Annotated in this window: 210 protein-coding genes, 2 tRNA genes, 1 other RNA gene, 9 pseudogenes and 2 riboswitches (2 of these 224 cut by a window edge); of the genes and pseudogenes, 123 read left to right on the forward strand and 99 right to left on the reverse strand. The window is 64.6% G+C overall.

Features of this window, described 5'->3' with window-relative positions; genetic code table 11:
• Positions 1 to 307, reverse strand: the 5' portion of a protein-coding gene (locus EJ073_RS00535; protein WP_126053949.1) for a TetR/AcrR family transcriptional regulator. The gene continues 383 nt to the left of window position 1, outside the view; the window shows 307 of its 690 coding nt (coding positions 1–307); the start codon lies at positions 305 to 307; the stop codon falls past the left edge of the window.
• Between the two features lie 183 nt (positions 308 to 490).
• Between EJ073_RS00535 and EJ073_RS00540 the strand changes: the two genes are divergently transcribed.
• Positions 491 to 1,696: a multidrug effflux MFS transporter gene (locus EJ073_RS00540; RefSeq protein ID WP_126053950.1), complete on the forward strand. Its 1,206-nt coding sequence runs from the start codon at positions 491 to 493 to the stop codon at positions 1,694 to 1,696.
• A 177-nt stretch (positions 1,697 to 1,873) separates the two neighbouring features.
• On the opposite strand, the gene ssrA is transcribed toward EJ073_RS00540, so the two are convergent.
• Positions 1,874 to 2,234: a transfer-messenger RNA gene (gene ssrA, locus EJ073_RS00545) on the reverse strand.
• Positions 2,235 to 2,401: 167 nt separating this feature from the next.
• Here ssrA and EJ073_RS00550 point away from each other — a divergent pair.
• Both EJ073_RS00550 and EJ073_RS00555 read left to right on the forward strand, forming a co-directional pair.
• Positions 2,402 to 2,713, forward strand: coding sequence for a DUF2853 family protein (locus EJ073_RS00550; RefSeq protein ID WP_126053951.1), 312 nt, complete (start codon positions 2,402 to 2,404; stop codon positions 2,711 to 2,713).
• Between the two features lie 143 nt (positions 2,714 to 2,856).
• Positions 2,857 to 3,651 (forward strand): thymidylate synthase, encoded by a 795-nt coding sequence (locus EJ073_RS00555; protein ID WP_126059043.1) that lies wholly within the window; start codon positions 2,857 to 2,859, stop codon positions 3,649 to 3,651.
• Between the two features lie 188 nt (positions 3,652 to 3,839).
• On the opposite strand, the pseudogene EJ073_RS00560 reads toward EJ073_RS00555, so the two are convergent.
• Positions 3,840 to 4,044 (reverse strand): annotated as a pseudogene (locus tag EJ073_RS00560) (molybdopterin-binding protein).
• Positions 4,045 to 4,204: 160 nt separating this feature from the next.
• Between EJ073_RS00560 and modA the strand changes: the two are divergent.
• The 4 genes from modA (at position 4,205) to EJ073_RS00580 (ending at position 7,250) form a co-directional block, all read left to right on the forward strand.
• Positions 4,205 to 4,999, forward strand: coding sequence for a molybdate ABC transporter substrate-binding protein (modA, locus tag EJ073_RS00565; protein WP_126053952.1), 795 nt, complete (start codon positions 4,205 to 4,207; stop codon positions 4,997 to 4,999).
• Between the two features lie 16 nt (positions 5,000 to 5,015).
• Positions 5,016 to 5,720: a molybdate ABC transporter permease subunit gene (gene modB, locus EJ073_RS00570; RefSeq protein WP_126053953.1), complete on the forward strand. Its 705-nt coding sequence runs from the start codon at positions 5,016 to 5,018 to the stop codon at positions 5,718 to 5,720.
• Positions 5,717 to 6,829 carry a molybdenum ABC transporter ATP-binding protein gene (gene modC, locus EJ073_RS00575; RefSeq protein ID WP_126053954.1) on the forward strand — a complete coding sequence of 371 codons (1,113 nt, stop codon included), beginning with the start codon at positions 5,717 to 5,719 and terminating at the stop codon, positions 6,827 to 6,829. The genes modB and modC overlap by 4 nt, the downstream gene beginning before the upstream one ends.
• A 79-nt stretch (positions 6,830 to 6,908) precedes the next feature.
• Complete coding sequence (locus tag EJ073_RS00580) at positions 6,909 to 7,250, forward strand: winged helix-turn-helix domain-containing protein (RefSeq protein WP_126053955.1); 342 nt, start codon at positions 6,909 to 6,911, stop codon at positions 7,248 to 7,250.
• Between the two features lie 24 nt (positions 7,251 to 7,274).
• Here EJ073_RS00580 and cobF read toward each other — a convergent pair whose 3' ends face one another.
• On the reverse strand, positions 7,275 to 8,048 hold the full coding sequence (gene cobF / locus EJ073_RS00585; RefSeq protein ID WP_126053956.1) for a precorrin-6A synthase (deacetylating): 774 nt from the start codon (positions 8,046 to 8,048) through the stop codon (positions 7,275 to 7,277).
• A 255-nt stretch (positions 8,049 to 8,303) separates the two neighbouring features.
• On the opposite strand from cobF, the gene EJ073_RS00590 reads away from it, so the two are divergent.
• The 6 genes from EJ073_RS00590 to EJ073_RS00615 all read left to right on the forward strand — a co-directional run bounded on the left by EJ073_RS00590 (position 8,304) and on the right by EJ073_RS00615 (position 13,926).
• A complete protein-coding gene (locus EJ073_RS00590; protein WP_126053957.1) occupies positions 8,304 to 9,332 on the forward strand; it encodes a DUF4424 domain-containing protein in 1,029 nt (342 codons plus the stop codon).
• Positions 9,332 to 9,850, forward strand: a complete 519-nt coding sequence (locus tag EJ073_RS00595) for a dihydrofolate reductase (RefSeq protein ID WP_126053958.1) — start codon at positions 9,332 to 9,334, stop codon at positions 9,848 to 9,850. The genes EJ073_RS00590 and EJ073_RS00595 overlap by 1 nt, the downstream gene beginning before the upstream one ends.
• A gap of 169 nt (positions 9,851 to 10,019) precedes the next feature.
• Complete coding sequence (hflK, locus tag EJ073_RS00600) at positions 10,020 to 11,135, forward strand: FtsH protease activity modulator HflK (protein WP_126053959.1); 1,116 nt, start codon at positions 10,020 to 10,022, stop codon at positions 11,133 to 11,135.
• Complete coding sequence (locus EJ073_RS00605) at positions 11,135 to 12,076, forward strand: protease modulator HflC (RefSeq protein WP_126053960.1); 942 nt, start codon at positions 11,135 to 11,137, stop codon at positions 12,074 to 12,076. Before hflK ends, EJ073_RS00605 begins: the two co-directional genes overlap by 1 nt.
• A gap of 6 nt (positions 12,077 to 12,082) precedes the next feature.
• Positions 12,083 to 12,268, forward strand: a complete 186-nt coding sequence (locus tag EJ073_RS00610; RefSeq protein WP_126053961.1) for a DUF2065 domain-containing protein — start codon at positions 12,083 to 12,085, stop codon at positions 12,266 to 12,268.
• 143 nt (positions 12,269 to 12,411) lie between these two features.
• Positions 12,412 to 13,926, forward strand: coding sequence for a DegQ family serine endoprotease (locus EJ073_RS00615; protein ID WP_126053962.1), 1,515 nt, complete (start codon positions 12,412 to 12,414; stop codon positions 13,924 to 13,926).
• Between the two features lie 28 nt (positions 13,927 to 13,954).
• Here EJ073_RS00615 and EJ073_RS00620 read toward each other — a convergent pair whose 3' ends face one another.
• Both EJ073_RS00620 and serB read right to left on the reverse strand, forming a co-directional pair.
• Entirely contained in the window at positions 13,955 to 14,545 is a 591-nt protein-coding gene (locus EJ073_RS00620; protein ID WP_126053963.1) for a GNAT family N-acetyltransferase, read from the reverse strand.
• The gene (gene serB, locus EJ073_RS00625; protein ID WP_126053964.1) at positions 14,542 to 15,429 is read right to left on the reverse strand and encodes a phosphoserine phosphatase SerB; all 888 of its coding nucleotides are present in this window, start codon (positions 15,427 to 15,429) and stop codon (positions 14,542 to 14,544) included. The genes EJ073_RS00620 and serB overlap by 4 nt, the downstream gene beginning before the upstream one ends.
• Here serB and miaA point away from each other — a divergent pair.
• Both miaA and EJ073_RS00635 read left to right on the forward strand, forming a co-directional pair.
• Positions 15,419 to 16,360 carry a tRNA (adenosine(37)-N6)-dimethylallyltransferase MiaA gene (gene miaA, locus EJ073_RS00630; RefSeq protein ID WP_126059044.1) on the forward strand — a complete coding sequence of 314 codons (942 nt, stop codon included), beginning with the start codon at positions 15,419 to 15,421 and terminating at the stop codon, positions 16,358 to 16,360. The two genes, serB and miaA, sit on opposite strands and share 11 nt — an antisense overlap.
• A gap of 127 nt (positions 16,361 to 16,487) precedes the next feature.
• Positions 16,488 to 17,279: a GGDEF domain-containing protein gene (locus EJ073_RS00635; RefSeq protein ID WP_126053965.1), complete on the forward strand. Its 792-nt coding sequence runs from the start codon at positions 16,488 to 16,490 to the stop codon at positions 17,277 to 17,279.
• A gap of 181 nt (positions 17,280 to 17,460) precedes the next feature.
• Here the strand turns inward: EJ073_RS00635 and EJ073_RS00640 are convergent, their stop codons facing one another.
• Positions 17,461 to 19,290, reverse strand: coding sequence for an ATP-binding protein (locus EJ073_RS00640; protein WP_126059045.1), 1,830 nt, complete (start codon positions 19,288 to 19,290; stop codon positions 17,461 to 17,463).
• A 153-nt stretch (positions 19,291 to 19,443) separates the two neighbouring features.
• Here EJ073_RS00640 and EJ073_RS00645 point away from each other — a divergent pair, with 153 nt between their 5' ends.
• Positions 19,444 to 20,010: an XRE family transcriptional regulator gene (locus tag EJ073_RS00645; protein WP_126053966.1), complete on the forward strand. Its 567-nt coding sequence runs from the start codon at positions 19,444 to 19,446 to the stop codon at positions 20,008 to 20,010.
• Positions 20,011 to 20,014: 4 nt separating this feature from the next.
• Positions 20,015 to 20,322, forward strand: a pseudogene (locus tag EJ073_RS00650) (hypothetical protein).
• Here the strand turns inward: EJ073_RS00650 and EJ073_RS31910 are convergent.
• Positions 20,306 to 20,482 (reverse strand): hypothetical protein, encoded by a 177-nt coding sequence (locus EJ073_RS31910; RefSeq protein WP_245455801.1) that lies wholly within the window; start codon positions 20,480 to 20,482, stop codon positions 20,306 to 20,308. The pseudogene EJ073_RS00650 and the gene EJ073_RS31910 sit on opposite strands and share 17 nt — an antisense overlap.
• Here EJ073_RS31910 and EJ073_RS00655 point away from each other — a divergent pair.
• Positions 20,430 to 20,928: pseudogene (locus tag EJ073_RS00655) on the forward strand (GNAT family N-acetyltransferase). The gene EJ073_RS31910 and the pseudogene EJ073_RS00655 sit on opposite strands and share 53 nt — an antisense overlap.
• On the opposite strand, the gene EJ073_RS00660 reads toward EJ073_RS00655, so the two are convergent.
• The gene (locus EJ073_RS00660; RefSeq protein WP_126053967.1) at positions 20,899 to 21,786 is read right to left on the reverse strand and encodes a LysR family transcriptional regulator; all 888 of its coding nucleotides are present in this window, start codon (positions 21,784 to 21,786) and stop codon (positions 20,899 to 20,901) included. The pseudogene EJ073_RS00655 and the gene EJ073_RS00660 overlap by 30 nt on opposite strands.
• A gap of 94 nt (positions 21,787 to 21,880) precedes the next feature.
• Here EJ073_RS00660 and EJ073_RS00665 point away from each other — a divergent pair, with 94 nt between their 5' ends.
• The 14 genes and pseudogenes from EJ073_RS00665 to EJ073_RS00730 all read left to right on the forward strand — a co-directional run bounded on the left by EJ073_RS00665 (position 21,881) and on the right by EJ073_RS00730 (position 38,472).
• The gene (locus tag EJ073_RS00665) at positions 21,881 to 23,047 is read left to right on the forward strand and encodes a gamma-butyrobetaine dioxygenase (RefSeq protein WP_245455444.1); all 1,167 of its coding nucleotides are present in this window, start codon (positions 21,881 to 21,883) and stop codon (positions 23,045 to 23,047) included.
• On the forward strand, positions 23,044 to 23,634 hold the full coding sequence (locus tag EJ073_RS00670; RefSeq protein WP_126053968.1) for an HD domain-containing protein: 591 nt from the start codon (positions 23,044 to 23,046) through the stop codon (positions 23,632 to 23,634). Before EJ073_RS00665 ends, EJ073_RS00670 begins: the two co-directional genes overlap by 4 nt.
• Before the next feature lie 289 nt (positions 23,635 to 23,923).
• Positions 23,924 to 25,069 (forward strand): PcfJ domain-containing protein, encoded by a 1,146-nt coding sequence (locus EJ073_RS00675; RefSeq protein ID WP_126053969.1) that lies wholly within the window; start codon positions 23,924 to 23,926, stop codon positions 25,067 to 25,069.
• A 160-nt stretch (positions 25,070 to 25,229) separates the two neighbouring features.
• Positions 25,230 to 26,369, forward strand: coding sequence for a DUF6600 domain-containing protein (locus tag EJ073_RS00680; RefSeq protein WP_126053970.1), 1,140 nt, complete (start codon positions 25,230 to 25,232; stop codon positions 26,367 to 26,369).
• A gap of 301 nt (positions 26,370 to 26,670) precedes the next feature.
• The gene (locus EJ073_RS00685) at positions 26,671 to 28,422 is read left to right on the forward strand and encodes an acetolactate synthase 3 large subunit (RefSeq protein WP_245455655.1); all 1,752 of its coding nucleotides are present in this window, start codon (positions 26,671 to 26,673) and stop codon (positions 28,420 to 28,422) included.
• Between the two features lie 84 nt (positions 28,423 to 28,506).
• Positions 28,507 to 29,079, forward strand: a complete 573-nt coding sequence (gene ilvN / locus EJ073_RS00690; protein ID WP_006204962.1) for an acetolactate synthase small subunit — start codon at positions 28,507 to 28,509, stop codon at positions 29,077 to 29,079.
• 146 nt (positions 29,080 to 29,225) lie between these two features.
• The gene (locus tag EJ073_RS00695) at positions 29,226 to 29,822 is read left to right on the forward strand and encodes a LysE family translocator (protein ID WP_126053972.1); all 597 of its coding nucleotides are present in this window, start codon (positions 29,226 to 29,228) and stop codon (positions 29,820 to 29,822) included.
• A 330-nt stretch (positions 29,823 to 30,152) separates the two neighbouring features.
• Positions 30,153 to 31,427 carry an efflux RND transporter periplasmic adaptor subunit gene (locus EJ073_RS00700; RefSeq protein WP_126053973.1) on the forward strand — a complete coding sequence of 425 codons (1,275 nt, stop codon included), beginning with the start codon at positions 30,153 to 30,155 and terminating at the stop codon, positions 31,425 to 31,427.
• Positions 31,424 to 34,588 carry an efflux RND transporter permease subunit gene (locus EJ073_RS00705; RefSeq protein WP_126053974.1) on the forward strand — a complete coding sequence of 1,055 codons (3,165 nt, stop codon included), beginning with the start codon at positions 31,424 to 31,426 and terminating at the stop codon, positions 34,586 to 34,588. Before EJ073_RS00700 ends, EJ073_RS00705 begins: the two co-directional genes overlap by 4 nt.
• Positions 34,589 to 34,658: 70 nt before the next feature.
• A complete protein-coding gene (nthA, locus tag EJ073_RS00710) occupies positions 34,659 to 35,264 on the forward strand; it encodes a nitrile hydratase subunit alpha (protein WP_126053975.1) in 606 nt (201 codons plus the stop codon).
• Between the two features lie 13 nt (positions 35,265 to 35,277).
• Positions 35,278 to 35,937: a nitrile hydratase subunit beta gene (nthB, locus tag EJ073_RS00715; protein ID WP_126053976.1), complete on the forward strand. Its 660-nt coding sequence runs from the start codon at positions 35,278 to 35,280 to the stop codon at positions 35,935 to 35,937.
• Positions 35,924 to 36,277: a nitrile hydratase accessory protein gene (locus EJ073_RS00720; RefSeq protein ID WP_126053977.1), complete on the forward strand. Its 354-nt coding sequence runs from the start codon at positions 35,924 to 35,926 to the stop codon at positions 36,275 to 36,277. Before nthB ends, EJ073_RS00720 begins: the two co-directional genes overlap by 14 nt.
• A gap of 26 nt (positions 36,278 to 36,303) precedes the next feature.
• Positions 36,304 to 37,179: pseudogene (locus EJ073_RS00725) on the forward strand (translation factor GTPase family protein); the annotation flags it as partial.
• Between the two features lie 171 nt (positions 37,180 to 37,350).
• The gene (locus tag EJ073_RS00730) at positions 37,351 to 38,472 is read left to right on the forward strand and encodes an ATP-dependent RecD-like DNA helicase (protein ID WP_126053979.1); all 1,122 of its coding nucleotides are present in this window, start codon (positions 37,351 to 37,353) and stop codon (positions 38,470 to 38,472) included.
• A gap of 9 nt (positions 38,473 to 38,481) precedes the next feature.
• Here EJ073_RS00730 and EJ073_RS00735 read toward each other — a convergent pair whose 3' ends face one another.
• Entirely contained in the window at positions 38,482 to 38,886 is a 405-nt protein-coding gene (locus EJ073_RS00735; protein ID WP_126053980.1) for an STAS/SEC14 domain-containing protein, read from the reverse strand.
• 113 nt (positions 38,887 to 38,999) lie between these two features.
• On the opposite strand from EJ073_RS00735, the gene EJ073_RS00740 reads away from it, so the two are divergent.
• A complete protein-coding gene (locus EJ073_RS00740; RefSeq protein WP_126053981.1) occupies positions 39,000 to 39,740 on the forward strand; it encodes a pyridoxine 5'-phosphate synthase in 741 nt (246 codons plus the stop codon).
• Positions 39,741 to 39,843: 103 nt separating this feature from the next.
• A complete protein-coding gene (locus EJ073_RS00745) occupies positions 39,844 to 41,763 on the forward strand; it encodes a potassium transporter Kup (RefSeq protein ID WP_126053982.1) in 1,920 nt (639 codons plus the stop codon).
• A gap of 58 nt (positions 41,764 to 41,821) precedes the next feature.
• Here the strand turns inward: EJ073_RS00745 and EJ073_RS00750 are convergent, their stop codons facing one another.
• Positions 41,822 to 42,715, reverse strand: coding sequence for an SDR family oxidoreductase (locus EJ073_RS00750; RefSeq protein WP_126053983.1), 894 nt, complete (start codon positions 42,713 to 42,715; stop codon positions 41,822 to 41,824).
• A gap of 137 nt (positions 42,716 to 42,852) precedes the next feature.
• Here EJ073_RS00750 and EJ073_RS00755 point away from each other — a divergent pair, with 137 nt between their 5' ends.
• Positions 42,853 to 43,263: a helix-turn-helix domain-containing protein gene (locus EJ073_RS00755; protein WP_126053984.1), complete on the forward strand. Its 411-nt coding sequence runs from the start codon at positions 42,853 to 42,855 to the stop codon at positions 43,261 to 43,263.
• A gap of 61 nt (positions 43,264 to 43,324) precedes the next feature.
• Positions 43,325 to 43,963 (forward strand): FAD-dependent oxidoreductase, encoded by a 639-nt coding sequence (locus tag EJ073_RS31915; RefSeq protein ID WP_245455656.1) that lies wholly within the window; start codon positions 43,325 to 43,327, stop codon positions 43,961 to 43,963.
• Here EJ073_RS31915 and EJ073_RS32850 read toward each other — a convergent pair.
• Positions 43,910 to 44,446 (reverse strand): annotated as a pseudogene (locus EJ073_RS32850) (glutathione S-transferase family protein); the annotation flags it as partial. The gene EJ073_RS31915 and the pseudogene EJ073_RS32850 overlap by 54 nt on opposite strands.
• Positions 44,430 to 44,735, reverse strand: a complete 306-nt coding sequence (locus EJ073_RS00770) for a Rieske (2Fe-2S) protein (protein WP_126053986.1) — start codon at positions 44,733 to 44,735, stop codon at positions 44,430 to 44,432. The gene EJ073_RS00770 and the pseudogene EJ073_RS32850, both read right to left, overlap by 17 nt.
• 98 nt (positions 44,736 to 44,833) lie before the next feature.
• Between EJ073_RS00770 and EJ073_RS00775 the strand changes: the two genes are divergently transcribed.
• From EJ073_RS00775 to ilvC, 3 genes are all read left to right on the forward strand, one after another.
• On the forward strand, positions 44,834 to 45,292 hold the full coding sequence (locus tag EJ073_RS00775; protein ID WP_126053987.1) for a MarR family winged helix-turn-helix transcriptional regulator: 459 nt from the start codon (positions 44,834 to 44,836) through the stop codon (positions 45,290 to 45,292).
• A gap of 153 nt (positions 45,293 to 45,445) precedes the next feature.
• Positions 45,446 to 46,108 carry a TetR/AcrR family transcriptional regulator gene (locus EJ073_RS00780; RefSeq protein ID WP_126053988.1) on the forward strand — a complete coding sequence of 221 codons (663 nt, stop codon included), beginning with the start codon at positions 45,446 to 45,448 and terminating at the stop codon, positions 46,106 to 46,108.
• 130 nt (positions 46,109 to 46,238) lie between these two features.
• Positions 46,239 to 47,258, forward strand: a complete 1,020-nt coding sequence (ilvC, locus tag EJ073_RS00785; RefSeq protein WP_126053989.1) for a ketol-acid reductoisomerase — start codon at positions 46,239 to 46,241, stop codon at positions 47,256 to 47,258.
• 318 nt (positions 47,259 to 47,576) lie between these two features.
• Here the strand turns inward: ilvC and EJ073_RS00790 are convergent, their stop codons facing one another.
• Together EJ073_RS00790 and EJ073_RS00795 are read right to left on the reverse strand one after the other, a co-directional pair.
• Complete coding sequence (locus tag EJ073_RS00790; protein WP_126053990.1) at positions 47,577 to 47,861, reverse strand: PilZ domain-containing protein; 285 nt, start codon at positions 47,859 to 47,861, stop codon at positions 47,577 to 47,579.
• 161 nt (positions 47,862 to 48,022) lie between these two features.
• Complete coding sequence (locus tag EJ073_RS00795; protein ID WP_126053991.1) at positions 48,023 to 48,598, reverse strand: BA14K family protein; 576 nt, start codon at positions 48,596 to 48,598, stop codon at positions 48,023 to 48,025.
• Between the two features lie 167 nt (positions 48,599 to 48,765).
• Between EJ073_RS00795 and EJ073_RS00800 the strand changes: the two genes are divergently transcribed.
• Positions 48,766 to 49,878: an endonuclease/exonuclease/phosphatase family protein gene (locus EJ073_RS00800; RefSeq protein ID WP_126053992.1), complete on the forward strand. Its 1,113-nt coding sequence runs from the start codon at positions 48,766 to 48,768 to the stop codon at positions 49,876 to 49,878.
• 28 nt (positions 49,879 to 49,906) lie between these two features.
• A complete protein-coding gene (locus EJ073_RS00805; protein ID WP_126053993.1) occupies positions 49,907 to 50,632 on the forward strand; it encodes a hypothetical protein in 726 nt (241 codons plus the stop codon).
• Positions 50,633 to 50,636: 4 nt separating this feature from the next.
• Here the strand turns inward: EJ073_RS00805 and EJ073_RS00810 are convergent, their stop codons facing one another.
• A complete protein-coding gene (locus tag EJ073_RS00810; protein WP_126053994.1) occupies positions 50,637 to 51,707 on the reverse strand; it encodes a 1-aminocyclopropane-1-carboxylate deaminase in 1,071 nt (356 codons plus the stop codon).
• A gap of 147 nt (positions 51,708 to 51,854) precedes the next feature.
• Here EJ073_RS00810 and EJ073_RS00815 point away from each other — a divergent pair, with 147 nt between their 5' ends.
• On the forward strand, positions 51,855 to 52,328 hold the full coding sequence (locus EJ073_RS00815) for an Lrp/AsnC ligand binding domain-containing protein (protein WP_126053995.1): 474 nt from the start codon (positions 51,855 to 51,857) through the stop codon (positions 52,326 to 52,328).
• 27 nt (positions 52,329 to 52,355) lie between these two features.
• Here EJ073_RS00815 and EJ073_RS00820 read toward each other — a convergent pair whose 3' ends face one another.
• The 4 genes from EJ073_RS00820 to EJ073_RS00835 all read right to left on the reverse strand — a co-directional run bounded on the left by EJ073_RS00820 (position 52,356) and on the right by EJ073_RS00835 (position 55,907).
• Entirely contained in the window at positions 52,356 to 52,598 is a 243-nt protein-coding gene (locus tag EJ073_RS00820; protein WP_126053996.1) for a hypothetical protein, read from the reverse strand.
• 96 nt (positions 52,599 to 52,694) lie between these two features.
• On the reverse strand, positions 52,695 to 53,912 hold the full coding sequence (locus EJ073_RS00825) for an ABC transporter permease (RefSeq protein WP_126053997.1): 1,218 nt from the start codon (positions 53,910 to 53,912) through the stop codon (positions 52,695 to 52,697).
• Positions 53,909 to 54,616 carry an ABC transporter ATP-binding protein gene (locus EJ073_RS00830; RefSeq protein WP_126053998.1) on the reverse strand — a complete coding sequence of 236 codons (708 nt, stop codon included), beginning with the start codon at positions 54,614 to 54,616 and terminating at the stop codon, positions 53,909 to 53,911. The genes EJ073_RS00825 and EJ073_RS00830 overlap by 4 nt, the downstream gene beginning before the upstream one ends.
• A 4-nt stretch (positions 54,617 to 54,620) precedes the next feature.
• Entirely contained in the window at positions 54,621 to 55,907 is a 1,287-nt protein-coding gene (locus EJ073_RS00835; RefSeq protein ID WP_126053999.1) for an efflux RND transporter periplasmic adaptor subunit, read from the reverse strand.
• A gap of 101 nt (positions 55,908 to 56,008) precedes the next feature.
• Here EJ073_RS00835 and EJ073_RS00840 point away from each other — a divergent pair, with 101 nt between their 5' ends.
• Together EJ073_RS00840 and EJ073_RS00845 are read left to right on the forward strand one after the other, a co-directional pair.
• Entirely contained in the window at positions 56,009 to 56,914 is a 906-nt protein-coding gene (locus tag EJ073_RS00840; protein WP_126054000.1) for a PhzF family phenazine biosynthesis protein, read from the forward strand.
• 196 nt (positions 56,915 to 57,110) lie between these two features.
• Positions 57,111 to 57,186, forward strand: a tRNA-Lys gene (locus tag EJ073_RS00845).
• A gap of 71 nt (positions 57,187 to 57,257) precedes the next feature.
• On the opposite strand, the gene EJ073_RS00850 is transcribed toward EJ073_RS00845, so the two are convergent.
• Genes EJ073_RS00850 through cbiE form a run of 8 tightly spaced genes read right to left on the reverse strand, consistent with a single transcriptional unit; the run spans position 57,258 to position 64,345 of the window.
• On the reverse strand, positions 57,258 to 57,998 hold the full coding sequence (locus tag EJ073_RS00850) for a hypothetical protein (RefSeq protein WP_126054001.1): 741 nt from the start codon (positions 57,996 to 57,998) through the stop codon (positions 57,258 to 57,260).
• Between the two features lie 24 nt (positions 57,999 to 58,022).
• Positions 58,023 to 59,033, reverse strand: coding sequence for a nicotinate-nucleotide--dimethylbenzimidazole phosphoribosyltransferase (gene cobT / locus EJ073_RS00855; RefSeq protein ID WP_126054002.1), 1,011 nt, complete (start codon positions 59,031 to 59,033; stop codon positions 58,023 to 58,025).
• 24 nt (positions 59,034 to 59,057) lie between these two features.
• Complete coding sequence (locus EJ073_RS00860) at positions 59,058 to 59,834, reverse strand: adenosylcobinamide-GDP ribazoletransferase (protein WP_126054003.1); 777 nt, start codon at positions 59,832 to 59,834, stop codon at positions 59,058 to 59,060.
• 3 nt (positions 59,835 to 59,837) lie between these two features.
• The gene (locus EJ073_RS00865; protein ID WP_126054004.1) at positions 59,838 to 61,151 is read right to left on the reverse strand and encodes a cobyrinate a,c-diamide synthase; all 1,314 of its coding nucleotides are present in this window, start codon (positions 61,149 to 61,151) and stop codon (positions 59,838 to 59,840) included.
• Positions 61,148 to 61,963, reverse strand: coding sequence for a uroporphyrinogen-III C-methyltransferase (gene cobA / locus EJ073_RS00870; RefSeq protein WP_126054005.1), 816 nt, complete (start codon positions 61,961 to 61,963; stop codon positions 61,148 to 61,150). The genes EJ073_RS00865 and cobA overlap by 4 nt, the downstream gene beginning before the upstream one ends.
• Positions 61,960 to 62,724, reverse strand: a complete 765-nt coding sequence (cobM, locus tag EJ073_RS00875; RefSeq protein ID WP_126054006.1) for a precorrin-4 C(11)-methyltransferase — start codon at positions 62,722 to 62,724, stop codon at positions 61,960 to 61,962. Before cobM ends, cobA begins: the two co-directional genes overlap by 4 nt.
• Positions 62,721 to 63,107 (reverse strand): cobalamin biosynthesis protein, encoded by a 387-nt coding sequence (locus EJ073_RS00880; RefSeq protein ID WP_126054007.1) that lies wholly within the window; start codon positions 63,105 to 63,107, stop codon positions 62,721 to 62,723. The genes cobM and EJ073_RS00880 overlap by 4 nt, the downstream gene beginning before the upstream one ends.
• The gene (gene cbiE, locus EJ073_RS00885; RefSeq protein WP_126054008.1) at positions 63,104 to 64,345 is read right to left on the reverse strand and encodes a precorrin-6y C5,15-methyltransferase (decarboxylating) subunit CbiE; all 1,242 of its coding nucleotides are present in this window, start codon (positions 64,343 to 64,345) and stop codon (positions 63,104 to 63,106) included. Before cbiE ends, EJ073_RS00880 begins: the two co-directional genes overlap by 4 nt.
• Position 64,346: 1 nt before the next feature.
• On the opposite strand from cbiE, the gene EJ073_RS00890 reads away from it, so the two are divergent.
• Positions 64,347 to 65,114: a cobalt-precorrin-6A reductase gene (locus EJ073_RS00890; RefSeq protein WP_126054009.1), complete on the forward strand. Its 768-nt coding sequence runs from the start codon at positions 64,347 to 64,349 to the stop codon at positions 65,112 to 65,114.
• On the opposite strand, the gene EJ073_RS00895 is transcribed toward EJ073_RS00890, so the two are convergent.
• The 10 genes and pseudogenes from EJ073_RS00895 to EJ073_RS00935 form a co-directional block, all read right to left on the reverse strand.
• Positions 65,078 to 65,842 (reverse strand): precorrin-3B C(17)-methyltransferase, encoded by a 765-nt coding sequence (locus EJ073_RS00895; RefSeq protein ID WP_126054010.1) that lies wholly within the window; start codon positions 65,840 to 65,842, stop codon positions 65,078 to 65,080. The genes EJ073_RS00890 and EJ073_RS00895 overlap by 37 nt on opposite strands.
• Positions 65,839 to 66,588 carry a precorrin-2 C(20)-methyltransferase gene (locus tag EJ073_RS00900; RefSeq protein WP_126054011.1) on the reverse strand — a complete coding sequence of 250 codons (750 nt, stop codon included), beginning with the start codon at positions 66,586 to 66,588 and terminating at the stop codon, positions 65,839 to 65,841. The genes EJ073_RS00895 and EJ073_RS00900 overlap by 4 nt, the downstream gene beginning before the upstream one ends.
• Positions 66,585 to 67,217 carry a precorrin-8X methylmutase gene (locus EJ073_RS00905; protein WP_126054012.1) on the reverse strand — a complete coding sequence of 211 codons (633 nt, stop codon included), beginning with the start codon at positions 67,215 to 67,217 and terminating at the stop codon, positions 66,585 to 66,587. The genes EJ073_RS00900 and EJ073_RS00905 overlap by 4 nt, the downstream gene beginning before the upstream one ends.
• Positions 67,218 to 67,219: 2 nt before the next feature.
• Positions 67,220 to 68,592: pseudogene (gene cobG, locus EJ073_RS00910) on the reverse strand (precorrin-3B synthase).
• Positions 68,589 to 71,498, reverse strand: a complete 2,910-nt coding sequence (locus EJ073_RS00915; RefSeq protein ID WP_245455445.1) for a cobaltochelatase subunit CobN — start codon at positions 71,496 to 71,498, stop codon at positions 68,589 to 68,591. The pseudogene cobG and the gene EJ073_RS00915 overlap by 4 nt, the downstream one beginning before the upstream one ends.
• Positions 71,499 to 71,694: 196 nt before the next feature.
• Positions 71,695 to 72,255 (reverse strand): annotated as a pseudogene (locus EJ073_RS31925) (cobaltochelatase subunit CobN); the annotation flags it as partial.
• 17 nt (positions 72,256 to 72,272) lie between these two features.
• Entirely contained in the window at positions 72,273 to 73,310 is a 1,038-nt protein-coding gene (gene cobW, locus EJ073_RS00920) for a cobalamin biosynthesis protein CobW (RefSeq protein ID WP_126054013.1), read from the reverse strand.
• A gap of 2 nt (positions 73,311 to 73,312) precedes the next feature.
• Entirely contained in the window at positions 73,313 to 73,741 is a 429-nt protein-coding gene (locus tag EJ073_RS00925) for a DUF1636 family protein (RefSeq protein ID WP_126054014.1), read from the reverse strand.
• Between the two features lie 36 nt (positions 73,742 to 73,777).
• A riboswitch (cobalamin riboswitch) is annotated at positions 73,778 to 73,984 on the reverse strand.
• 60 nt (positions 73,985 to 74,044) lie between these two features.
• Positions 74,045 to 74,737: a DUF6348 family protein gene (locus EJ073_RS00930; protein ID WP_126054015.1), complete on the reverse strand. Its 693-nt coding sequence runs from the start codon at positions 74,735 to 74,737 to the stop codon at positions 74,045 to 74,047.
• 54 nt (positions 74,738 to 74,791) lie between these two features.
• Positions 74,792 to 75,988, reverse strand: a complete 1,197-nt coding sequence (locus EJ073_RS00935; protein WP_126054016.1) for a winged helix-turn-helix domain-containing protein — start codon at positions 75,986 to 75,988, stop codon at positions 74,792 to 74,794.
• Between the two features lie 333 nt (positions 75,989 to 76,321).
• Here EJ073_RS00935 and EJ073_RS00940 point away from each other — a divergent pair, with 333 nt between their 5' ends.
• The 24 genes from EJ073_RS00940 (at position 76,322) to EJ073_RS01055 (ending at position 101,535) form a co-directional block, all read left to right on the forward strand.
• The gene (locus EJ073_RS00940; protein WP_126054017.1) at positions 76,322 to 76,687 is read left to right on the forward strand and encodes an NADH-quinone oxidoreductase subunit A; all 366 of its coding nucleotides are present in this window, start codon (positions 76,322 to 76,324) and stop codon (positions 76,685 to 76,687) included.
• Positions 76,678 to 77,259: an NADH-quinone oxidoreductase subunit B gene (locus tag EJ073_RS00945; protein WP_126054018.1), complete on the forward strand. Its 582-nt coding sequence runs from the start codon at positions 76,678 to 76,680 to the stop codon at positions 77,257 to 77,259. Before EJ073_RS00940 ends, EJ073_RS00945 begins: the two co-directional genes overlap by 10 nt.
• 4 nt (positions 77,260 to 77,263) lie before the next feature.
• Positions 77,264 to 77,866, forward strand: a complete 603-nt coding sequence (locus tag EJ073_RS00950) for an NADH-quinone oxidoreductase subunit C (protein WP_126054019.1) — start codon at positions 77,264 to 77,266, stop codon at positions 77,864 to 77,866.
• Between the two features lie 34 nt (positions 77,867 to 77,900).
• Positions 77,901 to 78,233, forward strand: coding sequence for a four helix bundle protein (locus EJ073_RS00955; RefSeq protein WP_126054020.1), 333 nt, complete (start codon positions 77,901 to 77,903; stop codon positions 78,231 to 78,233).
• 106 nt (positions 78,234 to 78,339) lie between these two features.
• Positions 78,340 to 79,530: an NADH-quinone oxidoreductase subunit D gene (locus EJ073_RS00960; protein WP_126054021.1), complete on the forward strand. Its 1,191-nt coding sequence runs from the start codon at positions 78,340 to 78,342 to the stop codon at positions 79,528 to 79,530.
• Positions 79,531 to 80,808 carry an NADH-quinone oxidoreductase subunit E gene (locus EJ073_RS00965; RefSeq protein WP_126054022.1) on the forward strand — a complete coding sequence of 426 codons (1,278 nt, stop codon included), beginning with the start codon at positions 79,531 to 79,533 and terminating at the stop codon, positions 80,806 to 80,808.
• Between the two features lie 10 nt (positions 80,809 to 80,818).
• The gene (nuoF, locus tag EJ073_RS00970; RefSeq protein WP_126054023.1) at positions 80,819 to 82,123 is read left to right on the forward strand and encodes an NADH-quinone oxidoreductase subunit NuoF; all 1,305 of its coding nucleotides are present in this window, start codon (positions 80,819 to 80,821) and stop codon (positions 82,121 to 82,123) included.
• Positions 82,124 to 82,197: 74 nt separating this feature from the next.
• Complete coding sequence (locus EJ073_RS00975; protein WP_126054024.1) at positions 82,198 to 82,893, forward strand: NADH-ubiquinone dehydrogenase; 696 nt, start codon at positions 82,198 to 82,200, stop codon at positions 82,891 to 82,893.
• 74 nt (positions 82,894 to 82,967) lie between these two features.
• Positions 82,968 to 85,049, forward strand: coding sequence for an NADH-quinone oxidoreductase subunit NuoG (gene nuoG, locus EJ073_RS00980; protein WP_126054025.1), 2,082 nt, complete (start codon positions 82,968 to 82,970; stop codon positions 85,047 to 85,049).
• 2 nt (positions 85,050 to 85,051) lie between these two features.
• Positions 85,052 to 86,095: an NADH-quinone oxidoreductase subunit NuoH gene (gene nuoH / locus EJ073_RS00985; RefSeq protein WP_126054026.1), complete on the forward strand. Its 1,044-nt coding sequence runs from the start codon at positions 85,052 to 85,054 to the stop codon at positions 86,093 to 86,095.
• Positions 86,095 to 86,586 (forward strand): NADH-quinone oxidoreductase subunit NuoI, encoded by a 492-nt coding sequence (gene nuoI, locus EJ073_RS00990; protein WP_126054027.1) that lies wholly within the window; start codon positions 86,095 to 86,097, stop codon positions 86,584 to 86,586. The genes nuoH and nuoI overlap by 1 nt, the downstream gene beginning before the upstream one ends.
• Before the next feature lie 129 nt (positions 86,587 to 86,715).
• Positions 86,716 to 87,336, forward strand: coding sequence for an NADH-quinone oxidoreductase subunit J (locus EJ073_RS00995; protein WP_126054028.1), 621 nt, complete (start codon positions 86,716 to 86,718; stop codon positions 87,334 to 87,336).
• 1 nt (position 87,337) lies between these two features.
• A complete protein-coding gene (gene nuoK, locus EJ073_RS01000) occupies positions 87,338 to 87,646 on the forward strand; it encodes an NADH-quinone oxidoreductase subunit NuoK (protein ID WP_019858930.1) in 309 nt (102 codons plus the stop codon).
• 10 nt (positions 87,647 to 87,656) lie between these two features.
• Positions 87,657 to 89,630: an NADH-quinone oxidoreductase subunit L gene (nuoL, locus tag EJ073_RS01005; RefSeq protein WP_126054029.1), complete on the forward strand. Its 1,974-nt coding sequence runs from the start codon at positions 87,657 to 87,659 to the stop codon at positions 89,628 to 89,630.
• Positions 89,630 to 91,135 (forward strand): NADH-quinone oxidoreductase subunit M, encoded by a 1,506-nt coding sequence (locus EJ073_RS01010; protein ID WP_126054030.1) that lies wholly within the window; start codon positions 89,630 to 89,632, stop codon positions 91,133 to 91,135. Before nuoL ends, EJ073_RS01010 begins: the two co-directional genes overlap by 1 nt.
• An 18-nt stretch (positions 91,136 to 91,153) precedes the next feature.
• On the forward strand, positions 91,154 to 92,590 hold the full coding sequence (nuoN, locus tag EJ073_RS01015; protein ID WP_126054031.1) for an NADH-quinone oxidoreductase subunit NuoN: 1,437 nt from the start codon (positions 91,154 to 91,156) through the stop codon (positions 92,588 to 92,590).
• A gap of 4 nt (positions 92,591 to 92,594) precedes the next feature.
• Entirely contained in the window at positions 92,595 to 93,416 is an 822-nt protein-coding gene (locus EJ073_RS01020) for a biotin--[acetyl-CoA-carboxylase] ligase (protein WP_126054032.1), read from the forward strand.
• A gap of 35 nt (positions 93,417 to 93,451) precedes the next feature.
• Positions 93,452 to 95,122 (forward strand): ribonuclease J, encoded by a 1,671-nt coding sequence (locus tag EJ073_RS01025; RefSeq protein ID WP_126054033.1) that lies wholly within the window; start codon positions 93,452 to 93,454, stop codon positions 95,120 to 95,122.
• 127 nt (positions 95,123 to 95,249) lie between these two features.
• A complete protein-coding gene (mce, locus tag EJ073_RS01030; protein ID WP_126054034.1) occupies positions 95,250 to 95,654 on the forward strand; it encodes a methylmalonyl-CoA epimerase in 405 nt (134 codons plus the stop codon).
• Entirely contained in the window at positions 95,651 to 95,935 is a 285-nt protein-coding gene (locus EJ073_RS01035; protein WP_126054035.1) for a DUF1467 family protein, read from the forward strand. The genes mce and EJ073_RS01035 overlap by 4 nt, the downstream gene beginning before the upstream one ends.
• A gap of 531 nt (positions 95,936 to 96,466) precedes the next feature.
• On the forward strand, positions 96,467 to 97,795 hold the full coding sequence (gene proS / locus EJ073_RS01040; protein WP_126054036.1) for a proline--tRNA ligase: 1,329 nt from the start codon (positions 96,467 to 96,469) through the stop codon (positions 97,793 to 97,795).
• The gene (locus EJ073_RS01045) at positions 97,792 to 99,093 is read left to right on the forward strand and encodes a lipoprotein-releasing ABC transporter permease subunit (protein ID WP_126054037.1); all 1,302 of its coding nucleotides are present in this window, start codon (positions 97,792 to 97,794) and stop codon (positions 99,091 to 99,093) included. The genes proS and EJ073_RS01045 overlap by 4 nt, the downstream gene beginning before the upstream one ends.
• Positions 99,090 to 99,773, forward strand: coding sequence for an ABC transporter ATP-binding protein (locus EJ073_RS01050; RefSeq protein WP_189347389.1), 684 nt, complete (start codon positions 99,090 to 99,092; stop codon positions 99,771 to 99,773). Before EJ073_RS01045 ends, EJ073_RS01050 begins: the two co-directional genes overlap by 4 nt.
• 511 nt (positions 99,774 to 100,284) lie before the next feature.
• Positions 100,285 to 101,535: a site-2 protease family protein gene (locus EJ073_RS01055; protein ID WP_126054039.1), complete on the forward strand. Its 1,251-nt coding sequence runs from the start codon at positions 100,285 to 100,287 to the stop codon at positions 101,533 to 101,535.
• 19 nt (positions 101,536 to 101,554) lie between these two features.
• On the opposite strand, the gene lipB is transcribed toward EJ073_RS01055, so the two are convergent.
• Complete coding sequence (gene lipB, locus EJ073_RS01060; RefSeq protein WP_126054040.1) at positions 101,555 to 102,298, reverse strand: lipoyl(octanoyl) transferase LipB; 744 nt, start codon at positions 102,296 to 102,298, stop codon at positions 101,555 to 101,557.
• Positions 102,299 to 102,535: 237 nt separating this feature from the next.
• On the opposite strand from lipB, the gene EJ073_RS01065 reads away from it, so the two are divergent.
• Positions 102,536 to 102,620 (forward strand) — tRNA-Leu (locus EJ073_RS01065).
• 144 nt (positions 102,621 to 102,764) lie between these two features.
• On the opposite strand, the gene EJ073_RS01070 is transcribed toward EJ073_RS01065, so the two are convergent.
• From EJ073_RS01070 to EJ073_RS01100, 7 genes are all read right to left on the reverse strand, one after another.
• Positions 102,765 to 105,299, reverse strand: coding sequence for a phosphoenolpyruvate carboxylase (locus tag EJ073_RS01070; protein WP_245455658.1), 2,535 nt, complete (start codon positions 105,297 to 105,299; stop codon positions 102,765 to 102,767).
• 220 nt (positions 105,300 to 105,519) lie between these two features.
• On the reverse strand, positions 105,520 to 106,488 hold the full coding sequence (locus EJ073_RS01075) for a D-glycerate dehydrogenase (protein WP_126054041.1): 969 nt from the start codon (positions 106,486 to 106,488) through the stop codon (positions 105,520 to 105,522).
• 88 nt (positions 106,489 to 106,576) lie between these two features.
• Positions 106,577 to 107,476: a succinate--CoA ligase subunit alpha gene (sucD, locus tag EJ073_RS01080; protein ID WP_126054042.1), complete on the reverse strand. Its 900-nt coding sequence runs from the start codon at positions 107,474 to 107,476 to the stop codon at positions 106,577 to 106,579.
• A 14-nt stretch (positions 107,477 to 107,490) separates the two neighbouring features.
• Entirely contained in the window at positions 107,491 to 108,678 is a 1,188-nt protein-coding gene (locus EJ073_RS01085) for a malate--CoA ligase subunit beta (RefSeq protein WP_126054043.1), read from the reverse strand.
• Between the two features lie 18 nt (positions 108,679 to 108,696).
• Entirely contained in the window at positions 108,697 to 109,653 is a 957-nt protein-coding gene (locus EJ073_RS01090; protein WP_126054044.1) for a CoA ester lyase, read from the reverse strand.
• 12 nt (positions 109,654 to 109,665) lie between these two features.
• Entirely contained in the window at positions 109,666 to 110,856 is a 1,191-nt protein-coding gene (locus EJ073_RS01095) for an aminotransferase class V-fold PLP-dependent enzyme (protein WP_126054045.1), read from the reverse strand.
• Between the two features lie 121 nt (positions 110,857 to 110,977).
• Complete coding sequence (locus EJ073_RS01100) at positions 110,978 to 111,649, reverse strand: response regulator transcription factor (RefSeq protein WP_126054046.1); 672 nt, start codon at positions 111,647 to 111,649, stop codon at positions 110,978 to 110,980.
• A 389-nt stretch (positions 111,650 to 112,038) separates the two neighbouring features.
• Here EJ073_RS01100 and mgtE point away from each other — a divergent pair, with 389 nt between their 5' ends.
• Positions 112,039 to 113,457: a magnesium transporter gene (mgtE, locus tag EJ073_RS01105; RefSeq protein WP_126054047.1), complete on the forward strand. Its 1,419-nt coding sequence runs from the start codon at positions 112,039 to 112,041 to the stop codon at positions 113,455 to 113,457.
• Between the two features lie 125 nt (positions 113,458 to 113,582).
• Entirely contained in the window at positions 113,583 to 113,969 is a 387-nt protein-coding gene (locus EJ073_RS01110) for a MerR family DNA-binding transcriptional regulator (protein WP_112618641.1), read from the forward strand.
• Between the two features lie 21 nt (positions 113,970 to 113,990).
• Here EJ073_RS01110 and EJ073_RS01115 read toward each other — a convergent pair whose 3' ends face one another.
• From EJ073_RS01115 to EJ073_RS01125, 3 genes are all read right to left on the reverse strand, one after another.
• A complete protein-coding gene (locus tag EJ073_RS01115) occupies positions 113,991 to 114,467 on the reverse strand; it encodes an isoprenylcysteine carboxylmethyltransferase family protein (RefSeq protein ID WP_126054048.1) in 477 nt (158 codons plus the stop codon).
• The gene (locus EJ073_RS01120; RefSeq protein ID WP_126054049.1) at positions 114,464 to 115,465 is read right to left on the reverse strand and encodes a DUF1624 domain-containing protein; all 1,002 of its coding nucleotides are present in this window, start codon (positions 115,463 to 115,465) and stop codon (positions 114,464 to 114,466) included. Before EJ073_RS01120 ends, EJ073_RS01115 begins: the two co-directional genes overlap by 4 nt.
• Before the next feature lie 216 nt (positions 115,466 to 115,681).
• A complete protein-coding gene (locus tag EJ073_RS01125) occupies positions 115,682 to 116,860 on the reverse strand; it encodes an aromatic ring-hydroxylating dioxygenase subunit alpha (protein ID WP_126054050.1) in 1,179 nt (392 codons plus the stop codon).
• 132 nt (positions 116,861 to 116,992) lie between these two features.
• Here EJ073_RS01125 and EJ073_RS01130 point away from each other — a divergent pair, with 132 nt between their 5' ends.
• The 5 genes from EJ073_RS01130 to cobO all read left to right on the forward strand — a co-directional run bounded on the left by EJ073_RS01130 (position 116,993) and on the right by cobO (position 120,100).
• Positions 116,993 to 117,685 (forward strand): gamma-glutamylcyclotransferase, encoded by a 693-nt coding sequence (locus EJ073_RS01130; RefSeq protein ID WP_126054051.1) that lies wholly within the window; start codon positions 116,993 to 116,995, stop codon positions 117,683 to 117,685.
• 64 nt (positions 117,686 to 117,749) lie between these two features.
• A riboswitch (cobalamin riboswitch) is annotated at positions 117,750 to 117,944 on the forward strand.
• Positions 117,945 to 117,980: 36 nt separating this feature from the next.
• On the forward strand, positions 117,981 to 118,160 hold the full coding sequence (locus EJ073_RS01135; RefSeq protein ID WP_126054052.1) for a CbtB domain-containing protein: 180 nt from the start codon (positions 117,981 to 117,983) through the stop codon (positions 118,158 to 118,160).
• Positions 118,161 to 118,175: 15 nt separating this feature from the next.
• Positions 118,176 to 118,976, forward strand: a complete 801-nt coding sequence (locus tag EJ073_RS01140) for a CbtA family protein (RefSeq protein WP_126054053.1) — start codon at positions 118,176 to 118,178, stop codon at positions 118,974 to 118,976.
• Entirely contained in the window at positions 118,969 to 119,484 is a 516-nt protein-coding gene (cobU, locus tag EJ073_RS01145; RefSeq protein ID WP_126054054.1) for a bifunctional adenosylcobinamide kinase/adenosylcobinamide-phosphate guanylyltransferase, read from the forward strand. Before EJ073_RS01140 ends, cobU begins: the two co-directional genes overlap by 8 nt.
• A gap of 1 nt (position 119,485) precedes the next feature.
• Positions 119,486 to 120,100: a cob(I)yrinic acid a,c-diamide adenosyltransferase gene (cobO, locus tag EJ073_RS01150; protein WP_126054055.1), complete on the forward strand. Its 615-nt coding sequence runs from the start codon at positions 119,486 to 119,488 to the stop codon at positions 120,098 to 120,100.
• On the opposite strand, the gene cbiB is transcribed toward cobO, so the two are convergent.
• Complete coding sequence (cbiB, locus tag EJ073_RS01155; protein WP_126054056.1) at positions 120,101 to 121,078, reverse strand: adenosylcobinamide-phosphate synthase CbiB; 978 nt, start codon at positions 121,076 to 121,078, stop codon at positions 120,101 to 120,103.
• On the opposite strand from cbiB, the gene cobD reads away from it, so the two are divergent.
• Both cobD and EJ073_RS01165 read left to right on the forward strand, forming a co-directional pair.
• Entirely contained in the window at positions 121,077 to 122,132 is a 1,056-nt protein-coding gene (gene cobD / locus EJ073_RS01160) for a threonine-phosphate decarboxylase CobD (RefSeq protein WP_126054057.1), read from the forward strand. The genes cbiB and cobD overlap by 2 nt on opposite strands.
• Positions 122,129 to 122,637: pseudogene (locus tag EJ073_RS01165) on the forward strand (tyrosine phosphatase family protein). The gene cobD and the pseudogene EJ073_RS01165 overlap by 4 nt, the downstream one beginning before the upstream one ends.
• Positions 122,638 to 122,647: 10 nt before the next feature.
• On the opposite strand, the gene EJ073_RS01170 reads toward EJ073_RS01165, so the two are convergent.
• Both EJ073_RS01170 and EJ073_RS01175 read right to left on the reverse strand, forming a co-directional pair.
• Entirely contained in the window at positions 122,648 to 123,451 is an 804-nt protein-coding gene (locus EJ073_RS01170; protein WP_126054058.1) for a creatininase family protein, read from the reverse strand.
• A 56-nt stretch (positions 123,452 to 123,507) separates the two neighbouring features.
• Positions 123,508 to 123,891 carry a RidA family protein gene (locus EJ073_RS01175; protein WP_126054059.1) on the reverse strand — a complete coding sequence of 128 codons (384 nt, stop codon included), beginning with the start codon at positions 123,889 to 123,891 and terminating at the stop codon, positions 123,508 to 123,510.
• Positions 123,892 to 124,248: 357 nt separating this feature from the next.
• Here EJ073_RS01175 and EJ073_RS01180 point away from each other — a divergent pair, with 357 nt between their 5' ends.
• The 7 genes from EJ073_RS01180 (at position 124,249) to EJ073_RS01215 (ending at position 131,185) form a co-directional block, all read left to right on the forward strand.
• Positions 124,249 to 125,253 carry an ABC transporter substrate-binding protein gene (locus EJ073_RS01180; RefSeq protein ID WP_126054060.1) on the forward strand — a complete coding sequence of 335 codons (1,005 nt, stop codon included), beginning with the start codon at positions 124,249 to 124,251 and terminating at the stop codon, positions 125,251 to 125,253.
• Positions 125,254 to 125,255: 2 nt separating this feature from the next.
• Positions 125,256 to 126,080, forward strand: a complete 825-nt coding sequence (locus tag EJ073_RS01185; RefSeq protein WP_126054061.1) for an ABC transporter ATP-binding protein — start codon at positions 125,256 to 125,258, stop codon at positions 126,078 to 126,080.
• On the forward strand, positions 126,067 to 126,918 hold the full coding sequence (locus EJ073_RS01190; RefSeq protein ID WP_126054062.1) for an ABC transporter permease: 852 nt from the start codon (positions 126,067 to 126,069) through the stop codon (positions 126,916 to 126,918). The genes EJ073_RS01185 and EJ073_RS01190 overlap by 14 nt, the downstream gene beginning before the upstream one ends.
• 192 nt (positions 126,919 to 127,110) lie before the next feature.
• On the forward strand, positions 127,111 to 128,409 hold the full coding sequence (locus EJ073_RS01200; protein ID WP_126054063.1) for a cytosine deaminase: 1,299 nt from the start codon (positions 127,111 to 127,113) through the stop codon (positions 128,407 to 128,409).
• A gap of 2 nt (positions 128,410 to 128,411) precedes the next feature.
• Complete coding sequence (locus tag EJ073_RS01205; protein WP_126059047.1) at positions 128,412 to 129,809, forward strand: FAD-binding oxidoreductase; 1,398 nt, start codon at positions 128,412 to 128,414, stop codon at positions 129,807 to 129,809.
• 207 nt (positions 129,810 to 130,016) lie between these two features.
• Positions 130,017 to 130,598: an NAD(P)H-dependent oxidoreductase gene (locus EJ073_RS01210; RefSeq protein WP_126054064.1), complete on the forward strand. Its 582-nt coding sequence runs from the start codon at positions 130,017 to 130,019 to the stop codon at positions 130,596 to 130,598.
• Positions 130,598 to 131,185: an NAD(P)H-dependent oxidoreductase gene (locus EJ073_RS01215; protein ID WP_126054065.1), complete on the forward strand. Its 588-nt coding sequence runs from the start codon at positions 130,598 to 130,600 to the stop codon at positions 131,183 to 131,185. The genes EJ073_RS01210 and EJ073_RS01215 overlap by 1 nt, the downstream gene beginning before the upstream one ends.
• A gap of 47 nt (positions 131,186 to 131,232) precedes the next feature.
• On the opposite strand, the gene EJ073_RS01220 is transcribed toward EJ073_RS01215, so the two are convergent.
• From EJ073_RS01220 to EJ073_RS01240, 5 genes are read right to left on the reverse strand one after another with little or no spacing between them, the layout of a single operon-like run.
• On the reverse strand, positions 131,233 to 133,695 hold the full coding sequence (locus EJ073_RS01220) for an FAD-dependent oxidoreductase (RefSeq protein WP_189347610.1): 2,463 nt from the start codon (positions 133,693 to 133,695) through the stop codon (positions 131,233 to 131,235).
• The gene (locus EJ073_RS01225; RefSeq protein ID WP_126054066.1) at positions 133,692 to 134,873 is read right to left on the reverse strand and encodes a pyridoxal phosphate-dependent aminotransferase; all 1,182 of its coding nucleotides are present in this window, start codon (positions 134,871 to 134,873) and stop codon (positions 133,692 to 133,694) included. Before EJ073_RS01225 ends, EJ073_RS01220 begins: the two co-directional genes overlap by 4 nt.
• On the reverse strand, positions 134,873 to 135,772 hold the full coding sequence (locus tag EJ073_RS01230; protein ID WP_126054067.1) for a homocysteine S-methyltransferase family protein: 900 nt from the start codon (positions 135,770 to 135,772) through the stop codon (positions 134,873 to 134,875). Before EJ073_RS01230 ends, EJ073_RS01225 begins: the two co-directional genes overlap by 1 nt.
• Positions 135,769 to 138,222 carry an FAD-dependent oxidoreductase gene (locus EJ073_RS01235; RefSeq protein ID WP_126054068.1) on the reverse strand — a complete coding sequence of 818 codons (2,454 nt, stop codon included), beginning with the start codon at positions 138,220 to 138,222 and terminating at the stop codon, positions 135,769 to 135,771. The genes EJ073_RS01230 and EJ073_RS01235 overlap by 4 nt, the downstream gene beginning before the upstream one ends.
• Positions 138,223 to 138,237: 15 nt before the next feature.
• Entirely contained in the window at positions 138,238 to 138,825 is a 588-nt protein-coding gene (locus tag EJ073_RS01240; protein ID WP_126054069.1) for an XRE family transcriptional regulator, read from the reverse strand.
• Positions 138,826 to 139,059: 234 nt separating this feature from the next.
• Here EJ073_RS01240 and EJ073_RS01245 point away from each other — a divergent pair, with 234 nt between their 5' ends.
• Positions 139,060 to 139,764 carry a nitroreductase gene (locus EJ073_RS01245; protein ID WP_126054070.1) on the forward strand — a complete coding sequence of 235 codons (705 nt, stop codon included), beginning with the start codon at positions 139,060 to 139,062 and terminating at the stop codon, positions 139,762 to 139,764.
• Positions 139,765 to 139,789: 25 nt separating this feature from the next.
• Here the strand turns inward: EJ073_RS01245 and EJ073_RS01250 are convergent, their stop codons facing one another.
• Positions 139,790 to 141,127 (reverse strand): MFS transporter, encoded by a 1,338-nt coding sequence (locus EJ073_RS01250; RefSeq protein WP_245455446.1) that lies wholly within the window; start codon positions 141,125 to 141,127, stop codon positions 139,790 to 139,792.
• On the opposite strand from EJ073_RS01250, the gene EJ073_RS31930 reads away from it, so the two are divergent.
• The gene (locus EJ073_RS31930) at positions 141,126 to 141,281 is read left to right on the forward strand and encodes a hypothetical protein (protein WP_245455447.1); all 156 of its coding nucleotides are present in this window, start codon (positions 141,126 to 141,128) and stop codon (positions 141,279 to 141,281) included. The genes EJ073_RS01250 and EJ073_RS31930 overlap by 2 nt on opposite strands.
• Before the next feature lie 71 nt (positions 141,282 to 141,352).
• On the opposite strand, the gene EJ073_RS01255 is transcribed toward EJ073_RS31930, so the two are convergent.
• From EJ073_RS01255 to EJ073_RS01270, 4 genes are read right to left on the reverse strand one after another with little or no spacing between them, the layout of a single operon-like run.
• Positions 141,353 to 141,940, reverse strand: coding sequence for a sarcosine oxidase subunit gamma (locus EJ073_RS01255; RefSeq protein WP_126054072.1), 588 nt, complete (start codon positions 141,938 to 141,940; stop codon positions 141,353 to 141,355).
• The gene (locus EJ073_RS01260; RefSeq protein ID WP_126054073.1) at positions 141,933 to 144,926 is read right to left on the reverse strand and encodes a sarcosine oxidase subunit alpha; all 2,994 of its coding nucleotides are present in this window, start codon (positions 144,924 to 144,926) and stop codon (positions 141,933 to 141,935) included. The genes EJ073_RS01255 and EJ073_RS01260 overlap by 8 nt, the downstream gene beginning before the upstream one ends.
• A complete protein-coding gene (locus EJ073_RS01265; RefSeq protein ID WP_126054074.1) occupies positions 144,923 to 145,219 on the reverse strand; it encodes a sarcosine oxidase subunit delta in 297 nt (98 codons plus the stop codon). Before EJ073_RS01265 ends, EJ073_RS01260 begins: the two co-directional genes overlap by 4 nt.
• A 12-nt stretch (positions 145,220 to 145,231) precedes the next feature.
• The gene (locus EJ073_RS01270; RefSeq protein ID WP_126054075.1) at positions 145,232 to 146,491 is read right to left on the reverse strand and encodes a sarcosine oxidase subunit beta; all 1,260 of its coding nucleotides are present in this window, start codon (positions 146,489 to 146,491) and stop codon (positions 145,232 to 145,234) included.
• 219 nt (positions 146,492 to 146,710) lie between these two features.
• Between EJ073_RS01270 and EJ073_RS01275 the strand changes: the two genes are divergently transcribed.
• The 13 genes and pseudogenes from EJ073_RS01275 to EJ073_RS01335 form a co-directional block, all read left to right on the forward strand.
• Positions 146,711 to 149,200: a mechanosensitive ion channel family protein gene (locus EJ073_RS01275; RefSeq protein ID WP_126059049.1), complete on the forward strand. Its 2,490-nt coding sequence runs from the start codon at positions 146,711 to 146,713 to the stop codon at positions 149,198 to 149,200.
• A 165-nt stretch (positions 149,201 to 149,365) separates the two neighbouring features.
• On the forward strand, positions 149,366 to 149,629 hold the full coding sequence (locus tag EJ073_RS01280) for a hypothetical protein (RefSeq protein ID WP_006335571.1): 264 nt from the start codon (positions 149,366 to 149,368) through the stop codon (positions 149,627 to 149,629).
• Positions 149,630 to 149,834: 205 nt separating this feature from the next.
• The gene (locus EJ073_RS01285; RefSeq protein WP_126054076.1) at positions 149,835 to 151,274 is read left to right on the forward strand and encodes a UbiA family prenyltransferase; all 1,440 of its coding nucleotides are present in this window, start codon (positions 149,835 to 149,837) and stop codon (positions 151,272 to 151,274) included.
• The gene (locus EJ073_RS01290) at positions 151,271 to 152,629 is read left to right on the forward strand and encodes an FAD-binding oxidoreductase (protein ID WP_245455448.1); all 1,359 of its coding nucleotides are present in this window, start codon (positions 151,271 to 151,273) and stop codon (positions 152,627 to 152,629) included. The genes EJ073_RS01285 and EJ073_RS01290 overlap by 4 nt, the downstream gene beginning before the upstream one ends.
• Before the next feature lie 119 nt (positions 152,630 to 152,748).
• Positions 152,749 to 153,183, forward strand: coding sequence for an EamA family transporter (locus EJ073_RS01295; protein WP_126054077.1), 435 nt, complete (start codon positions 152,749 to 152,751; stop codon positions 153,181 to 153,183).
• Complete coding sequence (locus EJ073_RS01300) at positions 153,180 to 154,187, forward strand: NAD(P)-dependent oxidoreductase (RefSeq protein ID WP_126054078.1); 1,008 nt, start codon at positions 153,180 to 153,182, stop codon at positions 154,185 to 154,187. The genes EJ073_RS01295 and EJ073_RS01300 overlap by 4 nt, the downstream gene beginning before the upstream one ends.
• Before the next feature lie 39 nt (positions 154,188 to 154,226).
• The gene (locus tag EJ073_RS01305) at positions 154,227 to 155,687 is read left to right on the forward strand and encodes an aspartate aminotransferase family protein (protein WP_189347724.1); all 1,461 of its coding nucleotides are present in this window, start codon (positions 154,227 to 154,229) and stop codon (positions 155,685 to 155,687) included.
• A gap of 8 nt (positions 155,688 to 155,695) precedes the next feature.
• Complete coding sequence (locus EJ073_RS01310; protein WP_126054080.1) at positions 155,696 to 156,937, forward strand: hypothetical protein; 1,242 nt, start codon at positions 155,696 to 155,698, stop codon at positions 156,935 to 156,937.
• Positions 156,934 to 157,686, forward strand: coding sequence for an FkbM family methyltransferase (locus tag EJ073_RS01315; protein WP_126054081.1), 753 nt, complete (start codon positions 156,934 to 156,936; stop codon positions 157,684 to 157,686). The genes EJ073_RS01310 and EJ073_RS01315 overlap by 4 nt, the downstream gene beginning before the upstream one ends.
• Positions 157,687 to 157,842: 156 nt before the next feature.
• Positions 157,843 to 160,404, forward strand: a complete 2,562-nt coding sequence (locus EJ073_RS01320; protein ID WP_126054082.1) for an FAD-dependent oxidoreductase — start codon at positions 157,843 to 157,845, stop codon at positions 160,402 to 160,404.
• Positions 160,405 to 160,487: 83 nt separating this feature from the next.
• Positions 160,488 to 161,333, forward strand: coding sequence for a DUF1194 domain-containing protein (locus tag EJ073_RS01325; RefSeq protein ID WP_126054083.1), 846 nt, complete (start codon positions 160,488 to 160,490; stop codon positions 161,331 to 161,333).
• A 97-nt stretch (positions 161,334 to 161,430) separates the two neighbouring features.
• Positions 161,431 to 161,778: a peptidase inhibitor family I36 protein gene (locus tag EJ073_RS01330; protein ID WP_126054084.1), complete on the forward strand. Its 348-nt coding sequence runs from the start codon at positions 161,431 to 161,433 to the stop codon at positions 161,776 to 161,778.
• Between the two features lie 131 nt (positions 161,779 to 161,909).
• Positions 161,910 to 162,098 (forward strand): annotated as a pseudogene (locus EJ073_RS01335) (PLP-dependent aminotransferase family protein); the annotation flags it as partial.
• A gap of 10 nt (positions 162,099 to 162,108) precedes the next feature.
• Here EJ073_RS01335 and EJ073_RS01340 read toward each other — a convergent pair.
• The 3 genes from EJ073_RS01340 to EJ073_RS01350 all read right to left on the reverse strand — a co-directional run bounded on the left by EJ073_RS01340 (position 162,109) and on the right by EJ073_RS01350 (position 164,066).
• Positions 162,109 to 163,047, reverse strand: a complete 939-nt coding sequence (locus EJ073_RS01340) for a GlxA family transcriptional regulator (RefSeq protein ID WP_348627266.1) — start codon at positions 163,045 to 163,047, stop codon at positions 162,109 to 162,111.
• 340 nt (positions 163,048 to 163,387) lie between these two features.
• Positions 163,388 to 163,522, reverse strand: a complete 135-nt coding sequence (locus EJ073_RS32700; protein ID WP_126054086.1) for a hypothetical protein — start codon at positions 163,520 to 163,522, stop codon at positions 163,388 to 163,390.
• 358 nt (positions 163,523 to 163,880) lie between these two features.
• Positions 163,881 to 164,066 (reverse strand): hypothetical protein, encoded by a 186-nt coding sequence (locus EJ073_RS01350; protein ID WP_126054087.1) that lies wholly within the window; start codon positions 164,064 to 164,066, stop codon positions 163,881 to 163,883.
• A 219-nt stretch (positions 164,067 to 164,285) separates the two neighbouring features.
• Here EJ073_RS01350 and EJ073_RS01355 point away from each other — a divergent pair, with 219 nt between their 5' ends.
• Positions 164,286 to 165,185 (forward strand): LysR substrate-binding domain-containing protein, encoded by a 900-nt coding sequence (locus tag EJ073_RS01355; protein WP_126054088.1) that lies wholly within the window; start codon positions 164,286 to 164,288, stop codon positions 165,183 to 165,185.
• Positions 165,185 to 165,535, forward strand: a complete 351-nt coding sequence (locus EJ073_RS01360; RefSeq protein ID WP_126054089.1) for a hypothetical protein — start codon at positions 165,185 to 165,187, stop codon at positions 165,533 to 165,535. The genes EJ073_RS01355 and EJ073_RS01360 overlap by 1 nt, the downstream gene beginning before the upstream one ends.
• Here the strand turns inward: EJ073_RS01360 and EJ073_RS01365 are convergent.
• The 10 genes from EJ073_RS01365 to EJ073_RS01410 all read right to left on the reverse strand — a co-directional run bounded on the left by EJ073_RS01365 (position 165,454) and on the right by EJ073_RS01410 (position 174,446).
• Positions 165,454 to 166,434: an alpha/beta hydrolase gene (locus tag EJ073_RS01365; RefSeq protein ID WP_126054090.1), complete on the reverse strand. Its 981-nt coding sequence runs from the start codon at positions 166,432 to 166,434 to the stop codon at positions 165,454 to 165,456. The genes EJ073_RS01360 and EJ073_RS01365 overlap by 82 nt on opposite strands.
• Before the next feature lie 237 nt (positions 166,435 to 166,671).
• On the reverse strand, positions 166,672 to 166,857 hold the full coding sequence (locus EJ073_RS01370; RefSeq protein WP_126054091.1) for a hypothetical protein: 186 nt from the start codon (positions 166,855 to 166,857) through the stop codon (positions 166,672 to 166,674).
• A gap of 185 nt (positions 166,858 to 167,042) precedes the next feature.
• The gene (locus EJ073_RS01375; RefSeq protein WP_126054092.1) at positions 167,043 to 169,172 is read right to left on the reverse strand and encodes an ASKHA domain-containing protein; all 2,130 of its coding nucleotides are present in this window, start codon (positions 169,170 to 169,172) and stop codon (positions 167,043 to 167,045) included.
• Positions 169,123 to 170,097: a methyltetrahydrofolate cobalamin methyltransferase gene (locus EJ073_RS01380; protein WP_126054093.1), complete on the reverse strand. Its 975-nt coding sequence runs from the start codon at positions 170,095 to 170,097 to the stop codon at positions 169,123 to 169,125. The genes EJ073_RS01375 and EJ073_RS01380 overlap by 50 nt, the downstream gene beginning before the upstream one ends.
• Positions 170,098 to 170,177: 80 nt before the next feature.
• Positions 170,178 to 171,269: a methylenetetrahydrofolate reductase gene (locus EJ073_RS01385; protein ID WP_126054094.1), complete on the reverse strand. Its 1,092-nt coding sequence runs from the start codon at positions 171,267 to 171,269 to the stop codon at positions 170,178 to 170,180.
• Positions 171,266 to 171,865: a methylenetetrahydrofolate reductase C-terminal domain-containing protein gene (locus EJ073_RS01390; RefSeq protein ID WP_126054095.1), complete on the reverse strand. Its 600-nt coding sequence runs from the start codon at positions 171,863 to 171,865 to the stop codon at positions 171,266 to 171,268. The genes EJ073_RS01385 and EJ073_RS01390 overlap by 4 nt, the downstream gene beginning before the upstream one ends.
• The gene (locus EJ073_RS01395) at positions 171,858 to 172,160 is read right to left on the reverse strand and encodes a virulence factor (RefSeq protein ID WP_126054096.1); all 303 of its coding nucleotides are present in this window, start codon (positions 172,158 to 172,160) and stop codon (positions 171,858 to 171,860) included. Before EJ073_RS01395 ends, EJ073_RS01390 begins: the two co-directional genes overlap by 8 nt.
• A gap of 136 nt (positions 172,161 to 172,296) precedes the next feature.
• Positions 172,297 to 173,079, reverse strand: coding sequence for a formyl transferase (locus EJ073_RS01400; RefSeq protein WP_126054097.1), 783 nt, complete (start codon positions 173,077 to 173,079; stop codon positions 172,297 to 172,299).
• 133 nt (positions 173,080 to 173,212) lie between these two features.
• On the reverse strand, positions 173,213 to 173,791 hold the full coding sequence (locus EJ073_RS01405; protein ID WP_126054098.1) for a DUF4893 domain-containing protein: 579 nt from the start codon (positions 173,789 to 173,791) through the stop codon (positions 173,213 to 173,215).
• 25 nt (positions 173,792 to 173,816) lie between these two features.
• The gene (locus tag EJ073_RS01410) at positions 173,817 to 174,446 is read right to left on the reverse strand and encodes a DUF1638 domain-containing protein (protein ID WP_126054099.1); all 630 of its coding nucleotides are present in this window, start codon (positions 174,444 to 174,446) and stop codon (positions 173,817 to 173,819) included.
• 64 nt (positions 174,447 to 174,510) lie between these two features.
• On the opposite strand from EJ073_RS01410, the gene EJ073_RS01415 reads away from it, so the two are divergent.
• Positions 174,511 to 174,651: an entericidin A/B family lipoprotein gene (locus EJ073_RS01415; RefSeq protein WP_126054100.1), complete on the forward strand. Its 141-nt coding sequence runs from the start codon at positions 174,511 to 174,513 to the stop codon at positions 174,649 to 174,651.
• Between the two features lie 84 nt (positions 174,652 to 174,735).
• On the opposite strand, the gene EJ073_RS01420 is transcribed toward EJ073_RS01415, so the two are convergent.
• Positions 174,736 to 175,434, reverse strand: coding sequence for a B12-binding domain-containing protein (locus tag EJ073_RS01420; RefSeq protein ID WP_126054101.1), 699 nt, complete (start codon positions 175,432 to 175,434; stop codon positions 174,736 to 174,738).
• A 274-nt stretch (positions 175,435 to 175,708) separates the two neighbouring features.
• On the opposite strand from EJ073_RS01420, the gene EJ073_RS01425 reads away from it, so the two are divergent.
• The 6 genes from EJ073_RS01425 (at position 175,709) to EJ073_RS01450 (ending at position 182,407) form a co-directional block, all read left to right on the forward strand.
• The gene (locus tag EJ073_RS01425) at positions 175,709 to 177,283 is read left to right on the forward strand and encodes a trimethylamine methyltransferase family protein (RefSeq protein WP_126054102.1); all 1,575 of its coding nucleotides are present in this window, start codon (positions 175,709 to 175,711) and stop codon (positions 177,281 to 177,283) included.
• An 89-nt stretch (positions 177,284 to 177,372) separates the two neighbouring features.
• Positions 177,373 to 178,062 carry a 4Fe-4S dicluster domain-containing protein gene (locus EJ073_RS01430; RefSeq protein ID WP_126054103.1) on the forward strand — a complete coding sequence of 230 codons (690 nt, stop codon included), beginning with the start codon at positions 177,373 to 177,375 and terminating at the stop codon, positions 178,060 to 178,062.
• Between the two features lie 104 nt (positions 178,063 to 178,166).
• Positions 178,167 to 178,898, forward strand: coding sequence for a dienelactone hydrolase family protein (locus EJ073_RS01435; protein WP_126054104.1), 732 nt, complete (start codon positions 178,167 to 178,169; stop codon positions 178,896 to 178,898).
• Positions 178,899 to 179,072: 174 nt separating this feature from the next.
• Positions 179,073 to 179,633: an RNA polymerase sigma factor gene (locus EJ073_RS01440; RefSeq protein ID WP_126054105.1), complete on the forward strand. Its 561-nt coding sequence runs from the start codon at positions 179,073 to 179,075 to the stop codon at positions 179,631 to 179,633.
• A gap of 2 nt (positions 179,634 to 179,635) precedes the next feature.
• Positions 179,636 to 181,750 carry a VWA domain-containing protein gene (locus EJ073_RS01445; protein WP_126054106.1) on the forward strand — a complete coding sequence of 705 codons (2,115 nt, stop codon included), beginning with the start codon at positions 179,636 to 179,638 and terminating at the stop codon, positions 181,748 to 181,750.
• A gap of 369 nt (positions 181,751 to 182,119) precedes the next feature.
• Positions 182,120 to 182,407, forward strand: coding sequence for a hypothetical protein (locus tag EJ073_RS01450; RefSeq protein ID WP_126054107.1), 288 nt, complete (start codon positions 182,120 to 182,122; stop codon positions 182,405 to 182,407).
• 18 nt (positions 182,408 to 182,425) lie between these two features.
• Here EJ073_RS01450 and bmt read toward each other — a convergent pair whose 3' ends face one another.
• Both bmt and EJ073_RS01460 read right to left on the reverse strand, forming a co-directional pair.
• Positions 182,426 to 183,442 (reverse strand): betaine--homocysteine S-methyltransferase, encoded by a 1,017-nt coding sequence (bmt, locus tag EJ073_RS01455; RefSeq protein WP_126054108.1) that lies wholly within the window; start codon positions 183,440 to 183,442, stop codon positions 182,426 to 182,428.
• Between the two features lie 178 nt (positions 183,443 to 183,620).
• Positions 183,621 to 184,463, reverse strand: a complete 843-nt coding sequence (locus tag EJ073_RS01460) for a helix-turn-helix transcriptional regulator (protein ID WP_126054109.1) — start codon at positions 184,461 to 184,463, stop codon at positions 183,621 to 183,623.
• A 228-nt stretch (positions 184,464 to 184,691) separates the two neighbouring features.
• On the opposite strand from EJ073_RS01460, the gene EJ073_RS01465 reads away from it, so the two are divergent.
• Both EJ073_RS01465 and EJ073_RS01470 read left to right on the forward strand, forming a co-directional pair.
• Complete coding sequence (locus EJ073_RS01465; RefSeq protein ID WP_127420988.1) at positions 184,692 to 185,702, forward strand: fatty acid desaturase; 1,011 nt, start codon at positions 184,692 to 184,694, stop codon at positions 185,700 to 185,702.
• 90 nt (positions 185,703 to 185,792) lie between these two features.
• The gene (locus EJ073_RS01470) at positions 185,793 to 186,596 is read left to right on the forward strand and encodes a PhnD/SsuA/transferrin family substrate-binding protein (RefSeq protein ID WP_126054110.1); all 804 of its coding nucleotides are present in this window, start codon (positions 185,793 to 185,795) and stop codon (positions 186,594 to 186,596) included.
• Here the strand turns inward: EJ073_RS01470 and EJ073_RS01475 are convergent.
• From EJ073_RS01475 to EJ073_RS01490, 4 genes are all read right to left on the reverse strand, one after another.
• Positions 186,585 to 187,937: a Xaa-Pro peptidase family protein gene (locus EJ073_RS01475; protein WP_126054111.1), complete on the reverse strand. Its 1,353-nt coding sequence runs from the start codon at positions 187,935 to 187,937 to the stop codon at positions 186,585 to 186,587. The genes EJ073_RS01470 and EJ073_RS01475 overlap by 12 nt on opposite strands.
• A gap of 19 nt (positions 187,938 to 187,956) precedes the next feature.
• The gene (locus tag EJ073_RS01480) at positions 187,957 to 189,369 is read right to left on the reverse strand and encodes a glycosyltransferase family 39 protein (RefSeq protein WP_245455660.1); all 1,413 of its coding nucleotides are present in this window, start codon (positions 189,367 to 189,369) and stop codon (positions 187,957 to 187,959) included.
• Positions 189,370 to 189,560: 191 nt separating this feature from the next.
• On the reverse strand, positions 189,561 to 192,131 hold the full coding sequence (locus EJ073_RS01485) for an FAD-dependent oxidoreductase (RefSeq protein WP_126054112.1): 2,571 nt from the start codon (positions 192,129 to 192,131) through the stop codon (positions 189,561 to 189,563).
• A gap of 86 nt (positions 192,132 to 192,217) precedes the next feature.
• On the reverse strand, positions 192,218 to 193,795 hold the full coding sequence (locus tag EJ073_RS01490; protein WP_126054113.1) for a trimethylamine methyltransferase family protein: 1,578 nt from the start codon (positions 193,793 to 193,795) through the stop codon (positions 192,218 to 192,220).
• A 203-nt stretch (positions 193,796 to 193,998) separates the two neighbouring features.
• On the opposite strand from EJ073_RS01490, the gene EJ073_RS01495 reads away from it, so the two are divergent.
• The 6 genes from EJ073_RS01495 to EJ073_RS01525 all read left to right on the forward strand — a co-directional run bounded on the left by EJ073_RS01495 (position 193,999) and on the right by EJ073_RS01525 (position 203,818).
• A complete protein-coding gene (locus EJ073_RS01495; RefSeq protein ID WP_126054114.1) occupies positions 193,999 to 195,906 on the forward strand; it encodes a phospholipase D-like domain-containing protein in 1,908 nt (635 codons plus the stop codon).
• 108 nt (positions 195,907 to 196,014) lie between these two features.
• Positions 196,015 to 196,185: a hypothetical protein gene (locus EJ073_RS31935; RefSeq protein ID WP_245455449.1), complete on the forward strand. Its 171-nt coding sequence runs from the start codon at positions 196,015 to 196,017 to the stop codon at positions 196,183 to 196,185.
• Between the two features lie 22 nt (positions 196,186 to 196,207).
• Positions 196,208 to 197,368: an MFS transporter gene (locus EJ073_RS01505; RefSeq protein ID WP_126054115.1), complete on the forward strand. Its 1,161-nt coding sequence runs from the start codon at positions 196,208 to 196,210 to the stop codon at positions 197,366 to 197,368.
• A 106-nt stretch (positions 197,369 to 197,474) separates the two neighbouring features.
• Positions 197,475 to 199,568: a prolyl oligopeptidase family protein gene (locus tag EJ073_RS01510; protein WP_126054116.1), complete on the forward strand. Its 2,094-nt coding sequence runs from the start codon at positions 197,475 to 197,477 to the stop codon at positions 199,566 to 199,568.
• Between the two features lie 241 nt (positions 199,569 to 199,809).
• Positions 199,810 to 201,189, forward strand: a complete 1,380-nt coding sequence (locus EJ073_RS01520) for an aspartate aminotransferase family protein (RefSeq protein ID WP_126054118.1) — start codon at positions 199,810 to 199,812, stop codon at positions 201,187 to 201,189.
• Between the two features lie 190 nt (positions 201,190 to 201,379).
• Entirely contained in the window at positions 201,380 to 203,818 is a 2,439-nt protein-coding gene (locus EJ073_RS01525; RefSeq protein ID WP_126054119.1) for an FAD-dependent oxidoreductase, read from the forward strand.
• A 373-nt stretch (positions 203,819 to 204,191) separates the two neighbouring features.
• Here EJ073_RS01525 and mmsB read toward each other — a convergent pair whose 3' ends face one another.
• Both mmsB and EJ073_RS01535 read right to left on the reverse strand, forming a co-directional pair.
• Positions 204,192 to 205,076, reverse strand: a complete 885-nt coding sequence (gene mmsB / locus EJ073_RS01530) for a 3-hydroxyisobutyrate dehydrogenase (RefSeq protein ID WP_126054120.1) — start codon at positions 205,074 to 205,076, stop codon at positions 204,192 to 204,194.
• Positions 205,077 to 205,101: 25 nt separating this feature from the next.
• A complete protein-coding gene (locus EJ073_RS01535) occupies positions 205,102 to 206,268 on the reverse strand; it encodes an isobutyryl-CoA dehydrogenase (RefSeq protein WP_126054121.1) in 1,167 nt (388 codons plus the stop codon).
• A 138-nt stretch (positions 206,269 to 206,406) separates the two neighbouring features.
• On the opposite strand from EJ073_RS01535, the gene EJ073_RS01540 reads away from it, so the two are divergent.
• Positions 206,407 to 207,021 (forward strand): dimethylsulfonioproprionate lyase family protein, encoded by a 615-nt coding sequence (locus tag EJ073_RS01540; RefSeq protein WP_126059053.1) that lies wholly within the window; start codon positions 206,407 to 206,409, stop codon positions 207,019 to 207,021.
• Entirely contained in the window at positions 207,021 to 208,499 is a 1,479-nt protein-coding gene (locus tag EJ073_RS01545; RefSeq protein ID WP_126054122.1) for a cobyric acid synthase, read from the forward strand. The genes EJ073_RS01540 and EJ073_RS01545 overlap by 1 nt, the downstream gene beginning before the upstream one ends.
• Here the strand turns inward: EJ073_RS01545 and EJ073_RS01550 are convergent.
• From EJ073_RS01550 to EJ073_RS01565, 4 genes are all read right to left on the reverse strand, one after another.
• Complete coding sequence (locus tag EJ073_RS01550) at positions 208,496 to 208,918, reverse strand: VOC family protein (RefSeq protein ID WP_126054123.1); 423 nt, start codon at positions 208,916 to 208,918, stop codon at positions 208,496 to 208,498. The two genes, EJ073_RS01545 and EJ073_RS01550, sit on opposite strands and share 4 nt — an antisense overlap.
• Before the next feature lie 91 nt (positions 208,919 to 209,009).
• Positions 209,010 to 209,834, reverse strand: coding sequence for a helix-turn-helix domain-containing protein (locus EJ073_RS01555; RefSeq protein ID WP_126054124.1), 825 nt, complete (start codon positions 209,832 to 209,834; stop codon positions 209,010 to 209,012).
• A gap of 103 nt (positions 209,835 to 209,937) precedes the next feature.
• The gene (locus EJ073_RS01560; RefSeq protein ID WP_126054125.1) at positions 209,938 to 210,108 is read right to left on the reverse strand and encodes a hypothetical protein; all 171 of its coding nucleotides are present in this window, start codon (positions 210,106 to 210,108) and stop codon (positions 209,938 to 209,940) included.
• Between the two features lie 51 nt (positions 210,109 to 210,159).
• Entirely contained in the window at positions 210,160 to 210,945 is a 786-nt protein-coding gene (locus tag EJ073_RS01565; protein ID WP_126054126.1) for a TSUP family transporter, read from the reverse strand.
• Positions 210,946 to 211,059: 114 nt separating this feature from the next.
• Here EJ073_RS01565 and EJ073_RS01570 point away from each other — a divergent pair, with 114 nt between their 5' ends.
• A complete protein-coding gene (locus EJ073_RS01570; protein ID WP_126054127.1) occupies positions 211,060 to 211,491 on the forward strand; it encodes a TerB family tellurite resistance protein in 432 nt (143 codons plus the stop codon).
• Between the two features lie 33 nt (positions 211,492 to 211,524).
• Here EJ073_RS01570 and EJ073_RS01575 read toward each other — a convergent pair whose 3' ends face one another.
• The 5 genes from EJ073_RS01575 to EJ073_RS01595 form a co-directional block, all read right to left on the reverse strand.
• On the reverse strand, positions 211,525 to 213,147 hold the full coding sequence (locus tag EJ073_RS01575) for a dipeptide ABC transporter ATP-binding protein (RefSeq protein WP_126054128.1): 1,623 nt from the start codon (positions 213,145 to 213,147) through the stop codon (positions 211,525 to 211,527).
• A complete protein-coding gene (locus EJ073_RS01580) occupies positions 213,144 to 214,013 on the reverse strand; it encodes an ABC transporter permease (RefSeq protein ID WP_126054129.1) in 870 nt (289 codons plus the stop codon). The genes EJ073_RS01575 and EJ073_RS01580 overlap by 4 nt, the downstream gene beginning before the upstream one ends.
• Positions 214,010 to 214,957, reverse strand: coding sequence for an ABC transporter permease (locus EJ073_RS01585; protein WP_126054130.1), 948 nt, complete (start codon positions 214,955 to 214,957; stop codon positions 214,010 to 214,012). The genes EJ073_RS01580 and EJ073_RS01585 overlap by 4 nt, the downstream gene beginning before the upstream one ends.
• A 256-nt stretch (positions 214,958 to 215,213) precedes the next feature.
• Positions 215,214 to 216,692, reverse strand: a complete 1,479-nt coding sequence (locus tag EJ073_RS01590) for an ABC transporter substrate-binding protein (RefSeq protein WP_126054131.1) — start codon at positions 216,690 to 216,692, stop codon at positions 215,214 to 215,216.
• Positions 216,693 to 216,821: 129 nt separating this feature from the next.
• Positions 216,822 to 218,102: an acetylornithine deacetylase/succinyl-diaminopimelate desuccinylase family protein gene (locus tag EJ073_RS01595; protein ID WP_126054132.1), complete on the reverse strand. Its 1,281-nt coding sequence runs from the start codon at positions 218,100 to 218,102 to the stop codon at positions 216,822 to 216,824.
• Positions 218,103 to 218,324: 222 nt separating this feature from the next.
• Here EJ073_RS01595 and EJ073_RS01600 point away from each other — a divergent pair, with 222 nt between their 5' ends.
• Together EJ073_RS01600 and EJ073_RS01605 are read left to right on the forward strand one after the other, a co-directional pair.
• Positions 218,325 to 218,756, forward strand: coding sequence for a L,D-transpeptidase (locus tag EJ073_RS01600; protein WP_126054133.1), 432 nt, complete (start codon positions 218,325 to 218,327; stop codon positions 218,754 to 218,756).
• Between the two features lie 158 nt (positions 218,757 to 218,914).
• On the forward strand, positions 218,915 to 219,754 hold the full coding sequence (locus tag EJ073_RS01605; protein WP_126054134.1) for a hypothetical protein: 840 nt from the start codon (positions 218,915 to 218,917) through the stop codon (positions 219,752 to 219,754).
• A gap of 137 nt (positions 219,755 to 219,891) precedes the next feature.
• Here EJ073_RS01605 and EJ073_RS01610 read toward each other — a convergent pair whose 3' ends face one another.
• From EJ073_RS01610 to EJ073_RS01635, 6 genes are all read right to left on the reverse strand, one after another.
• A complete protein-coding gene (locus EJ073_RS01610) occupies positions 219,892 to 220,881 on the reverse strand; it encodes a lipid A biosynthesis lauroyl acyltransferase (protein WP_126054135.1) in 990 nt (329 codons plus the stop codon).
• Positions 220,882 to 220,886: 5 nt separating this feature from the next.
• The gene (locus EJ073_RS01615) at positions 220,887 to 221,912 is read right to left on the reverse strand and encodes a zinc-binding dehydrogenase (RefSeq protein ID WP_126054136.1); all 1,026 of its coding nucleotides are present in this window, start codon (positions 221,910 to 221,912) and stop codon (positions 220,887 to 220,889) included.
• 38 nt (positions 221,913 to 221,950) lie between these two features.
• Positions 221,951 to 223,222 (reverse strand): beta-ketoacyl-ACP synthase, encoded by a 1,272-nt coding sequence (locus EJ073_RS01620; protein ID WP_126054137.1) that lies wholly within the window; start codon positions 223,220 to 223,222, stop codon positions 221,951 to 221,953.
• A 20-nt stretch (positions 223,223 to 223,242) separates the two neighbouring features.
• Positions 223,243 to 224,430: a beta-ketoacyl-ACP synthase gene (locus tag EJ073_RS01625; RefSeq protein WP_126054138.1), complete on the reverse strand. Its 1,188-nt coding sequence runs from the start codon at positions 224,428 to 224,430 to the stop codon at positions 223,243 to 223,245.
• Between the two features lie 55 nt (positions 224,431 to 224,485).
• Complete coding sequence (locus EJ073_RS01630) at positions 224,486 to 224,767, reverse strand: acyl carrier protein (RefSeq protein WP_126054139.1); 282 nt, start codon at positions 224,765 to 224,767, stop codon at positions 224,486 to 224,488.
• 176 nt (positions 224,768 to 224,943) lie between these two features.
• Positions 224,944 to 225,903: the 3' portion of a slipin family protein gene (locus tag EJ073_RS01635; RefSeq protein WP_126054140.1), read on the reverse strand. It continues 84 nt past the right edge of the window; 960 of the gene's 1,044 nt are visible here — the last part of the coding sequence; its start codon lies beyond the right edge, outside the window; the stop codon is at positions 224,944 to 224,946.

Consider the following 225,903-nt stretch of genomic DNA (forward strand, 5'->3'; position numbering starts at 1 on the left):
CGGCGAAGCCAACAAGATCGGCCGCGATGTCGGTGGGCTGGTCGGGAAAGGTGGCGATGGTGGCGAAGATGCCGGCGTTGCAGCGCTCGGTCAGGTCGCGCACCACGGCGATGAAGAGCTTTTCCTTGTCGCCATGATGGTTGTAGACGGTCTGGCGCGACACGCCGGCCTCGGCGGCGATCAGATCGATGTTGGCGCCGGCAAACCCTTCGCGGCAGAAGACCGAAGCAGCGGCCTCGACGACCGAAATGCGCTTTGCCTCGTGGCTGCGTGGCGGGAAATTGTCAGGAGAAACGCAGGGCTTCATAAAAAACTATATAGCGGCGATTGACGATTTGGACAAGAGTGTCTAATTTTGTGGACATAACACAAGGCATTCGCTCCGGAGAGACAATAGGTCCCCTCTGAGGTGTCGGAATGTCGCGGGATGGAACGTCCTGGGTTAGACGCCGCTTTCGCGGCGGCAGCCAGATCCGAAAGAAGCCTAATCATGAGTCCCAAATTCCTCCGCATCGCGGTCGTGCTCGGCCTGTTGTCCGCCATCGGCCCGTTCGCCATCGACATGTATCTTCCGGCCCTGCCGTCGATCGGCGAGGACCTGCATGCCGGCACCTCTGCGGTGCAGATGAGCCTGCTGATCTTCTTCCTGTCGATGGGCTTCGGCCAGATTCTGGTCGGGCCGATCTCGGACATGGTCGGCCGCAAGCTGCCGCTTTATGGCGGCCTCGCATTGTTCATGGTCGGCGGCATCGGCTCGGCGATGGCGCCGACCATCGAATGGCTGATCGCCTTCCGGTTCCTGCAGGGCCTCGGCGCCAGCGCCGGCATGGCCATTCCGCGCGCCATCGTGCGCGACCTGCACACCGGCAATGAGGCGGCCAAGCTGATGTCGTTGCTGATGCTGGTGTTTTCGGTATCGCCGATCCTGGCGCCGCTGACCGGCAGCCAGATCATCGAGAGCTTCGGCTGGCGCGCCGTGTTCTGGACGGTGACGGGCGCGGCGGTGCTTGCCACCATCTTGCTTGCGACTTCGCTCAAGGAAACGCGGCCGGTCGAGGAACGTGCCGGCTCATCCTTCGGCGCGGCGTTGTCGGGCTACCGCTTCCTGATGGGCGACCGCAACTTCCTCGGGCTGGTCTCGATTGCCGGCTTCGGCATCGCGAGCTTCTTCGTCTACCTGTCGAGTTCGTCCTTCATCCTGATCGATCACTACGGCCTGTCCCCGTCGGTCTATAGTGTGTTCTTCTCGATCAACGCGGTTGCCTTCATCGGCATGTCGCAACTGACGGGAATGCTGGCGGATCGCTTTGGCTTGAAGCGCGTCGTCTGGGTGGCGGTGACTGGCTATGCGACGACGATGGTGGCGCTGTTCGCGATCATGGCCTCGGGCGTCGACCGGCTCGACGTGATGGCGGCGCTGCTCTTCGTCGGCTACGGCTTCCTCGGCCTGGTCATCCCGACGACCTCGGTGCTGGCCATGGAAGAGCATGGCGAGATCGCCGGCACGGCCTCGGCGCTGATGGGCACGCTGCATTTCGCCATCGGTGCGCTGGCCATGGGTGTCGCCGGACTGTTCTTCGACGGCACCCCGCTGCCGATGGTGGCCGGCATTACGCTCTGTGCGGTGATTTCTTTCACCCTCGCCAAGCTGACGCTCGGCCGCGCGCGGGAGACGGTGGAAGCGCCGGCCGAGTAAGCAACGCTCAATATCGTAACAGAAAGGCCGGGCTCGCCCGGCCTTTTTCATGTTTTGCATAAACCCGCCGCATCGGGAACGAAACGCAATCGCGCCTCCATTGGACGCGCGGGAACAGGTCGTGGCCCCGCGCCTGGGCCAAAAACTTGCGGTTGCAAAAAGTGGGAGGAGGGGAGAAGTGGAGGTTTCTGTTGCCAGGTACCTCCGAACCCCGCCTAGAAGTGCGAACCTCTAGGGCTTGATTTGAAGCGTTCGCACTGCATTACGCAGCGAGACGAGCTTCCGCATAGTTGTCGTTGGCAACTATAAGTTTAGCCCGATGACGGTGGTACAATGCCGGGCAAAAGTACGATCTTTACACCTTCGTCGATCCTATTTCGCCCCCAGCAAAAGCCGCTCTTTTCGAAAGAGCGGTTTTTGGTGGAGGCGCCGGGTACCGCCCCCGGGTCCGAACGGCTTATTGCATCGCCTGTTTATCGCCATAGTCGGTCAAGCCGACGAAACGAATATAGGGGCCGATCATGGAAATTGAAAGGCCGAATGGGACTTTGTCCCTATCTCAAAATGGATCGTCGAGGGTTGACTTGCCGGCGCGCTCAACCGAAGCTTTGCACCGGTGAGGAGTTGCTACCCAGCGCACAGATTGCGTAGCGCGCCACAAGCCTCATCGACCGGATCCGTGGCGCCGAGGAGGGGATTTTTCCGATGGCCGACTATCTTGCGGATGTGAAGAAGTACGACGCTGGCGCCAGCGCCGACGCGGTCGAGAAGATCGTGAAGCACCTGGGCATCGCGCTCAGAAACCGCGATTCCTCGCTGGTGTCCTGCACGGACCCGAAGGAACTGGAACGCGTGCGGGAGAACTGGGCCGCCAAGAAGCTCGGCGTCGCCGACGCCAACAAGGCCGATGGCGCGATCGAGAAGGCCTGCAAGGCGATGGCCTCCGACAACACCAAAAGCCGGGTGACTTTCTACTATCTGGTGGCGAAGGATCTCAGCAAGCTCGGCTCCCTCTGAAGCATGACGACAGGGCGGCAGCCGGCGCGACCTGGTGCCGGCGCCGTCAACATCGGCGCGTCCACATCTGCGGCGGGCTTTGTGGTATTCGATCGACGGCCGGTCGGTTATGATTGCTTGACACCCGAATCGAGGCCAAGCCGATGCGCCAGTATCTCGACCTGTTGAAGCATGTGCTGGAGAACGGCGTCGACCGCGGCGACCGCACCGGCACCGGCACCCGTGGGGTGTTCGGCTACCAGATGCGTTTCGACCTCTCACGCGGCTTCCCGGTCACGACAACCAAGAAGCTGCATCTGAAGTCGATCATCCACGAGCTGCTCTGGTTCCTGGCCGGTGACACCAACATCAAATACCTCAAGGACAATGGCGTCTCCATCTGGGACGAATGGGCGGACGAGAACGGCGACCTCGGTCCGGTCTATGGCAAGCAATGGCGCTCGTGGCCGGACGGCCGTGGTGGCGAGATCGACCAGATCGCGGGTCTTTTGAAGGAGATACGCCGGAACCCCAACTCGCGGCGACTGATCGTCTCGGCGTGGAACCCCGCCGAGGTGGAGGCGATGGCGTTGCCGCCCTGCCACTGCCTGTTCCAGTTCTATGTCTCGGAAGGCCGCCTCTCCTGCCAGCTCTACCAGCGCTCCGGCGACATTTTCCTCGGCGTGCCGTTCAATATCGCTTCCTACGCGCTGCTGACGCTGATGGTGGCGCAGGTGACGGGGCTTAAGCCCGGCGATTTCGTCCATACGCTTGGCGATGCGCATCTCTACTCGAACCATTTCGAGCAGGCGCGCGAGCAACTGCGGCGCACGCCGAAGCCGCTGCCGACGATGTGGATCAATCCGGAGGTGAAGGACCTTTTTGCCTTCCGGTTCGAGGATTTCCGGCTCGAGAACTACTTCGCCGATGCCACCATCAAGGCGCCGATCGCCGTTTGAGGTGTGCTGATATTCAGGTGATGCCGGCTTGCGAACGGCGGTTTCCTGCGCTTCCGGTGCTCACGCACTTTAAGTACGCTCCGCTCCGGTTCTCGGAAATAGCCGTTCTCGGCTCGGCCTGACCTGAATCTCAAAGCACCTTCGGCCCAATGTCAGAATTTGGAGTCTGACCCGTCCGACAATCGCCGTCAGTCGATGCCGACCATGACATCCGAGGCCTTGATCACGGCATAGGCCGGCTTGCCCTTCCAGCTTGAGGTCGGCAACCGCCTCGTTGGTGATCGAGGCGGTGACGACGGCACCGCCGGTGTCAATGCGGACATGCGAGGTGGTGGTTCCCTTGACGATCTCGACGATCGTGCCCTTGAGGATATTGCGGGCGCTGATCTTCATGACGGGCTCGTTCGCTGTGTCTGCCAAAATCCATCGTAGGCCGAGAAAACCCTGTCGCATAACGACAGGGGCCGCGAAAGGTCTTTCCTTGTTATATTCGTGCAGATATATCGGTCGGCAGGCATTGGGCTGATCGGATTTCAAACCCGGGGAGAATTTCATGACGCACAAAGGTTTTGGACTGGGAGCGATCGCCATTGGCGTTTTCGCGGCATCGCTGGCGATCTCGGCGCCGGCTGCCCGTGCCGAGGACAAGCTGATCGTGTTTGCGGCGGCCAGCCTCAAGGACGCGCTCGACGGCGTCAACAAGGCCTGCGAGGCCGATGTCGGCGAGGCGGCGACCATCTCCTACGCGGCAAGCTCAGCGCTTGCCAAGCAGATCGAGGGCGGCGCGCCGGCCGACATTTTCATCTCGGCCGACCTCGACTGGATGAAGTATCTGTCCGACAGGAAGCTGACCAAACCCGACACCGAGGTGAAGCTGCTCGGCAACCAGATCGTGCTGGTGGCGCCGACGGATTCCAAGGTTGAGGCCAAGATCGAAAAGGGCTTCGACCTTGCCAGGCTTATCGGCGATGGCAGGCTTGCCATGGGCGACGTCAAGGCTGTGCCGGCCGGCAAATACGGCAAGGCGGCGCTGGAATCGCTCGGCGTCTGGTCTTCAGTGGAAGGCAAGGTCGCGCAGGCCGAGAATGTGCGCGCGGCGCTGAAGCTGGTGTCGACCGGCGAGGCGGGGCTCGGCATCGTCTATGCCACCGATGCGCATGCCGAAAAAGGCGTCAAGGTGGTCGGCACCTTCCCGGAGGGCTCGCATCCGCCGATCATCTACCCGGTTGCCCAGACGGCAGATTCGAAGGACAAGGATGCGCCGGCATTCCTGAAGTGCCTCGAATCCGCGAAGGCGGCAGAGCTCTTCAAGGCGCAGGGCTTCACCATCCTGGCGCCTTCCAACTAAGGCAGCGTCCCGACGCATGAACTGGCTGCTGGACCTCACTCCCGACGAATGGAATGCGGTCCGGCTGTCGATCAAGGTGGCGACGGTGGCGATGCTTTTCAGCCTGCCGCCGGGCATCGCGATCGCGCTCGTGCTCGCCCGTGGCCGGTTCTGGGGCAAGACGCTGCTCAACGGGCTGGTGCATCTGCCGCTGATCCTGCCGCCGGTGGTGACCGGCTACCTGCTGCTGCTGACCTTTGGCAAGCGCGGGCCCGCCGGCGCGTTCCTGGCCGAGCATTTCGGCATCGTCTTTTCCTTCCGCTGGACGGGTGCAGCACTTGCCTGCGGCGTGATGGGCTTTCCGCTGATGGTGCGGGCGATCCGGCTGTCGATCGAGGCGGTCGACCGCAAGATGGAGGCGGCGGCCGGCTCGCTCGGCGCCAATCCACTCTGGGTGTTTGCCACCATCACCTTGCCATTGATCCTGCCCGGCCTGATCGCCGGCTCGATCCTGTCCTTCGCCAAGGCTATGGGCGAGTTCGGCGCCACAATCACCTTCGTCTCCAATATCCCCAACGAGACGCAGACGCTGCCGTCGGCGATCTATACCTTCACGCAGGTGCCGGGCGGCGATGACGGCGCGCTCAGGCTGACGCTGATCTCGATCGTCATCTCGATGGCCGCACTGGTGGCGTCTGAGATGCTGGCCTGGCGCGTCGGCCGGCGGATGGATATCGAATGACGCTGCTCGTCGAAATCGGCCACCGCCTCGGCGATTTCGCGATCGACGCCAGTTTCGAAAGCGCTGGCCGCCTGACGGCTCTGTTCGGTCCTTCGGGCTCCGGCAAGTCGACGCTGATCAATTTGATCGCCGGGCTGATCCGACCGGAGAGGGGGCGGATCGCTGTCGATGGGCGCGTGCTGGTCGACACCGACACCGGCGCCTTCGTGCCGATGCACAAGCGGCGCATCGGCATCGTGTTCCAGGACGCGCGGCTCTTTCCGCATTTGAGTGTCGCAGGCAATCTGCGCTATGGCCGATGGTTCACGCCGGCGTCCGAGCGCTATGCCGACATCGATGGCGTGGTCGATCTGCTGGGCATCGGGCATCTGCTCGACCGGCGGCCGGCTAAGCTCTCCGGCGGCGAGAAACAGCGCGTGGCCATCGGCCGGGCGCTGCTCGCCAGCCCGAAACTGCTGCTGATGGATGAACCGATGGCCTCGCTCGACGAGGCGCGCAAGGCGGAGATCCTGCCCTATGTCGAGCGGCTGCGCGACGAGACGAATATCCCTATCGTCTATGTCAGCCATTCCGTCGCCGAAGTGGCGCGGCTGGCGAGCGACGTGGTGGTGCTGGCGCACGGCAAGGTCGCGGCCGCCGGTCCGACCGGAGCGATCATGCAGCGGCTCGACCTTTTGCCGGCGGAAGAGCGCGGCGAGGGCGGCGCGGTGCTGGACACCAAGGTGCTGCGCCATGACGAGAGCTTCGGGATGACCGTGCTCGACTCGCCGGCGGGCGAAATCCGCGTGCCGCGCCTGGCGCGGCCGTCTGGTGCGCCGGTGCGGCTGCGCATCCGCGCCCGCGACGTCATGATCGCGACCGAGCAGCCGGCGGGTCTCAGCGCGCTCAACATACTGGCGGGGACAATCACGGCGGTGAGGCCGGGTGTCGGACCGACGGTGGAGATCGCCATCGAATGCAATGGCGTGACGGTTCTGGCGCGCATCACCGAACAGTCGAAGCACACGCTTCGGCTCGCGCTCGGCCGCAAGGTCTTTGCGGTGATCAAGACGGTGAGCTTCGACAGCGCGACGACGGGGCCAGGGCTGCCATCCGAAGCCGATGGGTGACGAAAGGACAATGTCGCTATGTTGGTTTGGAATAGCGATAGAGCCGTCGAGGGTGCTAGTCTGATCGCGGAGGACAAAGATGCCGTCGCTGAGCTTGCGGATAAACCTCGATCCCGACGGGCGTATCGGGCCGGGCAAGATCGAGCTTCTGGAGCAGATCGCTGCCTTCGGCTCGATATCCGCCGCGGCGCGCGGCATGGAGATGTCCTACAAGCACGCCTGGGACCTGGTCGAGGACATGAACCGGGTGTTCGGCAAGCCGCTGGTATCGGCGCAGACCGGCGGCAAAAAGGGCGGCGGCGCCCAACTGACCGCGGTCGGCCTGGCGGTCGTCAGCCGCTTCCGGGCCATAGAGCGGGCGGCGACATCCGCGGCGGCGCAGCACATGGAGGCCTTGCAGGCGGAAATCGATGCCGGTTGAGTGCCGCCCCGTTCCGAGTGGTCCCTATTCCTCGGGCTCGCCGGGTTTGCGCAGCAGATAGGTGTCCATGATCCAGCCCTTCCTTTGCCGGGCTTCCTCGCGCACTCTTTCGATCTCCGCGCCGACATCGCCAAGGCGGCCGGAGATGGCGATCTCGTCCGACGTGCCGAGATAGGCGCCCCAGTGGATGACGAGATTCTCGTCGGCCAGCGTGTTGAAGGCGCATTTTCCGTCGAGCATGACGACCGTGCTGCCGGCATTCTCGGGCATGCCCTCCTCAGTCAGGCGGCGGCCGGTGGTGATCAGCACGGGGTCGCCGATACGATTCAGTGCCATCTTGTGGCTGGCGGCCAGCGCCTGGACGGCGGTGATGCCGGGAATGACCTCGAGCGCGAAATCGACGTTGCCACGCCGACGCACCCGCTCGAGGATGCGCAGCGCGCTGTCGTAGAGCGAGGGGTCGCCCCAGATCAGGAACGCGCCGCAGCCGTCTTCCGCAAGCTCGTCGCGGATCAGGCCTTCATAAATTTCGGCGATCGCCTCGTGCCAGTCGTCGACCGTGGCGCGGTAGGAAGGGGAGGGTTCGGCCCGCACCGGCACGTCGAATTCCACCCGACGCGATTTCGGGTTGGTGACGAAGCGGTCGCAGATTTGCCGGCGCAATTCGGCGAGATCGGTCTTTTTCGCGCCCTTGTCGGGAATAAACAGGACGTCCGCCCGGTTGAGGCCGCTGATGGCCTGGACCGTCATATGTTCGGGATTGCCGGCGCCGATGCCGATGACCAGAAGCTTGCGCATGGGCGCTCTCCTGCCCGATCGGGGCGCCGGTGTCCAGACAGCATGGGGCAAGCGGCAACACGAGCGTTGAAGGGGCTTTGAAACGCCACATTGAAACGGCTAGAGCAGTTCATCGTTTGGTGGAAACGCTGAACTGCTCTAGCTATTTGTCTTACGCAATTCCGGACGGAAAACCGCTACACACTTTTCCTGGAATTGCTCTAGATGTGGACGCGCATCCGGTTGGGGCCGGCCCTGCCGTCGAGAGGGGGACCCATGTTCCGCACCATCCTGACCGCAGCGCTGGCTTTGTCGGCCGCGCCGGCGTTCGCCAACGATTCGATTGCCGAGCTTGGAACCGGCGGGCTGATCCTGTCGCGCAGCGATGCCGTCGCCATGGAGAGCGAGGACCTCTTCATCTCGCAAGAAAAAGTGACGGTCGACTATGTCTTCCGCAACAACACCGACAAGGATGTCGACGCCATCGTTGCCTTCCCGATGCCCGACATCGAAGGCGACCCGAACGAGATGCCGGCGATCCCCGAGGCGCAGAGCGACAATTTCCTCGGCTTCGAGGTGACTATCGACGGCGTCGATGCAAAGCCGCAACTGGAGCAGAGAGCCTTTGCGGCGGGTATCGACATCAGCGCCGATCTCAAGGCGCAGAGCGTGCCGCTCTATCCGTTCGGCGACGCGGCCAAGGCGGCGCTGGCGAACCTTCCCAAGGAGGTCGCCGAGGATTGGGAGAACCGTGGCATCATCATCGAGGATACGGCCGACGACGGCTCGGGGATGAAGACCGTCTACGCCCCGTTCTGGCAATTGCGTTCGACCTACTGGTGGCGCTCGACCTTCCCAGCCAACAAGGCCGTGCATGTCTCGCACCGCTACAGGCCGAGCGTCGGCGGAACCTCGTCGGTCAGCTTTTTCTATGATGGCCAGTTCCAGGGGCAGTATGCGACCTATAAGACCCGCTATTGCATGGACGACGGCTTCGAGAACGCCGTGCGCAAGGCGGCCAAGGACAATCCCGACGGCTACCCGCAATATTTCGAAAGCAGGATCGCCTATATCCTGACCACGGGCGGCAACTGGGCCTCGGGCAGTATCGGCGATTTCAAGCTGACCGTCGACAAAGGCAGCCCGAAGAACCTGGTCTCCTTCTGCGGCGACAATGTACGGAAGGTCGGACCGACGACATTCGAGATGACAGCGAAGGACTTCTATCCTGAGCACGACATCGACATATTGCTGCTCGAGCCGTCGGACGACACGAGTGGCGGCGACAGCGGGAACGGTGGCTAATGGATATCGCAATCTACGTCGCCATCGCCGACAACGGCGTGATTGGGCGCGATGGCGGCCTGCCGTGGCGGCTTTCCACCGATCTCAAGCGGTTCAAGGCCGACACAATGGGCAAGCCGATCATCATGGGTCGCAAGACCTATGAGGGCATTGGCCGGCCGCTGCCGGGCCGGCTCAACATCGTGGTGACGCGCGACAAGGCCTGGCGGGCCGAAGGAATCGAAATCGCGCATTCGCTCAAGGAGGCCATCGCGCTTGCCAATGTGCGCGGGCGCTGCATGGCCGGCGCCGACGAGATCTGCGTTGTCGGGGGCGGCGAAATCTATGCCCAGGCATTGCCGCTGGCCGACCGACTGCATGTTACCCATGTGCTCGCAAGTGTCGAGGGCGATGCGCATTTTCCGCCGATCGACACGGACCAGTGGCGCGTCGCCAGCGCCGAGGACTTTCCGGCCGGCGAAAAGGACAGCCACGCGACCCGCTATACGGTCTACGAGCGCCGTGGCGGCGCAAACTGAAGACGACTGCGTCGCTTCTTGAAGACGATAAAGGGTCGCTACCGGTCCAAAACGGATGGCTGGCCGGCAGATCGCGTTGAAAGCGTGCCGTGGCGACCCTATAGAAGGATGACATTGGATATTGCGCTGTCAGGCCGGCGCCGAGGGAATTCCAAGCGAAAGGACATTCATGCCCTGGAACGACAAGAGCGGTGGCGGCGGCCCATGGGGCGGCGGCGGCAATCAGGGTCCCTGGGGGCAGGGGCCCAAGGGCCCGAGCGGCCCGCAGGGCTCACCGCCCGATCTGGAAGACATCATCCGCCGCGGCCAGGACAGATTGCGCCGCGCCCTGCCGGGCGGCGGTGGCGCCAGCCCCGCCGTATTCGGGCTGATCGCGGCTGCGCTGGTCGTGCTGTGGGCGTTCAAGGCGGTCTACACCGTGCAGCCCGACGAGGTTGCGGTCGAACTGCGCTTCGGCAAGCCGAAGGCCGAGCTGTCGCAGCCCGGCCTGCATTTCCACTGGTGGCCGGTCGAGACCGTCGAGACCGCCAACATTGCCGAGCAGCTGGTCGATATCGGCGGCGGCGCGAGCGGCAGCAACAGTTCCGGACTGATGCTCTCGGGCGATCAGAACATCGTCAACGTGCAATTCTCGGTCGCCTACCAGGTCTCCGACCCGAAAGCCTATCTGTTCGACGTGTCGGATCCTGACGGCATGCTGAGGCAGGTCGCCGAAAGCGCCATGCGTGAGGCCGTCGGCCGGCGGCCGGCGCAGGACATCTTCCGTGACGATCGCCAGGGCATTGCCGCCTCGGTGCGCGAGATCATCCAGACGACGCTGGACGGCTACAAGGCCGGCCTCAACGTCAACGCGGTCTCGATCGAGGACGCGGCGCCACCGCGCGAGGTGGCCGACGCCTTCGACGAGGTGCAGCGCGCCGAGCAGGACGAGGACAAGTTCGTCGAGCAGGCCAACCAGTATTCCAACCAGAAACTCGGCCAAGCGCGCGGCGCGGCGGCGCAGATCCGCGAGGACGCGGCAGCCTACAAGAACCGCGTCGTGCAGGAGGCCGAGGGTGAGGCGCAGCGCTTCATCTCGGTCTATGACGAATATGCCAAGGCGCCCGAGGTGACGCGCAAGCGGCTTTATCTGGAAACGATGGAGAGGGTGCTGAAGGACTCGAACAAGGTGATCGTCGAGCAGGGCAATGGGCAAGGGGTCGTTCCCTACCTGCCGCTGCCGGCACTGCAGCAGAAAGCGCCGGCGCCGGCCACCTTTGGCGCCACGACGGGAGGAAACCAGTGATGGCCAACCGTCTCCCCATCGTCGCCGTCGTCGCGGCGGTCATCCTGTTCCTGATCTATTCCTCGGTGTTCGTGGTCAACGCGCGCCAGCAGGCGCTGGTGCTGAGGTTCGGCGAGATCGTCGACGTTAAGACCGAGCCTGGCATTTATTTCAAAGCGCCTTTCGCCTTCTTCGATGCCGACAGCGTGCAGCTGATCGAAAACCGCGTGCTGCGCTTCGACCTCGACAACATCCGTGTCCAGGTGTCGGGCGGCAAGTTCTACGAGGTCGATGCCTTCATCGCCTACCGCATCTCTAACCCGCGCGTGTTCCGTGCGGCGGTGTCCGGCAGCATCGAGCTTGCCGAGCAGCGGCTGAGGACACGTCTCGATGCGGCGCTGCGCCGTGTCTACGGTCTACGCGACTTCGAGGCCGCGCTCTCCGAGGAACGCGCCGTGATGATGCGCGAGGTGCGCGACCAGCTCAGGCCCGACGCCACCTCGCTCGGCCTCGAGATCGAGGATGTGCGCATTCGCAGGACCGATCTCACGGCCGAGGTTTCGCAGCAGACCTTCGACCGCATGAAGGCCGAGCGTCTCGCCGAGGCCGAGCGGTTGAGGGCCCGCGGCAACGAGGCGGCGCAGCGCATCAAGGCCCGCGCCGACCGCGAGGTGGTCGAAATCGTCGCCGAGGCGCAGAAGGAATCGGAAATCCTGCGCGGTGAGGGCGAAGCCCAGCGCAGCGCAACCTTCGCCTCCGCCTATCAGCGCGACCCGGCCTTCTTCGAGTTCTACCGCTCGATGAACGCCTACGGTACGGCGCTGGACAACACCGGAACGACCATGGTGCTGTCGCCGGAATCCGAGTTCTTCCGCTATTTCCGCGACCCGAACAGCACGGAGACACCGGCAAAGCCAACGGCGCCGGCAACGCCGCCTGCGCAACCCGGCACCGGCCAGTAGCGTCCGGTGCAGGACTTTCTCGCGGCAATAGGCCTGGTCCTCGTCGTCGAGGGCCTGGTCTATGGCGGATTTCCTGGCCTCGCCAAGAAACTCGCCACCGAAGTCCTGTCGATGCCGGAGACGGCGCTGCGCATCGCCGGACTGGCGGCGATCGCCATCGGTGTCGGCATCGTCTGGCTGGTGCGCGGCTGACGAAATTTCTTGGTGCCGGCGTAACGGACGATTTATCCTCTGCCGATAGCCACAGCCGCAAACGTGCCGTATTTCTTGCCAACATGACGCAACGCGGCGTTTTTGCGGAAGCGCTTTCTTTCAGAAACACCGGGAGGCCCTCGATGACATCCAACACCCTTCTGCGCGTGGCCAGGCGGACGCTTGTCGCCGGCGCAGCGGCGCTGCTCGTCGGCACCCTCGTTGTCCCGTCCACCGTCACACCGACCGTCGCCGCCGACGGACCGGCTTCGGTCGCCGACCTTGCCCAGGGGCTGCTGGGTGCCGTCGTCAACATCTCGACCTCGCAGACGGTAAAGGGCACAGAGGGACCCGGCGCGGTGCCGATGCCGCAATTGCCCGAGGGCTCGCCGTTCCAGGACTTCTTCGACGACTTCTTCAAGAACCGCGGCGGCGACAAGGGCGGCGGCGGCCAGAAGGTGCAGTCGCTGGGCTCCGGCTTCGTCATCGATGCCGAGCAAGGCATCGTGGTGACCAACAACCACGTCATCGCCGACGCCGACGACATCGAGGTGAACTTCTCGGACGGCGTGACGCTGAAAGCGACACTGGTCGGCACCGACACCAAGACCGACGTCGCCGTGCTGAAGGTCGATCCGAAGGGCCACAAGCTGACGGCGGTGAAGTTCGGCGATTCCACCAAGATGCGCGTCGGCGACTGGGTGATGGCGATCGGCAATCCGTTCGGCCTCGGCGGCACGGTGACGGTCGGCATCGTCTCGGCACGCAACCGCGACATCAATTCCGGCCCCTATGACGACTTCATCCAGACCGATGCCGCGATCAACCGCGGCAATTCCGGGGGTCCGCTGTTCAACAGCCTGGGCGAGGTCATCGGCATCAACACGGCGATCATCTCGCCGTCGGGCGGCTCGATCGGCATCGGCTTCTCCATTCCCTCGCAGCTTGCCTCGGGCGTCGTCGAACAGCTTCGACAGTTCGGCGAAACGCGGCGCGGCTGGCTCGGCGTGCGCATCCAGCCGGTCACCGACGACATTGCCGAAAGCCTCGGCATGGCGACCGCAAAGGGCGCGCTGGTGGCCGGCGTCATCAAGGGCGGACCGGTCGACAACGGCACGATCCTGGCCGGCGACGTCATCATCAAGTTCGACGGCAAGGACATCCACGAGATGCGCGACCTGCCGCGCGTCGTCGCGGAAAGCCCGGTCGGCAAGGCAGTGGACGTGGTCATCGTGCGCAAGGGCGTCGAGCAGACGGTGAAGGTGACGCTCGGCCGGCTCGAGGACGGCGAGAAGCTGGCGAGCGGCGAAGATGGCAACACCGACGAGGACAATGGCGACAAAGCGCCCGCGGTGTCTACGGCCGCCGTGCTCGGCATGACTATCGGCGAGCTCAATGACGAAACGCGGACCAAGTTCGGCATCGCCGCCGACGTCTCCGGCGTCGTCATCACCGACGTCACCAAGGATTCGGCCGCGGCAGAGCGTGGCATCCAGCCCGGCGAGGTGATCACCGAGATCGCCCAGGAATCGGTCGCCACGCCGAAGGATGTCATGGACCGGATCGGCGCTTTGAAGGAGCAGGGGCGCAAGAACGCGCTGTTGATGTTGGCGTCGAAGACCGGTGAGTTGCGGTTTGTCACGATCCGGATGGATTGAGTCCGGTAAGGCCTGCAACAATCTGATTTCAATATGAAAAGGGCGGCTGACGAGCCGCCCTTTTTCTTGCCTGCCAGTCCTTGCGCGACAGAGCGTAGAGGACATGCCGCTTGAGATGCGGGTGGCTATCGGGGATCGAGGGGTGGTCGAAATCGCGAGCCGGGTCGGGGCTCATGCCGAGGCGTTCCATGACGGCCGTCGAGCGGCGGTTGGCGGCGACGGCGAAGGAGACGATTTCATCGCGGTCGAGCGTTTCGAAGCCAAAGGCGAGCCAGGCTTCGGAGGCCTCCGTGACATAGCCCTTGCCCCAGAATTCCGGCGCCAGACGCCAGCCGATCTCGATTGTGTCGGAAGGCATGGACGGCACGTGATCGGTCTCTAAGAGGCCGACAAAGCCGATGCATTCGCCCGTCGCGGCGATCTCGGCGGCGGCAAAGCCAAAGCCATCCTCGGCGATCCAGCCGCGAAATTCATCCATTTTGGCATCCGTCTCGGCGCGGTCGCGGCGGAACGGAAAGAATTCCATCACCTGCTCGTCAAAATTGATGCGATGGAAGAGCTCGCGATCACGGTCCTCCCAGTTGCGCAGGATCAGGCGCTCGGTGCGCATCGGTTTCATCCGGCAAACTCCTCCTGGCGATAGCCCTGGAGATAGAGCAGCGCCGTCAGATCGCCATGGTCGATGCGGACCTTGGCCTCCGCCGCCACCGAAGGCTTGGCATGCAGGGCAACGCCGGTGCCGGCAAGGCGGATCATGTCGAGGTCGTTGGCGCCGTCGCCGACGGCAAGCGCGTCGGCCGGTGTGAGGCCGAGGCGGGCAGAGATTTCAAGCAACGCCTCCGCCTTGGCGGCGCGGCCGAGAATTGGCTCGGCGACCAGCCCGGTGAAACGGCCGTGCTCTTCGATCAGGCGGTTGGCGCGGTTCTCCTGGAAGCCAAGCATCGCCGCGATGCGGCTGGTGAAGACATTGAAGCCGCCTGACACAAGTGCCGTCCAGGCGCCGTTGCCCCGCATGGTACGCACAAGCGCGAGGCCGCCGGATGCCAGCGTCAGCCGGTTTTCGATCAGACGGTCGACCACGGCGGTATCGAGGCCGTTCAACAGAGCCACGCGCTCGCGCAGGGCCGGCTCGAAGGCGATCTCGCCGTTCATCGAGCGCGCGGTGATCGCCGCGACACGGTCCTTGACGCCGATCTCGTCGGCCAGTTCGTCAATGCATTCCTGGTCGATCATCGTCGAATCCATGTCGGCGATGAGGATCTTCTTGCGCCGGCCCTCAGCCGGCTGGACGATCACGTCGACCGGGTGCGAGGCGAGCGCGGCGCGCAGGGCGGCGGCCGCTTCGCCTGCGTCGGCCTTCTCCGGCAGGACGAGATCGCAGGCAATGTCCTCGGCCAGCCAGCGAACAGCGCTTGCGCCGACCGACCGTGAGGCCATATTCGCAAGCGTGGCCGAGACAGCGCGGCCTTCGGGATGGGACACAAGCGTGGCGATCAGCGGCATCGAGACTTCCGGGCAGGCGGGCGAGGGCCGCGTGAAGAACGCGATCCTGATAGCCGGGCCGACCGCCAGCGGCAAGTCGGCGCTTGCGCTGGAACTCGCCGAGCGCGAGGGCGGCGTCATCGTCAACACCGATTCGATGCAAGGCTATTCCGTGCTCGACGTGCTGACGGCGCGGCCGGGTGCCGCCGATCTCGCCCGCGCGCCGCATTTTCTCTACGGCCATGTCCATCCGTCGGTCGCCTACTCCACCGGCGCCTGGCTGCGCAACGTCACGAAGCTGATCGACGACGGCCTGCTCGCCGGACGGCCGGTGATTTTCGTCGGCGGCACCGGGCTCTATTTTCGTGCGCTGGCCGAAGGGATTTCGGACATGCCCGACATTCCGCCGGCGATCCGCGACCGCTGGCGGCACGAGCTCAAGGAGCAAGGCGCCGACCGGCTGCACCGCATCCTTATGCGCGAGGATTCGGCGGTCGGCATGCAGCTCAGGCCGACCGACGGCCAGCGGATCGTGCGGGCGCTGGAGGTGCTCGACGCCTCGGGCCGTTCCATAGCCGAATGGCAGGCGGCGCGCGGCCAGCCGCTGATCGACCGCGACAGCGCGCGCTTCCTGGTGATCGAGCCGGACCGCGCGGAGCTGGTCGGCCGGATCGAGGCGCGGTTCGACAGCATGCTCGACAAGGGCGCGCTGGAAGAGGTCAAGCAGCTTATGGCGCTCGGCCTCGATCCGGACCTGCCGGCGATGAAGGCGATCGGCGTCCGCGAATTGCAGGCGGCGATGGCAGGACAGATGGGCTTCGCCGAAGCGATCGAGCGCGCCAAGATCGCGACGCGGCAATATGCCAAGCGCCAGGCCACCTGGTTCCGCCATCAACTGGGCCCGGAGTGGCGGCGCCTCCATTCTGCCGGCGACGCGATGCCTGCGATTTGATCTCCGGCCACTAATGCAATCACAAAACTAAATCAAAAACCTGATATTCTCGCTCAGGTTGTCCGGGTTAACCGTCCGTAAGGCCCTGCATGGCATAAGGTCCTTGGGATGTTTCCACGGGCAGCAGATGCGTTTCCATAAGGCGGAATCCGCTTTTTTCGTCTTTATTTTCGTGATCCTGGCAGCCGGCCTGGTGACGCTGCACGCCTATGGTTTCCTGCAAGCCATCGCCACTGACATGGACGCGGCTTCCCGCATCGAAAAGATCAAGTATCTCAATAGACTGCTGTTCGCGACCGGCGTGCTGCTCGCAACCGCGCTGTTCTTCGGCGTGTTCTTCATCTACCCCCTGATCCGCAGGCAGGCGACGGAAGAAGGTAAGTTGCGCGCCATGACGGTCTCGCTCAGCGCGCGTTCGGAAACGCTGGAGCACGCGGCGCTGACCGACGGGCTGACCGGCATGCAGAACCGGCGCTATTTCGACGACGCACTGAAGGAGTATCTCGAGGAGTTTCGCCGCATCGAAAAGCCGGTCGGGCTGATGATCCTCGATCTCGACCATTTCAAGCAGGTCAACGACACGCATGGCCACGATGTCGGCGACGAGGTACTGAGGGCAGTCGCCGGCTGCCTGAAGGGCATGACACGCTACCACGACGTGGTGGCGCGGCTCGGCGGCGAGGAGTTCGCCGTGGTGACACCGAACATGGACGCCGAACTGCTGGCCAAATTCGCCGAACGTATCCGCAAAGCGATCGCCAACATGTCGGTGCTGTCGGGCAATGTGCGCCTGAAGATCACCACCAGCGTCGGTCTTGCCGTCTGGGATCGCAAGGAAACGGCCGAGGACTTCTATCGCCGCGCCGACCGCCAGCTCTATGAGGCGAAGCGGCAGGGACGCAACCGCGTCTGCGCCTAAAATCCCATCATCAAATTCGTGATGCTGGCCGGCTGATGCCGTTTTTCTGCGCTTCCGGTGCTCACGGACTAAATGTCCGCTCCGCTCCGGTTCTCGAAAACGACACCATCCGACTCAGCCTGACGAATTTTCTGACGGAATTTACCCAGGCCCGCTCGGTGCTTTGGAATTTTCCCAGACATCAATCGTTCTGCGGGCGCATGCCGAAGGTTGCGGGCTTGAGGCCGTAGCGCGTGTCGAAGTCCTCGTCCGGCTGCATGCGCGGGGCGGCAGGCTTGCGGTAGTCCGGGTCGCCAGCCTGGCGGGCCGTATCGACGACCTCGGCGAAGGCCATCTGCTGCTGCGGCTTCGGCACGTTGCGCAGCCGCTCGACGATCGCGGCGAGATCGACGTCTTCGCCGGTTTCGGACGGTACCGCCTTTTCGCGCGTGCCCGTGCCGGGAATGAGCTCCTGCGCCAGTTTCTCGAACTTCAATCGCATGGTCGTCGCCACGCCCTCGCCGAAGGCGATGGCTTCACGCTGGCCCATAGAGGACAGGAAGGCCAGCGTCGAGGCCGAGGAATCGGCGATCGCCGAACGGATGATCGCCTGGTCCTGCTCGTTGGCCAGCCGCATGGCGAAGAAGGTCGAGCACTGCGACAGGATGGTCGGGTCGAGCTCGCCCGGACGCTGGGTGACGACGCCGAGATAGCAGCCGTATTTGCGGCCCTCCTTGGCGATGCGCGACAGCGCGTGCCGGGTCGGCGCGAAGCCGAGGCGCGGATCGGCCGGCATGTAGCGATGGGCTTCCTCGCACAGCAGCAGCAGCCGCAGCCGGCCCTCGCTCCACAGAGCCAGGTCGAAAGCCAGGCGCGCCAGCACCGAGCAGACGGAATTGACCACTTCGGAGGGCATGCCGGCCATCTCGAAGCAGGTTACCGGACGGCCATGGTTCGGCACGCGGAAGATGTTGCCGATCGTCTCGTGGATCGTGTCCTCGATCAGGCGCGAGTTGAACATGAATCGGTAGCGGGGATCGGACGCCGCCGATTCGATGCGCGTCTTTAGAGATTTCAACGTCGGGCGGTCGTTCTTGCTTTCGAGCATGCCCATGCGCTCGTCGATCTGCTTGATGAGATCGGCGATGCGGTAGGGCACCGGCGTATCGGCCGTCAGCGCGTCGCTGCCGCGCCTCAGATAGGTGCCGGAACCCGGGTTGCGATAGAGGTTCTTGGCGGCGGGGATGAGATCGCGCAGCACATCGACTTCCTCGGGCTCCGTCTCGCGCCCGCGAAACAGCACCTCGGCGAACTCTTCCAGCCTGAACATCCAGAAAGGCAGGTCCAGCGTCTTGGAATCGACCCTGACGCAATATTCGGGCAACGAGGCGGCGAACTCGTTGTGCGGGTCGAGGATGAGGATGCGCAGATCCGGCCGGGCCTCGATCGATTTGCGCAAAAGCAGCGACACGGCGGTGGATTTGCCGACGCCGGTGGTGCCGACGATGGCAAAGTGGCGCGCCAGGACATCGTCGATGGCGATGTTGGCGTCGATCGCCTCGTCCTGTGACAGCGTGCCAATGGTGATCGAATGCCGGCCGGCGAGGTCGTAGACGGCCTGCAAGTCGCGGCTGCGGATGCGATGCGCAATGGCGCCGATATGTGGGTAGGTGGTGATGCCGCGATCGAAGACCGGCTTAGCGCCCGGCTCGGCGCCGTCACGCACTTCGCCGATCAACTCGATGCTGACCTCGATCGGGTTCTGGCCCTCATTGCTCCAGGCGCGGTCCGACTTGCCGATTTCATAGACGAGGCCGACGGTTCGCGTCGAGCCGAGGTTGATCGAGATCATCTTGCCGACGGTCCATAGACCGGTGACCGTGCCTTCGACATCGTCGGCATAGGCGCTGATGGTGGCGCGCGCGCCGTCGCATTGCACGACATTGCCGAGAATGCGCTTGTCGTTCTGTTCCCTGTTGCGGCGCTCCTGCGAGGTCGCTTCTCCAACGGAGACTTCGCGTTCGACAAACATAGATGGCATGATCCCCATTCCCTCGACGTTCAGCCTACACAGATGAGGTTAAGCCGGGGTGAGGTCGGATGGTGTAGGCGGCGTTAAGCCGACCGCTAAGATTCGATCAAGCGCGCTCTTTCATTCCATGTCGTCATTCGATATATTGAACGAATGAATTATATAGCGAACGACATTTCATCCAGCCTTGGCTACAGGATACATTCGGAACGGACCTTGCGGAGCTGGTCGCTGGCGCAGCTGGCGGAGCGCTCCGATGTGTCGAAGGCAATGCTCAGCACCATAGAGCAGGGCAAGACCAGCCCGACCGCGGCGCTGCTGGTGCGCATCGCCGCGGCCTTCGGCATGACGCTGTCGACGCTCATTGCCAGGGCGGAACTCAAGGGCGGCGGCCTGCTGCGCGAAGGCGAGCAGCCGGTGTGGCGCGATCCGGCCACCGGCTATCTCAGGCGGCACCTCTCGCCCGCGTCGGACATGCCGCTCGAACTGGTCAAGGTGCGCTTGCCGGCGGGCGCCAGCGTCAGCTTTCCCGCGGCGTCCTACGCCTTCATCAAGCAGCAGATCTGGCTGATCGGCGGACGGCTCGACTTCACCGAGGGCGATGTCGTGCACAGTCTTCGGGCCGGCGACTGCCTGGCGCTCGGCGCGCCGTCCGACTGCACCTTCCATTCCCCGGGTCCGGACGCCGCCGACTATCTCGTCGCGCTGGTCAGGGGCTGACGGCATGGCGCGGCGTCCCCGACGCTCGCACAATGGCGGGCCGCCGCTCGACGACTATGACGGCCCGCCCTGGGCCAGGGCGACGCCTACATTTTCCTTGCCTGGCAGGCCGCCCACGCCAAAGCCTGGAAGGCGCCCAGCCGCGACGTCATGCTGATGCGGCTGGAGAGAGCCGAGCGGCTCGGCCTGACCTATGAGGAATACACGCTCGAGATCCTCGAGCGCGGCCGCCACCTCGGAGAAGGGGACGCCGAAGGGATTGCCGAAATCCGCAGCGCACGGAAACGAAGGCGGTTCAGCCATCTGGCGTGACACAGGTCTTCGCCGCGTCGCCGAAATTCACGTTTAGGGAATATGCCGCAACCATGAGTTCCATAAAAATCAGCACTCTGAATGAGGCCGCCGAGACGGAAAAACTGTTGGCCGCGCTTCTGGTCGAGACCGTGGCCGGCGGCGGCTCGGTGAGCTTCATGCATCCGTTGGCACAGGATGCGGCGGAGGCCTTCTGGCGGAAGTCGCTTGCCGCAGTTGCGCGAGGCGAACGGGTGGTGCTTGGCGCATGGGACGGCGAGGTCCTTGCCGGCACCGTCACCTTGCTGCTCGACTTTCCTCCCAATCAGGCGCACCGGGCCGAGATCGCCAAGCTGATGACCCCGCGTCGACCGTCGCGGCCAGGGTGTGGCGACCCGGCTGATGCGGGCGGCGGAGGACATCGCCATGGAGAGCGGGCGCACCTTGCTGGTGCTAGATACTGCAAGCGAGGAGGGAGCCTCCCGCCTCTACGAGAAGCTCGGCTTCACGCTGACCGGCGAAATCCCGGACTTCGCTCTGAAGCCGCATGGCGGATTGACCGGCACGCTGATCTACTGGAAACGGATCGGCGCAAGCCTACAGAGCGTCGATTCCGGCGAGGCGTGACAGCAGCCACAGACGAAAATCCTGCTCGGCCTGGGTCAGTCCCGCGGCCGAAGCGCGGGTCAGGAAATGGCCCGAGCTGCTGGAGAGCTCGAAGCCGGAAAGCGCCACAAGCGCCTTGCCGGCAAGTGCCGCATCGATCAGCGGCCTGGAGCCCAACAGGGCGCCGGCGCCGGCCTTGGCCGCCTCCATGGCGGCAACGAAACTGTCGAAGCGGTGCGAACGTCCAGTATGTCCCGGCACGCCGGCAGCGGTAAACCATTCGGCCCACATCTCGCGCGCGCCGGCGACCAGGAGCAAGGGCAGGGATGTCCAGTCCGTATTGCCGGCCAGCGCCGGAGAGGCGACCGGCACCAGCCGCTCAACGGTCAGCCTGTCGGCCTCGCGGCCGGGGAAGTTTCCGTTGCCGAAGCGGATATCGAGCGCCGAGCCCGGCTGGTCGTAGTCGGCGGGACGATGGATGGTCACCACGTCGAGCTGGATCCGCGGCAGGGCTCTCGCCAGGTCGGGGAGCGCAGGCACGAGCACCAGCAAGGCAAAGGAGATCGGCACCCGCACCGCCACGGTCTGGACGGCGCGCGGCTCGAACAATTCCGTGGTGCTGTTGGCGATGGTGGCGAAGGCCGACTGGATGTGGGGAAGATAGGCGGCGCCCTCAGGCGACAGCGCGACACCGCGGGCAAGACGCACGAACAGCCTGGTCTTCAGCCGCTGTTCGAGGGCGCGAATGTGCTGGCTGACGGCCGCCTGCGTCAGGCCGAGTTCGGCCGCCGCGGCGGTGAAGTTCGAAAGCCGCGCCGCCGCCTCGAAGCTGCGCAACCAGTCGAGCGGAGGCAAGGCGTCGGCAACTCTTCCAGCCATTAGAATTCTATAGCCATAGTCTGCAAAATGATAATTTGAGTTATGACTACGAAGTCAGCATCATGCAACCCGAAACCCTGCGGATGCGGGAAAGATGGAGCTGCTGGACATGCTGACCAAGGCGCTGATCGGCGACGAGGGACGGACGATCGAACTCAGCTGGGAGAACGGGACGCGCACCCGTTTTCACGCCATGTGGCTGCGCGACAATGCATTGGACGACAAGACGCGCAGCGCCGGCAACGGGCAGCGCCTGATCACCATCCTCGACATTCCGGCCGAGACGCGGATTGGAGCAGTCTCGATCAAGGGCGGCGCCCTGGAGATCAGCTTCGTGCCCGAGCAAAAGACCGTCAGCTTCCCGCAAGCCTGGCTGTACACGCATGCCTATGACCGCGTCGAACTGCGCAAGGGAGGCTGGACGGCCGACGTGGTTCAATGCTGGACAAGGGCGACGATGCAGAACTCGGTGCCGCGCGCGGCATATGCGGCTGCCAGCCACGATCGCAGCGTGCTCAGGGAATGGCTTTCGGCGGTGAGGACTTACGGCTTTGCGGTGATGGATGGCCTGCCGGCGGAGTCGGGGGCGCTGTGCAAGGTGTCCGACCTGTTCGGTTACATCAGGGAAACCAATTACGGGCGCTGGTTCGAGGTGCGCGCCGAGGTTATTCCGAACAATCTCGCCTACACCAATCTCGGCCTGCAGGCGCATACCGACAATCCATACCGCGATCCGGTGCCGACGCTGCAGATCCTGGCCTGCATCGAGAACACCGTCTGGGGCGGCGAATCCACCGTCGTCGACGGTTTCGCGGTGGCGACTGCGCTGCAGGTCGAAGATCCGCACGGGTTCCGTCTGCTGAGTTCCTATCCGGCGCGCTTCGAATATGCCGGCTCGTCTGGCGTGCGGCTCAAGGCCAAGCGTCCGATGATCGAGCTCGGACCGGACGGCGAGCTGATCTGCATCCGCTTCAACAACCGCTCGCTGGCGCCGACGGTCGACGTGCCATTCGCCGAGATGGACAAATACTACGCCGCTTATCGCCGGTTCGCCGAACTGATCGAGGATCCCGCCTTCGAGGTGACCTTCAAGCTGGAAGCTGGGCAGGCCTTCATCGTCGACAACACCCGCGTCATGCATGCGCGCAAGGCGTTTTCCGGCTCGGGCAAGCGCTGGCTGCAGGGCTGCTACGCCGACAAGGACGGGCTGTTGTCGACGCTGGCGGCGATCGAGCACGATTTCAGGGAGGCGGCGGAATGAACGGGCAGGCGCTGAACAGCGGCAACATCGTCGAATTCATCGCCGACATTTTTGAGCGACGCGGTGCCGAATCCTATCTCGGCGAGCCCGTCACCATGTCGGAGCACATGCTGCAGGGCGCGTGGCTGGCCGAGCAGGACGGCGCGCCGGACGAACTGGTGGCGGCGGCGCTGCTGCACGACATAGGACACTACACCGGCGAGTTCGGCACCTATTCGCCCGACGATGTCGAGGACAAGCACCATGACGAGGCGGGCGGCGAGGTGCTGGCGCCGTTCTTCCCGCCGGTCATCGTCGAATGCGTCCGGCTGCATGTCTCGGCCAAGCGCTATCTCTGCGCCACCGACCCGACCTATTTCGGCAAGCTCTCGCCGGCCTCTGTCCATACACTGTCGCTGCAGGGCGGGCCGATGAGCGCCGAGGAGGTGGCCGAGTTCCGCAGGAACCCGTTCCATGAGGAGGCGGTGCGCGTCCGCATCTGGGACGAGGGCGGCAAGGTCGCCAACATGAAGACGCGCGCCTTTCGCGACTACGCGCCGCTGCTGGAGCGGGTGGTGAGGAAGTTCGCGGCCGAAAAGGCAGCATGATGCCTGGCGACAGATGTCATGCAATCGCGACCCATTTCAGAGAGACACACCGACAATAGTGGTTGCCTGAAAGACTAGAGATGCTTCCAGGCAACACTCTGTCACCGATCATAAGTCTTGAAAGAATGCCTCTTGCGTCAAATCTGCCGCGAGCCTAGAGAAGCCGCCCATTCTTAATCCGTCTTCCCGAAAGGAGACCTGTCAATGTCCCGGCGATCCAGATCGACACATTCCGTGCCGACGCTGGAATTGCGTGCGGCTGACAGGGGGCCAATCAGGAAGAACGGCCATGGCCAAGTCCATGATCCAGCGCCGGCAGGATGCCGCGCGCGAGCGTATTGAAGCATATGAAGCGACGCTGAGGCGGGTTTGCCTCGTCCCGCGTGCCGCTCCGGATTTCGAGCGGGCGCTCGACGAAGCACGCCGGGGCTTTGCCAACATGGCCATCCGCGACGGCGCCTTGTGGCGCCCGAAGCTGAAGACGCGCGACCCTGCGCGGCTGCGCCTCGCGGCGGTGCGCCATCTTTATGCGCGCTATCCGGTCTCGGCGGCGCTGGAGGCCATCTGGCTGGATAGCTCGGGGCTAAACGCCGACGAGGTCGCGCTTCGCAAGGCTTGGTACGTCGCGGCCGCGCGTGGCGACTCGCTCTACAAGGCGGGCGCCAATGCCTGGCTGTCGCGCAAGGAAGTGCATTGCTTCGTGAACGTCGTCGGCGATTTCACCTTCGAGGAGGCATTCTGGTTGGCGATCGCCCGGTCCTGCACGGACGATCCCGGCCTGGCCACGCGGCTCGCCCGGACGAAGATCGCGCGCACGCCACGCGGCGAGATTGCCTTCTGGCGCGGGGTGGCGCGATTCTTCTGCGGACATCCCACCTCGCGGGAGGAGATCGACGACCTGTGCGACTATCTCGGCGCCATGCACCGGCGCGATCGAGCCTACAGCCTGAAGGGGCGCACGCTTGTCTCGCTGCGCAGGCAGATGGTGGAATGGCACCGCGACATCGCCGCGATCGAGCGCATCGAGGCGCTGCGCCGCCGCGCCGCCGGGAAAGGGCAGCAGGCGCAAGGCCCTGCGTGGGACGGCTCGCGGCTCGAGGACTGGGACTGGGAGCCGTCCGCCAAGGAGGCGAAGGCGCATGGCGAGCGGTTCTTCGTTCGCCAGCTGAGGACGGCCGAGGACCTGGTCGCCGAGAGCCGCGCGATGCATCACTGCGTCTCGCTGTATGCGGCCAAGTGCATCGCCGGCAACGCCTCGATCTGGGTGCTGCGGCGCAAGGCGCTCGGCAAGATCGAGCGCTTGCTGACGATCGAGCTCGACCCGCAAAACCGCGCTGTCCAGGTGCGCGGGTTCGGCAACCGTCTCGCCGCGGCGGAGGAGCGCAAGATCGTCGAGCGCTGGGCCAAGGCGAGGGGCGTGGTGCTCCGCGCCTGAACGGAAGGCCTGCGCGGCCGTTGCGCCGCGCAGGTCTCACCAACGCCGTCATGTCTCGATGGTCGCGCAATCGTGATCGGTTTTTGCCGCATTGCGGCCATGGCGGCTCAAGACAACGAGCGCGGGGGCCGATGGCGATGCAAGGAACCGGGAGCGCGTCATGCAATTGTCCTCGATCCATCCATTCGCCCGGCGCGGGCTGGCAGCGGCTGTCGCGGTCACCTTGGCTTTGGGCGCGACCATCGCATCCCCGTTGGCGGCGCCGTCCTACCAGGCCGCCCACGCGGCCGTGGTCTCCGTGACCGTCCGCGAGCGGCTCGCGACTTACGGCGGATGGCGGACTTCCAGCCGGTTCGGCGAGGTGTGGGTTCCCTCCGTCCGGCCTGAATGGCGGCCCTATACGGAAGGCAGATGGGTGTGGACCGACGAGGGCTGGTACTGGGAGTCGGCTGAGCCGTTCGGCGGCATCGTCTTCCACTACGGGCGCTGGGCATACGATCCCGAACTCGGCTGGGTCTGGATCGCCGGCTACAAATGGGCGCCGGCCTGGGTGGTGTGGCGCCAGGGCAGCGACGACATCGGCTGGGCACCGGCGCCGCCGCGTATTGCCGATGTCGCGGTCGACGAGGGCTGGTGGTGCTTCGCGCCGGTGGTAGCAATCGGCGCGGCCGATCTCGTCAGCGTCGTGCGGCCGGTGCGCGAAAACGTAACCATCATCCGCAACACGACGATCATCAACCAGACTGTGATCGTCAACAACGCTCCGCGTGTGCGGCTCGGCAACCACGTCGTCGCGATCAATGCCGGGCCGCGCCTGCCTGAGCTTCCCAGGGCGGTCGTGACGTCGATCAAGGCGGCGAAGATCGTCCCGCCGCGCAAGGGCGACTTCTCCGAAGCCCGGCTTGATCCGTCAAACGGCGAGGCGGTGAAGATGCTGGCCGGCAACGCTTCCTTGCCGGCGCAAGGTGCTGCGCCGGCGATCGCGGGCATGCCCGATGCCGCCGGCCATGGGCCGAAGAAGCCCGCGGGCGTCAGGACGATCCGGCCCGCCGCGGCGATCGTCGAAGGGGAACCGAACGCCGCCGACCGAAAGCACAAGAGGGTGATCGCCGGCGCCGGGCAGGTGGAGATCGACGAGACATCCGACGGCAAGCATGCGCCGCGCAGGAGGCTCAACCACCAGCAGATGCTGGCGATGCGCGCATCGCATCATGGCCCGGCGAAGGCCGAGCCGCATCGCCCGACCTTGGTGCAGGCGAGGATGGGAGCCAAATGCGATCCGCGTGTCGCGCATTGCTAGCCGCCTCGCTGAAGCCGGTTGGGACGGCGCGCGAATGGTAGCGAGGCGGGAGCATTTTCCCGGTTGACAGGCCGGCTTTCCCGCCTCTACTGTCCGCCACCATGAAAACGGCACTCATTCTCGTAGGACTGCGCGTGGGCAAGGCGGTGTAACCGCCGGGCGAAAACCTCCCATGCGCATCACACAGGCTCCCTCGGGGCCTTTTTTATTGCCCGAAACACGACTAAACGACCAGCAACGCCCAAATGGCGACAGTACGGGATCAGGACCGATGAGCAACGAGCGGAACGAGCGGCGCGAAATGACGGGCGCCGAAATGGTGGTGCAGGCGCTGAAGGACAATGGCGTCAAGCATGTCTTCGGCTATCCGGGCGGCGCGGTTCTCCCGATCTACGATGAAATTTTCCAACAGGACGAGGTCGAGCATATTCTGGTCAGGCACGAGCAGGGCGCCGGCCATGCGGCGGAAGGCTACGCGCGCTCGACCGGCAAGGCCGGCGTGCTGCTGGTGACGTCCGGCCCCGGCGCCACCAACGCGGTGACGCCGCTCCAGGACGCGTTGATGGATTCCATTCCGCTGGTCTGTCTGACCGGTCAGGTGCCGACCTCGCTGATCGGTTCCGACGCTTTCCAGGAATGCGACACGGTCGGCATCACGCGCCCCTGCACCAAGCACAACTGGCTGGTGAAGGACGTCAACGAGCTCGCGGCCACGATCCACGAAGCCTTCCATGTCGCGACCACCGGGCGCCCTGGCCCGGTGGTGGTCGACATTCCGAAGGACGTGCAGTTCGCCAAGGGCACCTATGTGCCGCCGCAGACGGCGCCGCGCACCAGCTACCAGCCGAAGGTCCAGGGCGACCTGGAGAAGGTCAAGGCAGCGGTCGAGCTGATGGCCAGCGCAAAGAAGCCGATCATCTATTCGGGAGGCGGCGTCATCAATTCCGGTCCGGAGGCGAGCCATCTGCTGCGCGAACTGGTCGATCTCACCGGCTTCCCGATCACCTCGACGCTGATGGGGCTCGGCGCCTATCCGGCTTCCGGCAAGAACTGGGTGGGCATGCTCGGCATGCACGGCACCTACGAGGCCAACATGGCCATGCACGATTGCGACGTGATGATCTGCATCGGCGCCCGTTTCGACGACCGCATCACCGGGCGGCTCAACGCGTTCTCGCCAAACTCGAAGAAGATCCACATCGACATCGATCCGTCGTCGATCAACAAGAACGTCCATACCGACGTGCCAATCCTTGGTGATGTCGGCCGGGTGCTGGAGGATCTGGTGCGGCTGTGGCGGGCGACCGCCAAGGCCGACAAGAAGGCGCTCTACCCGTGGTGGGAGCAGATCGCCAAATGGCGGGCGCGAGACTCGCTGGCCTATAAGCCGAACGCCGATGTGATCATGCCGCAATACGCCATCCAGCGGCTGTATGCGCTGACCAAGGACATGGACACCTACATCACCACCGAGGTCGGCCAGCACCAGATGTGGGCGGCGCAGCACTATCATTTCGAGAAGCCGAACCGCTGGATGACGTCGGGCGGGCTGGGCACGATGGGCTATGGACTGCCGGCAGCACTCGGCGTGCAGATCGCGCATCCCAAGGCGCTGGTCATCGACATCGCCGGTGATGCCTCGGTGCAGATGACGATGCAGGAGATGAGCACGGCGGTGCAGTACGAAGCGCCGATCAAGATCTTCATCCTCAACAACCAGTATATGGGCATGGTCAGGCAGTGGCAGCAGCTGCTGCACGGCAACCGGCTGTCACATTCCTACACCGAGGCGATGCCGGACTTCGTCAAGCTGGCCGAAGCCTATGGCGGCCACGGCATACGCTGCGACAACCCGGACGAGCTCGACGACGCGATCAAGGAAATGATCGCGGTGAAGAAGCCGGTGCTGTTCGACTGCCGCGTGGCGACTTTGGCCAACTGCTTCCCGATGATCCCGTCGGGCAAGGCGCATAACGAGATGCTGCTCCCCGACGAGGCGACCGACGAGGCGGTGGCCAATGCCATCGACGCCAAAGGCAGGGAACTGGTGTAGGCGACGAGCCAAGGCAGGGCTGGTCGAAGGAAGCCGTGCGCAAACAGAGAATTAGACCCAAGAGTTGAAATCGAGATTCACCCCATGAACGCACAGCTCCAACCGACCGGCTCCGCCTATTTCATCGCCAAGGAAACGGAAAAGCCGGAGAACCACACCCTCTCCGTGCTGGTCGACAACGAGCCGGGCGTGCTTGCCCGGGTCATCGGCCTGTTCTCCGGCCGCGGCTACAACATCGAGAGCCTGACCGTCTCGGAAACCGAGCACGAGAAGCACCTGTCGCGCATCACCATCGTGACGCGCGGCACGCCGCATGTGCTGGAGCAGATCAAGCACCAGCTCGAGCGCATCGTGCCGGTGCACCGCGTGGTCGACCTCACCGTACGCTCGCACGAGCTTGGCCAGGAGCGGCCGCTGGAACGGGAACTGGCCCTGGTCAAGGTCGCCGGCACCGGCGACAGCCGCGTCGAGGCGCTGAGACTGGCTGACGCCTTCCGCGCCAGCGTCATCGACGCCAACACCGAGCATTTCATCTTCGAGATCACCGGCAAGGGCTCCAAGCTCGACCAGTTCATCGCGATCATGAAGCCGCTCGGCCTGGTAGAGATCTGCCGCACCGGCGTGGCGGCGATGAACCGCGGCCCGCAGGGCATGTAGGAGGCCGGCGCCGAAGCGCCGGCAGGTCGTCATTTCCGTCCTGACCGTCTGGCCCGGTTGATGCTCCAGGGTGGCCTTTGCGCGCCCGGTATAAAAGGACAATTATACTGACCTATTCGACGCGATGACTTGTCTGGGAGGACGTCATGCCGCTCGAGACGTTCCTTGCGCTCCTGGTCTACGCCTTCGTCACCTCGATCACGCCGGGGCCGAACAACCTCATGCTGCTGGCTTCCGGCGTCAATTTCGGCATCGTCAGGACCGTTCCGCACATGCTCGGCATCAGCATCGGATTTCTGGTGCTGCTGCTTGCCGTCGGCTTCGGGCTCGGCGCGGTGCTGACGGCGTTTCCGGTGCTGCACACCGGATTGAAGATCGCCGGCGGCGTCTATCTGCTCTATCTCGCCTGGAAGATCGCCATGTCGCGTTCGCTGAGCAGCAAGGGCGAGACGGAAGCGCGACCGATGCGCTTCATCGATGCGGCCGCATTCCAGTGGGTCAATCCCAAGGCCTGGGTGATGGCGATCACCGCCATGGCCGTCTATGCTAATGCGGAGCACCCGTTCCTGTCGGTGGTGCTGATCTCGGTCGCCTTCACCGTCGTCAACCTGCCGAGCGTCTCGGTGTGGGCGGGCTTCGGCACGGCGCTGCGTGGGTTCCTGTCGGATCCGGTGCGGCTGAAATGGTTCAACATCGCCATGGGTGTGCTGCTGGCGGCGACGCTGTGGCCGATGCTGCGCTAAGATCTTTTGATATTCAGGTAAGGCCGGTCTGCAAACGGCGCCTTCCTGCGCTTCCGGTGCTCACGTAGCCAAAAGTTTCCGCTCCGGTAATCACCGTTTTCGACTCGGCCTGACCTGAATCTCAACAGATCTTAGGTCGCGATCCCGGCCCTTCGGTCGGGTTGCCTCCTTATTGTGCACTGCACATTAAATCTTCGTAATGCCGTGTTTTGGCCCTTTTCCGCCAAAGCCTTGTCCTATCTATTTCGGCGAAATTCGCTGCAAGGCGCCGCGGATCGAGCAGAAATAGACCACCGGATTCGGCGTGTCGCGTGAGAGGGCTTGTTGTCGATGCGCGGAAAAATCGTCTTTGCGGTGATTGCGCTGGCCTGCGTTGCCGGGGCCGGTCTCTACCTTTCGCCGACGGCGCTGGGCAAAGTCCAGCAACTGATTTCGGGCCAGCAGGCCGCCAGCAATGGCACGGACAAGACGGCCAAGGCACCGGACAATGCAAAGGGCGGCGGCGGTAGCACGCATTCGGCCTCGATCGTTTCCGCGGCCGCCACCACCGCCGATTTCCCCATCCGCCGCTATGCCATCGGCTTCGTATCCTCGCCAGCGGTGGTCGCCATCAATGCCCGCGTCTCCAGCCAGATCGTTTCGATCGCGGTCAAGGACGGGCAGATGGTCAAGGCCGGCGATCTTCTCTTCTCATTGGATGACCGGGCGCTGAAGGCGCAACTGGCGAAAGACCAGGCGACGCTGGTTAAGGACCAGGCGATGCTGGTCAGCGCCCAGGCCGACCTGCAGCGCGCCAAGGACCTCGTCGCCAAGCAGGCCGGCACCCAGCAGACCTACGATCAGGCGCTGGCAGCGCAGAAGGCGGCCGCCGCGACCATCGACGCGGACAAGGCGACGATCGATTCCGATACGGTTCAGTTGAGCTATGCGACGATTTCGGCGCCGATCGCGGGCAAGCTCGGCGCCGTCAATGTCTCGGTCGGCGATCTCGTCACCACCAGCAACGGCAGCAGCAGCGCGGCGCCGCTCGTCACCATCACGCAGATGGACCCGCTACAGGTGAACTTCACCCTGCCCGAGAGCAACCTCGCCTTGCTGCACAAGGCGCTGGCCGACCCGCAGCAAGGAGACGTGACGCTAACCAAGGACGGCGATCCGACGCCGATCGGCAAGGGCACGCTCGACTTCGTCGATTCCAGCGTCGACACCGCCTCCGGCACCATCGCCGCTCGGGCGAGCATACCGAACCCGGATCTCTCGCTATGGCCCGGCCAGTATGTGAACGTCGTGCTCGACGCCGGCACGATGCCGCAAATGACCTCGGTCCCGACGGTCGCGGTGCAGCCCAGCCAGAAGGGGCCGTTCGTCTACGTCGTCAAGCCGGACAATACGGTGGAGATGCGCCCCGTCCAGGTGGCGCTGACCGAGGGCGACAACAGCGCCATCAGCCAGGGCCTCAAGGGTGGCGAGAAGGTGGTCGTCGAGGGCCAGACCAGGTTGAAGGACGGCGCGGCCGTGCATGAGGGCAAGGCGGCGACCAATGGCGGCGCCCAGCGCGCAGCCAAGGTGGCGCAAGCCGGCAAGGCGGGCGAGGCCAGCCAATGATCTCCGAATTCTGCATTCGCAGGCCCGTCGCCACCCTTCTGATGTCGTTCGCCCTCGTGCTGGGCGGACTGTTCGCCTACAAGTTCCTGCCGGTCGCGGCGCTGCCCAGCGCCGAGTTTCCGGTGGTCAACGTCTCCGCCCAACTGGCCGGCGCCTCGCCGGAGACCATGGCGACCTCCGTCGCGACGCCGCTGATCAAGCAGTTCGCCACGATCGCCGGCATCGATTCCATCTCGACCACCAATTCGCTCGGCCAGACCTCGATCGCCATCCAGTTCGTGCTCAACCGCGACATCGACGCAGCGGCGGCGGACGTGCAGGCGGCGATCGCGCGCACGCAAAGGTCGCTGCCGCCCGAGATGACGGCGCCGCCGAGCTATCGCAAGGTCAATCCGGCCGACGCGCCGATCCTGTTGATGTCGCTGGTCAGCGACACGGTCCCGCTGACCGATCTCGATGCCTTCGCCGAGAACGTCATCTCGCCCTCGCTTTCGACCATCGACGGCGTGGCGCAGGTTTCGATCTACGGCCAGCAGAAATACGCCGTGCGCATCCAGATCGACCCGACGGCGCTCGCCGCGCGCGGCATCTCGATCGACCAGCTGCAGACGGCGGTGGCGTCGGCCAACAGCAACACGCCGCTCGGCGTGCTGCAGAACGACAAGCAGCAATTGACCATCACCGCCAATACTCAGCTTAACAACGCGGCGGGTTTCGCGAATCTCATCATCGCCACCAAAGACGGTCACCCGGTACGGCTGGGCGATGTGACCCGCGTCGTCGATTCGGTTCAGACCACGACGACAGCGAGCTGGTATGACGGCACCCGCGCGATCATCATGGCCGTGCAGCGCCAGCCGGACGCCAACACGGTCGACGTCGTCGACAAGGTCAAGGCGATGCTGCCGTCCTTCCAGGACCAGATGCCGGGCGCTGCCTCGATCAAGCTGCTCAACGACCGCTCGACCTCGATCCGCCAGGCCGTCGACGACGTGCAGTTCACGCTGCTTTTGACCATCGCGCTGGTGGTGATGGTGATCTTCGTCTTCCTGCGCCGCGTCACCGCGACGATCATCCCGGCCGTCGCCGTGCCGATCTCGCTGATCGCCACGCTCGGCGCGATGTTCCTGTTAGGCTTTTCCATCGACAACATCTCGCTGATGGGACTGACGCTCGCCGTCGGCCTGGTCGTCGACGACGCCATCGTCATGCTCGAAAACATCTTCCGGCACATGGAGGAGGACGGGTTTTCGGCCTTCGACGCGTCGCTGAAGGGCGCGCGCGAAATCGGCTTCACCATCATCTCGATCTCGATCTCGCTGGTGGCGGTGTTCATTCCCGTGCTGTTGATGGGCGGCGTCATCGGCCGGATCTTCAACGAGTTCGCGGTCGTGGTGACCGTCGCCATCCTGGCGTCGATGTTCGTCTCGCTGACGCTGACGCCGATGCTCTGCTCGCGCCTGCTTTCGGTCTCGAAGGCGGAGAGGGAAGCCCATGGAGGCGGCCACAGGCATGACTTCGTCACACGCTGCTACGACTGGCTGCTGAGCTTCTGCCTGCGCCACACCTTTTTGGTGTTCCTCGTCTTCATCGGCACCGCTGCGGCGTCGGTCTGGCTGATCGAGGTCTCGCCGAAGGGCTTCTTCCCACAGGAGGACATCGGCCAGATATCGGTGACGACGGTCGCACGCCAGGACATCTCGTTCGACGCCATGGCCAAGCTGCAGGGCCAGGTGGCCAGCGTTTTCTCCCACTCGCCCTATGTCGATCATGTGGCGTGGTCGGCGGGCAGCGGCAACAATGCGCTCAACCAGGGCCAGTTGTTCGTGCAGCTCAAGGACAAGGACAAGCGCCCGGACATCGAAAAGGTGCTCTCGGATCTGCGCAAGCAACTGGCAGGGGTGGCCGGCATCGAGACCTATATGCAGCCGGTGCAGAACCTGAGGCTGGGTTCGCGGTCGTCGGCCAGCGCCTACCAGCTCGTGGTTCAAGGCCTCGATACCGGCCAGACCGATATCTGGGCACAGAAGCTGAATGACGCGATGGCGGCGGACCACAATTTCTTCGCCGATGTCACCAGCGACCTGCAGAACAATGCCCTACAGGCGTCGTTGGTGGTGGACCGCGACAAGGCCGCCCAGCTCGGCATCGATACCGATACGCTGCGCTCGGCCCTCTATGGCGGCTTCGGCACCGATCAGGTCTCGACGATCTTCGGCTCGGCCGACAGCTATGCCGTGATCACCGAGCTCGACCCGAAGATCGAATGGTCGCCCGAGCGCATGCTCGCCATCCAGGTGCGGACGGCGAGCGGCAGCCTGGTGCCGCTTGGCGCCTTCGCCCATGTAGACCGCACGGCCGGCGCGCTCACCGTCAACCAGCTCGGCCAGCTTCCGGCGGTGACGATTTCCTACAATCTGCCGCCGGGCGTGGCGCTGGGCGACAGCGTGACCCGCATCGACCAGCTCAAGGAGCAGGTCGGCATGCCGACAACGATCGGCACCAGCTTTGCCGGCACCGCCAAGATCTTCCAGGATTCGCTCGCCAACCAGGGGCTGCTGATCGGCGGCGCTATCCTGACCATCTACATCGTGCTCGGCATGCTCTACGAGAGCTTCATCCATCCGCTCACCATCCTCACCGGCCTGCCGTCGGCGGTGCTCGGGGCGGTGGTGGCGCTGCGGTTTGCCGGCATGGATATTTCGGTGATCGCGGTGATCGGCATCCTGATGCTGATCGGCATCGTCAAGAAGAACGGCATCATGATGGTCGATGTGGCGCTGGAGCTCAGGCGCGAGGGCATGTCGGCGGTGGAGTCCATCCACAAGGCCTGCCTGATGCGTTTCCGGCCGATCATGATGACGACGCTTGCCGCGCTGATGGGCACGTTCCCGATCGCGCTCGGCACCGGCGCCAGCGCCGAACTGCGCCAGCCGCTCGGCGTCGCGGTGGTCGGCGGCCTGCTCGCCTCGCAGGCATTGACGCTCTTCGTCACGCCGGTGATCTACGTCTATTTCGAGAATTTCTCCGGCTGGCTGCTCGGCTTCTCCTTTAAGAAGAGCCGGTCGGCGCTGCATGCTGTCGAAAGTGCGGAGCAACCGTCGCTGTTCGATCCGGAAGAAGGCCGGGTCATCCAGCTCCAGAAAGCGGCGGCCGAATAGCTCGATCCGCCGCTTGCTGGCCCAAGCCGTCATGCTTGCGGCCACGTGTCGGCGGTTCTAGTCTGAGCTCATGTCCCACGATCATGACCATGACAACGAACTCGATCCGTTCGCGGCGCGCGTGCGCGCGCTGGAAACTATCCTCACCCAGAAAGGCCTGATCGATCCGGCCGCGATCGACGTCATCGTCGACACCTACGAGACCAAGATCGGCCCGCGCAACGGCGCCCGGGTGGTGGCCAAGGCCTGGACCGATCCGGCCTATGCCGACTGGCTGAGGCGCGATGCGACGGCGGCGATCGAATCGCTGGGCTATACCGGCCGGCAGGGCGAGCACATGCAGGCCGTCTTCAACAGCGAAGAGACGCACAATCTCGTCGTCTGCACGCTGTGCTCCTGCTATCCATGGACGGTGCTCGGCCTGCCGCCGGTCTGGTACAAGGCGCCGCCGTATCGCTCGCGGGCGGTGATCGATCCGCGCGGCGTGCTGGCCGAATTCGGCCTGACCCTGCCGGCGGACAAGAAGATCCGCGTCTGGGATTCGACGGCGGAGCTGCGCTATCTGGTGGTGCCGATGCGGCCGGAGGGCACCGAGGGCTGGAGCGAGGAGCAACTGGCCGAGCTGGTGAGCCGCGATGCGATGATCGGCACCGCGCTGGCCAAGGCGCCGCCATGACGGGGGAGCCGGCATGAACGGGCCGCAGGATCTCGGCGGGCAGATGGGCTTCGGGCCGGTCGCGCCCGAGAAGGACGAGCCCTATTTCCACGCCGCCTGGGAAAGGCGGGCACTCGGCGTGACGCTCACTGCGGGTGCGATGGGCGCCTGGAACATCGACGAGAGCCGGCACGCGCGGGAATCGCTGCATCCGGCCGACTACTATGCCTCCAGCTACTACCAGATCTGGATCAAGGCGCTGGAAGTGCTGTTGAAGCGCCATGGCTTCATCAGCGACCGCGATCTGGCCGAGGGCCGGGCGCTCGATCCGGCAGCTGCTCCCAAGAGAGTGCTGAAGGCGGAAAACGTGCCGGCTGCGCTGGCCAGGGGCGGCCCATGCAACCGGCCGGTCGCCACGCCGGCGCTGTTCAAGGCCGGCCAGCGGGTGCGGACGAAGAATTTCAATCCGAACGGCCACACGCGGCTGCCGCGCTATGCGCGCGGCAGGCAAGGCACCATCGAGGCGGTGCGCGAGGGTTTTGTCTTTCCCGACAGCAACGCGCACGGGCAAGGCGAGAACCCGCAATGGGTCTATACGGTCGTCTTCGACGGCACGGAGATCTGGGGCGATGGCGCCGACCCGACGCTGACCGTGTCGATCGATGCCTGGGAGAGCTATCTTGAGCCGGCGTGAAGACCTGCCGGCGGCCTTCGACGAGCCGGTCTTCGCCGAGCCGTGGCAGGCCGAAGTCTTCGCCATGACGGTGGCGCTGCATGACAAGGGCCTGTTTTCCTGGCGCGAATGGGCCGACGCATTGTCCGCTGAAGTGAAGAAGCCGGGTGCAGCAGCGGACGGCCATGACTATTACGAGCACTGGTTGGATGCGCTGGAGAGCTTGCTGTCGGCCAAGGGCGTCGCCGGCAGGGTCGAGGTCGACACGCTTGCCGCTGCCTGGGAGCGCGCCGCGCACGCCACGCCGCACGGCAAGCCGATCCTGCTCGAGAACGATCCCCAACTCGACTGCGGGCGGTAGGGGGCCAGGTGGAATCGTCTGCCGCGCCATGGCCTTTGCTTCAAATCGCGATCGAGCCGAAGTCGAAAGCCAATCAGGAGAAGCTGCTTGTCGCCTTGTCGAAGCTGGCGGATGAGAATCCTGACTTCCAAGTTACGTCAGATGAGGAATCGGGCCAAACTATCATCGCCGGCAGGGACGAGTATCACCTGGTCATCATGGTCGACCGCCTGCGCGACGAATTTGAGATCGGCGTGAATGTCGGTGCTCTGCAAGTGGCCTATCGCGAAACGATCACCCACGCCTGCGAACAGGACTACACCCACAAGAGGATTTTCGCCGGTAGGGGCCAGTTCGCTCGCGTCAAGATTGCGTTCGAGCCGAACGCATACAACGCGAACTTCGTATTTGTGTCCACGATCGTCGACGGTGCGATGCCAGACGAATATGTTGCGGGAGTCGAAAAGGGGCTGCGCAGCGTCCTATCCTTGGGCCCCTTTGCAGGGTTCCCGATGATCGGCGTCAAGGCGACGTTGGTGGATGGCGCCTGTCACGAAACCGTCTCTTCGGCTTCTGCTTTCGAGATCGCAAGTCGCGCCTGCTTCAGGGAAGCAGCGCCCAAACTCGGCGTGCGGTTGCTTGAGCCGATCATGAAGGTCGAGGTGGTGACGCCGGAGGATTATGTCCGCGACATTGCCGGCGACCTGAAGAGCCGTCGCGGCAAGATCGAGAGTCAAGAAATCCGGGGGATGGAGGTGGTCGTCGATGCGCTAGTGCCGCTCGCAAACATGTTCAAGCTGGAGGATACGCTCCGGTCGCGCTCGAAAGGGCAAGCGCGCGTCAGTGTCAGCTATGCCGGATACGTTCCTGTCCCCGTTCCACCCGACGATCGCGACCCGCCAGCGGCGATGGCTCTTGCCTGACCTCCACGCCGTTCGAATCCAACTGAGACGCGATAAGATTTGTTCCCTTTACGTTCTAGTTGGCGCCTGATAGTTTGAGCCGCAGTAGACGCCGAGTTCACCACCGGCGGTGGTCGATATGGCCGCTGACCTTGTCTTTCGCTCGCGAATCCGGTCTTTCCAGCTGATGGAATTCTCCCCCAACAGGACGAGGCCTTGAAGGCGGTCGCGCGCTGGCTGAAGGATGGCCGGCCGCAGATTTTCCGGCTGTTCGGCTATGCCGGCACCGGCAAGACGACCCTGGCGCGCTATTTCGCCGAGCATGTCGACGGCCAGGTTCAGTTCGCCGCCTTCACCGGCAAGGCGGCGCAGGTGCTGCGCTCCAAGGGCGCGGTCAATGCCCGCACCATCCATTCGCTGATCTACAGGCCGAAGGGCGAGGAATCGGTGTCGGACGAGGTGACCGGCAAGACGTCGATCTCGCCGACCTTCTCGCTCAACCGGCAAAGCCCGATCGCGCGCGCCAAGCTGGTCGTCATCGACGAGTGCTCGATGGTCGACGAGCAACTCGGCCGCGACCTGATGAGCTTCGGCACGCCGATCCTGGTGCTCGGCGATCCGGCGCAGCTGCCGCCGATATCCGGCGGCGGCTTCTTCACAGAGCACGAACCGGACGTTCTGCTCACCGAAATCCATCGCCAGGCGCGCGACAATCCGATCATACGGCTGGCGCTCGACGTGCGCGAAGGCCGCGAATTCATGCGCGGCGACTACGGCACGGCGCAGGTCATCGGCAAGGAAGACGTCAACCAGGAACTGGTGCTGAAGGCGGACCAGGTGCTGGTCGGCACCAACCGCACGCGCAGGCGCTATAACCAGCGGCTGCGCGAGTTGAAGGGCTTCAACGCCGACTTCCCGCAGGCCGGCGACAAGCTGGTCTGCCTGCGCAACGACCCCGCCAAGGGCCTGCTCAACGGCTCGCTGTGGAAGGTGATGACCTCGTCGCGCGAGACGGTGAAGCCCGGCATCAACCTGCTGGTCTCGCCGGAAGAGGACGATCCGGACCGCGGCGTCGCCAAGATCAAGCTGCTCAAGGCGGCGTTCGAGGACCCCGACGCCGAGATCCCCTGGCAGCAGAAGAAGCGCTTCGACGATTTCGACTATGGCTATGCGCTCACCGTGCACAAGGCGCAGGGTTCGCAATGGAACGACGTCGTGCTGTTCGACGAAAGCTGGGCCTTCAAGGAAACACGCCAGCGCTGGCTCTATACGGCGATCACGCGGGCTGCGGAGCGGCTGACCGTGGTCAGGTAAGGCGGCCCGTCAACGTCGCGCGATCGGTACGGCGCCGAGCCACTTCCAGGCGGCGGCCTCGTCCTCGGCCTTGAAATACTTGAGGTCGACGGGCAGGGGTTTTGCAAGAAGGCCGTGAAACTCGCTAGTCCAGTCCGGCTCGCCGATCGTGGCGCAGCGGCCGACATGCCGCAGCGCCAAGGTCGTGCCCTGTGTGAGCGTTTCGCCGGCGACATTGCTCCAGTCAACACCACCGAGTTCGACGAGCCGCACCAGCACGTCGATCTTCGAATAGAGTGCGCAGGCGGCCTCCAGCAGGCCGAACAGGTTTTCTGCATCGGCGCCGGCGACATCGCCGACGACGTCGATGGCGAAAAGGTCGTCGCGGTCGGTGTCGATGCGGCGTATCACCGGCACGGTTTCGAGGAAATTCACAGGCACCTCCTTCCGCTTGCCGCCGTCCTTCCGTCTGGAACACCGGAACCCCCTGTCTGTTCCCACCAAAGACGGTATAGATGCGCCGCCAATGCACTCGGGGACCCGAAGCCATGCCCGCCAAGCTTTCCGTCAACCTCAACGCCATCGCCATGCTGCGCAACCGCCGCGATCTGCCCTGGCCGAGCGTGATCCGGCTCGGCCGCATTGCGCTCGCCGCCGGCGCGCATGGGCTGACCGTGCATCCGCGGCCCGATGAGCGGCACACGCGGCGCGCCGATTTGCCTCAGATCAGGGCGCTGATCGACGACGAGTTCCCGAAGGCGGAATTCAACATCGAGGGCCATCCCACGGAGGAATTCCTGGCGCTTGTGGAACAGCACCAGCCCGACCAAGTGACGCTGGTGCCGGACGATCCGAGCCAGGCAACGTCGGACCATGGCTGGAACTTCATCGCCGACGCGGCGTTCCTCACTCCGATCGTCAAGCGGTTGAAGAAAGGCGGCTTTCGCGTGTCGCTGTTTGCCGATTCGGATCCGGGCGGCGTGAATGCCGCGCGCGATACCGGCGCCGACCGTATCGAGCTCTATACGGGCCCATACGGCAGTTGCCATTCCGATTCCATCAAGGCAGCCAAGGAACTGGAAAAATTGGGAAAAACCGCGGATGCGGCATTTGCCGCGGGGCTGCAGGTCAATGCCGGGCACGATCTGACGGTCGACAATTTGCCGGCGCTGGCAAAGCGCATTCCGGCATTGGCCGAAGTGTCAATCGGTCACGGGTTGACAGCCGATGCATTGGAGTATGGCATGGCCGGCACGGTGGGACGGTTTCTCGGAGCTTGCGGTTGGTAGAGAGGCAAGCCCCGCGTTGCCGGCATGGAAGCCATAACGTGACGGCACTTGATATTGCATCGCAGCAAGCGTAGAGCACCGCGCGTTTATCGGAGTGTCGTTTATGGCCCTTGCCAACACTGGTAGTGAGGCAGAACCCGTCGACCAATCGAGCCATCCAGAAATCGAGCAGCACAGCACCAAGGTGTTGATGCTGGGCGCGCTCGGTGTGGTCTATGGCGATATCGGCACGAGCCCGATCTACGCGTTCCGCGAGGCGCTGGTGGCGTCGTCGGGCGGCGAGGTCGCCGAGCGCGGCGACATTCTCGGCGTGCTGTCGCTGATCATTTGGTCGCTGACCATCATCGTCACCATCAAATACATCATGTTCGTGCTGCGCGCCAACAACCGCGGCGAGGGCGGCGTGCTGTCGCTGATGGCGCTGGCGCGCAGCAGTTTTGCCACGCGCTCGGCGATCATCCTCGCCATTGGCATCGTCGGCGCTTCGCTGTTCTTTGGCGATGCGGTCATCACGCCGGCCATCTCGGTGCTGTCCGCGGTCGAAGGCATGAATGTCGTCACGCCTGCCTTCCAGCCTTACGTGGTGCCGCTGACGCTGCTCATCCTAGCGATCCTGTTCGCGGTGCAGCGGTTCGGCACCGGCGGCGTGGCGCTGATCTTCGGCCCGATCACGGCTGTCTGGTTCCTCGCCATCGGCCTGTCAGGCCTCAACCACATCATCGACGATCCCGAAATCCTGCTGGCGGTCAGCCCGCACTACATCGTCGCCTTCCTGATCCATTCGCCGGACGTCGCCTTCGTCACCATCGGCGCCATCTTCCTCGCCGTCACCGGCGCCGAGGCGCTCTATGCCGATCTCGGCCATTTCGGCCGCAAGCCGATCGTGCTCGCCTGGCTGGCGATCGTGTTTCCCTGCCTGCTGCTCAACTACGCCGGGCAGGGCGCCTTCGTGCTGACGAAGAACGGCGTCGTCGGCCATCCGTTCTTTGAAATGAACGAGGGCTGGACGCTGATACCGATGGTGGTGCTGGCGACCGCCGCGACCGTCATCGCCAGCCAGGCGGTGATCTCCGGCGCCTTTTCGCTGACCAGGCAGGCGGTTCAGCTCAACATGCTGCCCAGGCTCGAGATCCTGCACACGTCGGAAAAGCAGTCCGGCCAGATCTACATGCCGCGCGTCAACCTGCTGCTGGCGCTGGTGGTGATGCTGCTGGTGGTCGGCTTCGGCGAATCCAGCAGGCTGGCCTCGGCCTACGGCATCTCGGTGACCGGCAATATGCTGGTGACGACGGTATTGCTCTATGTCGTCATGTCGCGCATCTGGAAATGGCCGTCCTGGCTGGCGATCAGCCTGACGGCGCTATTCGCCTTCATCGACGTCGGTTTCTTCGCCTCCAACATCGTCAAGGTATTCGAGGGTGGCTGGGCGTCGCTGGCGGTGGCCTTCGCGATCATCATGGCCATGTGGACCTGGGTGCGGGGCAGCCGCTACCTGTTCGACAAGACCCGTCGCAACGAGATCCCACTCGATTTCCTCGCCGGCAACCTGCTGAAGAAGAAGCCGCAGCTGGTGTCGGGCACGGCCGTGTTCCTGACCAGCGATCCCTTGAGCGCGCCGACCGCGTTGATGCACAGCCTGAAACACTACAAGGTGCTGCACGAGCAGAACGTCATCCTCTCGGTGGTGACCGCGCCGCAGCCGGTGGTGCCCGACAGCGACCGCGTCAAGATGGAGACGGTCAACGAACTGTTCATGCGGGTGACGCTGAACTTCGGCTATATGGAGCAGCCCAACATCCCGCGCGCGCTGGCGATCTGCCGTAAGCAGGGCTGGAAGTTCGATATCATGACGACGTCCTTCTTCCTGTCGCGGCGTTCGCTGAAAGCCTCTCCCAATTCCGGCATGCCGCTGTGGCAGGACCGGCTGTTCATCGGCCTGGCAAGAACGGCGGCGGATGCGACAGAGTACTTCCAGATCCCAACCGGACGCGTGGTCGAGATCGGCACGCAGGTGGCGATATAGAGAAAGGCCGCGCCCGCAAGGAGCGCGGCCTTCACAGTTGTGAGCGCGTGCTGCCGCCTCAGCCGGCGAGCGCTGCCTTGTTCGCCTCAAGGAACTGCTTCAGCGACTTCGGCTTGCGTCCCGACAGCGTCTCGATCGCGTCCGTCACCATGGAGATGCGGCCGGAGCGGGTGTTGGCGTCGAAGGAAACGATGATGCGGGCGAACTCCTCGGGAACGCCGGCTGCCTTCACGCCCTCGGTCAGGGCCTCGTCGGGCAACTGAATGACTTCCAGCGGTTTGCCGGTGACCTCGCTAACGAGGGCGGCGATCTCGGTCGTCGTATAGGCCTGCGGGCCGGTCAGCGTGTGGATCCGGCTGTCGGTCGAGCCGGAAGCGAGGCCGGCGGCAATCGCGGCGGCCATGTCGTCGCGCGCTCCATGGGCGATACGCCCTTCGCCCGCCGACGTATACCACTTGCCCGAGGCAATTGCGTGCGGCAGCGCCAGGAACAGGTTCTCTTGGTACCAGCCGTTGCGGAAGATCGTGTAGGCGATTCCACTCGCCTTGATCGCCTGTTCAGTGCCGTAATGGTCGCCGGCAAACAGCACCGGCGAACCCGGCTCCGGATTGGGCATCGAGGTGTAGAGCAGGTGGGAGACGCCGGCCGCCCGGGCGGCGGCCACCGCGGCCTGATGCTGCTTCAGGCGCCGGTCGCTCTTGAGGTCGAGGTCGCCGGTCGAGATGATCAGCACGCGGTCGGCGCCCTTGAAAGCATGTTCCAGCGAGGCCTGGTCGTTGAAGTCGGCTGCCCTGACGGTGATGCCGAGCGCCGCGAGATCGGCGAGGCTTTCGGGATTGCGCGTGGTGGCGATGATGCGCGCCGGCGCAATCTTCTGCGCGTCGAGCAGATGGCGCAGGACGCTGCGGCCAAGCTGGCCGGAGGCGCCGGTGACGAGAAGGGTTTCGCTCATGGGGTGATCCTGATGTTGTGCCGAAGCGGCGAGTGCTCTTGATGGTCTCAAAAAGAGACCAGCACTAAATTAGGAATTGACCGCTCCCCGTAAAGAAGGCAGTTTTCCGGGAGGTAGGCACACGCAGGGAACCAGCGATGGACGGCAAGATCGTCAATCTGAAATCGAAGATCGAGATCTACAAGGCGATGACGGACGGCGCCAATTTCGCCAATTGCCCGGTTCGCGACGTCATGCAAGGCATGAACGGCAAATGGAGCCCGTTGCTGGTAACGGCGCTTGCGGAAAAGCCTTATCGCTTCGGTGAACTGCGGCGGCTGGTTCCCGACATCTCGCAGCGCATGCTGACCCAAACCCTGCACGAACTGCAGCGCGACGGCTACGTTCATCGCGAGGTGTTCCCAACCAAGCCGCCAAGTGTCGAATACAGCCTGACCGATCTCGGGCGTTCGATGTTCGTGCCCCTGTATCAGCTCGTCCAATGGGCCGAACTCAACCATGACGCGGTGCGCGAGGCGCGTGCCGCATTCGACGCCGCGCAAGCCTAAGGCGCGATGCGTTAGCGCGGCGGCTTGATTTGGCAATGCTGCTGTTCGGGCTGGGCGGGCAATGCAAGAATCTCTCGATATCGCGATTGCCGGCGCCGGGCCGGCCGGGCCGGCCACGGCGCTCCATCTCAACCGGTCAGGACACCACGTCACCGTCTTCGAGCGGTTCGATGAACCGAAGCCGGTCGGTTCCGGGCTGATCCTGCAGCCGACCGGGCTCAGCGCGCTGGCCGAGCTTGGCTTGCTCGACGACATCCTCTCACTGGGCAGCCGCATCGACCGACTGCACGGCGCCGACGCCGGAAGCGGCCGCACGGTGCTCGACGTCCGCTATGACGCCCAACGCGGCGGCCGCTTCGGGCTGGCGGTGCATCGTGCGGCCCTGTTCGCCGTGCTGTTCCGCGCCGCCCGGCGCGAGGCGATCGCTATCGAGACGAATGTCGAAATCGAGGCTAGGAAGCGCGGTGGCCTGATCACCTTGCCGGATGATCTGAGACAAACGCGAAGCCTTGGCGCGCAGGAAGGCCTCGAGGCGCTGCGGATAATCCTGGTCGACCGCTTCCTTCACCGGCCGCCGATCGCTCAGCGCCTGGCGCCATTCCGCGATCATCGGCTTTCCATCGAGGATGCCGAAATCGCTGATCCGGTCGAAGACGTCGAAATAGCGGAAGATCGGCCCGTAGACGGTGTCGACCAGTGAAAAATACGCGCCGGTGAACCAGGGCCCCGGGCTCGTGCGGTCTGCCAGTTCCGCCTCCAGCCGATCGAACATCGCCGACAGGCCGCTGGCTTCGGACCGGAACGCGGCCTCGCTGGAAGCGGAGTAGAACCGGCCGATGGCGTTCAGGATGGCTGAACCAAACTCGATCCAGGCGCGGTGCCGGGCGCGCGTCAGCGGATCAACGGGGTGCAGCGGATTGGCTTCGGTTTCCTCGAGGTATTCGAGGATCACCGCCGATTCGAAAATCACCGTCTCCTCGCCATCGCGATCGACGCTGAGCAGCGGCACCTTGCCGAGCGGCGAGATCGCCCTGAACCAGTCCGGCTTGTTGGCGAGATCGATCATCACGCGCTCGAATGGCACGCCCTTCTCTGTGAGTGAGATCGCCGCCCGCTGCACATAGGGGCACAAATGATGGCTGACGAGTGTGAGCTTGCCGGACATCTCACTCTCCCCAGACATAGTTGAGCGCGCCGTCCTCGACGCGAGTCGAGAGAAACATCAGGCGCGCGTTTTTAGGCGCCGGCCCTTCGACGCGGTCACCGCTGGCCATATCGAAGGATGCGCCGTGCCACTGGCAGACGAGCTTGCCGTCCTTGCAGTCGAGTGGTCCGCCGAAATGCAGGCAGGCATTGGCGGCCGCGCGGACGCGGTCGCCGCTGCGCCAGACATGCACCTCGCGGCCAAAGAACGGGGCAATCAGGCTGCCCGTCTCCGGGATGTCGGCGATCTTGCAGATTTCGTGCTTCATCGGATTTGCCTTTCATATCGATGCAGATGCATCTATATAGATGCAGATGCATTGATCGTCAAGCTTGATGCAATTGCATCTACCTTCTATGATTTGGCATGACCGAGAAAACCTCCCCTTCGCCTGCCGCCATCAAGGCCTGGGCCCGCCTGATACGCGTTTCGCGCCAGCTCGTGGAAAAGGTCGAGGATGCGCTGAAGGAGAACGGCCTGCCGCCGCTTGCCTGGTACGACGTGCTGCACGAGCTTGCCGAAGCGGGCGAGGGCGGGCTGCGGCCGTTCCAGCTGATCGAGCGGACCTTGTTTGCGCAATACAACATCTCGCGGCTGCTGGCGCGGCTTGAGGCCGATGGCCTGGTCGAGAAGCTGCCGGTCGCGGATGACGGCCGCGGCCAGACCATCCGCACAACCGGCAGCGGGCGCGAGACGCGTCGCCGCATGTGGGCCGTCTACGGGCGGTCGATCGCCGAGTTGGTGGGCGCCAGGCTTCCGGTCGAGGACGTTGAGACACTGGCCACCCTGCTCGGCAGGTTGCGCGATCCGCCTGCCGGCGACTGAGCCAGCCAGACCTGGCGGTTTGCGCGCTGCATCTGGATACCAAAATGATTTTCTCCATTTTGTCCTTGCGTCGGCAGCAGGATTGCGCAATATGCCGAACCGTAACGTACGGTACGCAACCAGGCGTGACCTTTCATCAGGCGAGAAAGAAACGTGTTGCAGGCAGGCGCCGAGATCGACAGCAGCGAGACGCTGACGGAGCGGCAGCAGGCCGTTCTCGACGCTGCCCTTCGCCTGCTCGTCGAGGAGGGCGATAGCCTGACCATGACCGCGGTGGCGCGGCGGGCAAGCTGCTCCAAGGAAACGCTCTACAAATGGTTCGGCGACCGCGACGGGCTGTTGACGGCGACGGTGCAGTGGCAGGCCTCCAAGGTGCGCGTGGCGCCCGTCGACCGCAAGGGCCTCGATATCGCCTCGCTGACGGCGAGCCTCGAACGCTTTGCCTCGGACTGGCTCAAGGTGATTTCGAGCGACACCTCGATCGCGCTGAACCGGGTAGCCGTCGGCCATGCCGGTTCCGGCAAGGATGACCTCGGCGCCATAGTGCTGCAGAATGGACGTTTCGCGCTCGCCAGGCGCTTGAAGCCGGTGCTGGAAGCGGGACGCGAGGCCGGATTGCTGGATTTCGCGGATGCCGAAACGGCATTCCGCACCTTTTTCGGGCTGGTCGCCCGCGATGTGCAGATGAGGCTTCTGCTCGGCGACCGGCTGGAATTGACTGAGGCGACGATCGGTGGCGATGCCGCCCGTGCGACGCAGCAGTTTCTCGCTCTCCATGGAGCAAACAACCGGCCGCTAGGCCCCAGAGCCGGATGATTTCAGGTCAAGTCGACCTGAAATCTGAATCCGGCTCTAAATCAAAGAGATAGAGCATGATGTCGTCCGAAAACCGCTTCACACTTTTCGGCATCATGCTCTGATCTTCAAAACGGGAAGGAAGACGAAAATGCGTGTCTATTACGATCGTGACGCCGATCTCAACCTCATCAAGGGCAAGAAGGTCGCCATCATCGGCTATGGCAGCCAGGGCCGGGCGCATGCGCTCAACCTCAAGGAGTCCGGTGTCAAGGACATCGCCATCGGTCTTAAGGCCGGCTCGGCGACCGCCAAGAAGGTCGAGGCCGACGGGCTCAAGGTGTTGACCGTCGCGGACGCCGCCAAATGGGCCGACCTGATGATGATGGCGACGCCCGACGAACTGCAGGCCGACATCTACAAGAACGAGATCGCGCCGAACATCCGCGATGGCGCGGCGATTGCCTTTGCGCACGGCCTCAACGTGCATTTCGGCCTGATCGAGCCGAAGTCGACCGTGGATGTCGTCATGATTGCGCCGAAGGGCCCGGGCCACACCGTGCGTGGCGAATACCAGAAGGGCGGCGGCGTGCCGTGCCTGGTGGCCGTCAACCATGATGCTTCCGGCAATGCGCTCGATCTGGCGCTCTCCTACGCCTGCGGCGTCGGCGGCGGCCGCTCCGGCATCATCGAGACCAATTTCCGCGAGGAATGCGAGACCGACCTGTTCGGCGAGCAGGTGGTGCTCTGCGGAGGCCTGGTCGAGCTGATCCGCGCCGGCTTCGAGACGCTGGTGGAAGCCGGCTACGCGCCGGAAATGGCCTATTTCGAGTGCCTGCACGAGGTCAAGCTGATCGTCGACCTGATCTATGAGGGCGGCATCGCCAACATGAACTACTCGATCTCGAACACCGCCGAATGGGGCGAGTATGTCTCGGGTCCGCGCATCATCACCGCCGATACCAAGGCCGAGATGAAGCGCGTGCTGAAGGACATCCAAACCGGCAAGTTCACCTCGGAATGGATGCAGGAATACCGTGCCGGCCTGGCGCGCTTCAAGGGCATCCGCCGCAACAACGACAGCCACCAGATCGAAGAGGTGGGTGCGAAGCTGCGCGCGATGATGCCGTGGATCGCCAAGAACAAGCTGGTCGACAAGGCGAAGAACTGAGGCGATCCACGGTCTTTGCATTGCGCGTCCTCGGGCTTCGCCCTGCGGGCGCGCGGTGATCGCCAAGAACAAGCTGGTCGGCAAGGCTAAAACTAGGAAGCTTGCGCCAATTCTACCCTGCCGGCCATCTGCCGCGGGTTTCTGCGCTTCCGGTGCTCACGGACTTCAATGTCCGCGCCGCTCCGGTTCTCGAAACCCGCACCAGCTGACTCAGCAGGGCGAATTGTCATCAAGCTTCTGGTCGCGAAATACCAAGCCGGCGGAGCAATCCGCCGACTTTTTCGTGCCAGCCCTTCGGCTAGCAGGGGACGCGGAGCTTCAGCCGTAGTGCCAGTGCGGCTTCGGTTCGGTGCCGGTGAACTCGACGCCGATACGGCCGTCGCGGCGCCAGCGCACCACGGCCTTGTAGCCGATGCCGTCGGTCGGCACGTAGAGCAGGAACTCGTCAGGCACCCGCGCCTCGATCGGCACTTTGAGCTCGGCGCCGCCGGCATGCATGTTGCGCAGCGTGCATTTGACCTCGGAATTGGCGATGCCGGTCAGGATCGACGCGCCTTTCAGCACGCGCTGCCGGTGCTTGTCCCTGTTTTCGTCCTCGGCCATGGCATTCCGCTTTCGGGCGATCCGCTCCGCCTATCCGATAGACCCGCCTGATGAAGAGCGCGTTAGCGCCGGTGGTGCTTGGCGCGTCTCATGGTGCCCCCGAGGCAAAAACGGCGCCGCTTGACACGGCGCCGTTTGCGCATTCCTCGATCCGTTGCTGCTCAGCTATATGGCGACCAGCACTGCTGGCGTGGGCCATTATAGGGCTGGAACGTGTTGTCCCAGGCCCGGTACGAGCGGTAGCGGTCGTAGCACCACTGGATGTGCGCGCTGGACAGACGCTGCGTCCGGTAGATCCGCCGGGGCTGAGCGTAGTAGCCGTTGTTGTAGTAGCCGTTGTTGTAGTACAGGCTGCCCAAGCCCAGACCGAGGCCGAGGCCCAAAATGGCGGCATCGGAGTCCCTGAAATGCCGGCGATGATGGTGGCGTCTCCAGCGCCAGTCGTCGCCATCCCAGTTACGATCACCGTCCCAATTGCGGGAGAAATTCCGCTCGCGGAAATTGCCGGACCGCCACCGCCCGTCGCGGTTGCGCCAACGCCAATCCTCCTGGAGCTGCCGGTCATTGCCGCCGGCCCACTCGTCACGAACAGGCGTGATGCCGGGCGCCGGCAGATTGGCCGGGACCGACAGGTCAGGCTCAAGGATCGGACCAGCCAGTGACGGTGCCGTCACGCCAGCCACAAGACCCAGGGTCAGCAGACCGGACCTCAACGAAGACAAAAAGTGCGGTTTCATTGCACACTCCGAAGACTTCAGGCCCCACGCCCAGAATACCCCGGGAAGAGGCCTATTTATGGAACTTGTCGTCTGAACGGCGGATGAACGGAAAGGTTCCGTCAACCATCACGGCCCGCATCGCGGGCTCTTGTCTTCACCGGTACTTGCAGGCAAAGGTCACGGCCATGTCGCTGCGCCTTGCCACCTTCAATGTCGAGAACCTGATGAACAGGTTCGATTTTTCCGGCTATCGCAACCAGCTAAACGAGGATCGAGCGCTGGCGCTGTTCGATATCCAGAGCGAGGCCGAGTACAAGATGCTGGAGCAGGCGCGTGCCATTGCGCAGTCCGACGACACGCGCCAGCTCACCGCGCTGGCGATCGCCGCCACCCGTGCCGACATCATCTGCATGCAAGAGGTCGACAACATCGAGGCGCTGAAGGCCTTCGAATACGGCTATCTGTTCAAGATGGTCGGGCAGGGCTATCGGCAGAAATACACCACGGCCGGCAATGATACCCGCGGCATCGACGTTGCCGTGATGATGCGGAGCGAGACGGCTGACGGCCAGCCGATCGAATTCGTGCGCATGACCAGCCACGCCCATGTCACCTTCGAGCAATTTGGGCTGTTCACCTCGGAACTCGCGGCGCTCGGCTATCAGGCAATCGAACGCATCTTCCGGCGCGACTGCCTCGAGGTCGACCTGAAGATCGGCGGCGTGCCGCTGACGCTCTATCTCGTGCACTTCAAATCGATGGGTTCGCCGCGCAATGGGCTGGACGGCCGCGAGGCGACGATGCCGCTGCGTATCGCTGAGGCGCAGGCGGTGCGCCGCATCATCGAGGAGCGCTTCGGCAAGGATCATGCTGCCGACAAGCGCTGGGCGATCTGCGGCGACATGAACGACTACCGGCAGCGGGTGAAGATCGAGGGCGACAGCGTCGACGGCTACCGTTTCCAGGTGATCGACGAGAGCCAGTCCTGCATCAACGTGCTGACCGCCGGCGGCTTCTGCGAAAACGTTGTCGAGCGACGGCCGGAGATGGACCGCTGGAGCTTTTACCACACGCGCGGTCCCGAGGAACGGCACCTCTGCCAGCTCGACTATATCCTGTTGTCGAAGGGGCTGGCGGCGAAGAACGCGACCGCCGTTCCCGACATCGTCCGCAACGGCCAGCCCTGGCGCACCATCTTTCCGGCCGGCCAGGAGGTCGAGCGCTTCCCGCGCGCCGGCTGGGACCGACCGAAGGCCTCCGACCATTGCCCGGTGGTGATCGCCCTGGACATGGCCTGAGCTGCATCTTAACACACCTCAGAGCAAGATGAGCTTCGACCTCCCACGCAACGTCATCCTGCCGGTCGACAAGGTCGATGTCAGGCTCGACCCCGGCCGGCATCCGTTCGAACGCGACAACGCCGAGGCGATCGCCGAGAACTGGCGGCGCGAGATGGGGGCGAACCCAGCGCTGTTCGACGGCACGGTGGTGTTGCTCTCGGCGCTCGCCTATCGCGACGGCGGGCTCGTCGGCCGCTGCCATGCGGTGAAATATTCGACCTTCATGCTGTGGCGGAAGAAGCGCGAGGCGAGCGGCGCCGAGCATGCCTATGCGCATGCCATGCTGGTTGCCGGCGACAATGCGCTGGTGGCGATCCGCATGGGCGCGCATACCGTCAATGCCGGCCGCGTCTATTTCGCCGCCGGCTCGTTCGAGCCGATCGATTTCCGCGACGGCCTCGTCGATGTCGACTTCAACATGATCCGCGAGGTGCGCGAAGAGACAGCGATCGACCTGTCGGGCGCCGAACGCGGCCGGCGCTATCATGCGCTGTCGACGCCGAGCGGCACGGTGATCTTCCGCCGCTATCAGGTGACCGAGCCTGCCGACGAGATCGCGCGGCGCATCCGCGCCTTCATTGTCACGGAGGCGGAACCGGAGATCGAAGGTCCCGTCGTCATCCGTGATGCCACCGACCTGCCGGACGGGCTGATGGGACATATGAAGCCGCTGATCGAATGGCATTTCGCGGGCGGCGACGAAGTCCCCTGAGTCCTTATGGGAAGATCGGCGGCAGCGCCTCGTCCGACATGCTTTTCCGGCAGCCGCCGTCGTCCTTGTAATAATAGCTGTAGCCGTTGATGGCCGGCGCGCCGCCGAGATGCGCGTAGAGAATTCGTGAGCCCTCGGGGAAGAAGCCCTTCCTGGTCAGGTCGATCAGGCCCTGCATCGACTTTCCCTCGTAGACCGGATCGGTGATCATGGCCTCGGTGCGGGCCGCCAGGCGGATCGCGTCGTTCGTGGCCTCCGACGGAACGCCATAGGCGGGATAAGCATAGTCGGGGTTGATGACGATTTCGTCGTCGCGGACGGCGCGGCCGAGCCCGACGAGGGCGGCGGTGTCGTCGACGATGCGGCGGACCTGGGCGCGGGTCTGGTCGAGCGTGCCGGAGGCGTCGATGCCGATCACCCGGTCGGCACGGTTCTGCGCGGCGAAGCCGACGATCATGCCGGCCTGCGTCGAGCCAGTCACGACGCAGACGATCATGTAGTCGAAGGCAAAGCCGAGCTCAGCTTCCTGCCGAGCCACTTCTTCGGCGAAGCCGACATAGCCCAGCCCGCCGAACTTGTGCACCGAGGCGCCTGCCGGGATCGGATAGGGCTTGCCGCCGGCGTCCTTCACCGACTGGATAGCGTCCTCCCAGCTCTTGCGGATGCCGATGTCGAAACCGTCGTCGACCAGCCGGCTGTCGGCGCCCATCAGGCGTGTCATCAGGATGTTGCCGACCCGGTCATAGACCGCGTCATAGTGGGGCACCCATTTCTCCTGGATCACCACGCATTTCATGCCGATCTTGGCGGCCGTCGCGGCGACCATCCGCGTATGGTTCGACTGGACGCCGCCGATCGACACCAGCGTATCGGCGCCGGAGCGAAGAGCATCCGGCACGATGTATTCGAGCTTGCGCAATTTGTTTCCGCCCATGGCCAGCCCGGAATTGCAATCGTCGCGCTTTGCGTAGACGTGGACTTTGCCGCCCAACGCAGCGCTCAGCCGGGGCAGATGCTCGATGGGCGTCGGACCGAAGGTCAGCGGATAGCGTTCAAACTTCGCCAGAAGTGACATCGATCTGTCTCCGCTCTTTGTCGTTTTCGATGCTTTGATAATAGGCGCAGTCGGGCGAAAGGTGTTCTCGAACTTGCCGGCAGAATTTTCATATCTCCCAGATATTTGCGATATGATTGACCTGTTCGTTCATATAGGCTGGCAAAAATGGAAGAATCTTCCACCGAGTTGGACCGCATCGACGTCAGGATCCTGCGCACCCTTCAGGCCGAAGGACGGCTGACCAATGCGGAGCTGGCGGCGCGCGTGAATGTCAGCGCCGCCACCTGCCACAGGCGCACGCAACGCCTGTTCGAAGAAGGTTACATCACCGGGGTCAGGGCGGAGATTACGCCCGCTACGGTAGGGCTTGGCGCGCTGGTGATGGTCGGCGTCGTGCTCGACCGTTCGACACCTGAAAGCTTCGCCGCTTTCGAGGAAGCCGTGCTGAGACTCAAGGAGGTTCTCGACTGTAATCTCGTGGCCGGCGACTTCGACTACCTGCTGAAGATAAGGGTTCGCGACATGGCGGATTTCAACAAGCTCCACGGGCAGAAGCTGATCGCGCTACCGGGCGTACGGCAAACCAGGACTTTCTTTGTCATGAAGGAGGTCAAGGAGAATGCGCGGCTTCCGTTTTGACAGGCCGCGGAGCAAGGGCGCGCAAGCTCAGCGCTGCGCCTTGTCCTGCAAAGCCTTGCGATCGTTGCGGGCGGCGATGAAGAACAGGATGACGCCGAGGCCAAGCAGCGCGCCCATCGCCATTCCCATCGTCTGGCCGACGACCTCCTGAAAATTCGTGGCGACGCGATCGGGATTCTGGATACCGTAGCCGGCGAGATACCACCACAGCCCGGCCAGGGCGGCCTCGAAGATCGCCAACACCAGGATCAGCCGCGCCTTCTTGCTCATTCGAATCTCCCCCATGTGCCGAGGCCATGCAGTAGCATTGCCGGATGCGTGGCGACAGGGGTGGCGAGGGCATATTCCGGTAACGACCGCGCCGCCTCACTCGTGCCGCAGCGCGTCGATCGGGTCGAGCCTGGCGCCGCGCAGCGCTGGGAAGAAGCCGAACACCATGCCGATCAGCGCCGAAAAGCCGACCGCGAGCAGGATGACCGCCGGGCTCGGCGCGAAGGGGATGATCAGCGCCACCGAGGCGATGGCGGCGAGCGCCAGGCCGATCAGGATGCCGATGATCCCGCCGAGGAGCGACAGCACCGTCGCCTCGACCAGGAACTGGATGAGGATGTGCTTCTCATGCGCGCCGATCGCCAGCCTGATGCCGATCTCGCGCGTGCGTTCGGTGACCGAGACCAGCATGATGTTCATGATGCCGATGCCGCCGACCAGCAGGCTGACGCCGGCAACCGCGCCCAGCATGCCGGTCATGGTGGTGGTGGCGCTGGCCATGGCGTCGGCGATCTGCGTCATGTCGCGGATCGAGAAATCGTCATCGCGGTCGGGCGTGACGCGGCGCGTGTCGCGCAGGATGTCCTCGACGCGCGGCTGCAGTTCGGAGGTCGGCGTGCGGTCGTCGGCGGCGATGTAGATCGAATCGATGTCGCGGTTGCCGGCGATGCGGCGCTGGTAGGCGGCAAGCGGCATCAGCACGACATTGTCCTGGTCCTGGCCGAAGCCGGTGTAGCCCTTGGGTTCCAAGAGGCCGATGATCTTGCAGGAGGTGCGGTTGACGCGGATGGTCTCGCCTTCCGGATCGCCGGCGCCGAAGAATTGCTGGCGCACCGTCTCGCCGACCAGGCAGACCCCGGCGCCGGCGCGGGTCTCGGAATCGCTGAACGGACGCCCCGAGACCAGCTTCCAGTCGCGCGCGTCGAGATAGGCGCTGTCGGTGCCGGTGACGCCCGATGTAACGCTTTCGGTGCCGAAGATGACGCGGACCTGCTTTTGCGAGGCGGGCGAGATGGCGCGCGCGCCGTCGAGATGCTTGACGAGCGCGGCAAGGTCCTTGTCGGCAAGCGGACGCACCGCCTGGTCGAGCCCTCCCGGTCCGCCAGGCCCGGCCGGACGGCCGGGGCGGACGACGAGCAAATTGCTGCCGAGCTTGGAAATATCCGACTTGACCTTCGCGGTGGTGCCGGAGCCGATGGTCAGCATGGCGATGACGGCGGCGACGCCGATGACGATGCCGAGCAAGGTCAGGAAGGAGCGCAGCACGTTGCGGCGGATCGAGATCAGCGACAGGCGAACTGTCTCCCAGATCATTGGGCCGCCTCCAGTTTGTTGGAGTCGGTGGCGACATGGCCGTCGAGGAAGCGGATCGTGCGCTCGGCATAGGCCGCCACGTCGGCCTCGTGCGTGACCATGACGATGGTGAGGCCAAGCTCGGCGTTGAGCCTGGTCAGGAGCTCCATGATCTCGTGCGTGCGGGCGGAGTCGAGATTGCCGGTGGGTTCGTCGGCAACGAGCAGCGTCGGCCTGGTGACGATGGCGCGCGCGATCGCCACCCGCTGCTGCTGGCCGCCGGAGAGCTCGGCCGGCGTGTGATGCTCGCGTCCCACAAGGCCGACCTCGGCCAGCGCCTGCATGGCAAGTTGGCGGCGCTCGCGCGCGGCGACACCGCGATAGATCAGCGGCAGCTCGACATTCTCTGCCGCCGTGGTGCGCGGCAGCAAATTGTAGCCCTGGAAGACGAAGCCGACATAGAGGTTGCGCAGCATGGCGCGGCGGTTGCGGTCGAGCCGGCCGGCGTCGATGCCCTCGAAACTGTAGGTCCCGGCAGTCGGCGTGTCGAGGCAGCCGATGATGTTCATCGCCGTCGACTTGCCGGAACCCGACGGGCCCATGATGGCGACGAACTCGCCTTTTCGGATGGCGAGATCGACGCCGGCCAGCGCATGCACGCGGGCTTCGCCCTGGCCGTAGCTTTTCCAGACCTTGTCGAAGGCAATCAGCGTGGAGCCCGACACGGCGTCAGTTCCGCAGCTGCGAGCCGGTGATGACCTGCGCGCCTTTGTCGAGGCCGGACGTAATCTCGGTCAGCTCGCCATCGGTGGAACCGACCTTGACATTGACCGCGTGGGGTCGGCCATTCTCCAGCACATAGAGCGTGCGCGAGCCGTCGGTCGGTCTCGGCGTGGCGTCGCGCTGGCGGCCAGGGCGGCCCATGCGGCCGGTGAACAGGTCGCGCAGGCTCCACGTGCGGGCGGCGGGCGGCGCCGGCCGGTAACGGAAGGCGGTGGCCGGCACGGTGAGCACACCCTTGGCCTGTTTGGTGACGACCGAGACGGTGGCGGTCATGCCGGGCCTGAGCAGCAACTCGCTGTTGTCGACCTCCAGCCGCGCATTGTAGGTGACGACGCCGTCAGTGGTTACGGACGCATAGGAGATGTCGCGGATCTCGGCGTCGAAGGGCCGCTCCGGAAAGGCATCGACGGTGAAGCGGGCATGTTGGCCGGGCTTGACCGAGCCGATATCGGCTTCGTCGACCGCCGCCTGCAGCTCCATGTTCCTGAGGTCGGCGGCAATGACGAACAGCACCGGCGCCTGCAGCGAGGAGGCGACCGTCTGGCCGGGGTCGACAGAACGCGTCAGCACGATGCCGTCGATCGGCGCGTAGATGGTGCTCTTGGCAAGGTCGGTCTGCTGCGCCTTGAGATCGGCATTGGCGATGGCAAGGTTGGCCTCGGCGCTGTCGAGGGCCGCCTTGGAGCGGTCGCGGGTCGCGGTCGCGGCCTCGAGCGACTGGTCGGTCGCCATGCCGCGCTTGGTGAGTTCGTTCGCGCGCGCCAGCGCGTTCTCGTTTTCCTTCAGCGTCACGGTGGCGTCCTCGACGGCTGCCGCGGCTGCCTTGGCGGAAGCCTCGGCGCGCTCGATCTGAACCTCGAGCTTGGCGGTGTCGAGCGTCGCCAGCACATCGCCCTTCTTGACCTGCTGGTTTTCCTCGACCGCGACCGAGCGGACGACGCCTGAAAGTTCGCTGGAGATGTCGACCTGCGTCAGCGGCTGCAGCGTGCCGGTGGCCGAGACCTGGACGGTGAGGTCGGCAACGGCTGCCGGCACGGTGGTATAGTCGATTTTGGCCTGAGAGCCGGCATACCACTGATAGAAGGCACCCGCCGCGGCAACGGCGATCAGCGCCAGCAGGGCATAGAGCCAACCGCGCCGGCGTGTCCTGCGCAGGCCGTTGCGGTCGAGGCCGAGCGCCGTCTCGATGGCGGAATCCGATTCCGTCTTTGGCGGATTGACAACCTGGTCCACGCTGGACCCCTATTATGCGCACAGTCCCTATCTGTGCACAGATCAGGCTTTGTGGTTCGAATTACAAATTAAATTTCGCCCATGTTGGGATTGAGGCAAGAATGAAAACCCGGGATTACTTGCTCTACGATGTCTTTACGACCGAGCGGCTGGCCGGCAACCCCGTGGCTGTCGTCCTGGACAGCAAGGGGCTGGACACGGCGGCTATGCAAGCCATCGCGCGCGAATTCAATCTTTCCGAAACGGTGTTCGTGCTGCCTCCCGACAACGCCAAGCACCGCGCCCGCATCCGCATCTTCACGCCCGACTATGAAATGCCGTTCGCCGGCCATCCGACCGTCGGTACGGCGATCGCGCTCGCCGATCTGGCTGGCGAGACCGCCGGCATCTTCGTTCTTGAAGAGAATATCGGCCCGGTACGCTGCGCGGTGAGCAAGCATGACAGCGCCACTTTCGCCGAGTTCGACCTGGCGAAGCTGCCGGAGCCGCTGGAGCTCTCCGCCGACGCGGAAGCGATCGGCGCCGCGCTTGGCCTTGGACCGCATGAGATCGGCTTTGAGAATCACCGCGTCTCGTTCTGGTCGGCCGGCGTGCCCTACGTGACCATTCCGGTCGCCGACCTGAAGGCGGCGGGCCAAATCCGGCTGGACAACCAGGCATGGTCGGAACTGGCGCCGCGCAAGAGCGAATGGGCTTTCGCCAGTCCCTATGTCTATTGCCGCGAGACGGTCAACCATGAGAGCGCCTTCCATGTGCGCATGATCGTGCCCGGCAGTCCCTCCTATGAGGACCCGGCGACCGGCTCGGCAGCGGCAGCCTTTGCCGGCGCCATCATGCATTTCGACGGCCCGACAGACGGTATTTCGCAGCTGTGGATCGAGCAGGGGCTGGAGATGGGCCGGCCGTCGCGAATCCGGCTCGAGCTCAATGTCGACGGCGGCAAACTGGCCGCCGCCCGCATCGGCGGCCATGCCATTAAGGTGGCGGAAGGCAGACTTTTTGTCTGATCGGTGCGGCTGCCCCATCCCGATAGAATCGGGATGGGGCTCCATCTTTTTTGTTTGAGCATGATCTCTTCCGAAAACCGGATTCCACTTTTCGGGATCATGCTTTAGCGATTTATCGGGAAATGATCCCGGCGGGGCTAGACATCCCCAAGATCGGCGGCTATATGCCCGCCAACGCTGGGTTTACCGGCCGTGTGGGTGTGTAGCTCAGTTGGTAGAGCAGCTGACTCTTAATCAGCGGGTCCACAGTTCGATCCTGTGCACACCCACCAAATCCTCTTCAGATCCTGCTGAAAAAACATCGGAAGCCGGCGCCCCGCCGCGTTCAGGGGGCTTTCGATTTTTACTGGATGGTTGGCCTGAGGTAGCTGAGAATCGCTCGCGTTATGGCCAGGACGCCGTCAACGGCATCGAAGTTTGTCTTGCTTTTGCCGACGATCCATTCGAATTCGGGGGCTTGTGGTAGCCGGAGCGCATTGCGTACGAGCCAGCCAGAAAGCGTGAAGAGGTCAAGTGATCTCGGTTCGCCGCCCGAGTAGTAAGGAAATTGCAGAAACAGCCTTATTGGGCCTCCGTATCCAAGCTTGAAGGTCATGCTGACTGCAACTCGGTGGCCAAATCTGTCTTCAAAAACACCACCAAAAGTAAGATCTCTAGCATCGTAGTTGTGCCATTGCCCCGCCAACCCTAGAGAGCCCCATCTGTTTTGAGTATGTTCCTTCAGTTCCTTGCGATTGGGAAATTTTGATTTTTCAGGATCAAAGCGCAGGGGCGGGTCGACGTTACCTGTCTCGTCTCTCCACTCCTCCGCAGCGCCTCGAAGATCTTCAAAGACCGGAGATATTCTAGGATCCATCGGCTCGCCCGAGCAGCGTGAAATCCGCCACTGAGAAATCACCTCGCACAGAGATTCGACCGTATGGCCCGATCGTTCGGCCCAATCCTCGGTGGCCAGCATCCACGGGGAGTTGTATTTCAGCGCGGCAAAGGCGCCGCGCTTGCTGTCGAAATCGCGAATAATCCGAGCCAGAGCGTCGCGTAGCCCATGTTTGGGATCACCAAAAATCTTTGAGGGTTCCTCCATCAGCGCACCCCAGCATCTAGGTCACTATTTGTCCGAAACCCCTGCCTCTGCGAAGCTCGCCATACGGGCGTGGCATTCCAGCGCCGAGCGCACGATGTTGACGGCAAGGCAGGCGCCGGAGCCTTCGCCGAGCCGCATGCCGAGGTCGAGCAGCGGCGGCAGGCCGAGCGCTTCGAGCAGGCGGCGGTGGCCGGATTCGGCCGAGACGTGGGCAGCGATGGTGTGGGCGAGGCCGGTCGGGTGCAGCCGCGCCAGCGGCGCCGCGGCAGCGGTGCAGACAAAACCGTCGAGCAGGACCGGCACATTGTTGCGGCGCGCGGCGAGCGTGGCGCCGAAGATGGCGGCGAGCTCGCGGCCGCCAAGGGCTGCGGCGATCTTCAGCGGGTCGGACAGCGCGTCGGCATGGCGCTTGAGGCCGGCTTCGATCGCGGTCACCTTGCGCTCCAGGCCGGCATCGTCGACGCCGGTGCCGCGCCCGGTCCATTTCTCGGCGCCGCCGCCGAACAGGGCGGCAGAAATCGCCGCCGCCGGCGTGGTGTTGCCGATGCCCATTTCGCCGAAGCAGACGAGGTCGATATCCTTGGTCACCGCGTCATGGCCGGCCGAGACGGCGGCGAGGAAGGCCTTCTCGTCCATCGCCGGCACTTCGGTGAAGTCGCCGGTCGGATGGTCGAGGTCGAGCGGGATGACGTCGAGCTCGGCGCCAGCGATGCGGGCGAGCTGGTTGATGGCGGCGCCGCCGCCGGCGAAATTCGCCACCATCTGTACGGTGACTTCCGACGGGAAGGCCGAGACGCCCTGCGCGGTGACGCCGTGATTGCCGGCAAAGACGAAGACCTTCACCTTGTCCAGCTTCGGCATGTCGCGGCCCTGCCAGCGCCCCAGCCAGGCGGCGATGGTTTCCAGCCGGCCGAGGCTGCCTTGCGGCTTGGTCAGCGTGTCCTGGCGGCGGGCGACGGCATTGGCCGCGGTGTCGCTGCCGGCCGGCAGATCGAGGCAGGCAGCGCGAAGTTCATCAAGCGATTTGAAAGACATGGGGGCAAAGTCTCCGAAAGAGAGTCAGGATAGGGATACGGAAGCGACGAGCAGGACTGCGATCTCGCCAAGTTGCTGAAGGGCGCCGATCGTGTCGCCGGTCTGGCCGTCGATCTGGTTGAGGCAAAGGGCGCGGAACGCGGCAAACAGCAGACCAAGCAGGACGATCGCGACTATGGCGCCGCCTGGCGCAAGCAGGAGGAGTGGTATCGCGCCGAGCACGGCGCCGGCTATTGCGGCCTCGGCCGAGACGCCGCCGGCGCCGGCCGAGAGGCCGTCGGACCGCGCCGGGGGCAAGAGATGCATGAAGGCGCCCAGCAATCCGCGCGAGGCGGCGTGCGCGGCAATGAGCGCCAGAAGGGCCTGTGTGGGGTCGGCGAATTCCGAAATCGCGCTCCAGCGGATCAGCAGCGACAGGGCCAGTGCCGACGCGCCATAGGCGCCGATGCGGCTGTCGCGCATGATCTCCAGTTTTCCACCGCGCGACTTGCCGCCGCCAAAGCCATCGGCGACATCGGACAACCCATCCTCGTGCAGGCAGCCGGTGGTGAGCAATGTTGCGGCAAGCGCAAGTGCTGCCGCCGGACCCATGGCAAGGCCGAACCGTTCCGCAGTGGCGTAGACGACCGCGCCGATCAGTCCGACGGCAAGCCCGGCGACCGGGGCGGCCCAGATCGCGGCGGCGAGGCTGCGCCCGCGAAAATCAAAGACGGGCAGCGGCAGCCTGGTGAAGAAGACCAGGCAAAGGGCGATATCATCGAGGACTTGCCGGAGCGAAAGGGGAAAGTTCTTGAGCTTCATGCCCTAGCCCCTCGCAATGGCATGGAAGAACGTCCCGCTGACATGGCCGCGCCGATAGCCGGAGGCGCCGAGCGGATTGCCCTGGCCGTCGGCAAGGTCGGCCAGCGGCTCGTCGTTGCCGGCAGCGAGCATCTGCGCATAGTGGAATTCATGGCCGCGGATCAGCGTGCCCTCGGCTCCGAGCGGGCAAGCGGCGCGCAGCCGCGCCTCGCGGTAGCCGAGGTTCATTTTGCGCTTGGCGAAGCTGGTCGAATGGCCGAGCAGGCCAAGCATCGGATGCGTGTCGCCTGCCGCGTCCTCAAGAGTCTCGCCCAGCACCATGAAGCCACCGCACTCGCCGTGGATCGGCTTGGTCGCGGCGAAGCGCGCCATTGCGGCCCGGAAGTTGGTGGCGGCGGCCAGCCTGCCGGCATGAAGCTCGGGATAGCCGCCGGGCAGCCAGCAGACATCGCAGCTGTCGTGGGGCGCTTCGTCGGCGAGCGGCGAGAAGGGGACGATCTCGGCGCCGGCCTTGTGCCAGTGGGCGGCGACGTGCGGGTAGACGAAGGTGAAGGCGGCGTCCTCCGCCAGCGCAATGCGCTGTCCAGGTGGCGGCAGCGCGTCGCCGAAATCGCCAGCCGCGGGCACCAGCGGCGTGGCCAGCGCCATGATGGCGTCGAGATCGAGCGACTTCTCGGCCATGTCGGCCAGCCGGTCGAGATGCGCCATCAGGTTCTGGTATTCGCCGGCCTGGACGAGGCCGAGATGGCGCTCCGGCAGGTTGAGCGTGGGATCGCGCAGGATGGCGCCGACGACCGGCAGGCCGATCGCCTCGATGGCATCGCCGGACAGCCGCCGGTGGCGCTCGCTGCCGAGCCGGTTAAGGACGACGCCGGCCATGCGCACGCCCGCGTCGTAGGTTGCAAAACCCTTGGCAACGGCGGCCGCCGTGGTCGACTGGCCGGACACATCGAGCACGAGCAGCACCGGCAGGCCGTAGAGCCGCGCAAGGTCGGCGGCCGAACCCGTGCGGCCTTCTGGGGCGGGAATGCCGTCGAACAGGCCCATGGCGCTTTCGAGGACGACGAAGTCGGCATCGTCAGCCGCTTGCCCGGCCAGCGCATTGAGCAGGGAAGGCGGCATTGCCCAGCTGTCGAGGTTGACGCCGGAGAGGCCGGTGGCGGCGGTGTGGAAGCCCGGATCGATGTAATCGGGCCCGGATTTGGCGCCACGCACCTTCAAGCCGCGCCTGGCGAGCGCGCGCAGGATGCCGATGGTGACGCTGGTCTTGCCCGAACCGGAGCGCGGCGCGCCGATGATGATGGCGCGTGCCGTCATGTCTCGCCCGCCAGTGCCGCGCGCATGGCGACGATACCGCCGACGACGATCAGCGCCGGCGAAGCCAGGCCGGCGGCCGCGGCCTCTTCGGCAATGGTGGCGAGCGTGGCGACAACGGCCCGCTCCTGCGGCGTGGTCGCGGAAACGATCACCGCGGCCGGCGTCGACGGCGCCAGCCCGCCTTCCAATAATGAAGCGGCGATCTGAGGCAGATTGGCCATTCCCATATAGACGACCACCGGCTGGCCGGTGCGGGCAATCGCGGCCCAGTCGAGATCGTCATCGGTGCCGGCGGCATGGCCGGTGGCCAGGATGACCGCCTTGTTGATGCCGCGCATGGTGGCGGGAATGCCGGTGGCGGCGAGCGCGCTCAGGCCCGAGGTCAGGCCGGACAACACACGAAACGGAATAGCTTCGCGCGCCAGCGCCAGCGCCTCTTCGCCGCCGCGCCCGAAGATATAGGGGTCACCGCCCTTGAGACGGACGACGCGACGTCCCTCGCGCGCCAGCCGCACCAGCAAAGCTGTGATATCGTCCTGCTTCATCGACGGCTGGCCACCGCGTTTACCGGCATAGAAAAGCTCCGCGCTTGCGGCGACCGCGACGACATCGGGCGAGACCAGCGCATCGTAGACCAGCGCGTCGCATTGGCCGAGAGCGGCCAGCACTTCGAGCGTCAGGCAGCCGGGATCGCCGGGGCCCGCGCCGGCCAGCCAAACGTGGCCGGGTTCCAGCTCTCGCGGCTTGAACTTCAGCCGCGCCAGCGCCTGCTCCACCGTGGCATGTCCGTTTCTGTTGGTGCTGCCGTTCACAATCCGTCCCGTCCGCGAAAACGCCGCTGGTAGTGGGCGTCGTAAAGTGAGCTTTCGCCGAAATCCTGGGCGCCGAGCGCGCTGCCGATGAAGATGATCGCCGTGCGCTCAATCGGGTTTTCCGCCAGCTTCGCCTCGATGGTGGCCAGCGTGCCGGTCAACAGACGCTCGTCCGGCCAGGAGGCACGAAAGACAACCGCCACCGGGCAGTCGGCGCCGTAAAGCGGCGTCAGCTCGGCGACGACACGGTCGATGGCGTGGATGGCGAGATGGATGGCAAGCGTCGCGCCGGTGCGGCCGAAGCCGGCCAGCGTCTCGCCGGGCGGCATCTTCGAGGCACGGCCGGAGACACGGGTCAGCACCAGGCTTTGCGCGAGTTCGGGAATGGTGAGCTCGCGGCGAAGGGCCGCCGCCGCGGCGGCGAAGGAAGGCACGCCCGGCGTCAGCGTGTAGGGGATGTTGTGCTTTTCCAGCCGGCGGATCTGCTCGGCCACCGCGCTCCACACCGACAGGTCACCGGAATGCAGGCGCGCGACATCCATGCCGGCGGTGTGGGCGGCAACGTATTCGGCCTCGATCTCGTCGAGCGACATCGGCGCCGTGTCGATCAGTTTGGTGCCGGGCGCGCAATGTTCGAGCAGTTCGGGCGCAACGATCGAGCCGGCATAGAGGCAGACCGGGCAACTCGCCAGCAGTCGGCTGCCGCGCAGAGTGATGAGGTCGGCCGCACCGGGGCCGGCGCCGATGAAATGAATGGTCATGCGGCATCTCCGGCAAGTGCGATGGCGCAGGTGACAGGACCGAGCACCGTGCGCGGCCCGAGCAGTTTCGCGCCCTTTCCGGCCGCGGCAAGCGCGGAGGCTTCCGAAACCGACGGCGAGCCGGCCTTCGACTGCGAGAGAACGGAGTGGCTGAGCACGCCGGACGATGCGGCTTGCATCGCATCGTTCGAGACGACGATCACAGGCAAAGCGAGGTCGCTGCCGGCGAGGAAGATCGCTTCCTCATCGCGTTTGATTTCACCGGTCGCCAGGGCGGAAAGCGCCGTCACTGCCAATCCATGCGCTTCCAAGGCGGTCTCGACGGCGGCGCGCACGTCGCTCGCTGTCACGCCTTTCCGGCTGCCGATGCCCGCGACCATCATGGCTTCACCCAGCTCCATTGGGTGACCGGCATGGCCGGCCGCCAGGCCTGCATCGAGCCGACGGGCGAGGCTCGCGAGATGGCGATGCGGGTGAGATCGCCGCCGCGCTTGGTGTGTTGGTCGAGAAGCAGCGTCTCCATCTCCAGCGTCACCGCGTTGGCGACAAGCCGGCCGCCGGGGCGCAGTGCCTTGATCGCCTTCTCCAGCACGCCGGCGTCGCTGCCGCCGCCGCCGATAAAGATGGCGTCGGGCGTTTCCAGCTTGGCGAAAGCCCTGGGCGCCGGGCCCTCGATCACGACAAGACCGGGCACGCCGCAATGCGAGGCGTTACGGCGGATGCGGGCAGCGCGCTCCTTGTCGGCCTCGATGGCGATGGCGCGCAGCGAGGGGTGAGCGAGCATCCATTCGATGCCGACCGAGCCCGAGCCCGCGCCGACATCCCACAGCAGCTCGCCGCGTCGGGGCCCGAGTGCCGACAGCGTCATGGCGCGGACCTCGCGCTTGGTGATCTGGCCGTCATGCTCGAACAGGTGGTCGGCAAGGCCCGACGTCAGCGGCAGGATGCGGGCATCCGGCGTCGATTCAACTTCCAGCGCCAGTACGTTGAGCGGACTGATGTTCTTGAGATCGAAGCCGTCGGCGCGTGCGCTTCGGCGTGCTTCATCCGGTCCGCCGAGCGCTTCAAGGACCGTCAACCGCGAGGGACCGAAGCCGAGTTCGTCGAGCAGCCCGGCGATCGCTGCCGGCGCATCGCCGTCGGATGTCAGCGCAAGGATGCGCGCGCCAGGGTGGAGGAGGGGGCGGATAAGGTCGATCGCGTGGCCGTGGAGCGAGATCGCCTCGACATCCTGCAGCGCCCAGCCCAGCCGGGATGCCGCTAACGAAAGCGATGAAGGCGCCGGCAGCACCCGCATTTGCTTGGGTTTCACCTTGCGCGCCAGCGTGACACCGACGCCGTGGAAGAACGGGTCGCCGGAAGCGAGCACGCAGACATTCTTCCCGGCCAGCGCCAGCACGTCGCGCATCTCGGCGTCGAACGGCGTCGGCCATTGGCGGGCCTCGCCCCTGGCCAGGGCTGCGACGAGCGCGAGGTGTCGCTTGCCGCCGAAGATGAATTCGGCTTGCGCTAGGTGCTGCTTGGCCTCGTCGCCGAGACCCGCTACACCGTCCTCGCCGATGCCGACGACCGTTAGCCATTTTGGCGTGAGCTTGGCGCCGCGCGGACCCTTAGCAGGCATGATGACCCACCGCATCCTGATCCTTGGCGGCACCACCGAAGCCCGGCAACTGGCGGGAAAGCTCGCCGCGCGCGCCGATCTCTCGGTCACGCTTTCGCTGGCCGGCCGCACCGAAAGCCCTGTCGCGCAAGGCGTGCCGGTGCGAAGCGGCGGCTTCGGTGGCGCGGAGGGACTGGCGACCTATCTCGACCAGGAAAAGGTCGAGCTGCTGATCGATGCCACACATCCCTATGCGGCGCGCATCTCCGCGAATGCCGCCGAAGCGGCCAGGCAGGCCGGCGTGCCGATCCTCGCCTTGCGCCGTCCGGGCTGGGAGCCCGTGGCCGGTGACCGCTGGACGCTGGTCGACAGCGCGGCCGAGGCGGCGAGGGCGCTCGGCACGGCGCCGCGCCGCGCCTTCCTGGCGATCGGCAGACAGGAGGCCAGCGCTTTCGAGGCGGCACCGCAGCACCGTTATCTCATTCGCAGCGTCGACCCCGTCGAGCCTAAACTGGGTGTGCCCGACGCGATCTATCTGCTGGCGCGCGGGCCGTTTCCGGAAGCGGAGGAACGCGCGCTGCTCGAAAAGCACGGCATTGATGCCGTCGTGTCCAAGAACAGCGGCGGCGGGGCGACCTACGGCAAGATCGCCGCGGCGCGCGCCTTCGGCATCGAAGTGGTCATGGTCCGTCGGCCGCCCGTGCCGGACGTTCCGTCGGCCGAGACCGTCGATCAGATGGCCGCCAAGGTCGATCATCTTTTCGCGCCCGTTGCCGAGCGTGGCGTGTAGACCAGCGACGGCTTGTCGCCACGCCGGATGATCCTCGTTTCCGGCGAGCCGATGATGATGCAGGTGGCCATGTCGGCCTTTTCCGCATCGGCATCCGCAAGCAGATGCACGTCGATACGTTCGTCCGGCCGGCCGGCGGCGCGGCCGAAGATGACCGGCGTGGTGCCGGGCAGGATCGCTTTCAGGCATTCGAAGGCGCGGCCGAGCTGCCAGGGGCGCGCCTTGCTGATCGGGTTGTAAAGCGCAATGACGAAGCCGGCGCCGGCGGCAGCCAGCAAGCGCAGCTCGATCAACTCCCATGGCTTCAGATTGTCGGAGAGCGAGATGGCGCAGAAATCGTGGCCGAGCGGTGCGCCGATGCGGGCGGCGACCGCAAGCATGGCGGTGACGCCGGGAACGACCGCAAGGTCGACCGCGCGCCATTCCGTCGGGCCGGCCTCGATCGCTTCGCAGACCGCTGCCGCCATGGCGAACACGCCGGGGTCGCCGCCGGACACGACAGCAACGTTATGGCCCTCGGCGGCCTTGGCCAGAGCTTCGTTGGAGCGGGCAAGCTCCTCGCGGTTGTCGGATGCGATGCGGGTCTGGTCCGCTCTCAACTCCAGCCGGTCGAGATAGGGCTTGTAGCCATAGAAGAAGGAAGCCTCCGCCACGGCGCGTCTTGCCTCCGGCGTAACCTGGTCGGCATTGCCGGGGCCGAGACCGATGACGGTGAGACGGCCGCTCATGCCTTTGCTCCGGGGCGGGCGGACCAGCCGGCGACCAGCACGATGGCGAAGTAGGGCGCCTTGTCGTCCGGCTTGTCGGCTAGCCGCATCGAGACGCTGCCCGGCATGGAGCCGCGCTCGACATAGACGGCTTTCGCAAGCTTGCCCGTCGCCTGCAGCGCGCGCCGGATCTTGGGCAGGTTGCGGCCGACCTTCATGATCACCGCTGCGTCGGTGTCGGCCAGCCGCCGCGTCAGCTCGAACTCGCTCATCGTGCCCGGCAGGACAGTCAGTACGTCGTCGCCCTGGACGATAGGCAGGCCGGTCGCCGACCAGCAGCCGGACATGGCGGTGACGCCGGGGATGACCTCGGTCGGGAAGCGATGCGCGAGGCGAACGTGCAGGTGCATGTAGGAGCCGTAGAACAGCGGGTCGCCTTCCGACAGCACCGCCACCATCCTGCCGGCGGCAAGATGTTCCGCGACCGCCTCCGCCGACTGCGCGTAGAAATCGGCGATCTGCGAGCGGTAGTCGTCGTGATCCTTGTCGATCTCGGTCGTCACCGGATAGAGCAGCGGCAGCTCGATCATGTCCGGCCGGAAGCGGGCCTCGACGATGGCGCGCGCATTGCTGTTGTTGCCGCGCTTGGCGAAATAGGCGACGACGTCGGCCTCTGCCAATGCCCGCGCAGCCTTGAGCGTCAGTAGCTCGGGATCGCCGGGACCGGTGCCGACGCCGACGAGGCGGCCTTTTACAATCGCGTTCACAGGCCGGGCCTCGCCAATGCGTTGAGGGCAGCGGCGGTCATGGCGCTGCCGCCCAGCCTGCCGCGCACGATGGCGTAAGGCACGCCATAGGAATTCTCGGCCAGCGCGTCCTTCGATTCGGCGGCCCCGACGAAGCCGACCGGCATGCCGATGATCGCCGCCGGCTTCGGCTCGCCGTCGCGCAGTTTTTCCAGCAGATAGAAGAGCGCCGTTGGCGCGTTGCCGATGGCGACGACCGAGCCGGCGATGCGCTCGCCCCAGAGGTCGATTGCCGCGGCCGAGCGGGTGTTGCCGATTTCTTTCGCGATCTCATGCGTACGCGGATCGCGCAGCGTGCAGATCACCTCGTTGCCGGCCGGCAGGCGAGCGCGGGTCACGCCATGCGAAACCATCTCGGCGTCGCAGAAGATCGGCGCGCCTGCGGCAAGCGCCGCGCGCGCCGCATCCACGAAACCGCTGGAGAAGACGAAATGGCTGGCGGCCTCGACCTGGCCGCAGGCATGGATCATGCGGATCGCAACATCGGCCTCGGCGTCCGAGAAGCGCGACAGGTCGGCCTCGGCGCGGATGATGGCGAAGGAGCGCTCATAGATCGCCGTGCCGTCGTGGATGTAGTCGTAGGCCGCCATGCTCATTCCTGTCGGTAGATTTCGGCGATGCCGGCCGCGCCAAGCCTTGTGAGGCAAGCCGCGGCGGTTTCGCCTCGATGTCGTTGCGCGCGGATCGCTGCAAGGATGCCGCCTATGCCGCGCGCGGCGTCATAGCCCGGCCTGTATCCGGCAGGAAGAGCCTTTGCCGTCCCGCCAACGACAAGTCCGGCTCCGTTTTCGTCGCCGACCAGTGTGAGGGCGGCCAAGCCGGGATGCGCGCAGCCTTTGGCGCAGCCGGAAACGTGCAGGCTGAGCGAGGCGTCGAGGAGGTCGCTGTTTTGCGCCGCGATGGTTTCGGCGATGGCTCGGGTGGCGATGCGGCCGGAGGCGCAGGCCGGTGTGCCGGGGCAGGCAGCGATGCGGGTTCGCGGATCGGCGGCGTCGGTGACGAAGCCGAGGGCGGCGGCGGAGGTTTGCAGCGAGGTGCCGGCGGATGGGGCGAGGCCAAGGAAGAGCATGGCGCGGCCGGGGGACAGGCGGATCTCGGTCACGCCGAGATCCGAGGCTTGGCCGGCGAGATCGATGAGATTCCGTGCCGGCATGCTGCCGAAGGGTAGGCCGATGCCGAGGGCTTGGCCATTCGCGAGATCAAAGATGCCGATGGGGGAGCGGGCTGGCGCAGGATGGCGCTCTACGGCGCCCCCTCTGTCCTGCCGGACATGTCCGGCAGGACAGAGGGGGGCGCGAAGGAATGCCAGCCTGCGAGAGAGGCCAGCTGTCGCTCCGACAAATCCCGCGCATGCGCCTCGCGACCCCTTTCGGCGACCATCCGGAGAGCAGCCACCGTGATATCCCGGGCCAAATCTGCTTCGACCACCGCAAGGGGCGTCGCGCTTCCGCCATCACCGGAAACCGATACCCTCCAAAGAATTTCGTCCTCAGCCTGTACCGCGCTTAGCCGTATGTCGGCCGTCACCGCGTCCATCGTCAGTTGCCCACCGCCGTCGATCACCACCGAAACCTTCGGTCCCAGCCGTGGCGTCAGCCCGGCCTCTTCAACGGCCGCCCTGATCCGCTCGGCGAGCGGGCGCGGATCGGCAACCTCCTGTGGGTCAATACCCGCCAGTGGCCCGGTCTCGACCGGCACGCCCGTGCGCACGGCAATCCCCAGCGCATCCACTTCGGCGGCCAGCAGGCGCGCGCTTTCCGCCGTCAGGCCACGGATCTGCAAACTGCCGCGCGCGGTCACCTCCATGATACCGTTGCCGTGGCGCAAGGCGGATTCGCCGAGTCCGATCAAAAGCTTCGGTGGCATTCCTCCAGCGACCGGGTTGAGCCGCACCAGCAGTCCGTCGCCGGTCTGCATCGGCGTGCTGAGGGCAGGGCAGGCGCCACGGCGGGAGAAGGCGTTCATGCCGCCACCCGCTGGGCTTCGGCGATCAGCGCGGCGAGATCGTCATCGATGGAGTTCCGCAAGGGGTGCCACAGGCCGCGCCGCCGCGCGGAGAGGAAGCGTTCCGCGATCACCTTCGCGGCGGCCGGGTTCTCGCGCAGGATGAAGGCGCGAACGTCCGCGTCGCCGAGATAGGCATCGTGCACCGCCTCGATCAGCGCGCCCGATATGGCATGCGTGGTCTCGGCAAAGCCGACGAGGCGGTCGACGGTCTCGGCGAACTCCGAGGCGCCGCGCGGACCATGGCGCATCTGGCCGGCGATGAAACGCGGATTGACGGCGCGGGCGCGGACCACTCTGGCCACAGCTTCGCCCACCGAGCGCGGCTTCGGTTTCTGCGGGTCAGTGGTGTCGAGCACGATGAGGTCAGCATTCCTGCCGAGCGCGGCGAGGGCGGCCGAGAACCCGCCGATGAAGGCGACGTCAGCCGAACCCTCGAGGATGTCGCGGCCGGGGTCGTCGCCGGTGTGGACTAGCAGGTCGGCCTCGGCGATGCGGCCCTCGAAGGCGCCAGGCGCGGAAATCGCTTCGCCGTCAGCGCCGCCATAGGCATGCGAGGTGGCGTCGAGATAGGCACGGCCAATTTCCTCGCGCGCGGTCCAATCGCCGCGCGATAATAGATCCTCGACGCCGGCGCCGTAGGTGCCGGGCGAGGTGCCGAAAATGCGCGGGCCGACCTTGCCCTCGGCGCGCGTCGCCGCGGCAAGCGGATTCTCGGCATCGTCCTCGTCGCGGCTCGAAACCGCGCTGGCGGCGGCATCGATCAGCGCGATCTGGGTCGGGAACATGTCGCGGAACAGGCCGGAAATGCGCCAGGTGACGTCGACGCGCGGCCGGCCAAGGGCTGCCGGTGGCAGCACCTCAATGCCGGTGACGCGGCCGGTGGCGCCATCCCATTGCGGCCGGCAGCCCATCAGCGCCAGGCCTTGAGCGATCTCCTCGCCGCCCGTGCGCAGCGAGGCCGAGCCCCAGAGGTCGATGACCAGCGTGCGCGGCCAGTCGCCATGCGACTGCATGTAGCTGCGCACGACTTCTTCCGCCGCTGCGTGGCCAAGGTCATAGGCGGTCGGCGTCGGCATAGTGCGGGGATCGGCGGTGAACAGGTTGCGGCCGGTCGGCAGCACGTCGGAGCGTCCGCGCGCAGGCGCGCCGGCCGGCCCGGCCTTGGTGTGGCGGCCGTCCAGCGCGGCTAGCAGGGCTGTCTTTTCCGCCTCTGCGCTTTGCCTACGCAGCGGATCAGCCTCGCCCTCGGGCGCGCGGCCGTAGACGTGCAGTCCGTCCTTGACGGCGAAATCCTTGAGGTCACAGAGCCAGGCGTCGATGCGGCGCAGCGCTTCGTCCGGCGCGTCGGTTCTGGCAACGCCAGCTTCGGAGGCAAGCCCGGTTTTTCGCGCGGTCTCGACGATCAGCCTGGCCAGGCGGTCGCGGCGGCGACGGTCGAGCCCGTCGGCCTGCGCATATTCGTCGACCAGCCGCTCGAGGCGCTGCTGGTTCTCATCGAGGCCCGCACCAGTCAGCGGCGGCGGCAGGTGGCCGAGCGTGACGGCGGCGATACGGCGCTTGGCCTGCGCCGCTTCGCCGGGATTGGAGACGATGAAGGGGTAGATGACGGGCAGCGCGCCGGTGACGATCTCGGGAAAGCAGGTGCCGGAGAGCGCGACGGTCTTGCCCGGCAGCCATTCCAGCGTGCCGTGCGCGCCGACATGGATGAGGGCGTGGACCCCGAGCGATTTTTGCAGCCAGAGGCCGAAGGCGATCAGGTCGTGGCGCGGGGGCAAAGTGGGGTCATGGTAGTCGGCGCGGCGGTCGACTGAGCGGCCACGATCGGGGGCGAGTGCCACGGTGAGGTTACCGAAGGTTGCGGCGCGGAAGGGGAAGTGCTGTCTGCATGATGAAGGTTGGCGTTCTGTCGCGCCCCCCTCTGCCCTGCCGGACATCTCCCCCACTTGGGGGGAGATCATGCCGTCACCGCCACCTTCGCTAATCGCCGCCGTTGCAAGAGGAGAGCCGATGCCAGAACTGCCAATTTCCCCCTTAGTGGGGGAGATGTCCGGCAGGACAGAGGGGGGCGCCTCGCGCGAACCTGTCTCGTCTGATTTTCCCCAGGCAGCTTCGACGGCAGTCATTGCCTCAGTGGGCAACTCTTTCGACAAGTCTAGATAGTTCGTCAGCCCTAGCCCGCCACCACCCACCTCCAGCGCATCCAGCAACGCGCGCGGCGATTGCGGAATCGCGTCAACCGCATAGCCCTGTTCCTTCAGGTCGTGCAGCATCGCGAGCACGCTCGACGGCACGTCGAGGCCGACGGCATAGCCGGTACGGCCGGGCGCGCTCGGATAATCCGGTATCAGGATCGCCAGCTTGCGCTCGGCCCGCTCGGTCCGCCGCAAGCGAATGAACGCCGCGATGCGCTTGGCGACCTGCGCGACGCGATCGATCTCCGGCCGGTTGGCGAAGGCGCGGAAAGCTAGCGCCGGGTCGGTTTCGCTCTCGCCCTTGAACGAAATCGCGCCGGCCAGGATGCGGCCGTCGAGTTCCGGCAGCACGACATGCATGGCAAGGTCGGCGGGAGCCAGGCCGCGCTGGTTTTTCTCCCAGACCTGGCGGCGCGTGGTCGCGACGATGACCTGGAAGACCGGCACGCCGGCACGGTCGAACAGCGTCTCCGCGCCGGGCTCGGCGCCGGAGGCGAATGCGGTGGCGGTGACGATGGCGGCCGGGTTCAGTGAGGCGAGGGCGTTCTCGACGAAGGCCAGAGACGCCTGATCCTTGAGACTCGAAACGAAGATCGGCACCGGCGCGATGCCTTGCGCGTGCAGTGCGTCGACCAGCGCATCGATCGGCGCGACATCGGCGGCGAGCAGCATCGAGCGGTAGAAGAGGATGGGGACGATGGGAGCGCCGTCTCCCTCCCCTCGAGGGAGGGTGGCCCGCAGGGCCGGGAGGGGTCGGGACGACTGGGCTTAACGTCTCTTCCTGCGGTCGTTCTTCAGGGTGTCGGCGCGTGTCGCGGAGGACCCCACCCCCGGCCTGCGGCCGGACCCTCCCCTCAAGGGGGAGGGGGACGACGCCGTGGCCCGGCTGATAATACCCTGCCTTCGGCACTCTAACCGGCTCGGCCACCGCCGTGTCTGACCCAGCCAGCCGCGCCAGCCTCTTCACCAGCGCTGTCATATTGGCCGGGCCGCCTTCGCGGAAATAGCCGAGCAGGGCGTCCAGTTCGGCGCGTGGCAGGGTCGAGCCCTCGATCAGCCGGAGGTCCTCGTCGTGGCTTTCGCCGGGCAGCAGCGCCAGCTTGATGCCGCGTTCGCGCGCGACCGCGGCGAGCTGGTCGCAGCCGTAGCGCCACCAGTCATAGCCGCCGAGGATGCGGACCAGGATGACCTTGGCATGGCGGGCGACGCTGTCGATCCAGAGGTCGACCGACATCGGATGGCGGAGATCGCGCAACGCGGCGAGCCGCATTGAGGGCAATCGTTCCGCGTCGGCCTTCCATGCAGCCGCGAGCCCCGAGAGATCGCTGTCGGTGAAGGACAGCGCCACGACATCCGCAGGCGTCTGCCTGAGATCGACAGGCTCGGCGAGATCGTCGAGCGAGGCGGATGTGGTGGTGAGGATGTGCATGGCGGTTCGGGTTTGCCTCAGCCGGCGAGGATACGCTCGATCGCCGGGCGGTTCAGCCCCTTCAGGCCGATGACGACGAGGCGCGAGCGACGGTCGTCTTCGGCGGTCCAGGCGCGGTCGTAGTAGTGGTTGACGCGCGGCCCGACGGCCTGCAGCAAAAGCCGCATCGGCTTGCCGCCGACCTCGACGAAACCTTTTACGCGCAGCACGTTTTCCTCTTCGGCGGCGGCGGCGACGCGTTTTGCGAGCTCGTCCGGATTGGCGATCGATGGAATGTCGACAATGAAAGTGTCGAAGTCGTCATGTTCGTGGTCGAATGCGCCGTCATGATGGGATTTGCGATTCTCGATGTCGTCCTCGACGGCAAGACCAAGCCCCAGCAGCAGGGAAGGATCGACCTTGCCGTGCGACGTCGGCACGATCTTCACGGCGCGGGCGGAGTGTTCGTTGATGATGGCGTTGGCGCGGGCCGAACCGGCGGCGTCCATCAGGTCGCTCTTCGACAGGATGATCAGGTCGGCGCAGGCGACCTGATCTTCGAACACTTCCTCGACCGGATCGTCGTGGTCGAGCGTCTCGTCTTGCGCGCGCTGCGCCTGCAGGGCGTCCATGTCGTTGGCGACGCGGCCTTCGGCCAGTGCCGGGCCATCGACCACGGCGATGACGCCATCGACGGTCACGCGGCTCTTCACGCTCGGCCACTGGAAGGCCTGGACCAGCGGCTTGGGCAGAGCGAGGCCGGAGGTTTCAATCAGGATGTGGTCGACCTTCGGCGTCAGCGACAGGATCTGGTCGAGCGCCGGCACGAAATCGTCGGCGACGGTGCAGCAGATGCAGCCATTGGCCAGTTCGACGATGTTCTCCTCCGGACAGGTGTCAATGCCGCAGCCCTTCAGGATCTCGCCGTCAATGCCGATATCGCCAAACTCGTTCACAATGATCGCAATACGCTTGCCGCCGGCGTTTTCCAGGAGGTGGCGGACCAGTGTCGTCTTGCCGGCGCCGAGGAAGCCGGTGACGACGGTGCAGGGAACACGTGAGACGGAAGCGGTCATGGTCAGTCCTTCAGCAGATCGAGGGGAGGGATGCGGGCAACAAGGCCGCGCTTCAGGGAATCGGGCCGGCCGCGCCACGGGATGAGGCCGTCGGTCGAGGTGGCGAAGAGCTTGGCGCAGGTGACGAGGTCGGTGCCACGGGTCGCATCCAGATCGCCGAAGACGTAGCTCCAGCAGCCATCGCGCAGAAGTGCCGCGCTCAGTCGGCGCTTACAATTGCCGAGGCATTCGACGGTGCGGATGTTGATCTTTTCGCCGGAAGCCGCCCGGCGCGTGTCCTCGGCGAGCAGCGCGCCGGCGCGCGGATGGGCATCGGAACCGGTCTCGTCGCGGCAGGACGAGCAGACGATGACGGTCACGCCGGCCGGACCATCGTCGTCGCCGGACGGTAAGTCCGCTCTATCAGCCGGAAAACTGCTGTCGCGCTCCAAATCAGGCTCCTTGCCCGGAAACCCGCCGGGCGATCGGATTCTTTTCTCGCAGACGGCAGGTCTCCTGGCTCGCGGGTCATCGCCTTGGTTAGCCGCCTTCCCGGGGAACATCCCAGTGGCTTTCGGCCTTGGCTCTTCGCTTACAGTTGCGGGGACAGCCGCGGATTTGGGCATTTTTCCCGCACCGCATTCCCTCTTGGCTCCTCCTTTTGCCGGGAGGAGACCGTCTGGCCATGGATTTAGGCTTCTGCGGGCAGATGTGTCAACGCGCGGCTACGACATGGCTATGTCGGTCAGAGGCTGTCATGTGCCGCCAATCGGCAGGGCCAGGATAACTTGCCGGACTGCTTGATAACCATCGCCGTGGTCCCAGTCATGGCTGAGGGCTAGGTCCTGTCCTTCTTGCCAAACCTTATTATCCAGAAGGACCTCGGTGCAAATAAGCTCGCCTTTCAAGGCTGCAAAAAAGGTGCGTACAAAGTGACTGCCAGGGGAAACGGAAGCTATGAACAGCTTTTCCAGCTTGGCGTAGAACGTTGGATAACCCCGGTTCAGCGAATTAAGCTCGGTGGTGGCCTGGGAAATAACCGGTCCACCATAGATTTTCCAGCGAACATTTTTTTGCCAGATCTTCCAACAGGGACTGCTTTGCTGCCAAACCTCTACTTCGGCCTGCATGTTGTCGCAGACATGATCAGCCAGTCCCTCGATCGCCACGTGGAAAACGCCACGAAGAAATTTTTCAAACGCCTGATTTAATTCTTGTTCTCGCGTGTCACCGAAGCCAGCAAAGGATTCAATGACCGGCTGAACATCAAGCAGTGGGGAAAAAATGTAGATTTCGAGGACCAGCCGGCCAGCTTCCGCCTCGAATACCTCAGCCTCAAACCGAAGTTGCCTCGACTGTAGCAGAACGTCCTGATCTCTACGCACTGCATCGATCCCATGCGCAATCAATGCGCCATGGATCATGTCGAGCACTTTGTCCGATGCCATTGCACAACCTACGAGGTTTGTTGGAGCGTGTATGACAGAGGCTGCAGGGGTTGGCTATCTTATCTCGCCAGCCAGCGCCGGCCCCAAATCGCCGGCCGGCGTCACTTCGATGCGCTCAAGCCCAAGCCAGCCCTGCATCTGCTTCAATTCCTCGAAGAGTTCACCGGCCGTTTCGGGCGGAGCGTCGGCCTCGGCATAGGCGGCATGGACGCGCAGCACGCTGGCCGGGCGATCGGCCCGCAGATCGACGCGGGCGACGATCCGGTCGCCGAGCAGGAAGGGCAGCACATAATAGCCGTACTGGCGTTTTTCGGCCGGCGTGTAGATCTCGATGCGGTAGCGGAAGTCGAATAGCTTTTCCGTCCGCGTGCGCTCGAAGACCACCGGATCGAAGGGAGCGAGCAGGGCGCGGGCCTTTATTCGGCGCGGAAAGCGGGCGTCCTTGTGGAGATAGGCGGGCCTGTCCCAGCCCTCGACGCGCACCGGCAGCAGCTCGCCCGCCTCGACCAGTTCCTCGATCCGGTCCTTGGTGTCGCCGGGCGCCAGGCGAAAATAGTCGCGCAGGTCGCCATAGGTGGCGATGCCATGGGCGCGGGCGGAAATGCGCAGCAGCTCGCGATGCGCTTCCTCGACCGAGGGAACCGGCAGGTCGAGGACCGCCTGCGGCAACACGCGCTCCGGCAGGTCGTAGTAACGTTCGAAGCCGCGCCGGTAGGCGGTGGTGATGCGGCCGGCCCAGAACAGCCATTCGAAGGCGTGCTTGGCCTCGCTCCAGCCCCACCAGCCGCCATTGCCCTTGTGGCCCTCGATGTCGGAGGCGGCGATCGGCCCGCGTTCGGCGACTTGCCCGTAGATCTCCTCGATCATCGCCTTGCGCTCGCGGCCCCATTTGGCGAGGCCGAGATACATTTCCTCACCCCGCTCGGCGCGCAGCATGCGCCAGCGCAGCAGCGGCCAGGTCTCGACCGGCAGGAAGGAGGCCTCGTGCGCCCAGTATTCAAACACCTTGCGTTTGCGCGTTACGGCGGCATTGTCGAGCAGCGCCAGCGGGTAGGGGCCGAGGCGCGAATAGAGCGGCATATAGTGGGCGCGGACCACCGCGCTTACGGAATCGATCTGGAGCAGGCCGGTCCGGGAGAGAACGCGGGCGAGGTGGCGGCGATCAGGCGTGCCGGCCGGTTGCGGGTCGGTGAAACCCTGCGCGCCGAGCGCGATGCGCCTGGCCATGGTGAGAGATATCTTTTCCTTCATCCGGAAGCCTTGTCCTGATCCTTTGGCCCGCATTTGCGGTTCCTGATTCCGGCCATGCTAGCAGGCAAATGGCGGGAGATATGTCAGGAGAGAAAAGTGGAGTAAAAAATGAAGGAAATCAAACAGGAGCGGATCGGACCAGTTTCATTCGATAAGGCGTCGAGCGTCGCGTTTTGAACAAGGTTTGACTTGCTTCGCCGAAAGCGCTGCGCTAACCCTCGCCGCGTTGCAGCATAGGCCCTTAAAACGGTTCAGCGGTGAATCTGTCACGCTTCCGCAATAGGATCGCTTGCTGTAATCAACGTGGATTGACCGCCAACGGAAAGCCGCAGCATGAACGCACTTTTGAGTTCGTATCTGCCCATCGTCCTGTTTATCGGCGTGGCGCTTGTCGTCGGCTTGGCGCTGCTCGTGGCGCCGTTCCTGGTGGCCTACCGCAGCCCCGATCCGGAAAAGCTTTCCGCTTATGAATGCGGCTTCAACTCGTTCGACGACGCCCGAATGAAGTTCGACATCCGCTTCTACCTGGTGTCGATCCTGTTCATCATCTTCGATCTGGAAGTGGCCTTCCTGTTCCCGTGGGCGGTGTCCTTCTCGAAGATCGGCATGCTCGGGTTCTGGTCGATGATGGTGTTTCTGGCGGTGCTGACCATCGGCTTTGCCTATGAATGGAAAAAAGGAGCGCTGGAATGGGATTGAACGACAGTTCAGGCACCCTCGTCGCGCCGAAGCCCAAGGGCATCATCGATCCCAACACCGGCCGGCCGGTGGGGCAGGATGACCCGTTCTTCCTCGAGATCAACAACGAGCTGGCCGACAAGGGCTTCCTCGTCACCTCCACTGAGGCGCTGATCACCTGGGCGCGCAGCGGCTCGCTGATGTTCATGACCTTCGGCCTCGCCTGCTGCGCGGTGGAGATGATCCACACCTCGATGCCGCGCTATGACTCGGAGAGGTTCGGCGTCGCGCCGCGCGCGTCCCCGCGCCAGTCCGACATCATGATCGTCGCCGGCACGCTGACCAACAAGATGGCGCCGGCGCTGCGCAAGGTCTACGACCAGATGCCGGAGCCGCGCTACGTCATCTCCATGGGCTCCTGCGCCAATGGCGGCGGCTACTACCACTATTCCTATTCGGTGGTGCGCGGCTGCGACCGTGTCGTGCCCGTCGACATCTATGTGCCCGGCTGCCCGCCGAGCGCGGAAGCGCTGCTTTACGGCATTCTTCTGCTGCAGAAGAAGATCCGCCGCACCGGCACGATCGAGCGGTGAACCAATGAGCCAGAAGCTGAATGAACTCTCGACCTATCTGGGCGAGAAGATGACCGACCGGATTGGCGAAGCGGTGCTGGCCTATGGCGAACTCACCGTCTCCGTGGAGCCGATCAACCTGATCGAGGTGGCGACCTTCCTGCGCGATGATCAGCGCTGCCAGTTCATCTCGATCATCGACGTCTGCGGCGCTGACTATCCGTCGCGAGCCAAGCGCTTCGATGTCGTCTATCACCTGCTGTCGCCGAAGCAGAATGTGCGCATCCGCCTCAAGGTCCAGGCCGACGAGGAGACGCTGGTTCCCTCGCTCACCGCCGTCTATCCTGGCGCCGACTGGTTCGAGCGCGAGACCTACGACCTCTATGGCGTGCTGTTTTCGGGCCATCCCGACCTGCGGCGCATCCTCACCGACTACGGTTTCGAAGGCCATCCGCTTCGCAAGGATTTCCCGCTCACAGGCTTCGTCGAGGTGCGTTACGACGACGAAGCCAAGCGCGTCATCTACGAGCCGGTCGAGCTCAAGCAGGAATTCCGCAATTTCGATTTCCTCTCCCCATGGGAAGGCACGGATTACGTGCTGCCGGGGGATGAAAAAGCCAAGCAGTGAGTAGGGAAGTAGTGAGTAGTCAGTAGGGAAGGAATTGGAAAAGCGGATCGAATCTTATCGCGACCTGATGGTGTGGCAATCGGCGATGGTTCTCGCCGAAGATTGTTACCGTGTCACCAAAGGTTTCCCGAAAGACGAGATTTATGGAATGACCTCTCAGATGCGTCGCTCGGCGGTATCTATCGCCGCCAACATCGCCGAGGGATATGGTCGCGAAAACAGAGGGTCGTTCGTTCAATTCCTGCGCATGGCGCAGGGTTCGTTGAAGGAACTCGAAACACACGTATTGCTGGCATGTCGTTTCGGCATGCTGGAAAAGCCAACGAGATTGAGCTGCTGCTGCGATGCGAAGAGATTGGGAAAATGATGCGATACTTATCGGACGGTGCAGGCAAAACAGGCGAATAAGTAGGCATTGAGATTGATGATCACTACTCACTACTCACTACTGACTCTTCGCCAGAGGCGCCAGAATGGCTGAAACCTCCGTCCGCAACTTCAACATCAATTTCGGACCGCAACATCCTGCGGCGCATGGCGTTTTGCGCCTGGTGCTGGAGCTGGACGGCGAGGTGGTCGACCGCGTCGATCCGCATATCGGGCTGCTGCATCGCGGCACCGAGAAGCTGATCGAGGCCAAGACCTATCTGCAGGCGGTACCCTATCTCGACCGGCTCGACTATTGCGCGCCGATGAACCAGGAGCACGCCTTCGCGCTCGCCGCCGAGCGGCTGCTCGGCATCGAGGTGCCGAAGCGCGGCCAGCTGATCCGGGTGCTCTATTCCGAGATGGGCCGCATCATGTCGCACATCCTCAATGTGACGACGCAGGCGATGGACGTCGGCGCGCTGACGCCGCCGCTGTGGGGCTTCGTCGAACGCGAAAAGCTGATGGTGTTTTACGAGCGCGCCTCGGGTTCGCGCATGCACGCGGCCTATTTCCGCCCCGGCGGCGTGCACCAGGACCTGCCGCAGAAGCTGGTCGAGGACATCGGCAAGTGGATCGATCCGTTCCTGAAGTCGATCGACGACCTCGATGCGCTGCTCACGCCAAACCGCATCTTCAAGCAGCGCAATGTCGATATCGGCACGGTGTCGCTGGCCGATGCCTGGGCCTGGGGCTTCTCCGGCGTGATGGTGCGCGGCTCGGGCGCTGCCTGGGACCTGCGCAAGTCGCAGCCCTATGAATGCTATTCCGAGATGGATTTCGACATCCCGATCGGCAAGAACGGCGACTGCTACGACCGCTATCTCGTGCGCATGGAAGAGATGCGCCAGTCGGCGAAGATCATGCGCCAGTGCGTCGACCTGCTGCTCGGCAAGGAAAGCAGCGGCCCGGTGTCCAACCTCGACGGCAAGGTGGTGCCGCCGAAGCGCCAGGCGATGAAGCGCTCGATGGAAGCGCTGATCCACCACTTCAAGCTCTACACCGAGGGCTACCGCGTACCTGCCGGCGAGGTCTATGCCGCCGTCGAGGCGCCGAAGGGCGAGTTCGGCGTCTATCTGGTCTCCGACGGCACCAACAAGCCCTACCGCTGCAAGCTGCGCGCGCCCGGCTTCGCGCATCTGCAGGCCATGGATTTCCTGTGCCGCGGCCACATGCTGGCCGACGTCACCGCCGTGCTGGGTTCGCTCGATATCGTGTTTGGTGAGGTCGATCGCTAAATGTCAGTCCGCCGTCTCGCAGATGCCAGCGTCCAGCCAGCTTCCTTCGCCTTCAACAGGGCGAATACGGCCGCGGCCAAGCAGTGGATCAAGAAATATCCGAAGGGCCGCGAGCAGTCGGCGATCATCCCGCTGTTGATGCTGGCGCAGGAGCAGGAAGGCTGGGTCACCAAGGCGGCGATTGAGACGATCTCCGACATGCTCGGCATGCCGCGCATCCGCGGGCTCGAGGTCGCGACCTTCTACACGCAGTACCAGCTCAACCCGGTCGGAACGCGCGCGCATATCCAGGTCTGCGGCACCACGCCCTGCATGCTGCGCGGCTCGGAAGGACTGATGGATGTCTGCCGCTCGAAGATCCACCACGACCAGTTCCACACCAACGACAAGGGCACGCTGTCGTGGGAGGAGGTCGAATGCCTCGGCGCCTGCGTCAACGCGCCGATGGTGATGATCTTCAAGGATACGTTCGAGGACCTGACGCCGGAGCGGCTGGCCGAGATCATCGACCTCTACGAAGGTGGCAAGGGCGCCTCGGTGACGCCTGGCCCGCAGAATGGCCGCACCGGCTCGGAGCCAGCCACCGGCCTGACGACGCTGAAGAGCGAGAAGGCGATCCTGAAGTCGACACGCGAGAAGGAAGCCAAGGCGGCGGCGAAGGCGGCCAAGGCCGCTCCCGACGCCATTATCGCAACGGAGGTGCCGGCGCCGGCTGCCCCCGTGGGCCCGTCGAAGGCCGGCAAGCCGAAGACCGATGCGCCCGAGACCAGCCCGGCGCTGAACACGCCTTCGCCGGTCAAGGTCGCGCTGGCCGTGGAAAAGGCGGCGAGCGTGTCGGCCCCGCGGCATTCGGCCGCCAATGCCAACAAGGCTTCGCCGGAAGTCGAGGGTGTCTCGAAGCAGCGCAGTGGTCCGAGGGCCAAGGCCGAGCCGGCTTCCGCCTTCAAGGCGCCGGAAGCCAAGCAGCCAGCCGTCAAGCAGGCAAAGCCTTCACTCGACGACAAGAACAGGCCCGCTGGCATAGAACGGCCCGTTGCGGTCGACGACCTCAAGCTGATCTCCGGCGTCGGTCCGAAGATCGAGGGCACGCTGCATTCGCTGGGCATCTACACCTTCGCGCAGGTCGCGTCGTGGAAGAAGGCCGAGCGCGACTGGGTGGACGCCTATCTCTCCTTCCATGGCCGCATCGAGCGCGACGACTGGGTCAAGCAGGCCAAGGCGCTCGCCAAGGGCGGGGTGGCCGAATATATCCGCGTCTTCGGCAAGAAGCCGGTCTGAGGGACGAACAATGCTTCAGGACAAAGACCGCATCTTCACCAACATATACGGCCTCTTCGACAAGTCGCTCAACGGAGCGATGGCGCGCGGCGCCTGGGACAACACGCCAGGCATCATCGCCAAGGGGCGCGACTGGATCGTCAACGAGATGAAGGCGTCGGGCCTGCGCGGACGCGGCGGCGCCGGCTTCCCGACCGGACTCAAGTGGTCGTTCATGCCCAAGCAGAGCGACGGCCGGCCGAGCTATCTGGTCATCAACGCCGACGAATCCGAGCCCGGCACCTGCAAGGACCGCGACATCCTGCGCAACGATCCGCACACGCTGGTCGAGGGCGCGCTGCTCGCTGGCTTCGCCATGGGCGCGATCGCCGCCTACATCTATGTGCGCGGCGAGTTCATCAGGGAGCGCGAAGCGCTGCAGCGGGCCATCGACGAGGCCTATGAGGCCAAGCTGATCGGCAAGAACAACACTTCCGGCTACGACTTCGACGTCTATATGCACCATGGCGCCGGTGCCTATATCTGCGGCGAGGAGACGGCTCTGCTCGAAAGCCTCGAAGGCAAGAAGGGCCAGCCGCGTCTGAAGCCGCCGTTCCCGGCCAATGTCGGCCTCTATGGCTGCCCGACGACGGTCAACAATGTCGAGTCGATCGCGGTCGCGCCAACCATCCTGCGCCGCGGCGCTGCCTGGTTCTCGTCCTTCGGCCGGCCGAACAATGTCGGCACCAAGCTGTTCTGCGTCTCCGGTCACGTCAACAACCCGTGCACCGTCGAAGAGGCGATGTCGATCCCGTTCCGCGAGCTGATCGACACGCATTGCGGCGGCATCCGCGGTGGCTGGGACAATCTTCTGGCGGTCATTCCGGGCGGCGCTTCGGTGCCGCTGGTGCCGGCCGAGCAGATCATCGACACGCCGATGGATTTCGACGCGTTGCGCGACTTGAAATCGGGCCTCGGCACGGCGGCTGTCATCGTCATGGACAAGTCGACCGATATCGTGAAGGCGATCGCCAGGCTTTCCTACTTCTACAAGCACGAAAGCTGCGGCCAGTGCACGCCGTGCCGCGAAGGCACCGGCTGGATGTGGCGGGTGATGGAGCGGCTGGTGCGCGGCGAGGCGCAGAAGCGCGAGATCGACATGCTGCTCGACGTCACCAAGCAGGTCGAGGGGCACACGATCTGCGCGCTGGGCGACGCGGCGGCATGGCCGATCCAGGGCCTGATGCGGCATTTCCGTGGCGAGGTGGAGCGCCGCATCGATGAGTTTTCGCGCAACGCGCACCGGGTGGAGCCGGTGATGGTGGCGGCGGAATAAGGTTGGAATTGCGGGCGAGAGCCCGGAACAGGAATAACGGGCGGGGCATACGAAGAAACGACCAGGAGCACTCGATGGCGCTGTATTCGATACCCTATGCACTGATGCCCGACATGGACCAGTTAGAGAAGATGAACCAGGATCTGACCAGGATGATGCCGAAGGAGATGGCCAGCGCCGTCAATCTCCTGGCGCATCCTGTCGCCGGTGTCGCCGCCATGTCGGCGATCAGCATCGGGCTGGCCAATCATGCCCTCGGCGTGTGGCTGGGCGCGCTTTCGGGCGCCACCGAGGCCTCGCAGCGGCTGTTCCAGCCGATCGTCGATGATTTCGAGGCGCGGAGCGAAGAGCTGGAGCAAGCCCAGAAGACCTCGTCCAAGGCGCGCAAGGCGACAAAGACGCTGATCGCCGAGGCGCAGACCTTCGCCAGGGATGTGACCGACATTGCCCAGGCCTCCGTGGAAAAGGTGCAGGACACCACCGGCACTGACACTGTGGCAAGCAGTGCCGCGACCGGGCTGATGCCGGAGGATTTCAGGCAGCCCAAGGCCATGGACCGGCCGGCGGCGCCGGCCGACCTGAAGGCGATCTCAGGCATTGGCCCGAAGCTGGAGAAGGTCCTCAATGGCCTCGGCATCTGGACATATGGCCAGATCGCGGCCTGGACGGCGGAAGAGATCGCCTGGGTCGAGGACTATCTGTCGCTCGCCGGCCGCATCGGCCGCGACGACTGGACTGGCCAGGCAACGGCGCTGGCGGCCAAAGGTTGAAATTCAATGCCGGGCGCGGTTTTGGCCGCGCCCGGAAAGAGGATTGCGGGACGTCCGCAGAGGTTTGAGGCGAGATGGCAAAGCTCAAGGTCGACGGGAAAGAGATCACTGTACCCGACCACTACACGCTGCTGCAGGCAGCCGAGGATGCCGGCGCGGAAGTGCCGCGCTTCTGCTTCCATGAGCGGCTGTCGATCGCCGGCAACTGCCGCATGTGCCTGATCGAGGTGAAGGGCGGCCCGCCCAAGCCGCAGGCCTCCTGCGCCATGGGCGTGCGCGACCTGCGTCCGGGCCCGAACGGCGAGCCACCGGAAATCTTCACCAACACGCCGATGGTCAAGAAGGCCCGCGAAGGCGTGATGGAATTCCTGCTGATCAACCATCCGCTGGATTGCCCGATCTGCGACCAGGGCGGCGAATGCGACCTGCAGGACCAGGCGATGGCCTTCGGCGTCGATTCCTCGCGCTATCACGAGAACAAGCGCGCGGTGGAAGACAAGTATATCGGGCCGCTCGTGAAGACGGTGATGAACCGCTGCATCCACTGCACGCGCTGCGTCCGCTTCACCACCGAGGTCGCCGGCATTTCCGAACTCGGCCTGATCGGCCGCGGCGAGGATGCCGAGATCACCACCTATCTCGAACAGGCAATGACCTCGGAATTGCAGGGCAATGTCATCGATCTCTGCCCGGTCGGCGCGCTGACTTCCAAGCCCTTCGCGTTCCAGGCGCGGCCGTGGGAACTGACCAAGACGGAATCGATCGACGTCATGGACGCGGTCGGCTCGGCGATCCGCGTCGATTCCAGGGGGCGCGAGGTGATGCGCATCCTGCCGCGCGTCAACGAGGCGGTGAACGAGGAGTGGATCTCGGACAAGACCCGCTTCATCTGGGACGGGCTGCGCACGCAGCGCCTCGACCGCCCCTATGTGCGTAAGGATGGCAAGCTCGTCGCGGCAAGCTGGGCCGAAGCCTTCGCAGCGATCAAGGACGAAGTGGGCAAGACCACGCCCGAGCGGATCGGCGCCGTCGCCGGCGATCTCTCCGCCGTCGAGGAGATCTATGCGCTGAAGCTTCTGATGGCGGCGCTCGGCTCGAAGAATACCGACTGCCGCCAGGATGGCGCCGCGCTCGATCCGTCGCTCGGCCGCGCCAGCTACATCTTCAACCCGACCATCGAGGGCATCGAGCAGGCCGACGCGGTGCTGATCATCGGCGCCAACCCGCGCTTCGAGGCCTCGGTGCTCAATGCCCGCATCCGCAAGCGCTGGCGCATCGGCAACCTGCCGATCGGCGTTATCGGCGAGATCGGTGACACGCGCTACGACTATGAGCAGATCGGCGCCGGTCCGGAATCGCTGAAGGACCTGGCCGACGGCAACGGCAAGTTCTTCCAGGTGCTGAAAAAGGCGACGCACCCGCTGATCATCGTCGGCCAGGGCGCGCTGGCGCGCGCCGACGGTGCCGCCGTGCTCGGCCAGGCGGCCAAGCTCGCCGCGGCGGTCAATGCCGCCCGTGCCGACTGGAACGGTTTTGCCGTGCTCCATAATGCTGCCGGTCGCGTCGGCGGTCTCGACCTCGGCTTTGTGCCGGGCGAGGGCGGCAAGGGCGTCGCGGGCATGCTCGGCGAGACAGATCTTCTGTTCCTGCTCGGCGCCGACGAGATCGACATGGCCAAGACCGGCGGCGCATTCGTCGTCTATATCGGCACGCATGGCGACGCCGGCGCGCACCGTGCCAACGTCATCCTGCCGGCCGCCGCCTACACCGAAAAGTCCGGCACCTACGTCAACACGGAAGGCCGCGTGCAGCATACCAATCGCGCCGGTTTCGCGCCCGGCGATGCACGCGAGGACTGGGCGATCCTCAGGGCATTGTCTGATGTGCTCGGCAAGAAGCTGCCTTTCGACTCGCTGCCGCAACTGCGCGCCAAGCTCTATGGCGAATATCCGCATCTTGCCCGCATCGACCAGGTTCTGGCCGGCAGCGCCGATGACGTCGCCAGGGCGGCGAAGCTCGGTGGCCGGCTGAACAAGGGCACCTTCACCTCGCCGGTGAAGGACTTCTACCTGACCAACCCGATCGCGCGGGCCTCTGCCGTGATGGCCGAATGCTCGGCGCTGGCCAAGAGCGGCTTCAAGCAGGCGGCGGAATAAGCATGGAAACCTTCTTCTCCTTCTACGTGCTGCCGGCGCTGATCATCCTGCTGAAGTCGGTCGTGCTGATCGTCGTGCTCTTGGTCTTCGTCGCCTACATTCTCTACGCCGACCGCAAGATCTGGGCGGCGGTGCAACTGCGCCGCGGACCGAACGTGGTTGGCCCCTGGGGCACGCTGCAGGCTTTCGCCGACCTGTTGAAGTTCGTCTTCAAGGAGCCGGTGATCCCGTCCGGCGCCAACAAGGGCGTCTTCCTGCTGGCGCCGCTGGTGTCGGCGGTGCTGGCGATCTCGGCCTGGGCGGTCATTCCGGTCAACCAGGGCTGGGCGATCGCCAACGTCAATGTCGGTATCCTCTATGTCTTCGCCATCTCCTCGCTCGAGGTCTATGGCGTGATCATGGGCGGCTGGGCGTCGAACTCGAAATATCCGTTCCTCGGCGCGCTGAGGTCGGCCGCGCAGATGGTGTCCTACGAAGTCTCGATCGGCTTCGTCATCGTCACCGTGCTCTTGTGCGTCGGCTCGCTCAACCTGTCCGACATCGTCATGTCGCAGCACGATGGGCTCGGCACCCGGCTCGGCCTGCCCAACACCTTCCTCGACTGGCACTGGCTGTCGCTGTTCCCGATGTTCGTCATTTTCTTCATCTCGGCGCTGGCCGAGACGAACCGCCCGCCTTTCGATCTGGTGGAGGCCGAATCGGAACTGGTCGCCGGCCACATGGTCGAATACTCGTCGACGCCGTTCTTGCTCTTCTTCCTTGGCGAGTATGTCGCCATCGTCCTGATGTGCGCGCTGGCGACCATCCTGTTCCTCGGCGGCTGGCTGCCGCCCTTCGACTTCGCGCCCTTCACCTGGGTGCCGGGGCTGATCTGGTTCGTGCTCAAGGTCTGCCTGGTGTTCTTCGGCATTTCCATGGTGAAGGCGTTCGTGCCGCGCTACCGCTATGACCAGCTGATGCGGCTAGGTTGGAAGGTCTTCCTGCCGATCTCGCTGTTCATGGTCATCGCCACCGCAGCCTTCCTCAAGCTCACGGGGTTTGCGTAATGTCCGCTCTTTCCCAAGCCGCAAAGGCGCTGCTGCTGAAGGATTTCGTCAGCGCCTTCTTCCTGTCGATGCGCCAGTTCTTCGCGCCGAAGGAGACGATCAACTATCCGCACGAGAAGGGGCCGATCAGCCCCCGCTTCCGCGGCGAGCATGCGCTGCGCCGCTACCCCAATGGCGAAGAGCGCTGCATCGCCTGCAAGCTGTGCGAGGCGATCTGCCCGGCGCAGGCGATCACCATCGAGGCCGGCCCGCGCCGCAACGACGGCACGCGCCGCACCGTGCGCTACGACATCGACATGGTGAAGTGCATCTATTGCGGCTTCTGCCAGGAGGCCTGCCCGGTCGACGCCATCGTCGAGGGGCCGAATTTCGAATTCGCGACCGAGACGCGCGAGGAGCTTTACTACAACAAGGAAAAGCTGCTCGCGAACGGCGATCGCTGGGAACGCGAACTGGCGCGCAACATCGCTCTGGACGCGCCCTACCGCTGACATTTGACGCATGGACGGGGCGAGGGGCCTCGTTTAAGGACAACGCGGCTTCGGCACCGGAGGCGGTACGAAGCCAGAAAGAGCGAACAGGACGAACGTCCTGTTCGGACAGGAACCCGGGGGATCCCCATGCTGAGTGGACTAGAGGCGGCTTTCTTCTACCTCTTCGCCTTTGTCGCGGTGGCGTCGGCCTTCATGGTCATTTCGTCGCGCAACCCTGTGCATTCGGTGCTGTTCCTGATCCTGACCTTCTTCAATGCCGCCGGCCTGTTCATGCTGACCGGCGCCGAGTTCCTGGCGATGATCCTGCTCGTCGTCTATGTCGGCGCCGTGATGGTGCTGTTCCTGTTCGTCGTCATGATGCTCGACGTCGACTTCGCCGAGATGAAGGAAGGCGCGCTGCAATACGCCCCGATCGGCGCGCTGGTCGGGCTGATCCTGGCGGCGGAACTGATTGTCGTGCTCGGCGGCTACACTTTCGCGCCGCAGCTGGCCTCGACAGTGGCCAAGCCCATCCCGGATCTCGCCCAGCGCACCAACACGGCCGCGCTCGGCGATATCCTCTACACGGACTACCTCTACTACTTCCAGATCGCCGGCCTCGTGCTGCTTGTCGCCATGATCGGCGCCATCGTGCTGACGCTGCGCCACAAGCCGGGCGTCAAGCGGCAGTCGATCGCAGCCCAGGTCGGCCGCACGCCGGCGACCGGCATGGAAATCCGCAAGGTCAAATCGGGCGAGGGCATCTGAGATGGTCGTCGGCATCGCGCACTACCTCACCGTATCGGCGATCCTGTTCACGCTCGGCGTGTTCGGCATCTTCCTGAACCGCAAGAACGTCATCGTCATCCTGATGTCGGTCGAGCTGATCCTGCTTGCGGTCAACATCAATTTCGTCGCCTTCTCGGCGGCGCTCGGCGATCTCGTCGGGCAGGTGTTCGCGCTGTTCGTGCTGACGGTCGCCGCGGCCGAGGCCGCGATCGGTCTTGCCATTCTCGTCGTCTTCTTCCGCAACCGCGGCTCGATCGCGGTCGAAGACGTCAACATGATGAAGGGTTGACGGGGCAGTCATGTATCAAGCAATCGTCTTCCTTCCGCTGCTCGGCTTCCTGATCGTCGGCCTGTTCGGCACGTCGCTCGGCGCCAAGGCGTCCGAATACATCACCTCCGGCTTCCTGGTGATTTCGGCCGTGCTGTCGTGGATCGCCTTCTTCTCGGTCGGCTTCGGCGAGGGCGAAGTGTTCACCGTGCCGGTGCTGCGCTGGATCCAGTCGGGCGGGCTCGACGCGTCCTGGGCGCTCAGGATCGACACGCTGACGGTGGTGATGCTGGTCGTCGTCAACACCGTGTCGGCGCTGGTCCACATCTACTCGATCGGCTACATGCATCACGATCCGAACCGGCCGCGCTTCTTTGCCTATCTGTCGCTGTTCACCTTCGCCATGCTGATGCTGGTGACGGCCGACAATCTGGTGCAGATGTTCTTCGGCTGGGAAGGTGTCGGTCTCGCCTCCTACCTGCTGATCGGCTTCTGGTACAAGAAGCCGTCGGCCAATGCCGCGGCAATCAAGGCCTTCATCGTCAACCGCGTCGGCGATTTCGGCTTCGCGCTGGGCATTTTCGGCGTGTTCGTGCTTTTCGGCTCGGTCAATCTCGGCACCATCTTCGCCAATGCGGCGAGCTTCGTTCCGACAGAGGGCGCCGAGCACGGCGCAACCGTGCTCACCTTCCTCGGCTATACGCTCGACAAGCACTCGGCGCTGACCGTCGTCTGCCTGCTGCTCTTCATGGGCGCGATGGGCAAGTCGGCGCAGGTGCCGCTGCACACCTGGCTGCCCGACGCCATGGAAGGCCCGACCCCGGTCTCGGCGCTGATCCATGCCGCCACCATGGTGACGGCGGGCGTGTTCATGCTGGCCAGGCTGTCGCCGCTGTTCGAGCTGTCGCATTCGGCGCTGACGGTCGTCACCTTCATCGGCGCCTTCACCGCCTTCTTCGCGGCCACTGTCGGCCTCGTCCAGAACGACATCAAGCGCGTCATCGCCTATTCGACCTGCTCGCAGCTTGGCTACATGTTCGTGGCGCTCGGCGTCGGCGCCTATGGCGCCGCGATCTTCCATTTGTTCACGCACGCCTTCTTCAAGGCGCTGCTGTTCCTCGGTTCGGGCTCGGTGATCCATGCCGTCTCCGACGAGCAGGACATGCGCAACATGGGTGGCCTCAGGACGCTCATTCCGAAGACCTACTGGATGATGGTGATCGGCACGCTGGCGCTGACCGGCGTCGGCATTCCGGTGACGGTCATCGGCACCGCCGGCTTCTTCTCCAAGGACGCCATCATCGAGAGTGCCTTTGCCAGCCACAATCTGTTTGCCGGCACCGCCTTCGTGCTGCTGGTTGTCGCCGCGGCCTTTACCTCCTTCTACTCCTGGCGGCTGATCTTCATGACTTTCCATGGCCAGCCGCGCGCCAGCCACGAGGTCATGCACCATGTCCATGAATCGCCGCCGGTGATGCTGGTGCCGCTGTTCATCCTGGCCGTGGGCGCGCTGTTTGCCGGCATCATCTTCCATGGCGCCTTCATCGGCGAGGGCTATGCCGAGTTCTGGAAGGCGTCGCTGTTCACACTGCCGGAAAACCACATCCTTCACGAGATCCACGAACTGCCGCTGTGGGTCGAACTGGCGCCGTTCATCGCCATGGTCATCGGCTTCGCGGTCGCCTGGAAGTTCTATATCCGCTCGCCGGAACTGCCCGCCAGCGTCGCCGCCAACCATCGCCTGCTCTACGCCTTCCTGCTCAACAAGTGGTACTTCGACGAGCTCTACGACGTCCTGTTCGTGCGGCCGGCGAAGCGCCTCGGCAGGTTCCTGTGGAAGACCGGCGACGGCGCCGTCATCGACGGGTTCGGGCCTGACGGGGTCTCGGCGCGCGTCGTCGACGTCACCAACCGGGTCGTCAAGCTGCAGACCGGCTACCTCTACCACTACGCCTTCGCCATGCTGATCGGCGTTGCCGCACTCGTCACCTGGATGATGCTCTGATGACCGCCTGGCCAATCCTCTCGCTGGTCACCTTCCTGCCGCTGGTTGGTGTGCTGCTCATCCTGTTCATCAATGATGACAGCGAAAACGCGCGCCGCAACATCCGCGCCATCGCGCTGTGGACGACGAGCATCACCTTCGTCATCTCGCTGTTCATCTGGAAGGGTTTTGACAATTCGCAGGCCGGCTTCCAGTTCGTCGAGAAGGTCGCCTGGCTGGATTCGGGCATTTCCTACCACATGGGTGTCGACGGCATATCGATGCTGTTCGTCATCCTCACCACCTTCCTGATGCCGCTCTGCATCCTGGCTTCGTGGGAAGCGATCGAGAAGCGGGTCAAGGCCTACATGATCGCCTTCCTGCTCCTGGAAACGCTGATGATCGGCGTGTTCTGCGCGCTCGACATCGTGCTGTTCTACGTCTTCTTCGAGGCCGGCCTGATCCCGATGTTCATCATCATCGGCGTCTGGGGCGGCAAGCGGCGCGTCTACGCCTCGTTCAAGTTCTTCCTCTATACGCTCGCCGGCTCGGTGCTGATGCTGCTCGCCGTCATGGCGATGTTCTACCAGTCGGGTACCACCGACATCACGACGCTGCTGACGCACAACTTCCCGGCCAACATGCAGACCTGGCTGTGGCTCGCCTTCTTCGCCTCCTTCGCGGTGAAGATGCCGATGTGGCCGGTGCACACCTGGCTGCCGGACGCGCACGTCGAGGCGCCGACGGCGGGCTCGGTGATCCTGGCCGCGATCCTCCTGAAGATGGGCGGATATGGCTTCCTGCGCTTCTCGCTGCCGATGTTCCCGCTGGCGTCGGAAATGTTCGCGCCGCTGGTGTTCACGCTGTCGGTCGTCGCCATCATCTACACCTCGCTGGTGGCGCTGATGCAGGAGGACATGAAGAAGCTGATCGCCTATTCGTCGGTCGCCCATATGGGCTTCGTCACCATGGGCATCTTCGCCATGAACCAGGAAGGCGTGCAGGGCGCGATCTTCCAGATGCTCAGCCACGGCCTCGTCTCCGGCGCGCTGTTCCTGTGCGTCGGCGTCATCTACGACCGCATGCACACGCGCGAGATCGATGCCTATGGCGGGCTGGTCAACAACATGCCGAAATACGCCACCGTGTTCATGGTCTTCACCATGGCCAATGTCGGCCTGCCTGGCACCAGCGGCTTCGTCGGCGAGTTCCTGACCATGCTGGGTGTGTTCCGGGTCAACACCTGGGTGGCGTTCTTCGCCGCCACCGGCGTCATCCTGTCGGCGGCCTACGCGCTCTGGCTCTATCGCCGCGTGATCTTCGGGTCGTTGACCAAGGACAGCCTGAAAGATCTGCTCGACCTCTCGGCGCGCGAGAAGGCGATCATCTATCCGCTGGTGGTGCTGGTCATCTTCTTCGGCGTCTACCCGGCGCCGGTCTTCGATGCGACGGCCGCCTCGGTCAAGGCGCTCGTCACTAACGTCACCGCATCCATCAATACCGCGCAGACCGCGGCGGCGAACTGACTGGGGATATCGCGAACCATGACGCCGGACCTTCTCTCCAGCCTTTCGCTCTCGACGCCGGAGCTTATCCTCGCCATCGGCGCGCTGGCGCTGTTGATGGTGGGCGCCTATTCGCGCACCGACAGCACGGCCACCGTCAACGGTCTTGCCGTCGCCATACTTGCGCTCGCCGGCTTCTGGGTGGTCTCTTCCAGCGGGCAGGGCACCGCCTACGGCAGCGCCTTCGTCCAGGATTCCTTCGCCCGCTTCATGAAGGTGCTGGCGCTGATCGGCTCGGCGGTGACGCTGGTCATGTCGATGCGCTTCGCCAGACAGGAGCATTTCGACAAGTTCGAATATCCGGTGCTGATCCTGCTGTGCACGCTCGGCATGTTGCTGATGATCTCGGCCAACGGCATGATCGGGCTCTATCTCGGCCTCGAGCTGCAGTCACTGGCGATCTACGTGCTCGCCGCGATCAACCGCGACAGCGTCCGTTCGACCGAAGCCGGCCTCAAATATTTCGTGCTCGGCGCGCTGTCGTCCGGCATGCTGCTCTACGGCATCTCGCTGATTTACGGCTACACCGGCAACACCGGCTTCCAGGAGATCGCGACCGCGCTCGGCAGTGGCGAGCGGCAGCTCGGCCTCGTCTTCGGCCTGGTCTTCGTGCTGGCCGGCCTTGCCTTCAAGATTTCGGCGGTGCCGTTCCACATGTGGACCCCGGACGTCTATGAGGGCGCGCCGACGCCGATCACCGCTTTCCTGGCCGCCGCCCCGAAAATGGCGGCGATGGCGCTGATCGTGCGCGTCACCATGGGCGCCTTCAAGCCGATCGCGTCGGACTGGCAGCAGATCATCGTCTTCATTTCGATCGCCTCGATGGCGCTTGGCGCCTTCGCGGCAATCGGCCAGACCAACATCAAGCGGCTGATGGCTTATTCCTCGATCGGTCACATGGGCTACGCGCTGGTCGGCCTCGCCGCCAACAGCCAGGCCGGCGTGCGCGGTGTCGCCATCTACATGCTGATCTATCTGGTGATGACGCTCGGCACCTTCGCCTTCATCCTCGCCATGCGGCGCAAGGAGGGCAATGTCGAGCAGATCAACGATCTCGCCGGCCTCGCCTCGACCAATCCGATCATGGCGACGATCCTCACTATCCTGATGTTCTCGCTGGCCGGCATTCCGCCGCTCGCCGGCTTCTGGGGGAAGTGGTACGTCTTCCTCGCCGCCATCAACGCCAACCTCTATGCGCTGGCGATCATCGGCGTGCTGGCCTCGGTGGTGGGCGCCTACTATTATCTGCGCATCATCAAGCTCATGTGGTTCGACGAACCGGTCGGCGGCTTCGTGCCGATGGCCAGCGAACTGCGCCTCGTGCTCGGCGTCAGCGGCGCCTTCGTGCTGTTCTACGTGCTGATCGGCGGGCCGATCGGCACCTATGCCGAAGCCGCGGCGAAGACCTTCTTCTGACGGCATGGCGTTTAGGTTGGCTCCAACCGCGGCGTCGGAAGGGTTCCGGCTCGAAGCCCATGACACGGTCGGCTCCACCAACGCGCTGGCGCTCGCCCATGCCCGGGCCGGCGATCTGGGCAAGCTGTGGGTCGTTTCCAAAAAGCAGGAAAGCGGGCGCGGCCGGCGCGGCCGGAGCTGGGCGACGCCGGAAGGCAATCTGGCGGCGACTTTGCTCATCGTCAGCGGTGGCGAATTGCGGCTCGCCGCGACGCTGGGCTTCGTCGCCGGGCTGGCACTTGCCGACGCGCTCGATGCCGTCGTGCCGCAAGGCAGGATCGCGATCGGCGTTGACGGTGCAAGCCAGGGCAAGAACCGCTTCGAGCTGAAATGGCCGAACGACGTGCTTGCCTCCGGCGCCAAGCTCGCCGGCATATTGCTGGAATCGGCGCTGCTCGAAGGCGATCGCTTCGCGGTGGCAGTCGGCATCGGCGTCAACGTGGTGGCATATCCGGAGAATTTGCCTTATCCGGCGACATCGCTGCGCGCGCTTGGCGCGAATTGCGATGCCGAAACCCTGTTTCTGGCGCTGTCGGATGCCTGGAACGAGAATGCCCGGCTGTGGGACGACGGGCGCGGGCTTGCCGCCGTCAGGCGGCGCTGGCTGGCGCGCGCCGCGGGGCTCGGCGGTGAGGTTGCTGTCAGGGTTGACGGTAATGTGGTGCGCGGGACGTTCGAGACCATTGACGAGGACTGCCGTTTCGTGATCCGCGACGATGAGGGATCTGTCGTGACGATCGCCGCCGGCGACGTGCATTTCGGCGCTGTCGCGTCGGCCCAAAGGTAACGGACTTGGCCTGACCGGCCAGGAAGGGAAGAAACATGGCGAAAGCGGAAAACGCCGAACTCGTCTTCGTGCCGCTTGGCGGCGTCGGCGAGATCGGCATGAACTTCGCCCTCTACGGCTACGGGCCGGCCGATGCGCGCGAGTGGATCGTCGTCGATGTCGGCGTCACCTTTCCGGATTCGGCGCATCCGGGCGTCGACCTGATCCTGCCCGACACGCGCTTCATCGAGGAGAACCTCGACAGTCTGCGCGGCATCGTCATCACTCACGCACATGAGGACCATTACGGCGCTCTGCTCGACATCTGGCCGAGGCTGAAGGCGCCGGCCTGGATGACGCCGTTCACCGCCGGCCTGCTGGAGGCCAAGCGGCAGGGCGAGCAGAATGCGCCGAAGGTGCCGGCGATGATCTACCGGGCCGGCGAGAAATTCACCATCGGTCCGTTCGAGATCGAGGCCATCCCGGTCGCCCACTCGATTCCCGAGCCGATGTCGCTGGCGATCACCACTCCGGCTGGCACCGTCATCCACACCGGCGACTGGAAGATCGATCCGGAGCCGACGATCGGGCCGAAGACCGACGAGGCGCGCTTCCGCGCCTATGGCGACAAGGGCGTGCTGGCGCTGGTCTGCGATTCGACCAATGCGCTGCGGGAAGGGGAATCGCCTTCGGAAGTGGCGGTCGGCGAGGGGCTGAAGGGCGTCATCCAGAGCGCCAAGGGCCGCGTCGCCGTCACCACCTTCTCCTCCAATGTCGGCCGCATCGTTTCCATCGCCAGGGCGGCGCGCGACGCCGGCCGCCAGTGTCTGGTGCTCGGCCGTTCGCTGAAGCGCGTCATCGATGTCGCCGGCGAGCTCGGCTACATGGACGGGCTGCCGGAGTTCATCGCCGAGGAGGATTACGGCTTCATCCCGCGCGAGAACCTGGTCATCATCTGCACCGGCAGCCAGGGCGAGCCGCTGGCGGCACTTGCCAAGCTGTCGCGCGACGAGATGAAATCGGTGTCGCTGACGGCCGGCGACACCGTGGTGTTTTCCTCGCGCACCATCCCCGGCAACGAGAAGGCGATCCTCGAGATCAAGAACCGGCTGATCGACCTCGGCATGAAGATCGTCGAGGACGGCGATGCGCTGGTGCACGTCTCCGGCCATCCGCGCCGCAGCGAATTGCGCAAGATGTATGAATGGGTGCGGCCGCAGATCGGCGTGCCGGTGCATGGCGAGGCGGCGCATCTGGTGGCGCAAGGGTCGCTGATGTCGATGTCCGGCATCGGCCAGGTGGCGCAGGTGCGCGACGGCGACATGCTGAGGCTCTATCCGGGCGCCGCGACCATTGTCGACCAGGTGCCGTTCGGCCGCGTCTACAAGGACGGCCGGCTGATCGGCACCGACCAGGCGATGGGCATCCGCGACCGGCGCAAGCTGTCCTTTGCCGGTCATGTCGCCGTCAATGTCGTGCTCGACGACAAATATGAGCTTGCCGGCGATCCCGACCTGGTGGCGATCGGCGTCGCCGAGGCGGACGCAAGCGGCGAGACGCTGGAGGACCTGATGCTCGATGCGGCAATCGGCGCCGTGGACTCGATCCCCCGTCAGCGCCGAAAAGACCTCGACCTGGTGCAGGAGGCGGTGCGCCGCGCGGTGCGCGGTGCCGCCAACGAAGCCTGGGGCAAGAAGCCGCTGGTGACGGTGTTCGTCACGCGGTGACGAACAAGGGAATAGGGGAGTACGGCAGTAGGGGAATAGGGAAGAATAAGCAGTCTGTATTTGTTCAGACTCGTTTCCCTACTCCCATACTGCCCTACTCCCTTACTCCCCTAAAGCGGAGCGCTTTATGCTCGGACGCCTGAACCATGTCGCGCTTGCCGTGCCGGATCTGGCCGCGGCAATGGCGGCCTATCGCGACACGCTCGGCGCGCGGCTGAGCGCGCCGCAGGCGCTGCCGGAACATGGCGTGACCGTGGTGTTCGTCGATGTCGGCAACACCAAGATCGAATTGCTGGAACCGTTGGGCGAGAACTCGCCGATCACAGCGTTCCTGGAGAAGAACCCCTCGGGCGGCATGCACCATGTGTGCTATGAGGTGGATGACATCGTGGCCGCGCGCGACCGGCTCAAGGCCAGCGGCGCGCGCGTGCTGGGTGACGGCAGCCCGAAGATCGGCGCGCATGGCAAGCCGGTGCTGTTCCTGCATCCCAAGGATTTCTTCGGCACGCTGGTCGAACTGGAGCAATCATGAGCTGGGTCTCGTTCATCGCGCTGTTCTTCGCCACCTGGTGGGTGGTGCTGTTTGCCGTCCTGCCGTTCAGCCTCAGAACCCAGGATGAGGACAAGGATGTGACACTGGGCACCGTTCCCAGCGCGCCGCGCGGACCGCATATGCTGCGTGCGGCGTTCCGGACGACGATCGCCACGCTGGTTCTTCTCGGCATCTTTTACGGCATCACGCGGGGGCTTGGCCTCGGCATCGACGACATCCCGCACATCGTGCCGGACTTCAACCAGACGCCGAAGAATTAACGACGCAGTCGACCCAAAGTCATCCCATTGCTTGCGACTCGCTTCAGCCGGAAATCCGATAGCCGGCTGTCGAACTCTCGTTGAGATGACGTTAGGTGAAGCAGTTTGGCAACCTGCCAGACTAAGCAGATGATTGCACAAAAAAAATGCAAGGCACGAGGCCTTGCAATTTAAACGCGTCCGATCTGTTTCCGGTGTCCGGCGGCAGCGAGTGACCGCGCCTAGATCGCATCCTCCCAAGACTTTGACCGCGTAGGAGAGCAGATTATTTTCCGCCCTCTCGGTTATCGGGGCACACTAGCCTAAGGCAGATGAAATTGTCACGAAGAATTTTGCCCGCAAACGGGCAATATCGTGCTGCACTGCACAATAGTACGGCAGGCCTTGCTTGTGAAACGATCAACCGGGCGGTTGCGGCACTTCGGGCGCTCGCTCGGGTTTCCAATCCGCCATGAAATGGCTATGAAGCCGGGGCAAGCAGCCCATGCCGCGCCGATTCCGGCGAGGCCATCCTCTCTCACGGACCAGTCCATGCGTTTGTCGCGCTATTTCCTGCCCATTCTCAAAGAAAATCCGCGCGAGGCCGAGATCGTCTCGCACCGGCTGATGCTGCGCGCCGGCATGATCCGCCAGCAGGGACAGGGCAGCTTCTCCTGGCTGCCGCTCGGCAAGCGGGTTCTGGACAAGGTTTGCCGGATCATCCGCGAGGAGCAGGACCGCGCCGGCGCCCTGGAGATCCTGATGCCGACCATCCAGTCGGCCGAGTTGTGGCGCGAAAGCGGCCGCTATGACGACTACGGCAAGGAGATGCTGCGCATCAAGGACCGGCAGGAGCGCGAGATGCTCTACGGGCCGACCAATGAGGAAATGGTCACCGAGATCTTCCGCGCTTATGTGAAGTCCTACAAGGACCTGCCGCTCAACCTCTACCACATCCAGTGGAAATTCCGCGACGAGGTGCGGCCGCGCTTCGGCGTTATGCGTTCTCGCGAATTCCTGATGAAGGACGCCTATTCCTTCGACCTCAACTACGAGGGCGCCAAGGCCGCCTACAACCGGATGTTCGTGTCCTATCTCAGGACGTTCACGCGCATGGGCCTGCAGGCGATCCCAATGCGCGCCGACACCGGGCCGATCGGCGGCGACCTAAGCCACGAGTTCATCATCCTGGCCGACACCGGCGAGAGCCAGGTGTTCTGCCATCGAGACTATCTCTCGCTCGCCGTGCCGGGCGCGAACACCGACTTTTCCAACGACGCCGAGATCGCCGACATCGTCAAGACGTGGACGACCCCCTATGCCGCCACCGACGAGATGCATGACGAGGCGGCCTGGGACAAGGTCTCCGAGGGCGACAAAGTCTCGGCGCGCGGCATCGAGGTCGGCCATATCTTCCATTTCGGCGAGAAGTACTCCAAGCCGATGGGCGCCAAGGTGACCGGGCCCGACGGCAAGGATCATTTCGCTTCGGGCGGCTCCTACGGCATCGGTCCCTCGCGGCTGGTCGCGGCGATCATCGAGGCGAGCCATGACGACAACGGCATCATCTGGCCCGACGCGGTGGCGCCGTTCGACATCGGCCTGATCAACATGAAGGTGGGCGACGCCGAATGCGACCGCGTCTGCGACGAGCTCTATGCCGCACTCTCCGGCGCCGGCAAGGACGTGCTCTATGACGACACCGACCAGCGGCCGGGTGGCAAGTTCGCCACCGCCGACCTGATCGGCCTGCCCTGGCAGGTGATCGTCGGGCCGCGCGGCGTAGCCGCCGGTGAGATCGAGATCAAGAACCGCAGGACCGGCGAGCGCGAGACGCTGCCGATCGAAGCGGCGAAGAAGCGCCTCGGTATCGCCGCATGAGCCAGGCGGCCGCAGCCAAAGCCCCGGCCGTCAAAGCCCCAGCCGCCGGCGCCTTTTCGGTGTTCGAGCGCATGGTTGCCTGGCGCTACCTGCGCTCGCGGCGCAAGGAGACGGTGATCTCGGTCATCGCCTCGATCTCCTTCCTCGGCATCATGCTGGGGGTGGCCACGCTGATCGTCGTCATGGCGGTGATGAACGGGTTCCGCGCCGAGCTGTTGACCCGCATCCTCGGCGTCAACGGCCATCTGATCGCGCAGCCGCTCGATTCGCCGCTCGAGGACTATGCCCAGGTGGCGAGCCGCATCAACGGCGTGGCAGGCGTCAAATACGCGATTCCCCTGATCGACGGCCAGGTGCTGGCGCAAGGCAATGTCGGCGGCGGCACAGGCGCGCTGGTGCGCGGCATACGCGGCGAGGATCTCGGCAAGATCTCGATCGTCTCCGGCAACATCAAGCAGGGCACGCTGGACGGCTTCGACACCGGCGAGGGCGTGGCGATCGGCAAGCGCATGGCCGAGAATCTTGGCCTCGTGCTCGGCGACACCATCACGCTGATCTCGCCGGAAGGCGACGTGACGCCGCTTGGCACGACGCCGCGCATGAAGGGCTACAAGATCGCGGCGATCTTCGAGGTCGGCATGTCGGAGTATGACAGCTCGATCGTCTACATGCCGTTCTCGGAGGCGCAGCTCTATTTCAACATGGACGGGCGGGCGCAGACCATAGAGATCTATGTCGACAATCCCGACAATGTCGATGCGCTGAAGCCGCTCGTCGAGCAGGCGGCGCAGCGGCCGATCGACCTTGTCGACTGGCGCCAGCGCAACGAGACGTTCTTCTCGGCGCTGCAGGTCGAGCGCAACGTTATGTTCATGATCCTGACGCTGATCGTGCTGGTGGCGGCTCTGAACATCATTTCCGGCCTCGTGATGCTGGTGAAGGACAAGGGTCACGACATTGCCATCCTGCGCACGATGGGCGCCTCGCGTGGCGCCATCCTGCGTATCTTCCTGATGACGGGGGCGGCCATCGGCGTCACCGGCACTGTCGCCGGCGTGCTGCTCGGCGTCGTCATCTGCCTCAACATCGAATCGATCCGCCAGTTCTTCTCGTGGATGACGGGCAGGATCCTGTTCAATCCCGAGCTTTATTTCCTCAGCCAGCTGCCGGCGAAGATGGACCCGCGCGAGACGACCTATGTCGTCATCATGGCGCTGGTGCTCTCCTTCCTGGCGACTGTGTTTCCGGCATGGCGGGCCGCCCGCCTCGATCCGGTCGAAGCCTTGAGGTACGAGTGATGGCCGAGGCCATTATCGAGCTGAAGAGCGTCGAGCGGCACTATGTCCAGGGCCCGCGCAAGCTCACCATTCTTAACGGCGCCGACTTTTCGCTGCGGCGCGGCGAGATGGTGGCGCTGGTGGCGCCGTCCGGCACCGGCAAGTCGACGCTGCTGCACACGGCCGGGTTGCTTGAGCGGCCCGACGCCGGCGACGTGATTCTGAGCGGGCGCGCCTGCGGCCGGCTCTCCGACGAGGAACGCACGGCCATCCGCCGCAACGACGTCGGCTTCGTCTATCAGTTCCATCACCTGCTGCCGGAGTTTTCCGCGCTGGAAAACATCATGATGCCGCAGCTGATCAAGGGGCTGACGCGCAAGGAGGCGGCCGAGCGGGCGGCACAGCTGCTCGACTACATGCAGATCGGCAAGCGCGCGCATCATCGGCCGTCGGAGCTCTCGGGCGGTGAGCAGCAGCGCGTGGCAATCGCGCGCGCCGTCGCCAACGCGCCGCTGGTGCTTTTGGCCGACGAGCCGACCGGCAATCTCGACCCGGTCACCGCTTCCTATGTGTTCGAGGCGCTGGAGGCGCTGGTCAGGCAATCGGGCCTCGCGGCGCTGATCGCCACCCACAACCACGAGTTGGCATCGCGCATGGATCGGCGGGTGACGTTGGCCGAGGGCAAGGTCGTCCCCCTTTAGGTCACGGCGATATTCGGGTGAGGCCGGCCTGCGAAAGGCGGCTTCCTGCGCTTCCGGTGCTCACGTACTTCAAGTGCGCTCCGCTCCGGTTCTCGGAACCCACCATTCTCGACTCGGCCTGCCCCGAATCTCGGCGTGCACGGCGACCTGACTGCCAAGACTTTCTGTCCGCCGTGAACGCAAGACCGGCGCGCATTCGCCTGTCAACCTTTCCTTAACCCTGCCGGATTGAGGGCCCGAAATTTCCGGGCGGCGCCTTTTTGCGGTCGTTGACATTCGAACAAAATTAGAACAAATTACGAACATACTAACAACTGGAGAGAGTTATGTCGGACCTTGTTCAGGATGTTGTGTCGCTCGTTTGCATGAGCACGTTTCTGATTTCCATGGCGATCTGGATCGGCGCCATGTGAGGACCATGCCTTGCGGCCGGCTGTCGCAAGCGCTTCGACGTTAAGCTTTTCTTGTCCGCCAAGACGCTAGGTTGCACCGAAGACAGGGAGCAATACCGGTGTCGCCGATCGTGATGGCCATCCTCCTGGCCGGCAATCTCGGACTGATTTTTCTGCTGATGACCGTGCCGCTGGGTTTGCGTACGGTCACGGTGTCCCGGCTGGTGGCGGCGGACCGCCATCGGCTCTGGCAGGCGCTATGGCCGTTCGGCAGCGATGCCGGCTGGTCGGGCGAGATCGTTTCGACGCAGGCACTGGATGGGGAGGGCATGGCCCGGATCACCCTGTCCTGGGAGGGGCGCGATGGCCAGCCGATCGAACGCAGGGTCGCGCTTGAAAATGTCGTCGAGGCCAGCCGGTTCTCCATGCGCGTCCTCGACGATTCTTCGCTCGATGCCTCGTTCTGGGCAAACTATCGCGAAACCATCGAGCTCGCGGCCGAAGGCGGCGCGACCCGGGTGAGTCTCAGCCAGACCGATCGCTATCGCGGCGTCGCGTTCCTGATCTTCCGCTATTTCGCCATGCGTCGCGAGCTCGGCAAGCTGCAGCGCTGGGCGAGGACCGGAGAGTATCGCAAGGGCGGCTGGTTCGAGCATCCGCTGAGCCAGGTCGGATTCGCCGTGCTTTCGGCCTTCATCCTGTGGCCGTTCTTCGGCCTCAGCCTTGGCGGCCTGGCGCTGGCCGCGATCCTGACCTCGGTGGTCGCCCTGCACGAGCTCGGCCATATGGCGGCATTCCGGCTGATGGGACATAGCAGGGCGCGCATGATCTTCATCCCGCTGCTCGGCGGTATCGCCATCGGCGGCAGGCCCTACGACAGCCGCTTCGAGGTGGCCTTCGTGGCGCTGATGGGCGCCGGCTTCTCGGCCTTCCTGGTGCCCGTGCTGATTGCCGCCAGCGGGCTTGCCAGAGGCGAGGGGCATGGCGCAGTCGCCGCGCTGCTGGCGACGCTGGCAGGCTTTTCCGCGCTCTTCAACATCGCCAATCTGGTGCCGGTGTGGAAGTTCGACGGCGGCCAGGTGCTGCGCCAGATCTGCCCCGGACCGATCGCGCTGGCACTGGCTTCGTTCCTGCTGCTGTCAGCCCTGCTGGCGCTCGGCTGGCTGGCCGGCTTTTCGCCGGGCTTCCTGCTTGCGGCCGGCGTCGTGTTCCTGATCCTCAGCCTGCTCACCATGGGCAGCGCGGTGAAGCCGCGCCATGAGCTGAAGCCGATTCGCACCTTGGACCGTTTCGCCATGGCCGGCGCGCTACTCGCGGTCTTCGCCATCCACGGCTACGGGGTGCTGTGGGCGTCGGCGCAACTGGTCTGAGCCGAATTCGGCATAGGCTTCAGCCGGCCTTGCGGATCGCCTCGACGGCTGAAGCGGCGGCGGGGCCGAACGCATGTTCGAAAGCGGATTTCAGCGCCAGGTCAAGGTCGGCCATGGTCACCGGCAGGCCGAGGTCGACCAGGCTGGTCACGCCATGGTCCTCGACGCCACAGGGCACGATGCCGGTGAAGTGTCCGAGTTCCGGCTCGACATTGATGGCGATGCCATGAAAGCTCACCCAGCGCCTCAGCCTGATGCCTATTGCCGCGATCTTGTCCTCGGCCGGCGTGCCGTCGGCAAGCGCAGGGCGGTCCGGCCGCACCACCCAGACGCCGACCCTGTCCTCGCGCCGCTCACCGCGCACGTTGAAGGCGGCGAGCGTCGCGATGATCCACTCTTCGAGCGCGGCAACGAAAGCGCGCACATCCTCGCGTCGGCGCTTGAGGTCGAGCATAACATACGCGACCCGCTGGCCAGGACCGTGATAGGTGTATTCGCCGCCGCGGCCGGCCGAAAAGACCGGAAACCGGTCGGGCTCGATCAGGTCCTCGATGCGGGCGCTGGTGCCGGCCGTGTAGAGCGGCGGATGCTCGACCAGCCAGACCATCTCGCCGGCGGCACCGCTGCGGATCGCCTCGGCGCGCGCCTCCATGAAGGCGATCGCCTCGGGATAGGCGGTGAGGCCAGGCTCGATCACCCATTCGACAGGTGCTGAACCGGGCAGGGGCAGGAACGACGTGGCGATCTGGCTGCGTTCTGGCATGATAAATCTCTTGTGCCCTCTCATATGGCGGCAATGGCTGCAAACGTCCAGTTCCCCGGCATTTTCCGAAGCTGTGGGACGTTATGCCGGCAGCTCTGTCCGATGCATGTCGTTCCCCCAAAACCGCTACGCACTTTTGGGCGACATGCATTGGCGAATATTCCGCGCGGCGCACTTGTTTCGCCGGAAACGATTTGCTACAGGCCCCGAGCCGGTTCGTTCCGGCTCCTACCACGTGCGGTCGTGGCGGAATTGGTAGACGCGCAGCGTTGAGGTCGCTGTGGGGCAACCCGTGGAAGTTCGAGTCTTCTCGACCGCACCAATCTCTTCCCGAAAGTTCCTTTGAACAGCCTTTGGACTTAGGCTGGCGCGAGCGCTTGCGGCCGCCCGCGCGGGGCAAATCAGAAGCGATCGCCCGTAGGAATCAATGCCGCCGGTGATGCAGGCAGCTCGGCAAAGGCCGGTCCTACCCCGTCCACCCCAGCCCCGCCGAGATGCAGTTGATCGAGACGAGCAGGGCGTCGGTCGCCCGCTTTTGATCCGCTGCGCCGGTATTGGCGCGAACTTCACGCAGCAGATCGACCTGCAGCCGGTGGATGTCATCCATCTGTCGCCGCAGATTGTCGAAACGCCGCTTGAACATCGGAAAGCGCGCGGAGAGATCGCCTCCCGTGAGGTCGCCGATCAGGCGTCGCGTCAACTCATATTCAGCGGCGATGCGGGCGTGGATTCGTCCGGCCGCATCGCTGTCGGACACCAGGCCGGCGTAGAGCCGCGCGATCTCCATGTCGGACTGGTAAAGCGTCTTCTCGGCCTCGTCGACGATCAGGCGGAAGAAGCGCGAGTGCTCGAACATGCGGGCCAGAAGGTCGCGCCCGGCCTCGCCGCGCACGGTGACGAAGGAGCTCATCGCGCTGCCGATGCCATACCAGCCGGTCAACAGATGACGGTTCTGGCTCCAGGCGAACACCCATGGAATGGCGCGCAGGTCGGCGATGCCGCTGGCGCCAAAACGGCGGTCCGGCCGCGAACCCATTTTCAAGAGCGCCAGCTCCGCGACCGGGCTCGCCTGGTTGAAATAGTTGAGGAAGCCGGGCTCGGCCATCAGCCCGGCATAGGATGCCTGCGACATGCCTGCCAGCGCTTCCAGCGCTTCGTCGAACTCCGGCGCTTCCTTCAGCTCGACATCGCCGGGCGATCCTACACTGTGAGCCAGCACGCCAGCGGCGAGAATCTCGAGCTGGTTGAGGCCGGTGCCGCGATTGGCGAATTTCGACGAGACGACCTCGCCCTGCTCGGTCACCCGCATGGTTCCGGCGACGGTGCCTGCCGGCTGCGCCGCGATTGCCCGCCCGGTCGGCGCACCGCCACGGCTGACGGAGCCGCCGCGGCCGTGGAAGAAACTGATCCTGACCTTGTGCTTGCGCCCGATCGCCGCGAGGCGCTTTTGCGCTTTTGCCAGTTCCCAATTGGAGGCCAGGAAACCGCCGTCCTTGTTGGAGTCCGAATAGCCGAGCATGATTTCCTGGCGCGCGCCGAAATCTTGCACCGTGCGCCTCACCAGCGAAACGCCGAGCAATCCGTTCAGGATGCCCGGGGCGGCCTGCAGATCGGCGATGGTCTCGAACAAGGGCACGATCCGCAGCCGGATTGTGCCGCCGCCACCGGGCGCGGTCGAAAGGCCGCAATATTGCGCCAGCAGATAGACAGCGAGCAGGTCGTCGGCCGAGCGGGTCATGCTGAGAACGAAAGCGCCGACCGCGTCGCCATCCGATCCGGAGATGTGCCTGGCGATGACCGAGAACGTCGAAAGTAGTTCGCCTGCTTCAGGCGAGAGCCGGTCTGCGTTGATCTTCAGCTGCTCGCCCTGGCTCAAGGCAGCACGAATGCGCGCCGACCATAGCGGCGTGCCGACTGCCACCGGGTCAGCGGGATTTGTCAGCGCAAACAGCTCGGCCAGCACGCGGTTGACGACCGTGGAGTTCTGCCTGACGTCGAGCGAAACCGTGCGGAAGCCGAAGCTTCCGACCTGCCAAAGCAGCGGCTGGACGAAACGCCTGGCTACCGCGCGTCCGCCGATCGCTTCGAGCACTGAAGACAGGGCGTTGAGATCGGTCCGAAACGCCTCCGCCGAGGGGTACGCTGGCGTCCCGCCATCCCGCGTGGCGATCAGCCGGGCAAGCAGGGCCGAGGCGAACTGGCGAAGTGGTTCGTCAGGGTTGCGGGCGGCGAGCTCGTGTCCCTGTCCGCTTTTATCGAGCGCCGTTTGCAGCACCGGCTCGAAGCTGGCCGGCAGGTCGATAACGTTCGAGCTGGCGCTGAGCACCGACACCAGCCGCTGCACCTGCGCCAGATACCAGCCTATGGCGGTATTGCGGTATTCGGCCATGGCATGGGCCGTGACCGCGGCCGTCACGTTGGGATTGCCATCGCGGTCGCCGCCGATCCACGAAGCATAGCGCATGAAGGAGGGAACTCTGATCGGCTCTTCCGGATAGTGACGCTCGAAGGCGCCTTGGAGCTTGCCATAGAGCTGCGGCGTCGCCTCGAAGATGACTTCGCGAAAGAAATGCAGGCCCCAGGCGATTTCGCGTTCGACCGTCGGGCGCTCCAGCCGCAGTTCACCCGTCATCCACAAAAGCTCGATTTCGCTTTCCAGATCGGCGACCAGCAGGTCGCGCTCGCGCGGCGCCCAGCGCGGCTGGTCGAGCTCGGTCAGCTTGCGATAGATACGGCGGTGGATCTCCAGCACCGTGACGCGCTTGGCCTCCGTCGGGTGCGCGGTCATGGTCGGGCCGACACAAAGCTCGCTGAGCGCCGTCTGGACTTCTTTCGCGGAGTGACCGTTCGCTGCCATCTGCGCGATCACGCTGGCAAAGGACCCGGGCACCTCATCGACACCGGCGCCTTGTTCGAGTTCGCGGCGCGCCCGCATGGCAAGCAACTCGTCGGCAATCGCCAGCAACTGGAACCATACGCCGCTCGCCTGGAGCGCCGGGATGCGCTGCTCGGGGCGAGGGAGACAAGCGACCTGCGTCCGCTCAGAACGGCGGCGATCTCCGGCTCGCGCGCGCTTGCGACCTGAAGCAGCAGGCGCAACAAAAGGCTGCGCTCATCCTCACGAAACTTGATGCGTCTGCTCTGTTCCAAAGCGCTCTCCTGATCCCGTCCGCATCGGCTGCCGCTGTAGCCGCGCCCTGAATCGAGGGTGGCGCCGGCTGTCAGGCGACCCGGTCGGGAACCGGACGCCCCTCGAAGAAGGCGGTCAGGTTCTCCACCACCTTCATGCCCATCGCCACCCGCGTTTCCTCGGTCGCGCTGCCGAGATGCGGCAGCAGCACGACATTCTCCAACTGCTTCAGTGCCTCCGGAACGGCCGGCTCCTCGGCAAAGACGTCGAGGCCAGCGCCGGCGATCTCGCGCCTTTGCAGCGCGCCGATCAGGGCGTCCTGGTCGACGACGTCGCCGCGCGCGGTGTTGATCAGGAACGCGCTATCCTTCATCAACCGCAGGCTTCGGGCATCGATCAGATGGCGGTTTTCCGCGCCGCCCGGACAGTGCAGGGACACGAAATCGGATGCCGCGAGCACACCTTCCAGAGTCTGCATCTGCACCGCGCTCATGGCGCGCGTCTCCTCATCATCGACCGGCGAGCGATTGAAGAACACGATCTTCATGCCGAAGCCGAAATGCGCGCGCCTGGCCGTCGCCTTGCCGATGCGCCCCATGCCGACAATACCCAAGGTCTTGCCCGACACCTTCGCGCCGGCCATGTGGGTCGGTGACCAGCCGCGCCACTCTCCGGCCCGCAGCTGCCGTTCGCCTTCACCGGTCCGGCGCGCGACAGCCAACATCAGGCTAAGCGCGAGGTCGGCGGTGCAATCGGTCAGCACGCCAGGCGTGTTGGTCACCACGATGTCGCGGTCGCGGGCCGCCGCGACATCGATATGGCTGAAGCCGACGCCGAAATTGGCGATGATGCGGGTGCGGGCGTCGCCGTCGGGAAACACGGCGGAAGGCAAGCGGTCGCTGACCGTTGCCAGGATGGCGTCAAAATCCGCGAAGGCGGAAGTCATCGCGGCAGCACTCAGCGGCGTGTCGTCTGCGTTGAGGGTCGTGTCGAAGCGCTCGGCGAGGATCGCTTCGACGGCGGCCGGCCATTTGCGGGTGACAATCAAACGCGGTTTCATCGAATTTCCTGCCGATCGACGGGCCGCCGCGATGCTTGCGCCGGCCCGATACAGACTTTCACTTGCGTTATGTGGCCTTCAGCGGCCGTCACGCCGCCTTCTTGGTCCGCGCCAGCGTGTCGGCCACGACCTCGCCAAAGGAGGCGGGAGTCGGCACGATGACGACGCCGGCTTCCTTCAGGATCTCGACCTTTTCCTGCGCCGACTCGCCGAAGGCGGAGATGATCGCGCCGGCGTGGCCCATGCGGCGGCCCTTCGGCGCCGAAAGCCCGGCGATGTAGGCGATCAGCGGCTTGCGCATGTTGTCGCGCGCCCAGATCGCGGCTTCGGCTTCCTGCGGACCGCCGATCTCGCCGATCATGACCACGGCGTCGGTATCCTCGTCGCGTTCGAAGAGCTGCAGGATGTCCTTGAAGGACGAGCCGTTGATCGGGTCGCCGCCGATGCCGACGCTGGTCGACACGCCGATGCCGAGCGCCTTCATCTGCGAGGCCGCCTCGTAGCCCAGCGTGCCGGAGCGGCCGACGATGCCGACGCGGCCGGGGAGGTAGATGCTGCCGGGCATGATGCCCATCAGCGCCTGTCCGGGCGTGATGACGCCGGCGCAGTTCGGACCGACGAGGCGCATGCGGTCCTCGAAGCGATAACGGCGCATGTAGCGCTTGACCTGCATCATGTCCTGCGACGGGATGCCGTCGGTGATGCAGACGCAAAGCTTGATGCCGGCGTCCGCCGCTTCCATGATCGAATCGGCGGCGAAGGGCGGCGGCACGAAGACAATGCTGGCCTCGGCGCGGGTCTCGCGCACGGCGCCCTTGACGGTGTTGAAGATGGGCAGGCCGAGATGGGTCTGGCCGCCCTTGCCGGGGGTGACGCCGCCGACCAGCTTGGTGCCGTAGCGCTTCATGTCCTCGGCATGGAAGCTGCCGATCTTGCCGGTGAAGCCCTGGACGATGACGCGGGTGCTGCGATTGAGCAGGATTGCCATTTTTTCGGTCTCCCTCAGGCTGCTTTTTTCTTCTTGGCGGCCGCGCGCCAGGCGGCGACGGCCTTTTCGGCGGCTTCGGCCAGCGTGTCGGCGACGATCACCGCCTCGCCGGAATCGGCCAGGATCTTGCGTCCTTCCTCGACCTTGGTGCCGGAGAGCCGCACCACCAGCGGCACGTCGACGCCGACTTCGCGGATCGCCTTGATGACGCCTTCGGCGACCCAGTCGCAGCGGTTGATGCCGGCGAAGATGTTGACCAGGATGGTCTCGACATTCTTGTCGCCGAGCACGGCGCGGAAGGATTTCGCCACCCGCTCCGGAGAGGCGCCGCCGCCGATGTCGAGGAAGTTGGCCGGCTCGCCGCCGGCGATCTTGATCATGTCCATCGTCGCCATGGCGAGGCCGGCGCCATTGATGATGCAGCCGATATTGCCCTCCAGGCCGACATAGGAAAGGCCGCGGTCACTGGCGAAGGTTTCGCGCGGGTCTTCCTGGCTCTTGTCGCGCAATTCGGAGATCTCCGGGCGGCGGAACAGGGCGTTCTCGTCGAACGACATCTTGGCGTCGAGCGCGACCAGGCTGCCGTCGCGGGTCACCACCAGCGGATTGATCTCCAGCATCGAGGCGTCGTAATCGCGGAACACCTGGTAGCAGCCGAGGATGGTTTCGGTCGCCTTGCCGATCAGATTGCTCTCGAGCCCGAGGCCGAAAGCGATCTCGCGCGCCTGGAAGCCCTGCATGCCGACGCCGGGATCGACCGTGGCGCGGATGATCGAATCCGGCTTCTTTTCGGAGATATCCTCGATCTCCATGCCGCCGGCGGCCGACGCCACGATCATGACGCGCTCTTCCTTACGGTCGAGCACGAAGCCGAGATAGAGCTCCTGGGCGATGTCGACCGCCTCCTCGAGATAGAGGCGCGAGATCAGCTTGCCGCGCGGGCCGGTCTGCTGGGTCACCAGCTTGCGGCCGAGCATGGCTTCGGCGGCGTTGGAGATTTCCTCGTCGTTGGCGCAGAGCTTGATGCCGCCGGCCTTGCCGCGCGCACCGGAGTGAACCTGCGCCTTCAGCACCCATCTCGAGCCGCCGATCTCGCGCGCCCGGTAGGTCGCCTGCTCGGGGCTGTAGGCGAGGCCGCCGCGCGGCACGTGCACGCCGTGGCGGGCGAGCAGTTCCTTGGCCTGATATTCGTGAATGTCCATTTTTTCCTCCGAAAACTCTTAGTGGGTCGCGGCCTGGCCAGCGCGCTCGATCGCCTCGCTGACCACCAGCACGTTGCGCGCCATGCGTTCCGACGCCGCGTCGATCATCTTGCCGTCGAGCGCAGCCGCGCCCTTGCCGAGCGCCTCCGCCTCCTTCAGCACCTCCAGGATGCGCCTGGCGCGGGTGACCTCTTTCTCCGGCGGCGAGAACACGTCGTTGGCGAGCGCGATCTGCGATGGATGGATCGCCCATTTGCCTTCGATGCCGAGTGCCGCGGCACGCCTTGCGGCCGCATTGTAGCCTTCGGGATCGGAGAAATCGCCGAACGGCCCGTCGATGGCGCGCAGGCCGTAGGCCCTGCAGGCGACAGTCATCCGCGACAAAGCGAAATGCCACTGGTCGCCGGGATAGTCGGGATTGAGGCCGCCGATGTTGACGGTGCGCGCCTTGTTGCTTGCGGCATAGTCGGCAACGCCGAAATGCATCGCTTCCAGCCGGCCCGGCGTGGCAGCGATCGCCTCGACATTGGCCATGCCGAGCGCTGTCTCGATCAGCGCCTCGAGGCCGACGCGAGTCTTGTAACCCTTGGCCATCTCAATCTGGTTGACCATGGCCTCGACCATATAGAGGTCGGCCGGGACGCCGACCTTCGGAACCAGGATGGTGTCCAGCCGATCGCCGGCCTGCTCCATGACGTCGACCACGTCGCGATACATGTAGTGCGTGTCGAGGCCGTTGATGCGCACCGAGACGGTCTTGCCCTTGGCGCGCCAATCGATGTCGTTGAGCGCCTCGATGATGTTCTTGCGGGCGCGCTCCTTGTCCGGCGGCGCGACCGCGTCCTCGATGTCGAGAAAGACGAAGTCGGCGGCGCTGTTCGCCGCCTTTTCGATCATCTCCGGGCTCGAACCCGGAACCGCCAGCTCGCTGCGCTGCAGCCGGAGCTTCTTCAGGTGGTTGATGGTGTGGCTCATGGTCGGTCCTCCTCAGGCGGCTTCGGCAACTGGCACGGCGGCCGAGGCGCGGAAGTGCTGGATGGCGGCGCCGACGCCGGAGCCCGGCGCCAGCTTGACGCCGCAGTCGAGCAGCGTCAGCTCGGCGGCCGACAGCGAGGCCAGCACCATCACCTCGTTCAGCCAGCCGAGATGGCCGATGCGGAACACTTTGCCGGCCACCTTGTTGAGGCCGCCGCCGAGCGATGTCTGGTAGGTCCCGTAGGCTCGCTTGACGACGTTGGCGCTGTCGATGCCTTCGGGCACCAGGATGGCGCTGACCGTATCGGAGTGCCATTGCGGAGTCTTGGCGCACAGCTTCAGGCCCCAGGCGTCGACGGCCTTGCGCACGCCTCCAGCGAGGCGATGGTGGCGAGCGAAGATGTTCTCCAGCCCTTCCGCGGCGATCAGGTCGAGCGAGGCGCGAAGGCCACGCAGCAGTTGTGTGGCCGGCGTATAGGGGAAGTAGCCCGTATCGTTGACGCGGATCATGTCCTCGAAGGAGAAGTAACAACGCCGGTGGGTCGCGACCCGCGACGCGGCAAGCGCCTTCTGGCTGACCGACAGGAAGCCGAGGCCGGCCGGCAGCATGAAGCCTTTCTGCGAGCCGCTGACGGCGCAGTCGACGCCCCATTCTTCCTGACGGAAGTCGATCGAGCCGATCGACGAGACGCCGTCGACGAAGAGCAGGGCAGGGTGGTTTGCGTCGTCGAGCACCGCGCGGCAGCCGGCGACATCGCTGGTGACGCCGGTCGCCGTCTCGTTCTGCGTGCAGAACACAGCCTTGATGCGGTGCGCCTTGTCGGCCTGCAGCCTCTCGGCATAGAGCTCGAGCGGGACGCCGGTTCCCCATTCGCAGTCGATGACGTCGACCTCGAAGCCGAGACGCTCGGCCATGTCGACCCACAGGTGCGAGAATTGGCCGAAGCGCGACATCAGCACCCGGTCACCGGGGCTGAGCACGTTGGTCATTGCCGATTCCCAGGCGCCGGTGCCGGACGACGGGTAGATGAAGACGCGGCCGGTCTCGTTCTTGAAGACCTTCTTGATGTCCTCGAACAGCGGCAAGGTCAGATCCGGGAACGAGGAGGCGCGCATGTCCTCCATCGGCAGGTTCATGGCCTGCCGGACCTGCTCCGGAATGTTGGTGGGTCCTGGAATGAAAAGATGGGTGAACCCAGCCATGCTCGAACTCCTCCGGTCGTTTGGGATGGTAGAGGAAGTGTCGTTTGGGTGGGCCTGAGCAACAACACTCTGGCGGGTAAGTTGTCACCGCGCGCGGGTAGGCCCAGCCTACCCGGTCGTCCTACCCGAAAGGCGATTTGGGCGCGCGGCGCTTCTCGCTCGAATAAAGCGCGACCGCCATGGCGCGGTTGCGGACGTCGAGCTTGTCGTAGAGATTCTTGAGGTGATACTTCACCGTATTCTCGGAAATCCCGGTTCGCGTTGCGATCTGCAGATTGGTCCATCCGTCAGAAAGCACCGCCAGGAGCTCACGCTCGCGCACGGTGAGCTGGGCCAACGGCGTGTCATTGACCTTGTTGATGTCGATGTAAGGGATGCAGATGCGGCCATGCGCCACCGCCAGGATGGTCTCGAAGATGATCGGCGGATCATCGAACTGGAAGCAATAGCCCTGGGCGCCGAGCCGCACGCACTGCTTGAGGATGCCGATGTCATGGTCGTTGGAAAAGACGGTGATGCGCACGTCGAGCTTGCGGCTCTGGACTTCGGCCAGGATGTCGGCACCGTCCATGTCGGAGAGCTTCCAGCCGATGACGGCGACGTCGAATTCAGGTTCCGCAGCCAAGTCCAGGAATTGCTTGCCGCTCTGCACCGAAGCCACGAGTTCGAAGCGGCCGTCGCATTCCAGCATTTCACGAAGGGCCGAGACGACGAGCGGATTGCGTTCGGCGACGATCACGCGAACGCGTCGCTCCTCAATTGACCCGTTTCCTCTCTCCGGCTTCGTCGTCAAGGGTTTCCGGTTTTTCTCTTTGCGGCCGGGGCGAGCCCGATCGTGGTCCTGCATTCTGACAATTCTGCCGCAACCGCGCGGGCGTGCTCTTTCCCCAGCGACATGCGCTGTCGCGTCGCCTGAAGCCGGACCGGCATCCTCTTTTGGTGGAATCGGCTTTTTCGGTGGTTACCGGACGATGTCTCCTACCAACGGAATTGATCGGGCGGGAAAGAGCGTATTTCGTTTGATATACCCGGGCGTTAGAGCGATAGGTTCGCAAATCGAATCGTGCTGCCGAACCATCATTCTTTCGCGCGTCGGATTTCCCAAATGCGGTTTCCCCTTTGGGTTCGATGCTCTAGACCTGAACTCTAGCTTTTCCGGAATCCTGACGGCGGGAGGCGCTGGTGGAAGCCCAGGACAATCAGACGACCGACGCCAGGCCGCATGAGGAGGCCCACGCCGACATCTATGGCGAGGACGGCGCCGTCCTGTCGTCCTTCCTGGCCCATGTCGGCGCGGCCATCGCCGACCGCGACACGCTGACCCTCAAGCGTGACGTCGGCGACCTGCACCAGTCGGAGCTTGGCGACCTGCTCGAGGCGCTGCATCCGGAGCAGCGCCGCGCGCTGGTCGAACTGCTCGGTTCCGACTTCGACTTCTCCGCGCTGACCGAGGTCGACGAGGCGATCCGCCTCGACATCGTCGACAATCTGCCGAACGAGCAAATCGCGCAGGCGGTGCAGGAGCTCGATTCCGACGACGCGGTCTACATTCTGGAGGACCTCGACCAGGAGGACCAGGACGAGATCCTGTCGCAACTGCCGTTCACCGAGCGCATCAGGCTCAGGCGCTCGCTCGACTATCCGGAGGAGTCGGCCGGTCGGCGCATGCAGACGGAATTCGTCGCCGTGCCGCCGTTCTGGACTATCGGCCAGACCATCGACTACATGCGCGAGGACAACAACCTTCCCGACCGCTTCAGCCAGATATTCGTCATCGATCCGAGCTTCAAGCTCGTCGGCGCCATCGACCTGGACCAGATCTTGCGCACCAAGCGGGCGGTGAAGGTCGAGGACGTCATGCATGAGACGAGGCATGCCATCCCCGCCACCATGGACCAGGAAGAGGCGGCGCGGGAATTCGAGCAATACGACCTGTTGTCTGCCGCGGTGGTCGATGAGAACGAGCGGCTGGTCGGCGTGCTCACCATCGACGACGTCGTCGACGTCATCCAGCAGGAGGCCGAGGAGGACCTTCTGCGCATGGGCGGCGTCGGCGACGAGGAACTGTCCGACACGGTGCTCGCGACCTCGCGCTCGCGCGTGCCGTGGCTGCTGGTCAACCTTCTGACGGCCTTCCTCGCGGCCTCGGTAATCGGCCTGTTCGACCAGACGATCGAGCATATCGTTGCGCTGGCCGTGCTCATGCCGATCGTGGCCGGCATGGGCGGCAATGCCGGCTCGCAAACGATGACCGTCACCGTGCGCGCGCTGGCGACGAAGGATATCGACATCTACAACGCCGCCCGCATTATTCGCCGCGAAGTCGGCGTCGGCCTCATCAACGGCATCGTGTTCGCGGTGCTGATCGGCATCGTCGCGGCGGCATGGTTTCGCGACCCCAATCTGGGCGGCATCATTGCGGCGGCGATGATCATCAACATGTTCGCGGCGGCGCTGGCCGGCATCCTGATCCCGCTGCTGCTCGACCGCTTCAAGATCGATCCGGCGGTGGCGTCGGCCGTCTTCGTCACCACGGTCACCGACTGCGTTGGCTTCTTCGCCTTTCTGGGCTTGGCCACCTGGTGGTTCGCCGTACCCTGAAGGCGCAATTGACTTTTACGTAAATGCCGTGCGAGGTTCGGCCGGCTTCCATTCGATTCCGCTCATGGAACGGAGGCGAGGGCGACGCCACCGGACGGCGCCCAGTACCGGCATCGGGAGCAACAATGCGGGAATACTACACGATCACCGAACTGACCCGCGAATTCGACGTGTCGACGCGCACGCTGCGCTTCTACGAGGACGAGGGCCTGGTGCAGCCGGTGCGGCGCGGCCGCACGAGGCTGTTCCGCCCGTCCGACCGGCATCTGATCCGCCAGATCATGCGGGGAAAAAGGCTCGGCTTCTCGATCAACGAGATCCGCGAAATCATCCAGATGTACAAGGAGCCGCCCGGCGAGGTCGGCCAGCTCAAGCTGATGATCAAGCGCATTGAGGAAAAGCGCGAGGATCTCAGGCAGAAGCGGCGCGACCTGGAAGAAACGCTGGCCGAGCTCGACCAGGCGGAAGAATCCTGCGTCGAGCGTCTGGTGGAGCTCGGCGTAAACACCTGAACTCAGTGGGGTACCTCCGGCTCAAATCCAGCGCCGCACCCGCTTGGCGTAGTCGCGGTATTTCTTGCCGAATTTAGCCGCCAGCACCTTCTCCTCCTTTTCGACCGCCAGCTTCTGCGTGGCGAACGCGGCGACGAAGGCGAACAGCAGGAACCAGGCGATCCCGGTGATGAAGGCGACGCCGATCAACAGCAGCGTGTTGGCAAGATACATCGGATTGCGGGTGATCGAGAACGGGCCCGATGTGACGAGATGGTCCGGCACCGCGTTCGGATTGAACGTCGTCTTCGCTCGCAGCATGACCCGGATCGCCGTGAACCAGAGCGCGGCGACAAAGAACAGCGCCACCCAGCCGGCGGCAAACAGGAGGTCGCCGAGGAGATCGCCGATCCACGGCAGCGGAAAGAAGAGGCCGAGCACGACGCTGGCGGCGATGGCGATGACGTAGATCAGCGGCGGCCACGGGATGAGCCCGGGTTTCGGCTGACTGTCGGTCATTGCTGTCCTCCCTCCATCGCGCTGTCGGTGCTCGCCGTGCAAGCGCCGGCGAGCTCGGCGAGATGCGCCTTGAACCCCGGTGTCTGGTCGCCCTTGTAGAGCCTGTCCAGTATCCCTTCGCCCTGCAGCGTACCCAGCATGCAGCCACAATAGCTCGTACAGAATTTGCTGTCGCGCTGCTGTTCACAGGATATCTGGCAGGATTTGAGGAAGCTGGCGTCCTGGTCCAGCGGCGCCGCCGGCATCACCTGCGAAAACAGCCAGACCGAACCGAACAGCAGTGGCTGATGGATCAGATAGAAGGCGAGGCTGTGGCGGCCGATGAAGACCAGCGGGTTCGACCAGCGGCCGGGCGCCAATTTCGCCAGCCTGGCAAGCAGGCCGCAGGTGGAAGCGAGTTTCGCCGCGGCAATGCCCAACAGCACGGCGCCGAACCATGGGAAGAGCGGCACATAGTCGTTGGAGCGCGGGTTGGTCGCCGACAGGCCGACCCACCACAGCGCCGGATGGTCGAAGGCTTCCGAGCGCAGATAGAGCGGGGCGGCGATCACAAGCGCCGCGACGGCGATGGTCAGCAGCGAGGGCAATCGCAGGAAGGCGAGGCCGAGCAGGGATGCGAGCGCGATCTCGTGCAATATGCCGAAGAAGATGAAGCCATCCGGCGTGGCGATGCGAGTGATCAACGAAATGGCCAGCGCCGCCACGGCGACCATGGCAAAGCGCTTCCAGAAGCCCGGCCAACGGATCTGCCTTCCATGGGCGAGGAACAGGCTGACGCCGACCAGGAACAGGAAGGTCGAGGCGATGCAGCGCGCGTAGATCTTCCACCAGCCGAAGGCGGTGAGGCCGGGATCGGCATAGCCGAAATTCTCGAGGTCCCAGGTGAAATGGTAGCTCGCCATGGCCAGCAGGGCCAAGCCGCGCACGATGTCGATGGCGACGATGCGTCCTTGCTTCGGCGTGTCCTGAACAGGTTCGGCCGGCGATTGAAGGCTCATCGTGTCTCGCATTCCGATTCAGTGATACCAAACGACTATCATGGTTCAGCCAGACAAAAGAAGGCGGGACCTCTGTCGCCTGGTATCAAGCTGCCCGCCGTTTTCTTTCGAGCGGTTCGAGGGCCGGCCGTGAGCCTGGGTTCAGCGTTCGCCACGCGCGCGGGCTGCCGGCGGCGGCCGTGGCTTTGTCACCTGGCGGCATCTGCCGAAGTCGCTCTAGGGTTTGGGCGAAAATGCCTGATGCCGCGCGCGCACCCATTCGTGGAAACGGTGCAGGTCGTACTCCTCCGGCATCAGCACACCGGCCTCGTGGCGCATCGAACGCAGGCCCTTCTGGTTGACCTCGCAGATCGCCGCGTCCTCTTCCAGCACCTGCCTGCCAAAGGCGACGATGTTGTCGATGTCGGCTTCCGGCGAGGCGAGCGCTTCGGCCGGGAACAGCCATTCGGCTGACAGTTCCGTCTGCTCGGGGCCGAGCGGCACAAGCCGCACGGTGCGCACATAGTCGACATGGCCGACGATGAACATCGACGGCAGGCTTGTGGCGTAGGTCTGGCCGGCGGCGCATTCGGCCGGCGTCAGGCCGGCAAACACCGGGCCGTGCGCGCGGCCGTCGCGCGACCAGGTCTCGGCGCCGGCTCGGAGGCCGCCGGAATATTCCGGCGCGTCATTGTCGGCGTGGCGCGCCCATTCTGGATCGTCGTGCCTCGTCATCAGGCCACGGCCATACATCGGCACCAGCCGCGACAGGTCCTTGTGGACGCCAGGGCAATGCAGGCACTCGTTGAAATTCTCCCAGAAGATCTTCCAGTTGCAGTTCATGACCTTGCGCAGCGCATGGCCGGTGACCAGCGTCTCCAGCGGCCAGTTGGCGAGATTGCCGGAAGCTCTGTCGAACGAAGCTTCCGCCGAGCCGGCGGCATCTTCGGCGAGGTTGATGAAGACGAAGCCGCGCCACACCGACAGCGCCACGCCATAGAGCGGGTAGTCTGCCTTGTCGAAGCCTTCGGGCAGCGACTTCGACGGCACGCGCACGAGATCGCCGCGCAGCGAATAGGACCAGGCGTGGTAGGGGCAGGTCAGCAGCCTGGCCTTCAGCCTTCCCTCGCTCTCCTGGCAAAGCTGCGAGCCGCGATGCCGGCAGGTGTTGTGGAAGGCGCGCAATTCGCCGGCCTCGTCGCGCAGCACCACGATCTCCTGCGTGCCGACGCGGAATGTCCTGAAAGCCAGCGGCTGGGCAAGATCGGCCTCACGGCAGACCAGCAGCCAGCTTTTGTACCAGATCGCGTCGAGGTCACGACCGTGGGCCCCGGCATCCCAATAGGCCGACGACGGCAGCGTCGGCGCAAGCCTGGTCAGGCCGGTGTAGAGGTCGTCGCTCGGTTTGGGCTGCATAGGCGGCTCCCTGAATGGTCCAGCCGACACCCGGGCAGGATGTTTGTCAATCGCTCGCGCCGTGGCCATTGTGGCACGCAATCGCCGCCCCTAAGGTCGGCGCTTCACAAGTCGGGTGCCCAGGGACAGTTCATGCCGCCAAGGACAATGTCGCTCACCGAGGAGCTGGTCGCGCGCTGCTTTCGCGTCGTCGAGGACAGCGGGCCTGATCCCAACGCGATGCATCTGGACGATGCCGACTATGATGCGATGCTGGACACGCTGGAGGCTGAGCTGCCTGGCAGCGAGCCGCTCTGGCTGTTCGGCTACGGGTCGCTGATCTGGAAGCCCGAGATCGACCATGTCGAAGAGCGGGTAGCGGTCGCGCGCGGCTGGCACAGATCCTTCTGCATGAAGATGACGCGCTGGCGCGGCACCAGGGAGCAGCCTGGCCTGATGATGGCGCTGGACCGGGGCGGGCAGTGCAAGGGCGTCGCCTTCAGGCTTGGCGATGCCGACCGGCGCCAGCAGCTCGACAAGGTCTTGCGGCGCGAGGTGACGCTGAAGCCGACCAGCTACCATCCGCGCCTGCTCAACCTTTCGAGCGATGGTGGCACGTTGCGGGCGCTGGCCTTCGTCATCAACCGCAAGGGCACAACCTATGCCGGCCCGCTTGAGGAAAAAGAGGTGGTCGAAAGGCTGGCGACGTCCTGCGGGCACTGGGGATCGGGCGCAGACTATCTTTACAACACGGTGAAGAACCTGGAGCAGCGCGGCATCCATGACAGCCATCTGTGGCGGCTGCAGCATCTGGTTGCTGAACGAATTGCCGCGTCGGACAGCTAGGCCCGGTGGCGCATTTGCGCTGGTGGCCGCCGGAATTTGGTTTGCCGGGCGCGACGATTCTGCCTATAGTCCTGCCGTCGTCGGTTCCGTTTTTGGAGCCAAGAGGGAATGCGGTGAGGGCGAATTCGTCCAATGCCGTGGCTGCCCCCGCAACTGTGTGCGGTAGTCCTCTCCAAGACCACTGAGGAAATTCCTCGGGAAGGTGGGGAAGGGCGCTGATCCGCGAGCCAGGAGACCTGCCGGCGACAGAAACGTTGAATTCTATGCCCTCGGGTGGAGGGCGAAAGGACAAGACATGACGACCGCTTCCGTCTCCCTCGGCACCTCCGTCTCCTCGCAGTCGCGCTTCATGCAGCTGGCCATGGCCGCGTTGCTCGGCATTTTCGTCGTCGGCTTTGTCGGCTTCTCGCATCTCGATGCCGTCCACAATGCCGCTCACGACTACCGCCACTCGATGGCCTTTCCCTGCCACTGACAAGGGCCTGACATCATGAACCTGTTTCGCAACGTCGTGTTCATCGCGGCGATCGCAGGGCTCGTGGCCGGCGTTGTTCTCGCTTGCCTGCAGGCCTATGCAACCGTGCCGCTGATCCTCAAGGCCGAAGTCTACGAACAGGCCGGCGGCGGCCATCATCATGATCATGCCGCGGCGCCTGCCGAGACCGGCAACGCCATGAGCTCCGCCGCTCCGGCCGGAAATGCCATGAGTTCCGTGGCGCCGGCTCCGGCCGAAGCGGCCGCGCCAGCGGAAGACGAGGGCTGGGCACCGGCCGACGGCTTCGAGCGTTTCGCCTTCAACGTCGTCGCCAACATCGTCACCGGCATCGGCTTCGCGCTGATCCTGGTCGCGGTTTCGGAATTCGCCGGCGGCATCGGCAGCTGGCGCCAGGGCGTGTTCTGGGGGCTCGCCGGCTTTGCCGTGTTCACCCTGGCCCCCGGCCTCGGCCTGCCGCCGGAACTGCCGGCGATGCCGGCGGCCGAACTCCTGCCGCGCCAGATCTGGTGGACGGCGACAGCGGTCGCGACCGCCGCCGGACTCGGCCTGATCGCCTTCCGCAAATCGCTGCCGCTGGCGATCCTGGCCGTAGCCCTGATCGTCGCGCCGCACATCGTCGGCGCGCCGCAGCCGGAAAGCTTCAAGACGCCGATTCCCGAAGGCCTGCATCACCAGTTCGTGGTCGCCGTGACACTCACCGATCTGGTGTTCTGGCTGGTGCTGGGTGCCGCCGTCGGCGTGGTGCGCGGCCGCTTCACCGGCACGGCCACCAGCCTGCGCGACAGCTTTGCCTGATCGCAGGGGACTGACCTTCATCATCGGCGGTGCGCGCTCCGGCAAGAGCGCGCATGCCGAAACCCTGGTGACGGCGAGTCCCTCGCCATGGGCTTACATCGCCACCGCGGAAGCCTATGACGATGAGATGCGCGAGCGCATCGCGCTGCATCGGGCGCGTCGCGGCGAGGGCTGGGCGACGGTCGACGCGCCGCTCGATCTTGCCGCCGCGATCGAGGCGCTGCCTGACCACGAACCCGTCTTGATCGACTGCCTGACTCTGTGGCTGACCAATCATATGCTGGCCGAGCGCGACCTCGATGCGGAATGCCGGCGGCTTGTGGATGTTCTATCGCGGCCGCGCGGGCCGTGGTTCGTGGTGTCCAACGAGGTTGGCCTGGGCATCGTGCCCGACAATGCGCTGGCGAGGCGGTTTCGCGATGCCGCCGGCCGGCTCAACCAGCAGGTCGCCGCCGTCGCCGATACGGTGCTGCTGATGGTGGCCGGTCTGCCGCTGAAAGTGAAGTGAGATGACCGAGACTGATGACAAGGATGCCGAGCGCCATCGCGCCAAGATGGCCAAGCGCAAGGCTGTTCAGGACGCCGAGGTGGCGGCAAAGACGATCGAGAAGGGACTGCTGATCGTCAACACCGGACCGGGCAAGGGCAAGACTACGGCCGCCTTCGGGCTGGCGCTCAGGATGCTCGGCTACGGCAAGCGTGTCGGCGTCGTCCAGTTCATCAAGGGCAAATGGCAGACCGGCGAGAAGGACGCCTTTGCCGCCTTCGGCGACCGCGTCGTGTGGCATGCGATGGGCGAGGGCTTCACCTGGGAGACGCAGGACCTGAAGCGCGACATCGCCGCCGCCGAGGCTGCCTGGGCAAAAGCACTGGAGCTGATGGCGGATCCGTCGATCAGCCTTGTCGTGCTCGACGAGCTCAACATCGCGCTGCGCTACGACTATCTCGATCTGGAAAAGGTCGTTGCCGCGCTGAAGGCGCGCCGTGCTGACCTGCATATCATCGTCACCGGCCGAAACGCCAAGCCGCTGCTGGTCGAGGCGGCCGATCTCGTCACCGAAATGGGGCTGACCAAGCATCATTTCTCGGCCGGCGTGAAAGCCCAGCAAGGCATCGAGTTCTGATCACATCGTCAGATAGATCAACAGCGCCGACAGGATGCCGAACAGCGCGATCAGCAGCCGGTCGGCCACCTGGTAGAGCTTCAGCGCCTGCCTGATGTCGAGGCTTTCCGCCTCGCGCCGGCCGCCTTCGCCCATGTAGGCATCCTCGACGACGACGCCGCTATAGCTGCGCGGGCCGGCCAGGGCGAGACCCAGCGCGCCGGCCATCGCCGCCTCCGGCCAGCCGGCATTGGGCGAACGGTGCTTCCTGGCGTCGCGCCGCATGGCCTGCCAGGCGTTGCGGGGGTCCGCGCCCTTGACGAAGAAGGCAGCCAGCACGATCAGCAGCCCGGTCAGCCGCGATGCCGGCAGGTTGATCCAGTCGTCGAAGCGCGCCGCCGCCCAGCCGAAGGCCTCATGGCGTGGCGTGCGGTGGCCGATCATGGAATCGGCGGTGTTGGCGGCCTTGTAGGCGACGCCGCCGGCCAGCCCGCAGACCCCGCTCCAGAAGGCCGGTGCGACGATGCCGTCGGAGAAATTCTCGGCCAGGCTTTCGATCGCCGCGCGGGAAACGCCTGCCTTGTCGAGCTTTTCGGGATCGCGACCGACGATGCGCGAGACGGCGATGCGGCCGAGCGTAAGGCCGCCGGTGTCGAGCGCGTCGGCCACGGCCTCGACATGCTCGGCCAGGCTCTTCTGCGACATCAGCGACGATGCCAGGATCGCGGTGATGATCAGGCCTACAGGAAACATCTGCCAGAGCAGGAGCTGCACGGCAAAGGCGATGGCCGCCGGCACCAGTACGATGACAAGCAGAGCCATGACGCCCCGGCGGCGACGCCGAGCGTCGGAATCAGTGGCGCGGTTGAGCGCGCGATCGAGAAAGGATATCAGCCTGCCGAACCAGGTGACGGGATGGCCGATGGCCCCGAACAGCCAGTCCGGGTAGCCGAGTGCCCGCTCAATGACCAATGACAGGAAGGCAATCAGTATCGACATGAAGCTTCTTGATGGAGCGATTGCGGCAGTGGATCACGGCGGATCCCTTGGCCGGGCGAGCGCGCTCTTCCCTCACGCGCCACGGCCTTTCGTCGATCTCTCGACGGGTATCAATCCGCACTCCTATCCAATTTTCGAATTGCCCGCCACCACCCTGTCGCGATTGCCGGAAGCGGCGCGGCTCGGCGAACTTCGCGCGGTCGCGGCCAGCGCCTATGGCGCGCCGTCGGCGGCGCATGTGGCGGCCGCGCCCGGCACGCAGATCCTGCTGCCGCGCGTTGCCTCGCTGCTGAAGCCCGGCAAGGCGCTGGTGCTCGGGCCGACCTATGCCGAGCACAGCCGAGCCGCCGCCATCGCCGGCCATGCGGCGGCCGAGGTCGATGATGTCGAAGCGCTTACCGAGGCCGACCTCGCCGTCGTCGTCAACCCCAACAATCCGGACGGTCGCGTCGTTGAGCGCGAAAGACTGCTTCAGCTTGCCGCACGGCTTCGCGCCAGGGGCCGCCTGCTGGTCGTCGACGAGGCGTTCATGGATGTCGGGCCGGCAGCGGAAAGCCTGGCCGGCGATGTCAGGCAGGGCGGCATTGTCGTGCTGCGTTCCTTCGGCAAGTTCTTCGGCCTTGCCGGCGTCAGGCTCGGCTTCGCGCTGGCCGACACGCTGACGGTCCAGCGGCTTGAGACGCAACTGGGGCCCTGGGCGGTGGCAGGCCCGGCGCTCGAATACGGCATCCGCGCGCTTGGCGACACGCAATGGCAGGCCGCCATGCGTGGGCGGCTGGCGCAGGACGCGGCGCGGCTCGACAAGCTGTTCGCCCGGTTCGGCGCTACCGTGGCCGGCGGCACCACGTTGTTCCGCTATCTGCGCCTGCCCGAAGCCGCCGGCCTGTTTTCGGCGCTGGGTGAGCGCGGCATCCTGCTCCGGCATTTCGCCCAGCGGCCACAGGTCCTGCGCGCCGGACTGCCGGGCGATGAGACCGAATGGCAGCGGCTCGAAGCGGCGCTTGCCGACTGGACCTCATTGCGCGAGCATCGGACGAAGGAAACCAGCCCATGATCCATGTCTGTTCGCTGTCGAAAGTCGAGGAGACCGTGGCGAGAACCGGCGCGCAGCGCCTGCTGTCGCTGCTTGCCGCCGGCACCGACGTGATGCGCCCGGCCTCGATCGCGGCGGAAAACCATCTGCATCTGGTCATGCACGATATTGCCGTCGCGCAGGAGGGCATGACCATGCCGGGCGAGCAGCATGTCCGCGCGCTGCTCGATTTCGGTTATCGCTGGGATCGGGCAAAGCCGCTCGTCGTGCATTGCTATGCCGGCATCAGCCGGTCGACCGCCTCGGCCTATATCATTGCCGCGGCGCTGGCGCCGAAGCGCGACGAGGTCGAGCTGGCGCAGACGCTGCGCGCGCTCTCCCCTCGGCGACCCCCAATCCGCGGTTGATCGCCGTCGCCGATGCCTTGCTTGGCCGCGATGGCCGCATGATCGCCGCCATCGAAGCGATCGGGCGCGGCGCCGACGCTTTCGAGGGCATACCTTTCGAGTTGAAGATCGAAGCCTGAATCCTTCGAGTTACGGCAGCCAGTCTGCGAGCTTCGCCTTGCGCACATCCCTGACCAGGCTGATGAACCCGTCGGCCTGATGCTCGGCGGTCAGCCGGCCCTTGTCGGGCGTGGCGATCGAGGCGTCGCCAACCACACCGTTCGGGTTGAGGTCGCTGGCGATCCAGGCGAAGGCGTGCGTGCCGGTGTGACGCAGCAGGGCGAATTCCTTCTCGGCGCGGCCGACATTGGAAACGAAGTTGTCGGCCTTGCCCATGTCGACGAGGTCGGGCCGGAAATGCAGCATCAGCGAGGTCTCGACGTCGCCGCCATGGATGCCCTGGCGGTCCTCAAGCTCGGTATACATGCCCGCCGGACGGCCGAAACGCTGCCAGCTCGTCTTCACCGCCAGCATTTTGGTCCGCACGCGCAGTTCGCGCGTGATGATGCCCATGATCTCCTCATTGCCGCCATGCGAGTTGACGACGATCAGCTTTCTCACCCCGGCCCTGGCGATGGACAGGCCGAGCTCGGTCCAGGCATCGACCAGCGTCGTCGCCGGCAGCGTGAGGGTGCCCGGCGCGTGCAGATGTTCATTGGATTTGCCCACCGCCTGGACGGGCAGGATACGGATGTCGAGATCGGCGGGCAGGCGGGCGATCACGGTGTCCAGCATGCCATTCATGATCGAGGTGTCGGTCGACACCGGCAGATGCGGTCCGTGCTGCTCGATCGCCGCCACCGGCAGCACGGCGATCGTGGCTTCCGGATCGATCGTGGCGTATTCGGTGGTCCGGTAGTCGCCCCACCACACGCGTCTGTTCGCAACGGTCATGTCGTGCCTCTTCAAATCATCGCGCCAGACCTAGCGCGGCTGGCATCGCCTGTCGATCATCCGGCGGCGATCACCTCGACCTCGACCTTGAATTCCGGCCGGGCGAAACCGGAGACGATCATCAATGTCGAGGCCGGCGCCGGGCTGGCGAACAGCCGATCGCGCACCTCCATATAGGGCCTGAGGAAGGCACGGTCGGTGACATAGGTGTTGATGCGCACGATGTCGGCAAGGCCAAGCCCTGCCTCGCCGAGAATCGCCGCTACGTTTGCGAAGCAGAGTTCCGCCTGCGCCCCGGCGTCATCCGGAATCTGGTCGTCGGCGGTCATGGCGACCTGGCCTGAACACAGCACCAGACGCTTGCCGGGAGGCACTTCGACACCGTGGCTGTAGCGGGCAAAGGGCGGCTTGATCGACTTCGGCGCGAGGAATCGGAACATGGCAATCTCCTGTCTCAGCCTAATGCATGTCGCCCAAAAGTGTGCAGCGGTTTTGGGATAACGACATGCATGAAACAACAACCTAAAGCGCGTCGCATTAGTGCCGTTCAGGCGCGACGGGCTTTAGGTAAGGCACGATCAAAGACGCCTTCAAGATGGCTGTGCCCATCGTCCTTGCGATTATGGACAGGCGTCCAAAAAATAGGCACGATGCCCTTCGTACAGCATGACCCGTTCGCTCCTCGCAGCGACTGTCGCGCAAGCAGGCGGCCCAGGCGGTGGCATGTGTCTTGCTTCTTGAACCAATGGTGTTGAGCCCGGCGCGCAGCGCGTCGGAGCAAATTGAGGGTGATGTTCATGGTCGGAAAACGGAAGATTTTGGCGGGCGCTGTCGTCCTGCTTGCGGCGGGCACGCTGGGCGCGGCCGCCAACGAGAAAGTCACCTTCGGCACCAATTGGCTGGCCGAGCCGGAGCATGGCGGCTACTACCAGGCGGTCGCCGACGGCACCTATGCCGCGTGCGGCCTCGACGTCACCATCATGCAGGGCGGCCCGCAGGTCAGCGGCCGGCCGATGCTGCTGGCCGGCAAGATCGATTTCTACATGGGCGGCAACCTTCTGTCGGCCTTCGACGCCGTGCAGCAGGGCATTCCGATGCGCGTTGTCGCCGCCGACTTCCAGAAGGACCCGCAGGTGATCATGTCCCAGCCGGGGCAGGGGCTGGACAAATGGGAGGACCTGAAGAACGCCGACCAGTACATCCTCGGCGACGAGGGTGCGCAGACCTTCTTCCAGTGGATGGTGACCGAGCTCGGCTTCGATGCCGCCAAGCGCGTGCCCTACACGTTCAACCCGGCGCCGTTCATCGCCAACAAGAAGTCGATCCAGCAGGGCTACGTCACCTCGGAACCGTTCGCGGTGCAGAAGGCGGGCGGCTTCGTGCCGAACCAGTTCCTGCTCGCCGACTATGGCTGGAATACCTACGCGACCACCGTCGAGGTCATGCAGGACACGATCGACAAGCGGCCCGAGGTGGTGCAGTGCTTCGTCGATGGCTCGGCCAAGGGCTGGTACAACTATCTCTACGGCGACAACAAGGCCGCCAACGACCTGATCAAGAAGGACAATCCGGATATGACGGATGAGCAGATCGCCTTCTCGATCGAGCAGCTGAAGAAGTTCGGCGTGGTCGATTCCGGCGATACCGAAAAGCTCGGCATCGGCGCCATGACGGAAGCGCGTATCCAGAGCTTCTACGACAAGATGGTCAAGGCCAAGGTGGCGCAGCCGGGCATCGACATCAAGAAGGCCTATACGCTGGCCTTCATCAACAAGGGCGTCGGGCTGGACCTGAAGAAGTAACCGTGAAGCTGGAAAAAGTGGCGCAGGCGCCGGCAACGGCATCGGGCGAAGGCCCGATGCTCTTGGCGCTGCGCAATGTCGGCAAGGCCTTTTCCAACGGTGTGACGGCGCTGAGCGACGTTGACCTGACAATCCGGGAAGGCGACTTCCTCAGCCTGCTCGGACCGTCGGGCTGCGGCAAGTCGACGGCTCTGCGGCTTATTGCCGGCCTGTCGACGCCGACCTCGGGGCTGCTCGACTGGCGCGGCAATATCGACCGGTCGAACATCGGATTTGTCTTCCAGGAGCCGACGCTGCTGCCCTGGGCGAGCGTCTTCGACAATGTCTGGCTGCCGCTCAGGCTGAAGGGCGTGTCGCGCGCCAAGGCGGCACCTGCGGTGATGGCAATGCTGGCGCGCGTGCATCTCAACGGCTTCGAAAATGCCGTGCCGCGCGAGCTCTCCGGCGGCATGAAGATGCGTGTCTCGATCGCGCGGGCCATGGTGACCAAACCGCGCATCCTTTTGATGGACGAACCGTTCGCGGCGCTCGACGAGATCACCCGCTTCAAGCTCAACAACGACCTTCTGGAACTGTGGCAGGACGAGCGTTTCACCGTCGTCTTCGTCACCCACAGCGTCTTCGAGAGCGTGTTTCTGTCCAGCCGCGTGGTGGTGATGGCGGCGCGGCCGGGCCGCGTTTACGGAGAGCTTGCAGTCGACGCGCCCTATCCGCGCGACGAGGCGTTCCGCACCTCGCCCGACTATGCCGCGCTCTGCCGCCAGGCGTCCGACGTGCTGGTCAGCGCCATCAACTCAACCGCTGGACCGCACCATGACGGCCATTGAAGACACAGCCCTAAAGCTCGATCCCGAAGAGGCGCGCCGCGTCCGCCAGGCGCGCCTGGAACGGATCGGCAGATGGGTGCTGCCGCTGGCGATCATGGTGCTGGCGATCTGGCTGTGGGACCGCATCTGCGTCTGGAACGAGATCCCGCAATACATCCTGCCGCGCCCGGGCGTGGTGCTGCAGACGCTGCGTGACGATGCCGGGCTGCTGTTCTCCTCGCTCCTGGTGACGCTGAGGATCACCTTCCTCAGCCTGCTTCTCGCCGTTATCGGCGGCGTCGGGCTGGCGGTGCTGTTCGCGCAGTCGAAATGGGTGGAGATGTCGTTCTTCCCGTTCGCCATCGTTTTGCAGGTGACGCCGATCGTCGCCATCTTCCCGCTGATCAACATCTACATCAACAACCAGACGACCAAACTGCTGCTGTGCGCCTGGATCGTCGCCTTCTTCCCGATCCTCTCCAATACCACGCTTGGGCTGAACTCCGTCGACCGCAACCTGCGCGACCTGTTCAAGCTCAACGGCGCGACCCGCTGGCAGCAATTGCGTTATCTGCGCCTGCCGGCGGCGATGCCCTATTTCCTCGGCGGTCTGAAGATCGCCGGTGGCCTGTCGCTGATCGGCGCGGTGGTTGCCGAATTTGTCGCCGGGGCGCAGGGGCAGTCGTCGGGGCTCGCCTCGCGCATCATCGAGGCCGGCTACCGGCTCAACGCGCCGCGCCTGTTCGCGGCGCTGTTCCTGATCTCGCTGACCGGCATCCTGATCTTCCTGGTGCTGTCGCTGGTGTCGCATCTGATCCTGCGCCGCTGGCACGAGAGCGCGCTGAAGCAGGAGCGATAGGGTGGGCGACGTGATTGTGATGTTGGCGCCAAGCACCCCCTCTGTCCTGCCGGACATCTCCCCCTCAAGGGGGAGATCAGCCTTCATTTCGGGTTTCGCCAATCACCGACATTGCAGGACGAGCGCTGTCGGCGAAGTTGCCAATCTCCCCCTTGAGGGGGAGATGCCCGGCAGGGCAGAGGGGGGTAAGCCTTGATACCGGCCTCTGGTTCTTACCATCTCGCCAATGTCCGCGTTCACCAATCACTGACGCCGGGCCTCGCCGCAATCTTCGACAGCGACGGCTTCGCGATCGCCGACATCGCTGTGACCGATGGCAGGATTTCCAGCATTGCGGCACGCGGCAAATCGAAAGCGCCGGCGGATGCCATAGACCTTGGCGGCCGCATTGTGCTGCCGTGCTTCGTCGACTGCCACACCCATATCGACAAGGGCCATATCTGGCCGCGCAAACCCAATCCCGACGGGACTTTCATGGGCGCTCTCAATGCCACGGGCACCGACCGCGCCGCGCGCTGGAGCGCCGAGGACGTCGCCCGGCGCATGGATTTCTCGCTGCGCAGCGCTTACGCGCATGGCACCAGGGCCCTACGCACGCATCTCGACAGCGTCGCGCCGCAGGAAGAGATTTCCTGGCCAGTGTTCGAGACGATGCGGGAGAAATGGCGCGGGCGTATCGAACTGCAGGCCGCCTGCCTGCTCGGCATCGAAGGCGTGCGCGACAAGGCCTGGTTCGAACGGCTGGCCAAGCGCGTCGCCGCAGCCAAGGGTGTGCTCGGCGTCGTCACCTATATGGTGCCCGATCTGGAAGAGCTCCTCGACCGGGTGTTCGGGCAGGCGATCAGGCACGGGCTCGACCTCGATTTCCATGCCGACGAAACCGACGACGTCGCCGCCATGTCGCTGAAGAAGATCGCCGAAGCTTCGCTGTGGAACGGTTTTGAGGGCAACATCCTCGTCGGCCATTGCTGCTCACTGGCGCGCCAGCCCGACCTCGCAGTGCTCGATACGCTGGACAAGGTGGCGAAGGCCGGACTGGCCGTGGTGTCGCTGCCTATGTGCAACCTCTATCTGCAGGATAGGCGCGGCGATAACACCACGCCACGCTGGCGCGGTGTGACACTGCTGCACGAGATGAGGGCGCGGGGCATCCCGGTAGCGGTCGCCTCCGATAACACGCGCGATCCCTTCTACGCCTATGGCGATCTCGATATGCTCGAAGTCTACCGCATGGCGACGCGCATCCTGCATTTCGACCATCCGGTTGGCGACTGGCCGCAAGCAGTGGCAGCGACGCCGGCGAAGGTGATGCGGCTCGACGGTTTCGGCACGCTCGCTGCCGGCGACAGCGCGGATTTCATCATCTTCAAGGGGCGGAGCTGGACCGAATTGCTGTCGCGGCCCGAATCGGATCGCATCGTGGTGCGCGACGGCAGGACGATCGAGCGCCGGCTGCCCGACTATGCCGAACTTGACGAACTGATGGTGTGACGATGGATATTGCGGCGCTGAAGCGCGACCTCGATGGATTGAAGATCGACGACCATCCGGCGATCGTCCAGCAGAAGAGCCGCGATTTCTACTGGTACAGCCCGGTGCTGAAGCAGCAGCTCGATCATGTCACCGGCGACCTGATCGTCACGCCGAAGACCGAGGATGAGGTGATCCGCCTGCTCGCAGCCTGCCATCGGCATGGCGTTCCGGTGACGCCGCGCGGCAGCGGCACCGGCAATTACGGGCAGGCGATGCCGCTGTCGGGCGGCGTGGTGCTCAACCTCGCCGAGATGAACGCCGTCCAGGCGATCGCGCCGGGCCGTGTCGTGACTGGACCGGGTGCGGTGCTGGCCGAGATCGACAAAGCAACGCGCGCCCATTCGGCCCAAGAGCTGCGCATGTCGCCGTCGACCTACAATACGGCGTCGATCGGCGGCTTTGTCGCCGGCGGTTCGGGCGGCGTCGGATCAATCCGCTGGGGCGGCTTGCGCGACCTCGGCAACGTCATCCGGCTCAGGACCGTGACGATGGAGGCCGAACCGCGCGTCATGGAACTGACCGGCGAGGAGGTGCTCAAGGTCATGCACGCCTACGGCACCAACGGCATCATCACCGAGGTCGAGATGCCGCTGACGGCCTCCTATGACTGGATCGACGTCATCGTCGGCTTTGACGATTTCATGGACGCGGCCGGCTTCGGCAACGACCTCGCCATCCAGGACGGCATATTGGCGAAGCTGATCACGCCGATCGCCGCGCCGATCCCCTACGACTATTTCAAGCGGCACCAGAAATTCTTCCGACGCGAGCAGAGCATCGTGGTGTGCATGATCGCGCCGCATGCGATCGATGCCTTTGTCGCCTTCGTGAAGAGCGGCAAGGGCGAGATCGTCTTCCGGGCCGACCAGGAGGCCGATCTCAAGGGGCTGCCGCCGGCCTACGAGCTGACATGGAACCACACGACGCTGCGCGCCATCCGGGTCGATCCGACGATCACCTATCTGCAGGCCCGCTATCCATCGCCGGATCATCTCGCCCACGTCAAGGCGATGGTCGACCGCTTCGGCGACGAGGTGCCGGCGCATCTCGAATTCATCCGCTTCGACGGCGCGATCGGCGCCGCCGGACTGCCACTGGTGCGCTACACCACGGAAGAGCGGCTGGACGAGATCATCCGCATCCATGAGGACAATGGCTGCTGGATCTTCAATCCGCACCGCTACACGCTGGAGGAGGGCGGCATGAAGCGGACTGACGATGTCCAACTCGCCTTCAAGCGCGAGACCGACCCGCAAGGCCTGCTCAACCCCGGCAAGATGATCGCCTGGGAAAATCCGGACTATGATTACCGCTCGAGCAAGTCGTTCCTGTTCAAGGGGCTGCAAAAGGCGGGGTGAGACGATGACGGGCGTTTGGCGCTGCACCCCCTCTGGCTTGCCGGCCATCTCCCCCTCAAGGGGGAGATTATTCGCTCCGCCGCTTTCGCCAATCTCCAACGTTGCAAGGACAGGCGTGGCGGAAAAGCTGCCAATCTCCCCCTTGAGGGGGAGATGGCCGGCAGGGCAGAGGGGGGTGCCTGGCGCTGACCTAGGGAAATTCCTCCCGTGAACATCCTCGTCCTCTACGCTCATCCGGTGGAGACCAGCTTCAATGCCGGCCTGCACCGGACGATCGTCGAGCGGCTGGGCGCGGCAGGACACACGATCGACGATTGCGACCTTTATGCCGAGGATTTCGACCCCAGGCTCACACGGGCCGAGCGGCTCGGCTACCACGACCAGCGCGGACCGGGCGATGCCGTGGCCGGCTATGTCGAAAGGCTGCAAAAAGCGGAAGCACTGGTGCTCTCCTTTCCGGTCTGGAACTACGGTTATCCGGCGATCCTGAAAGGCTTTTTCGACCGTGTCTTCCTGCCTGGCGTCTCGTTCAAGCTGGTCGACGGCAAGGTGCGGCCAACGCTGCACAACATCCGCAAGCTGGCGGCCGTCACCACCTATGGCGGCAGCCGTTTTCGAGCCATGCTGATGGGCGATCCACCGCGCAAGGTGGTCAAGCGCATGCTGCGGGCCACCATCAAGCCCGGCGCTCCCGTCTCCTACCTCGCGCATTACTCGATGAACCTCTCGACCGACGCGTCGCGGGCTGCCTTCACGGCGAAAGTCGCGGCGAGCATGGATCAATTCTGATGCGCGTGCTGGTGGTCTATTGCCATCCGGTGCCGGAGAGCTTTTGCGCTTCGATCCGCGACAGCGCCGTCGAGGTGCTCACGCGACGCGGTTGGGAGGTGCGGCTGCTCGATCTCTATGCCGAGAACTTCAATCCGGTGATGAGTTGCGAGGAGCGGCGTTTCTACAACGAGCGCGCGCCGCAGGACCCGGCGCTGAAGCCGCATTTCGATCATCTCATGTGGGCGGAGGCGATCCTCTTCGTCTATCCGACCTGGTGGTATGGGTTGCCGGCGATGTTGAAGGGCTGGCTCGACCGTGTGTGGGCGACGGATGTTGCGTTCCAGCTGCCCAATGGCAAGGGGCGGATCAAGTCGCTGATGCGACACGTCACGAAGGTCGGCGTGATCACCACCTGCGGCGCGCCGACCTGGTGGAGCGTCGTCGTCGGCCAGCCGGGCCGCAAGACCATCCTGCGCGGCATGCGCGCGCTCTGCGCCACGCGCTGCAGGACATTCTTCCTGGCGCACTATCTGATGGATTCCTCGACGCCGAGGAGCCGGGCGGCGTTCCTGGCAAAGGTGAGGGCGAAGCTGGAAAGGTTTTGACGATTAGCGTCCTTCTCCCCGTAGAACGGGGAGAAGGGAAAGGCGTGCTACATCCTGACCCGTTCCGCCTTCGGATCATACATCGGCTTCAGCGACGCCTCCGCCACAAAACGCTCGCCGGCGATCTCGACCTCGTAGGATGAGGCAAGCACATCCGCCTCGCTCTCGCCCTGGCACGGCACATAGCCAAGCCCGATCGCGCCGCCGAGATGGTGGCCGTAATTGCCGGAGGTGATCGGACCGACGATCTTGCCGTCGCGCAAGATCGCCTCGTTGTGGAAGAGCAGGGGTCGCGGGTCCTTGAGACGGAACTGCACCAGTCGACGGTCGAGGCCAGCCTCCTTCTTCCTGAGCACCGCATCGCGGCCGATGAAGTCGGCTTTGCTCGTCTTCACCGCGAAGCCGAGGCCAGCCTCCAGCACGTTGTCCTCGTCGGTGATGTCGTGGCCGAAATGGCGGAAGGCTTTTTCGATGCGGCAGGAATCCAGGGTGTGCAGACCGCAAAGCTTCAGGCCGACCTCCGCGCCGGCGTCAGAGATTGCCTCGAACACGTGCGCCGCCTGCTCGGTCGAGACATAGAGCTCCCAGCCGAGCTCGCCGACATAGGTGACGCGGTGGGCGCGGGCGAGCCCCATGCCGATCTCGATCTCGTGGAAGGTGCCGAAGGGGTTCCCCTCATTGGAAAAATCGTTGGGGCTCAACTTCTGGATCAGCTTTCGCGACTCTGGACCCATCAGGCAGAGCACGGCCTCGGCCGCGGTCACATCGGTGATGACGACGAACTCGTCGGCGACATGCCGCCTCAGCCAGGCAAGGTCACGCTGCAGAGTGGCGCCGGGCACGACGAGGAAATAGGCCGTTTCCGAAAGCCGCGTCACCGTCAGGTCGCTCTCGATGCCGCCCTTGGCGTTGAGCATCTGCGTGTAGACGATCTTGCCCGGAGCGACGTCCATGTCGTTGGCGCAGAGCCTTTGCAGCAAGGCGCAGGCGTCGCGGCCTTCGACACGGATCTTGCCGAAGGAGGTCATGTCGAAAAGCCCGACGCCGTCGCGGACCGCGAGATGTTCCTCGCGCTGGTTGTCGAACCAGTTCTGCCGTTTCCACGAATAGCGGTACTCGCGCTCCTGGCCGTCGCGGGCGAACCAGTTGGCGCGCTCCCAGCCCGCCACTTCTCCGAACACAGCGCCGCGCGCCTTCAGATGCTCGTGCAAGGGCGAGCGGCGCACGCCCCGTGACGTCGCCATCTGGCGATAGGGGAAATGGTCGGCATAGAGCAGGCCGAGCGTTTCGGAGACGCGCTCCTTGAGATAGCGGCGGTTCTTCTGGAAGGGCTGGGCGCGCCGGATATCGACCTCCCAGAGATCGAAGGGAGCTTCGCCGTCATTGATCCATTGCGCCAGCGCCATGCCGGCGCCGCCGGAAGACACGATGCCGATCGAATTGTAGCCGGTCGCCATCCAGTAGCCGGAAAGCTCCGGCGCCTCGCCGAGATAGTAGCGGTCGTCCGGCGTGAAACTTTCCGGGCCGTTGAAGAAGGTATGGATGCCGGCGGTGCCGAGCATCGGCATGCGGTTGACGCCCATTTCGAGGATGGGCTCGAAATGGTCCATGTCCTCGGGCAGCTGGTCGAAGCAGAAATCCTCGCGAATGCCGTCCATGCCCCACGGCTTTGCAACGGGCTCGAAAGCGCCGAGCATCATCTTGCCTGCGTCCTCCTTGTAGTAGGCGCACTCGTCCGGCACGCGCAGCACCGGCAGGCGGGTCAGCCCTGGGATCGGCTCAGTGACGAGATAGAAATGCTCGCAGGCGTGCAGCGGGATGGTGACGCCGTTCTGTCGGCCGAGCTCGCGTGCCCACATGCCTGCGCAGTTGATGACGATGTCGGTCTCGATCGTGCCTTGCTCCTCGCCCTGTGCCCAGGACACGCCGGAGACGCGGCCGTCCTTGGTGTGGACCTTGGTGACCTTGACGTTCTCGACGATGGCAGCGCCGCGCTGGCGCGCGCCCTTGGCTAGCGCCATGGCGATGTTGGCCGGATCGCATTGGCCGTCGAGCGGCAGGTGCACGGCGCCGACCACGTCGGACACATTGAGATGCGGGTACGTCTCCTTGACTTCGCGGGGCGAAATCTCGCGCACGTCGACATTGAACGCCCGGGCGAGAGACGCCTGCCGGTAGATTTCGTGCTTGCGCTCCTCGGTCAGTGCGACGGTGATCGAGCCGACCTGGCGCATGCCGGTGCCGACATCGGTCTCGGCCTCGAGCTTGACGTAGAGGTCGGCCGAATATTTCGCCAACCGCGTCATGTTCTGCGAGGCGCGCAACTGGCCGATCAGACCCGCTGCATGCCAGGTCGTGCCGCAGGTGAGCTGCTTGCGTTCGAGCAGCACGATGTCGGTCCACCCCAGCTTGGCCAGGTGATAGGCGACCGAGCAGCCGGAGACGCCGCCGCCGATGATGACGGCCCTTGCCTTGTTGGGAATGGCTTTGCCGGGAATGCTTTTGCTCATGCGGCCTCGCGGCGGTAGGCGGAAGCGAAGCGGCGCAGGCGAAGCGCTGCCTCCTTGAGGATGGGCTCGGGCTGGCACAGGCTGACGCGGATGTGGCCGGCGGCGGCCTCGCCGAAGCTCGAACCCGGCATGACGCCGACCCGTTCCTTGTCGAGCAGCGCCCAGGCGAACTTCTCGTCGTCAGGCTCGATCGCCGAAATGTCGAGCATGACATACATGCCGCCCTCGGAGCCGCGCACGGTGACGTCGTTCATGCCGCGGATCGCTTCGAGGAACAGCGTGCGCCGCGCGGCGTAACGCTCGGCAATCGCCTTGACGCCGTAGCCGTTTTCGAGCGCTTCGGCGCAGGCGATCGAGATGAAGGCCGGCAGGCCGTAGGTCGTCACCAGGTTGAGGTTGATGAGCAGCGCGATCATTTCCCTGGGGCCGGTCAGCCAGCCCATGCGCCAGCCGGTCATGCCGTGGCTCTTCGACATGGAATTGATGACCAACGTGCGCTCCGCCATGCCGGGCAGGGAACGCGGCGAGATGTGCTCGCCGCCACCCAGCGTCCAGTAGACTTCGTCCGACAGCAGCCAGAGATCATGCTCCCGGCAGACTTTGGCCAGGTCCTCCAGCCGCTCGCGCGAATAGACCGCGCCGGTCGGGTTGTTCGGCGTGTTGATCAGAATAGCGCGCGTGTTGGGCCGCAGTGCGGCGCGGATCATCTCGGCGCGTGGCTGGAAGCCGTCCTCGGCCGGCGTCTCGACAACGGTGAAGTCGGCGCCGGCGGCGCTGAAGGTATTGGGATAGGTGGCGTAATAGGGCGCGACGACGATGGCGTGATCGCCGGGGTCGAGCACGGCCTGCACGGCGGCATAGAGCGCCGCCTGTCCGCCCGGCGTGGCGATGACCTGGTCGGGCTCCGTCACGACGCCGGCGCAGGCGGTCGAGGCCGCCGCCATCGCCTTGCGCAGGCGCGGCTGGCCGGGAAGGGGCGTGTAGTGGTGGTTGCTGGCCCGAACCGCAGTCACGCAGGCCTCAATGGTTTCCGAAGGCGTGTCGAAGTCGTGGTCGCCGACCGAAAGCATGATGATGTCCTCGCCGGCCTGCTTGCGGGTCCAGGCCGAGAAATGCACCTCCCATCCGTCCTTGCCCGAGGGCACGATGCCGGCAATGCGCGATGAGGGTCTGGGCATTACGGAACTCCCGAGATTTTGTGACCGGCCTGCTCGAGCCGGCCGCGTAGGGCAGCGATATGGGCGGGGCCGACCTCGCAGCAGCCGCCGACGATATGGGCGCCGGCCTCGACCCAGCCGATGGCCTGCCCGGCATAGGCTTCCGGGTCGAGATCATGGCGCGCATGCAGCACGTCGACCGTGCCGCCATGCTTCAGCGCCTCGACCGCGGTGAAGCCGTTGGCATAGGCGCCGACCGGCCCCCCAAGCGCGATCAATTCGGGCAATGCGGCGCTGACGGCTTCCGGCCGGCAGCAATTGACCAGCCTGGCGGCGACCGGCAGGTCACCGAGCGCGGCCGACGCGGCGGCGATCGCCTCCCCGCTGCGCAGGCGCGGCGCGCCATGGTCGGCGAGCGTCCAGGATACCCAGACGGGTTTGCCGCTTTCGCTCGCCGCGGTGACGGCGGCGCGCGCCTCGTCGGCCGAGGCCATGGTCTCGCACAGGAAGAGATCGACGCCATCGGCCTGCGCGGCGACGATGCGGCGGTAGGTATCGAGTGTCTCCTGGAAGGAGATGGTCAGCGCCGGCGCGTAGCTGCCGAAAAGAGGCGACAGGCAGCCGGCGACGGCTGCGTCGCCGGCTTGTTCGCAAGCTTGCTTGGCAAGCTCGACGCCGCGGGCCTGAAGCTGCTTGAACAGGTCTTCAGCGCCTTCGCGCGCCAGGCGCTCCGGGGTCGCGGAATAGGTGTTGATGGTGATGACGCGGGCGCCCGCCTGGATGAACTCCGCATGCAGGTCGCGCACCAAATCCGGTTCGTCGATCAGCACCCTGGCCGACCACAGTGGCGTCGGCTCGGATTTGCTGCGCCGGACCAGTTCCTGGCCCATGCCGCCATCAGTGAGAATTACGGACTTCATGCCCTTAGTCTTTCATTGTTCGGATCCCAGAGCGGCTCGTCCTTCTGCACCACCGCCTTGAAACGGTCGCCGAAGATCTCGATCTCCAACGGGGTGCCGGGCTCGGCGAGGTCGGCGCGCAGCATGCCGAGTGCGATCGATTTGTCGATGCGATGACCCCAGCCGCCCGACGTCGTCTCGCCGACGATCCTGCCGTCATGCCAGAGCGTCGACATATAGGGCGCGTCGCAATCGCCGGGGTCCTCAACGACCAAAGTGACAAAGCGCTTCTTCACGCCCTGCTGCTTTTCGTTGAGCAGTGCCCCCTTGCCGCGGAACTCGGGCTTGTCCCATTTTACGAAGCGCTCCAGTCCGCCCTGCAGGATCGAATAGTCGGTCGAAAGATCGCCCTTCCAGGCGCGGTAGCCTTTTTCGAGCCGGAGCGAATCCAGCGCATACATGCCGAACGGCTTCAGCCCGTGGTTTTGTCCGGCGGACCAGACGGCATCGAAGACCGTTGCCGTGTCGGCGACCCTGGTGTGGATCTCCCAGCCGAGCTCGCCGGCGAAGGAGACGCGCACCAGCTTCGCCCAGCGTCCGGCGATCGTCGTTTCCTGATGCGTCAGCCAGGGAAGCGTGAGGTCGGCGGCGCAGACCCCGCCCAGAATCTTGCGCGAGTTCGGGCCGGCGAGGATCTGGGTGGAATACTCCTCGGTGCGGTCGGTCAAGGTGAAGGTCGCATTCTTGGGCATGCGCGATTTCAGCCATTCGAAATCGTGCCATTGCGCGACCGCGGCGGTGATCAGCGTCATCTGGTCCTCGCCATGGCGCACGACCGACATTTCGGTGACAATTCGGCCCTTGTCGTCGGAGAAATAGACGAGGCCGATGCGGCCGGGCTTCGGCACCAGGCCGGTGACCTGCAGCGCCAGCCAGTCGGCGGCGCCCGGACCTTCGAGGTTGAAGCGCGAGAAGCCGGGCAGGTCGAGGATGCCGGCGGCATCGCGCACTGCCAGGCATTCCTCGCGCACGCGGTGCTGCCACGGCCCGTCGCGGCGGAAGGTCAGCGTCGATTCCTCCGACGTGTCGTCGCCGGGCTGAGCGTACCAGGTGGCGCGTTCCCAGCCATTGTAGGCGTCGAACTGGCCGCCGAGCGCCTTGATGCGATCGTGCAGCGGCGACAGCTTGCGGTTGCGGCCCTCCGGCCAGGCGTGGCGCGGGAACTGGATGGCGTATTCGTTGCCGTAGATCTCCATGCCCTTGGCGACGCAATAGTCGGGTGCCGAGGCAAAGCTGGTGAAGCGGCGCGGATCGCAGGACCACATGTCCCATTCAGTCTGGCCTTCGGTGACCCACTCTGCCAGCACCTTGCCGGCGCCGCCGCCTTGCGCGATGCCGAAGGTGAAGACACAGGCCTCGAAGGCATTGGGCACGCCGGGCATCGGGCCGATCAGCGGATTGCCGTCCGGCGCGTAGGGGATAGGCCCATTGATCACCTTGGAGAGGCCGGCGGTGCCGAGGATCGGCACGCGCGCGACGGCGTCGGCAAGGTAGTGCTCCAGCCGGTCGAGATCGTCGGGGAAGAGCTGGAAGGAAAAATCCTCCGGCATCGGGTCGTTGTGGGTCGCCCAATGCGCGCGGCAATTGCGCTCATAGGGGCCGAGGTTCATGCCGGTCTTTTCCTGGCGCAGATAGTAGGAGGTGTCGACGTCGCGCAGCAGCGGCAGCTTTTTGCCCTGTTCCTTCGTCCAGGCGGCAAGCTCGGGGATCTCCTCGAACAATATGTATTGATGGCTCATCACCATCATCGGCACTGCGCGGCCGAACATTTTTCCTAGCTCGGCGGCGCGGTAGCCGGCGGCATTGACCACGATCTCACAGCGGATTTCGCCCTGCGGTGTGGCGACCACCCATTCGCCGTTCTCGCGGCGAGCGCCGGTGACCGGGCAGAAGCGGATTATCCTGGCGCCCATGTCGCGCGCGCCCTTGGCCAGCGCCTGCGTCAGCTGCGCCGGATCGATGTCGCCGTCGCTCGGGTCGTAGAGCGCGCCTTTCAGCTCATGCGTCTCGATGAAGGGATAGCGGCGCTTGATCTCGTCCAGCCCGACGACGTCGATGTCCATGCCCTGGTAGCGGCCCATGCCCTTGGCGCGCCGGAATTCCTGCATGCGCTCCTTCGAATGGGCGAGCCTGAGCGAGCCGGTGACGTGGTAGTTCATCGGATAGTCGACGGCATCGGCGAGCCCGCGATAGAGCTCGGTCGAATAGCGCTGCATGTTCATCAGCGACCATGAGGACGAGAAGGTCGGCACGTTGCCGGCGGCATGCCAGGTCGAGCCCGAGGTCAACTCGTTCTTTTCGAGCAGCACGCAATCGGTCCACCCCGCCTTGCAAAGGTGGTAGAGCGAGGAGGCGCCGACGACACCGCCTCCGATGATCACCACGCGTGCCGTGCTCGGCAAACCCGCCATGTTCTTCCCCTCCAATCAATAGACAGGTGGCGAAACCACCCAGATGACCACCGCCGGCTCGGCGCCGGGATTGCGCCAGCGAAACGGCTTGCCATCGAAACGAAAGCTGTCGCCTTCGCCGAGCCGGTGCCAGACGCCGGCAATCTCGATCTCGAAAACACCCGACGTAACATAGCCGGCTTCTTCGGTCGGACGGCGCGCTTCGGTCTTCAGCTCCGCACCCGGCGCAAATTCCGAGCGCAGCATCTCGAAGCTACCGCCGAGGTCGGGCGACAGAAGCTCCTCCACAAGTCCGGATTCGCTTGTGCCAAGCGAGCGGCGGCTGCCGGCACGCACGACCACGCCGCGCTCCGCCTCGACCGGCACGTCATGGCTGAAGAACAGGCTGATCGGCACGCCGAACAGGTCGGCGAAAGCCCTGAGGTCGCCGAGCGAAGGGACCGACAGGCCGCGCTCTACCTGACTGACCCAGCCGACGGAGCGGCCGAGCCTCAGGCCGATCTCGGCCAGCGTCAGCCCGCGCGCCTTGCGCAGCGCACGGATGTCGCCGGCCAGCAACCGCTCGCCATTGTCCTGTTCCGGCCTGGGAGCGGTCGAGACCATCGGCCTTCCGATGAAAAATTGGAGACAAATTTCATGAGAGGGCAACTCCATGAAAAATCAAGAGGATTTTCATGATGCCACAAGATTTGCTTGCGCGTTTTTTGCGGTTCATGCAAAGGCTCGGCGACGAACGGCGAATGGGGACGTCCGGTCGGGGGCCAGGTTTCAAGGAGTCTGTGCGTGGTCCTTCGCGGGAGCCGGTTTGGTTCCCGGTCACGCGCAAAGGGACGACCCATGCTGGAAAACAACAGCCGGATAGCCAAGGATGCGGCGATCGTCGACGAGGCGATCACGTCGCGCCGCTCGGTGCGCGCCTTCCTGCCCGATATGGTCGACGACGAGACGGTCCGCGACATCCTTTCCGTCGCCGCGCGCGCGCCATCCGGCACCAACATGCAGCCTTGGCGGGTGTATGTCACCAAGGGCGATGTCAAGCAGCGCATTTCTGAGGCCATCCTCAATTCAGGCATCCGCGCCGAGAAGGCCGAGTGGGACGAGTATCGCTACTATCCCGACCAGTTCTTCGAACCCTATCTCACTCGTCGCCGCGCGAACGGCTTCGGCCTATATGGCGCGCTCGGCATCGGCCGGCGCGAGGTCGACAGGATGCGGGCGCAGCACGATCGCAACTTCGTCTTCTTCGATGCGCCCGTCGGCATAATCTTCACCGTCGACCGGCGGCTGAACAAAGGATCGTGGATCGACTACGGCATGTTCTTGCAGAACATCATGGTGGCAGCGAGGGGAAGGGGCCTGCATACCTGCCCACAGGCGGCCTTCGCGCCTTATCACCGGCAGATCCGCCCGGTTCTCAACATCCCCGACGAGGAGATCGTCGTCTGCGGCATGGCGCTGGGCTACGAGGACAAATCCAAGCCCGAGAACGAATTTCGTACCGACCGCGCGCCGCTGGAAGACTGGGTAACGTTCAGCGAGTAACGGCCGCCAGCCAGCGCCAGCGGCCTTACTCGGTGTTCACATGCGCGCCGTGGCCGCTGACATGGGCGCCGTCCTGCGGCGTCAGCCGCAGATACGCGAACAGCGCGCACAGCGTGATCAGGCCTTCAATCAAGAACAGGATGCGGAAATCGTTGACGCTGGCATGGCCGCCGCTGGCGAGCAAAGACAACAACGCCGCCGCCAGGCCGACGCTGATCGCCACCGCAAGCTGCCAGAGAATGTAGTAGAGCGCGCTGAAGCGGGCGAGTTGCTCGGGCGCGACATCCGAATAGGAAAGGTTCCCGGTTGAAGCCCATTGCACCGAGCGGAAGACGCCGAAGATGAAGATGTAGGCGAGCACGATCCAGGCGGGCAGACTCGCCTGCATCGAGGCGAAGCCCGCGACGAGGCAAGCGACGATCGGCGTGTTGGTGACCAGCACGCGGCGGAAGCCAAAGCGGTTGAGGATGCGCGGCATCATGAAGCGCGTCAGCAACGAACCGATCGCGGCGACGAAGGTCAGCGATCCCGCCTGCACCGCGCTCATACCGAAGCCGAGTTGGAACATCAGCGGCAGAAGGAAAACGACGGAGCTCAGCCCGATCGTGTCGAGGCCGCCGCCGGTCAGGAAGCTGACGCGGAAGGTGCGGATGCGCAGCAGCTTGAGGTCGAGCAGCGGATTGCGGACGCGCAGGCAATAGAAGGACGCGACGGTCAGGATGGCGACGGCCGCACCCAGCTCGGCGGCGATGATGCCGGCGGCGGCGTCCTTGGCGGCGAGCGAATCCATGCCGAAGACGAGCAGCGCCATGCCGCTGCCGACTAGCAGGAAGCCCGGAAAGTCGAACGGGGTGCGGACCGGCTTGGTCGCGGAGGGGAACAGCGAGGTGGCGAGCAGCGCGGCAATGAGCGCAATCGGGATGTTTATGTAGAAGATCCAGCGCCACGAGACGTAGGTGGTGAGCGTGCCGCCGACCAGCGGGCCCACCAATGGTCCGGACTGGCCGGCCAGCGAAATGTACATGTTGATCTTGAGCGTGCGGTCGCGCGGAAAGCTCGACAGGATCACCACTTGGCCGAGCGTGCCCATCAGCGCGCCGCCAAAACCCTGCAGGGCGCGCGAGGCGACCAGCATCCAGATGTTCTCCGAGAGGCCGCAAAGTGCCGAGGCGCTGGCGAAGACGAGAAGGGCGAAGCAATACACGTTGCGCAGGCCGAAGCGGTCCGCCGCCCAGCCGCCGAGAATGATCAGGCTGGCTACATAGACGGTGATCAGAAGGCCAAGCTGGCTCGGCGGGCGGGCCAAGCTTTCACCGATGCCGGGAAGTGCGGTCACCACTACATTCTGGTCGAGGCTGGTCATGAAGACGCCGCAGGCGACCGTTGCCGGCAACAGCATCGACATCTCGCCCGCCGGAGCAAAGCGGGTGGTGGCCGTCACCGAAGTCTCTGCGGTCATGGAGGATATGGTCGAACTGGTTGCCTGGACGGGCACCTGCTCCGGCAAGAGCCCGTGATTGCCTATCTATCGGCCCGGCTGGCCCAAGCCTCAAGCAGCAGTTGTGGCCGTCCGTAGTGCCAGCCGGAGCTACTGCACCTCGTAGCCGACTTCCTCGCTGGCGTGGCACAGCGCCTTCCAGAAGGAGCGGGCGAAGGAGCGGAAGACATAGATGTCGAACTGGTCGGCGCCGGTGCGCTGAATCTGCGCGAAGACGTCGTGATGGGTGGTCGAGCGGCCGGCGCCGACCGGGAAGGCCGGCAGCGCGAAATCGATGGCAAAGAACTTCGCCAGCACCCATTCGGCCTTCGGGCCGGCGATGCGGATCGCGGTGCGGCCATGCGACAGGTCGGTGACGGTGCCCACGTCCGGCGTGACGACGCCGCTGAACGCGGCCGCAAGGCCCTCGGCGTCGTCGATGACGGTGAACTTGCCTGGCGCGATGCCGAATGCCGATCTGCCGCCGTTGGTGACGCCGCCGCCGGCGCCGTCGGGCAGGGCAAGGCCCGCGACCTTGTATATCGCCGACATAAGGCGCTTCTCCTCGCCCGGCCATGCGGCGAGCTGCAGGATCGAGCCCGGCCGCGTCTCAGACAGGATGACGTCGACGCCATGTTCGAAATTGCCGTGCGAGCCCGGGTGGTACTCCGGCTCGAGCGGAGATTGACGTTCAACCATGCATGCGGCTCCCGTCCGGGTCGTAGAAGTGGTTGGAGACGATCTCGATCGGCCCGAAGCGATTGCGCAACGGGTCCGAGACGAAAGCGCGCGTGCCGTGCCTGGCCTTGCCGCCCTTGACCAGCGCTAGCGCGATATGCTTGCCGAGCGCCGGCGAATAGCAGCAGGCGGTTATGTGGCCGATCGAATCGCGTGGATTGGCTTCGTCCAGTTCCTCGACGATATGCGCGCCGCCGTTGAACGGGCGGTTGTCGAGCGAGACCAGGCCGACCAGTTGCAGCCGGTCAGGCGTGATCAGGCCCTCGCGGTCCATCATCGCCGAGCCGATGAAGGGCTTCTTCTTCGACAGCATCCAGTCGAGATGCAGGTCGCGCGCCGTGGTGCGGCCGTCGATCTCGGCGCCGGTGACATGGCCCTTCTCGATGCGCATCGTACCCAGCGCCTCGAGCCCGTAGGTCACCAGGCCGGATGGCTTGCCAGCCTCGATCAGCGCCTCCCAGACATGGGTGCCGTGGCCGGCGCCGGAATAGACCTCGAAGGCCATCTCGCCGGAAAAGGACAGGCGGCAGATCATCACCGGCACGCCCGCAATCTGGCCACGGACGATGCCCATGAAAGGCAGGGTGGCGTTGTCGACGGCGGTGCCGGTGACGCAGGTGGCGAGGATGGCTCTCGCCTTCGGCCCGCCGATCGCAGCGCCTGCCCATTCGTCGGTCACCGAGGTGACGGTGACCTTCAATTCCGGCCAGATCACGTCGAGGAAATATTCCAGATGCTGCATCACCTTGCCGGCATTGGCGGTGGTGGTGGTCATCAGGAAGTCCTGCTCGCCGAGCCGCCAGGTGGTGCCGTCGTCGAAGGCAAGCCCGTCCTCGCGCAGCATCAGGCCGTAGCGCGCCTTGCCGACGGCAAGCGTGGAAAACATGTTGGTGTAGACGCGGTCGAGGAATTCCGCCGCGTCCGGTCCCTGCACGGCGATCTTGCCCAGCGTCGAGACGTCGACGATGCCGGCGCTGTCGCGGGTGGCCTTGGCTTCGCGCACATAGGCCTGCTCGACCGTCTCGCCGGCAAGGCCGTAGATCATCGGCCGGTACCAGAGGCCTGCGGAATACATCCGCGCGCCGTTGGCGATATGCCAGTCGTGCATCGGGGTCAGCCGCTCGGGTTTGAGATCGCCAAAACGCTCGGCCGCCAGCGAGCCGATCGACACCGCCGTGTAGGGTGGGCGGAAGCGCGTCGTGCCGACCTCGGGGATCGGCTTGCCGAGAGCCTCGGCCATGATGGCGAGGCCCGGCACGTTGGAGCTCTTGCCCTGGTCGGTCGCCATGCCAAGCGTGGTGTAGCGCTTGAGGTGCTCGACCGAGATGAAGCCCTCGCGGTGCGCCAACCGCACGTCTTCCGCCGTGACGTCGTGCTGGAAATCGACGAAGCTCTTGCCCGCCGCCTTGATCTCGAACACCGGCGCCGGGTCGGGCTCGCCTGGCGCGGCTTCGACGTCCGGCAGGGCCGTCGGCGCGTCCGTGCCGCCCGCGGCAGCGACACCGGCGGTGCGGCCTTCGGCGATGGCCTCGGCGGTCGAGAAACTGCCGGTGAAGGCGCCTGCGCCGATCCAGCGCTGCGTCGGCTTCGGTGGCAGGAAGGCCTGCCTGGCCGGGTTCCACTCAGCCTTTGCGCCGGCCTGGCTGGCGAGATGGATCGTCGGCGACCAGCCGCCTGACATCAGCAGGCAGTCGGCATGGATGCTGCGCGCGTCGCCGGTGGGCGCGCCACTCAGCATGTCGAAGCGCTGCACTTTTAGGCCGGAGAGAGCCTTGCCGCCCTCGGTGGCCACCACGGCGTGACCGGAGAGCATTTCCGCCTCGGCCTCGGTGGCCAGCCGGCGCATTTCGTCCGACAGCCCGGAGCGAACGTCGACGATTGCGACGATCGCGGCCCCTGCCTTCCTCAGCGCCAGGGCGGAACGGTAGGCGCTGTCATTGTTGGTGAACAGGGCAATCCTCTCGCCGGGCAGGACGCCATATTCGTTGGCGTAGCGCTCTGCGGCATGCGCCAGCATGACGCCCGGCCGGTCATTGCCGGGGAAGACCAGCGGCCGTTCGAAGGAGCCGGTGGCAAGCACCACGGTTCTGGCGCGGATCGCCCAGTAGCGATGGCGCGGCTCGCCCTTGGCCAGGCTCTCCTTGTGGTCGCTGACACGCTCCAGCGCGGCAAGCGTGTTGCCGTCATAGTAGCCCCAGACCGTGGTGCGCGGCAAAAGCCGCACATTGTCGTTGCCTTCGAGTTGGCCGGCAACGCGCGCCGCCCAGTCGTCCGCCGGCATGCCGTCGATCGTCTCGCCGGACCAGTTGGCCGAGCCGCCGAAGCGCGGCTCCAGCTCGGTGAGGATGACGCGCGCGCCCTGTTCGGCGGCAGCCTTGGCGGCCATCAGCCCGGCCGGACCGGAGCCGACCACCAGCACGTCGCAGAAGGCGTTCATGCGCTCATAGCGCGAAGTGTCGGCGGCGGTGCCGGCTCTGCCGAGACCGGCGGCGCGGCGGATAAAATGCTCGCAGAACATCCAGAAGCGGGTGCCTTTGAGCGGGCCGATCACCGGCCCCATGAAGGTCTTGTAGTAGAAGCCGGCCGACAGGAGCTTGCCGCCGAGCTGGTTGGCCGCACTGACGTCCCAGGCAAGCGACGGGAAGCGGTTCTGGCTGACGGCGGTGAGCCCGTCATAGATCTCGACCATGGTCGCGGCGATGTTCGGTTCGCGCACCTCGCCGCGCAGCACTGTTACCAGCGCGTTCGGCTCCTCGACACCGGCCGTGAGCACGCCGCGCGGGCGGTGGTACTTGAACGAGCGGCCGAACAGCGTCACGCCATTGGCGAGCAGCGCCGAGGCCAGCGTGTCGCCGGCATGGCCGGTATAGGTCACGCCGTCGAAGGTGAAGCGGATGGTGCGCAGCCGGTCGACGCGGCCGCCGTTCTCGATGCGACGGGGGCTCACGACTTGGCTTCCGTCTTGTGCCGCGTGGCGGATCTGTGGCCGCCATGCGCGAAAGCAGTGCTGGAAATCTCGTGTGTCAGCGTGTTGCGCACGACCCTGATATGAGCGCGGCAGCCGCCGGCATGCTGCCAGATCTCGTTATGGTCGCCGGCCGGATTCAGCCGGTCGTAGACATAGGCGTTCCAGGCGTCGAGGTCCTGAGAGGCCGGTTGCGGACGCTCGCGGTTGCCATCGCCCTGATAGGCAAACTCGATGACGTCGCGTGGGCCACAATAGGGACAGGTGATAAGCATCTTATTTCAACCCTAGTGCAGCCGAGGCGTCGCGCCTTGGCCCTTGTCGTCGATGAAGAGACCGCGATAGAAGCGGTCGAGCGTGAACGGCGCGTTGAGCTCGTGCGGCTCGCCCTTGGCGATGGTCCAGGCAAAGCAAAAGCCGGAGGCCGGTGTCGCCTTGAAGCCGCCGTAGCACCAGCCGCAATTGAGATACATGCCGGGCAGCGGGCCAGTGGTAATGATCGGCGAGCCGTCCATCGTCATGTCGCAGAGGCCGCCCCAGGAGCGCAGCATGCGCACGCGCGCCAGGCCGGGGAACAGCGCCAGCATCTCGCTCATCACCTCGTCGACGATCGGCAGGCTGCCGCGCTGGGCATAGCTGTTGTAGCCGTCGAGGTCGCCGCCATAGACCAAGCCGCCCTTGTCGGACTGCGAGATGTAAAAGTGACCCATGCCGAAGGTCAGGATCGTGTCGATGATCGGCTTCAGCGATTCCGACACGAAGGCCTGCAGCACATGGCTCTCGATCGGCATCTTGTCGATGCCGGCCAGTTGCATGACGCGGCCGGTGCTGCCGGCAACGGCGAGCGCCACCTTCCTGGCGCGGATCTCGCCGCGCGTCGTCGAAACGCCGGTGATGCGGTCGCCGTCGCGCAGAAAACCGGTGACCTCGCAATTCTCGATGATGTCGACGCCGCGCCGGTCGGCGCCGCGCGCATAGCCCCAGGCCACCGCATCGTGGCGGGCGCTGCCGGCGCGCCGCTGCATCAGGCCGCCGATGACAGGGAACCGCGCCGAGCCGGAGACGTCGAGCGCCGGCACGAGCCGCTTGATCTGGTCGACGGTCATCAGCTCGGCATCGACGCCGAGATGGCGCATGGCGTTGCCGCGCCTGGCATAGTCGTCGAACTGGGCGGGCGTATGCGCCAGGTTCAGACAGCCGCGCTGCGAGAACATGACATTGTAGTTGAGGTCGTGCGAGAGGTTCTCCCAAAGCTTCATCGAATGCTCGTAGAAGCGGGTGTTGGAAGGCAAAAGGTAGTTCGAGCGCACTGCGGTGGTGTTGCGGCCGACATTGCCTGAGCCCAGCCAGCCCTTCTCCAGCACCGCGACGTTGGTGATGCCGTGCTCCTTGGCGAGGTAGTAGGCGGTCGACAGGCCGTGCCCACCGCCGCCGATGACGATCACGTCATAGGATGCCTTTGGGTCCGGCTTGCGCCAGGCCGGCTTCCAGTCCTTGTTTCCGCTGAGCGCGTTCTTGAGGAGCGAAAAGGCCGAATATTCCGCCATGTTTCATGTCGTCCGGTTGGTGCGATGCGGCAGACTATAGAGCAGGCAGCGGGCGCAAAGCCAAGATTGCGCCATCGCTTTTCGACAGGCCGACTTCCACTTGCCTGACCGGAGACGGCTTGCACTTGCCTGATCGGGGACGGCTTGCCGCGGGGTATGGCGGTCTTTATCAAGAACGAAATTACGAAGTCTTTTCGGCAGCGAGTCGCCATCAAGGTCATGTTCTTCCGGTTACTTCGCCTGATCCTGGTTCTGATGCTCGCCGTTTCGGCGCAGCCTTCGTTCGATGCGATGGCGCAGGCCATCGGCCAGGGTTCCGCGCAACTGATCGTCGACCAGCAGAAGGTCGTCCAGGACCTGGCGGCCAAGACCGATGGTCTCGAAAAGAAGGTCGCCGACGACGCCGAGGATGACGCAGCGCTTGTCGACGTCCGCCTGCAACTCGAGGATCTGTCGCGGGCGGCATTGAACAGCGCACTGGCCTTCCGCTCGCGCCTTGCCGACATCAACAACCGGATCGAGGTGCTTGGCCCGCCGCCGGCGCAGGGGCAGCCGCAGGAGCCGGCGATCGTTACCAACGAGCGCGGAGCGCTTGCCGCCGAAAAAGCCGAGATCAACGCCGTCATCGCCAGCGCGCAAAACCTGTCGATCCGCATCAACGGGCTGATCGACAAGATCGGCGTCATGCGCAGCGACCTTTTCCGCAATTTCCTCGCCAAGCGCTATGAACTGACGGACGCGCTCAGTCCCCAGGCCTTTTCCGATGCGCACGATCAATTCACCGGCCTTTACAAAGCCGTCTCGTCCTGGCTGATTTTCGCCTTCAAATTCAAACTCCAGGCCGTGCTCGCAGCGGCCCTGATGGCGCTGGGACTGGCGGCGGTGCTGCTGGTCGGCGGCCGGCGCCTGTTCGGGCGCATCTTCGAACCCGACCCGTCCATCGAGGCGCCGTCCTATCTCAGCCGGCTTTCCGTGGCGTTCTGGTCAACGCTGCTGCCGTCCGCGGCGCTCTCGGTGTTCCTCGCCTCGACCGTGTTCTTCTTCAATTATTACAACGTGCTGCGCGGCGATATCGGCGTCTTCCTCAATGCGCTGCTCGCCGTCATCGCGGTGGTGTTCTGCGTCAACCGGCTGACCAATGCCGCGCTTGAGCCGCGCCTGCCCAACTGGCGCCTGATTCCGGTCGAAACCGGGCCGGCGCGCTGGCTGGTGCGGCTGACGACGGCGATGGCGGTGGTCATCGGCTTCAACAATTTCCTGTCCGTGGTCAACGACAAGATGGGCTCGCCGCTGTCGCTGACCATCGCGCGCAGCTTTGTCGCTACCATCATCGTCGGCGTCATCCTGATCCTGATGGCGCTGCTGAAGCCGTTCCGGGCGCGGGATGGAACATGGCGCCCGTGGCCGGCCTGGCTTCGCGTCACCGCCGTCGCGCTCGGCCTGTTCACCATCGCGGCGGCGCTGCTCGGCTATATCGGCCTTGCGCTGTTCGTCTCGCTGCAGGTGGTGGTCACCGGCACCGTCCTTGTCACCGCCTATATCGGCTTCCTGTCGGCACGGGCGATCGGCGAAGAGGGCGGCTTCGCCGACACGTCGGCTGGGCGCTGGCTGACCGCCAATTCAAGCTATGATGAAACCGCGCTCGACCAGCTCGGCCTGGTCGTCAGCATCGCCATCAACCTGATGATCGTGCTGGTGTTCCTGCCGCTGATCCTCCTGATGTGGGGTTTCCAGCCCGGCGACATCCAAGCGTGGGCATACAAACTGGCGACGGGCGTCACCATCGGCTCGGTGACGATCTCGTTCACCGGCATCCTCAGCGGCATCGTGGTCTTCGTCATCGGCTATTTCCTGACGCGCTGGTTCCAGGGCTGGCTCGACGGCTCGGTGATGGCGCGCGGCAGGGTCGACGCCGGCGTGCGCAACTCGATCCGGCTGGCGGTCGGCTATGCCGGCGTCGCCATTGCCGGCCTCGTCGGCGTCTCGGCGGCCGGCATCGACCTGTCAAACCTGGCGCTCGTTGCCGGCGCCCTGTCGCTCGGTATCGGCTTCGGCCTGCAAAATGTGGTGTCGAACTTCGTCTCCGGCCTGATCCTGCTTGCCGAGCGTCCGTTCAAGGTCGGCGACTGGATCGTCGCCGGCGACACCACCGGAACGGTCAAGAAGATCAGCGTGCGCGCCACCGAGATCGAGACCTTCCAGCGGCAGTCGGTGATCCTGCCCAACTCGACCCTGATCAACAATGCGGTCGGCAACTGGACGCACCGCAACAAGCTCGGCCGCGTCGACATCAAGGTCGGCGTCGCCTATGGCAGCGACGTCAAGCGGGTGCATGCGCTTTTGCTCGAAATCGCGCGCAGCCATCCGCTGGTGCTGAAGAACCCCGAGCCGTTCGTACTGTTCGCCAATTTCGGCGCCGCCGCGCTCGAATTCGAGATCCGCGTGTTCCTCGCCGACATCCTGAACGGCAACATCGTGCAGAACGACATCCGCTTTGCCATCTTCGATGAGTTCAACAGCGAGCATATCGAGATACCCTCGACGCCACGCGCCGTGGTTGAGACGACAAAGCCCGAGGCGTGGCCGATCGACGACGACAAGATGGAGGCCGACTTCGCCGAGAAGGAGCAAGCGGAAGCCGAAGCCGCGGTTGAAAAGGCGCGCCTGGCAAAGTCCAGGCGCAAGGGCAGCAAACCTGATCCGGACTGAGGCGGCACACCACGGAATCGTGCCTGTGTCCGGCAAAAGCCAATTGCGGCATGAATGCGGCATTCAGTTGCGGTTCAGCTTCGATCTCATATAAGCTCGCATGCAAAGGGCGAGAATGCCTTGCAAATGCAACAAGAAGGCGGTGTGGAAACACCGGTATTGCAAATGTGGAAGTCTGTCGTCGCCGCCATCGCTTTTCTAGCCGTGGGCGGGTCGGCTTTCGCCGCCAGCGCGGTCAACAAGGACGCCGAGACCCGGACGCTGATCGTGACCGAGGGCGGCGGCAAGACGGAGCTGGCGCTGGCCGCCGGCGAAACCGTGGAATTCTGCCCGAATGGCTGTTTCGTCACCTTGCCGAATGGTGACCTCGAAGCCCTGACCGGCTCGGAAACGGTCGAGATTTCGGGTGGCGTCGCCCGCATCAAGTAAAACCGGGCAGCATCTCTCGCGAAGGCCGGGCAAACTGCCCGGCCTTTTATTGTTTCCGGTAGCGGTTGTTTAACACTGACCGGGGAAATACCACCGCACAGCCTGGCCGCAACCTGACGTTTTAACGTTCGCTGCGTCATCTCCCGCTATATCCGACCCGAAGCCGCCGAACAGGGCGCGAAGGAATCAGGCAGGGCAGGGAATCATGGACGCGCGGTCGGACAGGAACGCAATTCCGCTTGCGGTCGATCTCGACGGCACGCTGATTGCGACCGACCTCCTTTGGGAAGGCTTGTTCATCCTTCTCAAGAAGAATCCGCTCTATGTCTTCCTGGTGCCGTTCTGGCTGGCCGGCGGGCCGGCCAGACTCAAGCAGGAGATCGCTGCCCGCATCGATATCGATCCGGCTTCGCTGCCTTACCGCGAGGCGCTGCTCGATCGGCTCCGCACCGAGCATCGGGAAGGTCGCGAGATCGTGCTGGCGACCGGCACGCCGCGCAAGTTCGCCGAGGCGATCGCCTCGCATCTGGGCATTTTCGACCGCGTGCTGGCGACCGATGGTCCGCACAACATGACCTCAGGCAGGAAACGCGACTCGCTGGTCGCCGCCTATGGCGACGGCGGCTTCGACTATGCGGGCAACAGCCGGCACGATCTCCAGGTTTTCGACGCAGCGCGCAGCGCGATCGTGGTGGCGCCCGACCGCCATGCCGCGCGCTGGCAGGCCGGGCATGGCGCCGAAACGGTTGCGGTGCCGAAGCCGACATTGAAGACATTCGTCAAGATGCTGCGCGTGCATCAATGGCTGAAGAATGCGCTGATCGCGGTGCCGATGGTGCTGTCGCACGAGTACTTCAACATCGACATGATCTGGGAATGCGTGCTGGCGTTCATCTCCTTCAGCGCCGTGGCTTCCGCCATCTACATCCTCAACGACTTCTTCGACCTCGCGCTCGACCGCAAACACCCGACCAAGCGCTATCGCCCCTTCGCCACCGGCGCGCTCACTATCCCCTTCGGCTTCGGCGCGATGATGGCGCTGATCGCCGTCGGCATCGCCGCCGGGCTTTTGCTGCTGATCGAATTCCTCGGCGTGCTGGGCGGCTACATGGTTGTCACCACAGCCTATTCGCTGTCGTTCAAGCGCATGCTCCTGGTCGATGTGCTGACGCTGGCCGGGCTCTATACGATCCGGGTGCTGGCAGGTGCCGCGGCGACGGGCGTCGACGTCTCCTTCTGGCTGCTCGCCTTCTCGATCTTCTTCTTCCTGTCGCTGGCGCTGGTGAAGCGCTTCGTCGAATTGCGCACCACTGCCATTCCTGCCGGCGAGCGCATCGCCGGCCGCGGCTACCGCACCGAAGACCAGGAGATCGTGGCCCAGGCCGGCATGGCCTCCGCCTTCTCCTCGGCCCTGGTGCTCGCGCTCTACATGGACAGCGTCGCGGTGCGCGAGCTCTATTCGCATCCATGGGTGATGTGGCCGCTGGCGCCGATCGTGCTCTACCTCACGATGCGCGTCTGGATCCTCGCCCGCCGCGACGAGATGCACGACGATCCTGTCGTCTTCATCATCCGCGACTGGCGCAGCCAGATCGTTGTCGCCATCGGCGCCGCCCTTCTGGTGGCTGGAGCCTGGGGCGGTTGATCAGGGGCGGCGAACGTTTCGGCAGTTTTGGGCTGGCGACGCCTCCGGCACGCCATGCCATCCCGGCCGACCATGCCGTCGCGCTGCTGAAGAGCGGCGCTGCCAAGCCGGGTTCGCTGCTTGGTTATGGCAATGGCCGTTCCTATGGCGACACATGCCAGAATCAGGCCGGCTCGGTGGTCGACATGCGGCCGCTCAACCGCGTCCGCGCCTTCAATGCCGGGACGGGTGTGTTGGAAGCGGATGCCGGCGTGCTCTTGCGCGATATCATCTCCCATGCCGCTCCCTACGGCTTCTTCCCGGCGGTGGTTCCCGGCACGCAATTCGTGACGCTTGGCGGGGCGATCGCCAACGACATCCACGGCAAGAACCATCATCGGCGCGGCACGTTCGGCTGCCATGTCGAGTCGCTGACACTGCTGCGCTCGGACGGCAATACCTGCCGCTGCTCCGACACGGACAATGCTAGACTGTTCCGGGCAACCATTGGCGGCATGGGGCTGACCGGGCTGATCCTGTCGGCCTCGATCCGGCTGATGCGGGTGCCTTCGCTCGACGTCGTCGAGACGGTGACACCATTTGGCGATCTCGGCCAATTCTTCGAGCTTGCCGAGGCGGCCGACCAGGCCAATGAATATGCCGTCGCCTGGATTGACCAGCTCGCCGGCGGTCACGGCCGCGGGCGCGGCCTGCTGTTCGCCGGCAACCATGCCGAGCATGGCTCGCACACAGCGTCCCGCGCAAACGCCCGCCTTTCGGTGCCGCTGCAGCCGCCTTTCAATGTGCTCAACCGGCCGTTCCTCACCGCCTTCAACGCCGCTTACCGGTGGAAGAAAGGGCGATCGCCGGCGCCGCGTCAGGTTGGCTACCAGGGCTTCTTCTTTCCGCTTGACGGTGTTGGCGACTGGAACCGGCTCTACGGGCCGAAAGGCCTCTTCCAGCACCAGTGCGTGGTGCCGGAGGAGGCCGCGCGGCTTGCCGTGCCGGCGCTGCTGGAGGCGGCACGGCGCGCTGGGCAGGGGTCCTTCCTCACCGTGCTGAAGCGCTTCGGCAAGGTCCGCTCGCCGGCGCTGCTGTCTTTTCCGAGGCCTGGTTACACGCTGACGCTCGACTTCCCCAACCGGGGCGAGAGGACGCTCGAGCTGCTTTCCGAACTCGACCGCATCACGGTCGAGGCGGGCGGCGCGGTCAACCCCTACAAGGACGCGCGCATGGGCGCCGAGACCTTCGCGGCATCCTTCCCGGACTGGCGGCGGCTGGAGGCGTTGCGCGACCCCGCCTTCATGTCCGACTTCTGGGCGCGCACAGCGAAGAAACTGGATGAACGGCGAGGGATGGCAGAGGCGGCGGAATAGGTAGAATTCGAATAAATCTTGGCAAATAAAACATTGTGCCGGGATTTACTTAAAGCAGCACGTGATTTCACGAAATGTTTGCAGGTTTGTAGTAGGACCGCTGCGGGGCAGGTGGCAACATGAAATACATCGTCTTCATCCTTTTTACGGTCATGACCAATGCCGCGGCGCAGCTGATGCTGAAGCAAGGCATGATGTCGCTCGGGCCGATTTCGTTCGAGGGCACCAATCCGCTGCTGAAGCTGCTGCAGATCGTCTTCAGTCCCTGGGTGTTCCTGGGGCTCTGCACCTTCGTCATCTCGATGGCCTCGCATCTCTACGTGCTGTCGAAGGTCGAGCTCAGCTTCGCCTATCCGTTTCTCAGCCTCGCCTATGTCGCGGTGGCAGTGTTTGCCTACTTCGTTTTCCGCGAGGACCTCAACGGCTGGCGCGTTGCCGGCATCGCCTGCATCTGCGTCGGCACGGTGCTGATAGCGCAGAGCGGACGCGGAGATGAGGACCAGACCGCATCCATCACCCAAGACAAGATCGGCACAAGCGAGATCGTTCGATGAGACATGTCATTTTCGGAGGCGACGGTTTCGTCGGTCGCCACCTTGCCCCGAAGCTCGCGGCCGATGGCGAAGAGGTCGTTGTCGCCGACATCGTCAAGAGTGACCTGCCGCACTACCGGTCCGTCCGCTACATCAAGTGCGACGTGACGGAACCGGCTTCGGTGTCATGCGTCGGTGTCCGGGCGGACGACATGGTCTACAACCTGTCGGCGAAGATGCTGTCGCCGATACAGGTGCGCGCCAAGCGGCACGACTTCTTCTTCCCGGTGAACTTCCACGGCACCGAGCACATCATCAAGGTGATGGACAAGGCCGGCGCCTCGAAGCTCGTCCACTACACGACCGACATGATCTACGGCCATACGGTGACACTGCCCATGACCGAGGAACACCCGGTCGCGCCGCTCGGCGAGTACGGCCTGTCGAAGCTGAAGACCGAGGAGCTGGCTGCCGATTGGCGCAAGCGCGGCATGTCGATCTCGTTGTTCAGGCCGCGCCTGATCATCGGCCCCGGCCGCCTCGGCATCCTGGAAAAACTGTTCAAGCTGATCGACTGGAATCTTCCCGTGCCGATGATCGGCTCGGGCAAGAATCCCTACCAGTTCATCTCTGTTTTCGACTGCGCGGAAGCTGCCCGCGCCGCCTGGAAGGCCGGCGTGCCGAACGAGGCCTATAATCTCGGCTCCCTCAACCCGCCGCCGGTGAAGAAGCTGCTTGGCGACCTGATCCGGCATGCCGGCTCGAAATCGATCCTGATCCCGACACCGGGCTGGGCGGTCAAGCGCACGCTCGACCTGCTCGACCTCATGAACATGCCGATCATGGACCCCGAGCAATATCTGATCGCCGACGAAGAGTGCGTTCTCGACGTGTCCAAGGCCGAGCGCCAGCTCGGCTGGGTGCCGCAATATCGCGACGAGGACATGCTGATCGCCGCCTACAGCGAGTACCGCGCCAAGAAGGACGGCCATGCCGTCGCCACCGAACATGTGCCCGCCGAGTAAGGCGACCAAGGCCAATAGGAGATTCTCGAGATGACCGTCATGGCCAAGCCGGAACAAACGGGCGCGCGCACGCTTGTCGATGCGCCGGCGCTGTCGCCCGCCACCATCGCCAAGCCCGACCTGATCAGCGTCGAGCAGGCCAAGGCGATGGATGTCGCCCGCATCACCGACCTGTTCAAGGCGCATCTCAATCCGGGCCAGTTGCATTTCATGAAGCTGCTCGGCTTCCACAAGGTGAAGATCGAGCGCGCCGAGGGCATGTTCTACATCGACCAGAACGGCCGCAAGATACTCGATTTCTTCGGCGGCTTCGGTTCGCTGGCCTTCGGCCACAACCACCCGCGCATCCTGGAGGCGCGGAAGACATTTCAGGAGGAAAAGCGGCAGGAAATCGCCATCGCCTTCATGTCGCAATATGCCGCGGCCCTTGCGCACAACATCGCCAAGTGCTCGCCCGGCGACCTCGACATGGTTTTCCTCGGCTCGTCCGGCTCGGAAGCCATGGAAGCTGCGGTTAAGCTTGCCGAGCGCGCCGCCGGCCCGAAGCGGCCGAAGGTCGTCTATGCCGAGAATTCCTTTCATGGCAAGACCAAGGGCGTGCTGGCGATCACCGACGGCCAACTCTACCGCGCTGACTTCAAGGTGGCGGACAATGTCGTGCGGGTGCCCTTCGCCGACATCGATGCGGTGGAGCGCCTGTTCAGGACCGATCCCGAGATCAGCGTCATCGTGCTCGAAACCATCCAGGGCGGCGGCGGCATCATCCAGGCGCCCGCCGAATACTGGCAGAAGCTGCGCGCCTTGTGCGACCGGCATGGCGTGCTGTGGGTCGCCGACGAGGTGCAGTGTGGCTATGGCCGTTCCGGCCGCTTCTACGCCTTCGAGCATTACGGTGTCGTGCCGGACGTGACGGCGCTGGCGAAATCGCTGGGCGCCGGCAAGGCGGCGGTCGGCGCCATGATCGCCAGGCGCGATGTCTACATGAAGGCCTATGGCACGCCGAAGACGGCGATGATCCATGCCATGGCCACGTTCGGCGGCATGGGCGAGGCCTGCGTCACCGCGATCGAGGGGCTGAACGTGCTCTACGAAGAAGGCCTGATCGACAATGCGGCCGCGACCGGCGATTACCTTCTGCAGCGCTTGCAGGCGCTCAAGGAAAAATATCCGAAGATCATCAAGGTCGTGCGCGGCAAGGGTTTCATGATCGGGCTCGAGTTCCACGATTTCTCGCAGACCCTGCCTATGGTGCTGCGGCCGGTGGTCAGCGTGCTCGACGACAAGCTGAAGGGCTCGCTGTCCGGCTTCGTCGGCGCGCTGCTGCTGCGCGACTATGACGTCCTCGTCGCCTTCACCGAATACAACCGCAACGTCATCCGGCTCGAGCCGCCGCTGATCTGCCAGCGCGAGCATGTCGACCGCTTCGTCGATGCCTTCGACAGCCTGCTGTCGCGCGGCATCGTGGCGATCGTGAAGGATTTCGTCAAAAGCCTTCGCTGAGCGGGACGATGCTGACCAGGCCGCCGACTGTCCCGACCAATCCGCTCGACCGACTGACCGGCGCCGGCCTGGCGTGGGGTGAGGGGACCTATGCGCGGTTCGCCGCACCGATTGGCGCGATTGCCTTGGCGCTCTATATCCTGCTGACGGCGGCGACGGCCTGGATCATGCCCGACGCCAATTGGGATATGCTGCCCTATCTGGCGGTCGCCGAGGAAGGCACCTATCCCGATCCGCAGGCCCTGCACGACTATGCCTACAGCACGGTCAAGGCGGGCGTCTCGGCCGCCGACTACAAGACGCTGACTGACGATGGCGGCGGCTTCCGCAGCCACATGGCGGAGAATGCCGCAGACTTCCATTCGCTGCTCGGCATGTACCGGATCAAGTTCCTCTATGCCGAGATCCTGTCCGGCCTCAGCCATGTCGTGTCGCCGGTCGAGGCGATGCGGCTGGTGTCGGTGGTCTCGGTGCTGCTGTTCGGCGTCATTACGCTCATCTGGCTGCGTTCGGAAGGCGCGCTGGCTCTGGCTCCGATAGTCGGTGCGGGGCTGATCATGGCCGATTTCGGCGATGCGGCGCGCGCCTCGACGCCAGACCTCCTTTGCGCGGCGCTGTTCCTCGGCGGCCTGTTCGCCTATGTGCGCAGACGCGAGGCGGCGACCGCGATCCTGCTGTTCCTCGCCTTCATGGCGCGGCCGGACAACATCGTCTTCCTGGCCATCTTCGCCATGCTGCTCATCGCGTACCGGCAGAAGGCATGGGGCGCGCTGGCGGGCTTTGCCGCCTCGTTCATTGCCTATTTCGCCATCTCGCACTGGGCCCAGCACCCAGGCTGGTGGCCGCATCTGTGGTTCTCCACCATCGAGCAGCATTACAATATGGACGGCTTCGAGCCGCCTTTCTCGCTCGCGGCCTACCTCAGGGCGTTTGCCGTCTCGCTGCTGCGCGCCGTCACCATGAACAGCTGGGTTGGCGTCTCGGTACTGGCACTGGCCGGCTGGTTTGCGCTTGGCCGCGCCGGCTTCCGGCTCGACCGCCGCGCCGGCATCCTGCTTGCGGCTCTGGTGCTCGGCGTGCTGGCGAAGTTCACGGTGTTCCCGATCCACGACACGCGCATCTATTTCCCCAATCTCCTGGCGCCATTCCTGCTGCTTGCCGGCCCGCTGATGGCGCTGTGGGCTGCGGCCGGTCAGCGCCATGTCGCGGCGCACGTCATTGCCGGAGACAAGCCCGGAGACACGCTATGAGTTCCATTTCCAGCCTGGCGCGCCTTGCGCTGTCGTTCGGCCTGCCCGCCGGGCTGCTCGATCGCGGGCCGGCGCTGCGCGGCACGAAATTCCTCGCCAAGGCGGCGCTGAGGGCGCGCTTCGGTGGCAGGCCGTTCCAGATGGTCAATGTCGGCGCCTGCGATGGCGCCCTGTTCGACGATGTCACGCCGTGGCTGCACCGCATTGCGCGGGCGCGTGCCGTTCTGGTCGAGCCGGTTCCCTACAATCAGAAACGGCTGCGCGCCAACTATCCCGATACGGAGCGCTTCATCATCGAGCCGGTAGCTGTGACCCGGACCAAGGGCTCGATCACAGTTCATACGTTTGACGCCGCGGCACTCGAGGCCGGCACGCTGCCGATCGAGTTTATCGGCTGTTCCTCCGTCACCGACACCAATCTGATGTCGGGCAAGAACGCCTGGGGCGAGGAGGACTCCAACTTCAACAAGTTCGCGCCCTATCTGAAGGACATCGAGGTGGCCTCGGAGACGCTGCAGACGCTGCTCGACCGCAACGACATCACCCATATCGATGCCTTCCTCGTCGACTGCGAGGGCGCGGACTGGATTGTGTTCGACCAACTCGACCTCAAGCGCTACCGCCCCGGCATGATCAAGATCGAAGTCGGCGCGCTGCCGGCGGCCGAGATCGGCCAGGTCGTGGTCAAGCTGAAGACCGCCGGCTACCAGGTCGGCTTCCAGGCCGAGGACATCTGGGCTTTCGCCTGACCGAAATGGGCTTTGACAACGAGCATGTGTGCCGGGTCGCGCCGCACCTTGCGGCGTGTCGCAAACAGGCGGTAGCCCGATCATCGTCCTCTGCATATTGTGCCCCATTCGAACGGGCGCCGACGCGCCCGCTTTACCACTTTGGAGTCACGGGCAATGGCAGGGTTTCCGGAAAAGGCGAAGGTCGTCATCGTCGGGCTGGGCGGGATCGTGGGCGCTTCGGTCGCCCATCACCTGATCGAGCGCGGATGGGACGATATTGTCGGCATCGACAAATCCGGCATCCCGACCGATATCGGCTCGACGGCGCACGCGTCCGACTTCTGCTACACCACCAGTCACGACTTCCTGTCGTGCTGGACGACGCTCTATTCGATCGATTTCTACGAGAAGATGGGCCACTACGCCCGCATAGGCGGCCTCGAAGTCGCCCGCGTCGGCGACGACAGCCGCATGGCGGAGATCAAGCGCAAGATCGCTTCGGCCAAATCCTTCGGCACCCGGGCGCGCCTGATCGAGCCAGCCGAGATCAAGGAAAAGTTCCCGCTGATCGAAGAGAGTATGGTGCAGGGCGGCTTGTGGGATCCGGATGCCGGCCTCGTCATCCCGCGCTCGCAGACGGTCGCCGGCAAGCTCGTCGACCAGGGCGTCGCCTCAGGCAAGCTTCAGTCTTTCGCCAACACCTCGGCCAAGTCGCTGATCGTCGAGAACGGCCGCATCAAGGGCGTGGTGACCGAGCGCGGTACGATCATGGCCGACTATGTGGTCGTCTGCACCGGCATCTGGGGCCGTTTGACCGCGGCGCTGGTCGGCGAGGACCTGCCCGTCATGCCGATCGACCATCCGCTGACCTTCTTCGGCCCGTACAACGAGTTCGCCGGCACCGGCAAGGAAATCGGCTGGCCGCTGCTGCGCGACCAGGGCAACTCTGCCTACATGCGCGACACCGGCGACCCCAAGACCGCCGAGGGCGGACAGATCGAATGGGGCTACTACGAGGAGACCAATCCGCGCCTCTGCCATCCGCGCGACCTCCTGGAAAAGGACCAGGCGCGGCTGTCGCCCTCGCAGCGCGACCTCGACATGGAGCAGATCCTTGCGCCGCTCGAGCGCGCCATGGAGCTGACGCCGATCCTCGGCGAGCTTGGCTACAATGAGAGCCACTCCTTCAACGGCCTGCTGCAGGTGACGACCGATGGCGGCCCGTCGATGGGCGAAAGCCAGAAGGTGAGGGGCCTGTGGTACGCCGTCGCCATCTGGGTTAAGGACGGCCCCGGCATGGGCAAGCTCATCGCCGACTGGATGACCGACGGCCGCACCTCGATCGACCATCACGCCATCGATTATGCGCGCTTCTACCCGCACCAGACGCAGGAGCAGTTCATCTGGGATCGCTGCACCGAGACGGCGATGAAGGTCTACAATCCGGCGGTGCACCCGCGCGAGCCATTCTCCAAGGGTCGCGACATCAGGCGCTCGCCGTTCTGGGAGCGCGAGAAGGAGCTCGGCGGCTACTTCATGGAGCTGGGCGGCTGGGAGCGCGCCCACGGCTATGCCGCCAACGAGCACCTGCTGGAGAAATACGGCAACCGAGTGCCGGTGCGCGAGGACGAATGGGACAACCGCCATTTCTGGCGCGTCTCCAATGCCGAGCACCTCGCCATGAGCGAAGACTGCGGCATCGTCAATCTCTCGCATTTCTCGATGTATGACGTCGAAGGCCCCGACCATGTCGCGCTGCTGGAATGGCTGTGCGCGGCCAAGATCGGCGGCGACAACAACATCGGCAAGGGCATCTACACCCACTTCCTCGACGAGGAAGGCATGGTGCGCGCCGACTTCACCGTTATCCGCATGGCCGATCGCTGCCGGGTGATCGACGGCGCCGACGCCGGCCCGCGCGACTTCCGTTACATGCAGCGTACTGCGCAGGACAAAGGTTTTGATGTCACCGTCACCGACGTGACCGAGAAGTACGTCACCATCGGCATCTGGGGACCGAACGCGCGGGCGACCCTACAGAAGGTTGTCGAGAACCCCGAGGGCCTGACCCCGGAGAACTTCCCGTTCGCCGCGATCAAGCCGATCCGGATCGGCGGCAAGGATGTGACGGCTTTCCGCATCTCCTATGTCGGCGAGCAGGGCTGGGAGCTGCACATGCGCTACGAGGACGGCCTGGCCGTCTGGGACGCGCTGCGCTCGACCGGCGTCATGCCGTTCGGCGTCGAGACCTATGCCAACACGCGCCGCATGGAAAAGAGCCTGCGGCTGCAGAATGCCGACCTGTTGACCGAGTACAATTTGCTCGAAGCCGACCTTGCCCGTCCGAAGGTCAAGGAGAACGACTTCTGCGGCAAGGCCAAGCACCTGGAATACCGCGCGCGCGAACATCAGCTGGCCATGCTGTGCACGCTGGTGATGACCGACAACATCGATCAGAACGGCGTCGCGCGCTATCCGGTCGGCACCATGCCGGTGCTGGATCCGGCAACCGGCGAGACGCTGGTCGACAAGCTCGGCCGCCGCTCCTTCACCACTTCGGTCGCCTATGGCCCGACCATCGGCAAGAACATCGCGCTCGCCTATCTGCCCTGGGCCTATGCCCAGGAAGGGCGCAGGCTCAACGTCGAATATTTCGGCGAGACCTATCCGGTCGAGGTCGCCGGCGTCGGCTACAAGCCGCTCTACGATCCCGAGAACCTGAAGCCGCGCAGCTGAGTTTCTTCAAACTGCATGAGAAGCCCGGCCCCGTGCCGGGCTTTTCGCTTTGTCCAGCCGTGATTCTCGCTTACCGTTGCGGCATGTCTGCTTTTGCCAGTGCAAGACATCTCCTTCCGGGCTGCGCCGCGCTGGCGTTGGCGCTTGGCACCGCGCCGGCATCTTCCGCCGAGCCCGTCGATATCGAACTGGTTCTGGCCGTCGACGTCTCGCTTTCCATGTCGCCCGAAGAGCTCGAGATCCAGCGCCATGGCTATGCGGCGGCCTTGACGCATGATCTCGTGCTCAAAGCCATTGCCGAAGGCGCCTATGGCAAAATCGCCGTCACCTATGTCGAATGGGCGGGCAGCAACTGGCAGCGTGTCATCGTGCCGTGGACGGCGATCGCCAATCGCGCCGATGCCGAGCGCGTGGTCGAGCAGCTCAACGCCCACCCGCCGGACAGCGCAAGGCGCACCTCGATTTCCGGCGCGCTGGAATTCGGCAGCGATCTCTTCGCCGAAAGCGGCTTTCAGGGCGTCAAGCGCGTCATCGACATCTCAGGCGACGGACCCAACAACCAGGGGGCGCCCGTCAACCTGGCGCGGGACATCGTTGTGAGCCAGGGCATCACCATCAACGGGCTGCCGTTGATGACGCGCGGCGGCTTCACCGGCGCCTACGACGTCAACGATCTCGACCGCTACTACAGCGACTGCGTCATCGGTGGTCCCGGCGCCTTCATGATACCGGTCAATGACTGGACGCAGTTCCCGGAAGCGATCCGCCGCAAGCTGGTGCTGGAACTTGCCGGCCCCGATTCGCCACAATGGGCGGCCGACGAGGCGGCCCATCCGCCCATGGTCCTCGCCCAGGACAAGCCGATCGTGGATTGTCAGGTCGGCGAGAAAATGTGGCGCGATCGCAGCTGGATGTTCGACAGCCGCTAGTTGTCACGCCCCGGCTTGCCTGTCCGGTGCCGGCCATGCAAAGTCGTTCCCGCCGTGCCGATCATACGGCGTCCATGCGCAAACGAGGAGACGTCCCATGAAATCTGTTGCAATCCTGATGGCGGCCGCATCGATATTTTGCGCCGGCAGCGCCAGTGCACAGTTTTACGGCGAGGCGGGCTGCATCATGTTCGAGGACTCGTATTTTCGCGGCCGCGCGCTGGAATTGGGGGCGGACGATTCGGTGAGCTTCCGTGGCGGCCAGTTCTGGAACGACCGCGTCTCTTCGGTGATCGTGCGCCGCGGCTGCACCCTCGTCGCCTATTCGGATACGCGGATGCGAGGCCGGTCGATCGAGCTCAATCGAAGGGTCCGCGATTTCAGCAATACCGGCTGGAACGATCGCATCTCATCGGCCGAATGCTATTGCGGCGAAAGGTACTGAGGCGGCCGTGACCTGAGCCTGGCTGCCCGCCGGTTCAAACCTAAATTCCAGATGTCGACCGGGTCTTGGCGCCGGTCGTCGGTGCTGCCGCTTCCATGTGCTCGTTCTGGCCGGTCTGCTGTTCCGCGGGCGTCGCCGTCGCCGCGCGTCGCGGCATCGCGATCACGCCGTCAAGCGCCTTCGCAATGGGCCCCGGACACGCGCCGAATGCCGTGCGGCTGGCGCTTGCCGCGCCGCCGATCGAGCGGCTCGAGGAGGCATTGCGCAGCTTGGCATGCATGCTGCATACGAGCGAGCAGGACTTTGCCTTCGTGGAGTAACCGCTTCGCCTTAGGCCGCCAGAAGCTGCTTGCGGTCGACGCGTTCCTGCTGCGGCGAGCGGGCATAGAGCTCACGGTAGCACTTGGAGAAATGCGAGGCGGAGACGAAGCCGCAGGCGACCGCCACCTCGACCACCGGCATCGATGACTGGATCAAGAGATGGCGGGCGCGGTCGAGCCGAATCTCCAGATAGTATCGGGCGGGTGAACGGCCCATCTCGGTGCGGAACAGGCGCTCGATCTGCCGGCGCGACAGATCGACATGGTCGGCGATCTCGATCAGCGACAGCGGCTCGGAGAGGTTCGCCTCCATTAGTTCGATGATGGTCAGCACCTTGGAGTTCTGCACGCCGAGGCGCGCCCGCAGCGGCAAGCGCTGGCGGTCGGTCGGGCTGCGCACGCGGTCGGTCAGCACCTGCTCGCAGACCCGGTTGACGAGGCTTTCGTCGAAATCGTCGCCGATCAGCTTCAGCATCATGTCGAGCGCCGCGGTGCCGCCGGCGCAGGTGTAGATATTCTGGTCGATCTCGAACAGGTCGGCAAAGACATTGGCCTTCGGGAAGGCCTCCGAGAAGCCGGGCAGGTTCTCCCAATGGATGGCGCAGCGCTTGTTGGACAACAGGCCGGCGGCGGCAAGGATATGCGCGCCGGTGCACAGTCCGCCGACGGCGACGCCGCGGTTGTATTCCTCGCGCAGCCAGGCGAAGGCCGACTTGTTCTGGTAGCGCTCGACATTGACGCCGCTGCAAACGATGGCCATGTTGGGCCGGTCCGGACCGGCCATCTTCTTGCGCTCCTCCTCGAGCGAGGTGTTGACGGCGCATTCGACGCCGTTCGAGGCGCGCACCGGCTTGCCGTCGATGCTGGCCAGGCGCCAGCTGTAGGCCTCGTAGCCGAGCATCCGGTTGGCCGACCGCAGCGGGTCGAGCGCCGTTGCGAAGGCGATCATGGTGAAGTCAGGAACGAGGAAGAACACAAACGATCTCTTGATCGGGTGCTTTACGGCATTCACGGGAAACCTCACGCGGCCATGACGCGAACAGGATGTCGCGAATAGCATAGCGACATCAGGAAAAACCATTCCTGTCAATCGCGTAGAGAGGTTTGGGACAATTAAATTTGCGACATGGGTCGCAAATGGGCAATTGCCTGGGGAATGGAGCCCGATGTGCTACCGGAGCGGGCAGACCCGCCCCTGGGCAAAAGAAACGCCGCTTCGGTCTTGCCGAAGCGGCGGGGAGGTTAACTTCACAGCGTCGGCGGGGAGGCGCCGCGCGTAAGTCTCAATATCAAGCGACGAAACCGAGGCGCGCGGCGGCCAAGGCGCCGGTCTGGCCAGGCATGGTCTTCGAAAGGCGCTGGCGCTCGAGCGCGGTCGTCAGGTTGGTTTCGCGGCGGGCGAAGAGGCGGGCAAAAAGCTTCATAATCATCTCCATTCGGTTGCTCAGACGGGTCGCCTTCGCGTGATGGAGTGGGGCAGCTCGTTTGCTGGCGTTGATATAGGCTTGTGCGAACGAAAACTAAATCGCAAAAACGAAGCGCTTGTTATGAAAAGCGACACCGATTGCGACAATTTTGGGCAATGCGCCCAGGATTTACGATTGTTTACAAGGCGTTAAATCGAAAAATGCGGCGTTATGCGATTGGCTCATATGCGTCATGCAGCTGTAGCATGGCTTTGAAAAATCATTTGAATGCAAACAAAACAGACGGTTGGGCAAAATAGAGAGGCCTGCCGGGCTGGGTCCGCCGGGCAGGCCTTCAGGATTTGATACACACGATTTACTTCGCTCCGGCCCAGGATCCGACACCGAGACGAGCGCCGGTCTTGGCATCGGCGGCTTCCGGCCAGCCGATATCCTTCTGCAGTTCAATCGGCAGCGCGTGGATGGCGCGTTCGGTCTGATAGCGAGCGCGGGCCGCGCTGAATTCGGTCGCAAACCGACCGAGGGACGACAGGATAGACATTTCATTCTCCTTTGCGTTGCGCCGGGAGTTGGCCGGCGGAAGCGTTGCGTCAGGTCTGTTTCAGCTTCATTTCATGTCTTGCAGGTCTGTGCCGCGGTCGTTTCACGGCTGCTTTTGGCAACAGCCTGCTTCGATGGAGTTGACTATCCTCCCAAACTGGAGTTCAATCAAACGAAATGGAATGATCGTTCACATCAGAAAAATTGAAGGCTGATCCCGATGAACGCCCCACTCAATCACCCGCTGCCGCTGCTCGATCTCGATGTCCTGCGCACCTTCGTTGCGATCGCCGAGACCGGCAGCTTCACCACCGCCGCTACGGCCGTCTTCCGCACGCCTTCGGCCGTCTCCATGCAGATCAAGAAGCTGGAGGACATTCTCGGCCGCTCCGTCTTCGCGCGCGACGCGCGCTCGGTGACGCTGACGACGGACGGCGAGATGCTGCTCGGCTATGCCCGCCGGCTGTTGTCGATCAACCGCGAGGTGGTGTCGAAGTTCATCATTCCCGACATTGTCGGCGTGGTGCGGCTGGGCTCGCCGGACGACTATGGCGAGCGCGTGCTGCCACATGTCTTGAAGCGTTTCGCGCAGTCGCATCCCTCGATCGCGGTCGATGTCACCATCGACCAGAGCATCAATCTGCGCCGGCGCATGGACGACCGGGCGCTCGACATCACGCTGCTGACCAATTCCTACAAGACCAGCGCGCTGGGTGCCGAGGTGCTGTTGACCGAACCGATCGTTTGGGCCGGCGCCAAGGGCGGCTGCGCGCATCTGCGCGAACCGCTGCCGGTGTCGCTGTGGGAAGAGGGCTGCATCTGGCGGGCAGGGGCGCTCGAGGCGCTGGGACGCGAGGGCCGCAACTATCGCGTCGCTTATATGAGCGCGCACACGGCCGGCCAGCGCGCCGCGATCATGGCCGATCTCGCGGTCGCGCCGCTGCCCAAATCCTTCCTCGGCAACGAGATGGTCGAGCTCGGGCCGAAGGACGGCATGCCCGACATTGGCACCTACAATCTCGCCATGGTGGTGGCGCCCGACGCCAGCGCGCCGGTGAAGGCGGTTGCCGACCACATCCGCGCGACTTTCGAGCTGTTCCGGGAAACCGGAAAGTTCTGATGAGCCTTGCTGTCAGTCGCGTTTCGGTGCTCAGCGATCTTGTCACGTGCGGAAAGCCGATTGATGTTCTGGCTGCAACGATGAGTGACTTGGGTTGGTCCGAGACGCCGATGGTTGTCCTGACCACTGACCATATTTTGAGCGTGCTCCGACGGTTCCAGTCAGGAGAACTCACTGCTGCGGACGTGGAGGCGTGGGCGGACCTGATCGAATGCAGGGAAGATATCGACTACCAGCCAGATCGACATGAAGACATACTGGAAGCGATCTATGTGTTGGCCAATCCGGTCTTGAATGGCCCACTTGATGAAGCCCTGACGGACCAAGTGATCGCCTCGCTCTCTGCTTGACGAGTGGTTTTATCACTGCTGAGAAAAGCGACGATGCTGTTGCGCGCGCGCCGCGTCTCCGGCATCTCGATCAGCGGCCAGACGTGGAACATGCCTTCTTCGTAGACGACCTCCACCTCGACACCGGCGGCGCGCGCTTTCTCGGCGAAGATCAGGTTGTCGGGGCTGAGCAGGTCGTGCGAGCCGGTCAGAAGAAGCGTCTTCGGCAGTACCGAAAGGTCGCCATAGAGCGGGCTGATGTGCCAGTCGGCGCGATCGATGCCGGCGCTGTAGAGCCGGATCGCCTCCAGCCCGCCGGCGATGCCAAGCCACGGATCGTTACGCTCGGCCTCGAACACTTCGGGGTTGGAGAGCGACATGTCGAGCCCGGGCGAAATCAGGACGTGGCGTGCCGGCAGCGGCAGGCCGTCCTCGGCCGCCATCATGGTCAGTACCACGGCCATGTTGCCGCCGGCGGAATCGCCCATAAAGGCGATGTTTTCGGCGCCGGTCTCGCCGAGCATCTGCCGGTAGACCTCGCCGACCATGCCGAACATGTCATGGAAATCGTGCTCGGGCGCGATCGGATAGATCGGCACCGTGATACCATAGCCCAGCCGCTCGGCCATCTCGACGATCAGCCCCCAATGATAGGAGGTGATCTGGAAGACATAGGCGCCGCCATGCAGATAGAGGATCCGCTTTCGCTCGCCGGCCCTCGGCGCGATCTCGTAGACGGGAAATCCGTTGACGCGGCGCTCGGCAATGTCGAGGCGATGACGCAGCGATGCCGGCGGATGATGGTCCTCGGTCTTGCGGGCGTAAGAAATCCAGCGCTGCAGGTTTTCCGGACTGGAAAAAGCCTTCTTGCGGCTATGCCTGAGGACAAAGGAAACGACGTGGCTTTTGAAACTGGGCATGCCGACACACGGACTTCGGCCGGAGCCGACTAAGAGAATTTCCCCTCTGTTCGGAAGATCGTACCTTGCCCGCAAATGTCAAGATTTGCGCTCGACACAACACGCTTGTGTGATCCGGCGACTGCCAGGTTCAGGGCCGCGGCAGCAACGCCACGCGCAACTTGTTGTCACCGGCAGCCGGAGCCGTGCCACGACCCCGGCGCTTGGCCAGCAGCTTGTATTTGTCGGCGAAGGTCATCAGCGCGCCGATCCCAGAAGCAGCTGCGCGAGCACGGCCTGCGGATCATTCGGCGGTGACGCCGGCCAGCCAATGTCCTTCTGGATGTCGAGGGGCAGGCTGTTCAGCGCCCGGATAGACTTGCTCCTGTTGTGCGCATGCTTGATGGCCACCCCATAGCGGCCGAGGCTTTCGAACATCGACATGGTGTTTTCCTCCGGAAGCGGCGGCGGGAAGACATTTCCGGCCTGCCGTTCGATGGGTGCCTAAATGCGCCTTGCGCGTTTCCAGCGGATTTCACGAAAACAGCATTTCGGTTTCCGGATCGGGCGATCCGGAAACATTTGCATGCAAATGAAAATGGAAAAGTCTGAAGATCGGCGAGAGGCCGCTAGCCTCGGCCGCGCCTTGCCGCATGACCCTCGCGCGAACGGCGGCGTGGCGCCGCGTCGCCGGCTATGCCGTCCTCGCTGACTGTCTTCCTGGGCGGCAGTTTGACCGCCGCCGACAGCTTCGGGAACGGGTCGATCTTGTTCGGCAGGGCCATGGCGTAGACGAAGTGCTCCTGGAATTTCGGCTCCAGCGCGGTCTCGATCTTCTCGATCCGGCTTACCGTCTCCTCGATCTCGCGGCGGTAGCCGCGATTGAGCAGCGCCATGCGGGCGCCGGCGCCGGCCGCGTTACCGACGGCCGAGACCTTGTCGAGGTCGCAGTCGGGGATCAGGCCGAGCACCATGGCGTATTTGGGATCGATGAAGGAGCCGAAAGCGCCGGCGAAATGGATGCGGTCGACATGCTCGGTGTGCTGCTTTTCCATCAGCAGCTTAGTGCCGGCGTAGAGCGCCGCCTTAGCGAGCTGGATGGCGCGTACGTCGTTCTGGGTGATGGTGATTCGGGGCTCGCCATCCTTCAGGACATAGGAGAAGGTGCGGCCGTTGGCGATGATGCGCGGCGAGCGCGCGGAGAGCGACCCGTCGACGACGCCATCTTCCGAGATGATGCCGGCGAGATACATCTCCGCCACCACCTCGATGATGCCGGAGCCGCAGATGCCCGTGACGCCGGTCGATTGCACGCTTTCGGCGAAGCCCGGCTGATCGGACCATAGTTCCGAGCCGATGACGCGGTATTTCGGCTCCAGCGTCTCGGCATCGATGCGCACGCGCTCGATGGCGCCCGGTGCTGCCCGCTGGCCGCCGGAAATCTCCGCGCCCTCGAAGGCCGGGCCGGTGGGCGAAGAGGCCGCCACGACCCTGGTGCGGTTGCCGAGCACGATCTCGGCATTGGTGCCGACGTCGACGATCAGCATCATCTCGTCCTGGCGGTGTGGGCCTTCCGACAGCGTCACCGCCGCCGCGTCGGCGCCGACATGGCCGGCAATGCAAGGCAGCATGTAGAGGCGGGCGCCCTGATTGAGCTTCAGGCCAATATCGGAGGTCTTGATGCGCACCGCGCCCGAGACCGCGAGCGCGAAGGGCGCGCCGCCGAGCTCGGTCGGATCGATGCCGAGGAACAGATGGTGCATGATCGGATTGCCGACGAAGACGGAGTCCAGGATGTCGTTGCGCTGCACATTGCCTTCGGCGCAAACCTTGTCGACCAGGCTGGAAATCGCCTCGCGCACCGCGACCGTCATGCCTTCGCGGCCGTCCGGATTCATCATCACATAGGAGACACGGCTCATCAGATCCTCGCCGAAGCGGATCTGCGGGTTCGATGTGCCGGAAGAGGCCGCGACACGGCCGGACAGCAGCGACACCAGATGCATGGCGATGGTGGTCGAGCCGATATCGCAGGCGAGTCCGTAAGCCTCGTTCTTGAGGCCTGGCCACAGCGCGATGACGCGCGCGATATCACTGTCGGCATCCTTGTAGATGGCGGCGGTGGCGGTCCAGTTGCCCTTGCGCAGGATGCCCTGCACCTGCGGCATCAGGTAGAAGTCGAACTCGAGGCTCTTGAAGCCCCAGTCCTTCATCAGCGCGATCTTCAGGCGGTCGAGATCGCCGAGCGGCTTGTGCATGTCGGGCTCTTCGATCTCGACATAGCACATGCGCACTGCCGTATCGCGGGCGATCACCCTGGTGTCGGCATCCTTGCGGATGGTTTGGGCGTTGATGACCGTGTCCTGCGGCACGTCGATGACGAGGTCGCCGAGGATCTGCGCCGAGCAGGAGAGGCGCCGCCGCTCGGGAAGGCCGCGCACGCGCTCGTAGCGCTCCTCCTTGGCGCCCTTGGGCGAAATGTGGTCGTTGGAAGAGACGATCTTGTGCTTGGCGAAATTGCCTTCCTGCACCTCGATCTGGCAGCGCCCGCAAGTGGCGCGTCCGCCACAGACGCTTTCGACATAGACGCCGAGTTGACGCGCCGCGTCGAGCACCGGCGTGCCGACCGGAAACCGCCCGCGCTTGCCGGACGGCATGAACAGCACGAGCGGATCGGTGATGTTGGCAGGCGAGTTCACGATTGCGCGCTTATCCCCTGGCCATCCGGGCTTCGCGGCCGCCGCGGCGACGGCCGCCATTGCCGGCGCCTTCGCCGGGAGCGTTGACCGCCACCGGAGCGGCAACCGCATGGCCGCCTTCGGCCGGCTTGTAGTCCTTGTAGGTGCGGATCCAGTTGGTGCAGTTCTCGTCGGTGCCGTTCAGCACATTGGCGCCGCGCACCGCTTCCATTTCCTGCGGGCGCACCGGGTTCATGATCGCCGAGGTCATGCCGGCGCCGATCACCATCGGGATGAAGGCGGCGTTGATGCCGTGGCGGTGCGGCAGGCCGAAGGAGATGTTGGAGAGGCCGCACGTGGTGTTGACCTTGAGCTCCTCGCGCAGGCGGCGCAGCAGCGCGAACACCTGGCGGCCGGCATCGCCCAGCGCGCCGATCGGCATCACCAGCGGGTCGACGACAACGTCATGGGCGGGAATGCCGAAATCGGCGCAGCGCTCGACGATCTTCTTGGCGACGGCGAAACGCACGTCAGGATCCATCGAGATGCCGGTCTCGTCGTTGGAGATGGCGACGACCGGGACGTTGTACTTCTTGACCAGCGGCAGGATCGCTTCGAGCTTCTCTTCCTCGCCGGTGACCGAGTTGACCAGCGGGCGGCCCTTGGCAACCTTCAGCGCCGCCTCGATGGCAGCGGTGACCGAACTGTCGATCGACAGCGGCAGGTCGACCAGGCCCTGCACGATCTCCAGCGTCTGCACCAGCAGCGCCGGCTCGGTGGCATTGGGGTCGACGGCGGTGACGCCGGCATTGACGTCGAGCATGGTGGCGCCGCAGGCGGCCTGCTCCAGCGCGTCCTTGATGACGGTCTCGAAGTTGCCGGCCACCATTTCGGCGGCGAGCTTCTTGCGGCCCGTCGGGTTGATGCGCTCGCCGATCACGCAGAAGGGCTGGTCGAAGCCGATGATGATTTCTCTGGTCGCCGACGCGACGATGGTGCGGGTCATGCAATCTCTCCGTCGTGATATAAAGAGTTCTTTATATCGTTATCTGATTTCGTTCAAGCGAATGGTGATCGCCCGGGCTCTCAATGCGCGGTCTTCACCATGTCCACCTGGGTTTCGGTAATCTCGTCATGCAGAATGTGATCGAGCCGCTCTGCGACCAGCTGGTCGTCGCGGCGGATTTCGCGCTTCCAGGGCTGGCGGCCCTTCAGCACGCCCGATTCATCGACGATCTCGGCGACATATTCCTCTTGCCGGTAGGCCATCACATGGACGCCGGCGACGCCCGGAATTTCCTTCACCTCGTTGATGATGTCGATGCAGAGCTGCTTGCCTTCCTTCTTCTGGTCCTGCGCTCCTTCCAGCCGCTTGATGATCGCGTCGGGGATATGGATGCCCGGCACGTTGGAACGGATCCACTTGGCCGTCTTGGCCGAGGCCAGCGGCCCGACGCCGCACAGGATGAAGACCTTTTCGGTGTGGCCGAGATCGCGCGCCTTTTGCATGAAGGTTTTGAACATCGGCACGTCGAAGCAGTACTGCGTCTGCACGAACTGGGCGCCGGCGGCGATCTTCTTGCCGAGATGGATCGGGCGGAAATCGAAGGGCGGGGCGAAGGGATTGACGGCGGCGCCTAGAAAGATCTGCGGCGGCGTCGTCAGCTTGCGGCCGGACAGGAACTTGCCGTTGTCGCGCATGATGCGGCAGGTCTCGAGCAGCGACATCGAATCGAGGTCGAACACCGGCTTTGCGCCGGGCTGGTCGCCGGCCTGCACACCGTCGCCGGTAAGGCAGAGCATGTTGGCGACGCCCATCGCGGCGCCGCCCAGCACGTCGCCCTGGATGGCGATGCGGTTCTTGTCGCGGCAGGCGATCTGCATGATCGGGGCGTAGCCCATGCGGGTCAGCAGCGCGCAGATGCCGACCGAGGACATGTGGCAATTGGCGCCGGAGGCATCGACGGCATTGATGGCGTCGACCCAGCCGTCGAAAATCCTGGCGCGGTTATAGACGTCCTCCGGATCGGCGCTGTCGGGCGGGTTGAGCTCGGTGGTGACCGCGAACTCGCCGCGCCTTAGCACGCGCTCCAGCCGGCCGCGCGAAGTATGGCCGGGCAGGGGATCGAGCGGCAGGTGGATGCCGGCCGGGTTCTCGTCGCGCTGGCGGATGGTCATGCGGAGGCTCCGGTTTTAGGCGTATTCTGGGCAGCCTCGCGGGTTGCGGCCGCTTGCGCGGTGACACGCAGCCAGGCGGAGGTTTCGCGCAGCGACTGGTCGACCGGCTTCTGCACGTCGAGGATCTTGTCGCCATGCACCATGTTACGCGAACCTTCCCAGGCCTTGACCCAGACGCAAGGCATGTCGGGCTCGACCTCGCAATTGCCGTTGGCGCGCACGCCGCCGCATGGGCCGTTGCGCAACTGCTTCGGGCAGTTCATCGGGCAGGACATGCCGGTCGAGGACAAGACGCACTGGCCGCACATGCGGCAGTCGAACATGAAGCCCTTGACGCGCTTCTCGACGAATTTGACCGGGGCCTCGACGCGGCCATAGCCGATGCCCTTCCACAAGGGATGCAGCAGCAGGAAGACGTCGGCGAAGCGGCTGTAGAACCATTCGAGCAATCGCGAGTGCCGGATCGACCATAATCTCACCGCGAAGGAGCGCTGGACGCGCCGCTGCGGCGATACGTCGGCCGGCTTGTAGTCGGATTTCGGCGCTGCCTTCTTGACCAGGGTGGCCTGGGTAACGGTCGGTTGCTTATCAGACATTTTCTTTTCCGCCCGCCTTGACCAGAGCGACCAGCCGCTCGCGGTCGTATTTCGTGTCGAGCTCTTGGAAGGCCTTTTCGACCTCGGCTTCGATGTCGTCGCCGACCGGAACCGGGTCGGCCTTGCGCCATTCGGCCAGATAGTCGTCCGTACCGCCGGCGCCAGTGCGCATGGCGCACATGTCGATCGCCTCGGTGAAGCGCAGCGGCAGTTCGCGCTTGGCGTTCTGCCGGCCCTTCCTGACGATGACCTGGGCGGGGATGTCGCGCCAGTAGACGACGATCAGATCGGCCATAAATTTCTCACTCCTCGAAGCTGCGAGCATTGCCGCATGCGCATTGGGGCCGCTTGTTATGGGACGACGCGCGCGCATTCAAAAGCGACGCTATTGGAGGTCGCAAAAAGAAAGGTGAAATAGAGTGGCCGGCCGGCTACCAGATGCGCTTCGTCAAGCCGGTCCAAAGGTAGTACCAGATCGTCGGATGGTACCACTGTTTCGAGGGCAGGCCGGGATCGAATGTGGCGAGCTTGTCCGCCAGGGCGTCACCGACCGCTGCGACGCAGATGTCGCGCGAGAACGCCGCCTGCCGCAGCGCGTAGCTTGAGATGGTGTCGCCCGGTTCAGGCTTGCCGCGGGCCTGCCTCAGCACGCCGCCGGTGTCGACGCCGGCATCGACCAGATGCACGGTGGTGCCGAAATTGCCCGTGTCGCCCGAGGCCAGCGCCCAGTAGCCGCCGTTCATGCCCCGATATTTGGGTGAGATGCCGGCATGATAGTTGAGCACCGGGCATGGCATCTTCGCCAGCGTCTGCCTCGACAACAGCCGGCAGCCGGCAAGTAGCACTACGCCTGGCTTGATGTCCGCGATCGCCTGAAGGGACTCTGGCGCGTTGGCCGAGGGGACGTCGATTCTGGTCTGGCCGGGCCGGGGTTCGGTCTCCAGTTTCTGCTCGGCGATCAATCGTGCCGCATGGCCGGAAAACAAGCGTTTGCCGAGCCGCGTCAGCACCATAGTGCCGAGTTGCCCGATGGCCGAGATCCAGCCTTGACGCCGAGCCCGGCCGAGAAGCAATTGCTTTTTGGATTCAGGTGTTTCGACGATGACGCTGACAGGACCCAGCCGGTCGGCGATGGCGTTGACGATCGCCCAGATGTGCGGACCGCCCTCGGTGACGACGACGATCGGTCGTGGATCTGCCATTGGCGCTGCCATGGTTCGTGCCGCCCCTAGGGAACACCTGGTGTCGGAGCGCCCGGCGCGCCCGGATGGGAGCGGCCTGCGCAAACGCGCGGCATGCTAGGCTGGCCGGGTTAATCCTTGGTGACGGCCCGATCGGCGGAAGGAATCAGCGCTTGAATTCCATGATGTCGAGCTTCGATTCGTAGTAGGGCGCCGGGAATTCAATGCGCCATTCGCTGGCGCTGTTGCGGAAGGCATAGCCGACCTGGTCGCTTTGCGGGCCGCTGCCATAGGGCTTGGCCGGATCTTCGTTGACGGTGAAGGAGCCGAGATAGATGGCGCGTTTTTCGCTGTCGTCGAAGAAGCGGCCCTTGGTGCGCTGCGAGCCGCTTACCTTTTCCAGCCTCCAGCCGGAGCCGTCATCGCTCACCTTGCATTTGAACCAGCCGTAGATGACGAGCGGGCTCAAGCCGCCGGCCTTGATGGTGCGGCACTTCCAGTTGCCGGTTAGGTCCTTGTCTGAGAAAGCGACCAGCGGCTTGGCGAGCAGGCTATCCAACTGCTTGACCTCGGCCGGATCGCCGGCCTTCGCCTCTTCGAGGGCCGCCTTGCGCGTCTCGCCATATTTGCCGAGCCGCGCCTTGTCGGCGGCGGTGATCAGCTTCTGCACCTCCCCATCGGCGTGAGCCGGCACGATCAGGCAGACACCCAGACTCACAGACAGAAGCAAAGCCCGGAAACGCATCGAATTCCCCCTCTTGACTAGCAGGTCAGCCGAAAGCGGCGGCTTCGGCCAGTTCCGTCGTCAGATCGCCATAGCCGGTCGGGCGGCGTTCATAGGCAAGTCCCAGCAGAGCTGCCGCCTTCTCGGCGACCTTGTCGAGTTCCGGGTCGTCGGTCTGGGCGATATAGACCAGCTTCTTGTAATTGCCGAAATAGTCCTTGATCAGCTCCGGATGCTTGTCGAGGCCCAGCGGCTTCATGAAGAAGGCATCGAACTGGCGGCAGAGGAAATCGGTCATGTAGAACGACATCATGTCGTCGTCGGCGACCTTCGCGTAGGCGTCCATGCCCTGGTAGAAGGCGAAGCAGTGCGGGCCGGCCATGCGCTCGACGCCGTGCTTCTCGCAGATGCGATCGAGCATGCCGCCGGTGCCGCAGTCGGCATAGCCGACGAAGATGTGCCGGTAGCCCTCGGCCTTGGCCTTTTCGATCGCGTTGTCCATGGCCGGCGGGATGCGGTCGGGATAGAAATGGAACTCCGCCGGCAGGCAGGTCAGGTCGAGATGATCGAGCCCGAGCTGCTGCTTGACGGCCAGAACTTCGCGCGCAATCATCCCGCAGGCGATGACGAGCAGCCTTTCGCCTTGATCGGGTTGCGCTTTTCGCACGGCACTCATAGAACCAGCCAAACCGACTTGGTTGCGTTATCTTCGAATCTACAGAACGAGGGAGACACCGTCCATGAAACTGTCGCGCCTTGGCCCCGTCGCCATTCTTGCCTGCGCGCTCGCCCTTTCGGCCTGCGCCAATACGATCCGCGGGGTCGGCAAGGACGTCAAATCGACCGCCAATGCCGTCGAGGACACGGTCAAGAATCCCTAATCCACGGTCTTCCAGAATCTGGGAACAAAAAAGCCGCGCTGCAAGGCGCGGCTTTTTTCATTGGTCGTTGCCAAGCGGCTGGGCTCAGGCCGAAGCCCGCACATTGTGCTTGCGCTTCATGAAGTCCTTGGCGGTCTCGACCGCGACCGCCGCGTCGCGGCAGTAGGCGTCGGCGCCGACAGCCTTGCCGAACTCCTCGTTGAGCGGCGCGCCGCCGACCAGCACGACATAGTCGTCGCGGATGCCCTTTTCCTTCATCGTGTCGATGACGACCTTCATGTAGGGCATGGTGGTGGTCAGCAGCGCCGACATGCCGATGATGTCGGGCTGGTGCTGCTCGATCGCCTCCAGATACTTCTCGACCGCATTGTTGATGCCGAGGTCAATGACGTCGAAGCCGGCGCCCTCCATCATCATGCCGACGAGGTTCTTGCCGATGTCGTGGATGTCGCCCTTGACGGTGCCGATCACCATCTTGCCCTGCTTGGGCGCGCCGGTGGCGGCAAGCAGCGGGCGCAGGATGGCCATGCCGGCCTTCATGGCGTTGGCCGACAACAGCACTTCCGGCACGAACAGGATGCCGTCGCGAAAATCCTCGCCGACGATGCGCATGCCTTCGACCAGCGCCTCGGTCAGCACCTTGTAGGGTGCCCAGCCGCGCTCGAGAAGGATATGCGTGCCTTCCTCGATCTCTTCCTTCAGACCATCATAAAGGTCGTCGTGCATCTGCTGCACGAGCTCGTCGTCGGAAAGCTCGGAAAGGATGATCTCGTCGTCGGACATTTTTTTCTCGGGCTCCTTGCTGCTCGGAATGTCTGCGGCAGCCTAAAATTGATGCGCCAATACCTAACCCGCGAGGGCCGCGTATCCATAGCTGATTTGCGACTTCCCGCAAAAGGAAAGCGACCGCAAATCTATTGGAATTCTTGTCGATTTTGCGACAGGCGTTGGCGCTGGCTGGCCGTTTCGAATAGGGTGCATGGCTACGATCCGGCGAGAGCAGCCGCACGCGGCCGCAATCCACATCAGGTCAGAACAAAATCAGGGAAGAACGATCATGAGCGAGAACGCGGCAGTCGAGCAGGAGCCGTCGAGCGGCAGACGCGGGCGCGGCGCTGGCAGTGGCGCGGCGGCGCGACGGGCAGCGCGCTCGGGCGGGGGTCCGGGCACCCAGCTCACCTACATCAAGCGCAAGATCAACGTCTATGAAGTGCTGGACGAGGAAGGGTTGGCGCTGATCGAGAAGAACACCGACACGGTGCTCGAAGAGATCGGCATCATCTTCCGCGACGACGCCGAAGCCCTGCAGCTCTGGAAAGAGGCCGGCGCCGACGTCAAGGGCGAGCGCGTGCATTTCCCGAAAGGGCTCTGCCGTTCGCTGCTCAAGACAGCGCCGTCCGTCTACACCCAGCATGCGCGCAACCCCGAACGCTCGGTGCAGATCGGCGGCAAAGCGACGGTGTTCGCGCCGGTCTATGGCCCGCCCTTCGTGCGCGATCTCGACGGCAACCGCCGCTATGCGACTATCGAGGATTTCCGGAATTTCGTGAAGCTCGCCTATATGGCGCCGTCGATCCACCATTCGGGCGGCACGGTGTGCGAGCCGGTCGACGTTCCCGTCAACAAGCGCCATCTCGATATGGTCTACAGCCATATCAAATATTCCGACAAACCGTTCATGGGCTCGGTGACCGCGCCGGAGCGCGCCGAGGACACGGTGGCGATGGCCAAGCTTGTGTTCGGCGACGACTTCGTCGAGAACAACACGGTGCTGACCAGCCTTATCAACGCCAACTCGCCGATGGTGTTCGACGAGACGATGCTCGGCGCGTTGAAGGTCTATTCGCGCCACAACCAGGCCTGCATCGTCACGCCGTTCATCCTTGCCGGCGCGATGAGCCCGGTGACGGTCGCCGGCACGCTGACGCAGGTGCTGGCCGAGGTGCTGGCCGGCGCATCGTTCACGCAGTTGATCCGGCCGGGCGCGCCGGTGCTGTTCGGCACTTTCGCCTCGTCGATCTCGATGCAGTCGGGCGCGCCGACCTTCGGCACGCCGGAACCATCGCTGGTCTCCTATGGCGCCGCGCAGCTTGCCCGCCGTCTCGGCCTGCCGTTCCGCACCGGCGGTTCGCTCTGCGCCGCGAAGATCCCGGACGCGCAGGCGGCTTACGAGAGCGCCAACACGCTGAACTCGACCATTCTTGCCGGCGCGAATTTCGTGCTGCACTCGGCCGGCTGGCTCGAGGGTGGGCTGGCGTCCTGCTACGAGAAGTTCATGATGGACATCGACCAGCTCGGCATGCAGCAGAAATTCTCCGAGGGCGTCGACCTGTCGGAAAACGGCCAGGCGATGGACGCCATCCGCCAAGTCGGTCCGGGCAGCCACTATCTCGGCTGCGACCACACCCAGGCCAATTTCCAGACCGCCTTCTACCGCTCCAACATTGCCGACAACAATTCCTACGAGCAGTGGCTGGCGGAAGGCGAAAAGACCGCGCCGCAGCGGGCTAACGAGCTCGCCCGCCGCTGGCTGGAAAGCTACGAGGCGCCTTACCTCGATCCGGCGATCGACGAGGCCCTGACCGACTTCATCGCCAGGAAGAAAGGCTCGATGGCCGACGCCTTCACTTGAAAGGAGCCCGAGTCAGGCCGGGCTAAAGTGGCCGACATCATCCACAAGGAAGTCTGGCGGAGCGCATTCTCCGAGCCGGGCAAGAAGGGATGATTGTTTCGCGCGGCACGGTCGACGATGTCTCGGCCGTGCTCGCGGTCGATGGCTTGATCCCGCGCGGCGGCTTCCGTTTCACGAGCCAAGACACAGTACCCGCCGGGCGCTCCGGCATGCCCGCCAGGTCCATCCTGCTGGTCGGGCAGGCGGGTGCTGCGCCGTGGCCGCATTTCCTGCGCTGGCAGGAGCGGCAACCGCAGGCCATCGCCAATCCGCTCGACACCTGGGCGCGCGAAGTGATCGGCTCGGTTGCGGAAAAGTTCGGCGCGCGCGCCGTGTCGCCCTCCGACAGGCCGTATCTCCCGTTCCAGCAATGGGCGATGCGGGCGGAGGGATTAAGGCCTTCGCCGCTCGGCATTCTGATGCATCCGCGCTACGGGCTCTGGCACGCCTATCGCGGCGCGCTGCTGTTCGAAGAGACGATCTCGATTCCCGAAGCTGACGCAACTCTCCATCTTTGCGATGCATGTGTCGAAAAACCTTGCCTGAAATCCTGCCCGGTCGACGCCTATGCGGCGGATGGTTTCGCGCACCAGGCCTGTCTGGCGCATGTGCGCGGTGCTGATGGCGCGCCTTGCCGCACCGGCGGCTGCCTCGACCGCAACGCCTGTCCCTTTGGCGCCGACTATCGCTATCCAGCCGATGTTCAGGCCTTCCATATGGCGTCGTTCGCCGGCCTGTAGCGATGGTTCCGAGCCGCACGGAAACTTGACCGCGATTGAGATGTCGTGGCTTGCCCTGACGGCGGGCGCGGATATCTATCGCGTGGCAGCAAGCGGAGCGCGCAATGACGAAGCAGGACCTCGAGATCAAGACCCAGGATGGTACGGCGAAAGCCGGGCTGTTTCGTCCAGCCGCGCCGGCCAAGGCCGGAATCATCCTCTACATGGATATTTTCGGTCCGCGCACGGCGCTCGACCAGATGGCCGAGCGCCTTGCTGGGCAAGGCTACGCCGTGCTGGTTCCCGATCTCTTCTACCGCAGCGTGCCCTACGGTCCGTTCGACCCCAAGACCGCCTTTGCCGATGAAAAGACCAAGGCCGCGCTGTCGGCGTTGAGCGGCGGCACCACGCAGGACATGACCATTCGCGACGGCGGCGCCTTCCTCGACGCGCTGGCCGCCGAGGGCATCACCGGACCGGTTGGCGTCGTCGGCTACTGCATGGGTGGCGCGCGGGCGCTGAACGCGGCGGCGAGCTATCCGCACCGGATCGTTGCCGCCGCCAGCTTCCATGGTGGCAATCTAGCCAGCGATGCCGCGGACAGCCCGCACCGCAAGGCAGCAATGATCAAGGCGCGCGTCTATGTCGGTGTTGCCGGCGTCGACCGCAGCTTTCCGCCGGAACAGTCGGCGCGGCTGGCCGAAGCGCTGAGAGTGGCCGAGGTCGACCATGTGATCGAGAACTATGTCGGCATGGGGCATGGATGGTGCGTGCAGGATCACAGTGCCTATGATGAAGCCGGTGCTGAGCGCCACTGGAAGCGGTTGACCACGTTGTTTGCCGAAACCCTCGGGTAAAGTTTGGCTCCCCTTTTTTGGCGGCGGTGCGCGGCTTCGAAAGTTTGCCCCGCCCCTCATCCGCCCTTCGGGCACCTTCTCCCCGTGAACGGGGAGAAGGGAAAAGCGCTGCGGCAAAAAAATCTTTCCATAACCCCAAGGATTAGCCATTAGCCTTCGTCCAATAAGCAAATGATGGCGATGATGCTGGACGAGGGCGAACCCTCCGACGTCGAATTGATCGGGCGGGCGAAGGGCGGAGACAGGGGTGCTTTCGGCAAATTGCTCGAAAGGCACTATGGCTTCGTCTATCGCGCCGCCTATCGCTGGTGCGGCAGGAAGGCGGACGCCGAAGACATCGCCCAGGAAGTCTGCGTCCGGCTCGGCCGGGCGATCCGCGACTACCATGGTAAGGGCGCGTTCACGACGTGGCTCTACACCATGACGCTGAACGCGGCGCGCGACATGATGCGCAAGAGCGCCCGCGACACCCAGAAGACCGAGGCCTACGGCGCCTATGCGCTGATCGCGGGAGAGGCGGCGGCGGAACTCGAGGACCCGGCCGAGGCGCTATGGACGGCCGTGCGCAAGCTGCCGGACAAGCAGCGCGATGCCGTGCTGCTCGTCTATGGCGAGGGGCTCAGCCACGCGGACGCCGCCGAGGCGATGGCGATCTCGGAGACGACGGTTTCCTGGCACATCCATGAAGCGAAGAAACGGCTGAGGACGTTGATGCGTTCAGCCGGGGAAGTGTGACCATGGTCGACGACAACGAACTCGAAAGGCTGCGCAACATCACGGCACCGGCACCCGACGCCGAGGCGAAGGCGCGCGCGATCGCTGCCGCCATGCAGGCTTTCGACGAGCAGGAAAAAATCTTCGTCGCCGCCCAAGGATCGGCCGGCGGGCTTCGTCTCACAGAGCGGGTACAGAAGCTCTGGAGAGAGATCATGCAAAAGAAACTGATCGCCACGCCGGCCATTGCCGGGCTCGTCGCCCTGCCGATCGCCGGATACGCCACCTTGCAGATGCTGAGGGAGGCGCCACCGCAGATTGGCGGCGACGAGAAGATCACCGAGACGCTGGCCGACAAGCCATCGACGAACGGACCGGCGACGCTGAAGCCGGTCCCTCCGACGGAGGCCGACAAGCAGAAGAAGGACACCGATAGCGAAAGCCGCGGTTTGAACGAGGTGCTGGTCGCGCCGGCACAGCCGCCGAAGTCCGAAGCGGAGAAAGCCGGCGGCCTGGTCCGGCAGGATGCGCTCCAGCGCACCGAGCCGGCGCCCGCGCCGACCGTCAGCGGTCAGCTCTCGCTCGACGGCGGCGCCGCGGCCCCCGCGGACGCTGCGCGCGCCGGCCGCGTGCCCGGCACCGCCGCCGAATCCAAGCTGATGGCGCAGCCGTCGACGCTGCCTGCCGACCAATTTCGGCCACAGGAGGAAAACCGCGACCGCGTCGAGGATTTCAAGACCAACCCGGTGCATGCCGCGCTCGAGGACCCGGTCTCGACCTTCTCGATCGACGTCGACACCGCCTCCTATTCCTTCGTACGGCGCTCGCTGAAGGAAGGCTACCTGCCGCAGGCCGACACGGTCCGCGTCGAGGAGATGATCAACTACTTCCCCTATGACTGGAAGGGACCGGAAGCGGCCTCGACGCCGTTCAACTCGACCGTCAGCGTCATGCCGACGCCGTGGAACGAGCACACCAAGCTGATGCACGTCGCCATCAAGGGTTTCGACGTCAAGCCGACCGAGCAGCCCAAGGCCAACCTGGTGTTCCTGATCGACGTGTCGGGTTCGATGAACGAGCAGGACAAGCTGCCGTTGTTGCAGTCGGCCTTCCGCCTGCTGGTCAGCAAGCTCAAGCCCGACGACACCGTCTCGATTGTCACCTATGCGGGCGACGCCGGCACGGTGCTGATGCCGACCAAGGTCGCCGAGAAGGACAAGATCCTGTCGGCCATCGATCATCTGCAGCCTGGCGGCTCGACGGCGGGCGAGGCGGGTATCCGGGAAGCTTACAAGCTTGCCCAGCAATCCTTCGTCAAGGATGGCGTCAACCGTGTGATGCTCGCCACAGACGGCGACTTCAATGTCGGCCAGACAGATGACGACGACCTGAAGCGGTTGATCGAGCAGGAGCGCAAGACCGGCGTCTTCCTGTCGGTGTTCGGTTTCGGACGGGGCAATCTGAACGACCAGATGATGCAGACCATCGCGCAGAACGGCAACGGCACCGCCGCCTATATCGATACGCTCGCCGAGGCCGAGAAGGTCCTGGTCGAGGACGCGTCCTCGACGCTGTTCACCATCGCCAAGGACGTCAAGATCCAGGTCGAGTTCAATCCGGACAAGGTCTCGGAATACCGGCTGATCGGCTATGAGACCCGCGCGCTCAACCGCGAGGATTTCAACAACGACCGCGTCGATGCCGGCGATATCGGTTCCGGCCATTCGGTGACCGCGATCTACGAGATCACACCGAAGGGCAGCGGCGGCGAGCAGATTGACCCGCTGCGCTACGGCCAGGCGACGGTCAACAATGGCGGCGTCGCCAATGCCGACGAATATGCCTTCGTCAAGATCCGCTACAAGCTGCCCAACGAGGACACCTCGAAGCTGATCACCACGCCGGTGACATCGGCCAACGAGGTCCAGTCCTTCGACCAGGCCGGCACCGATCAGCGCTTCTCGGTCGCGGTCGCCGCGTTCGGCCAGAAGCTGCGCGACGAGGATGCGACCGCGAAGTTCGGTTACGACAAGATCATGGAGATTGCCACCGCCGCCCGAGGAGCCGATCCGTTTGGCTACAGGTCGGAATTCTTGTCGCTTGTGCGCCTTGCCTCGGCGCTGGGCGGTAACCGGTAGTGGCAATAACGGCCGGCTCCTTTCAGACGGGATCGTTCTGATACGGGGGAGCCGGCCTACGGGCGGGTGAGGCAGGCCGGCAAGGAAAACCTTGCCGGCCTTTTTTTGAGGATCTGTCGAGATTCAGGCAAGGCGGCCTGCAAACGTCGTCGTCCTGCGCTTGCGGTGCTCACGCGCGGTTCTCAGACCTCCCAGTTTGTTCGCTTCGCGCCCGTCTTCGACTCCGGCTCGGCCTGACCTGAATCTAAACAGATTCCAAACCCGGCTCCCGATTTCGGCAGATCGTTAAATTGCGTGGTTTTTCGGGAAGATGATCGCAATCCCCTCTTGTTACGAAGAGCTAATAGACAGGCTTGTGGGGGGCCAAAGTTGCAGATCAGGTTCATCGCGAATTCGACGCCAGCGGCAAGGAACGCGCAGGCGCCGGGAGCGACCGTTTCACCGACGCCATCGGCGGAATCCCGACGCATCAAGAGCGATGTCGATGCCGCCCGCACCACCGCGATGTCGGCCCTCAACAACGACCGCTTCCGCGTCATGCTGGAGCAGATCAGCGATCCCGGCGCATCCGGCGCATTGGTGACGATGGGCAGCGACGCCGGCAGCACCACCGACATCAAGACAGCACTGTCGCGCTACGCCGAAAACAGCGAATAGCCGAAACGGCCGATTGGTTCAGGCCCGCCCGCGACGGCGTTCGCGGCGAGCTTCGCTGGTCTCGGCGGTGTTAGGCGTCGCCACCTTGTTGCGCATCGGGCCGATGCGCTCGACGATCGTGTCGATGGTCGGGCGGCTCGATCTGGTGTGGGCGTCGAGCGCCTTGCGCATGGCGGCAAGATGCTGGAACGAGGTGCCGCAGCAGCCGCCGACGATCTTGGCGCCGGCATCAACGGCGAGCCTGACATAGTCGGCCATCAGTTCCGGCGTGCCGGAATAATGGATCTCGGTGCCGCGGAATTCCGGGATGCCGCAATTGCCCTTGACGATCACCGTCGCCTCCGGCCTGGCTTCGGTCATGTCGAGCAGCGAGGCCAGGATGTCGGACGCGCCGACGCCGCAATTGGCCCCGACGCCGAGCGGATCTTGCGACAGCCCGTCGACGACACCGTGGATGTCCTTCGGCAGCAAGCCCATCATGGTGCGGCCGGCGGTGTCGAAAGAGCCGGTATAGGTGTAGGGCAGGCCGACGCGGATGGCGGCCTCGGCCGCGGCGCGGATTTCGTCCGGTGCCGACATGGTCTCGATCCAGGCGACTTCGGCGCCGCCCGCCTTGAGGCCTTCGATCTGCTCGGCGAAGGCGTCTACCGCCTCGTCATAGGTCATGGCGCCGAGCGGCACCAGCAATTCGCCGGTCGGTCCGACAGAGCCTGCGACGATCACCTTGCGGTTAGCCTTGTCGGCGACCGCGCGCGCGATTTCGGCGGCGCGCTTGTTCAACGCATGTACGCGATCCTGGGCATGATGCAGCTTCAGCCGGTGGCGGGTGCCGCCGAAGGAGTTGGTCAGGATGATGTCGGCGCCAGCATCGACGAAGTTCTGGTGCAGGCTGGTGATGGTGTCGGGCGCGGTCTCGTTCAGCAACTCCGGCGCTTCGCCGGCTTCCAGGCCCATGGCGAACAGATTGGTGCCGGTGGCGCCATCGGCGAGCAGCACGCCCTTTTCGGCAAGCAATGCCTCGATCGGGTTGGTCATGATGACATACGCCTTCCGGGAGTTCCAAGCAGGTTTCGCTTCGCTCCGCCTGCTTGTTGTTCTATTGCTTCAGGTTCTGCTCGCAAAACCGCGAGGGCACTTTTGCGGAATCTGCTATCGAGATAAGGATATAAAGAACTCTTTATATGACGTCAATCTCAAAGCCGGCGGTCAGCCGTCAAAATTGGACCTCAGCCAGCCTTTGCGCGAAGCTCGCCGCCTCATGCGCATTGATGTCGGCGGCGCGGATCAGATTGTCGAAATGGCTGGTCAAGGTGCGGATCGGCTGCGTGGCATTCAGCACCAGATACATGTCGCCGACATAGATGGCGGCTCGGTAGGGCCCGAAGATGGTGTAGGGGATCGAGTAGCGCATGCGCCCGTCATAGAGGTACAGGCGGAAGGTCGGATAGAGATCATCGAGCAGTGTCGCCATGTGTAGAAGCTGCTGGCGGCGCTCGGCCTCGGGAAAGCGGTCCCAGACGCCTAGCCCGCGCGCGAAGATCTCGAGCGTGTGGCGCGGCATGCAGACCTCCATGTCGGTCTCCGGGCGCCTGGTATAGTCGATGCGGTATTGCGTCTCGCCCGCCTGCGCCTCGCGGCTCTTGTTGGTGATGTTCGCCTCGTAGTCGACCAGCGCCTCGGTGCGCAGCAAGTCGGGAATGCCGGCCGGTACGTAGCGGATTTTCGTTCCCGCCGCCTCGGAGTGCCATTTGGCGAGCAGCGTGCGGTCGAAGCCGTCGGGGGCCTCCTCGATCTCCAGGCTCTCGCGGATTTCGCCGGTGACGCCTTCGTCATGGCTCAGGCCTAGCAGCCAGTCGAGTGACACTTTGAACTCGGCGGCGATGTTGAGCAGCGTCTCCGCGCGGGGCAGTCGGGTCGACGTCCCGGAGAGCAGTTGCGACAGCGCCGAGCGGTCTATGCCGACCGCTGTCGCGAAAGCCGACTGGTTCAGGTCCGAGCGTGTCAAGAGCAATTTCAGGCGCTCTCGGAAGAGAGTCGACAGGTCGCGCTTGTCCATCATGCTGCTCCAGCTTTGGAGAGGAAAAATTTGCGCCGAAGCCGAATTGAACGTGGCTCAGGCGTAAATGAATCCTCCGTTTTGTTTACAATGTATAACATATGCGGCTGAAAATGCGCACTCGCAACAGTTTGTGCGCTTTGTCGCGTTGCGACAACGGCAGGCTCCTGACACAATGCTGTCAGGAATCAAAGTGGTTCCGGCGACTGGAGGGCAGTGGTCGATCGCATGGCAAGCATGACTAAGAGACGTAGCAGTGCAGCGGCTATCGAATGGCCGACCGTGTTCTTGGCATTTTTCTGCTACGGCACCTGGCTCGCCACCGGCTTCCTTCTCTGGCCATCCTATCCGATACTGGCGCTCGGCGCCCTGGCCCTGACCGCCGCGCTGCAATCCTCGCTGATGCACGAAGTGCTGCACGGCCATCCGACACGCAATGCGCGGATCAATGAAGCCTTTGTCTTCCTGCCGATCGGCGTGGTGTGGCCGTTCCGCCGCTTCAAGACGATCCATCTTCGCCACCATGCCGACGAGCGGCTGACTGATCCGCTTGACGATCCGGAGAGCTATTATCAGGCGCTCTGGATGCATGAGGAGTTGCCGCCGGCGATGAAATTCCTGCTGAAGGTCAACAACACGATGATAGGCCGGCTCATTCTCGGTCCGTGGCTGTCGTCGATCGGTTTCTTCATCGACGACGCCAAGCAGATTGCTGCCGGCGACAAGGCGATCCGCAAGGCATGGCTGCTGCACGCCGTCGGCCTTGCCGTAGTCGTGCCGATCGTGACGTTCGGCTTCGGCATTCCGCTGTGGCTCTACATCCTGGTGCCGGTTTGGCTCGGCCAGTCGATGATTTCGATCCGCACCTATGCCGAGCATCAGTGGTCGGAGCATCCGGAAGGGCGCACGGTGATCATCGAGCGCTCGCCGCTGTCCTTCCTGTTCCTCAACAACAATCTGCATTTCGTTCATCACAAGAGCCCGACGGTTGCCTGGTACAGACTGCCGAAGCTGTTCCGCGACCGCCGCGAGGAGTGGCTGCGGATGAACAATGGCTATGCCTACCCGAACTATTTCGCGCTGCTCAAGGCGCATGCCTTCAAGGCGAAGGAGCCAATCGTCCATCCGGTGCTGCGGCGCGCGCCGGAGCCGGGCCGGGCATTCAAGCCGCGGGTTCGGGCGCGCAACGTCAATGGGCTAGGCAGCGCGCCGGTTCCGGCCGAGCCGCCGAAGGAATGATCCCGGTATAGCCGCCACGCGGCATCTATGCTGCGGGCGGCTCGCGTCCGCGATCTTGTCAGTTTTCCAGAACAGCGGTCAAATCCAGGCATGAGCGAATTCGTTGCGGCCTTGCCGATGTATGACTGGCCCGAGGCGAGGGGCGAGGTCGATGCGCAATGGGCGCGGCTGCGTGAAGCCATCAGGCAGAAGGGCATCGACGCGCCGGAGATACTCGTCCGCGGCAATGGCGACCTGCCGCCGGTGCCCGGCGGCATCCGCGACGCAGCCGGCAAGGTCATCGCGCCCGATCCGGCGACGCTGCCGGCGAGCGACCTCGATTTCCACGGGCTCTGGCTGCATCCGGCGCTGCTGTTCGGGCAGACCTGTTGGGGGCCGATGGAACTGGGGCTCGCGAGCCACGTCCAGGTGATCGGCCAGCCGAGCTACGATGCCATCGAGGGCGGGCAGGGCGAGCTCTATTCCAGCGCCATCGTCATGCCGGCGGACGGCGGGCCGTTCGTAGCATCGCCGGCTGATGGCAGCGCCTCGATCCCGCTCGATCTCATCCGTGGCAAACGCTTCGCCTTCAACAATCCGGATTCCATGTCCGGACTGCTCGGGCTGACGCGCGACCTGGAGGCGATGGGCGAAAGCCTCGACATTTTTGCTTCGCAGATCGAGAGCGGCGGGCATCGCTCCTCGATCGTCGCCATTGCCGAGGGCAGTGCCGATGTCGCGGCGATCGACTGCGAGAGCTGGGCGCTGGCCAAACGCTTCGAGCCGGCCGCGCGAGAAGTGAAGGTCGTTGGCTGGACCAAGCGGCGCAAAGGCCTGCCGTTCATCACCGCCCGCGCCACGCCGCCAGAGACGGTAGCGGCGTTACGCGAAGCGATCGCTGATTCAGCCCAGTAGCCGCTCGTCGAGGGGATAGCGCGAGAGCTGCGGGTTGCCGGTCTCGGTGATCAGGATCTGCTCCTCGATCTTGACACCCTCGCGTCCGCCCAGGCGGCCGATATAGCTTTCGACGCACAGCACCATGCCGGGTTCGAGCACGCCGTCCGGCGTATCCTCGGTCCAGTCGCTGGCGTGCGGCAGCGTCGGATATTCGTCCGCCAGGCCGACGCCGTGGTAGAGCACGCCGTAGCGGGTCGGGAAGCAGTCGCCGGGCGGGACCGTCGCGCGCTCGACGAGCTCGCGGAAGGAAATGCCCGGCCGCATCAGTTCGGTGTTGTGGGCGATCTGGTCGGCGGCGATGCGGAAGAGATCGCGCTGCTCGTCCGACGGTTTTCCGTCGCCGCAGAGCCAGGTGCGCGAGAGGTCGGCACAGAAGCCATACGGGCCGATCAGATCGGTGTCGAAGGCGACGAGATCGCCTTCCTTGATGACGCGCGACGAGCACTCCTGGAACCACGGATTGGTGCGCGGACCGGAAGACAGCAGCCTGGTCTCGATCCATTCGCCGCCGCGCGCGATGTTGCCGCGATGGAGCTCCGCCCAGAGCTCGTTTTCGGAAATGCCTGGTTTCAGCGCCCGTTCCATCTCGCCCATCGCCGCCTCGCAGGCGACGATCGAGCGGCGCATGGCGAGGATCTCGTCCGGCGATTTGATCAGCCGCGCGCTCTCCATCACTGCCTCGCCATTTCCGATACTGACGCCGAGGCGGGCTAGCTCCTCGGCGCCCTCCGGATTGATGTGGTCGACCGCGATGCGGTGGTTGCCGCCGCCATGTTGCGCAACCAGATCGGCGATGCCTGCGGCCCAGCGGCGGACCTTCAATGACGTCAGCTCGCCGCTGTAGAGATACATCCACGACACCGCCGGCCGCACCTCGTCGACGACCCCGGAATGATCGGACAGGTGCTCGCAGGAGAAATAATCGAATAGCACCACCGGTCCCTCGGTGGCAACGAAACAGTGGCGCGTCGGATTGTGCGCGACCCACAGCTGCATGTTGGTCGAGTCGGTCGCGTAGCGGATGTTGACGGGATCGTAGAGCAGCGCGCCGGCGTAGTCGCGCCGCTTCAACTCGGCACGTATTCTGCCGAGCCGGTATTCGCGTATGGCCGCAAGATCGGGAGCGGCAATGCCGGCCGCCTGCCACTCGGCCTCGGCGAACGCCCCGTAGCCCAGCACATGCTGGTTGAGCGAGGCCGCCTTCTGGCGGGAGGCTTCGCGCAACGCCTCGACGGAGCCGGCCGCATCCGGTTCGAACGGCATGATCTTGCGATGGCGGCCGAAGCGTTGCGTCTCCATGCGGGCTCTCCTGGTGCCGCTATTGCGCCGTGATCTTGTAGAGTCTGGTTATCGTGAGCTGGCGGGTCGTGGGCGTACCGCCGAGCAACTGAGGTACCGCAACCTGCCGATGGATGGTCTCCATCGCATAGCCGGCGTTGGCGATCCTGTCGAAAATGACCGAATTCGGCTCGCCGTCGTCCGCCGCCAGGACAAGCACGGCGGGTTCGCGGATCGACGGGGCGAAATCGGGTATCTCGTCGTCGAGCACGACGAGATCGGGATCGACAAGACGCAAATTGCCGGCCCAGAACCAGCTGGATATCACAGTGCGAACCGGCCCGTCGGACATGAGCTGGCTGTACAGCGAATGATAGTCCATCCGCACGATGCGCCCGCGGCTGTCTCCGCCGTACACCTGCATGTACCAGCTTACCGGCAGCACGAGGATGGCGAGGACGGCGCCGGCGAAGACAATCGTGGCTTGCGTCTTCTTGCCCCTGTCGCCGATGGCATCCAGACGCATGGCGAGGGCGGCGGGCAGCAAAACGAAAACGGGAAGCATCCAACGATCGCGAAATTGCGTTACGCCGCCCGCCAGCACCACCACCAGCGTGATCAGCAAGGCAAGAGCAAACGCGCGCCAGACCAGCGTCTCGGGCCACGGCCAGGGCTGTGACGATGGCGCGGATTTCCTGATTGCCAATAAGAACGCAACGGCGAAGACGGCGATCGGAAGCCCGGCGAAGTTGAGTATCGCCTTGCCCAACCCGAACACGCCGAGCGATGCAGTCGCCGCCGCGCTGCCACCCTCGGCAACGCCGAAGCCGTCGCTATGCAACAGCAAGTCTTCAAGATGCGCGAAGCTCCAGTGGAATGTCGGCAGACAGGCAAGGATGGCCACCATAATGCTGATCGGGAAGCGGCGGTCGAAGATCGCCGCGCGGGTTTCGCGCAGCGACAGCGCCGCCAGAAACAGCGCGGCGATAAAGACGACATTGTTGTATTTCGAGAGCATCGCCGCGGCAGTTGCCAGGCCAAACAGCACATAGGCGGCGAGGGATCGCCGCTTCAACACCTCGACCAGCGCCAGGAACAGCACCGACGAAAAGCAGAATATGGCGACCGAGTGGGTGAGGGCATGCTGCATTTCCCAGATGATCTGTGGAAACAGAAGCAGCCCGAACATTGCGGCCGCGGCCGCGCGACTCGAGTAGCCTAGCCGACGTACCGCGGTGAAGTATGAGGCGAGCCCTCCGGCCAGCAGACCATACTTCACGATCTTCAGGGCGAGGACGTTGGTTCCGACCAGCGAGGCCGTCAGGTGGGCAAGCCAGGTGTAGAGCGGTGGCTGCGAACTGCCGTAGCCAGTCGCAAGGACCCGCATCACCATCAATTGCTCGGATTCATCGACGCCGACGCCAGTGCCTGCCCAATGCGACGACAGCGTCATCACCACGACCTGGACAAGGCAATATATGACGGCAAAGGCGAGCGCGGCGTTGAGTGGACCGGCCTTGTCGTCGCAAAGCCAGTCGGTCCATTTCTCTAGATGCTGCAAGGACGTCGTCTTCCCATCGCGGCCGCTCGAACCGTGCTTGGTCGAAACGCCACCTACACGATCCAACACGCGCTGTCGCCCTTTTAAGTGCGCATCTTCTCGCCGCTCGGGTCGAAGGGCGGTTCGACATTGATGCGGGCCGGACGGCGGTGGCCGAGTATCTCGATCTCGAACAGACCGGCGCTTTGGTCCTCGGCCAACGCCGCCGGCACATAGCCCTGCGCCATCGACTTCTGAACATAGTGCGCATAGCCGCCCGAAGTGACCCAGCCCACCACACGCCAGTCGCCATCGGCGATGCCGCGCACTGCGGAGGCGCCTTCGGCAGCCTGCGAACCGCGCACTTCCTTGCCTGTGGTGTCGAAGCGAGGCGCGCCATAGCCATGTGGCTTTTCCACCGTACCGTAGTCCTTGCTGACCTTGGCCCAGATCGGCTCGTCGCCCATCACGTCCGCATCCGCTGCATCGACGATGAAGGAGACCCGGCGCAGTTTTGGCCCCTCGGCGAGCTCCTTGGCGGACGCCTCGCGGCCGATGAAGTCGTTCTTCTCCAGCTTGATGAAGCGGTCCATCGAGCCTTCGAACGGGCCGTAGATCGGGCGCAATTCGCGGAACCAGGTCGGGAAGTTCTTTTCAAGGCGCATCGACAGCAGGGCGCGCATGCCGAAATCGACGAGGCCGAACTCCTCGCCAGCTTCCTTGATCGCCTTGTAGACGAGGCGCTGATAGGCGGGCGCCATCCAGATCTCGTAGCCGAGGTCCCCAGTATAGGTGATGCGGTTTACCAGGCAGGGCGCGCCGCCGACGGCCATCTCGCGGAAATCCATGAATCGGAAGGCCTTGGTGGAGATGTCGACATCGACCAGCTTCTGCAGCAGGTCGCGAGATTTCGGCCCGGCGATCGACAGGCCGACCAGTGTCTGGTCGAAGCGGTGGATGCGCACGGAGCCGTCCTTCGGCAGGTGCTTCTCGAACCAGCGCATATGGTATTTCTGCGCGGCCGACGAGCCCCAGATCATGAAGCGGTCCTCGCCTGACTTGGCGATGGTGAAGTCGCCGATCAGCTTGCCGAACTCGTTGACCATCGGGGTCAGCACGATGCGGCCAACCTTCGGCATGCGGTTGGTCATCAGCCGGTTGAGGAATTCCTCGGCTGACGGTCCGGAGACTTCGTATTTGGCGAAGTTGGCGATCTCGGTGACGCCGACCTTCTCACGCGTGGCGCGCACCTCCTCGCCGATCGGGCCGAAGTCGTTGGAGCGATGGAAGGAGACGATGTCCTTGGGCTCGGTACCCTTCGGGGCGAACCAGAGCGGGGTTTCCAAGCCCCACGAGTCGCCCATGACGGCGTTGTTGGCGAGCATGGTGTCGTAGAGCGGCGTCGTCTGCGCGGGGCGGGCGGCGGGCAACTCTTCGTTCGGGAAGCGGATCGAGAAGCGGCGCGAATAATTCTCGCGCACCTTGGCATTGGTGTACCGCAGGCTCGCCCATTCGCCGAAGCGGGCCACATCCATGCCCCAGACGTCGAAGCCCGGATCGCCATGCACCATCCAGTTGGAGAGCGCGAGGCCGACGCCGCCGCCCTGGCTGAAGCCGGCCATCACGGCGCAGGCGCACCAGAAATTGGTCAGGCCCTGCACCGGGCCTACCAGCGGGTTGCCGTCGAGCGCGAAGGTGAAGGGGCCATTGATGATCTGCTTGATGCCGGCCTTCTCGATGCCGGGGAAATGCTTGAAGCCGATCTCCAGCGACGGCGCGATGCGATCGATGTCGGGCTGCAAGAGTTCATGGCCGAAATCCCAGGGCGTGTTGACCGGCGACCACGGCTTGCAGGCCTTTTCATAGGTGCCGAGCAGGATGCCGTTGCGCTCCTGGCGGGTATAGATCTCGCCCTTGAAATCGAGCACGCCGATCATCTCGCGGCCAGTCGACTTGTTGAACTCCTCGACCTCCGGCATCGGCTCGGTGAGCAGGTACATATGCTCCATCGCCAGCACCGGCAGCTCGACGCCGACCATGCGGCCGATCTCGCGCGCCCACAGGCCACCGCAGTTGACGACGTGCTCGGCGTGGACCGTGCCCTGTTCGGTAACGACGTTCCAGGTGCCGTCCGGCTGCTGCGTCAGGTCGACGACACGGTTGCGCAGCACGATCTCAGCGCCAAGCTTCTTCGCCGCCTTCGAATAGGCGATGGTCGTGCCGGACGGGTCGAGATGGCCTTCGACCGGATCCCACATGGCGCCGACGAAGTTCTTGTCGTCCATCAGCGGGAACATCGCCTTGGCTTCCGACGGCGTGATCAGCTCGGTGTCCATGCCGAGATATCGGCCCTTGGCGTGGGCGAGCCGCAGAAAGTCCATGCGCTCAGGCGTATCCGCCATCATCACGCCGCCGGTGAGGTGCAGCGAGCAGGACTGGCCGGAAAGCTCCTCGATCTCCTTGTAGAGCTGCACCGTATAGGCCTGCAGCTTGGCGACGTTGGGGTCGCCGTTCAGCGTGTGAAAGCCGCCCGCCGCATGCCAGGAGGAGCCCGAGGTCAGTTCCGAACGCTCGATCAGCATGATGTCGGTCCAGCCGGCCTTGGCCAGATGGTAGAGCACCGAGCAGCCAACAACACCGCCGCCGATGACAACCGCTTTGACGTGAGATTTCATGAAGATAGGTCCGTGTTTGAAGAGATTGAATCATGTTTCGGCGCGCCGCCAGACATTGACCGGCGCACCGATTGGCGCGCAGAAAATCAAAAATCGGTCGGGGCGCCGCCTTCGGCGCGGCGTTTCTCGACGAAGTCGTTGAGTTCTTCGCGGGTCGCCGGGTCCATATAGGGTTCTTCGTAGGACGCCAGCCGCTCCTTCCAGACCCGGTTGGCCTTTTCGAGCGCCGTTGGCGAACCGGCTTCCGTCCAGCTTTCGAAATTGCGCCAGTCGGAGAGGATTGGCGAGTAGAAGGCGGTCTTGTAGCGGTCCTGCGTGTGCTGGGTGCCGAAGAAGTGGCCGCCCGGGCCGACCGACTGGATGGCGTCGAAGCCGAGCGCGTCCTCGGACAGGTCGAGCGGGGTCAGGAACTCGGCCACCATCTGCAGCAGGTCGATGTCGAGGATGGTCTTTTCGTAGGAGCAGCGCAGGCCGCCCTCGAGCCAGCCGGCCCCGTGCATCATCAGATTGCCGCCGCCCTGGATGGCGCCCCACAGCGAAAAGACGCTTTCGTAGGCGGCCTGTGCGTCGACCGTGTTGGCAGCGCAGGTGTTGGAGGTGCGGTAGGGGATGTTGTAGCGGCGGGCGAGCTGGCCGCCGACGAGCTGCGCCTTCATGTATTCGGGCGTGCCGAAGGCCGGCGCGCCCGACTTCATGTCGACATTGGAGGTGAAGCCGCCATAGCCGACCGGCGCGCCTGTCTTCACCATCTGCGCAAACGCGATGCCTGATAGCGCTTCCGCATTCTGCTGCACCAGCGCGCCGGCGATTGTGACAGGCGCCATCGCGCCCGACAGCGTGAACGGCGTGACGATGACGACCTGGCCTTTGCTCGACATCTGGATGATGCCTTCCATCATCGGCACGTCGAGCTTGAGTGGCGAGTTGGTGTTGATGATGGTGAAGACGGAAGGCTCTTCCAGCATCTGCTCATGGCTGACGCCGCGCGCGATCCTGGCGATCTCGATGCCGTCGACATTGCGCTCCTTGCCGAGCGAATAGACGTGGAACACCTTGTCGGTCAGCATGGCGAGGTCGCGGATGCATTCCAGGTGCCGGACCGAGGGGTGGATGTCGATCGGCTCGACCGGATAGCCGCCGGTGCAGTTGAGGATGTTGTGCATCTGCGCCAGGCGCAGGAAGTTGCGGTAGTCGGCCTGGTTGCCCGGCCGGCGGCCGCGGTCGAGATCGGAGCAGTTGGGCGCCGAGGCCATCATCGAGAGGATCACGTTGTTGCCGCCGAAGCGCACATTGTGCGCCGGGTTGCGGGCATGCAGCGTGAATTCCGACGGGCAGTGCGAGATCAATTCGAGGATTAGGTCGCTGTCGAAGCGCACCCGCTCGCTGCCCGCGGTCACATCAGCTCCATGTTCCTTCATGATGCGGCGCGCTTCGTCATGCAGCACGTCGACGCCGATCTCCTTCAAGACCCGCAGTGAAGCGAGGTGGATCGATTCCAATTCGTCGTCGGAAACCAGCCTGGTCGGCGTGAGCGGATTCCTCAGCTGCCGGAAGGGCGGCTGCTCGAACGCAGCCGAGCCGCCGGCGCGCTTGCCCGCGCGGCCACCACGGCGGGCGCGATCGGTTGCCAGTGCCGGTTCGGCGGGGTGGAGGGCAGCGGTCATGAAAAGCCTCATGGGATGCGAAAGTGAGCGGCATAATGGACCGCCGCCAATGCCGCCGGTAAGGAGGCGGCGACCACTAGGATTAGGGAAGCGACATGACGGAAGGGCATCCGATCGCCTGCCGTCCCGCAACGTGAAGCCTGTTACAGTTCCGTCTTTTACTTCCGCTATACTTGTGCGCCGAGCATCTCGAGGGGGTAGCGATGCCTGATGTCATCAAAGTGCGTGCGGCGACCAACAACGAGGTCGCGTTCCTGGCGTGGGATATTGACGGGATGATCCCGGGCTGCCTCGGCTTCGAGATCGTCCGCCTCTATCCCGACACCGGGGAGGAGCGCTGCCTGGCGGCGTGGGTGCCGTTCAAGGGACAGCGCAATCCAAGGTGGATACCCCAGGACACCGGCGTCTGGCCGGTGCAGAAGACCTTCTGGCGCGACCTCACGATGCGCCGGCGCCGCGACAGCATCGATCTGAGGCCGGAAGGCGAGATGATCGCCTATCGCGTGCGCCCGGTTGGCGACATGAAACCGGGACTCGAACCGGTGCCGGTGTGTCCGGACCAGGTGGTGGACGGCAAACCTGCCTATGCCGGAACGCCGCGGCCGCTCGGCTATCTCGGCCAGGGCGCCGTCAGCCCGCCGATCTTCCTCGGACAGATGTTCGGCAAGGCGCGGGTCGCCTTCACCAATGGTGTTTTGTCGACGCAGTGGATGTCGCGCGCACTGGCGGAAGCCGGCATCAAGGTCGGGCAGCGCGATAAGATCAGGGCGGAGCTGCAGAACCCGGCGAGCAAGATACGCGCCTATCTGCATGGAGATGTGCCTGATGTGCTGACCAGCCTGATGAAGCGGGCCAAGGCCGAAGGTGGCACCGTCAGGCTCGCGCTCTATGAGCTTGGCGACGACGAATTGTGCGACGCGATCGTCGCCGCCAAGGATGTCGTCGAGGTCATTCTTGCCAATTCGGGCAAAGACGACCAGACGAAGGCCTGGGATTTCGGTAACGCGCCGTTCAGGAAACGCCTGCGCGACGCTGGCGTCACGGTGACGGACCGCCTGTTCAACAACAACCATATCGGCCACAACAAGTTCGCCGTCTACCGCGATGCCCAGGGCAATCCACAGGCGGTGATGACCGGCAGCACCAACTGGACCTCGACCGGCATCTGCGGGCAATCCAACAACGCCTTCATCCGCGACGACCCGGCGATTGCGGAAGTGTTCAATGCCTATTGGGAGCGCATGAAGGCCGACGTCTTCCCACCGCCGGCGAGCGAAAGTGCCGCCGGACATGTGGCGCAAAAGCAGGGCGTGCCGTTTCGCGCGGAAAACCACATTTCGAACCCGCTGAACGGCGCCTCGGCACCGCTGGACGGCATGACGGTGTGGTTTTCGCCGAACGATCCCGAGCGTAGCAAGAAGGATATCTCGGTGCGCCCGGTCGACCTCGCGGACGTCTTCGCCCGCATCAAGGCGGCGAAGCGCGCGGTGCTCTTCCTCGTGTTCAATCCGTCGCGGCTCGGCGAGAACTCGATCGTTGACCAGGCGGTCGCGGCGGCGAATGCAGATCCGAAGCTGATCGTGCAGGGTGCGATCAGCGACGAGACCGCCATGCCCAACTATGTCGCGCCGACCAAGGATCCGGTGACTCACAAATCGAACAAGGACGGCAAGTCGCCCTTCGTCTATCCGGAGAAGGTCTGGGAGGCGCCGAACGTCTCGATCGTCAGGGCGGCAAACCTGACCGGCGCCACAGTCGCCCGCGATTTCCAGGCGGAGGTGCTGACCGTTGGCCACGCCATCGTGCACGACAAGATCGTCATCATCGATCCGATGGAGGACAATGCCACCGTCATCACCGGCAGCCACAACCTTGGCTACAAGGCGTCGTACGAAAATGACGAGAACCTGGTCATCGTCGAAGGCGACAAAACCTTTGCCGCCGCTTATGCGGTGCACATGCTCGACGTCTTCGACCATTACAAGTTCCGCGCCTGGCGCCGGACAATCGGAAAGGGGCCTTCGGCCGACGACGGGATTTCCATCGACGACAAGTGGCTGAAGCCCTATGCCGACGGCAAGAAGGGGGCGATCGCTCGCTATTTCCCGTAGCCTTTGTCCGCGTGCCTTCCATGCGCAGTGGCCGTTGGCCGGCAATGCCGCCTTCTCGCTGACGTCGGCGCCGGCGGCATTGTCGACCCGCCCGGCGGCGGGGCGCTGATGCAGGCAATCGGCCCGCTTGGCCTGCCGGCGGTGATCGTCGGGCTCGATGCGCTGCTGGTGGGTGTTGCGCTCTACAGGTCGGCCAGCCGCGAAGTTCCTGACAGGGTTTGGCTGGAGCAAGCGGTTTTCGCGGGCGAGGGGGTTACGGCTGTTCAGCCGAACCGCTAAGGCTGCCGGCGGAGGAATGGCCATGAGCGCTGCGGAAACGAACAGCGACGAGACAATGCAATGGGCGGCGATCACCGGCGTGATCGCGACCGTCTCGGTCTTCGCCATAGCGCAAGGTTTAAGCTACCCGCTGCTCAGCTTCATCCTGCAGCGCCAGGGCATCTCGCCGGCGATGATCGGCCTTTCGGCGGCGATGACGCCGATCGGCTTCATCCTGTCCTCGCCGATGATCCCGGCGCTGGCGCGCCGTTTCGGCCCAGGGCGGACAGCACTTACCTGCGCCGCGCTTTCCGCGCTCGCGCTGGCGCTGGTCGGCTGGACGCAGAACGTCTATCTGTGGTTCCCGCTGCGCTTCCTGATCGGCGTCGTCACCAACCCGCTCTATGTTCTCAGCGAAATCTGGGTGATCGCGCTGGCGCCACCGTCGCGCCGCGGCCGCGTCATGGGCGTATATTCGACTGTCATTTCGGCCGGCTTCGCCACAGGTCCGCTCTGCCTGCTTGCGGTCGGCACCGAGGGCTGGCCGCCATTCCTGGTCGGCATCTCCGCGTTTGTCTTCTGCGGCGGCTGCCTGGCGCTGGTGCTCGGGCGCCTGCCCAAGGTCGACGAGGCCGGACACCAGGTTTCGGTGATGGGCTTCATGCCAAAGGCATGGCTGCTGCTCGCCGCCGTGGTCGTGGCCGCCGGCTTCGAGCAGGCGGTGCTGGCGCTGCTGCCGGTCTACGGCACCCACTACGGCATTGCCGAGGCCAGCATGTCGGCGCTGCTGTCGGCGATGATCGCCGGCAACATCGCCATGCAGGTGCCGCTCGGCCTGCTGGCCGAACGGCTGACGGCGCGCCTGGTGCGATTCCTGTGCGTGGCGCTCACCGTGCTCGGCTGCGTGCTGTTGCCGCTGCTCATCGAGACGCCGTTGATCTGGCCCTGCGTGTTCATCTGGGGGGCTGTCTCCTACGGCATCTATACGATGTCGATCATCGAACTCGGCGAGCGCTTCACGGGCTCGGCGCTGGTCGCCGGCAATGCCGCCTTCTCGCTGATGTGGGGCGTCGGCGGCATCCTGGTGCCGCCGCTCACCGGCGGCGTCATGGATGCGATCGGCGCCTCCGGTCTGCCGATCACGCTCGGCACGATTTGCGCTGCGCTGGCGGTGGCGACCGTTTTACGCAGGCGTGTGGTGTGAACGAAAGGCCGCTTTCGTCGCGACAAGCTGTCGTTGCCATCTTGAATGTGGGCGTCCGTGAGGCGATGTAGGCGAAACCGCCTGACAATGCCTTCGGAGATCGCGCGTGACCCAATCGACGACAAAGAGCCAGACTGAACCGGCCGCCCACGATCCCTATCTCTGGCTGGAAGACCGCAGCAGCAAGGAGGCGCTCGACTGGGTGCACGCTCAGAACGGGGTCACCGTCGTCGAATTGCAGGGGGATCCCGGCTACCAGGCTTCGTTCGAAACCGCGCTCGACCTGATGACGGCCGAGGACAACATCCCGGTCGGAGCGGCAATCAACGGCCATGTGTACAATTTCTGGCAGGACAAGACCAACGTGCTGGGCCTGTGGCGCCGCACGACGGTCGCTTCCTACAAGACCGAAAAGCCCGAATGGGAGACGATCATCGATTTCGACGTGCTCTCGGCCAAAGAGGGCGTCAAATGGGTGTTCAGCGGTGCGAGCCGGCTTTACCCGGATTTCAACCGCTGCCTGGTGAGCATGTCGCCGGACGGCGGCGATGCCAGTGAAATGCGCGAATTCGACATCGCCGCGAAGTCCTTCGTCGAAGGCGGTTTTCGTGCGCCCGCCTCGAAGTCGGGTTTTTCCTGGCTGGACGAGGGCACCGTCATCGTCTCGGCGGCCTTCGAGGAGGACGACAAGACGCAGTCCGGCTATCCGCGCGTGGTCAAGCTGTGGAAGCGCGGCACCAGGCTTGAAGACGCCACGCCGATCTTCGAGGCCGACAAGCAGGATCTTGCGGCTGGCGGCGGGGTCGAGATCGACGGCAACAGGCGGCATCTGTTCCTGGCCCGCACCATCGACTTCTTCTCCTCGCACAGCTTCCTGCGGCTCGCTTCCGGCGAGAACCGACGCATCCCGCTGCCAGACGACGCGACCGACACCGCGATCTTCCACGGACAACTCGTCTTCGGCGTGCGCAGCCCGTGGACGGCGCCGGACGGCACGCGCTGCCTGCCCGATGGGCTTTACTCACTGGATTTCGGACGTTGGATCGACACCAGCGTGCTGGGACCGGTCGAAACCGTACTCGCGCCGGCGCCTCGCGTTTCGATCGCTGGGTTGGCCCGCACCGATCAGCGGCTGTTCATCAACCTGATGGACAATGTGCGCGGTAAAGTCGTCGCTTGCGACCGGACGGGAAAAAGCTGGTCGCTGAAGCCAGTCGGTCTGCCCGAAAACGGCAATGTTGGCATCAGCCATGCGGAGCATTTCGGCGCCAGTGTCTCGTTCTCCTTCACCGATTTCCTGACGCCGAGCTCGATCATCTGGTCGGACGACGACGGCGAGACGCTGAAGACAGTGAAGGCGCAGCCGGCGCGCTTCGATGCCTCGCCCTTCATCTCCGAACAGTTCGAGGCACGCTCGAGCGATGGCACGATGATCCCCTATTTCGTGGTCAGGCGGCGCGACCAGGGCGGACCGGTGCCGACGCTGCTCTACGGCTATGGCGGCTTCGAGGTGCCGCTTCTGCCGGGCTATGCCGGCGTGCGCGGCCGGCTCTGGCTGGAGAAGGGCAACGCCTATGTGCAAGCCAACATACGCGGCGGCGGCGAGTTCGGCCCGGCCTGGCACCAGGCGGCGCTCAAGGGTAACCGTCAGAACGCCTTCGACGATTTCGCCGCGGTGGCAGAGGATCTCGTCAAGCGCGGCATCACGACGGCGGCGCAGCTCGGGATCCAGGGTGGCTCAAACGGCGGCCTGCTGACCGGCACGTCACTGATCCAGCGTCCGGAACTGTTCGGGGCCGTCATCATCGACGTGCCGCTGCTCGACATGCTGCGCTACACTGAACTGCCGCCCGGGGCTTCGTGGATCGCCGAATATGGCGATCCCTCGAAGCCGGAAGAGGCGGCATGGCTGGCGGCCTACTCGCCCTATCAACATGTCAAAGTGGGTGGCGACTATCCGCCGGTTCTGCTGATGACCTCAACCGCGGACGACCGCGTCCATCCCGGCCATGCCCGCAAGATGGCGGCGCGCCTGCAGGAGGCCGGCCACGGCAGGACGCTGTTCTTCGAGGAAACGGAAGGCGGACATGGCGGGCGCGGCGATCGTCGTCCTCAAGCGGCGCAAACGGCGATGCGCTATGTCTTCCTGCAGCGGGCGCTGGAGCATCGGACGGAAAAGGGGAAACCGGTTTTCGGATAATCCGATGCACTTTCGAAAACCTGCCACGGCTTGAATTCAAGGCCAAGGGCGGCTTAAGGTGCCGCCATGGCTTGCACGAAGACATCAGGCGCCTTCGGGGTTGCGGTGACGCCGTCACCGCGCACGCTTCGTGCTGAGCTGCTCAGGCTTTGCGCCCGCATCGGCTATTCGCCGCCCGCCTGTCTCTGACGAATCCAGCCCCGGCATTTGCCGGATTGATTCCAGAGGAAAGATCAAATCCATGACCTATCAGAACTATTCGCTGAAGCAGCTTCAGCAGATCGACGCCGCGCATCACCTTCACCCGTTCACCGACCACAAGGAACTGCGCGAGATCGGCTCGCGCATCATCACCCGTGCCGACGGGCCGTTCATCTATGATGCCGAGGGCACCGAGATCCTCGACGGCATGGCCGGCCTGTGGTGCGTCAATGTCGGCTATGGCCGCAATGAGCTGGCCGAGGCCGGCTATGCCCAGATGAAGGAGCTGCCCTACTACAACTCCTTCTTCAAATGCTCGACGCCGACGCCTGTGCTGTTGTCGAAGAAGCTGGCGGAACTGGCGCCGAAGCACGTCGGCCAAGTGTTCTACGGCTCGTCCGGCTCGGAGGCCAACGACACGGCGCTCAGGCTCGTCCGTCACTACTGGGCGCTCGAGGGCAAGCCGGAGAAGAACCGCGTCATCTCGCGCAAGATGGGCTATCACGGTTCGACCATTGCCGGCACCTCGCTCGGCGGCATGGAGCCGATGCACAAGCAGCTCGGCGGCGCCGTTCCCAACATCGTCCATGTGATGATGCCCTATGCCTACGAACTCGCGCTGCCCGGCGAAAGCGACCATGATTTCGGCCTGCGCGCGGCCAAGGCCGTCGAGGACGCCATCCTCGAGGCCGGCGCCGACAAGGTGGCCGCCTTCATCGGCGAGCCGGTGATGGGTGCCGGCGGGGTGAAGATCCCGCCGCTGAGCTACTGGCCGGAAGTGCAACGCATCTGCCGCAAGTACGACGTGCTCCTGATGCTCGACGAGGTGATCACCGGCTATGGCCGCACCGGCGAATGGTTCGCGGCGCAGACCTTCGGCGTCGAGCCCGACACCATCACAACGGCCAAGGCGCTGACGTCCGGCTACCAGCCGCTGTCGGCGCTGCTGGTCGGCGACCGCATCAGTGCGACGCTGGTCGAGAAGGGCGGCGAGTTCTATCACGGCTACACCTATTCCGGTCACCCCGTGGCCTGCGCCGTGGCGCTGAAGAACCTCGAGATCATCGAGCGCGAAGGCCTGGTCGAGCGGGTCAGGAACGACACCGGTCCCTACTTCGCCCAGGTGCTGCAGGAGCGCATCGCCGGGCACAATCTGGTCGGCGAGGTGCGCTCGATCGGACTGATGGGGGCGATCGAGATCGTCAAGGACAAGGCGACGAAGGAGCGTTACCTGCCGTCGGGAAGTGCTGCCGTCGTCGTGCGCGACCATGCGATCGCCCAAGGCATGATGCTGCGCGCCACCGGCGACACGATGATCCTGTCGCCGCCGCTGATCTGGACGCGCGAGACGGTCGACATGGCCTGCGACCGCATCGCCAGGGCACTCGATCTCGCCGAAGCGGATTTGCGCAAGCGCTGAACGAAACAGCCGGGCGTCGCCAGCGACGGCGCCCGGCTTCTCTTGGGCGTTAGTCGCGATCGTGGACCAACGGCCGGGCCGTACTGCCGTGTCCCAGCCCAGGAAATGTGCTGAAAAGCCGGATGCCGTCTGACAGTATGCGCCAGGGTTCATGTGAACCAACGGCAATTTCATGCAAGGGCAGGCGTGTATGGTGAGTTCCTTTCGTGCGGTCGTGGTCGGTGGCGGCTGCGTGGGCACAGGCATTCTTTATGGCCTGGCGAAACGCGGCTGGACCGATGTGGCATTGCTGGAGAGGACGCAGCTTACCGCCGGCTCGACATGGCATGCCGCAGGGCTCATTCCGTCCTACGCGCGCAGCCGCAACGTCGGCCGCATGATCGCCAGGTCGATTGAGATCTATGAGGGCCTGGAAGCCGAGACGGGCCAGAGTGTCGGCTGGCACAAATGCGGCCAGCTGCGCATTGCCAACACGCGCGACCGGCTCGACGAGTACAAGAGCTATATGGATGTCGCTGAGGTCCAGGGTCTGCGGGCCCGGATCGTATCGCCGGCGGAGGCGCGCGAGATCTGGCCGCTGCTCGACAACAAGGACATGCTGGGTGCCCTTTACCACCCCGACGATGGCCACATTGCACCCGCGGATGTCACCCAGGCGATGGCCAAGGGCGCACGCGACCTCGGCGCGAAGGTCCATCTCGACACCGAAGTTGTTGGGTTCGAGCGGATGCCGGGCGGCGAGTGGAAGGTCAACACATCGCGCGGCGACATCCTCTGCGAGCACGTCATCCTTGCTACGGGCAACTATGCGCGCCAGACCGGCGCCATGCTGGGTCTGGACATTCCGGCGATCCCGATCGTCCATCAGTACTGGATCACCGAGGCGGTTCCAGAGATTGTGGAGCGCAAACGGCTGGGCCTACCGGAAATGCCGATCCTCAGGGACGAGGGCTACGAGGGCTATCTGCGCGAAGAGGGGGATGGGCTGCTGTTCGGTCCCTATGAGCGCACGGAACAGCTCAAGCTGTTCGCCGAAAACGGCGTCCCGGAATGGTTCGGCGCCGATTTGCTCGATGAGGATTTCGACGCTGTTTCCTGGAACTGGGAGCGTGCCAGCGAATTGGTCCCCGCGCTGGGGCGCGCGGGCATCAAGCGGAATGTGCGGGGACCTTTCCAGATGACGGCCGATGAACTGCCGCTGATGGGACAGGCCTGGGGCCTTGAGAATGTCTGGCTCGCCGAAGGCGTGCCAGGGGGCATCCTCTGGGGCGGAGCTATCGGCTATTACCTTTCCGAGCGGATCGTGGAGGGCGGCAACAGCATCGATACGGCGGAGCTCGATCCCCGCCGCTTTGGCCACTATGCCAACAAGAACTGGACCCGGGCAAAAGTCAGGGAAGCCTGGGGTACGCACGCGGTACAGCACTATCCAGGCCAGGACATGCCGGCGGCGCGACCACAGAAAACGGCACCGTCCTACGATCGCCTGAGCCAGCTCGGCGCGGTATGGGACGTGTTGAACGGCTGGGAGATGCCGAGCTGGTTCGCGCCCGCGGGTGTCGAAGCGCGAAACATCTATGGCTGGCGCTGGACCCCCAAAGGCAACCACGTCGCCGAGGAAGTCCAGGCCGTCCGTCAGGCCGTGGGGCTGGTCGAGATGACGCCGATGACCAAGTTCGAGGTCAGCGGCCCAGGCACCGAGGCCTGGCTCGACGGAATCCTTGCCAACAAGCTGCCTCGTCCCGGTCGTGTCGCCCTTGCCCATCACCTGACGCGGGCCGGTGGCGTGCAGGCCGAGTATGTGGTGGCGCGGCTGCAGAACGGTCTGTTCTACCTCATATCGACGCCGCGCGCCGAGCGCTGCAATTTTGACGACTTGAGCCGGCTGCTGCCGCAGAGCGGCAACGTGCAGCTTCGCAATGTCACCGACGATCGCGGCAGCTTCACAATCGTTGGACCGAAGGCGCGGGAGGTATTGCAGCCGCTGACGGAAGTCGATCTCTCCAACGAGGCCTTCCCATGGTTCAGCGTGCGGTCCGGGACCGTCGGCCTGGCCAGCGACGTGCGCCTGCTGCGCGTCAACTACTCAGGCGAACTGGGATGGGAGCTCTATCATCCGCTCTGTTATCAGCGGCATCTGCTGGACGCGCTTCTGGCGTCGGGCGAGGCGCACGGGCTCAGACCGGTTGGACTTCAAGCACTGGAGTCCCTGCGTCTCGACAAGTCCTACCGGGCCATGTACCGCGACATGAATCCCGAACTGTCGGCCTGGGAAAGCGGTCTTGACCGCTTCGTCAGCCTCGACAAGGGGGACTTCATCGGCCGGGCGGCGCTGGTCGCGAAACAGAAGCAGGGGACGGGACGCCGGATCGCCACTCTGTCGATCGATACCGACGGTGCCAGCGCTTTCGCCTTCGAGGGTGTTTACCGCGATGGCGAGCTCGTCGGCCATGTCACCTCGGCAGGCTATTCCTATAGTTTTTGTCACGACATCGCACTTGCGCTGCTGCCTCTCGAACTCGCCGCGCCCGGCACCGAACTGGAAGTTTCAATCCTTGGCGAGCGCCGCTCGGCAAAGGTGATTGCCGACTCGCCCTACGATCCGGAAGGTCTGCGCGGGCGCATGTAAGCATCCCCGGGCAGGAATGTCGGACTGATAGGCGATCCCAAGATCGCCGTACGCCGGGCTCTGGCAACGAAGACCACGCGCTAATTCCGACCGCGGCAATCGAAATACAGGCGGTGCAAAACGCAAAAACCGCGTCCCATCGGGAACGCGGCTTTGCCAGATACGCATGGCGTTTCGCTACAAGCGACTTGCGAAACTTACGGGCTCCGGTACGCGAGACCTGATCCGGAGCGCCGGGCGGATGCGATATGTCCGCCTCGCAGTCCGTTTTATAGGCACATCGTTACCGGCCGGTTATCGAGACCTTAAGCAAATCTAAATTTGCCGGTTTCTGACCGAAAAAACTCGCTAATAAGCCTGTGAAAGCAGGGCGTTATGCCTGATTGCCGCGTAGGAAATTTATAATGCCGGAAAAATCGGCGCCGGCATTTCCCTGCGCGTTGAACAGCGCGTAGAGCTGCGTCGCCCCGGCCCCGAGCGGCGTCACCGCGCCGGCGCCTTGCGCTGCCTCCTGCGACAGCTTCAAATCCTTCAGCATGAGGGCGGCGGCGAAGCCCGGCTTGTAGTCGCGGTTGGCGGGCGAGGCCGGCACCGGCCCTGGCACCGGGCAATATGTGGTGAGTGACCAGCATTGGCCCGACGAGGTCGAGGCGACGTCGAACAGCGCCTGGTGCGACAGTCCGAGCTTTTCCGCCAGCACGAAGGCTTCGGCGACGCCGATCATCGAGATGCCGAGGATCATGTTGTTGCAGATCTTGGCCGCCTGTCCGGCGCCGTCGTCGCCGCAATGGACGATGCGGCCAGCCATCGGCTTCAGGGCCGGCTCGGCCTTGGCGAAGGCGTCCTTCGAGCCGCCGGCCATAAAGGTCAACGTGCCGGCGGTGGCGCCGCCTGTGCCGCCCGAGACCGGCGCGTCGATCGACAGCAGGCCGTGCTTGCTGGCGATAGCGTGGGCCTTGCGCGCCGATTCGACGTCGATGGTGGAAGAGTCGATGAACAGCGCGCCTTTCTTCGCCTTGGGCGCGATGTCCTCATAGACCGACAGCACATGCTTGCCGGCAGGCAGCATGGTTATGACGACATCGGCGTCCTTCACCGCGGCAGGGGCGTTGGCCATGACGGTCACGCCGTGCTCCTTGGCGACGGTGAGGTTCTCCGGCACCAGGTCGAAGCCGTGCACAGAATGCCCGGCCTTGACCAGGTTGGCGGCCATCGGATTGCCCATATTACCCAAGCCGATGAAGGCGATGGTTGCCATCGTTTTTCTCCCGAAATTGTCTGGTTCAGCGCCCGATCAGCGCGCGTGCGATGATGACGCGCATGATCTCGTTAGTGCCTTCGAGGATCTGGTGGACGCGCAGGTCGCGCACCAGTTTCTCGACGCCGTAATCGTGTAGATAGCCATAGCCGCCATGCAACTGCAGCGCCTCGTTGGCGACGTCGAAGCCGACATCGGTGACGAAGCGCTTGGCCATCGCCGACCATTTGCCGGCGTCGGGCGCCTTGCGGTCGAGCTTCGAAGCGGCGGCGTAGAGGAAGATGCGCGCCGCCTGCAACTCGGTCTCCATGTCGGCCAGCCTGAACTGCAGCGCCTGGAACTGGTTGATCTTCGAGCCGAAGGCCTTGCGCTCGCCTGTATAGGATAAAGCCTTGTCGAGCGCCGACTGCGCGCCGCCGAGCGAGCAGGCGGCGATGTTCAGCCGGCCGCCGTCGAGGCCGGCCATGGCGATGCCGAAGCCTGCGCCTTCCGTGGCGAGCAGGTTCTCGACCGGCACCTTGCAATCCTCGAAGATGACCTGGCGGGTCGACTGCATGTGCCAGCCCATCTTGTGCTCGTTGGCGCCGAAGGAGAGGCCTGGTGCATCCTTGGGCACGACGAAGGTCGAGATGCCTTTCGGTCCGTCGGCACCGGTGCGGGCCATGACGACATAGAGGTCGCTGTCGCCGGCGCCGGAGATGAACTGCTTGGCGCCGTTGAGCACATAGTCGCCGCCGCTTTTCACCGCGCGCGTCTTCAGCGCCGCGGCATCCGAGCCGGAGCCCGGCTCGGTCAGGCAATAGCTCGCCAGCCATTCCATCGAGGTCAGCATCGGCAAGAAACGCTGGCGCTGCTCCTCGCTGCCGAAGCGGTCGATCATCGACGCCGCCATGTTGTGGATCGAGATGAAGGAGGAAAATGCCGGGTCGGCGCGGGCGAGCGCCTCGAAGATCAGCACGGCATCGAGCCGCCCGAGGGCCGAACCGCCAACGTCGTCGCGGACATAGATGCCGCCGAGGCCGAGCGGCCCGGTTTCGCGAATCACGTCGGCCGGGAAATGTTTCGCACGGTCCCAGTCGAGCGCGTTCGGTGCGACACGGTCGGCGGCGAAGGCCTCGGCCATCTCTTGGATGGCGCGCTGCTCCTCGGTGAGTTCGAATTGGCTGGTGCTCGCATCGACCGCGGCGTCCATGGCGTGCTCCCTGTCGTTTTAGGCCTTCTGGCCTGTCGTTTTTGGCTTTGCGCGCCAGTCAATCTAGACCAATGATGCCGCCGCGCAACCCGCCCGGTCGCGGAGCGGCTGTGCATGGATGGACCAACGGAGCATGGCGTGACGACAGTCTTCGACGAACTGCTCGATCGTTTCCACGCCTATCTCAGGACCGTGGACAGCGCTCTGGTCAGCGACGCCGTCGCCCGCATCGATTGGGGCATGCCGGTGCGTCCGCTGCAGCCGCGTCGGCTCGCCTGCCTGCGCCATCTCGATCGCATCGCCGAACTTGCGCCGCCGGACATCCGGCCCCTGACGCGATTCGTGGCGGAGCATCGCGGCGATCTGCGCTGGGGCCAAACCTACAGCGTCTCGGATTTCGGCCGGGCGTTCCTGGACAATTACGGCTGGCTGGAGGTTTTCGGCACGCGCGGCCATTTCGTCAATGACGAGGTCGCGGCCGGCTTGCTGATCCTCGGGCCCGCGATCGTCTATCCCGACCACCATCACATTGCCGAGGAGATCTACATTCCGCTGACCGGCAGCACGGAGTGGCACAAGGGCGAAAGCGGATTTCACGTTCGCGAAGCCGGCGAGGTGATCCACCATCCTTCGAACGTCAGCCATGCCATGCGAACGGGCCAGGAGCCGCTGCTCGCGCTCTACATCTGGCGTGGCGGGCCGCTGGCGCAGAAGTCGACAATCCCGGGCACCGTCACGCAAGGCAGGGGCTGATGGCGGCCAAAGCGATCATGCTGCAAGGCACCGGCTCCGATGTCGGCAAGAGCGTGCTGGTCGCGGGGCTCTGTCGTGCGGCGAAGAAGCGTGGGCTGAAGGTGCGGCCGTTCAAGCCGCAGAACATGTCGAACAATGCCGCCGTCGCCGACATTCCCGGCAACAACAAGGCCGGTGGCGGCGAGATCGGCCGCGCGCAATGGCTGCAAGCGATCGCCTGCGGCGTGACGCCGACCGTCCACATGAACCCGGTGCTGCTCAAACCGCAGAGCGATGTCGGCTCGCAGGTCGTGGTGCAGGGCAAGGTGTTCGGCGAGGCTAGGGCGCGCGACTACCAGGCGATGAAAGGCCGGCTGATGGACGCCGTGCTGGACTCATGGGCGAAGGTCGGCGAGGGCGCCGATCTCATCATCGTCGAAGGCGCGGGCTCACCAGCCGAGATCAATCTCCGCAGCCGCGACATCGCCAATATGGGTTTCGCGACGCGCGCAAATGTGCCGGTGGTGCTGGTCGGCGATATCGATCGCGGCGGCGTCATCGCTTCGGTCGTCGGCACCCATCTCATCCTGCCGGACGAGGACCGGCGCATGATCGTCGGCTACCTCATCAACAAGTTCCGCGGCGACGTCTCGCTGTTCGACGACGGCATCGAGGCGATCGGAAAGTTCACCGGCTGGCCTTGCTTCGGTGTGGTGCCGTGGCTGAAGGCGGCGGCGAGGCTGCCTTCCGAGGATTCGGTGGTGCTGGAACGGCTGGCATCCGGCGAGAAGCGGGCGCTGAAGGTGGCAGTGCCGATGCTTTCGCGCATCGCCAATTTCGACGATCTCGATCCATTGAAGGCCGAACCGCAGGTCGAGGTGGTGTTCGTGCCGCCCGGCAAGCCGTTGCCCGCGGATGCGGGATTGGTGGTCATTCCCGGCTCGAAGTCGACGATCGGCGATCTCATGAAGTTCCGGGAGAATGGCTGGGACCACGATCTCCTCGCCCATCGCAAGCGGGGCGGCCATGTCGTCGGCATCTGCGGCGGCTTCCAGATGCTCGGCCGCAAGGTCAGCGATCCCGCCGGCATCGAGGGCAGCGTTACCGAGGCGGAGGGGCTCGGCCTGCTCGACATCGAAACAGTGATGGAACCGGAAAAGACCGTGCGCAATGTCAGCGCCCGCTCGGTGCAGTTCGATCTGCCGCTGGAAGGCTACGAGATCCATCTCGGCCGCACCACCGGCCCGGACATGGCGCGGCCGTCCGCCGTCATCAACGGCATCGATGACGGGGCGATCTCCGCCGATGGCAAGGTGGTTGGCACCTATCTGCACGGGCTGTTTTCCGCAGACGCCTTCCGGGCAAGGTTCCTGGAAAGCCTCGGCGTCAAAGGCGGCGGTATCGACTATCGCGCCGATGTCGAGCGGGCGCTGGACGAGGTCGCGGCCGAACTGGAAACCCATCTCGACTGCGACGCAATTTTTGGCCTGGCCCGTTAGCTGGCGGCGTCTCCTGCCTTCGGCCAGTAGGTGCCAAACGACCAGACACTGCCTTCCGGGTCGCGGCAGATGAACTCGCGGCTGCCATAGTCGCGATCGGTCAGTTCCTGCAGGATCGTGGCGCCGGCCTTTCTTGCCCTGGCGTAGGCGGCATCGGCGTCTTCCACCGCGACATAGATCGACTTGCCGCCGCCGGCGCCCGGCTCGCCGACCATCTTGCCGTAGTCGTCGTCACGCGCGGTGCCGAGCATGATCATCGAGGCGCCGAAGACGAGCTCGGCGTGATGCACGACGTCGCCCTCGCCATAGCGGGCGCGCACGGTGAAGCCGAAGGCATCGCACAGCCAGTCGATCATTCCGGCGGCATTCCTGTAGCGCAGAGCGGGGTAGAGACGAGGTGCTTCGTTCGCGGTCGACATGGCAATCTCCCTGGTGTCGGTTGATGGTATCCAGTCTCGGCGAAGGCCGCCGCGGCGTCTTGAAGAAATGTTACCTCGGTGGAGAAAGAGACTATGCGAGCGCGGTTGGCGTCTCGCCGGCGAGATCGCGGAATTCGCGCACCAGATGCGCCTGGTCAGCATAGCCGCAATCGGCGGCGATCCCCGCCCAGTCGTCGAGCTGATGCTTGGACAGCGAGAGCGCCCGGTTGAAGCGCACGATGCGCGACAGCGTTTTCGGCCCGATGCCGATCGCGTCGGAAAATTTCGCCGCGAGATGCTTGCGGCTCCAGCCGAGCTGATCGGCAAGCACGGAGACCCGCGTGCGTCCGCCAGAGCCAATGACTTGCCGGTAGGCCCAGGCGATCTCGGCTGACATCCGCTTCGCCTCCGCCAGCCTTGCTGCGACGAAGCTCTCGGCAATCGCGAAACGCGTGCCCCAATCCCGTGCCTCGCCAAGCCTTTCGCGCAGCGCGATGCCTTCGAGGCCAAGCACATCGTCGAGCCCGACCATGCGGTCGGTCAGCTCGCTCATCGGCAGGCCGAAGAAGCGGCGGGCGCCGAGCGGGGTGAAGTTGATCTGGACGCAGCAGGCGCGGCCGAAGGATTGGATTACCACCGGCCCGGCAAAGAGGCCGGCGGCAAAGCTGGCGAAGCGATCGTTGTCGCCGGGGTCGCGCCCAAGCCCGATGGCGAAGGGCTCGGCGAAGCTGATGACCAGCGGCACGGTCAGCGAAGCATATTCGACATTGCGGGAGCAGACGGGCAGCATCTCGCGATAGCCGCAAAGGTCGGTGACTGCGCCTGCAAGCGAAGCGTCAGCCGCTCGCCGCACCATCTCGAACCTCGCGGCTAAAGAATGGTCCTGTTCATGACGGCGCTCTGTCTCGATCGACATCGGCAATCCTCGCCCGCCAAATCTAGCAGACCACATTCCGAAATCAAAAGCGCCCGGCTTGTGGCCGGGCGCTTCGGTTACCTGAGATCTGAATGTGCCTGACTTAAGCGCCGCGCATCATGCAGCCGGCGGCAAGCACGATGTAGCCTATGAGAACAATCCACACTGCGGCAAGAGGAATGAACGCAAGAACGCCAAGAGCGGCGAGAACGCCGATGATGGCGATGACAAGGGAGATAATGAAAATAAGCTGAGTAGGCGCACTGAGATTCATGTGTGGCTCCTCCAACATGATTCGTACGCCGGCATTGTATCAGCGGGGCCGTCACACACCAATGAGCAGGCGCAACGGGTTCGCCGGGTCGGCCAGGAGCTTCACCGCCAGTGCCACGCAGACGACGACCAGCAGCGGCTTGATCAGTCTCGCGCCGATACGGATGGCAAGGCTGGCGCCGAGGCGGGCGCCGAAGAACTGGGCAACGCCCATCATCAGGCCGATCTTCCAGTAGACGACGCCGACGGCGGCGAAGACGGCGAAGCCGCCGATGTTGGAGGCGAAGTTGAGCAGCTTGGTGTGCGCCGTCGCTTTCAGCACGCCGTAGCCAGCGAGCGCAACGAAGGCCAGCATGAGGAACGAGCCGGTGCCCGGGCCGAACAGGCCGTCATAGAAGCCGATGGCTGGCACGACCGTGAGTCCGAACAGAAAGGGCGAAAGCCGCTCGGCGCGGTCGACATCGCCCATGTTGGGCTTGACGGCGAAATAGAGTGCAATCGCGATCAGCAGCAGCGGAAGCAGGGCGCGTAACACGTCGCCGGGCACGATTGTCGCCAGCGAAGCACCGGCCGCGCTCCCGGCGAGTGCCAGGACGGCGGACGGAAGCTGACGGCGGACATCGACATGGCCATTCGCGGCATAGTGGATGGTCGCCGAACCGGAGCCGAACATGCCTTGCAGCTTATTGGTTCCCAGCGTCTCGAGCGGCGAGAAGCCGGCAAGAAGCAGTGCCGGAATGGTGATCAGAGCGCCGCCGCCGGCGATGGAATCGATGAAGCCGGCGGCAAAGGCGGCAAACGCGAGCATGACGACGGTGTGGGTGGCAAGATCGAGCATCGGGGGCTGCAAGGGTTGCGGCGAGGGGGACGGCAGGTTCCATCATGCCCGTCCCATTTGCGCAAGGCCGATTCCGCGCTAACTATCTGCGACGGAATCGCAAAGGGGAGGCCGATGGCAATGGCATTGCTCGACCAGATACGCTCGATCTTCGACGGCGATCCCGGCGTACGTAAGGTCGCGGACGATCCGGTCCTGTCGGCGGAATTGTTGATGCTGTTCCGCATGATCCTGGCCGATGGTTCCGTCTCGGAGAGCGAGATGGTCGCCTTCCGGCGCATCTGCAAGGAGGCGTTCGGCATTCCCGAGACGAGCATCGACAGCGTCATCGAATATCTCAACGACTTCGGCTACGAGACCAATGGTTCGCAGGCGATCGCGCTGTTCCGCGACCTCGACGTCGAGCGGCGCAAGCTGCTCGCCCAACACATGGCCGAGATCGCCAAGGCCGATTCGAAGCTGGCCGAGAACGAGGTCAAGCTCCTGCGCCGCACGCTCGACCTGCTCGACATCAGCCCGGTCGATGTTGTGAAGCCGCAGGAATAGCCGGATTCGATGGCAGACGGCGCGTCTGGCCGCCTATCCCTGTTCCTGCAGCCTCCGCGCGATTGCCTGGTGCAGATCGGGCGCGGCTTTCACCAGCGCCTTGGCCGCGTCGGACTGCGGGTTGTCGAGCACCGCGCCGGTCTTGCCGCGCTCGACGATCCTGCCTTCGTGCATGACCAGCACCTCGTCGGTGATGGCGCGGGCGACGGTCAGGTCATGAGTGATGAACAAGTAGGCGATGCCGAGCTTCTGGTTGAGCTCGGCGAACAGGTCGAGGATCTGGGCGCGGATCGAAACGTCGAGCGCCGAGACCGGCTCGTCGGCCACGACCAGCTTGGGGCGGGTGATGATGGCGCGCGCGATCGACAGGCGCTGGCGCTGGCCGCCCGAGAATTCGTGCGGATATTTGTCCATGTCGCGCGGCCCGAGGCCAACCTCGTGCAGCGCGTGCGCCACGAGCTCGCGCCGCTCGGCGTTGGCCGGTTTTTTGGCCAGCACATGCAGCGGCTCGGCGACCAGTTTCTCGACCTTCTGGCGCGGATCGAAGGAGCCGTAGGGGTCCTGGAATACGACCTGCATGTCGCGCCGCACCGGCTTCAGCTCCGCCTCGCTGCTGCCGGTGATGGTCTCGTCGCAGAAACGGATCGTTCCCGAGGTCGATTTGTCCAGCGCCAGGATCATGCGGGCAAGCGTGGACTTGCCGCAGCCTGAACGTCCGACCAGGGCCACCGACTGGCCAGGTTCTATCGACAGCGAGACGTCGTCGACGGCGCGGAAGGGAGCGGCGCGCCGGAACAGCGAGCTGCGTCGTCCCGGATAGTCGCGGGTCACCCCTTCGACTTGCAGCAGGGGCCTGGCCGAGCCGGCGACGTGGGTTCGGGGGCGGGCCGGCACATGCATGGAAGCCTGCGCCAGCTGACGCGTGTAAGGATGGAGCTGCTCAGACAGCGTGCGTGCCGTGTCGCCGGCTTCCATCACCTCGCCATGGCGCAGGATGGTGATCTTGTCGGCCATCTCGGTCACCACCGCGAGGTCGTGCGAGATCAGCAGCAGGCCCATGCGGTTTTCCGCCACGAGGTCGCGCAACAGATCGAGGATCTGCGCCTGCAGCACCACATCGAGCGCCGTGGTCGGCTCGTCGGCGATCAGGAGCTTGGGTTTCAGCGCGCAGGCGATTGCAATGACGACGCGCTGGCGCTGGCCGCCGGACAGCTCGTGCGGATAGCGCGACAGCGGGAATTTTGCCTCGGGCAGGCCGACCCGGTCGAGCACCTTGCGCGCCCGCTCCTCGGCTTCGGCGCGGCTTGCCTTGGTATGCCAGCGGATGCCTTCGGCGACCTGCTCGCCGATCGTCTTGACCGGATTGAGCGCCGTCATCGGCTCCTGGAACACCATGCCGATGTCGTCGCCGCGCAGCGCGCACATCTGGTCCTCGCTCGCCGCCAGGATATCGAGGCCGTCGAAGGCGACGCGCCCGCCGGCACGCGCCGCGAAGGGCAGAAGCCGCATCACGGTGAGCGCCGTCATCGACTTGCCCGAGCCGGACTCGCCGACAAGCCCCATGACCTCGCCCGGTGCCACGGCAAGCTCGACCCCCTTCAGGATCGGCGTGTCGCCGATCGCCAGCGACAGGTTCTCGATCTCGAGCAGGCTCATCGCTGCCGCCGCGATTTCGGGTCGAGGATGTCGGCGATGCCGTCCCCCAGCAGGTTGAGGCCGAGCACGGTGACGACGATCGCCATGCCCGGAAAGATCGCCATCCACGGCGCCACGACCATGCGCGTCTGCGCGTCGAACAGCATGCGACCCCAGCTCGGCATCGGCGGCTGCGCGCCGAGGCCGACATAGGAAAGGCCGGCTTCGGCAAGGATGCCCAGCGCGAACTGGATGGTGCCTTGCACCAGGAGCAACGTGGCGATGTTTGGCAGGATGTGCTCGATGGTGATCAGCGTTGGCCCCTTGCCGGCGGCACGCGCGGCCAGGATGAATTCACGCGGCCAGATGGCGAGAGCGCCGGCGCGGGCGACGCGCGCGAAAACGGGAATGTTGAAGATGCCGATGGCGATGATGGCGTTGATCGCGCCCGGCCCGAAGATGGCGGTGATCATGATCGCCGACAGCAGCGCGGGGAAGGCGAAGACGAGGTCGTTCAGCCGCATCAGCGCCTCGTCGGCGAGGCCGCCGCGCGCGGCGGCAAAGGCGCCGAGCGGCACGCCGACGCCCATGCCGATGCCGACCGCGACCAGCGCCACGGCGATCGAGTTGCGGGCGCCGACCATGATCATCGACAGGATGTCGCGGCCGAAATGGTCGGTGCCGAACCAGTGCGCCCATGAAGGCGTCAGGGTCTTGTCCGAGATCACCAGCCTGGTGACATCATAGGGCGTCCAGACATAGGAGAGCATCGCTATCGCCGCCACCAGCGCGGTGATGGCGAAGCCGACGAGGAAGGACCGGTTGCGGAACGCCTTGGCCAGCAGTGCGCCAACGGTCTCTTCGGGGATGTCGACATGGAGCGTCATTGCCGGCTTCTCAGGCGCGGATCGACGACCGCATAGGAGAGGTCGACGAGGAGGTTGACGGCGATGACGGCGGCGACCAGCAGCATGACGACGCTTTCGACGACGATCAGGTCGCGCTGCGTGATGGCCTGGAACACCAACCGTCCAAGGCCGGGCAGGTAGAAGACGTTCTCGATAATGATGGTGCCGGCGAGCAGGAAGGCGAATTGCAAACCGAGAATGGTGAGTACCGGGATCATGGCGTTGCGCAGCGCGTGCCGCCAGAGCACGGCGCGGTATGGCATGCCCTTGGCGCGGGCGGTGCGGACATAGTCCTCGTGCAGCACCTCGATCAGTGCCGAGCGGGCGACGCGGGCAAGGATCGCGGCTTGCGGCAGGGCAAGGGCGACCGCCGGCAGAAGCAGCGATTTCAGCGCCGGCCAGGCACCGGCGCCCCAGCCGGGAAAGCCGCCGGCCGGCACCAGTCGCAGCCAGACGGCGAAGAGATAGATCAGCATCAGCGCGAACCAGAAGTTCGGCACGGCGACGCCGAGTTGGGCGGCGCCCATGGCGATAGCGTCGCCGGCCCGGCCGTGGCGGCTGGCGGAATAAATCCCGACCGGAATGGCGATAGCGGTGGACAGCGCCAGCGCGATCAGCGCCAGCGGCAGCGAGACGACGACGCGTTCGCGCACGAGATCGATAACCGGCACCGAATAGGTGTAGGAGCGGCCGAAATCGAGGCTGAGCAACCCGCCCGCCCAATGCAGGTAACGCAAGGCCAGCGGCGCGTTGAGCCCTATCTGGTTGCGCAGCACCTCGACCTGCTCGGCGCTGGCGTTCATGCCCAGCATCAGCCGCGCCGGGTCGCCGGGGATGATCTCCAGCACCGCGAACACCACCATGGAGGCCAGCACCAGCGTGGCGGCGGCGATGATCAGACGCTTGAGGAGGTAGGCACTCATGGAAGGCTGACCGCCCGGGCTTCGTCATCCTGGGGCGGAGCAGGAGCGAAGCAACGTCGCGAAGACCCCAGGATCCATGACGTGACAGAGGTCGAAGAGCGCGACGATGCAGAACCCAGGTCACGCTTTCCTGTCTTCACGGATGGGCCTCCTGTATTCTGCAACGCAGAGGTCGCTCACAAGCCATGGCATGGATCCTAGGGTCTGCGCAGCCGCTGCGTGGCTGCTCCACCCTTTGATGACGAAGTGCTGGGGTTCACTCGCTCCACTTCACCTTGGTGAGATCATTGGCCTGGATCGGCGCGTTCTCCCAGAGGCCTTGCAGCTTGGCGTCCCAGACGCCGACCTTCGGCAGTTCGTAGAGGAAGCCGACCACGGCATCGTCGGCGAGGATCTTCTGCGCCTCACCGAGCAGTTCCTTGCGCTTGGCCTCGTCGGAGGTGAGGTTCAGATCGGCGATGACCTTGTCGAAAGCCGGGTTGTTGTAATTGAAGTAATAGTCCTTGCGCGAATAGATATCGATGTCGTTGGGCTCGGTGTGGGAGACGATGGTGAGGTCGTAGTCCTTCTTGGTAAATACCTGGTCCAGCCACTGCGCCCATTCAACGGGCACGATCTCCAGATCGATGCCGACGTCGCGCAACTCCGAAGCGATGATCTCGCCGCCAAGCCGGGCATAGGAAGGCGGCGGCAGCTTCAGCGTCGCCTTGAAGCCGTTCTCGAGGCCGGCTTGCTTGAGCAGTTCCTTGGCCTTGGCGACATCATGCGGATAGCGGCCGGTGAGGTCGACATAGTCCTTGTTGGCGGGCGACATGTGCGAGCCGATCGGCTGGCCGAGCCCCGCCGAGGCGCCATCGATGATCGCCTTGCGGTCGAGCGCGTAGGAGATCGCCTGCCTGACCTCGACCTTGTCGAAGGGCGGCTTCTTGTTGTTGATCGACAGGATGGTCTCGCCCTCGGTCGAGCCGATCACGACATGGAAGCGCGGATCGTCCTTGACCTGGGCGACGCTGTCGGGATCGAAGAAAGGGAAGGCCTGGATGTCGCCGGAAAGCAGGGCCGGAACGGCGGCGGCGGCATCGGGGACGATGCGGAACTCGGCCTTGTCGAGCGAGACCGGCGCGCCCCAGTAAGCGTCCGATTTCACCAGCGTGATCGACGAGCCCTTGACCCAGTCCTGGAATTTGAACGGGCCGGTGCCGATCGGCTTCTCCTTGTTGGTGTCGGCCGATTTCGGCGACACGATCACCGCGTCGCCCCAGCCCATATTGTAGAGGAAGGAGCCTTGCGGGTTCTTCAGCGTCACCTTGACGGTCGCCGGATCGACGACGTCGACCTTGTCGATCGCCGCGAACAGGCCCTTCTGCGCGTTGACCGAATTGTCGGCGCGGGCGCGGTCGAGCGAGAACTTCACATCGTCGGCGCTGAAGTCGGCACCGTCATGGAATTTGACTCCGGTATGCAGCTTGAACGTGTAGACCTTGCCGTCGTCAGAAATGCTCCAGCTTTCTGCGAGATCGGGCAGCACCTCGCCGTTCGGGCCGATGCGGGTCAGGCCTTCGAACACATTGGCGTAGAGCACTTCGTCGATCGCCGCGGCAGCACCCGCGGTCGGGTCAAGGTGCGGGGGTTCGAGCGGAATGCCGATGACGAGATCGGTACGCGCGGCAAAGGCCGAGGTGGCGGTGGCGAGTGCCAGGGCGGCGGCGGCGAGAACGGTCTTCCACAATTTCATCGGGCAACTCCCATCTGCTCAAACCGGGTGGATAGAAGCGTGATTTCGAGGTCGAGTAAATTGCGTTTCGTGCTGTCGGGCGACGCCAGGCGGAATGTTTTTCCAGAAATAGTCTGCCTGCCCTCGGGATCAGTCCGCGACAGTGCCCCTCAACAGCACGTTGAGGCCGATCGCCATCACCTTGGCCGATTCCACCATGTCGGCGATGCCGACCCATTCGTCGGGCCGGTGGGCGAGGTCGAGGATGCCGGGGCCATAGGCGATGCAGTCATAGATGTGGCCGATGCGGGCGACGTGCTTCTGGTCGTAGGTGCCCGGCGAAATCACATAGTCGGGCTCGCGGTCGAAGATCGCCATGATGCCTTGTGCCACGGCTTTCACCACAGGTGCGTCGCGCTCGGTCATCAGCGGCAGCACTTCCATCAGATCGCGGATCTCGTAGTCGAACTTCGTCCGCTCGCGCTTCAGCCGCTCCAGGATATCCGTCACCTCGCTCTTCACCGTGGCAAGGTCCTCCTCGAGCAGGAAGCGCCGATCGATGGTCAGCCGGCAGGAATCGGGCACGTTGGGCGAGGGCAGGCCGGGGCGGAAATCCTCGGTCTGGCCGCCATGGATGGAGTTGATGTTCATGGTCGAGCGCCTGGCGCCTTCGGGTACGACGGGCATGCGCGTCACCTTGCGGTCCAGCGCCGGGAACAATTCGTCCTCGAAGGCCTGCAGCACGGCGCCCATGTGGCGCACCGCATTGTCGCCGAGGAACGGCATCGAGCCATGCGCGATCTCGCCCTTGGTCTCGATCTCGGCCCACCAGACGCCGCGATGGCCAAGGCAGATGCGGTCCTTGTTCAGCGGTTCCGGAATGATGACGTGGTCGACTTTCGGCTTGGAAAAATAGCCGAGCCTGGCCAGATGGGCGACGCCGCCGAAACCGCCGGATTCCTCGTCGACCGTGGCCGAAATCTCGATGGCACCGGGGAAGTCCGGAAACACCTCCATGAAGGCCTCGGCGGCGATGATCGAGGCGGCCAGCCCGCCCTTCATGTCGCAGGCGCCGCGGCCGTAGACCTTGCCGTCCTTCACGATGCCGGCGAACGGATCGACGGTCCAGCCTACGCCAGCCTCGACGACGTCGATATGCGAGTTGAAATGCACGCATGCGCCGGGCGATCTGCCGTCGAAGCGGGCAACGACGTTGACGCGCGGGTAGCGGTCGGTGTCGCCGGGCGTGCCTTCGGCGCGGACGAACTCTGTTTCGAAGCCGCGCTTCTTCAGGCGCTCGCCGACATATTCGGCGCAGGGGCGATAGGCCTCGCCCGGCGGATTGACGGTCGGGAAACGGATCAGGTCCGCGGTCAGCGCAACGAGGTCTTCGATCCGCGCATCGACGGCCTTAAGGAGTCGTTCGGTCATTCCTGAAGTTGAGCAGCGAAGCGGGCGACTGGCAAGCGCGACGGCGAAGTCGTTGAAACTACGTGTCGCGGCGGCAACTATGGCGGGAAATTCGTTCAAATTCGCTGCTTTGGATTGGCGAATTCATCAACGAGTGTGTGTTACTTCATTCACCTGCCGTTAAAATGCTGAAAAATCGCGTGATGGCAGGCATGCAAGGGGCAATCAAAGGGGTTTGATCGCATGAAAAAGACTGTTCTCATGGCAACGATACTGGCGACCGCGCTGTTCGGCACCTCGGTCGCAGGCAAGGCTGCCGCCCTGGTGGCCAATATCGATGTATCCTCACAAACGATGACCGTCAGCAGATACGGCCAGGTGCTGTACCGCTGGAGCGTGTCCACCGCCCGCAAGGGTTACTTCACGCCGCGCGGCAGCTACCGCCCGCAGTGGACGGCCCGGATGTGGTATTCGCGCAAATACGAGATGTCGCCGATGCCATACTCAGTGTTCTTCCGTGGCGGCTACGCCATCCACGGCACCGGCGCGGTGAAGTATCTCGGGCGTCCGGCCTCGCATGGCTGCGTGCGCCTGCACACCGCCAACGCCGCGACCTTCTATTCGATGGTGCGCGAAGCGGGCTACGGCAACACGCGCATCGTCGTCACCGACTGACCTCGCGCGATTGCCTTTCGGCGCCAAAAGCGTTGCAGCAATGCCGCACTGCAACCGGAACTCGCATCGAGGCACGGTTTCCGGTGCCGGCGTCGATTGCGTAAATCTTTGGCGGTGGTAGGTATCGCAACGTTACTTTTTGATGCTTGGGGATTACAATGTATCGACTTGTTTTGAGCGCGGCGATTGCCGTAACCGCTACTTCCACCTTCGCTGCCGACGCGCCCGTCGTCCTGGACCAGGAACTCGCCCAGCCGCATATTTCAGGCTACGGCGAGGTATATCTCGGCGGTCTCTACTTCGCGACCCCCGGGGACGATGCAGACGGCACGACCGCCGGCGGCGCCGCCCGGGTCAATTTTCCGATCGACGCTCGCTGGAACATCCAGACCGACGCGGTGATCGATTCGCTGTGGGTCGAGGGTACGAACATCTACAGCTACGGCGGCGCAATCCATGGCTACTGGCGCGATCCGAGCGCCTATGCGCTCGGCGGTTTCGCTACGATCACGGGATATGGCGGCGAAGATTTCGGCGGTGCCGATCTATACTCCTTCTCGGTCGGCCCTGAAGCTCAAGCCTATTTCGGCAACGTGACCGTCTACGGACAAGTCTACTACGGCCAGTTGCGGGCCTCCGGTGAATCCGAGCATCTCGACAATTGGGGTGGCCGCGGCGTGGTGCGCTACTTCGCCCAGGACAACCTTCGCTTCGACGGCGAACTTGGCTTCGCGAGACTTTCGGCGGACGGCGCGCACTTCGACACCGTCTCGGCGGCTCTGCAGGCCACCTACCGTTTCACAGGTACGCCGTGGTCCGTCTTCGGACGCTACCAGTTGGATCATCTGACTTTCTCCGAAGGTCCGGGCAGCGTGAACGTCCACAAATATGTGATCGGCCTGCGGGCGAGCTTCGGCTCGGATACGCTGCTGTCGGAGGACCGCAACGGCGCTACCATGGATACGTACCGGTCGAATTTTACCGTGCCGTTCCTCTAGGGTCAGGTAAGCAAGAGCTACATCAAAGCCGCGAAGAGCAATCTTCGCGGCTTTTCTTTGCTGGTGGCCTCAGTCCTCGATTTCCGGAAAACCTTCAGGCAGTGCAGACCGCGCTGGGAAACCGACCCTGGGTGCGCTCAGCTGACTACTTTCGCCTGCCCACGCCGGCTGCGGCGGCGGCCGCTCATCTCCCACCTTTTGTGGAACCACATCCACTGGCCGGGATCCTCGCGCACCCAGCGCTCGACGACGTCGGCGAGAAGCTGGGTGGTGGCGTGGACGTCGACACTGCCGCTCTCTGTGCGCGGCAAGGTCAGCTTGTCCTCGATCTCGAGGCGGAAACGGTTGTCCGGCAGCCGGACGCAGCGTGCCGGATAGACGTCGCAGTCGTAGTGGCGGGCGAGCATGCCCAGTACCGGATTGCTCTGGCAAGGGCGGCCGAAGAAGGTCGTCTCCAGTCCGCTGGAGAATTTCTGGTCGACGAGCACGCCGATATTGCCGCCGTTCTCCAGGATGGCGGCAAGCGCGAAGGAAGCGCCGGTCGAGGAGGGCAGCAAGCCTCCCATGGTCGAGCGGCGCGTCGAGTGGATGTAATCGGCGAGATAGGGATTATTGGGCGGGCGAAACAGCGCGGTGATGTTCATGCCGAAGGTGGCCGCGGCCACGGGCAGCAGCTCGAAATTGCCGAGATGGCCGGTAAACAGGATATGCGGCTTCTTCTCGCCGGCGATCTCGGCGAAATGCTCGACACCGCGCACCTCGACCCGGCCCGGCTTCGTCGCATTCGGATCGAAATCGAACAGCGCATCGAGGAAGATATACTCGGCCGCGAGGCGGGCCATGTTGCCCCACATGTCCAGCGCGATGGCCTCGATCTCGGCGTCGCTCTTTGCGGGATAGGCGCGCCGCAGATTGTTGACCGCGACCCGATGACGTCCGACCAGCGGGCCGATGCGGCGGGCGACGCGGTCGGCGAAGTTGAGCGCCTTGTCCGGCGGCAGGAGCCGCAGCAGCGAGATCATCGCCATGGCCAGGCGCGCCACCAGCCAGTGCTCCATCTGGCGCAGCCGCCGGCCGTAGCGGAACATGAAGTCCCGGCGGGCTTTCTTGAGCACCTTACCGACCATTTGCCTTAGACGCGCAGGATGATCTTGCCGAACACGTCGCGGCCTTCCATGCGCTTCAGCGCCGCGTCGATGTCGTCGAAGCCGACCTCGGTGTCGATGACGGGAGCGACGAGGCCGGCCGCCATCTTCTGCATCGCATCGGCCATGTTCTCCATGCGGCAGCCGAAGGAGCCGAGCAGCTTCAGCTGCTGCTGGAAGAGCTGCATCAGATTGACCTGTGTCGACACGCCGGAGGTGGAGCCGCATGTGACCAGGCGGCCGCCGCGCTTCAGGCACAGCATCGAGCCGGCGAAGGTGTCGGCGCCGACATGCTCGAAGACGACGTCGACGCCCTTCTTCTTGGTCAGCTTGCGCACGACGCCTTCGAAACGGTCCTCGCGGTAGTTGATGACATGGTCGGCCCCCAACGCCTTGGCCTTGTCGATCTTGTCGTTCGAGCCGACCGTGGTGATGACGGTGCAACCCATCTTCTTCGCCAACTGGATCGCGGCGGTGCCGATGCCGGAGCCGCCGGCATGGACGAGGATCGTCTCGCCGGGCTCGAGTTTCGCATTGTCGAACAGCATGTGCTCGACCGTGCCGAAAGTAACAGGCGCGACCGCCGCGCCGATCTCGGTGACGCCGGGCGGGGCGGGGACCAGCAGGCGGGCCGGCAGATTGATCTTCTCTTGCGCGAAGCCGTCGAGGTGGAAGCCATGAACGCCGGAGACGTGCTCGCAAAGATTGTCGCGTCCTTCGCGGCATGCACGGCAAAGGCCGCACGTGCGCGCGCCATAGATCGACACCAATTGCCCCGGCAGGAGGCTGGAGACGCCGGGGCCGACGGCGTCGACCTCGCCCGACGCCTCGGCGCCGACGACCAGCGGCAGCTTACGCTTGGCGAAGGCCATGCCGCGCCAGCCCCAGACGTCGATATGGTTCAGCGCCACCGCCTTGATGCGCAGCGTCACTTCGCCAAGCGAAGGCGGCGGGGGAGGCGGCAGGTCCACCGTTTCAAGACGGCGGTCCTCGATAAGTTGCAATGCGCGCATGGGGCCTGTCAGTTCGTCAAAAGCGGGAAAACGTCCGCTTAGACCGGTTCCCTCGCCATGACAAGGCACGTGTTCTGGCCGCCGAAGCCGAAGGAGTTCGACAAAACGGTGCCCACCTCGGCATTACGCTTCTTGTTGGGCACCACGTCGAGCACGATCGCCGGGTCGGGATTGTCGTAGTTGATGGTCGGCGGGATGACGCTTTCGCGCATCGTCATCAGCGAGAAAGCGGCCTCGACCGCGCCGGCTGCCGACAGGGTGTGGCCGATCATCGACTTGTTGGACGAGATCGGCATCGAGCCGATCCGCCCGCCGAACACGGTCGACAGCGACAGATGCTCCATCTTGTCGTTTTCCGGCGTCGAGGTGCCATGCGCGTTGACGTAGTCAATCTCGTCCTCGCTCAGGCCGGCATCGGCAAGCGCGGCGCGCACCGCCGCGATCGCCGGCGAACCGTCTGGCTTGGAGCGGGTGCGGTGGAAATCGTCGGCCTTTTCGCCGCAGCCGCGCATGATGCCGAGGATAGGGGCGCCGCGGGCAAGAGCAGCTTCCAGCGATTCCAGCACCAGCGCGCCGGAGCCTTCGGCCAGCACAAAGCCGTCGCGATCCTTGGAAAAAGGCTTCGACGCCTTTTCCGGAATATCGTTGTGAGTGGAGAGCGCCGACAACAGCGAGAAGCGGATCAACGCCTCGGCGGTCGCCGAGCCATCGGCGCCGATCGACAGCGCCTTGTCGCATTCGCCGCGGCGGATCGCCTCGACGCCGAGCTGGATGGCGGTGGCGCCGGAAGCGCAGGCGGTCGACAGCGTGATCGGCAGGCCGCGCGTGCCGAAACGGTCGGCCAGCCGGTCGGCGATCGAACCGAACTGGGTGGTCTCGAAGATGTCGAGCTCCTTCAGCGCGCGCGCCACGCGCAGCAGCCTCTCGGCGCCGGCATCCTGCTTGTCGGAATTGTAGAGCGAGAAACGGTCGGCCCAGTCGAGCTCGACGGGCGGCGAAGCAAGGAAAAGCGGTCCGCTGAAATCGCCGCTGTCAAGACCGGCTTCCGCCACCGCTTCCTGCGCCGCGGTCTCGGCCAACTCGTAGGTGAGGGGGCTGGCGCCCTTGGAGCTCGACGGCAGGAAGTCGACCATGCCGGAGATGCGGGTGTTCAGATGATCGACCGGAAAGCGGGTGATCGGGTGGATGCCGGACTTGCCGGAGGTCAGCGCCGCCCAATTGTCGGCCTTGCCGACGCCCAACGACGTCACCACGCCGATGCCGGTGACGGCGACGATCGGCCTGCCCATGTGGTCATTCAGATTGGCCATGCTTTGTCCCTGGTGGTCACTTAGGCCGCCTTGATCAGCCCCATGCCCTCGAATTGGTGATAGCCGATCGCCGTTGCAAGCACGGTCGTGGGAATGCCGGCAAACGGCTTCTCGGTCGCGGCATCGAAAGCGGGATAGCCGGCCTTACGCTCGACGGCGAGTGCCGCCAGCGCCACGGCGAAGGGGAACTGCGCCTCCTTCATATGGCCGGTCAACGTCGAGAAGGCGCGTGCCGCGATGGCCGCATTGGCGTCGAACGCGGCTTTTTCGGCGGCGGTAGCGAGGTGGGCGCCGGAAGCGCCCGAGATCGCCAGCAGTTCGCCATTCGGCAGCGCCGCCTGCTCGAGCAGGGTCGCGATCTCGGCATCGAGCCCGCCGTTGCGCCGCTTGGCGCGGCCGGACACGATGGGGCCGAGCTCGGCGTAGATTTTGCGCCCCCGGCTCGTCGCGTGCTCGCGCTGCTCCAGCACCAGGAAGGCGCCGCCGGATCCGGTCACCACGCCGCCGCCTTCGCCGTCCTGCCTTTGCCAGACAGGCTTCCAGTTGCCACGATGCAGGTAGCCGGCGAGTTCATAGCCGAGCAGCATGTCGGAATGTTCGGTCTGGAAGGCGCCGCCGACCAGCACATGCGTCGACTGTCCCGAGCGGATGCGCGCGGCGGCCGTCTCGACGGCGGCGACGCCGGCGCCTTCCTCGCCCATGAAGGTGCGGGAGGAACCGGTGACCTTGTGGACAATCGAGATGTTGCCGGCCAGAAGATTGGACAACTGGGCGAGGAACAGCGTCGGGCGCAGTTCGGTGGTCAGCTTCTCGTTGAGCAGCACGTCGCGGTCGTTGCGGCTTTCGGAAGCGGCGAGGATCGCGGCGTCGACCGCCTCGTCGCGCTCGCCGCCGCCGGCCGCCACCACCATGTCCATGGTCGCGCAGAGCTCGTCATTGCCCTTGATGCCGGCATCGTCCAGCGCCAGACCCGCGGCATAGGTGCCGAGCCGCTGCCAGGTCTCCATCTGCCGCTGGTCGCCGCGCTTGGCGATCTGCAGGTTCCAGTCGACCTCCGGCAGCGGATGAATGGTGTAGGGCGCAAAGCGCGCGGCATCGAGCACCGGCTCGAGGCCGGGCTGGGCGAGTTTCTGCCAGTGGGCATCCGGACCCTCTCCCAGCGAGGAGACAAGGCCGATACCGGTGATGACGACGTCGTGGGGGCTCATGGGCGGCTGTTTTGGGTCAGCGGGCAGGGCACGTCAAGGCCGCGCCCGAACCGCCTCAGGCGTTCTTGGCCGCGACCAGCGCGTCGATCTTGGCGCACAGGTTCTTCATGACGAAGTAGTCGTCGGTCGAGGCCTTGCCGTCATTGACCTCCTGCGTCCACTTCTCCAGCGGCACCTTGATGCCGAATTCCTTATCGATGGCAAAGACGATGTCGAGGAAATCGAGGCTGTCGATGCCGAGATCGTCGATGGTGTGGCTTTCGGGGGTGATCGTCTCGATATCGATCTCGCTGGTGTCGGCAATGATCTTGGCGACTTTGTCGAACGTGGTGGACAAGGGCTCTTCCTTCGGTTGCGGGCGGAATCTGTCCGCATCTTGTTTGGGCGCTGTCTAATCGGTTTTTCCGGGCAGGAAAAGGGCTGATAAGCCCGGTGCAGATGGGATGCTGGCTTTCGAAACGCAAGAAGGGCCGCCGGATTGCTGGCGGCCCTTCCCGTTGACGCTACGTCAGCTCAGCTGTCGCGGAGCTTGACCAGGTCGTTCAGCAGCCCGCCCGTCCCGTTGTGGACGGTCAGCCGCTCGACCTTGCCGGCGATGGCCTCCAGAGCCTCGAGCTCCTTCAGCCGCAGCATCACCGGGTTCTCGGCCATCACCTTGGCCGTGTTGAGGAGCGAACGCGTGGCGTTCGTCTCCTCGCGGCGGCGGATGACGTTGGCCTCGGCCTGCTTCTCGGCCGAAACCACCTGGTTGAGGATCTCGCGCATCTCGCCCGGCAGGATGACATCCTTGAGCGCGATATCGCTGACCTCGACCCCGATCTCGGCCATGTCGGCGCGGACCTTGGCCGCCGCCTCCTCGTCGACCGTCACCTTCTTTTCAAGAATCTGGTCGAGCGTCAGCGCGCCAAGCGTCTTGCGGAACGCGTACTGCAGGGCGCGGTAGAGGGCTTCAGAGAAGTCCTTCACCGCGCTCACCGCCTTGACCGGATCGAGGACCCGGTATTCGGCGGCGATGTTGACGCGGATCGTGACGCGATCCTTGGTCAGCACTTCCTGCCCGGCGACGTCGAGCGACTGGCGCTTGAGGTCGACGACCTTCATCTGCACCATGCGCCCGACGTTCCAGAAGCCGTGCACGCCGGCGGCAAGCGTCCGCGCCAGCGCCCCGTCGACGAACAGCAGTCCGGCCTGACCGTCGACCACCGGGTGAACGGACATCAGTTCCGTCTTGCGGGCCTGGCCGAGCCGGCGCATGAGAGCCGGATCGATCGCAAGATCGGCCGACGTGTCGACCAGCGTTACCTTCCACGGGCCGGCATCCGTCCACAGCACGAGCTTGCGATCCGGCGCCAGGACGGCATGGAGGTTGCCGTCACGCTCGATGACGGCGACATCCGTACGCCCGGTGCGAACGACGGTGAAATGACGCGCGGCCACCTCCGGGAGCTTGTCGAACAGCGCCTTCTCGTAGGC

This window comes from Mesorhizobium sp. M4B.F.Ca.ET.058.02.1.1, from assembly GCF_003952505.1.
GTDB lineage: Bacteria > Pseudomonadota > Alphaproteobacteria > Rhizobiales > Rhizobiaceae > Mesorhizobium.

Coding starts and splice junctions, on each gene's coding strand:
- EJ073_RS01315 (WP_126054081.1), top strand. CDS start 156,934: ATGAGTTCCATTTCCAGCCTGGCGCGCCTTGCGCTGTCGTTCGGCCTG.
- EJ073_RS01300 (WP_126054078.1), top strand. CDS start 153,180: ATGAGACATGTCATTTTCGGAGGCGACGGTTTCGTCGGTCGCCACCTT.
- nuoL (WP_126054029.1), top strand. CDS start 87,657: ATGTATCAAGCAATCGTCTTCCTTCCGCTGCTCGGCTTCCTGATCGTC.
- EJ073_RS01435 (WP_126054104.1), top strand. CDS start 178,167: ATGACGAAGCAGGACCTCGAGATCAAGACCCAGGATGGTACGGCGAAA.
- nuoK (WP_019858930.1), top strand. CDS start 87,338: ATGGTCGTCGGCATCGCGCACTACCTCACCGTATCGGCGATCCTGTTC.
- EJ073_RS01505 (WP_126054115.1), top strand. CDS start 196,208: ATGAGCGCTGCGGAAACGAACAGCGACGAGACAATGCAATGGGCGGCG.
- EJ073_RS01340 (WP_348627266.1), bottom strand. CDS start 163,047: ATGATCGCCTTCGCAACGGCGCTCGACCCGCTGCGGTCGGCCAACCGG.
- EJ073_RS01230 (WP_126054067.1), bottom strand. CDS start 135,772: ATGAAGTCCGTAATTCTCACTGATGGCGGCATGGGCCAGGAACTGGTC.
- EJ073_RS00975 (WP_126054024.1), top strand. CDS start 82,198: ATGGCGCTGTATTCGATACCCTATGCACTGATGCCCGACATGGACCAG.
- EJ073_RS01250 (WP_245455446.1), bottom strand. CDS start 141,127: ATGACCAGCCTCGACCAGAATGTAGTGGTGACCGCACTTCCCGGCATC.
- EJ073_RS01605 (WP_126054134.1), top strand. CDS start 218,915: ATGTATCGACTTGTTTTGAGCGCGGCGATTGCCGTAACCGCTACTTCC.
- EJ073_RS01550 (WP_126054123.1), bottom strand. CDS start 208,918: ATGTCGACCGCGAACGAAGCACCTCGTCTCTACCCCGCTCTGCGCTAC.
- EJ073_RS00670 (WP_126053968.1), top strand. CDS start 23,044: ATGAACGGGCAGGCGCTGAACAGCGGCAACATCGTCGAATTCATCGCC.
- nuoF (WP_126054023.1), top strand. CDS start 80,819: ATGCTTCAGGACAAAGACCGCATCTTCACCAACATATACGGCCTCTTC.
- EJ073_RS01365 (WP_126054090.1), bottom strand. CDS start 166,434: ATGCCCAGTTTCAAAAGCCACGTCGTTTCCTTTGTCCTCAGGCATAGC.
- EJ073_RS01255 (WP_126054072.1), bottom strand. CDS start 141,940: ATGGTTGAACGTCAATCTCCGCTCGAGCCGGAGTACCACCCGGGCTCG.
- EJ073_RS01090 (WP_126054044.1), bottom strand. CDS start 109,653: ATGAGCCACACCATCAACCACCTGAAGAAGCTCCGGCTGCAGCGCAGC.
- EJ073_RS00700 (WP_126053973.1), top strand. CDS start 30,153: ATGCGCGGAAAAATCGTCTTTGCGGTGATTGCGCTGGCCTGCGTTGCC.
- EJ073_RS01520 (WP_126054118.1), top strand. CDS start 199,810: ATGACCTATCAGAACTATTCGCTGAAGCAGCTTCAGCAGATCGACGCC.
- cobT (WP_126054002.1), bottom strand. CDS start 59,033: ATGTCTTTCAAATCGCTTGATGAACTTCGCGCTGCCTGCCTCGATCTG.
- EJ073_RS01560 (WP_126054125.1), bottom strand. CDS start 210,108: ATGAATCTCAGTGCGCCTACTCAGCTTATTTTCATTATCTCCCTTGTC.
- EJ073_RS00840 (WP_126054000.1), top strand. CDS start 56,009: ATGAAAACCCGGGATTACTTGCTCTACGATGTCTTTACGACCGAGCGG.
- EJ073_RS01415 (WP_126054100.1), top strand. CDS start 174,511: ATGAAACTGTCGCGCCTTGGCCCCGTCGCCATTCTTGCCTGCGCGCTC.
- EJ073_RS01010 (WP_126054030.1), top strand. CDS start 89,630: ATGACCGCCTGGCCAATCCTCTCGCTGGTCACCTTCCTGCCGCTGGTT.
- EJ073_RS01495 (WP_126054114.1), top strand. CDS start 193,999: ATGCCTGATGTCATCAAAGTGCGTGCGGCGACCAACAACGAGGTCGCG.
- EJ073_RS01020 (WP_126054032.1), top strand. CDS start 92,595: ATGGCGTTTAGGTTGGCTCCAACCGCGGCGTCGGAAGGGTTCCGGCTC.
- EJ073_RS00865 (WP_126054004.1), bottom strand. CDS start 61,151: ATGACGGCACGCGCCATCATCATCGGCGCGCCGCGCTCCGGTTCGGGC.
- EJ073_RS00605 (WP_126053960.1), top strand. CDS start 11,135: ATGGCCAACCGTCTCCCCATCGTCGCCGTCGTCGCGGCGGTCATCCTG.
- EJ073_RS01140 (WP_126054053.1), top strand. CDS start 118,176: ATGAACCTGTTTCGCAACGTCGTGTTCATCGCGGCGATCGCAGGGCTC.
- EJ073_RS00590 (WP_126053957.1), top strand. CDS start 8,304: ATGTTCCGCACCATCCTGACCGCAGCGCTGGCTTTGTCGGCCGCGCCG.
- mce (WP_126054034.1), top strand. CDS start 95,250: ATGCTCGGACGCCTGAACCATGTCGCGCTTGCCGTGCCGGATCTGGCC.
- EJ073_RS01485 (WP_126054112.1), bottom strand. CDS start 192,131: ATGAAATCTCACGTCAAAGCGGTTGTCATCGGCGGCGGTGTTGTTGGC.
- EJ073_RS01430 (WP_126054103.1), top strand. CDS start 177,373: ATGATTGTTTCGCGCGGCACGGTCGACGATGTCTCGGCCGTGCTCGCG.
- EJ073_RS00995 (WP_126054028.1), top strand. CDS start 86,716: ATGCTGAGTGGACTAGAGGCGGCTTTCTTCTACCTCTTCGCCTTTGTC.
- EJ073_RS00935 (WP_126054016.1), bottom strand. CDS start 75,988: ATGAAGGAAAAGATATCTCTCACCATGGCCAGGCGCATCGCGCTCGGC.
- EJ073_RS01305 (WP_189347724.1), top strand. CDS start 154,227: ATGGCCAAGCCGGAACAAACGGGCGCGCGCACGCTTGTCGATGCGCCG.
- EJ073_RS00540 (WP_126053950.1), top strand. CDS start 491: ATGAGTCCCAAATTCCTCCGCATCGCGGTCGTGCTCGGCCTGTTGTCC.
- EJ073_RS00775 (WP_126053987.1), top strand. CDS start 44,834: ATGACCGAGAAAACCTCCCCTTCGCCTGCCGCCATCAAGGCCTGGGCC.
- EJ073_RS01625 (WP_126054138.1), bottom strand. CDS start 224,430: ATGAGCCCCCACGACGTCGTCATCACCGGTATCGGCCTTGTCTCCTCG.
- EJ073_RS01125 (WP_126054050.1), bottom strand. CDS start 116,860: ATGCAGCCCAAACCGAGCGACGACCTCTACACCGGCCTGACCAGGCTT.
- EJ073_RS01215 (WP_126054065.1), top strand. CDS start 130,598: ATGCGCGTGCTGGTGGTCTATTGCCATCCGGTGCCGGAGAGCTTTTGC.
- EJ073_RS00940 (WP_126054017.1), top strand. CDS start 76,322: ATGAACGCACTTTTGAGTTCGTATCTGCCCATCGTCCTGTTTATCGGC.
- EJ073_RS01405 (WP_126054098.1), bottom strand. CDS start 173,791: ATGCGTTTCCGGGCTTTGCTTCTGTCTGTGAGTCTGGGTGTCTGCCTG.
- EJ073_RS00685 (WP_245455655.1), top strand. CDS start 26,671: ATGACGGGCGCCGAAATGGTGGTGCAGGCGCTGAAGGACAATGGCGTC.
- EJ073_RS01295 (WP_126054077.1), top strand. CDS start 152,749: ATGAAATACATCGTCTTCATCCTTTTTACGGTCATGACCAATGCCGCG.
- ilvN (WP_006204962.1), top strand. CDS start 28,507: ATGAACGCACAGCTCCAACCGACCGGCTCCGCCTATTTCATCGCCAAG.
- EJ073_RS01420 (WP_126054101.1), bottom strand. CDS start 175,434: ATGTCCGACGACGAGATCATCCTTTCCGAGCTTTCCGACGACGAGCTC.
- EJ073_RS32700 (WP_126054086.1), bottom strand. CDS start 163,522: ATGAAGCTTTTTGCCCGCCTCTTCGCCCGCCGCGAAACCAACCTGACG.
- EJ073_RS01310 (WP_126054080.1), top strand. CDS start 155,696: ATGCTGACCAGGCCGCCGACTGTCCCGACCAATCCGCTCGACCGACTG.
- EJ073_RS00895 (WP_126054010.1), bottom strand. CDS start 65,842: ATGAGCGGCCGTCTCACCGTCATCGGTCTCGGCCCCGGCAATGCCGAC.
- EJ073_RS01025 (WP_126054033.1), top strand. CDS start 93,452: ATGGCGAAAGCGGAAAACGCCGAACTCGTCTTCGTGCCGCTTGGCGGC.
- EJ073_RS00810 (WP_126053994.1), bottom strand. CDS start 51,707: ATGTCACTTCTGGCGAAGTTTGAACGCTATCCGCTGACCTTCGGTCCG.
- modA (WP_126053952.1), top strand. CDS start 4,205: ATGACGCACAAAGGTTTTGGACTGGGAGCGATCGCCATTGGCGTTTTC.
- nthB (WP_126053976.1), top strand. CDS start 35,278: ATGAACGGGCCGCAGGATCTCGGCGGGCAGATGGGCTTCGGGCCGGTC.
- EJ073_RS01535 (WP_126054121.1), bottom strand. CDS start 206,268: ATGGACGCCGCGGTCGATGCGAGCACCAGCCAATTCGAACTCACCGAG.
- EJ073_RS31930 (WP_245455447.1), top strand. CDS start 141,126: ATGAAGACGCCGCAGGCGACCGTTGCCGGCAACAGCATCGACATCTCG.
- EJ073_RS01085 (WP_126054043.1), bottom strand. CDS start 108,678: ATGGACATTCACGAATATCAGGCCAAGGAACTGCTCGCCCGCCACGGC.
- EJ073_RS01225 (WP_126054066.1), bottom strand. CDS start 134,873: ATGCCCAGACCCTCATCGCGCATTGCCGGCATCGTGCCCTCGGGCAAG.
- EJ073_RS01465 (WP_127420988.1), top strand. CDS start 184,692: ATGGCAAGCATGACTAAGAGACGTAGCAGTGCAGCGGCTATCGAATGG.
- EJ073_RS00860 (WP_126054003.1), bottom strand. CDS start 59,834: ATGAAGCTCAAGAACTTTCCCCTTTCGCTCCGGCAAGTCCTCGATGAT.
- EJ073_RS01115 (WP_126054048.1), bottom strand. CDS start 114,467: ATGACCGACAGTCAGCCGAAACCCGGGCTCATCCCGTGGCCGCCGCTG.
- EJ073_RS01555 (WP_126054124.1), bottom strand. CDS start 209,834: ATGTCGATCGAGACAGAGCGCCGTCATGAACAGGACCATTCTTTAGCC.
- EJ073_RS01480 (WP_245455660.1), bottom strand. CDS start 189,369: ATGACGCTGTCGTCGCATTGGGCAGGCACTGGCGTCGGCGTCGATGAA.
- EJ073_RS01590 (WP_126054131.1), bottom strand. CDS start 216,692: ATGAAATTGTGGAAGACCGTTCTCGCCGCCGCCGCCCTGGCACTCGCC.
- EJ073_RS01580 (WP_126054129.1), bottom strand. CDS start 214,013: ATGACGCTCCATGTCGACATCCCCGAAGAGACCGTTGGCGCACTGCTG.
- EJ073_RS00740 (WP_126053981.1), top strand. CDS start 39,000: ATGCCCGCCAAGCTTTCCGTCAACCTCAACGCCATCGCCATGCTGCGC.
- EJ073_RS01410 (WP_126054099.1), bottom strand. CDS start 174,446: ATGAGTGCCGTGCGAAAAGCGCAACCCGATCAAGGCGAAAGGCTGCTC.
- EJ073_RS01110 (WP_112618641.1), top strand. CDS start 113,583: ATGCGGGAATACTACACGATCACCGAACTGACCCGCGAATTCGACGTG.
- EJ073_RS01360 (WP_126054089.1), top strand. CDS start 165,185: ATGAGCCTTGCTGTCAGTCGCGTTTCGGTGCTCAGCGATCTTGTCACG.
- EJ073_RS00550 (WP_126053951.1), top strand. CDS start 2,402: ATGGCCGACTATCTTGCGGATGTGAAGAAGTACGACGCTGGCGCCAGC.
- EJ073_RS01575 (WP_126054128.1), bottom strand. CDS start 213,147: ATGAGCCTGCTCGAGATCGAGAACCTGTCGCTGGCGATCGGCGACACG.
- EJ073_RS00595 (WP_126053958.1), top strand. CDS start 9,332: ATGGATATCGCAATCTACGTCGCCATCGCCGACAACGGCGTGATTGGG.
- EJ073_RS00800 (WP_126053992.1), top strand. CDS start 48,766: ATGTCGCTGCGCCTTGCCACCTTCAATGTCGAGAACCTGATGAACAGG.
- mmsB (WP_126054120.1), bottom strand. CDS start 205,076: ATGGCAACCATCGCCTTCATCGGCTTGGGTAATATGGGCAATCCGATG.
- EJ073_RS01135 (WP_126054052.1), top strand. CDS start 117,981: ATGACGACCGCTTCCGTCTCCCTCGGCACCTCCGTCTCCTCGCAGTCG.
- EJ073_RS00620 (WP_126053963.1), bottom strand. CDS start 14,545: ATGAAACCGATGCGCACCGAGCGCCTGATCCTGCGCAACTGGGAGGAC.
- EJ073_RS00880 (WP_126054007.1), bottom strand. CDS start 63,107: ATGATGGTCGCGGGCATCGGCAGCCGGAAAGGCGTGACAGCGAGCGAC.
- EJ073_RS01190 (WP_126054062.1), top strand. CDS start 126,067: ATGACGGCCATTGAAGACACAGCCCTAAAGCTCGATCCCGAAGAGGCG.
- EJ073_RS01490 (WP_126054113.1), bottom strand. CDS start 193,795: ATGACCGCTGCCCTCCACCCCGCCGAACCGGCACTGGCAACCGATCGC.
- EJ073_RS01035 (WP_126054035.1), top strand. CDS start 95,651: ATGAGCTGGGTCTCGTTCATCGCGCTGTTCTTCGCCACCTGGTGGGTG.
- bmt (WP_126054108.1), bottom strand. CDS start 183,442: ATGACCAACCCGATCGAGGCATTGCTTGCCGAAAAGGGCGTGCTGCTC.
- EJ073_RS01570 (WP_126054127.1), top strand. CDS start 211,060: ATGGCAATGGCATTGCTCGACCAGATACGCTCGATCTTCGACGGCGAT.
- EJ073_RS01425 (WP_126054102.1), top strand. CDS start 175,709: ATGAGCGAGAACGCGGCAGTCGAGCAGGAGCCGTCGAGCGGCAGACGC.
- nthA (WP_126053975.1), top strand. CDS start 34,659: ATGTCCCACGATCATGACCATGACAACGAACTCGATCCGTTCGCGGCG.
- nuoI (WP_126054027.1), top strand. CDS start 86,095: ATGTCCGCTCTTTCCCAAGCCGCAAAGGCGCTGCTGCTGAAGGATTTC.
- EJ073_RS01355 (WP_126054088.1), top strand. CDS start 164,286: ATGAACGCCCCACTCAATCACCCGCTGCCGCTGCTCGATCTCGATGTC.
- cobO (WP_126054055.1), top strand. CDS start 119,486: ATGACCGAGACTGATGACAAGGATGCCGAGCGCCATCGCGCCAAGATG.
- EJ073_RS00745 (WP_126053982.1), top strand. CDS start 39,844: ATGGCCCTTGCCAACACTGGTAGTGAGGCAGAACCCGTCGACCAATCG.
- EJ073_RS00640 (WP_126059045.1), bottom strand. CDS start 19,290: ATGTTTGTCGAACGCGAAGTCTCCGTTGGAGAAGCGACCTCGCAGGAG.
- EJ073_RS01470 (WP_126054110.1), top strand. CDS start 185,793: ATGAGCGAATTCGTTGCGGCCTTGCCGATGTATGACTGGCCCGAGGCG.
- EJ073_RS00615 (WP_126053962.1), top strand. CDS start 12,412: ATGACATCCAACACCCTTCTGCGCGTGGCCAGGCGGACGCTTGTCGCC.
- EJ073_RS00555 (WP_126059043.1), top strand. CDS start 2,857: ATGCGCCAGTATCTCGACCTGTTGAAGCATGTGCTGGAGAACGGCGTC.
- EJ073_RS00905 (WP_126054012.1), bottom strand. CDS start 67,217: ATGGCGGCCTACGACTACATCCACGACGGCACGGCGATCTATGAGCGC.
- EJ073_RS01565 (WP_126054126.1), bottom strand. CDS start 210,945: ATGCTCGATCTTGCCACCCACACCGTCGTCATGCTCGCGTTTGCCGCC.
- sucD (WP_126054042.1), bottom strand. CDS start 107,476: ATGGCAATCCTGCTCAATCGCAGCACCCGCGTCATCGTCCAGGGCTTC.
- EJ073_RS01175 (WP_126054059.1), bottom strand. CDS start 123,891: ATGTTCCGATTCCTCGCGCCGAAGTCGATCAAGCCGCCCTTTGCCCGC.
- EJ073_RS01400 (WP_126054097.1), bottom strand. CDS start 173,079: ATGGCAGCGCCAATGGCAGATCCACGACCGATCGTCGTCGTCACCGAG.
- EJ073_RS01585 (WP_126054130.1), bottom strand. CDS start 214,957: ATGAGTGCCTACCTCCTCAAGCGTCTGATCATCGCCGCCGCCACGCTG.
- EJ073_RS01180 (WP_126054060.1), top strand. CDS start 124,249: ATGGTCGGAAAACGGAAGATTTTGGCGGGCGCTGTCGTCCTGCTTGCG.
- hflK (WP_126053959.1), top strand. CDS start 10,020: ATGCCCTGGAACGACAAGAGCGGTGGCGGCGGCCCATGGGGCGGCGGC.
- EJ073_RS01245 (WP_126054070.1), top strand. CDS start 139,060: ATGCTGGAAAACAACAGCCGGATAGCCAAGGATGCGGCGATCGTCGAC.
- lipB (WP_126054040.1), bottom strand. CDS start 102,298: ATGCCAGAACGCAGCCAGATCGCCACGTCGTTCCTGCCCCTGCCCGGT.
- EJ073_RS00850 (WP_126054001.1), bottom strand. CDS start 57,998: ATGGAGGAACCCTCAAAGATTTTTGGTGATCCCAAACATGGGCTACGC.
- EJ073_RS00930 (WP_126054015.1), bottom strand. CDS start 74,737: ATGGCATCGGACAAAGTGCTCGACATGATCCATGGCGCATTGATTGCG.
- EJ073_RS01440 (WP_126054105.1), top strand. CDS start 179,073: ATGGCGATGATGCTGGACGAGGGCGAACCCTCCGACGTCGAATTGATC.
- cobW (WP_126054013.1), bottom strand. CDS start 73,310: ATGACCGCTTCCGTCTCACGTGTTCCCTGCACCGTCGTCACCGGCTTC.
- nuoH (WP_126054026.1), top strand. CDS start 85,052: ATGGAAACCTTCTTCTCCTTCTACGTGCTGCCGGCGCTGATCATCCTG.
- EJ073_RS01205 (WP_126059047.1), top strand. CDS start 128,412: ATGGATATTGCGGCGCTGAAGCGCGACCTCGATGGATTGAAGATCGAC.
- EJ073_RS01375 (WP_126054092.1), bottom strand. CDS start 169,172: ATGGCGGCCGTCGCCGCGGCGGCCGCGAAGCCCGGATGGCCAGGGGAT.
- EJ073_RS01600 (WP_126054133.1), top strand. CDS start 218,325: ATGAAAAAGACTGTTCTCATGGCAACGATACTGGCGACCGCGCTGTTC.
- EJ073_RS00695 (WP_126053972.1), top strand. CDS start 29,226: ATGCCGCTCGAGACGTTCCTTGCGCTCCTGGTCTACGCCTTCGTCACC.
- EJ073_RS01370 (WP_126054091.1), bottom strand. CDS start 166,857: ATGTCGATGTTCGAAAGCCTCGGCCGCTATGGGGTGGCCATCAAGCAT.
- EJ073_RS00665 (WP_245455444.1), top strand. CDS start 21,881: ATGGAGCTGCTGGACATGCTGACCAAGGCGCTGATCGGCGACGAGGGA.
- EJ073_RS01390 (WP_126054095.1), bottom strand. CDS start 171,865: ATGTCTGATAAGCAACCGACCGTTACCCAGGCCACCCTGGTCAAGAAG.
- cobM (WP_126054006.1), bottom strand. CDS start 62,724: ATGACCATTCATTTCATCGGCGCCGGCCCCGGTGCGGCCGACCTCATC.
- ilvC (WP_126053989.1), top strand. CDS start 46,239: ATGCGTGTCTATTACGATCGTGACGCCGATCTCAACCTCATCAAGGGC.
- EJ073_RS01130 (WP_126054051.1), top strand. CDS start 116,993: ATGCCGCCAAGGACAATGTCGCTCACCGAGGAGCTGGTCGCGCGCTGC.
- EJ073_RS00750 (WP_126053983.1), bottom strand. CDS start 42,715: ATGAGCGAAACCCTTCTCGTCACCGGCGCCTCCGGCCAGCTTGGCCGC.
- EJ073_RS01330 (WP_126054084.1), top strand. CDS start 161,431: ATGAAATCTGTTGCAATCCTGATGGCGGCCGCATCGATATTTTGCGCC.
- EJ073_RS01615 (WP_126054136.1), bottom strand. CDS start 221,912: ATGCGCGCATTGCAACTTATCGAGGACCGCCGTCTTGAAACGGTGGAC.
- EJ073_RS01320 (WP_126054082.1), top strand. CDS start 157,843: ATGGCAGGGTTTCCGGAAAAGGCGAAGGTCGTCATCGTCGGGCTGGGC.
- cbiB (WP_126054056.1), bottom strand. CDS start 121,078: ATGTCGATACTGATTGCCTTCCTGTCATTGGTCATTGAGCGGGCACTC.
- EJ073_RS01170 (WP_126054058.1), bottom strand. CDS start 123,451: ATGACCGTTGCGAACAGACGCGTGTGGTGGGGCGACTACCGGACCACC.
- proS (WP_126054036.1), top strand. CDS start 96,467: ATGCGTTTGTCGCGCTATTTCCTGCCCATTCTCAAAGAAAATCCGCGC.
- EJ073_RS01235 (WP_126054068.1), bottom strand. CDS start 138,222: ATGGCGGGTTTGCCGAGCACGGCACGCGTGGTGATCATCGGAGGCGGT.
- EJ073_RS01460 (WP_126054109.1), bottom strand. CDS start 184,463: ATGGACAAGCGCGACCTGTCGACTCTCTTCCGAGAGCGCCTGAAATTG.
- EJ073_RS00820 (WP_126053996.1), bottom strand. CDS start 52,598: ATGAGCAAGAAGGCGCGGCTGATCCTGGTGTTGGCGATCTTCGAGGCC.
- serB (WP_126053964.1), bottom strand. CDS start 15,429: ATGCCGCTGATCGCCACGCTTGTGTCCCATCCCGAAGGCCGCGCTGTC.
- EJ073_RS00915 (WP_245455445.1), bottom strand. CDS start 71,498: ATGCTGCTCGCCGCCGATGTCGCGCCGATCGATGCGCTGGTCGACGCA.
- EJ073_RS01285 (WP_126054076.1), top strand. CDS start 149,835: ATGGACGCGCGGTCGGACAGGAACGCAATTCCGCTTGCGGTCGATCTC.
- EJ073_RS31915 (WP_245455656.1), top strand. CDS start 43,325: ATGCAAGAATCTCTCGATATCGCGATTGCCGGCGCCGGGCCGGCCGGG.
- EJ073_RS00660 (WP_126053967.1), bottom strand. CDS start 21,786: ATGGCTGGAAGAGTTGCCGACGCCTTGCCTCCGCTCGACTGGTTGCGC.
- cobD (WP_126054057.1), top strand. CDS start 121,077: ATGAAGCTTCTTGATGGAGCGATTGCGGCAGTGGATCACGGCGGATCC.
- EJ073_RS00645 (WP_126053966.1), top strand. CDS start 19,444: ATGAATTATATAGCGAACGACATTTCATCCAGCCTTGGCTACAGGATA.
- EJ073_RS00675 (WP_126053969.1), top strand. CDS start 23,924: ATGGCCAAGTCCATGATCCAGCGCCGGCAGGATGCCGCGCGCGAGCGT.
- EJ073_RS01445 (WP_126054106.1), top strand. CDS start 179,636: ATGGTCGACGACAACGAACTCGAAAGGCTGCGCAACATCACGGCACCG.
- cbiE (WP_126054008.1), bottom strand. CDS start 64,345: ATGCCTGCTAAGGGTCCGCGCGGCGCCAAGCTCACGCCAAAATGGCTA.
- nuoN (WP_126054031.1), top strand. CDS start 91,154: ATGACGCCGGACCTTCTCTCCAGCCTTTCGCTCTCGACGCCGGAGCTT.
- EJ073_RS00770 (WP_126053986.1), bottom strand. CDS start 44,735: ATGAAGCACGAAATCTGCAAGATCGCCGACATCCCGGAGACGGGCAGC.
- EJ073_RS00950 (WP_126054019.1), top strand. CDS start 77,264: ATGAGCCAGAAGCTGAATGAACTCTCGACCTATCTGGGCGAGAAGATG.
- EJ073_RS01595 (WP_126054132.1), bottom strand. CDS start 218,102: ATGACCGAACGACTCCTTAAGGCCGTCGATGCGCGGATCGAAGACCTC.
- EJ073_RS31935 (WP_245455449.1), top strand. CDS start 196,015: ATGCAGGCAATCGGCCCGCTTGGCCTGCCGGCGGTGATCGTCGGGCTC.
- EJ073_RS00635 (WP_126053965.1), top strand. CDS start 16,488: ATGCGTTTCCATAAGGCGGAATCCGCTTTTTTCGTCTTTATTTTCGTG.
- EJ073_RS01275 (WP_126059049.1), top strand. CDS start 146,711: ATGTTCTTCCGGTTACTTCGCCTGATCCTGGTTCTGATGCTCGCCGTT.
- EJ073_RS00945 (WP_126054018.1), top strand. CDS start 76,678: ATGGGATTGAACGACAGTTCAGGCACCCTCGTCGCGCCGAAGCCCAAG.
- EJ073_RS31910 (WP_245455801.1), bottom strand. CDS start 20,482: ATGAAGCTCACCGAGCCGCCGCCGGCCACGGTCTCGACCAGAAGCGCG.
- cobF (WP_126053956.1), bottom strand. CDS start 8,048: ATGCGCAAGCTTCTGGTCATCGGCATCGGCGCCGGCAATCCCGAACAT.
- EJ073_RS01325 (WP_126054083.1), top strand. CDS start 160,488: ATGTCTGCTTTTGCCAGTGCAAGACATCTCCTTCCGGGCTGCGCCGCG.
- EJ073_RS01120 (WP_126054049.1), bottom strand. CDS start 115,465: ATGAGCCTTCAATCGCCGGCCGAACCTGTTCAGGACACGCCGAAGCAA.
- EJ073_RS01280 (WP_006335571.1), top strand. CDS start 149,366: ATGTGGAAGTCTGTCGTCGCCGCCATCGCTTTTCTAGCCGTGGGCGGG.
- EJ073_RS01620 (WP_126054137.1), bottom strand. CDS start 223,222: ATGGCCAATCTGAATGACCACATGGGCAGGCCGATCGTCGCCGTCACC.
- EJ073_RS01380 (WP_126054093.1), bottom strand. CDS start 170,097: ATGACCCGCACCATCGTCGCGTCGGCGACCAGAGAAATCATCATCGGC.
- EJ073_RS00705 (WP_126053974.1), top strand. CDS start 31,424: ATGATCTCCGAATTCTGCATTCGCAGGCCCGTCGCCACCCTTCTGATG.
- modB (WP_126053953.1), top strand. CDS start 5,016: ATGAACTGGCTGCTGGACCTCACTCCCGACGAATGGAATGCGGTCCGG.
- modC (WP_126053954.1), top strand. CDS start 5,717: ATGACGCTGCTCGTCGAAATCGGCCACCGCCTCGGCGATTTCGCGATC.
- EJ073_RS01525 (WP_126054119.1), top strand. CDS start 201,380: ATGGTGAGTTCCTTTCGTGCGGTCGTGGTCGGTGGCGGCTGCGTGGGC.
- EJ073_RS00805 (WP_126053993.1), top strand. CDS start 49,907: ATGAGCTTCGACCTCCCACGCAACGTCATCCTGCCGGTCGACAAGGTC.
- EJ073_RS00960 (WP_126054021.1), top strand. CDS start 78,340: ATGGCTGAAACCTCCGTCCGCAACTTCAACATCAATTTCGGACCGCAA.
- EJ073_RS00755 (WP_126053984.1), top strand. CDS start 42,853: ATGGACGGCAAGATCGTCAATCTGAAATCGAAGATCGAGATCTACAAG.
- EJ073_RS00815 (WP_126053995.1), top strand. CDS start 51,855: ATGGAAGAATCTTCCACCGAGTTGGACCGCATCGACGTCAGGATCCTG.
- EJ073_RS00795 (WP_126053991.1), bottom strand. CDS start 48,598: ATGAAACCGCACTTTTTGTCTTCGTTGAGGTCCGGTCTGCTGACCCTG.
- EJ073_RS01220 (WP_189347610.1), bottom strand. CDS start 133,695: ATGAGCAAAAGCATTCCCGGCAAAGCCATTCCCAACAAGGCAAGGGCC.
- EJ073_RS00890 (WP_126054009.1), top strand. CDS start 64,347: ATGACCCACCGCATCCTGATCCTTGGCGGCACCACCGAAGCCCGGCAA.
- EJ073_RS01475 (WP_126054111.1), bottom strand. CDS start 187,937: ATGGAGACGCAACGCTTCGGCCGCCATCGCAAGATCATGCCGTTCGAA.
- EJ073_RS00790 (WP_126053990.1), bottom strand. CDS start 47,861: ATGGCCGAGGACGAAAACAGGGACAAGCACCGGCAGCGCGTGCTGAAA.
- EJ073_RS00825 (WP_126053997.1), bottom strand. CDS start 53,912: ATGATCTGGGAGACAGTTCGCCTGTCGCTGATCTCGATCCGCCGCAAC.
- EJ073_RS01610 (WP_126054135.1), bottom strand. CDS start 220,881: ATGGTCGGTAAGGTGCTCAAGAAAGCCCGCCGGGACTTCATGTTCCGC.
- EJ073_RS01545 (WP_126054122.1), top strand. CDS start 207,021: ATGGCGGCCAAAGCGATCATGCTGCAAGGCACCGGCTCCGATGTCGGC.
- EJ073_RS01270 (WP_126054075.1), bottom strand. CDS start 146,491: ATGGCGGAATATTCGGCCTTTTCGCTCCTCAAGAACGCGCTCAGCGGA.
- EJ073_RS01075 (WP_126054041.1), bottom strand. CDS start 106,488: ATGAAACCGCGTTTGATTGTCACCCGCAAATGGCCGGCCGCCGTCGAA.
- EJ073_RS01095 (WP_126054045.1), bottom strand. CDS start 110,856: ATGGCTGGGTTCACCCATCTTTTCATTCCAGGACCCACCAACATTCCG.
- EJ073_RS01385 (WP_126054094.1), bottom strand. CDS start 171,269: ATGACCATCCGCCAGCGCGACGAGAACCCGGCCGGCATCCACCTGCCG.
- EJ073_RS00680 (WP_126053970.1), top strand. CDS start 25,230: ATGCAATTGTCCTCGATCCATCCATTCGCCCGGCGCGGGCTGGCAGCG.
- EJ073_RS01045 (WP_126054037.1), top strand. CDS start 97,792: ATGAGCCAGGCGGCCGCAGCCAAAGCCCCGGCCGTCAAAGCCCCAGCC.
- nuoG (WP_126054025.1), top strand. CDS start 82,968: ATGGCAAAGCTCAAGGTCGACGGGAAAGAGATCACTGTACCCGACCAC.
- EJ073_RS01395 (WP_126054096.1), bottom strand. CDS start 172,160: ATGGCCGATCTGATCGTCGTCTACTGGCGCGACATCCCCGCCCAGGTC.
- EJ073_RS01265 (WP_126054074.1), bottom strand. CDS start 145,219: ATGCTTATCACCTGTCCCTATTGTGGCCCACGCGACGTCATCGAGTTT.
- EJ073_RS00965 (WP_126054022.1), top strand. CDS start 79,531: ATGTCAGTCCGCCGTCTCGCAGATGCCAGCGTCCAGCCAGCTTCCTTC.
- EJ073_RS01240 (WP_126054069.1), bottom strand. CDS start 138,825: ATGGTCTCGACCGCTCCCAGGCCGGAACAGGACAATGGCGAGCGGTTG.
- EJ073_RS00580 (WP_126053955.1), top strand. CDS start 6,909: ATGCCGTCGCTGAGCTTGCGGATAAACCTCGATCCCGACGGGCGTATC.
- EJ073_RS01350 (WP_126054087.1), bottom strand. CDS start 164,066: ATGTCTATCCTGTCGTCCCTCGGTCGGTTTGCGACCGAATTCAGCGCG.